We start from the raw sequence: 221,872 nt of genomic DNA, 5'->3' as shown, positions 1-221,872 counted from the left end.
GCGTCCCGTTCGAGCAGGTTCGCGTCGCCGAGGCGGTCCAGCGCCTGCCCGGCCTCGCGCTCCGTGACGCCGGCCAGCCTCGCGGCCGCGTCCGTCGAGAGGTCGGGCAGGTGCACCAGCCCGAGCACGGTCAGCATGTGCGCGGCCGCCCGGTCGAGTGCGCGCTCGCTGCGCGTGAGATGGCTCCAGCTCGCCGCCAGCCCGGACCGGACCGCGAGATCGCCCGCCTCCAGCTCCCCCAGCCGGGTCCGGGCGTCGGCGAGCCTGCCGGCCAGCTCGCCGACGGTCCAGTCCGGGCGGTCGGCAAGGCGCGCCCCGGCGATGCGCAGCGCCAGCGGCAGGCCGTCGCACAGGCGGATCAGCGACGCGGTGCCGGAGCGGTCGGCGCCGACCCGGCCCTCCCCGGCCAGCCCGGCCAGCATCGTTCTGGCCTCGGCGGAAGAGAGCCGGCCCAGCCGGACCCGGACGAGATCGTCCTCCGCCTTCAGCGACTCCCTGCTGGTCACGAGGACGGAGACGCCGGCCGGCGGCGGCAGCAGCGCGCGGATCTGCTCCGGGTCGGCGGCGTCGTCCAGGAGCACGAGGAGCCTCTTGGACGCGGCCCTGGCCTGCCACAGGGCCGCCGCCTCGTCCAGGCCGGGCGGCACCTCCTCGTTGCGGGTGCCGATCGCGCGCAGCAGCCGGGCGACGATGTCGTGCGGGTCCAGCCGCGGCACGTTCGGCGTCCCGCCGCGGAGGTGGACGAACACCTGCCCGTCCGGGAAGCGGTGCCGTACGGCGTGCGCGACGCGCACGGCCAGCGCGGACTTGCCGGAGCCGGGCGCCCCCGAGATCACGACCAGCGGATGCGGCTCGGCGCCGTCATCGGGGGCGAGCAGGCCATGGAGGTGGGCGATCTCGCGCGGCCTGCCCACGAAGCCGATGAGATCGCGTGGCAGCTGCCTGGGGACCGGCCCAGCCTCCCAGCCGGCCGCGGTTCGGGCGCTCACCAGGGCGTACGCCTGCCGTAAGCCCGTGGCGGGCTCCACCCCCAGCTGATCGCTGAGGACGTGCCGCGCCTCGGCGTACACGCGCAGCGCCTCCGGCCGCCGGTCGCAGGCGTCCAGCGCCAGCATGAGCAGTTCGTACGGGCGCTCGCGCAGCGGATGCCGGGCGATCAGGGACCTGAGCTCGGCGACGGCCTGGTGCGGCGCGCCGAGCAGGATCCTGGCCGCGGCCCGCCCCTCGACCGCGCCCGCGTGCAGGTCCTCCAGCCTGGCCCGCTCCGCCTCGGCGAAGGGCCCCGGCACGTCGCCGAGCGGGCGTCCGCGCCACAGCCCCAGCGCCTGGTCGTAGGCCCGGAGCGCCTCCGCCTGCGCGCCCGCCGCGGCCGACCTGTGCGCCGTCTCGGTGAGACGGGTGAAGGCGATCGCGTCCACGCGGTCCGGCTCGACCAGCAACCGGTACCCGCCCGCGGCGCTCATCACCAGTCCCGGCCGCTCACCCGGGTTCCGGTCCGGTTCCAGCGCGCGCCTGAGCCCCGCGACGTAGGTGTAGACGCTCTGCCGGGCGCTCGACGGCGGGCGATCGCCCCACAACCCTTCCAGCAGCCGCTCCTTGGTGACCACCTGCCCGGGGGCGGCCGCGAGCATCACCAGGACCGCCCGCTGCCGCGGCGGCCCCGGATCGACCTCCTCGCCGTCGACGGCGCACGAGACCGGCCCGAGGAGGCGCAGATCGAGACCGGACGCGCTCATGAGCGGCCCGCCGCGATCCTCATCGCCGCCCGCACGGCCGCCTGCTCGTCCTTGGCCCGCTGCTCCCAGGAGACGTAGCCGAACCTCTCCGTGATGCGCACCGCGTCGTCGGCGTAGGACAGGGCTTCGTCGAGCCTGCCGAGCGCGCGCGACACCTGCGACAGCGAGATGAGGGCGTTCACGTTGAACCGGTGACCTGTCGAGCCGAGCAGTGACTGCGCCACCCGCAGGTGCTCCAGGGCGTGCTCGGGGTCGCCGAGCTGGATCAGGACATCGCCGAGCGCCAGGCGGACATGCGCCTCATGGGTGTCGTCGCCCGCCGCTAGGGCTCCGTCCAAGGCCTCGCAAAGCGGCTCGTACGCGTCCCGGGCGCGTCCCAGGCCGAGCAGGCTCTTGCCGATCACGATGAGGGCGAAGCGGACACCGACCTGCGAGCCGGTCGCCCGTGCCACGTCCAGCTGGCGCTCGGCGTAGGGCAGCGCCTTCGTGTAGCGCTGCGCCGTGACGTGGAGGTTGGCGAGGTTGCCGAGCGCGCGCAGTTCGCCGAAGGAGTCGCCGATCCTGGCCGCCAGCTCCAGCGCCGCCTCCAGGTGCGGCACCCCCTGTTCGGCCCGGCCCGTCAGGCGCAGGCCGTTGGCGATGTTGTCGTGCGCGACCAGGGCCAGGCGCTCGTCGCCGAGCCGCTCGCACACCCGCAGGGCCGGCACGTTGAGATCGATCATCTCCTGACCCGCGTGCTCGCGCTGCTGCTGCCAAAGGAGCGCGAAGGTCAGCGTCACGCCCAGCTCCGCCAGGTCGTCGTCCGGCGAGTCCAGAGCCTGGACGGCCGCCGCGTTGAGCACCTGCCGCTCCGCACGCAGCCAGGCCGCCGCCCGCCCGGCGTCCGCGTGCTCCCGGACGGGCCCCTCGACGTGCCGGGCGAGTTGCACCCGGTGCGGGTCGACGGTGACGCTCGCCGACCGCGCCGACGCGGCCAGATAGGACAAGGCTCGCAGCAGGGCCTCCTTCCAGTCCGCCGGGCGCAGCTCGCCGGCGAAGAGCCTGACCAGGTCGTGAAGCGCGTAACGCCGGTCATCGGCCCGTTCGAGGAGGTTCGCGTCGGCCAGCCGCTCCAGGGCCCGCTCCGCCTCCTCGACGGAGCTGCCGAGCAGCAACGCCGTCAGCTCGGCCGTCACGTCGGGCACGTGCAGCAGCCCCAGCAGCGGCAGGGCGCGGGCGGCCAGCCGATCGAGCGGGCGGGAACCGGTGGCCAGGCCGTGGTGACTGCTCGCGAGGCTGGAGCGCACGGCCAGGTCCCCGGCCGCCAGCTCGCGCAGGCGGCCTCGCTCGTCGGCGAGCCGGTCGGCGAGCGCGCCCAGGCTCCACCCGGGGTGGTCGGCGAGGCGGGCGCCGGCGATCCGGAGCGCCAGCGGGAGACCGTCGCACAGTCTCACCAGGGCGGCGGTCCGCTCGGCGTCGGCCTGCACCCTGTCGGCGCCGGCCAGCCCCGAGAGCATGACCGCGGCGTCGGACGAGGTGAGGCGGCCCAGCCGCAGCTGCACGCAGTCGTCCCCGGCGCTGAAGGACTCCCTGCTGGTCACGAGGAGGCTGACGCCCAGCGGGGTGCGCAGGAACGGCCTGACCTGCGCCAGACCGGCCGCGTCGTCCAGAAGCACCAGCAGCTTCCTGCCGTGCAGCTTGCTGCGCCACAGCGCGGCGGCCTCGTCCAGGTCGGCGGGGATGTCCTCGTTGGCCGCGCCGAGGCCGCGCAACAGCCGCCCCGCGATCTCGTGGGGCGGCAGCGGGGAGACGCCCGGCGTGCCGCCGCGCAGCCCGACGGCGAGCTGCCCGTCGGGAAACCGGCCCTTGACCTGGTGTGCCACGTGGACGGCCAGCGCCGACTTGCCCACGCCGGGCGGCCCCGAGATCACCACGAACGGGTGCGGAGGGCCGTCCGCCGGCGACAGCAGAGATCTCAGCCAGGTCGTCTCCGCGGCCCGGCCGACGAACCCGATGAGATCGCGCGGCAACTGCCGGGGGACGGCGGGACGGGCCGGCTCGGGCTCCTCCGCGCTCCCGGACAGCACCAGTTGGTGCGCCGCGCGCAGACCGTCGCCGGGCAGGACGCCGAGCTCCGCGTCGAGGACGCGCCTGGCCTCCTCGAACGCCTGGAGCGCCTCCGCCTGGCGGCCGTCACCGTCCAGGGCCAGGACGAGCAGCTCGTGCAGCCGTTCGCGCAGCGGGTGGCGGCCGGTCAGCTCGCGCAGCGGGGCGATGGCCTCGCGGGCCCGGCCGAGGCGGATGAGCAGCTCGGCGCGCGTCTCGGTGGCGCCGAGGAACAGCTCGTCCAGCCGCATGCGCTCGGTCTCGGCGAACGGGCCGGTCAGGCCGCTCAGAGCCACGCCCCGCCACAGCGCCAGCGCCCGGTCCAGTGTGCGCAGGGCGTCGTCGTCGTCCGGCCCGCGAACGTCGACCGTCTCCAGCAGCTCGGCGAAGACGCAGGAGTCCACCTGGCGCGGATCGACGAGCAGCCGGTATCCGCCCGCCTCGCCGACGAGCACCCTGGACCGCTGGCCCGGCCTGCGTCCGGGTTCGAGCGTGCGCCGCAGCCCGGCCACGTACGTGTAGACGCTCTGCCCGGCGCTGGCCGGCGGGTTCGCGCCCCACAGGCCCTCCACCAGCTGTCCCATGGTCACGACGCGGCCCGGGGGAGAGGCCAGCATGGCGACGACCGCGCGCTGGCGCGCGGCCCCCAGATCGATCTCCTGGCCGTCGAGCACGCCCGTCACCGGGCCGAGCAGGCGGATGGCCACGCCGTCGGTCACCGGTGCCTCGCGCGGGCCTCGTGCACGGCGGCCTGCTCTTCCCTGGCCTCCCTCTCCCACTCCGCGAGCCCGTCGGCCCCGGCCACCGCCTCGGTGACGTGCGCGAGCGCCAGGTCGAGCTCGCCCATGGCGCGGTACGTGCGCGACAACCCGACCAGGTCGCGCACCCGTCCCACGCGGTAGCCGGCCCGTTCGATCAGCTCCAGGGCGATGAGGTAGTGGGGCAGGGCGTGCTCCGGCTCGCCCAGATCCAGATGCACCCGGCCGAGGACGGCGCGCAGCTGCGCCTGATGGGTCTTGTCGCCCACCTGTTCGGCCTCGGACAGGGCCGAGCTCAGGATCTCGCGAGCCTCCTCCGCCCGGCCGAGGGCCTGACGGGCCTCGCCGATGATGAGCATGGCGTACCGGGCGCCGACCCGCGCGCCGATGAGGTCGGCGATGGCGAGTTGCTGTTCGGCGCAGCCGATCGCCTGCTCGTAGTGGCCGCCGTTGAAGTACGCGTTGGCGAGGTTGCCCATCGCGCGCTGCTCGGAGAAGGCGTCGCCGAGCCGTCTGGCGAGGGCCAGCTCGGCCCGCAGGTGCTCGACGGCCTCCTCTATCCGCCCCTGCATGCGCAGGGCGTTGGCCAGCAGACCCCGCGCGTGCATCGTGCTCTCCGCGTCGCCGAGCCGTTCGCACACGGTCAGGGCCATGGAGCTGAGCTCGATCATCTCCAGCGTCCGGTAGCTGCGCTGGTAGGCCCATTCCAGGGCGAGCGTGAGCGCCACGCCCATCGCGGCGATGTCGTCGTCCTCGGCGGACAACGCCTGGCGGGCCGCGGCCGCGAGGACGGCCTCCTCCTCCAGCAGCCAGGCCGTCGCCTCCTCGCGCCCGGCCACCATGTGCGCGGCCGACTCCGGAGCGGTGCCGCGCCGGACGCGGTGCGGGTCCAGGACGCCGCTGGCCAGGTGCGTGGAGGCGGTGTAGTACGCGAGCGCGCGCAGGACCGGCTTCTTGGGGTCGGGTGGGCGCAGCTCGCCCGCGAACAGCCGGACGAGGTCGTGCAGCTGGTAGTGGCCCGGCCTGGGACGGTCGAGCAGGTGCGCGTCGGCCAGCCGCTCCAGGGCCAGGTCGGCGTCGGCGGGGTCGCAGTCGAGCAGCGTGGCGGCCGCCTCGGCGGTGATCTCGGGCACGTGCAGCAGGCCCAGCAGGGACAGCGTGCGGGCGGCCAGCCGGTCGAGGGGGCGGGGGCTGCGTTCCAGCGCGGTGTAGCCGGCCGCCAGGCTGGACCGTACGGCCAGGTCGCCGGCGACCAGCTCGTGCAGCCGCCGCCGTTCGTCGCCCAGGCGGCCGGCCATCGTGGCGATGCTCCAGTCGGGGCGGCTGGCCAGGCGGGCCCCCGCGATGCGCAGTGCCAGGGGCAGGCCCTCGCACAGCCGTACGAGCTCGGCGGTGTCGCCCGCGCCGGCCCGCACGCGCTCCTCCCCGGCCAGCCCGGCCAGCATCGCGGCCGACTCCGCGGGGGACATCCGGCCGAGTTCGAGCTGGTAGGAGTCCTCGCCCCAGGTCATGCTCTCGCGGCTGGTCACCAGCAGCGCGGTGCCGAAGGGGGTGGACAGCAGCGGGCGGATCTGCGCCAGGTCGGCGGCGTCGTCCAGCAGGACGAGGACCCGGCGGCCGTGCAGGAGGCTGCGCCACATCGCCGCCGCCTCGTCCAGGTCGGCCGGTACGGCGTCGGCCGCCACCCCCAGCCCCCGCAGGAACCGGCCGAGCAGGTCGAGCCCGGTCAGCGCGGGCAGTTCCGGGGTGGCGCCGCGACAGTTGACGAAGAGCTGCCCGTCGGGGAAGCGCTCCTGGACCAGGTGGGCGACCTGGGCGGCCAGCGTGGACTTCCCGACGCCCGGCGGCCCGGAGACGATCACCAGCGGGGTCGGCGGACGCCCGCCGTCCGGGGCCAGCCGCCGCTCCAGCTCCTCCAGCTCGCGGGAGCGGCCCACGAACCCGGCCAGATGGCGCGGGAGCTGGTGCGGCACCCCGTCGCCGCGCCACGGTCCGGGCTCCCCGCGCAGCACCAGCTGGTGACACTTGCGTAACCCCTCGCCCGGCGTCAGGCCGAGCTCCTCCAGGAGCAGGACCCGGCCCTCCTCGTAGACCTCCAGCGCCTCCGCCTGGCGGCCCGACCGGTAGAGGGCCAGCATCAGCAGCTCGCGGACGCGCTCGCGCAGCGGGTGGCGGGCGGTCAGGTCGCGCAGGTCGTCGGTGAGCTCGTGGTGGCGGCCCAGGTGTAACAGGCTCTCGTACCGCTGCTCCAGCGCGGTCAGGCGTAACAGCTCCAGCCTGGCGCGCTCCCGCTCGGCGAACGGGCCGGTCAGGCCGCTCAGCGCGGTGCCGCGCCACATCGCCAGGGCCTCGTCCAGGATCCGCACGGCCCGGCGGTCGTCGCCTTCACGGCGGCAGCGGAGGGCGTCGTCGAGCCGCGCGGCGAAGCGCACGGAGTCGACCTGCTGGGGAGCGATGTCGAAGACGTATCCGGCGCCGGTGCCCGGCAGCAGCCGCGACGGGGCGCGCCGCCCGCGGCCGGGCTCGAAGACGCGGCGCAGGCCCGCGACGTAGGTGTAGACGCTCTGCTCGGCGTTGCGCGGCGGCTCGTCGCCCCACATGCCCTGGACGAGCCGGTTCACCGAGACCGGCCGGGCGGCGGCCGAGGCGAGGATCGCAAGCGTGGCCCGCTGCCTGGCGGGACCGAGATCGAGGGGCTGGACGCCACGTTCGGCGTGAACGGCTCCGAGAAGGCGGATGTAGATGTCGTCGCTCACGCGTCCTCCCCGGTTACGGCCCCGCGTCCGCTCATCAGGGCAGCGTAATCACAATCCCGAGGAGGTGAAGCGGCCACGCGACTGTAGATCGAATGTAGACGCCGTCAGGTACGCTCTCGGCCAGACGGAGGAAGAGGGGGCACATCGATGGGCTTGAGGACGTCGTCCTCATGGTGCGCTTTCACACCTTCGAAGGCCGGGTGCGGTGCCGGCCCCGCAGGTGCGCGACGCACCCCCTCCCGGTGAGGTCAGCCGCTCAGCAGCAGTGCGCCAAGTCCTGGCCCGAATAGAGTGCAGACGTCTCGGCGTTCGCCGCCGTAACATTGCCTGCGACAGCCACCGCTGCGATGAGCACGGTGGCTAGCGCAGACAGGGCAATACGCATGCGCATGGGGGTTCTCCCTCGCCTATGTGGGGTTGCTCGGACTTCATCATCTCAGGGAGCAACGACTGTGACCACATCTGACCTGGTCGGCCTCCGTATTAAGACCGTTCGGCGACAGCGCGGCCTGTCACAGGCACAGCTGGCACACCCCGAGTTGTCGGACAGCTACGTCTCCTTGATCGAGAGTGGCAAGCGTACCCCTACCCCCGCCGTCCTGGAGCTGCTGGCACAGAAACTCGACTGTTCGCTGTCCTATCTGATCAACGGCGTGACCGCCGAGCAGATGGAGGACATCGAGCTGGCACTCGGCTACGCGCGTCTGGCGCTGGAGAACGGTGAGGTCGCCGAAGCGCGTACGCGTTTCACCGAGTTGCTGGCGAACAACAACCTGACAGGGTTGACGGCCCTTCGTCAAGACACCGAATTCGGGCTCGCGCTCGCCACCCAGGCGGGCGGCGACCTCGACGGCGCCATCGCCATCCTGCTGCGCCTCCGGGAGGAGGAGCTGTCGGCCGAGCGCCGGATCGAGATCGCCATCAACCTGTGCCGCAGCTACCGGGAGAGCGAGCGGCTCACCGAGGCCGTCGAGGTCGCCGAGCGCATACTCAACGCCTCGGCGCGGCCCGCCTGGAACGATCTGCTCGTGGAGCTCGGCGGCAGCCTGCTGGCGGCGTACATGGAGCGCGGCGACCTGCTGCGCGCCCGGCAGTTCGCGGCCGAGCTGCTCAACGCGGCCGACGCCCTCGGCACCCCGCGCTCGCTCGTGGCGGCCAACTGGATGGCCTCCAACACGGCGGCCATCACCGGCCACACCGAGGAGGCGCTGGCCTTCGCCGAGCGGGCCATGGCCGTGCAACTGGAGCACGGGCAGCCCCGCAGCATCGCGATCATGCGGCTCGCGCTCGCCCAGAGGCGGCTGAAGGCCCGGCCGCACGAGGCCGCCGCCGCCCGCGACATGCTGCGCCAGGGCGTCGTCGAGCACGAGCAGACCTCCACCAGCCCCATCGAGCGGGCCCGCGTGCGCATCGAGCTGGGCGTCGCCGAGGCCATGACCGGAAACCTGGACGAGGCCGTCAAGCAGGCCAAGGCGGGCCAGGAACTGCTGCCGTATTCGGGCTCGGCGCTGGGCGCGGAGGCCGACCTGCTGCTGAGCCGGGTCTACGGCGGAGTCGGGCGGATGGAGGAGGCCCGCGCCCACGTGCTCCCGGTGCGCGACTGGCTGGCGCCGCTGCCCGACTCCCGCCGATCGGCGGCCACCTGGTACGCCACCGCCGAGACCATGGAGCAGCTGGGCGACTCCGACGGCGCCGTGGACGCCTACCAGCGGGCCCTCGCCTGCGCGGGGCTGTAGCGAGGTCAGGACCGGGCGGTGGCGTCGGTAGCCTTGGGGGTGCCATGAAGAGTTCCCCGCTCGCGGCACTCACCGCGATTCTCGCCGCCCTGTTCGTGCTCGGCACCGCCACCCCGGCGCTGGCCCACGACTCACTCAAGAGCAGCGACCCGGCCAAGGGCGCCGAGGTCGAGGCCCTCGACGAGGTCAGGCTGGAGTTCACCGCCAAGGTGCGCATGCCGTTCGTCATCGTCCGGGGCGCGGGCGAGGCCGTCTTCCAGGAGGGCAAGCCCGAGGTCGACGGCGCGGTGGTGCGGCAGGCGGTCAAGGGGCCGCTGCCGGGCGGGAAGTACACCCTCGCCTACCGGGTCGTCTCCTCCGACGGCCATCCCATCGAGGGCGAGATCCCCTTCACGGTCAAGGCGGCTCCGGCGGCCTCGCCGAGCGCGTCGGCCACCGACGCGGCGTCGGCCGCGCCCTCCACCGCCGCTCCCGCTTCCTCCTCCGGCGCTCCGGTCGCCCCCGCGGCCGACCAGGCGGCGGCCACGCCGAAGGGCGGCTTCCCGACCTGGCTGGTCATCGTGATCGGCGCGCTGGTCGGCATCGGCATCGGGTTCCTGTTCAGCGCGCGGAAGAAGAAGCCATGAGCAGAACGGCGCGGCTCGCGCTCGCGGGTGCGGGGGCGGCGGTCGCCGCCCTGGTGATCGGCATGATCGCCGGCGGCAGGGCCTTCCCCAGGATCATCCCCGGGCTGCCCGACGCCGGGGCGGTGGTCAGGTGGGGCCTGCCGGTCTCCAAGCTGCTGATGGACGTCACCGGCGTGCTCACCGTCGGCCTGCTGCTCACGGCCGCCCTGCTGCTGCCCAACGACAAGGGCCTGCTCGGCAAGCCGGGCCTGCTCTACGTCAGGGCCTCGTCCTGGACGGCGCTCGGCTGGGCCGCCTCGGCGTTCCTGGCCATCGTGTTCACCACGGCCGACTCCTGGGGCCGCACGGTCCCGCAGATCCTCAACCGGGAGTACCTGACCAGCACCGCCACCCAGACCACCCAGGGCGTGGCGCTCACGCTGGTGGTGCTGTTCGGGGTGGCCATCGCGCTGTTCTCGCGCGGCGCGATCACCGCCGGGTCCGCGGCCGGCCTGCTGGTGTTCGCGCTGGTGACGATGTTGCCGCCGCCGCTGACCGGCCACACCTCCTCCTCGCCCAACCACGACCTGGCCACTTCGGCGGTCTCGCTGCACCTGCTGGCGCTCGCGCTGTGGGTGGGCGGGCTGGTCGTGCTGGCCGCGCACGCGATGCGCGGGCAGCCGCAGCTCACCGTGGCCGCCGCCCGGTTCTCCGCGCTGGCGCTGTGGTGCTTCGTCGCGGTCGGCCTGTCCGGCGTGTTCAGCCTGGTCGCCCGGCTCGGCGCGCTGTCCGACCTGTGGACCACCCAGTACGGCCTGCTGGCCCTGGCCAAGATCGTCGCCTTCGTGCTGCTCGGCTACGTCGGCTACTGGCACCGGCAGCGCACGCTCGTCGACCTGGAGGCGGGCCGGCCCAGGGCGTTCACCCGGCTGGCCGGCGGGGAGACGCTGCTCATGCTGGCCACCGTCGGGCTGGCCGTCGCGCTGTCGCGCACGCCGCCCCCCGAGTTCAGCGTGCCCGCCGACCGGGCCTTCGAGCTGCTCGGCTTCCCCGTCCCGCCGGAGATCACGATCGCGAACGTGTTCTCGCTGTGGTGGTTCGACCTGTTCTTCGCCGCGGTGGCCGCCGTGCTCGCCGGGCTCTACGGCGCCGGCGTGTACCGGCTGATGCGGCGCGGCGACTCCTGGCCGTGGGGGCGCACCGCCGCCTGGTTCATCGGCATCGCGCTGCTGGTGCTCGCCACCCAGAGCGGCCTGGCCCGCTACGCCAAGGTCCTGTTCGACGTGCACATGATCGAGCACATGACGCTGTCCATGATCGTGCCGATCTTCCTGGTGCTGGGCGGCCCGGTCACGCTGGCGCTGCGGGCGCTCAAGCCGGCGGCCAGGCGGGGCGACCGGGGCCCCCGGGAGTGGATCACCACGATCCTGCACAGCCGGGTGGTCAAGGTCATGTCCCATCCGGTCGTGGCGACGGCCATCTTCGTCGGCTCCACCTACGCCCTCTACTTCACGCCGCTGTTCGAGTCGGCCATGCAGGAGCATCTGGGGCACATCTGGATGACGCTGCACTTCCTGCTCAGCGGCTCCCTGTTCTTCTGGGTGATCATCGGCGTCGACCCGGGCCCGAGCCGGCTGCCGTACGTCGGCCGGCTGCTGATGCTCTTCGTCACCATGCCCTTCCACGCCTTCTTCGGCATCGCGCTGATGATGACCGGCTCGGTGATCGCCGCCGGCTGGTACGAGCCGCTCGGCCGTACGTGGGGCGACAACCTGCTCCAGACCCAGCAGGACGGCGGGGCCATCGCGTGGGGCTTCGGCGAGATCCCGACGCTGCTGGTGCTGCTGGCCATCGCGGCCCAGTGGTACCGCGACGACGAACGGCAGGCCCGGCGCGCCGACCGCAAGGCCGACCGGGGCGGCGCACGAGACACCGAACTCGACTCCTACAACGACTATCTCGCCCGTCTCAACCGCGCTGACAAGGGCGAGTAGCGGTTCGGCCATGGCACCCTATCCTCCGCTCACAGGTCCCAGGACCGCCGGGTAGCCTGTCTCACAGGGGAGAAGGGCATAACCTCATCAGCTAGCGTGCGCAGACCTTGAGGGGGGATTGCGCGACGCATGCGGGGCGCCGGAGTGGGGACCGGCGCGGGCCCGGGGTGCCGAGGAAGGCGAGACCATTGGCGGAAGAGACACGCATGCGCGGGGGGCAGAGCCTGGCCGAGGCGCTCGAGGGCCTCCTGACGCAATGGTCGGAGCGGACGGGGATCACCGTCGAGACCTGGGCGCTGCCCGGCACGGACGTGCCCGCACGGGTGTCGGGCGGCGTCATGGAGACGATGCGCGAGGCGCTGTCCAACGTCGAGCGCCACAGCCGGGCCCGTACGGTCGCGGTGGCGGTGACCACGGGCCCGAGCGGCCTGCGCCTGACGGTCAGCGACGACGGCCAGGGCTTCGCCGAGGGCGGCGCGGGGCGCGGGATCGCCCGGATGCGGGCCGCGTTCGCCGAGCTCGGCGGCACCCTGTCGGTCAACGGCGTGCCCGGCGAGGGCACGACGGTGAGCGGGGCGATCCCCACGCGGCGCTGACGGCCGGGGCCGGTCAGGGGAGGGTCAGGATCTCGCTGCCCGACTCGGTGACCACGATGGTGTGCTCGAACTGGGCCGTGCGCTTGCGGTCCTTGGTCACCGCGGTCCACTTGTCGGGCCAGATGTCGTAGTCGATCGTGCCCAGCGTGAGCATCGGCTCGATGGTGAACGTCATGCCCGGCACCAGCTCGACCCGCAGCGACGGATCGTCGTAGTGGGGGACCATGAGGCCGGAGTGGAAGCTCGTGCCGATGCCGTGGCCGGTGAAGTCGCGCACGACGCCGTAGCCGAAGCGCTTGGCGTACGCCTCGATGACGCGGCCGACCACGTTGAGCTGGCGGCCGGGGGCGACCGCCCTGATGGCCCGCATCATGGCCTCGCGGGTGCGCTCGACCAGCAGGCGCGACTCCTCGTCGACCTCGCCCACCAGGTAGGTGGCGTCGGTGTCGCCGTGGACGCCGCCGATGTAGGCGGTGATGTCGATGTTGACGATGTCGCCGTCGCGCAGCACGGTGTCGTCGGGGATGCCGTGGCAGATGACCTCGTTGATCGAGGTGCACAGCGACTTGGGGTAGCCCTTGTAGCCCAGCGTGCTGGGATAGGCGCCGTGGTCGATCAGGAACTCGTGGCCGATGCGGTCGAGCTCGTCGGTGGTGACGCCCGGGGCGATGTGCCGGCCGACCTCTTCGAGCGCCTGCGCGGCGATGCGGCCCGCCACGCGCATGCGCTCGATGATCTCGGGGGTCTTCACGTCGGACTCGCCGGTCGTGGGGCGCTTCTTGCCGACGTACTCCGGCCGCTCGATGTGGGCGGGGACCTTCCGGACGGGCGAGACTCGCCCGGGCTGGAGCAGTGTCGTCATGAAACACGAGTCTACGGGGCAGAATTGACCATGTGAGCGAAGGCCAGTGGTGGTTCTGTCTCAAGCACATGCGGGTCGAGCCCGACCAGGGCTGCCCCAACAAGGACCGGATGGGTCCCTACGCCTCGGAGGAGGAGGCGGCGGGCGCGTTGCAGCGCGCCGCCGACCGCAACAAGGCGTGGGACGAGGCCGAGCAGGAGGACGAGTGACCCCCGCCTACGGCACGACGGCGTAGGCCCGCACGGGAAAGGTGCCCATGCCCGCGATCATCGGGGGCGCGGCATGGAACCTGAACCCCTCCCCGGGCAGCGCCGACAACCCCGTCAGGTGCTCGACGATCGGGATCCCCGCCTTCAGCAGGATCGTGTGGGCGGGGCGTTCGCCGTGCGGCGGGGTGTCGTCGATGTTGAGCGAGTCGATGCCGACCAGCGCCGCGCCCTGCTCGGCCAGCCACGCCGCCGACGCGGGCGCCAGGTACGGGTGGTCGCGGAAGTAGGCGCCGGTGCCGAAGTGGCGGTCGAAGCCGGTGCGGATCAGCACGGCCCGGCCGCGTACGTCGAGCGCGGTGTCGAGCACCACCTCGCGGTCTCCTGCTGAGGCGTCCACCAGCAGGCCGGGCAGGTCGGCCAGGCTGCTCAGCGGCACCTGCGACAGGTCGTGGCCGCCGGCGTAGCGGTGGTGAGGGGTGTCCAGGTAGGTGCCGGTGTTGGCGGCCAGCGTGATCACGCCGATCTCGAACTCGGTGCCCGGGGCGTAGACCTCGCGCGAGTCCTCCCTGCTCAGGTGCGTGCCCAGCGTCGGCCCCGGGACGCCGGGGTAGGTGATCATGCCCTCGGTGATGCGGTGGCTGAGTTCGACGATCATTTGGCGGCTCCCACCCGGACGAGTCTGACGAGGGCCACCGTGCCGATGGCGGCCCAGACGAGGTTCAGCCCGGTCGAGGGCCAGGCGGCGTTGTAGGCGCTGTTGACCATGAGCCCGAGCGCGCCGAGCAGGTTGACGACCTGGTACGTCGCGCCGTCGCCGGACAGCCGCGCGGACGAGACCAGGGCGTACCCGGCCAGCAGCAGGGCGGCTCCGGCCCAGCCGACGGCGTCGAGGAGGAGATCCATGGCCGATATTCTCTGGATTTTTGGCCTTAAAGCACAAATAAAGAAAGCTAAAGGTAGACGTAAGCTGACCTGCATGGATATTGATCCTCGACGCCTGCGCGTCCTGCACGAGGTCGCCCGCCGCGGCGGCGTGATGCGCGCGGCCGAGGCGCTGTTCCTCACCCCCTCCGCGGTCTCCCAGCAGCTCGCCCAGCTCGAACGCGAGGTCGGGCTCGCCCTCATCGACCGCTCCCAGCGCCGCGTCTCGCTCACCCCGGCCGGACGCGTCCTCGCCGGGTACGCCGAGCGGGTCGAGGAGGAGCTGAGCGAGGCCAGGAAGGAGCTGACCAGGTTCACCGAACGCCTGGCCGGGCCGGTGCGGATCGCCGCCTTCCCCACGGCCATCAAGCACATGCTGGTGCCCGCGATGCGCGCCCTGGCCGAGCGCCACCCCCGCATCACGCCGGTCATCCACGAGGTCTACGGCCAGCCCGCCCTTCAGGAGCTGCGCCTGGGCGCCGTCGACCTGCTCATCACCGAGCAGGACATGAGCCTGCCGGTCCCGGCGCAGCCGTCGCTGAACGTCCGGCCGCTGCACGTGGACGAGTTCCGGGTCGTCCTGCCGCCGGACTGGCCCGAGCCGGAGTCGACGGCCGACCTGATGCGCCTGCCCTGGGTGGCCGCCGAGCCGGACCAGGCGTGCGGGCAGGCGCTCGACCGGCTCGCCGGGATCCACGGGGTCGAGCCGCGCAGGACGCACGTGGTCACCGACTTCTCGCCGGTGCTCGCGCTGGTGGCGGCCGGGCACGGGGTGGCGATCGTCCCCGCGCTGGCGCTGCTCGACGTGCCGGAGGGCGAGGTGCGGGTGAGCGAGGTACGGGAGGTGGGGGCGCGCCGCCTGGACGCGGTCACCCGGGTGAGCAGGACGCGGTCGGGCGAGCCGGACCCGGTGCAGGCGGTGGTGATCGGCGCCATCGAGGAGGCCACCGAGAGCCTGCGTGCCGCCCTCGGCCCCCGCCTCGCCGCCCACCCCTGACCGGTGACCCCCTCGACCCGATTGCCGCGCGCTACTCCGACAGGCGGGGGCCGCTGACCTTCTCCAGCAGGCGGGCCAGGCGCTCGCGCAGCCCCGCCCGCCGCTCGACCTCCCCGGCCGCCGCGCTGACCAGGTGCTGGGCGCCGTCGAAGGTGATCAGCCCGGTGGCCGGGACGGCGATGGCGTCGTGGGCCAGCCCGCTCAGCTCGGAGTCGGCGCCCTCGATCGCCAGGATGGTCGCCCCCGTACGGCGGGCGTCGTCGACGCGTTCCAGCAGCGGGACGGGCGCCGCCTGCTCCGACAGCACGAACAGGGTCTCGCCGCGGCCCGCCTGCCGCAGGCGGTCGAGGCCGACGCGCAGGTGGGCGGGGGCGTCGGCGGGCGGCGACCAGCGGATCAGGGTGGGGGCGAGCTGCGGCAGGCCGGAGAACCTGGCCTCGTCGCTGAGGTGGGCGGTGACGTGCCAGGGCTCGTCGTCCGGGGGGCCGACCAGCAGCAGGCCGCCGGGCGAGCGGGTGGTCCGCAGGGCAAGGCCCAGCTCGCGGGTGCGTTCGAGCCAGCCCGTCGTGGCCAGCAGCTCGCGCAGGAATGCCACCGAACCTGAGTCCATGCCTCCATGGTGCACGAGGAGCGCGGCGCAGGTGGCCCGTTCGCGGCCGGGTGCCGCCCCCGGCCTGCGGACCGCGCGGCCAAGGCTGGCATGATCGGAGCCATGACAGATGTGAACGGGCTCTCCATCGCGATCCTCGGCGGCACCGGCGACCAGGGGAAGGGGCTGGCGCGGCGGTTCGCGCTGGCCGGGCACACGGTGCTGATCGGCTCGCGCAGCGCCGAGCGGGCCCAGGAGGCGGCCGGCTCGATCGGCTCGGGCGCGCGGGGCGGGGCCAACGCCGACGTGGCGGCCGAGGCCGACGTCGTGATCGTGGCGGTGCCGTACGAGGGGCACAAGGCGCTGCTGGAGTCGTTGCGCGCCGAGCTGGCCGGGAAGATCGTGGTCGACTGCGTCAACCCGCTGGGCTTCGACAAGCAGGGCGCCTACGCGCTGCCGGTGGCGGAGGGCAGCGCCGCCCAGCAGGCCGCCGCGGTGCTGACCGAGAGCCGGGTCGTGGCGGCCTTCCACCACGTGTCGGCCGTGCTGCTGATGGACCCGGCCGTGGAGAAGGTCGACCTCGACGTGCTGGTGCTCGGCGACGACCGGGAGGCCACCGACACCGTGCAGGCGCTGGCCGAGCTGATCCCGGGGGTGCGCGGCGTCTACGGCGGCCGGCTGCGCAACGCCCACCAGGTCGAGGCGCTGACCGCCAACCTCATCTCGATCAACCGCCGCTACAAGGCCCACGCCGGGCTGCGCGTCACCGACGTCTAGAGCCAGCCAGCGTCCTCGGCGACGCGGACGGCGTCGATCTTGTTGCGGGCGCCCGTCTTGGTGATCGCGGCGGTGAGGTAGTTGCGCACCGTGCCCGGCGACAGGTGCAGCCCGGCGGCGATCTCCTCGGCGGTCGCGCCCCTGGCGGCCTGCCGCAGCACGGTGGTCTCGCGGGGGGTGAGCGGGCTCTCGCCGTACTCCATGGCCGAGGAGACCAGCTCGCTCTCCAGGACGCGCAGGCCGGCCGCGGTGCGCCTGATGGCCTCGGCCAGGCGGTCGCCCGGCGCGTCCTTGACCAGGAACGCCTCGATGCCCGCGGCCAGCGCCCGGCGCAGGTGGCCGGGCTGACCCATGGCCGTGAGCACCAGGATGCGGCAGGACGGCAGCCGTTCGCGCAGCTCGGCGGCGGCGGTGATGCCGTCGGTCACCGGCAGGTCGATGTCCACGACCGCCACGTCGGGCCGGACGTCGAGGGCCCCCGGCACGATCTCGTCGCCGCGGACGACCTCCGCCACCACCTCGATGTCCGGCTCCAGCCGGAGCAGGGCCGTGAGCGCGGCGCGGATCATGTGCATGTCCTCGGCCAGCAGCACCCGGATCACGCCGGAACCTCCATGGTCAGCAGGTAGCCGCCGCCGTCCGTGGGGGCGGCGGCGCAGGTGCCGCCCGCCTGGGCGGCCCGTTCGGCCAGCCCCGTGAGGCCGCCACCGGGCTCGCCACCGGGCTCGCCACCGTGCTCACCATCGGGCTCACCACCGGACGTGCCGGCCGCGCCGTCGTTGGCGACCTCCAGGCGGACCCGGCCGTCCCGCAGCGACGTGGTGATCGTGCAGGTGGTGGCCCTGCTGTGGCGCAGGACGTTGGTGACCGCCTCGCGCACCCCCCACGCCAGCGCCTCCTCGGCCCGCCGGGGCAGCGGCACGTCGGCCAGGTGCGCCTGGCAGCTCACCCCCGACGACTCCAGCAGCGCCGCCGCGCGGTCGGTCTCGCCGCTCAGCGACATCGCGCGGTAGCCGCGGGCCACGTGGCGGACGTCCTGGGCGGCCTCGCGGGCGACGCGTACCAGCTCGCCCACCTCGCCGCGGGCGGAGGCGGGGTCGCGGTCCATCAGGCGGGCGGCCAGGTCGCCCTTGAGCGCGATGGCGGTGAGGCTGCGGCCCAGGCCGTCGTGCAGGTCGCGGGAGATGCGCAGGCGCTCCTTCAGCACGGCGGCGTCGGCCAGCTCGGCCCTGGCCTCCTCCAGCTCGGCGGCGACCCGGACGAGCCGGACCAGGGCGTAGATCATCGACCCGGTGACGGGGATGGCGATCACGTAGAACAGGGTGATCACGGCGTACTGGAGGCCGATCCACATGGTGGCGCCCTCGTACAGCATCATGAGGACGACCAGCGGCACGGCCCGGCGCAGCGCCAGGAACACCAGCAGGGTCCCGGCCAGCAGCGGGGCGGCGATCGACGACCAGCCGCTCGGCAGCAGGTAGTCGCCCGCGTAGGTGACGACGGCCTGGAGCACCGGGGTGGCCGGGAACAGCGGCGGGCGCCCGCCGCGCAGGGCGGCCCGCATGTTGACGTAGTGGGTGGAGACGACGGCGACCGTCACGGCTGCCGCGAGCAGCCCGACCGCCGGGCCGCCCATGAAATAGAGCAGCCCGATGAGCGAATAGACGACCGAGACGCCCGTGATGAGCACGCGCGCGAGCCTCTGCGCCGAGGACGAGACCACCACAGCAGCGATTATGTCCGACTCAGGACCGGCGCGGTTCCCAGCGGAACCACAGCCGGATCGCCGCCACGCCCACCACCGCCCAACCGGCCAGGACGAGCGCCGGCACGAGCGCCTCCCCGGTCTTCACCGCGTGCACCACGGCCGAGGTGGGCAGCAGGTCCAGCACCGGGCTCAGCCACGAGGGCAGCGGGATCGGCCCCATCGCGCCCGCCGACACCCCGGCGACCAGGAACACCGGCATGGCGAACGCCCCGGCCAGCTCGCCGCGCGGGATCGCCGCCGTGTACGCCGCCCCCAGCAGCGCCATGACGGCCGAGCCCGCGGCGGTCATGGCGGCGAACAGCAGCGGGTCGTCCGGCAGCGGCACCCCGGCGGCGAACCGCACGGCCACCGCGCACAGCACGATCACCAGGAAGGTCTGCGTGGCCGTACTGGCGATCTGGCCGGCCAGGATCTGCGCGTCGGTCAGCAGCCCGGCCCGCAGCCGCTTGAGCACGAGCTGGTCGCGCCGGTTGGTCAGGGCGACCGCGATGTTCATGAACGCGGTGAGCGCCAGCACGATCGCCAGCGAGCTGTGGAACACCGTCGTCGCGAACGGCACGCCGCCCCCGGTGACGTGCCGCATCAGCGCCGGCATGCCCACGGCCAGCCCGACCGGGGTGATCACCGAGGCGGCCAGCATGGCCCGGTCGCGCCAGAACAGGCGGGTGCCGAGACGGTAGGTGGCGGTCAGGCTCATCGGGCGCTCCTGGGCAGGTCGAGGAAGAGGTCTTCGAGGGTGGCCGCGCGGACCTCCAGGCCGGTCAGCCGCAGCCCGCGGCCGGCGGCCCACGTCAGCAGCGTCTGCGCGGCCAGGTCGGGGTCCTCGCTCCGGCAGACGGCGGTGCCGCCGTCCGCCGTGGCCGGCAGCGGCAGGTCGTCCGCGGCGATCCCGGCGGGCAGCCGGAACGTCACCCGTCCGCCCCGCGCGGCCAGCGTCTCGGCCATCCCGCCGGCCGCGACGATCTCGCCCTCGTCCATGATCGCCATGGACGAGGCCAGGCGCTGGGCCTCCTCCAGGTAGTGGGTGGTGAGCAGGATCGTCGTGCCGCGGGCGGCCAGGCCGGAGACGACCTCCCAGGTGTTCGCGCGGGCCTCGGGGTCCATGCCGGTCGTGGGCTCGTCGAGGAACAGCACGTCGGGGCGGCCGAGCAGGGCGAGCGCCAGATCGAGCCGCCGCTTCTCGCCGCCGGAGAGCTGGCGCACCCTGGTGCCGGCCTTGTCCGTCAGGCCGGCCAGGTCGAGCGCCTCCCCGGCCGGACGCGGCGCGGGGGTGAAGTCGCGCCACACCGCGACCGTCTGGGCGACGGTCAGGTCGGGGAAGAACCCGGCCTCCTGGAGCATGACGCCTACGCGCTGCCGGACGGCCGCGCGGTCGGACCAGGGGTCGAGGCCGGCGACCCGTACGGTGCCGCCGTCCGGCCGCTGGAAGCCGGCCAGCACCTCGACCGTGGTGGTTTTGCCGGCGCCGTTCCGGCCGAGCAGGGCGAAGATCTCGCCCTCGCCCACCCGGAACGAGACGCCCCTGACCGCCGCGAATGTCCCGTGGTTCTTCCTGAGCTCGGTCACCTCGATCATGTGTCCGACTATGGCCGGACGGGTCAGGGGGCCGACAGTGAAGAATTCACGACTTCCTGGACAGCTTCAGCAGCGCGTCCGTGACCCCCTCGGGGTCGATCACCTGGTGCAGGTGGAGGCCGGGCAGCCGGGTCACCGGCCAGCCGCGCCCGGCCGCGTCGCGGGCCACCTCCTCGTACGGCGGCCCGAACCACAGGCACGAGCACCTGACCGCGTCCCAGCCGGCGGGCACGGGGACGGGCTGGGTGTAGTAGTCGAGGGGCAGCCGCGGCTGCTCGCCCGTTACCAGCAGCCGCTGGGCGGGGTCGGGGAGCATGGCGACGATGTCCTCCTCGTCCCACCAGTCGGTCCAGCGCGGCAGCACGCCGTCGGGGCCCGCCAGGCCGCGCAGGAACGGCACGAAGCTCTCCTCGGCCGTCCTGACCAGCCCCTGGGGCGGCGGCACGTGCGCGTCGGCGAACACGCAGGCCACCACCCGGTCGCCCAGCCCCTCCTTGATCACCGGCACGAAGAACCCGGCGTTGCTGTGCGCCACCAGCACCAGCGGCCCGTCGGAGGGCACGGCCGCGCGCACCGCCGCGACCACGCGCGGCCAGTACGGCGCCCCGCCGGCGGACACGCCGGTCAGGTCGGGGACGACGGCCGCCCGGCCGCGCCGCCCCAGCGACTCGGCCACCGGAGCCCACGTCGAGGGCCCGACGGAAGGGCTGTGCACCAGTACGAAGGTCGTTTCCATGGCCCTCACCCTGTCAGACGACGAGGGCGTGCCGGGAGACGGGTTTCCCGGCGCCGTCGTAGGCCGCCCAGGCCGCCGCGAGGTCGCGCACCGCCCGCGACAGCTCCTCCTCGGGGAACAGGAAGTGCAGGCGCAGGTGGGCGGCGTGGCCGCCCAGCGGGTCGAAGGAGCCGCCCGGCGGCACCGCGACGCCGTGCCGGAGCGCCATCTGGGCGAAGGAGCCGGCGTCGCCGCGCGGCAGGCGCACCCAGACGGTCTGGCCGCCCCGGGCCGGCTCGAACGTCCAGGACGGCAGGTGCGCCCGCAGCTCGGCGCACAGGTGGTCGTGCCGCCGGCGCAGGGCCCGTACGCGGGACTCGCGCACCTCGCCGAGGCGGCGCAGCAGCGCGACGGCGGCGAGCTGGCTGAAGACCTCACCGCCGAGATCGTGCACGGCCCGCAGCCTGGCCAGCCGCGAGACCAGCGGCGCCGCCGCGCGGATCCAGCCCACCCGCAGCCCGCCCCACACCAGCTTGCTCAGCGAGCCGACGGTGACGACCCGCTCGCCCCCGCCGAAGGCCGCCACCGGCGCCGGCGTCCCGCCCGAGAAGCACAGCTCGGCGCAGACCTCGTCGTCGACCAGCGGCACGTCGTGCGCGGCGGCCAGGGCGGCCAGCCGCCTGCGGCCCGCGTCGTCCATGACCGCGCCGTCGGGGTTGCGCGCGGTGGGCACGCAGTAGACCAGCGCCGGCCGCTCGCGCACGGTCCGCCGTGCCTGGTCGTCACCCAGGTCCACGGGCTTGACGACGGCCGCCGCGTGCCTGAACACCTCCAGCGCGCCCGGGTAGGTCGGCGACTCGGTCAGCACGGTGTCGCCCGGCGCCACCAGCAGCCCGGCCAGCAGCGTGAGCGCCTGCTGCGCGCCCGTCGTCACCATGATCTGGTCCGCCGTGGTGGGCAGGCCGCGCGCGCCGTAGTAGCCCGCCAGCGCCTCCCGGAGCGCGGGGTCGCCCGCCGGGTGGTAGCCCAGGTCGCGCAGGCCCGCCACCCGCGCCCCCGCCTCCTGGTACGCCTCGAACAGCGCCGGCGGCGGGTCGTCCGGCGCCGCGCAGGTCAGCAGCCGCACGCCGTCGGGCGCGTGCAGGAGGTTGAGCATCAGCGGGTTGGCCGCCACGCCGTCGGCCGCCCTGGTGGCCGGCGGGTCGCCCGGCGCGACGCGGGTGCCGCTGCCCTGGCGGCGCGTCACCCGGCCCTCCTGCTGGAGCAGCTCGTAGGCGGCGACCACCGTGCCGCGGCCGACCGCGAGCCGGTCGGCCAGCACCCGGTCGGGCGGCAGCCGTTCGCCGGGCGGCAGCACGCCGTCGTCGACGAGCGCCCGCAACCGGGCGGCGAGCAGCAGGTAGAGCGGCCCGCGCCCGGAGGCCCACCGGCCCAGCAGGTGGACGAGCTCGTCGGGATTGGCCCTCTTCATGGACCAATTATCCGGTATTGGCTCTGCACTCAGGAGCCAATCAGGGGGATATTCGATGACATGAGTGATTTTCGCCCTGAGACGCGTGCCGTCCACCTGCCGCAGCCCCCGGTCGAGGGCAGCCGGCCGATCGGCATGCCCATCTACCAGAGCGCCGGGTTCGCCTTCGACGACCCCGAGCTGATGGGCGTGGCGATGACCCGCCCCGACGACGCCTTCGTCTACGGCCGCGACACCAACCCCACCGTGCGCGCCCTGGAGCTGGCGGTGTCCGGCCTGGAAGGCGGCGCCGCCGCGCTGGCCGCCGCCTCCGGCATGGGCGCGATCAACACCGTGCTGCTCGCCCTGCTCAAGCCCGGCGACCACCTGATCGCCCAGCGCTCCCTGTACGGCGGCACCGCCACGATGCTCAACGACCTGGCCGCCAGGTTCGGCGTCGCCGTCACGCACGTCCCCGAGAACGACCCCGCCGCGCTGCGCGCCGCCGTCCGGCCCGAGACGCGGCTGGTCTACCTGGAGACCATCAGCAACCCGATGGGCCTGGTCGCCGACCTGCCCGCGATGTGCGCCACGGCCCGCGAGCTGGGCGTCCTGTCGATGGTGGACAACACCTTCGCCACGCCCGTGCTCTGCCGCCCCCTTGAGCACGGCGCCGACGTCGTCGTGCACTCCGCCACCAAGTACCTGTCCGGCCACGGTGACGTGATCGGCGGCATCGCCGTCTTCGCCGACCCCGACCTGTACGGCAGGGTCTGGCACTTCGCCACCGAACTGGGGGCCGCGGCCGCGCCCTTCACGGCCTGGCTGACGCTGCGCGGGATCCAGACGCTGCCGCTGCGCATGGAACGCCACTGCGCCAACGCCGACCTGCTGGCCCGCCGGATCGCCGGGCACCCCGCCGTGACGGCCGTCCACTGGCCGGGGCTGCCCGCGCATCCGTCGTACGAGCTGGCCGCCAAGCTGCTGCCCGCCTTCGGCGGCGTGTTCTCCTTCGAGCTGGCCGGCGGGCGGCCGGCGGGGGAGGCGTTCATGCGGTCCGTACGGCTGGCGCGCATCGCCCCCTCGCTCGGCGGCGTCGAGACCCGCGTCATGCAGCCCGCCACCACCTCCCACCGCTTCCTCGGCCCCGAGGACCTGGCCAGGCACGGCGTGAGCGAGGGCATGGTGCGCGTGGCCGTGGGCATCGAGCATCCCGAGGACCTCTGGGCGGACCTGGCCCAGGCGCTCGGATAACGTCGGCTCATACCCGCCCGTTGCGGGCGCACGACCGAAGGAGAGCCGTGACCACCGTCACTCACCAGGACGTCCTCGACGCGGCCGGCCGGATCGAAGGGCACGTGCTGCGCACGCCCGTCCTGGAGATCTCGCCGGGCCTGTCACTAAAACTGGAGTTGCTGCAGCACTCGGGCTCCTTCAAGGTGCGGGGGGCGTTCAACCGCATCCTGTCGGCCGGCTCGCTGCCCGCCGCCGGGGTCATCGCGGCCAGCGGCGGCAACCACGGGCTGGCCGTCGCCCACGCCGCCAGGGCGCTGGGCGTGCGGGCCGAGATCTTCGTGCCGGAGGTGACGAACCCGGTCAAGGTGGCCGGGCTCAAGGCGCTCGGCGCGCACACCACCCAGACCGGGGCGATCTACTCCGAGGCCGCGGAGGCCGCCGCCAAGCGCGCCGCCGAGACCGGCGCGCTGGCCGTGCACGCCTACGACCAGGCCGAGGTGCTGGCCGGGCAGGGCACGACCGGGCTGGAGATCATGCAGCAGACCGGGGGCGTGGACACGGTGGTGGTGGCCGTGGGCGGCGGCGGGCTCGCCGGCGGGATCACCCTGGGGGCCCGCGCCGGGGGAGCCGCGCCGCGGATCGTGGCGGTGGAGCCGTACGCCATCCCCACGCTGCACGAGGCGCTGCGCGCGGGCCGTCCGGTGCCGGTGCCGGTGGGCGGCGTGGCGGCCGACGCGCTCGGCGCCACGCAGCTCGGCGGGCTGGCGTTCGAGGTGCTGTCGGGGGCCGGGGTGGACAGCGTCCTGGTGGACGACGACGCCATCGTGGCGGCCCGGCGGACGCTCTGGGAGCGGCACCGGCTGGTGGCCGAGCCCGCCGGCGCGGCGGCGTACGCGGCCCTGCTGTCGGGGGCCTACCGGCCCGCGGCGGGCGAGCGGGTGGCCGTCGTGGTCTGCGGCTCCAACACCGACCCCGCCACGCTCTACGACGCGGCGGGGTGAGCCCGTCCCGGACGCGCGGGGCGCGCGGTCGGCTGCAGGCGTCAGCAGTAGGTGTGCTCGGGGGCCGGGAAGGCCCCCGAGGTCACCTCGTCGGCGAAGGCCCGCACCGCGCGGTCCATCTCCGAGGCCAGGTCGAAGTAGCGCTTGACGAACTTGGCCGGGCGCGGCGTCAGCCCCATCATGTCCTGCCACACCAGGACCTGCGCGTCCGTTGACGGCCCCGCCCCGATGCCGACGGTCGGGATCGACAGCGACGTGGTCACCCGGTGCGCCAGATCGGCCGGCACGCACTCCAGCACCACCGCGAACGCCCCGGCCCGCTCCAGGTCCTTGGCGTCGGCCATCAGCTCGTCGCCCGACTGGCCGCGCCCCTGCACCCGGTAGCCGCCGAGCGCGTTGACCGACTGCGGCGTGAGCCCGAGGTGCGCCATGACCGGCACGCCCGCCGACACCAGCGCCTCGACCTGCGGCAGCACCCGCCGGCCGCCCTCCAGCTTGACCGCGTGCGCCCCCGCCTCCTTCATGAACCTGGCCGCCGACTCCAGTGCCTGCTGCGGCGACCCCTGGTACGACCCGAACGGCAGGTCGGCCACGACGAGCGCCCGCGACGACCCCCGCACCACGGCCGCGGTGAGCGGGACGAGGTGGTCGAGGGTGACCGGGAGGGTGGAGTCGAAGCCGTAGACGACCATGGCCGCGGAGTCGCCGACCAGCAGGACGGGCACGCCCGCCTGGTCGAACACCCGGGCCGTCATCGCGTCGTAGGCGGTGACCATGGGCCACCGCTCTCCGCGCTCCTTGGCCGCCGCGAGGTCGCGGACGGTGACCCGGCGGCCGGACGCGCCGCCGTACAGCGCGGTGGAAGACGTGGTAGATGACATGGACTACCTCCAGAAACGTCTCGAGGCGTCCCAGTGACGTCCCCGGACTCCTTCGATGATGTCACGAGGAGAAATCCGGTGGCGAAACTGTCGGTGCCTCTTGACACAATCGACGCGGAGGTAAACGACACACCATGGCTCTCGACCAATACCGCAGGCTCTTCCGGCTGCCCGGCGTCCGCACTCTGCTCCTGGTGGGGATGCTCGCGCGCGTCCCGGCCACCGCCATGGGAATGGCGCTCACCCTCCACGTGGTCTTCGGGCTGCGCCTCGGCTACGTCGAGGCCGGCGTGGTGACGATGGCCAGCACGGTCGGCATGGCCGTCGGCTCGCCGCTGTCGGGCCGGTTCGTCGACCGCCACGGGGTGCGTCCCGTGCTCGTCGTCACCACCCTGGCCCAGGCGGTGTTCTGGTCGTGCGCGTGGGCGCTGCCGCTGCCCGCCCTCGCCGTCGCGGCGGCCCTGGCGGGCCTGCTCAACCTGCCGGTGTTCAGCCTGACCAGGCAGTCGCTGGCCGCGCTGGTGCCGCCGGAGCAGCGGCGCACCGGGTTCACGCTCGACTCCATGCTGGTCGAGCTGTCGTACATGACCGGTCCCGCGCTCGCCGCGGCCGGCATCACCACGCTGGGCAGCACCACGACGCTGGCCCTCATCGGCGTCGGCATCACGGCCGCGGGCCTCGGCCTGATCGTGTTCAACCCGCCCACCCGGTCGGCCGTCGAGCTGGAGGAGCCGGTGGTGAAGGTGCCGCGGCGGCAGTGGCTCACGCCCGGCTTCGTCGCCCTGCTCGGCACCACGGCGGCGGCCACGTTCATCCTCACCGCGACCGAGCTCGGCCTGGTGGCCACCATCAACACCGCGGGCGAGACGCGGTGGGTCGGCCTCGCCGTGGCGATCTGGTGCCTCTACTCGCTGGTCGGGGGCTTCGTCTACGGCGGGCTGTCGCGCGGCTTCTCGCCCCTGGTGCTCATCGCGGGCATGGGCCTGCTGACCATCCCCGTGGGCCTGGCCGGCGCCGACTGGCGGTGGCTGATCCTGGCGATGCTGCCCGCCGGCCTGCTGTGCGCCCCGGCGCTGTCCTCCACCGTCGACGTGCTCAGCCGCTGGGTGCCCGCCGCGGCCAGGGGCGAGGCGATGGGCCTGCACGGCACGGCCCTGCTCATCGGCGGCGCCGCGTCCTCGCCGATCGCCGGGGCGATCATCGACGGCAGCGGGCCGACGTGGGCGTTCGTCGTGGCGGGGCTGGTCGGGGTGGTCATGGTGGTGGTCGCGCTGCCGCTGTGGCGGCGGCGTCCGCCGTCCGGGGGCACGCCGGTCGCGGGCAGCCCGGGCGACGCCAAGGGGCAGGTCCTGCCTGCGGCGGTGACCAAGAGCTGAGCGGGGCGGTTCCAGCCTGCCGGCCGCCGGGCCGGTGGGTGCGTCAGTGGTGTCCGCAGGCTTCGTGACGGCCTGTGCGGGGGTGGTGTGCGGCCCTTTGGGCGGGGGTGAACGGGGTTTCCCTGTTGTTTCCCCGTGCGCACTCCGCCCGTCAGTCGAAAGTTACGAAACGGAACCGTTGCGTATCGGAATACCTTGCGATACGGTGTCGTTGCGAAACTTGGTCGTATCGAAATTAAGGACGTTCTCATGGATCAGAACGCGGGGCATCCACGCAGGTGGGGCATCCTGGGAGTGCTGGTGTTCAGCCTCCTGGCGGTCGTGCTGGACAACACGATCCTCAACGTGGCGATGAAGACCATCGCCGACCCCCATGCCGGCTTGGGCGCGACGCAGGGCGAGCTGGAGTGGGCGATCAACTCCTACACGCTGGTGTTCGCCGGGCTGCTGTTCACCTTCGGCGTGATCGGCGACCGCACGGGCCGCAAGCGCATGTTGTTCATCGGCATGGCGCTGTTCGGCCTGGCCTCGCTGGCCAGCGCCTACTCCCAGGACCCGATGCAGCTGATCCTCGCCAGGGCGGCGATGGGCATCGGCGGCGCGGCCATCATGCCGGCCACGCTGGCGATCATCTCCAACGTGTTCCCGCCCGGTGAGCGTGGCAAGGCGATCGGCATCTGGGCCGGTGGCGTGGGGCTCGCGGTGGCGATCGGCCCGATCACCGGCGGCCTGCTCATCGAGCACTTCTGGTGGGGCTCGGTGTTCCTGATCAACGTGCCGATCGTGGTGATCAGCATGGTGCTCATCGCCGCCTTCGTGCCCGAGTCGCGTGACCCGAAGCCGTCCAAGCTCGACCCGGTGGGCGTGCTGCTGTCGATCATCGGTCTGGTCGCGCTGGTCTACGGCATCATCCGCGGCGGCGACCAGGGCACCCTGGCCAGCGCCGACGTGATCGTCCCGACGGTGGCCGGCCTGCTCGTGCTGGGCGTGTTCGTGTGGTGGGAGCGTCGCATCGACAACCCGGTGTTCGACGTGCGCAACTTCAGCAACGTACGGTTCAGCTCGGCCATCGGCATGATGGGCCTGGTCTTCTTCGCGATGATGGGCGGGATGTTCTTCCTGACCTTCTACCTGCAGATCGTGCTGGGCTTCAGCCCGATCCAGGCGGGGGCCCTGATGATCCCGTTCGCCGCCGCGCAGCTCATCTTCGCGCCGCTCAGCCAGCGGGTGAACCAGCTCTTCGGCGCCAAGCTGTCGGCCACGGTCAGCATGCTCGTGGTCACCGCGGCGCTGGGCAGCTACGCGCTGATGGACGTCGACACGCCCGTGGTGCTGATCGAGATCATCTTCTTCGTCCAGGGCGCGGCGATGGCGAACATCATGCCGCCCGCGACCACCGCCATCATGGAGGCGCTGCCCAGGGAGAAGGCCGGTGTGGGCTCGGCCATGAGCAACACCGTCCGCCAGGTCGCCGGCGCGCTCGGCGTGGCCGTGCTCGGCTCGGTCCTGTCCAGCAGCTACCGCGGCGAGATCGCCTCGGCGCTGCCCGCCGACGCCCCGCACGCCGCCGGTGAGTCGATCATGGCGACGATGGAGTTCGCCGGCAGTCTCGGCGAGCGCGGCCATGCGCTGATCAAGCCCGCCTTCGCCGCCTTCGTCGACGGCATGCACGTCACGGCGATGGTGTCGGCCGTGATCGGCCTGGTGGGCGTCGCGGTGGTGGCCAAGTGGATGCCGGGCAAGGCGCGCCCGGTCCAGCAGGCGGAACAGAAGGAACCAGCGGTAGTGTGAGGCCGCGATGACGATCCAGGATTCAGGGACTGCCCGCCCGGCGGGCCGTCCGCGCAGCGAGAAGGCCGAGAAGGCGATCATCGACGCGACCCTCGACCTGATCGGCGAGGGCATGGGGGTGTCGGAGCTGTCGATCGAGGCCATCGCGTCGAGGGCGGGCGTCGGCAAGACGACGATCTACCGGCGCTGGTCCAACAAGGAGGACCTGGTCGTCGACGCCCTCTCCACGCTGAAGGCGCCGCTCCCGCCGCTGTCCGGGATCTCCGTGCGCGACGACCTGATCTCCCTGCTCGACGCGATGCGCCGGGAGGCGGGCCAGGCCCGCACCCGGTGCGTGATGAACATCGCGATGAGCGAGGCCGATCGTTATCCCCGGCTGATGGAGCGCTTCGTGAAGCGGGCCGTCGAGCCGCGCAGGGAGGCGCTGCGCTCGGTGGTCGAGCGCGGCGTCGCCACCGGCGAGCTCCGGCCCGACCTCGACGTCGACCTGGCGATGGCCCTGTTCTCGGGCACGATGATGTGGCAGTCGAAGTGGGGCCCGGCCGGTGACCTGCCGGCCGACCTGGCCGAGCGGGTGGTCGACATGGTCCTGCGCGGGCTGGCCGGAGACCGCGCCGAGCCCTGAGCCGTCCGCACCCGCCACGGAGGCGCGTCCCTCGGGACGGCCTCCGTTCGTCGTTCCTGGGCGGCCTGTTCGGAAGGTCCGGGTGCAGGCGGCCTGCGCCGGCTGCACCCCGCAGGCCGCCGCCGGGCGGGTCAGCTCGTCGTCTCGCGCCACCGGTTGGTGATGGGCAGACGGCGGTCGCGCCCGAAGTTCTTCGGCGTGATCTTCGGGCCCGGCGGGTACTGGCGGCGCTTGTACTCCGCCAGGTCCACCAGCCTGATCACCCGCGTGACCAGCGCCGGGTCGTGCCCGGCCGCGATGAGCTCCTGCGAGCCCATGTCCTTCTCCACGTAGTCGTCCAGCAGCCGGTCCAGCACCTCGTACGGCGGCAGCGAGTCGGTGTCGCGCTGGTCGGGACGGAGCTCGGCGCTGGGCTCCTTGGTGATCGAGTTCTCCGGGATCGGCTGCTCGACGTCCATCAGGAAGCCCTCGCAGGTGTGCGCGTTGCGCCACTTGGACAGCTCCCACACCATCGTCTTCGGCACGTCCTTGATCGGGGCGAAGCCGCCGGCCGAGTCGCCGTAGAGGGTGGAGTAGCCGGTCGCCAGCTCGCTCTTGTTGCCGGTGGTGAGCACCAGGTGGCCGTGCTCGTTCGACAGGCCCATGAGGATCATGCCGCGTACCCTGGCCTGGAGGTTCTCCGCGGCCAGGCCGGACAGCTCGATCTCCTTCTCGAAGGCCGTGACGATCTCGGCGATCGGCGCGATCCTGGAGTTGATGCCCTGTCTGGCCACCAGGTCCTCGGCGTCGGCCAGCGAGTGGTCGGAGGAGTAGCGCGAGGGCATGAGCACGACGTGCACCCGGGACGGGCCGATCGCGTCGGAGGCGATGGCCGCCGTCAGGGCCGAGTCGATGCCGCCCGACAGGCCCAGGATGACCGACTGGAAGCCGTTCTTGGCCACGTAGTCGCGTACCGCGAGCACCAGGGCCGAGTAGACCTCGGCGTGCAGGTCGAGCCGCTCGGCGACGCGGGCGGGCGCGGCCGGGTAGGGCGCGACGGGCTCCTGCGAGAGCACCCGGCGCTCCACGGTGATCGTGGTGCCGTCGAGGGCGTCGTAGGGGAACGTCCCGGGCTCGGCGTCGGCGACCGGCAGGTCGAGGTCGGCGATCAGCAGCTCCTCGCGGAACTGGCCGGCCCGCGCGACCAGCTCGCCCGAGCCGTCCACGACGATCGAGTCGCCGTCGAAGACCAGCTCGTCCTGGCCGCCGACCTGGTTGACGTAGGCGAGCGCGCAGCCGGCCTCGCGCGCCCTGCGGGCGCACAGCTCCAGCCGTACGTCGTCCTTCTCCTTCTCGTACGGCGAGGCGTTCGGGACCACCAGCAGCCCGGCGCCCGCCTGGCCGACGACGGACACCGGCCCGCCCTCCTGCCAGAGGTCCTCGCAGACGGCGATCGCCACGTCCACGCCGTGCAGCCGGAAGATCGGCAACCGGTCGCCGCGCACGAAGTAGCGGTACTCGTCGAACACGCCGTAGTTGGGCAGGTGGTGCTTGGCCGTGCGGGTGACGACCTCGCCCTTGTGCAGCAGCGCGGCCGCGTCCAGCGGCGCGCCCTTGGGCTGCCCCACGCGGGGGGCCAGGCCGGCGCGGTCGACGTAGCCGACGACCACGGGGAGGTCGCCCAGTCCCTCGCGGTCGAGCCTGCGCGCCACCTCCTCCAGGGTCCTGACGCTGGCGTCCACGAAGGACGTGCGCAGCACCAGGTCCTCGACGGGATAACCGGTGAGGAACATCTCGGTGAAGACGACGAGGTGAGCGCCTTGCTCGGCGGCGTCACGGGTCCACGCGACCAGCCGCTCGGCGTTGGCGGCCAGGTCGCCGACGGTCGGGTTCGTCTGTGCCAGGGCTATGCGCAGTTGTGCCACGTCATTAGCCTAGTACGACCCGATTTTTATCGTCAAAGCGACGAAAAGTGTCCCATGTCGCCAGGAGTGACCAATCCGGACTCGTAGGCCGCCATCACCAGCTGCGCCCGGTCGAACAGCCCCAGGTGGTCCAGCAGCGACTTCACCAGCACCGACACCTCCTCCTCCGGCAGTGCGAGCGTCTGGCCGATCTGCCGGTTCGTCAGCCCGCGCGCGACGAGTTTGAGCACGTCGAGACGGGCGTCGGAGAGCCCGGCCAGCGCCGGCGGCGAGGCCGGGTCGGTGCGCCCGGCGAACGCCGAGATCAGCCGGGTGGTCACCGCCGGGTCGATGAGCGCGTCCCCGACGGCGGCGGCCCTGATCGCCGCCAGGAACTGCTCGGGGGCCGAGGTCTTCAGCACGAAGCCGCTCACGCCCGCGCGCAGCGCCGCGTACAGGTTCTCGTCGCTGCCGAACGTCGTCATCATGACGACCTTGGGCGGGCGTTCCCCGGCCAGGATCCGGCGGGCGGCGGCCAGGCCGTCCAGGTGCGGCATCTGGATGTCCAGCAGCACGACGTCCGGCCGGTGCGCGCGCACCCCCGCGATGGCCTCCTCGCCGTTGGCGGCCTCGCCGGCCAGCGCGACGCCGTCCTCGCTGTCGAGCATGGCGCGCAGCCCCGCCCGTACGAGCGCCTGGTCGTCGGCCACCAGCACGCGCAGCACCCGCTCGCCGGCGGCCGCAGCCGGCGCAGTGGACGGCGCGGGCGACGGCGCGGGCGGCGGTGGCGGCTCCTCCAGTCGCTGGGCCAGCATGTCGGCCTCCAGCCGGCGCAGCCCGGCCGACAGGTCGAGGCCCAGCTCGTCCCGCCACACCGCGCGGGCCCGGCGCAGCGCGGCCAGCGCGTCGCCCTGGCGGCCCATCCGGTACAGCGCGAGGGCCAGCAGCCGCCACGCCTCCTCGCGCAGCGGATGGGCCGAGGCGTGCGCCTCCAGGTCGGCCACCAGGGAGGTGGCCCGGCCGAGCGCGAGACCGGCGTCGGCGCGCCGCTCGACCGCGATCAGCCGCAGCTCCTCCAGCCGGCCCGCCTCGGTCGCCGCCCAGGTCAGCTCGGCGAACTCGGCCAGCGCCGGCCCGCGCCACAACCCGAGCGCGCTCTCCATGGCCGCCCACACCTGCGGCGGCGGCCCCTCGGTCTTCACCAGGCCCTCGAACCGCCACGAGTCCACCTGCTCGGGCGCGGCGCGCAGCGCGTAGCCGGGCGCGGCCGAGACCAGCACCTCGGCCTCCTCGCGCGGCGCGCGGCCGGGCTCCAGCGCCCGCCGCAGCCGGGAGACGTAGCCCTGGATGGTGGACAGGGCCTGCGCGGGCGGATCGCCCGGCCACAGCTCGTCGATGAGGGTGTGCACGGGCACGGCCCGGCCGCCCGCCACGAGCAGACGGGCGAGCACCGCCCGCTGCCGCTGGCCGCCGAGGTCGAGGGGGACGCCGTCGCTCCAGGCGTGGAACGGTCCCAGTGCGGTGAATGTCAGCATGTCAGGGGTAAGCGTAGAGGGAGAACACGTCCGGGCATATGGCGAATTGTCACAGGGGGAGTTCGGCGTGGACAACCGTGCCGCCTCCCGGTCCCGCTCGTACGGCGCAGGTGCCCCCGAGCTCGGCGGCCCGTTCGCGCATCGAGCCCAGCCCGACGCCGGGCCGCGCGTCCGGCGGCAGGCCGATCCCGTCGTCGACGACCGTGACGCGCAGCCGGTCGTCGCGGCGCAGCGCCACCGTGATCCGCGAGGCGCAGGCGTGCTTGCGGGCGTTGGTGAGCGCCTCCTGCACGATGCGGTAGGCCGCGACCTCGACCGCGGCGGGCAGGCCGGTCAGCTCGCCCGACGTCTCGATCGGCGTCCCGGCCAGCTCCTCGATCGCGCCGGCCAGGCCCAGCTCGTCCAGGGCGGGCGGGCGCAGTCCGTAGACGAGCTGCCGGATGTCGCCGGTCACGGCGTCCATGCCGGCGCGCAGCCCGGCCAGCAGCCGGTCGGCCTGCTCGGGGGCGCTGTGCACGGTCAGCCGGGCCGCGTTGATCGACATGGCCATGCCGGTGAGCGACTGGCCGAGCCCGTCGTGCAGGTCGCGGCGCAGCCGCCGCCGTTCCTCCTCCCGCGCGGTCAGGATGCGCTCGCGCGAGCGCTGCAACGCCGCCGTCAGCCGTACGGCGTGCGCGGCGTCGGCGATGTACGGCGTGATCGTGGCGATCACCCGCTCGTCGTGGGCCGCGGGGAACCTGCGCCGGTCCGTCGGCCCGATCAGCAGCAGCCCGACCGGCTCGCCGTGCCACACCAGGGGGATCGTCCTGGCCGCCGCGCCCACCGCGCCGGACGTGGTGACCGCGCCGTCGGCCTCGACCGCCACGCCGGTCACCGACAGGCCCTCGCGCAGGACGTCGAGCGTGGCCAGCAGGCCGTGCACCGGGTCGGTGTGCTGGAGCCGGTGCCGCAGCCGCCGGGCCAGCGTGCCGGGCACGCCGGTGCTGCCGTACAGCAGGCGGTCCACGCCGCGTTGCAGGCCGCGGCGCATCGGCTGGAAGAACGCCCCGGCGAACAGGGCCGCCGGGATCCCGGCGATCCGGTCCACCTCCGACAGGAACAGGCTGAGCGCCGCGCTGACCGCCACGTACACGAGGGTGATCACGATGGCCAGGCCGGTGCCCACCAGGGCCCTGCTGATCAGCGTGTCGATGCCGAACAGCCGGTAGCGCAGCACCGCCACGGCGATGGCCGCCGGGATGAGCGGGATGGCCAGCGAGGCCACCCACCAGACGTCCGCGCCGAGCATCCAGGGCACCAGCAGGCCTGGCAGGGCCACCAGCAGCCACAGGAGCTGCCGCCGCTCGACCGCGTCGCCGTGCCGGAAGCGCACGACCAGCGAGGCGAAGGCCAGCACCATGCTCGCCGAGAGCGTGCCGTGCCCGGCCTCGCGCAGCTCCGGCCGGTCGGTCAGCAGCCCGGCCCAGTCCAGCGCCTGCCCGGCCACGGCCAGCGCGATCACCGGCCGCCAGCGCCGCGACGGCAGCCTGCCCACCGGGTACAGCAGGGGCAGCAGCACGCCGAGCGTCAGCTCGCAGACGTTCCAGGTCAGGTGGACGACCGGCCAGCGCTGCCCCGGCTGCCCGTCGAGCAACTGGTAGAGGTTGGCCGACAGGATGTTGGCCGCGGCGCTCGCCCCGCCCAGGCACAGCAGCCAGCCGATGACCAGCCGCGGCCTGCTGTGCACGAGGATCGCGCCGAAGACCGGGAAGGCCGTGCCCGCCATGTCCTCCGGCGCGAACGGCAGCGGCGTGTACGGCGACGGCGGCAACTGGGCGGTCACCCAGATGTCGGCCAGCTCCAGCACGACGGCGAACGTGGCGATCCCGATCGCGACGCGGGGAGTGGCCAGCCTCGTCACCGCCCGGCGCGCCCATGCTGCGTGGCGCATCCCACCATTTCCTTCCGTGATCGGCAGGAAATTATCGGGAACCGGCCAACATCCGATCAAAATTCTCTCAACGGCGGCGAAATCCGTGGAGCGCCGCCCAGGGCCTCAGGCCGGCGTCAGCGCCGCCGGATCGCCGGGCCGAGGGCCAGCATGCCCGCCGCCGAGACCAGCGCGACGCCGCCCACGGCGAACCACAGCGTCTTCGGCCCGGCCGCCAGCAGCGGGCCGCCCATCAGCGGCGCCAGCACCGAGGCCAGCGACCAGGCGAAGCCGAACAGCCCCGAGTACCGCCCCCGCAGGTGCTCGGGGGCCAGCGCGGCCACGATCGTCCCCGAGATGCCCGCGGTGATGATCTCGCCGACGGTCCACACCGCGATCGTGACGGCCAGCCAGAACGTCGTGGTGACGAAGGCCGTCAGCGCGAACCCGACCCCCATGACCGCCAGCCCGAGCGCGAACGTGCGGGAGGGGTCCCTGCGCCCGAGCCAGCCCGAGACCAGCGGCTGCACGACGACGATCAGCACCCCGTTCAGCGCCATGGCCAGGCCGAACTGCCCCGGCGTCAGCTTCACCACCGACGTCATCGCGACCGGCAGCATGGTCACGGTCTGCAGGTAGACCAGCGCGTTGCCGAGCACGACCAGCGTGAAGGCCACCATCAGCCGGTCGCGCAGCACGACGCCGAACCCGCCGGACGACTCGCGCGCCGGCGGCCGGGTCTCGGGCACCGCCCGCCACACCAGCGCGGCGAAGATCAGGCACGAGGCCGCGTCGATCCAGAACAACCAGGCGAACCCGACACTGGCCAGCCAGCCGCCGGCCGTCATGCCGACCGCGTAACCCAGGTTGATCGCCCAGAACAGCAGCCCGTACGCGCGGGCCCGCTCCGACGGCGACACCAGGTCGGCCACCAGGGCGCTGGACGCCGGCCGGTAGATGTCGATCACCAGCCCGAGCACGAACATGGAGGCCACGATCGCCGGCAGCGAGGTGCTGTAACCCAGCGCCAGCATGGTGGCGGCGGTGGCCGCCATGCCGCCCGCCAGCGTGACCCGCCGCCCGATCCGGTCGGTGAGCACGCCGGCCAGGATCTGCGACAGCAGCGAGCCCGCGCCGTAGACGCCCATGACCAGGCCCACGGCGGTCACCGACATGCCGCGGGAGTGGGTCAGGTACACGCCGGTGAACGGCATGACCAGGGTGCCCAGGCGGTTGACGAGGGTGCCGCTCCACAGGGCCCAGAAGGGCCGCGGCAGTCCGCCGATCTGGGCGCGGAGGAAGGAAGGCTTCTCAACAGCGGTGCTAGACACGGGTCAAGGGTCGGGCCCGGCGGGCCGCGGTGCCATCGATTTAGTGCACACTAAAACCATGGCCGTCACCTGGGACCTCAAGCCGGAGGACGTCGCGCGCATCCGGTTCGCGTTCTCGCCCATGTGGGAGCTGGTCGCGAGCCTGCGCACCCTCCAGGACCCCTCCAGGCAGTCGATCCACCTGCCCTGGATCAAGGCCGTGCGCCCCCGGCTGGCCGGGCTCGACCTCGACGAGCTGTTCGCGCTGGTGCCGCCGACCGGCTACCTGGCCGACTTCATCACCCCGCCCCCGCAGACGCCGCTGCCCGACTTCGCCGCCGAGCTGGCGCAGGTCCGCGGCACGCCGCCGGAACGCGCCCGCACGGAGGCCGCGACCATCGCGGGCACCGACCGGGCGCTGCTCGACCGGTTCATGGCGGACCCGGCGGCCGGCGTGGCCCGGGTGGCCGGGGCGCTGGAGACGTACTGGCGGGTCTGCTTCGAGGAGTTCTGGCCGCGCGTCTACGGGCTGCTCGAACGCGACGTGCTGCGCCGCTCCCGCCAGCTCGCCCAGGGCGGGGCCAGGGAGCTGTTCGCCGGGCTCGGCCCCGCCGTGGAGTGGACGGGGGAGCGGCTGCTCATCGACCGGCCCTGGTGCCACGCGGGCGGCCTGCACGGCGACGGGCTGCTGCTGGTGCCGAGCGCGTTCTACTGGCCGTCGGTGGCCGTGATGTCGGCTCCGTACCAGTCGATGCTCGTCTATCCGGTGCTCGGCGTCGGCACGCTGTGGGAGCAGGGCCCGCCGCCCGCCCCCGGCGCGCTGGCCGCGCTCATCGGCCGCAGCCGGGCGCAGATCCTGCTCGCGCTGGCCGAGCCGAGCACCACCTCGGCGCTGGCCGTCCGGATGTCGCTCACGCCGGGCGCGGTCAGCCAGCACCTCGGGGTGCTCAGCGACGGCGGGCTGGCGGTGGGCCTGCGCCTGGGCAAGCAGGTCGTCTACCGCCGGACGGCGGCCGGCGACATGCTCGCCGGCGCCTCCCCCTGACCGGCCGCCGCCGATCGCCTCAGGCGTACCGGGACGACTCCAGCAGCCAGTCCAGGTGGGCGCGCGGCGCGGCCAGGTAGGCGCAGGCGACCTTGCTGACGTCCCTGGCCGCCTTGGGCGGGAGGTCGTCGAGCGGCAGCCGCCTGGCCGCCCGGTTCATGTCCTGGCAGCGCCCGGCGATCCGGTCGAGCACCCACGCGACGGCCTCGCGCTCGCCCAGCCCGAGCTGCCGGACCGCCAGCACGACCAGGTTGTGCACGTCGCCGCGCTCCTTGGGCCGCGAGGCCACGTCGTTGCACCAGGCCGTGACGTCGCTGCACGCCTCCACCAGCTCCCGCCACGGGTCGCACTGGACCACCCAGGCCGGCACCTCGACCCGCAGGCACGGCTCCACCAGGTCGTACAGGTAGGGGCCCACGGTGCCCCTGCGCAGGGCCGGGTACTCCTCCAGCGTCGGCATGCGCCCGGCGGCCCGGTTGTCGGCCTCGGTGCGGCACGCGTCGGCCTGGCGGCGCAGGTTGACCGCGAAGCGGGCCCGCCACTGGTCGCTCATCCGCGCGCTGGTCACCCGCCACAGGTCGGCGAAGGCCGCCTCCAGCGGGTGCCGGGCCGCGCCCTTGAGCATGCCGCCGAAGATGTCCAGCGGGCACGACCCCTCGTCCAGCTCGTCGTCGAGGTGGAACAGCCAGGTCAGCCACTGGGCGAACAGCGCCGCGGCGGCCGCGTCGAACTCGGCGAACGCGCGCCCGGCCATCCGGTGGAAGCCCACCCCGGCGTCGGCGCGCAGGCCCGTCCGCCTGGCCCAGTCGATGACCGCGGCCTCGATGGCGTACACGGCCGGGTGCATCCGGCAGGGCGCCCCCATCGCCGGCACCCGCTCGACGAGCGGCAGCAGCGCCAGCGCGGGCGAGCCGCCCTTGCGCGGCAGCGGCAGCATCGGCTTCCAGTGCAGGACCGAGCGGAGCGCGGTGCGCACCGTGGCGAACACGGTGGTGCTCACGGCCGTGTTCACAGCGGACCGTAAAGCCAGTTGCCCGCGGCGTTCGGGTCTGAGCTGCGGTAGTAGTCCTCGGCCGCGTGGATCAGCTCCTCGACGGTGAGCGCGCCTCTGCCCTCCCGGTCGAGCCGGTCGAACGCCTCGTCCACGTCGTCGTAGGCGGTGCCGAACGCGCTGAGCATCGTACGGAACTCGCCCGGCCGGATCAGGCCGTCGCCGTCGCCGTCGCAGAGCTGGGCCACCGCCACCGTCGCCGGCCGGAACACCGGCTCGTACCGGTCGCCGGTGACGAACGCCGCCGTCATCCCGCCGCGGAAGTCCGTACGCGCGATGCCGGAGTCGCCGTCGCGGTCGAGCGCCCGCGACAACGTCGACCAGATGCCGTCGAAGCTGCCGACGAGCCGGTTGCCGGTGACCGAGGTGGGGGACTCCCCGAAACCCACCAGCAGGCGTGCGCCCAGCCCCAGCAGGTCCTCCCGTTCGACGACGCCGTTGCCGTTCGCGTCGATGTGGTCGAACGCCCGATCGAGCTTGTGATTGAGCAGGTCGATAGCCACCAATGCCTCCCCCGAGACTAACTGCGTGATCACAGTAGATCTGGGCGGCCCCTTTGTCAGTGAGGCTCGCACCGGCACCCCCCGTAACGTGTGCGAAACACGGGCACGGCATGCTGATACAGAGACCAGCACTGTCTGCAAGAGGGGACGCCTTGGACCGCCAGCAGGAGTTCGTGCTCCGCACGCTAGAGGAACGCGACATCCGGTTCATCCGGCTCTGGTTCACCGACGTCCTCGGCTTCCTCAAGTCCGTCGCCATCGCGCCCGCCGAGCTGGAAGGCGCCTTCGCCGAGGGCATCGGCTTCGACGGCTCGGCGATCGAGGGCTTCGCCCGCGTCTACGAGTCCGACATGCTGGCCAAGCCCGACCCCTCGACGTTCCAGATCCTGCCCTGGCGCAGCGAGACGCCGGGCGCGGCGCGCATCTTCTGCGACATCCTGATGCCCGACGGCACCCCGTCGCACGCCGACCCGCGCTGGGTGCTCAAGCGCACCCTCGCCAAGTGCGCCGACATGGGCTTCACCTTCTACACCCATCCCGAGATCGAGTTCTTCCTGCTGAAGAACCGTCCCGAGGCGGGCCAGCGGCCCGAGCCGATCGACTCCGGCGGCTACTTCGACCACACGCCCCACAGCTCCGGCCACGACTTCCGGCGCCAGGCGATCATGATGCTGGAGTCGATGGGCATCTCCGTCGAGTTCAGCCACCACGAGGGCGCCCCCGGCCAGCAGGAGATCGACCTGCGCTACGCCGACGCGCTCACCACGGCCGACAACATCATGACGTTCCGGCTGATCATGAAGGAGGTCGCCCTGGAGCAGGGCATCTGGGCCTCGTTCATGCCCAAGCCGTTCACCGAGCACCCCGGCTCGGGCATGCACACGCACATGTCGCTGTTCGAGGGCGACCGCAACGCCTTCCACGAGGCCGGCACCGACTACCGGCTGTCGAAGATCGGCCGCTCGTTCATCGCGGGCCTGCTGCGGCACGCCGCCGAGATCACCGCCATCACCAACCAGTGGGTCAACTCCTACAAGCGGCTGTGGGGCGGCGCCGAGGCCATCGCGGGGCAGGGCGGCGAGGCGCCCTCCTACGTGTGCTGGGGGCACAACAACCGCTCGGCGCTGGTCCGGGTGCCCATGTACAAGCCGCACAAGGGCGGCTCGACCCGCATCGAGTTCCGCTCGCTCGACTCGGCGTGCAACCCGTACCTGGCCTTCGCGCTGGTGCTGGCCGCCGGGCTCAAGGGCATCGAGGAGGGCTACGAGCTGCCGCCGGCCGCCGAGGACAACGTCTGGACCCTGACCAGCGCCGAGCGCCGGGCCCTGGGCATCCAGCCGCTGCCCGGCTCGCTCGACGAGGCCATCGCCGTCATGGAGCGCAGCGAGCTGGTGGCCGAGACGCTGGGCGAGCACGTCTTCGACTTCTTCCTGCGCAACAAGCGGGCCGAGTGGCGCGAGTACCGCCGTACGGTCACCGAGTTCGAGCTGGGCCGCTACCTGCCGGTGTTGTGAGGCCGGGCGGGGGAGACCCGCCCGGCCTCAGCCCTTGAACTCGCGCACCTCGACCGGCAGCACGCCCACGGCGCGGGCCAGCCGGCGCCCCCACTCCAGCGCGGCGTCCAGGTCGGGGGCCCTGATGACGGTGAACCCGCCGACGTGCTCCTTGCCCTCGGTGTAGGGGCCGTCGGTGGTGAACGGCTCGTCAGCGCGCATCCGGATCACCGACGCCTGCTCGGCCGGGGCCAGGCCGCCGGAGAAGACCCACGCGCCGGCCGCGCGCATCTCCGCCTCGACCGCGCCGATGTCGCGCATGATGGGCTCCAGGACCGCGGGCTCGGGCGGCGGGCCGTCGGGCTCGAACAGGGTGAGCAGGTACTGCTTCATGACGGGGTCCTTCCTCGTGCGTCCGCGTCCCCGGACGCCGTCAGTCGGCGGGGGCGCGGTCGGCGCTGTCGAAGACGATGTGCTCCAGCAGGTCGGCCTCGGCCCGGGTGAGCACGTGCGCGCTGACGGCCGGGGCCGGGTCGCCGCCGGTCACCCGCGCCAGCAGGCTCTCCCAGCGGCGGCGGTGGCGGGCGAACGTGCGGGGCGCGACCACCCGGCCCCTGGCGTGCTGCCCGGCGACCGCCACCTCCGGCGGCGCGTCGAGCAGCAGCAGGTGGAAGCTCGCCCGCTGCCTGCGGGCCAGCCAGGCGAACCCCCTCAGCACGTACGTGGCGCAGCCCCGGTTGTGCGCGAGAACCGCCCGCCCGCCGGCCAGCGCCCGGCTGATGCGGCTCAGGTGGGTGGCGAACACCACGGCGCGGCGCACCGGACGTGGGGCCCAGGGGATGCGGCCGTCCCAGCGCAGGCGGGACTGCCCCGAGTCGATCACCACGACCGCGTCGGCGGCGACGGGCGCGCTCTCGGCGCCGTGGAGGCCGTACAGACGGCGCAGCAGCGTGGTCTTGCCGGCGCCGGGCAGCCCGGTCAGCACGACCAGCGACCCGGGCGGAAAGCGTAACGTCGCCCGCTGCACAGACCCACCCCGCCCGATCGGATTCGCTTCGACCCCTGTTCGCGCCAGCATAGGGCGCGGGAGCGCGCGGCGAGCGGGCCCGGCCGCCGGAACGGTCCGACGGGATTCACCGGGAATGGGCCCGGGGCGGGGAAATCACGGGATAAGGTACTGGCGACGCCTTGATCGGTCTCACCCCGGATACAGATACGGCTCCGGGTTGGGGCCGATTTTCGTTGTTCCTCACCCCCGAGTCACATCCGTGCCATGGACGGCGCCGACCCTGGGAGGGGACGGCCGGGGGCGGCCGGGGAAGTTTCGGCCACGCCTGTGGCGTTATGGCATGAGTCGGCCGTCGGTCAGGGACCCCCAGCATCGTGGTAATCCGGGAGTCCAGTAAAATCGGCCTACTCTTTACGATATTTCCGGACTTCTCGCCTTCTGGGGCGATATTGGAGGGTGTGGCATGACGACGGCTGCCCTGCAGACCGTGTTGACCGTTCCCGAGCGTTTCCGGGGCCCGGTGGGAGTCGCCAACGGCGGCTGGATCGCGGGCACCATGGCAGAGGCGCTGAACGGCGGCCGATCAGCGGTCGAGGTCACGCTGCACGCGCCCACGCCCCTGGAGACCGAGCTGCGCCTGGAGCACGTCGCCAACAGCGTCTCGCTGTCCGACGGCGACAAGGTCCTGGTCGAGGCCATCCCCGTCGCCGAGACCCTGACCGGGCCCGGCTTCGTGCCGTTCACCGACGCCGCCCGCGCCGAGGCCGGGTTCGTCGGCCTCAAGGCCCACCCGTTCGCCGAGTGCTTCGCCTGCGGCCTGCGCGAGCCGGGCGACGGCCTGCGCATCTTCCCCGGCCCGGTGGAGGGCTCCGACCTGGTCGCCGCCGGCTGGCGGGTGCCGTTCACGGTGAGCGGCGAGGACGGCGTGCCCGCCTCGATCATCGGCGCGGTGCTCGACTGCATCACCGGCTGGGCGCACTTCGGCCCCGGCGAGTCGGCCCTGCTCGGCCGCCTGGTCGTGCAGATCGGCGGCCCGGTGCTGCCGGGTGGCCGCTACTCCGTCGTGGCCCGTCCGACCGGCCGCGACGGCCGCAAGATGTACGGCGAGAGCGGCATCTACGAGGACGACGGCACCCTGGTGGCCGCCGCCCGCGCCACGTGGATCGCTCCACGCTGACCTGCGCATCAGGACGGCCCCCGAGCTCGGCTCGGGGGCCTTTCTCATGCCCCGGTGATCCGTTCCAGGACGGTCGTCACCGGCTGCTCGTCGAACAGGATCGTGTAGTGGTTGCAGTCGGGCACGACCTCGTCGCGCAGGCCGGGCACGCGGGCGGTCCAGGTGCGGGCGACCTCGTCGGGGAGCATGCCGGTGTCCTGGTTCAGCAGGCCGCGCGGGGCCCTGAGCAGGAAGGTCGGCGCCTTGATCGCGGCCAGCGCGGCGCCGATCCGGGTGCTCTCGGTGCGCATCCAGCGCCCGTCCGCCATCACGGCCTCGCCGACCGCCCGCGAGCGCAGCGCGCCCTCGGGTCCGTCGAGGTCGTAGCGCACGTACGCCTCCACGTCGGGGCTCCAGCGGCCGACGAAGGCGGGGTGGGCCTTGAAGAAGTCCACGTACTCCTCCGGGGTCGCGAACGTCCGGCGCAACCGGGCCAGCGCGGGGCCCAGCGTGGCCGCCAGCGCGGCGTCGGGGTCCTCGCCCTCGGGCAGGGGCAGCGGGAGGCCGCCGTCCACCAGGACGACCCGCTCGAAGTCGCGTTCGGCCCCGGCCAGCACGGCCACGTACGCGCCCATCGAATGGCCGGCCAGCACCGCGTCCGGGCCCGCGCCGACGTGCTCGGCGACGCGCAGGACGTCCTCGGCGTGCCGGGGCAGCCCGTACGGGCCGGGCAGGGAGGCGCTGTGACCGCGGCCGCGCAGGTCCATCGCGATCAGCGACCATTCCTCGGGCAGCCGCCGCCCGACCGCGCCCCAGGCCATCAGCGAGGCGCTGATGCCGTGGACCGCGATGACCTTGCGGGGGCCGGTGCCGAACGTGGCGACGCGGAGCCCGTCCACTTCGTCGAATCTCATAGCCGGATCCTAGGGACGCCGTCCGGGGCCGGGGATCACCGCCCTTCGCGTGAGCACTTCGCAGGACGGGCGTAAGGGCTTTTTCGCCAGAAAATGCGGATAAATTACCCGATATGCGCATCACCGTGATCGAGCACGAGGCCGGCGCCGGGCTCGGCCACCTGGCGGACTGGCTGGGGCCCATCTGCGACGTCGTACGGCCGTACCAGGGCGAGCCGGTGCCGGAGCGGGCCGCCGACGGCCTGATCGTGCTCGGCGGCGCCGCGGCCGCCTGGGAGGACGAGCGCAGCCCCTGGCAGCCCGCCACCCGCGCCCTGCTGCGTCGCGCCGTGGAGGAGGGCACGCCCACGCTCGGCATCTGCCTCGGCGCCCAGCTTCTCACCATGGCGCTCGGCGGCACGGTCGAGCGCGGCGGGAACGGCCTGGAGGTGGGGGCGTGCGAGGTGGTCGCGCTGCCCGCCGCGGCCTCCGACCGGCTGCTGTCGGGCGTCCCGGCCAGGGCCGTCGCCGTCCAGTACCACCAGGACGCCATGACCCGTCTGCCGGCGGGCGCGGTGCCGCTGATGACCGGCGACCGGTACCCGAACCAGGCCTACCGGGTCGGCGAGCGCGCCTGGGCGGTGCAGTTCCACCCCGAGGCCACCCCGGAGATCTTCACCTCCTGGACGGCGGAGTCGGACCTGGAGGCGGCCGAGGACCTGAACGCCGCCGTCAAGGCCGCCGGGCCCGCCCTGGTCGCGACCTGGCGCCCGGTCGCGGAGGCGTTCGCCCAGGTGGTCGCCCAGGCAGCCGAAGCCTCCCGCCCAGCCTGACGCCCCCCGGGAACCCACCGCCCCGGAACCCGCAGCCTCACCGCCCCCACTGTCCGGCATGGCCACCCGGCTCGGGCCGGACGGCGTGGCGTCGGTGCGGGTCAGAACCAGCGGTCGCGGCCGAGGCCGTCCGCGGCCGACGGCTCGGCGGCCCGCGTGCGGCGGCGGGTGAGCAGGTGGGCGGCCGCGTGCACGCCCCCCACCGTCAGCGGCAGCGCCGCGAGCCCGAACGCGGCCGACCGCCCCGGGGCCGCCACCGCCCCCGCCCGCCGCAGCCGCCGCCACGCCCACGCCGAGAACGGGATCACCACCAGCGGCGCCGTCGCCACCCCGGGCGTGTACCCGCGCGTGGCGACCGCCTGCGCCAGGTGGACGACGCCGTGCAGCCCGAACCCGGCCAGCACCGCCTGGAACACCGGGCTGCGCCCGCCGCTGCGCGCCCCCAGTGCCGAGGCCCCCGCCACCACGCCGCCCATCAGCCCGATCGCCACGTTCACCCGCGCCTGCGACACCTCCAGCCGCTCCCACGGCACCCCCGGGTACATCCGCTCCAGCCGGGGACGGGCCCGCCGCGCCCATCCCGCCATGGTCGCCAGCTCCTCGGCGTCGTGCACGGCCCAGGCCGCCAGCAATCCCCAGGTCACCGCCGCGGGCATCCGGCTCATGTCGTCCCCCTCCTCAGCAAAACGCAACGCTACGTTGCGTTGTACTCTACGGCCTTCCCGAAGCCACCTGTCAAGATGAGCAGGTGCCCAGGATCGAATCGACCGCCGCACGCCTGGCCAAGCTCGGCTTCGCCGACGGCGCCAGGGCCGCGCAACTGCTCGACCGCACCCCCGCCGACCTCGACGACCTCCTGGAGTTCCTGGTCGCCGTGGCCGATCCGGACCAGGCCCTGGTCTCGCTGACCCGCCTGGCCGAGCGCGAGCCGGCCGTCCTGACCGCGGTGCGAGAGGACGAGCGGCTCAGGGCGCGCCTGTTCGCCGTGCTCGGCGTCAGCGCCGCGCTCGGCGAGCACCTGGTCCGCCACCCCGGCCAGACGGCCCTGCTGGCCGAGCCCGAGCTGGGCGAGGCGCGCGCCGCGCTGCTGCGCGCCGTCGGCGCCGAGCCGGACGAGCCCGAGCCGCGCGCCGGCGCCCCCGACCCGCTGGTGGCGCTGCGGGTGGCCTACCGGGGCCGGCTCATGCACCTGGCCGCCCGCGACCTGACCGGGCAGGCCACGCTCCCGGAGGTCATGGCCGAGCTGTCCGACCTGGCCGGCGCGGCGCTGGAGGCCGCCCTGGCGATCGCCCGCGCCGAGGTCGACGACTCCGAGGCGCGCCTGGCGGTCATCGGCATGGGCAAGTGCGGCGCGCGCGAGCTCAACTACATCAGCGACGTCGACGTGATCTTCGTCGCCGAGCCGCGCGAGGGCGCCGACGAGACCAAGGCGCTGCGGTCGGCGACCCGGCTGGCCCAGGCCATGATGCGGGCCTGCACGGCGGCCACCCAGGAGGGCTCGCTGTGGGAGGTCGACGCCGGCCTGCGCCCCGAGGGGCGGTCCGGCCCGCTGGTCCGCACCCTGGCCAGCCACCTGGCCTACTACCGCCGCTGGGCCAAGACCTGGGAGTTCCAGGCGCTGCTCAAGGCCCGTCCGGTGGCGGGCGACCAGGAGCTCGGCGAGTCCTACGTCCAGGCGGTCAACGACCTGGTCTGGACGGCCGCCACCCGCGAGCACTTCGTCGAGGACGTCCAGGCCATGCGCCGCCGCGTCGAGTCGCACGTGCGCGCCGAGGGGGAGCGGCAGCTCAAGCTGGGGCCCGGCGGGCTGCGCGACATCGAGTTCGCCGTCCAGCTCCTGCAGCTCGTGCACGGCAGGCTCGACCCGCTGCTGCGCCGCCGGGGCACCCTTCCGGCCCTGGCCGCCCTCTCCCGCGGCGGCTACGTCGGCCGCGACGACTCGCGCGGGCTCGCCGAGGCGTACGCGTTCCTGCGCCGGGTCGAGCACCTGTTGCAGCTCCACCGGCTGCGGCGTACGCACCTGCTGCCCACCGACGAGGCCGACCTGCGCAGGCTCGGCCGCGCCCTCGGCATGCAGGCCGACCCGGTGGGGGAGTTCACCGCCCGGTGGCGGCGGCACGCCATGGAGGCGCGGCGGCTGCACGAGAAGCTGTTCTACCGGCCGCTGCTCCAGGCGGTGGCCCGGCTGCCGGAGTCGGAGGCGCGGCTGTCCACGGCCGCGGCGGCGGCCCGGCTGGAGGCGCTCGGCTACGTCGACCCCAACGGCGCGCTGCGGCACATCGCCGCGCTGTCCACGGGCGTGTCCAGGCGCGCGGCCATCCAGCGCACGCTGCTGCCCGTCATGCTCGGCTGGTTCGCCGACACGCCCGACCCCGACGCGGCGCTGCTCGGCTTCCGCCAGGTCAGCGACAAGCTCGGCAGCACCCCCTGGTACCTGCGGCTGCTGCGCGACGAGACGGCGGTGGCCGCCCGCATGGCGCGGGTGCTCGGCACCGGCCGCTACGCCACCGGCCTGCTCATGCACGCCCCCGACGCGGTCGCGATGCTCGGCTCCGACACCGAGCTGGCCGTGCGCTCGCCCGAGTCGCTGCGCGGCGAGGCGTCGGCCGCGGTGTCCCGGCACGCCGGCGACCCGGAGACCGCGGTGGCGGCCGTGCGCGGGCTGCGCCGCAGGGAGCTGTTCCGCACGGCCGTCGCCGACATCTCGGGGCTGCTCGACATCGAGGCCGTCGGCACGGCCCTGTCGACGCTCACCGACGTGACCCTGCAGGCCGCGCTCGACGCCGCGCTGGCCAAGGCCCAGGACGTGACCAGGTTCGCGGTCATCGCCATGGGCCGGCTCGGCGGCATGGAGTGCTCGTACGCCAGCGACGCCGACGTGATGTTCGTGCACTCGCCGCTGCCCGGCGTCGAGGAGCGGGAGGCCACCGACGCCGCCTTCGCCGTGGCCAACGAGCTGCGCCGGCTGCTGTCGCTGCCCGCGCCCGACCCGCCGCTGCTCATCGACCCCGACCTGCGCCCCGAGGGCCGCCAGGGGCCGCTGGTGCGCACGCTGGCCTCCTACCGCGCCTACTACGCCCGCTGGTCCTCGCCGTGGGAGGCGCAGGCGCTGCTGCGCGCCCGCTTCTCGGCCGGCGACGCCTCGCTCGGCGACGCGTTCACGTCGATGATCGACGAGCTGCGATACCCGGCCGGCGGGCTGCCCGAGGACGCGATCAGGGAGATCAGGCGGCTCAAGGCGCGCATGGAGGCCGAGCGGCTGCCGCGCGGCGCCGATCCCGCCCTGCACACCAAGCTCGGCCCCGGCGGGCTGTCGGACGTGGAGTGGGTGGCCCAGCTCCTCCAGCTCTGCCACGCCGGCGGCGTGCCGGCCCTGCGCACCACCCGTACCGTCGCGGCGCTGCGCGCGGCGGCGGCCGAGGGGCTGCTCGACCCGGCCGACGAGCGCGTGCTGGCCGAGGCGTGGCGGTTCGCCTCCAGGGTCCGCGACGCGATCATGCTGGTCAGGGGCAGGCCGGGGGACAGCGTGCCGGCCGAGGCGGGGGAGCGCCGGCTCATCGCCCGTACGCTCGGCTACCCGCCCGACGGCTCGGAGGACTTCCTCGACGACTACCGTCGCGTCACCCGCCGCGCCCGCCAGGTCGTCGAGCGCGTCTTCTACGGGGGTTGATCCCGGTCCGCGGCCGGGTGTATCAAGGCGCAGGTGTTATCCGTTTACGTGGACCTGGCCCTCGGCCTGGTGGTGTCGTTCCTGCTGCTCTCACTGCTGGTGAGCGGGGTCAACGAGGCGTTCGTGCGCCTGCTCGCGATCCGCAGCAAGTTCCTGTGGGCCTACCTGCGGGACACCCTCGACGGCGCCGACGCGCAGGGCAGGTCGTGGCTGCCCGCCAAGGTGCGCGACGTGTTCGCCGCGCTGCCGTTCTCCCGCGATCCCCGGCCGGCCCACAGCGACCAGCCCGCGCCCGCCGAGCCCGGCACGCTGCCGGTCGCCGAGCCCAAGGCGCAGGACGCCATGGTCAAGCTGCTGTACGAACGCGTCCAGGAGATCGACCACCCGACGAAGGGCCGGACGAGCATCGCCAACATCCCGCCGGGGCGCTTCGCCGTCGCCCTGATGGAGATGGCGGCCGCCGAGCCCGAGGGCGTCGAGGGCTTCCTGGCCAAGCTCAAGGAGATGGGCAGCCCCCTGTACGGCCACCTGCGCGGCGTCTGGGAGACCGCGCAGCGCGACCTCGACCGGTTCAGGCAGGGCGTCGAGACCTGGTTCGACGGCGAGATGGAACGCCTGTCGATGTTGTACAAGCGCTACGTCAAGTGGGTGGTGGCCGTCCTCGGCCTCCTGGTCACGCTGCTGTTCACCATGGACGGCCTGGAGTACGGCAAGACGCTGCTGCGCGACAACGCCTTCCGCGCCTCGGTGACCGCCGTGGCCGAGGCGGGCCCGGCGGCCTACGACGAGCTCAAGGCACGGTGCGGCGGGTCCGACCCCGTGCCGTGCATCACCGAGACGCTCAGCGAGCCCGCGATGGTCCAGATGCTCCAGCACGCGCTGGTCAGCATCGCCATCCCGGCCGAGGGCGACCCCACGCTGCACTGGAACGGCGCCGCCTGGTGGAGCCGGCTCACCACCCCCAGCCACTGGCCCGGCTACCTGCTGACGTACGTGGCCCTGCTGTTCGGCGCCCCCTTCTGGTGGGACGTGTTCCGCCGCATCACCGGCATCAAGGCCCGGCGCAAGGACCGGTAGACGGGTCAGGCGCTCATGGCGTACAGCACGTCCCGCAGCGACTCCTCGCGCCCGCGCAGCCAGACCAGGCGCAGGGCCAGCGCGGGCGCCCGGCAGTCGAGCGCGACCAGCGCGCCGGAGTCGAGGTCGGCGCCCAGCGCGAAGTCCGGCAGCAGGGCCTGCCCGAAGCCCTGCCGGGCCCACTCGCGGGCGGTGGCGATGCTGGTCAGCTCCCTGCGCGGCACGTCCGGGCCGAACGCCTGGTCGGCCGCGAGCCGGATCGAGCAGCCGGGCGGGCTCACCAGCAGCGGCTCCCGCTCGCCGTCCGGCGCGGCGACCAGCGACAGCGCGACCTCGCCGACGTCGAGGAAGTCCATGCTGGGCGGCGGGGTGAAGCCGAGGCCGCCGATCCGCGGGCCGAGGTCGAGCAGGAGCGCCGCGTCCAGGTCGCCGGAGGCCACCTGGGCCAGCAGGTCGTGCCGCATCAGGGAGCGCACGTCCACGTCCAGGTCGGGACGGCGTTCGGACAGGCGGCGCAGCACGGCGGGCAGCCGGGCGGCGGCCAGCATCTCCAGCGCGCCGACGCGCACCCGGCGGCGCCGGCCGGTGACCGCGCGGCGCACCTCCTCGGCGTGGTCGAGCAGGCCCTGCGCGCGGCCGAGCAGCGCGGCGCCGGCCTCGGTCAGCCGCATGCCCTGGGGCGTGCGCTCGAACAGCGGCACGCCGAGGCTGCCCTCCAGCCTGCGCACCTGCTCCGACACCGACGCGGGGGCCAGGCCGAGCGCGTTCGCCGCGCCGGTGACGGTGCCCGCCCCCGCGACGGCGACAAAGCCCCTCAACTGCCGCAAGTCCATATAAAGCAGCATAAGGTTTTCCCGAATGCCCCGTACGGCGCCGCCTGTTGAGGGGAAAAGTGGCGTTTCAGCAGGCTGTGGGCATGCGAATGTTCGGTTTCTCCCTCGCCTACTTCCTGGTGATCCTCGACACCACCGTGCTGACGATCGCGCTGCCGGACCTGCGCGCCTCCCTCGGCGGCTCACTGGCCGGGCAGCAGTGGGCGGTCAACGCCTACACCGTCGCCTTCGCCGCGTCGCTGCTCACCGCCGGAGCCGTGGCCGACCGGTTCGGCGCGGCCCGCGTCTTCAAGGCCGGGGTGGCGTTGTTCGGCGCGCTGTCGCTGCTCAGCGCGGCGGCGCCGGACCTCGGCGTGCTGGTCGTGCTGCGCGCGCTGCTCGGCGTGGCGGCGGCGCTGTGCACCGGCGGCTCGCTGGGGCTGCTCGCCGAGATGCACCCGGCGCCCGCCGCCCGCGCCCGCGCCACCGGCCTGTGGGCGGCCGTCACCGGCTCGGCGCTCGCCGCCGGCCCCCTGCTCGGCGGCCTCCTGGTCGGACTGTCCGGCTGGCGCGCGGTCTTCCTGGTCAACGTGCCCTTCGCCGTGGCCAGCCTGCTGATCATGCGGGACGTCGCCTCCCCGCGCGGGTCCCGGCGGATCGACTGGCAGGTCCAGGCCCTGGCCTGCGTGCTGCTCGGCCTGGTCGCCGAGGCCCTGATCGACTCCTCCGCGCTCGCCGCCGGGCTGGCCGTGGCCGTCCTGGTGGCGCTGGTGCTGGTCGAACGCCGCAGCCACGCCCCCGCCCTGCCCGGCGGCCTGCTCGCCGCGACCTGGCCGGAGCTGCTGGCCGGGACGGTCGCCAACTTCGCCTTCTCCGGCGCGCTGTTCGTGCTCACCCTCCTCCTCCAGGACACCCGCCACCTGTCCCCGGTCGCCGCCGGGCTCGCCTTCCTGCCGCTCACCCTGCCCATGACGGTGAACCCGCTGCTCACCGGCCGCCTGGTGGCCCGCTACGGCCCCCGTCCGCCGATCCTGGGCGGTCTGGCCCTCCTCGCGACCGGCCTGGCGGGGGTGGCCTTCACCGACGTGCTCACGCCCTGGCTGGTGGTCATGGGGTTCGGGCTGTCGTTCGTGTTCCCGGCGCTGATGGCCGGCATGGTGAACGCCGCCCCCGCGGGCACGGCGGGCACCGCGGGCGGCGTGCTGAACGCCTCCCGGCAGGTCGGCGCCACCCTCGGCGTGGCGGTGCTGGGCGTCGTCGGGCGGCCGCTGCTCGCCGCGGCCGTCCTGACGGCGGTGACGTTCGGCTGCTACGCCCTGGCCGCCGCCCGCGCCCGGCATGCCGCGCGGGGACGCCAGGAGGCCGCCGCAGTATCGTGAGCCGCACGAGTCAGACGACCGGCGAGGTGACAGTGCGTTTCCAGCATTCCGCGGACATCTGGCGGGATTTTCCCGACCTGGTGCCCTTCGCGCTCCACGCGGCGGGCGTCGACGCCGCCGCCCGCGTCGACGACCAGGTGGCCCGCTACGGCGACCTGGCCGCCCGGCGCGCCGCCCCCGAGAGCGAGCTGCCCGAGATCCAGGCGTGGCGGCGGGCGTTCACCCGGATGGGGCTCAAGCCGACGCAGTACCGGTGCGCGTCGGAGTCGCTGCTGCGCCGCTTCAGGAAGGAGGGCGCGCTGCCGCGCCTGCATCCCCTGATCGACCTGTGCAACGCGATCTCGATCGCCTTCGCCGTGCCGGTGGCGGTGTTCGACGTCTCCCGCGTCTCCGGCTTCGTCGAGGTGCGGTACGCCTCCGGCGAGGAGACGTACCTGACCTTCTCCGGCGAGACGGAGCACCCGGCCGCCGGAGAAGTGATCTTCGCCGACGCGGACGGCCGGGCGCACGCGCGCCGCTGGACCAACCGGCAGAGCGGCCTGTCGGCGGTCCGCGACACCACCACCGAGGTGCTCATCGTGGCCGAGGCCCTGCACGAGACGGCCCGCGCGGACGTCGAACGCCTGGCCACGGCCCTCTACGACGAGCTGACCGCCCTGTGGCCGGTGTCGCCGAAGTCGGAGATCCTCACCGCGCCGGAGCCCCGCTTCGACTTCTGACCACGGGGCGGCCCCCGCTCACGGCTCAGCAGGGCGTGAAGTAGACCTTCTGGGTGCCCGACAGGACGCCCCACTCGCCGGCGGGCTGGCCGCAGCCGAACCACCGCTGGCCGACGAGCTGGTCGCCGTTGAAGTAGGCGAAGACGACGAGGAGGTCGCCGCCGGGCGGCGGCGGCGGAATGGCGTGAGCCGGGGTCGAACCGAGACAGAGCGCGCCGGCGGCCAGCACCGCGGCTAACAGCCCTCGTCTGATCCTCATGACGGTCCTCCAGATCCTTCGGGCGCGTTCGGCCGATGGCCGGTTGCGTGATCTGGGATCAAGGTAACCGCGTTCCGCAAACCCCGCCAGATCCCTCGTAACCACCCGTTGCGGAGGCGTCGGGCGCGGCGGCTCCGTCACCCAGGGGTGAGCGAAAAGGGGCCCGGCGCCGTCGTCGGCGCCGGGCCCCTTCAAGCCGGGTTCTCCCGATGGGGGAACCGCGGCCTCACACGTCGTAGTACAGCTCGAACTCGTGCGGGTGCGGACGCAGGCGGATCGGGTCGACCTCGTTCTCCCGCTTGTACGACACCCACGTCTCGATCAGGTCGGGCGTGAACACGCCGCCTTCGAGCAGGTAGTCGTGGTCGGCCTCCAGCGCGTCGAGCACCTCGGGCAGCGAGCCCGGCACCTGCGGCACCTGGCGGGCCTCCTCCGGCGGCAGCTCGTAGAGGTCCTTGTCGACCGGCTCCGGCGGCTCGATCTTGTTGCGGATGCCGTCGATGCCCGCCATCAGCATCGCCGAGAAGGCGAAGTACGGGTTGCACGACGGGTCGGGCACGCGGAACTCGATGCGCTTGGCCTTCGGGTTGGACCCCGTGATCGGGATGCGCACGCAGGCCGAGCGGTTGCGCTGGGAGTAGACCAGGTTGACCGGGGCCTCGTAGCCCGGGACCAGGCGGTGGTAGGAGTTGACCGTCGGGTTGGTGAAGGCCAGCAGCGACGGCGCGTGCCGCAGCAGGCCGCCGATGTAGTAGCGGGCGGTGTCGGACAGGCCCGCGTAGCCGACCTCGTCGTAGAACAGCGGCGAGCCGTCCTTCCACAGCGACTGGTGGCAGTGCATGCCGGAGCCGTTGTCACCGAAGATCGGCTTGGGCATGAACGTGACGGTGTGGCCGTACTCAAGAGCGGTGCTCTTGATGACGTACTTGTAGAGCATCAGGTTGTCGGCCGTCTTGAGCAGCGTGCCGAACCTGAAGTCGATCTCCGCCTGGCCCGCCGTGCCGACCTCGTGGTGCTGCATCTCGACGTCGATGCCGCACTCGATGAGGTTGCGCACCATCTCCGAGCGCAGGTCGGTGAAGTGGTCCATCGGCGGGACCGGGAAGTAGCCGCCCTTGTAGCGCGGCTTGTAGCCCAGGTTGCCGCCCTCGGCCCGCTTGCCGGTGTTCCAGGCGCCCTCGATGGAGTCGATGTAGTAGTAGCCGGCGTTCGCCTTGGTCTCGAAGCGCACGTCGTCGAAGATGTAGAACTCGGCCTCGGGGCCGAAGTAGGCCGTGTCGGCGATGCCGGTGCCCTTGAGGTACTCCTCGGCCTTGCGCGCCACGTTGCGCGGGTCGCGGCTGTAGGCCTCGCCGGTCAGCGGGTCGTGCACGAAGAAGTTGAGGTTGAGCGTCTTGTGCTGGCGGAACGGGTCGAGCACCGCGCTGGACGGGTCGGGCAGCAGCAGCATGTCCGACTCGTGGATCGCCTGGAAGCCGCGGATGGACGAGCCGTCGAACATGAGCCCGTCGGTGAAGACGTTCGCGCCGAAGTTCTCGACCGGGAAGGTGAAGTGGTGCGTCGTCCCCGGCAGGTCGGTGAACCTGACATCGACGAACTGCACCCCTTCGTCACTGATGAACTTCAGGACGTCGTCGGCGGAGTTGAACACTCTCGAACCTCCCTGAGGGACTGGCCATCATGCCGACGCTAGGGCGCGGCCGTTTCCGTACGGTGTCTCGATTGTTTCGCATGTGTTACGCAGGGTCACGTCCCCTGGGACGTGTCGCAGCCTCCGTCGAAATCCGGCCGGTCGTCCAGGTCGTAGGGGTCGGTGGCCGGGCCCGTCGGCGCGACGGAACCGGGCGGGTCGTCCTCGTAGACGGGATGGACGAACCCGTCGTCGATGTCGCAGTCGGCCGGGGTGCTGCTCATGCCCCACTTCACGTACAGGGCCGGCCTGCCGTCCGAGCGGTAGAGCTGCACCTCGCCGGTGAGCTGCGAGACCAGCCGCATGGTGGTGGCCGGCGCGCCGGGGCGGCGCACGGCGTAGACGGCCAGGTAGTTCACCTCGACCTTGACGCCGTGCATCCCGTCCTCCCGGAAGGCGCCGAGGCGGGCGGTGCCGTTGACCTTGACGACGTCGGCGGCGAGTTCGGCGCTGCCGGGGGCGAAGCTGTTGACCATCTGGCGGCTGTCGTACTTCTTGCCGCCCAGGTCCTTGGAGAACTCCTCGCGCTGGTCGGCGTCGAGCAGCCGGGCGAAGGCCTTGGGCCGGCCGCCCAGCAGCGTCTCGCGGTCGAGCAGGGCGGCCGACAGCAGGGCGCGGGTGCGTTCCAGGCCCTTGGCCACGTCCGCCTTCGACAGCCCGCCCAGCGCCTTGGCGGCCGGCATCACGAAGCCCGCAGCGCCGTCGGCGTAGCGCTCGGCGGGCGAGCCGGCGAAGGGGTCGTCCGCCGCCACGGGGTTCGCGGGCACGGGCAGGGCCTCCAGGCCGGGGTTCCCGCCGAGCAGGTCGGGACGGTAGGTGACCACGACCCCCGCGGCGCCGACGATCGCGCACAGCGCGATCAGCGCCACCGACATGCGCCCGAGCCGGCGCGGGCCGCGGTCGACCGGCGCGTGGCCGGCGGATAAGCGGTCCCGCCGCGGCGGGCGTGGCGCGCGTTGCCGCGCGACGCCTTCTTTGGCCCCCTTGGCGGCCGACGAGCGCATCCTGCGGCGCTCGCCCTCGTCGATCTGCGCGACCACTTCGTTGAAGCGCGCGTCAAGGTCATCCCCGTGTGGCATGGCGACCATGATGGCGAGGGCAGAGCGCGGTTGGGTCACGATGCCGACCGGCCCGGGGGCCGGATACCGTTGACGTCATGAGCAGCAACGAGCCTCGGTGGACGCAGACCTGGCTGGGCGGCATCCGGTCCGCCGGGATCGACCTCGGATACCCGGGCGAGCGTCTCGGGCTGCCCGAGGAGGGCAGCGGATCGGTCGCCGGGTGGGGGCGCAGGATCGCCGCGCTCGTCGTCGACTGGATGATCTGCACCTGGTTCGTCGTGCAGCTGCTGCTCAGGATGAACCCGGCCGAGTCCCCGTGGGCGCCCGTGCTGGTGTTCGCGCTCCAATACCTGCTGCTCGTCGGCTTCATGGGCCAGACGTTCGGCCACCGGCTGGCCGGCATCCGCGTCGCCGCCATGGACGGCGGCGCCCCGCGCCTGCTGCCCGTGCTGGTGCGCACCGTCCTGCTCGGCCTGGCGCTGCCGGCCCTGATCTGGGACCGTGACCACCGCGGGGTGCACGACCGGGTGTCCAACACCGTGGTCGTCCGGATGTGACGACCGGCCGGGCCGGGGCGGGCCGGTGGTTCGGCCCGCTCATGGTGGCGGCGGTGTGCGTGCAGGCGGCGACGTTCGCGGCCCGTCCGATGGTCAGCTACCGGGCCATCGAGATCGGCGCGGGCAACCTGGGCATCGGGCTCATCACCGCCGGGTTCTCGGTGCTGCCGCTCTTCGCGGCCGTCTCCGTCGGGCGCTGGGTGGACGCCTCCGGCGAGCGCGGCGCGGCCCTGCTGGGCGCCGCGCTGATCACCGGCAGCGCCCTGGCCCTGGCCGCGGCCCGCTCGTTGTGGGCGCTGGTGCTGCTCAACGCGCTGTTCGGGCTCGGGCACCTGCTGTCGGTCGTCGCCCAGCAGGCCGTCATCGCCAACCGGGTGGCCGCCGGGGGCCACGACCGCGCCTACGCGCGCTTCACCGTGTTCACCTCGCTCGGCCAGCTCGCCGGGCCGTCCGCCGCGGCCCTGGTGGCCGGCGGCCCGCTCGTCGCCGACGGCGGCCAGAGCGGTGCCGCCGTCGGGCCCGCCCTCGTCGTGGCGGCCGGGTTCGGGCTGGTGGCGGGGCTGGCGAGCCTGTGGATCGGCGGGCCGGGCCCGGCGCGCGGGCGGGCCGCCGTCCGGCGCTTCCCGCTGCGCGGCACGCTCGGCCAGGAGGGCATGTGGCAGGCCCTGGTCACCAGCCTGGCCACCGTGTCCACGATCGACCTGGTGCTGGCGTACCTGCCGGCCTGGGGGCAGAGCCGCGGCGCCGGGGTGGTCGCGGTGGGCGCGCTGCTGGCGCTGCGGGCCGCCACCACCATGGCGAGCAGGCTCGCCATGGAACGCCTGGTCCTGCGGTACGGCCGCCGCGCCGTCCTGGTGACCAGCACCGTCGCCGCCGCGGTCACCGTCGCCGCGCTGCCGCTGTGCGGCACGGCCGCCGCGGTGCCGGTCGTCGCGCTGATGGGGTTCGCGCTGGGGCTGGGCCAGCCGCTGACGCTGTCCTGGGTGGCCGGTCGCGCGCGGGCGGGCGAGCGCGGCACGGCGCTGGCGCTGCGCCTGACCGGCAACCGGCTGGGTCAGGTGCTGGTTCCCGCCGTGGCGGGCGTGGTGGCGGGGGCGACCGGCGTGCTCGGCGTCTTCGCGCTCAGCGCCGCCATGCTGGCCGCCACCGCCGGTCTGGCCGCCCGCGCGCCGATGAGCACCGCGGAGTAAAACCGTACCGGGTTTGTTTTCTTACCCGGTACGGTTATCGTGGAGCCATGATGGCGGGGCTCAGGGAGCGCAAGAAGGAGCAGACGCGGCGGCGCATCGCGGAGACGGCCCTGCGCCTGTTCGCCGAGCGCGGCTACGACGCGGTGACGGTCAACGAGATCGCCGAGGCGGCCGGGGTCGCGAAGGTCACGCTGTTCGCGTACTTCCCCAGCAAGGAGTGCCTGGCCCTCGACGGCGTCGCCGAGGACACGGCGGCGATCGTGGCGGGCCGCGCGCCGGGCGTCTCGCCGCTCGGCGCGCTGCGCGAGCACTACCGGTCGATGGCCGCCCGGGGCGCGCGGGAGGTGGACGTGGAGGGGCTGCTGACCCGCGTCCGGGTGATCGCGGCCGCCCCGGCGCTGCTGGCGGCCGTCCAGCAGACCCATGCGGGGGAGCGGCACGCATTGGCCGCGGCGCTGGCCGAGGCCATGGGCACGCCCGCGGGCGGCCTGATCGCCCAGCTCATGGCGGCCCAGATCACCGCCACGATCAACACGCTGCAGGAGACGTTCTTCCACCGGCTCGTCTCGGGCTCGGCGCTGGAGGAGGCGGGCCGGCTGCTGGCGGACGACGTCGAGACGGCCTTCGACCTCCTCGAAAACGGCTTCTCATCCATAAAAGAGGGAAAATAGTGATAAAAGGGATTAACTACGACACTGGGTTTCTGAACGGCCCGCAGCTCAGCCGCCGGACCTTCGATCCCGGCGTCGTCGCCCGCGAGATGCGGGTGATCGCCGACGAGCTCCACTGCACGGCCGTCCGCGTCTCCGGCGGCGATCCCGACCGGCTCTCCGTCGCGGCCGAGCGGGCCGCGGCGGCCGGTCTGGAGGTGTGGTTCGCCCCCTTCCCTGTGGACGCCACCCCCGAACAGGCCGTCGCCCTCTACGCCGACTGCGCCGCCCGCGCCGAGTCCCTGCGCCGCGCCGGCGCCGAGGTGGTGCTGGTCGCCGGGTGCGAGTCCAGCGCGTTCTGCCACGGCTTCATCCCCGGCGCCACGTACGGCGAGCGCCTGCAGGCCATGACGACGGCCGACCTCGCCTGGTGGCAGACGACGGCCGCCGACGTCGCGCCCCGCTTCAACGCCTTCCTGGCCGAGGCCGCCGCGGCGGTCAGGGCCCGGTTCGGCGGCCGGCTCACCTACGCGTCGGGCCCGTGGGAGTTCGTCGACTGGACGCCCTTCGACATCGTCGGCGTCGACGCCTACCGCGCCGCCCACAACGCCGCCGGCTTCCCGGCGGAGCTGCGCGCCCACTTCGCCCACGGCAAGCCGGTGGCCGCCACCGAGTTCGGCACCTGCGCCTACAAGGGCGCGGGGGAGCGGGGCGGCTCGGCGTACCTGGTGCCCGAGGGGGCCGTGCCCGACGAGGGCGAGCAGGTCCGCTACTTGGAGGAGTTGCTCGACGTCTTCGAGGCCGAGGGCCTGGCGGCCGCGTTCTGGTTCACCTTCGCCGCCTACAACCGGCGCGGCGCCGACGACCTCGGCTCCTACGGCGTGGTCAGGATGCTCGACGAGACCCGCTGGGAGCCCAAGGAGGTCTTCGCCGCCCTGGCGGCTAGGTATTCGCGCAGGTGAAGATGGCCGTGCCGGGGAGGTGCCGGCCGCGCAGCGGGCTCCAGCCGCCCCACGCCCGCTCGTGCCCCTGCGGCCACTCCGGCTCCAGCAGGCGGGTAAGGGTCAGCCCGGAGGCGGCCAGCAGGCCGATCCAGTCGCCCATCGTGCGGTGGTGCTCGACGTAGGAGGGGGTGCCGTCGTCGTCCCGCTCGACGTAGGGCGAGCGGTCGAAGTAGGAGCGGTCGGAGGTGAGCCCGCGCGGGCCGGGATCGTCGGGGAAGGCCCATCGGATCGGGTGGCTCACCGAGAACACGAACCGGCCGCCCGGCCGCAGCACCCTGCGCACCTCGCGGAAGACCGCCAGCGGGTCGGCCACGAACGGCAGCGCACCGTACGCCGAGCAGGCCAGGTCGAAGGCGCCGGACGCGAACGGCAGCGACTCGGCGTCGGCCTGCGCCACGGGCACGCGCAGGCCGGTGTCGAGGTCGATGCGCTGGGAGTGGCGCAACTGCCGGTGGGAGATGTCGAAGGCGGCCACCCGGGCCCCCTGCGTCACCAGCCACCGCGCGCACTGCGCCGCGCCGCAGCCGATCTCCAGCACCCGCCGGCCGCGCACCTCGCCCAGGAGGTGCGCCTCGGCCTCGTCGACGCCCTCGGGGCACCAGACGAACCCGGTGTCCCCCAGGAAGCCGCCGTGCTCGACCTGGTAGTCGTCGGCGTTGCCGTCCCACCAGTGGCGGTTGGCCCGCGAGGAGACCGACAGCACTAGCGCATCTTCGGGCCGCGCGGCATGCGGGCCCCCTTGGGCATCGGGCCCTTCGGCATCGGCAGGTTCTTCGGCAGCGAGCGCAGCCGGTCCTTGACCTCGTTGACCGAGGGCTTCTTCAGGTTGCGCGGCAGCTTCATGATGTGCCGCTGGAGCTTGGCGATCGGCACCTGGCCCTCGCCGTCGCCGCACTGGATGTCGTAGATCTCGACGCCCAGCACCACGCGCGCGACCCGCTTCTTCTCGGCCGCGAGCATCCTGCCCACCCGGTTGCCCGGCCCCTCGGAGACCAGCACGACCCCCGGGTAGCCGACGACGAGGTGGACCAGGTCCTGGTCACGGTTGACCGCGATGGCCGGGGTGACCTGCCAGTTGCCCCGCATGCCCTGCAGGACCGCGGCGGCCGCGCCGGTCTGGCCGTGCAGGATCGAGTACTGGGCCTTCTGGGCGAGCTGGCCGAAGACGACCAGCCCGACGGTGAGCGCGGCCAGGACGCCGATGAACACCGAATACCACAGGTAGTCCGTGACCAGGCCGATCACGACGACCACAGCCAGCGTGCCCACCGCCGAGAGGAAGACGATCGGCATCCCCTTGGGATTGGCCTGCTTGATGATCTGCGCGATCATGCGGAGCTGCTTGATGCGCCCCGGCTTCTCTGGATCCTCGGACTTTGCCATGCTCAGAAGGATACAAACCAACTGGTGCACTATGGAAAATGCGGCTGGCCTTTGTCGCTAGATCTTCACCGTGATCGACAGCCTGGGGTCCGCGACGTGGTGCGACGCCTGGACCGTGTACTCGCCCTCGACCGTGCGCCAGCCGTCCTCCCACACCTGGAAGGCGCCGTCGGGCAGGAAGACGGTCGTGATCACGGTCTCTCCCGGCTCGGCCTCGACCACGTCGAACCCGGCCAGGCGGCGGTCGTCGCCCCGGCAGAGGTAGATCTGCACGACCTCGCGGCCGAAGCGGTCGCCGGTGTTGGTCAGCGCGACGGTCACGGTGGCGCCCTCGGCGGCGATGGAGTCGTAGCTCCAGGTCGTGTAGCCGAGGCCGTGGCCGAACCAGAAGGCCGGAGCCCGCCCCGACCGCTCCCAGGCCCGGTACCCGATGGACGTGCCCTCGTCGTAGGCCACAGCGCCGTCCACGGGGGTCACGTTCGTGACGGGGGCGTCCGCGAGCGCCGCGGGCCACGTGGTGGGCAGGCGGCCGCCGGGCTCGGCGCGGCCCGACAGCACGTCGGCCAGCGCGTTCCCGGCCTCCTGCCCGGGGAACCAGGTCAGCAGCACCGCCGCGACCTCGTCCGCCCACGGCATCTCCACCGGCGAGCCCGCGTTGACCACGACCACCGTGCGCGGGTTGGCCGCGGCCACGGCGCGGATCAGCTCGTCCTGGCGGCCGGGGAGCGCCAGGGTCTCGCGGTCGAAGCCCTCGCTCTCGACCTCCGGCGTGGTCGAGGCCACGACCACCGCCACGTCGCTGCCTGCCGCCACCCGCACGGCCTCGGCGATCAGCTCGTCCGGGCCCGGCGCCGGGTCGGCGTGGCCCAGCGTGTACGCCACGAACGCCATGCCCCCGAAGGCCCCCGCCGGATGCGTCACGCTCAGCTCGTACGGCTCGCCCGCGGCCATCTCGACGGCGAAGCGCCGCTCCGGCGGCGACAGGAACGCGGCCGCCGGATCGCCCCCTTCCGGCTCGATCGCCGCGTCGAGGACGGTCTCGCCGTTCACCGTGACGGTGAAGGCGCCCACGCCCGCCACCGACAGCTCGTGCCTCCCCGACGTGTCCGGCGTGTACGCCGCCCGCAGCCGCACCGCCCCGAGCCGCTCGCCGTCCACGTCCGGCGGCAGCTGGCCGACCCACCGCGCCTCGGCCGCCGCCAGCGGATGCTCGGCCAGCAGGCCGCCGTCCGCGTCGAGGAACTGCGCCACGACCGGGCAGGCCAGCGGCGCCAGGCGGATCCGCGGGTCGGTCCCGACGGCGTGCCGGACCTCGACGCCCTCCAGCGCGCTCAGCCCGGCCAGCGGCGAGACGATCCGGTCGGGGAAGACCTGGGCGCTGCCGCCGCCCATGACCCGGGCCTCGGCGGCGGCCGAGCCGATGAGCGCGAGCGTGCGCACGTCCCGCAGCGGCAGCACGCCGTCGTTGGCGAGCAGCGTGAACCCGCGCGCGGCCACCTCGCGGGCCAGCGCGATGCCGTCGATGACGCCAGGAGCAGTACGGTCCTCGCCGCCGAGCGCGCCCGTCCGGCGGGCCAGCCGCAGGACCCGCCGCACCTTGTCGTCGATCACCGACTCGGGCACCCGCCCCTCCCGGACGGCGGCCTCCAGCTTGTCCCCCCACGGGCCGAACGGGCCGGGCATGGCCACGTCGGTGCCGCCGAGGGCGGCGGCCTCGGTGCTGCGCACGGCCGTCCAGTCGGACACGACGAGCCCGTCGAACCCCCACTCGTCCTTCAGCACGCCGTTGACCAGGGCGGAGTGCTCGGTCATGGTGGTGCCGCCGACCGAGTTGTAGGCCGTCATCAGCCCCCACGCGCCGGCCCGCACCACCCGCTCGAACGGCCGCAGGTACACCTCGCGCAGCGTCTTCTCGTCGACCCGCACGTCCACGGTGAAGCGGTCGGTCTCGAAGTCGTTGGCCACGAAGTGCTTGGGCGTGGTGGCCACGCCGCCCTCCTGCACGCCCTCGACGTAGGCCGCGCCGATCTCGCCGGTCAGGTACGGGTCCTCCGAGAAGCACTCGAAGTGCCGGCCGCCGAGCGGGGAGCGGTGCAGGTTGATCGTGGGCGCGAGCAGCACGTGCACGCCCTTGCGCCGGGCCTCCTGGGCCAGCAGCGCGCCGGCCCGCCGGACGAGCTCCACGTCCCAGGTGGCCGCGAGCGCGGTCGGGCTGGGCAGCGCGATGGACGGGTCGGCGGAGGTCCACTGCTCGCCGCGGACGCCGATCGGGCCGTCGCTCATCACGAGCCGGTCGAGCCCGATCTCGGGGATCGGCGGAAGGGACCACATGCCGGCCCCGGTGAGCAGGCGGATCTTGGTGGCGAGGTCGAGCCGGGCGATCAGTTCGTCGAGTTCCACGGCATCAGTGTTCACCAGAAAACCGAGCACTCGATAGGTTTGTGACCTTTACGTTACGCAAAGCCTGTCACCGGGCGAAGAACTCCAGCAATTCGGGCACCAGCGCCTCCGGCGTCACGGCGTGGGCCTGCTCCTCCAGCACCCGGTGCCGCGCCCCCGGCACGCCCGCCGCGACCGCCCGCGCCGCGCCCGCCATCCACCGGGGGCTGCGCTCCCCGCTCAGCACCAGCAGCGGCTGGACGATCGCGGCCAGCGTGGCGGACGGCAGCCGGTTGCCCGGCCCGAGGACGGCGGCCTCGTAGGCCAGCGTCCGGGCCACGCCTTTGAGGTGGCTCCACGACGCCTCGGCCCGCATCGCGGCCACGGCCTCGACCGGCACCTCGGCCGCCTCCACCATGAACCGCTCGACCGCCTCCTCCCAGCGGCCCGCGTCGCACAGCGCGTCGAGCTGCGCGGCGAAGTCGTCCGGCAGCGGGGGAGCGTCGTCGTCCACGTGGTACGGCGGCTCCCACACCGCCACCCTCGTGATGCCGAGCCCCCGGGCGGCGGCCTCCAGCACGAGCGCCGCGCCGGACGAGCCCCCGAACACCATGGCCGTCCCGCCCGCCGCGCCGATGACCGCCGCCAGGTCCTCGATCTCCCGCTCGACCGCGTACGGCCGGGTGTCGCCGCTGCCGCCCCGGCCCCTGCGGTCGTAGTTGACGACCGTGAACCAGGGCGCCAGCGCGGCGGCCACGCCCGCCAGCGTGGGGTGCGCCCGGTCGCCGAACGCGCCGTTGACCAGCACGACCGCGGGCCCGGCGCCGTAGCTGTCGAAGGCCAGCACGGTGCCGTCCGCCGAGGTGGCGTGGCCGTTCACGCGGGCTGGACCAGGCAGAGGGCCTCCCAGTGGTGCCCGTCGAGGTCGGCGAAGCCGCGCTGGTAGCGGAACCCGGCCTCCTGCGGCACGCCGGCCGGGGTGGCGCCGAGCGCGAGGGCCTTGTCCACCAGCTCGTCCACCTGGGCCGGGTTCTCCATGCCGAGCACCAGGATGGCCTCGGTGCTGGTGGTGGCGTCGGCGATCTCCTTGGTGACGTACGTGGAGAACGTCGGCTCGGTGAGCAGCATCACCTGGGTCTGCTCGTTGACGAGCATCGAGGCCATGCCCTCGGCCATGCCGTACATCGTGAAGCCGAGCTCGGTGAAGAACTTCTGCGACCGGTCCAGGTCCTTGACCGGGAGGTTGAGGAAGAGCTGCATGTCGTGCTCCTAGGCATCTGAGGTGTTTTGCGACACCTTCAGTCTGCTGGCCACGACCTCGCGCGTCTTGGATCCCAGCGCCAGGACGGTTGACGATCAGCGCACGGCGTTGGCGCGCCGGAACTCGGCCGGCGGCAGCCCGTACGCCCGCTTGAACAGCCTGCTGAAGTGCGCCGAGTCGGGCAGCCCCCACCGCGCCCCGACCTCGCCGACCGGCAGGTGGCGGGCGCCCAGCAGGTCGGCGCGGCAGCGCTCCAGCCGCCGGTGCCTGATCCAGGCGGCCACCGTCGTGTTCTCGGACTCGAACAGCCGGTGCAGGTAGCGCACCGAGACGTGGTGCGCCTCGGCCACCATCGCCGGGTCGAGGTCGGACCAGCCAAGACGCTGGTCGATGAAGGCCCGCACGCGCAGCAGCAGGGCGCGGCGGCGGGCGTCCTCGGGCACCGCGTCGGCCTGCTCGGCCCGTTCGGCCAGGGCCGTGGTGACCAGGTCCATCACCACCGTCGCCAGCCTGGCCGCGCTGGCCGGGGTGTAGTCGTCGTAGTCCTGGGTGACCCGGCGCAGCAGCGGCACGGCCAGCGCGCCGGTGCCCTCGCGCGCCGAGACGGGCACCGCGGTCAGCCGGGCGACGTCGTCGTAGGGCAGCGGCAGCAGCTCGTGCGGGAAGCTGAACACCGCGAGCTGGACGGCCGAGTCGTAGGCCACCTCGTAGGGGCGGGTGAAGTCGTAGATGGCGAACTCGCCCTTGTCCAGGCGGATCTCGCGGCCGTCCTGGCGCAGCACCGGGTTGCCCGAGACGGCCAGCACGGCCCGGTAGAGCTCGGGGTTGTCGCGGTGGATCAACCGCGCCGTGCGGTGGACGCTGTGCGGCGTGGACGTGCGCACCCGGCCCACGCCCACGGGGCCCAACTGCCCCAGCTCGATCTCGCCCCGCAGCGGCGCGCCGGAATCGATGCGCAGGTCGAGCGGCCCGAGCGTGTCGCAGACGATGCCGCGCCAGGCGTCGTGACGGCTGCGCGCGGGCAGGTCGCTGGTGCGGATCACGGTCGCCATGGCCTCGCCCCTCCCTCGGCAGCCCTGCCATGCTAGGGACGCGAAAAGCCCCGGGCAAACAGCCCGGGGCTCCGCTCAAACGGGATCAAGCAGGATCAAGCAGGATCGAGCAGGATCAGCGGCGCTCAGGTGGTCTGGCGGGCCGCGATGGCCTGCTGGTAGAGCCGGCCCGCGCGGTACGACGAGCGCACCAGCGGCCCCGACAGCACCCCGGCGAACCCGATCGCCTCGGCCTCGGCCTGCAGCTCGACGAACTCCTCCGGCTTGACCCAGCGCTCCACCGGGTGGTGGCGCGGCGTCGGCCGCAGGTACTGGGTGATCGTCAGCAGGTCGGTGCCGGCGGCGTGCAGGTCGCGCATCGCCTCGACGACCTCCTCGCGGGTCTCGCCCATGCCCAGGATCAGGTTGGACTTGGTGACCAGCCCGGCCTCGCAGGCCGTCGTGATCACCCCGAGCGAACGCTCGTAGCGGAAGGCGGGGCGGATGCGCTTGAAGATGCGCGGCACCGTCTCGACGTTGTGGGCGAACACCTCGGGCTTGCTGGAGAAGACCTCCTCCAGCTGGTCGCGGTTGCCGTTGAAGTCGGGCACCAGCAGCTCGACGCCGCAGCCGGGCAGCAGCGAGTGGATCTGCCGGGCGGTCTCGGCGTAGAGCCAGGCGCCGCCGTCGGGCAGGTCGTCGCGGGCCACGCCGGTCACGGTCGCGTAGCGCAGGCCCATCTGCTGGACGGACTCGGCGACCCGGCGCGGCTCGTCGCGGTCGTATTCCTTGGGCTTGCCCGTGTCGATCTGGCAGAAGTCGCACCGGCGGGTGCACTGGTCGCCGCCGATGAGGAAGGTCGCCTCGCGGTCTTCCCAGCACTCGTAGATGTTGGGACAGCCCGCCTCTTCACAGACCGTGTGCAGGCCCTCCCGGCGCACGAGCGATTTCAGCTCGGTGTATTCGGGGCCCGTCTTCAGCTTGGTCTTGATCCACGGGGGCTTGCGCTCGATAGGGGTCTCGGCGTTGCGCACCTCCAGGCGGAGGAGCTTTCGGCCATCAGGAGCAACGGTCACCCGTCCAGCTTACGTCCGCCGCCGAACCGGACCGGTCGAGGGTCAGGTGATGAGCCCGAAGCCGCGGATCGCCCTGGTGTAGTGGCGCAGCAGCTCCTCGTCGATCAGCGCGGACTCGGCGGTGCCCAGCAGCTCCGAGTGCGGCGCCGAGGTCAGCACGCCGTCGTCGGTGAGCCGGTGGCGGGCCAGCGCGCCCTGCCTGATCGCGGTGACGCTCTCGCCGCGCAGCGCCGCGGCCTGGATGGGCGCCAGGTAGCCGCCGGCGGCCAGGCCGCGCAGCTCGTCCAGCTCGTCCTCGGACACCACCCGCCGGGCGATCGCCTCCCGGCGTTCCTCCGCGCGGGCCCGCCCGGCGCGGGCCAGCGCCGTCAGCGCGTACTCCGCCAGCAGCACCGGGCCGCCCAGCACCCGCCCGATCATCCGGCCGAAGAACCCCGCCGCCTCGTACGTCGTGCCGGGGTGGTCGATCGCGCCCAGCGAGGACTTGGCGATCGCGACCTGGGCCTCCTCCCTGATCTTCAGCGGCGCGCTCGCCCCGAGCAGGGCGTCGTGCCAGGCGGCCAGCGTGAACAGGGCGCCGTCCACGATCAGCTCCTCGCCGGCCGGGATCCGCGCGTACGCGGTGGCCAGCAGCGCCACCCGCTGCCGCGGCGTCAGGGCCAGCCACAACGGCAGCCCGACGACCAGCACCGGCGTGCGCAGCACGCCCACATGGTCATAGACGGTCTCGGTGGCAAGGTCGCGGACCGCGACCTGGCGCGGCCTCTTGGCACGGGCCCGGACGGCCACGCGGTCGGCCAGGGAGTACAGCTCGCGGGCCGCGGCGCGGTCGAGCACCTCGGCGTCGGCCGGCAGGCGGGGAAGACGGGGCCGCAGCGCCCATCCCAGAGCCAGGCTGACGCCGCCGACCAGCCATGCGAGGAGGGAGTCGAGGTGCGCCAGCACGGCCCACGCGCCCAGCGCGAGGAAGGCCAGCGTGAGCAGGTGAACCAGGAGCGCGAGGACGAGAGCGGCGGAACGCTTCACACGGCGATGTTAAGCCGGGAAAATCCGGATTCAACCGCTGTTCGATGCCGATTCGGTCACCTGCGCAGCAGGTCCTCCTCGTGCAGGTCGAACGGTTCCCTGCCGAGCGCCTCGGCCAGCCGCTTCTCGGCGATCGGGATGACCTCCTCGACCACGATCCGGCGGCCGGTCTCGGCCGAGAGCGAGGAGACGCCCGCGTCGGGCAGCCCGCACGGCGTGATCCGGTTGAACCACCGGGGGTCGTTGGCGCAGTTGAGCGCGAACCCGTGCATCGTCACGCCGCGCGCGACGCGGATGCCGACCGCGCCGAGCTGCCGGTCGGGCAGCCCCAGGGCGGCGTCGCCGGCCGCCCACACGCCCGGACGCCCCGGCACCCGCCGGCCGGTGACGCCGAAGTCGGCGCACACCTGGATCATCGTCTCCTCAAGGGCGCAGACGTAACGGGTCACGTCGGCGACGGCGACGATGGGGTAGGCGACGAGCTGGCCGGGGCCGTGCCAGGTGACCCGGCCGCCCCGGTCGGCGTCGACGACGGGGGTGCCGTCGGAGGGACGGTCGCCGGGCAGGGTGCGCCTGCCCGCGGTGTAGACGGGCGCGTGCTCCAGGATCAGGACCGCGTCGCCCAGCTCGCCGGCGACCCGCTTGCCGTGCATCCAGCGCTGCAACGACCAGGCTTGCTCGTAGGGGACGTCCACACCAAGGCGGACGACGGCCAGCGCGTGGGGATCGTCCCCGTGGATGGGGCGCATGAGCCTATTGTGCCGTTCCCTCACCCTGTCAGGGTAATCAGGAGGTCAACAGGCGTGGCTCGATCCTGAACTCCTTGACGCCGTTGGAGCCGTCGTACTCCAGCCGGTACGCGTACGCCCGCGGGTCGACGGTGACCGCCTGGATGAACTCGGTGCCCACGTAGTGCAGGGCGACGCCCTCGTCGGCGGCGTACCCGCCGGGCAGCTCGCCGGAGGCGACCGACTCCTGCAGCAGCGGGCGGCGCTGCGGCTCGGCGTTGTAGTGGACCCCGCACGAGTACGGCAGCAGCGCGAGCCCGTCGGCCCACGGGCGCAGCGCCGGGCCGAAGGAGTCGGTGTTGCCGCCCACGTGCCAGCACAGGGCGCCCGCGCTCTGCCCGGACAGCACCACGCCGGCCCGCCAGGCCTCCTCGAAGACCTCGTCGAGGCCGTGCAGCCGCCACAACGCCATCAGGTTGGCCACGCTGCCGCCGCTGACGTAGATCATGTCCTGTTCGAGCGCCCAGGCCCGCGCGTCCTCCACGTTGGGCATGGGGAAGACGGTCAGGTGGCTCAGCTCGACGTCCCAGCCGGAGAAGGCGCCGTACATCTTCAGCAGCCAGTCGGAGGAGTCGCCGAGGGCGGTGGCGACCAGGCCGAGCTTGGGGCGGTCCTGGCCGGTCAGGTCGAGGCCGTACCGCAGCAGCCCGCTCGCCTCGATGAAGTTGTGACGCTCGCTCGGGCGGAACGACCCGCCCCCGATGGCCAGAATGTGCGACTGCCCGGACCTGCTCATGTCGGATCTCCCGCGTGCTGAAGGACGAACGGCACCCTACAGTACGGCGCGCAGCGCCTCGTCGAGACGGGTATGCGTGAAGCCGTAGCCGCTGTCAAGCAGTTTCCGCGGGATCATGCGATGGCTCGGCAGCAGCCCCGCGCGGGCGAATTCGCCCACCCCGATGGACAGGGCGAACGCCGGTACGGGCATGGGAACTGTGCCTTTACGCAGGCATTTACCCAGAGTCCGGGTGAATTCTTCGTTGGTGACCGGAGAGGGGGACCCGAAATTGACCGGACCCTCGATATCCCGATTTTTTAGGATATGTAGGGCGGCGGCCACCCAATCGTCCAGGGAGATCCACGACCAGTACTGCCGGCCCGTCCCCAGCGGCGCGCCCAGGCCCATGCGGAAGATCGGCAACATGCGCCCGAGCGCCCCGCCGTGCCGGCTCAGCACCATCGCCGTGCGCAGCCGCGCGACCCGGCACCCGGCCTCGGCGGCCCGCTCGGCCTCCCGCTCCCAGCGCTCGCACAGCTCGGCCAGGAACCCCTGGCCCCTGCCCTGGCTCTCGTCGATCTCCCGGCCGCCCGTGTCGCCGTAGAAGTCGACGCCGGAGGCCGACAGCAGCACCTCGGGCGGCTTGCCGAGCGCGCGCAGGGCGTTGACCAGCAGCCGGGTGCCCTCGACGCGGCTGCGCACCAGCTCGCGCTTGTAGTCCGCGGTCCAGCGCCGGTCGCCGACCGAGGCCCCGGCCAGGTGCACCACGGCCTCGGCCCCTTCGAGCGCGGCCCGGTCGATCACCCCCGCCGACGGGTCCCAGAAAGCCTCTCCCGGCCCCGCGGGCTCCCGCCGGACCAGGCGGACGACCTCCCGCCCCTCGTCGCGCAGCGCCCCGACCAGCGCCGTACCGATCAGGCCCGAGGCCCCGGTCACGATGATCGCCATGCTGTCCACAGTACGCCAAAGGCCGGGCGGCCCCCCGAAGGAGCCACCCGGCCTTCACGTGCGATGACTACGCGAGCCCGAGCTGGGCCTCGAAGCGGCCCTCCTCCAGGCGACGCTTGATCGTCGTCAGGAAGCGGGCGGCGTCGGCGCCGTCGACCAGGCGGTGGTCGTAGGTCAGCGCCAGGTAGACCATCGAACGCACCGCGATGACCTCGCCCTCGGGCGTGTCGAGCACGACGGGCCGCTTGACGACCGCGCCGGTGCCGAGCATGCCCACCTGCGGCTGGTTGAGGATCGGCGTGTCGAACAGCGCGCCACGGCTGCCGGTGTTGGTCAGCGTGAACGTGCCGCCGGTGATCTCGTCGGGCGTCACCTGGTTGTTGCGGGTGCGCTCGGCCAGGTCGGTGACCTTGCGGGCGATGCCGGCGAGGTTGAGGTCGCCGGCGTTCTTGACGACCGCCGCGAGCAGGCCGCGCTCGGTGTCGACCGCGATGCCCAGGTTCTCCACGTCGAAGTACGTGACCTCGTTGGTCTCGTTGTTGATCGTGGCGTTGAGCTTCGGGTGCTGCTTGAGCGCCTCGACGGTGGCCATCGCGAAGAACGGGGTGAAGGTCAGCTTCACGCCCTCGCGGCGGAAGAAGTCGTCCTTCGCCCGCGCCCGGAGCTGGGCGATCTTCGTGACGTCGACCTCGACGACCGACGTGAGCTGCGCCGCGGTCTGCAGCGACTCGACCATGCGCTTGGCGATGGTCTGACGCAGCCGCGTCATCTTCTCCGTACGGCCGCGCAGCGTGGTGTCGACCTCGACCGGCTCGGGCGCCGCGGCGGCCGGGGCGGCCTGGGCGGCGGCGGGAGCCGGGGCGGCGGCGGCCGGCTGGGCGGCCGGAGCCGCGGCCGGAGCGGCCTGCTCGCGCTGGGACTTGGCGGCCTCCAGCACGTCCTGCTTGCGGATGCGGCCGCCGACGCCGGTGCCGCTGATCGAGTCGAGGTCGACGCCGTGCTCGTTGGCGAGCTTGCGCACCAGCGGCGTCACGTAGGGGCTGTCGCCCGAGGACGGCAGCGGCGTGGGCTCGGCGGCGGGCTGCTGCTGCGGAGCCGGGGCCTGCGAAGCCGGGGCCGGAGCGGCCTGCGGGGCCGGGGCCTGCGGGGCCGGAGCCGGAGCGGCCTGCTGGGGAGCGGGCTGGGCCGGGGCCGGCTGCGGGATGGAGGAGGCCGGGGGAGCCGGGGCGGGCTCGGGCTCCGGCTCGGGCTCGGGAGCGGCCTGCGGTGCCGGGGCGGCGGCGCCCGGCTGGGCGTTCTCGTCGATGATGGCGAGCTCGGCGCCGACCTCGACCGTCTCGTCCTCAGCCACGACGATCTTGGTGAGGACACCCGCGGAAGGCGACGGGATCTCGGTGTCGACCTTGTCGGTCGAGACCTCGAGGAGCGGCTCGTCGGCCTCGACGCGCTCGCCCTCCTTCTTCAGCCAACGGGTTACCGTGCCCTCGGTCACGCTCTCGCCGAGCTGGGGCATCTGTACGGAGACCGGCATCGTTATTCTTCTCTCGCGTTCTGATCTCGAGGGCTGGACTAGTTGTGTACGTGCAACGGCTTGCCGGCCAGGGCCAGCATCGCCTCACCGACTGCCTCGGACTGGGTCGGATGTGCGTGGATGAGCTGGGCGACCTCTGCGGGCAGCGCCTCCCAGTTGTAGATCAGCTGGCCTTCCGTGACGAGCTCGCCGATGCGCCGGCCCACCATGTGGACGCCGACGACCGGGCCGTCCTTCTGGGCGATGACCTTCACCGCTCCGGAGGTGCCGAGGATCTGGCTCTTGGGGTTGCCGGCCAGGTCGTAGACCTGCTCGACGATCTCGATGCCGCGCTCGGCGGCCTGCGCCGACGTGATGCCGACCGAGGCCACCTCGGGGTCGGAGTAGGTGATGCGGGGCACGCCGGCGTAGTCGATCGGCGGCGGGTTGAGGCCGGCGATGTGCTCGGCCACCATGATGCCCTCGGCGAACCCGGCGTGGGCCAGCTGCAGCGTGGGGATCAGGTCGCCGATGGCGTAGACGCCGGGGACCGAGGTCTGGCAGTGCTCGTCGACCACGACGGCGCCGCGCTCGACGGTCACGCCCTGCTCCTCGAAGCCCATGCCGGACGACACCGCGCCGCGGCCGACCGCGACGAGCAGGATCTCGGCGTCGAGGGTCTTGCCGTTGGCCAGGGTGACGACGACGCCCGTCTCGGTGGTCTTGGCGGAGTCGAAGAAGACGCCCAGCTCGTACTTGATGCCGCGGCGGCGGAAGGCCCGCTCCAGCAGCTTGGAGCTGGACTCCTCCTCGGTCGGGAGCAGGTGCGGCAGCGCCTCGACGATGGTGACCTCGGCGCCGAAGGAGCGGTAGACGCTGGCCAGCTCGACGCCGATCACGCCGCCGCCCAGGACGATCACCGACGACGGCACGCGGTCCATCTTCAGGGTGTGCTCGCTGGTGATGACCCGCTCGCCGTCGATCTCCAGGCCGGGCAGCGTGCGGGGGGCCGAGCCGGTGGCCAGCACGAGGTTGGCGCCCTCGTAGACCTCCGAGCCCACCTGCACGCTGCGCGGGCCCACCAGACGGCCCTCGCCCTCGACCACCGTCACGCCCGCGCCCTTGAGCAGGCCCTGGACGCCCTTCCAGGCCCGCGTGACGATCTTGTCCTTGAACGCGTGCACGCCCTGGACGTCGATGCCCTCGAAGCTGGCCTTGACGCCGAAGGACGCGCTCTCGCGGGTCTCGTCGGCGACCTCGGCCGAGTGCAGCAGGGCCTTCGTGGGGATGCATCCCCTGTGGAGGCAGGTGCCGCCGATCTTGTCCTTTTCGATGAGGACGACCGACTTGCCCAGCTCGGCCGCCCGGAGGGCGCAGGCGTAACCGCCGCTGCCGCCACCTAGGACGACGATGTCATAGGCCACAGGAAGGCTCCTTGTCGGGGTGTTCGTGATGCCGTCATCTTTTCATTTGTTTCAGATGCTCGCGTGCCGCTCTGCGAGTCCGATGAGGGTGCGGGTGATGGCGCCGGTGCCGCCCTTGGGGGTGTAGCCGTACGCCTCGCCCTTGTTGTAGGCCGGTCCGGCCATGTCGATGTGCGCCCAGCGCACCCCGTCGGGCACGAACTCCTTGAGGAAGATGGCGGCGGTGAGCATGCCGCCGAAGCGCTCGGGGTGGAGGTTGGCGATGTCGGCGACCGGCGAGTCGAGGCCCTTGCGCAGCTCCTCCGGCAGCGGCATGCCCCAGGCGCCCTCGCCCGCGGCGGTGGCGGCCTCGACGACCAGCTCGCGGACGGCGTCGTCGTTGGCCATGACGCCCGCGGTGCGCCAGCCGAGCGCGACGATCTGCGCGCCGGTCAGCGTGGCGATGTCGACGATCAGGTCGGGGTCGTCCTCGGCGGCGCGCGCGATGCCGTCCATGAGCACCAGGCGGCCCTCGGCGTCGGTGTCGAGCACCTCGACGGTCTTGCCGCTGTAGCTGTGGATGACGTCGGAGGGGCGCTGGGCGGTGCCGCTCGGCAGGTTCTCGGCCAGGCAGAGGTAGCCGACGACGTTGACCGGCAGGCCGAGCCGGGCGATGCCGACCAGCGCGCCGAGCACGGCGCCCGCGCCGCCCATGTCGGACTTCATCCAGTCCATGGCGGCCGACGGCTTGAGCGACAGGCCGCCGGAGTCGAACGTGATGCCCTTGCCCACGAACGCCAGCGTCTTGCCCGCCTCGGGGTGGCTGTAGGCGACGCGGACCAGGCGCGGCGGGTTGACCGAGCCCTGGCCGACGCCGACCAGGCCGCCGTAGCCGCCGTCCTTGAGCTGCTTCTCGTCGAGGACCTCGACGCTCAGCCCGTGCTTGGCGCCCTCCTGCTCGGCGATCTCGGCGAACTTGGCCGGCCACAGGTCGGACGGCGGCGTGTTGACCAGGTCGCGGACGAGCGAGACCGACTCGGCCAGCACGCCGGCCCGCTCGGCGGCGGACTCGCCCCCGCCGGACAGCACGGTGATCTCGGAGACGGGGGCCTTCGGCGGCTCGCCCGTGCGGTAGCGGTCGAAGCCGTACGCGCCGAGCAGCGCGCCCAGCGCGACGGCCTCGGCCTGGGCGTCGTCGTCGGCCGGCAGGGCCAGCGCGGCGCGCGCGGTGCCGGCCAGCGACCGCACGGCGGCACCGGCGGCGCGGCGAAGGGACTCGTGGTCGGAGGAGTCGCCCAGGCCGACGGCGACGAGCACCGGGGCCTGGACGGCGCCGAACGTGGGCAGCTTGGCCAGCTCTCCGGGTTTGCCGGAGAAGCCGAGCGAGCTGAGTGAGGTGGCGAGGTTGCCGCCGAAAGCCGCGTCGAGGGACTCAGCGCCCGTGGCCGGGCGGGGGCCGTCCTGGCCGGGCCGGAAGCCGACGATCAGGGCGTCGGTGTCGACAGAGACTGGGTCTGCTGAGTTCAGCCGCACAGTGGTCACGTAAACCGATGCTATCCACGGTTTCTGCGTACTCACAAACAGGGGTTCATCCTACAAATGCTGGTCGGGCGCATTCCGTTTCATGGTGCTAGTGTCATTAGCATCATGTTGCTCGCGCTCGATCTCAACGACGCACGGCCCCTGCACGAACAGGTGGCCGGCGCCATCCGCCGCGCCATCGGCGAGGGCTCCTACACGCCCGGTGACCGCCTTCCGCCGGCCCGCGACCTCGCCAGGGCGCTCGGCATCAACCCCAACACCGTGCTGCGCGCGCTGCGCGACCTGCGCGACGAGGGGCTGCTGGAGTTCCGGCGGGGCCGCGGGGTCAGCGTCGCGGGCCAGGCCGACGGGCGCGCGCTGCTCGTGCAGCGCGCCCGGGAGCTGCTGGAGGAGGCCAAGAGGCACGGCTACCGCCGTGAGGACCTCATCACCATCCTGGAGGATCTGCCATGAACCCCCGAATCCCCGCGGCCGCGTGGGGCGCGGCCGTCACGGCGGCCCTGGTCCTGGGCCCCATGGGGCTGCGCGACCGGCTGCCCGACCCGCTGGCCACCCACTGGGGCGCGGCGGGCGTCGACGGCTCGGCGTCCTTCCAGGCCCACGTGCTGACGGTGGCGGCGGTGTGGACCGCGGTGTGGATCGCGTTCCTGGCCGTCGCCGCGCGGGGGTGGGCGCTGCGGCACCGGAACGGGCGGGCGCTGTGGTGGGGCGGGCTGTTCGGCGGCGGCGTCCTGGTGCTCGGCACGCAGGCCTCCACGCTGGCGGCCAACCTCGACGTGCCCGACTGGACGGCCGCGGACCTGCCGGGCTGGCACGTCCCGCTGGTCATCGCCGGGTCGCTCGGCGTGGGCGCGCTCGCGGGGTACCTCGGCAGGGGCGGGCCCGACCCGGTCGAGGCCGTTGCGCCGCCTCCGGCGCTGAAGCTGCGGCCCGGCCGCCGCACCGTCTGGGTCAGCCGGCTGGTCAACCCCTGGCTGGTCGCGCTGTCGCTGGTGGCCGCGGCGGCGGTCGTCGTGCTGTGCGGGCTGCGCCTGGCCGGCGTCCTGTCGCCGGCGACCCTGGCCTCGGCCCTGCCCGGCGCGGTGATCGTGCTGGTCGCGGGCCTGGCGTCGGCGACGCTGTCCGTACGGGTCGGCGACGACGCGCTCGTCATCGGCTTCGGGCCGTTCGGCGTCCCGGCGCGCCGGATCCCGCTGTCGCGGATCGACCGGGCCTGGACCGAGGACCGCCGGCCCAGCGAGGTCGGCGGCTGGGGCTTCCGCGGCCTGCCCGGCGCGGCCACCATCATGCTGCGCGGCGGCGAGTGCCTGGTCGTCGGCTACCGCTCAGGCGGGCGGCTGGCGATCAGCATCGACGACGCCGAGCGCGGCGCTTCCCTCATCAACGCCCTCGTCGCGGAGCGTGCACGGTCATGAGAAAACAGCTTCCCGTCTTCCTCGTCCTCGCCTTCGGGCTGTCCTGGCTGGTGGCGCTGCCCATCTGGCTCGGTGCGGGCCTCGGCTCGCCCGCGGCCAAGGGGCTGGCCGCGGTCATGATGTTCACGCCCACCGCCGGGGTGCTCGGGGCGTGGGCGCTGTCGCGCGCGCCCTGGCGGCGCTGGGCCGCCGAGACCGGCCTGACGCTGGGGGAGAGCAAGGGCCGCACCGGCCGGTACGTGCTGGCCGCCTGGCTGGGCGTGCCGCTGCTGATCGCCGTGTGCGCCGCGCTCAGCACCGCCGTCGGGCTGTTCCCGCTCGACCTCGACCGGTTCAGCCTGTTCCGGGCCCAGCTCGCGGCCGCGGGCGTGCAGCCGCCGGCCGACCCCGGCCCGGCGCTCTACCTGCAGATCGCCGTCGGCGTGCTGGCGGGCCCGGTGCTGAACGCGATCCCGGCGCTGGGCGAGGAGTGGGGCTGGCGGGGCTGGCTGCTGCCCCGGCTGTCGGCCACGTACGGCCCGCTCGGCGGCCTGGCGCTGTCCGGGGCGATCTGGGGGCTGTGGCACGCCCCGCTCACCCTGCTCGGCTACAACTACCCGAGCCTCGGGTCGTGGGCGGCGCTGCAGTTCACCGGCTTCTGCGTGCTGGCCGGGATCGCGATCGGCTGGCTGCGGCTGCGTACGGGCAGCGTGTGGCCCTGCGTGGTCGCGCACGGCTCGCTGAACGCGGTGCTGCCCGCCGTGCTGCTGCTCGGGGACGCCGCGGCCCCGCCCGACACCGCGGTGTCCGGGCTCACCGGGCTGGTCGGCTGGGTCCCGCTCGCGCTGCTGTGCGTGGCCCTCGTCCGCCGTCTGCCGGCCCGCGCTCCGCAGCCGGTCGCCTGACCCCGCGTCCGCTCGGCCCGGATCGCCGCTCAGCCCAGGATCGCGCACACCACCAGCGCGGCCGCCGTGCCGGTCTCCACCAGAGCGCCGAACACGTCCCCCGTGACGCCGCCGAGGCGCCGCCGGGCGTGCCGGAGCAGCAGCAGCGCCGCCCCGAGCCCGGCCGCCAGCGCGACCGGGGGCGCCCACGTCCCGGCCGCCAGCCCCAGCCCGGCGGTCACGGCCAGGGCGGCCGCCGTGGCCAGCCACGCCGCCGGATCGCTCACGGTGCCCGCCACCGTCGCCCCGAGCCCGCCGGGCCGGGCGGCGGGCACGCTCGCCCGGCACGCCCAGGTGAGCGCCAGCCGCCCGGCCACGCAGGCGGTCACCAGGGCGGGATAACCGGCCCCGGTCAGCGCCGCCGCCTGGACGAGCAGCGTGATGACCAGCGTCATCACCCCGAACGGCCCGATGTCCGACTTTTTCATGATGTCGAGGGCGTCGTTGGCGGGCCGGCCGCTGCCCAGGCCGTCGGCGAGGTCGGCCAGCCCGTCCAGGTGCAGGCCGCGGGTGAGCGCGGCCAGCAGCCCGAGCGCGAGCGCCGCGCCCAGCAGCGGCGGCCCCGGCAGCAGCAGCGGCAGGCCCGCCACCGCGCCGAGCCCCAGCCCGACCGCGGGGGCCGCCACCATGGCGGGCCCGGCGATCTCCCGATCGACCCGGTCGACCCGCACCGGAACGGCGCTGAGCATGCCGATCGCGAAGCGCAGCCCATGGGTCAGCTCAGCAAGCGGCATAACGCCCGATCCTAGGGCCGACTAATGTGGCGGGAATGCACGTGCTTGAACTCGAAGGTGTAGCTGTCCGGGTTGTCGGCAAAACGCTGCTCGACGGCATCGACTGGCAGGTGGCGTACGGCGACCACTGGGTGATCCTCGGCCCCAACGGCGCGGGCAAGACCACCCTGCTCTCCCTGGCCGGGGCGGTGCGCCACCCGAGCGAGGGCGCGGTCAGCGTGCTCGGCCACCGGCTCGGCCGGGTCGACCTGCGGGAGCTGCGCCGCCACATCGGCCTGGTCGCGGCCAGCCAGCGGCTGATCGACGAGGACCTGCTGGAGGAGGAGGGCGCCACCGCCCACACGGTGGTCCTGACCGGCCACACCGGCACGAGCGTCCCGTTGTGGGACAAGTACGGCGACAACGAACGCGAGCGCGCCACCCGCCTGCTGGCCGACCTGGGCTGCAAGGACCTGGTCGAGCGCCCGTTCCGGGTGTGCTCGCAAGGGGAGCGGGCCCGGATCAGGGTGGCCAGGGCGCTCATGGCCGAGCCCGCCGTGCTGCTGCTCGACGAGCCGTTCGCCGGGCTCGACCTGCCGGCCCGCGAGGACCTCGTCACGGCGGTCGAGCAGCTGGCCGCCACCCGTCCGGTGCTGACCACGGTCACGGTGACCCACCACCTGGAGGAGGTGCCCGCGACCACCACGCACGCGCTGCTCATGCGCGACTCGCGGCTGCTGGCCGCCGGGCCGGTGTCGGAGGTGCTCACGCCCGGCCTGCTGTCCGAGTGCTTCGGCCGTCCGCTGCACGTCGACCGCCTCGACGGCCGCTGGTACGCCCGAGCCGTCCGCCCGTAGCCCCGGCGCCCGGGGGCCACTCACAGTTCCAGAAGGCGTCCCGCGACCACCAGGGCGACGTACTCGGACTCGGCGGCGAGCCGTTCGTTGAGCCTGCCGAGCGCGTCCCTGAAGGCCCGGCCGGCGGACGTGGCGGGCACCACGCCCATCCCCACCTCGTCCGAGACCGCCACGAGCGGCACCGGCGTGCCGCGCCACGCCTCGACCAGCTCCGCGCAGCGCCGGGCGACCGGCGTGCGGTCGCCGTCCCAGGCTCCGTGCTCGTCGAACACCGCCGCCAGCCACGTGCCCAGCCCGTCGATCAGCAGGGGCGTGCTCGCCGCCGCGATGACCCCGGTCAGGTCCGTCGTCTCCACCGTGTCCCAGTGAGCTGGCCGCCGTTCCTTGTGCGCCCGTACCCGCGCCGCCCATTCGCCGTCCGCCGCGCCGTCGCCGCCGGTGGCGACATAGGTGACGTACGGCTCGGCCGCCAGCCGCAGCTCCGCCTCGGCCGACTTGCCCGACCTGGACCCGCCGAGCAGCAACGCCCGCCGCGGCGGCGTCCCGCGGACCGTTCCGCCGCTCTCCAGGACCGTCCCGTCCGGCACGGCCACCGCCCCCCACAACCGCAGCCGCCTGGCCAGCTCCTCCTCCGACCTGATCCGGTGGTCCAGCCACGCGGCCACCACGGTGGTCCGGTCGTCGGCCAGCCCGGCGCGGCGCAGCTCGCCGAGCCGCTGCGGGCGGTCCAGCAGGTCCAGGACGGCGACGTCGTAGCGGGCGGGGCCGTCCGAGGGGGCCTCCCGGCCCGGGGGCAGGCACAGCAGCGCCGCGCCGTCGGCCGTCACCAGGCCGAGGCCGTCGCCGAACGCGCCGGGGCCGGTGAAGGGGAACCGCGCCGCGTCGTCCACGAGCAGGTCGAAGGGGCGGCGACGGGGTTGGGGGAGCCGGGCGCACGAGGCGCACGGGCACCCGTCCACCGGCCAGCCCTGCGCGCCACCGGTCCCGGAGAGAAGAAGCTTCACCGCCCTGAGGCTACCGACCACCCCGACCAGCCAATCGGCCTGACCGGCCCGAACCCGCCTTACGGGCCTGAACCGACCTGACCGGCCCGAACCGGCCCGAACCGGCCTGCCCGGCCCTCAGGAGATAGCGGGTCAGCCGGTGCGGCGGCGGGCGGCCAGGGCCGTGCCCCCGGCGAGCAGCAACAGCACGCCCGCGCCGCCCGCGATCAGCAGCTCCGGAACCCCGCCGGGCGCGCCCGCGGGCCCGGCGGCCCGCTCGGCGGCGCCCGCCTCCCGGGACGAGGCGGTCCCACCTTGGGACGGGACGCTCTCCACACCCTGCGACGGGACCGCCCCCACCCCCTGGGACGGGTAGCCGCTGACCGACACGACCTCGCCGCGCCCGTTCACGCCGACCCTGGCAGCGGAGGCCAGGAGCTGGGCGGCGGTCGCGTCCTCGGCGCCCGTGACGCAGCGCAGCAGCGGGTGCGCCGGCGGCCGGTCACCCGGCGGCACGTCGCCCTCCCCGTCCCCGAAGTCCACCGCGACCGCCACCCGCTTGTGCCCCGAGCCGGCCGCGTCCTGGACGCACACCGCCGGGAACGACGGCAGCTCACCCCCCGGCGGCTCGCCCACCGACCCGTCGGCCGAGACCGCGAAGCGCCACCCGACGACCGAGCCGTCCGCCGGCTCGTACGCGGCCGTGGACGCCAGCCACGCCGTGCCGTCGCTGCGCCAGACCCCCCACAGCCGCACGGCCCCCGGCGCGGGACCGCCGGGCCGCGAGGAGGGTGAGCCGAGCGCGGAGGAGGGGAGAAGGATCACGGCGGCCGCCCCCAGGACGACCGCCGCGGCAACACGGCCCGCGCGCAGCATCGATGGACCTCCGAGCTCGGGAGTAGGGTTCCAGTGCCGTCGGAGGGAAGGCGCCGGCGAACCCGCGGAGAAGGAGCGTATGGCATGACATGGCGGTGGCGTTATGAAAATGCAAATGGTGGTGAGGTGACGGACCGCCCTTTGCCGCGAGAGGTTTTTCCGAGTCAGGCCGATGCGGAGTCCTGGCTCGGGGAGAACTGGCGTGACCTGCTCGAATCCGGCGTCGAGCAGGTGGCGCTGCTCGACGAGGACCGCGTCGAATACACGGGATTGTCATTGCGTCCGGAGTGATCCGCGAGAAAACGGAAACCCCTTGAGCGCATTGCGGCTCAAGGGGTTTTCCGTTTCACCGGGTCACTCCGGACGGTTCCGGGTCACGGACGGGTGGCGGGGCTCACCGTCTTGGCCGGGTCGCGCTCCACGACCGTGCCGAGCACGTCGTCGATGCGCTTGAGCACGTCGTCCTCCAGCTTGACGCCGGCCGCCTTGACGTTGTCGCGCACCTGCTCGGGGCGGGTGGCGCCGACGATGGCGCTGGAGACGTTCGGGTTCTGCAGCACCCAGGCCACGGCGAGCTGGGCCATGGTCAGGCCGAGGTCGTCGGCGATCGGACGCAGTTCCTGGACGCGGGTGAGCACGTCGTCGTTCATGTACCGCGCGATCATGGCGCTGCCGCTCGCGTCGGTCGCCCGCGAGCCCTGCGGAGGCTGCCGGCCGGGCAGGTACTTGCCGGTGAGCACGCCCTGCGCGATCGGCGACCAGACGATCTGGCCGATGCCCTCGCGCTCGCTCAGCGGCACGACCTCCGACTCGATGACCCGCCACAACATCGAGTACTGCGGCTGGTTCGACACGATCCGGTCGAAGCCCATCTCGTCGGCGATCTTCAGCGCGCGGCCGATCTGCTCGGCCGTCCACTCGCTGACGCCGACGTAGAGGACCTTGCCCTGGCGGACGAGGTCGTCGAAGGTCTTGAGGGTCTCCTCAAGGGGCGTCTCGTTGTCGAAGCGGTGGGCCTGGTACAGGTCGACGTAGTCGGTCTGGAGGCGGCGCAGCGAGGCGTGGATCGACTCGGTGATGTGCTTGCGGGACAGCCCGCGGTCGTTCTTGCCGGGGCCGGTGGGCCAGTAGACCTTGGTGAAGATCTCCAGCGACTCCCTGCGGACGCCCTTGAGCGCCCGGCCGAGCACCTCCTCGGCTTTCGTCCCCGCGTAGACGTCGGCGGTGTCGAAGGTGGTGATGCCCTCGTCGAGCGCCGCCTGCACGCACAGCTTGGCGGCGTCCTCCTCGACCTGGGAGCCGTGGGTGAGCCAGTTGCCGTAGCTGATCTCACTGACCATGAGACCACTGCGGCCGAGGTGTCGGAATTCCATACGTTCGACCTTAGAGCGTCACATGAGCCGATTCGATTCGGGATAGGGTGCGCGACGTGCTCAAGCTCGTCCGCCAGGCTCTCACCGCGGCCGTCCTGATCGCCCTCGCGGTGCGGTTGCGCCGCCGGGCCCGCCTGCCGCGGGCCGAGCCGCCGCCGTCCGTCCCGGCGCCCGCGCCGCGGCGCCGAGGTGCGGGAACGGTCCTGTCGTGGCTGGTCATCGCGGTCGTCGTGACCCTGACGCTGGGGGTCGCCCTGATGGGCACGTCGGTGCAGGACGGCGCCCTGGCCCTCATGCGCGCCGTCACCGAGCAGCAGGCCGACCCCGAGCCCACGACGCCCGTGACGCCCGTGGAGCCCCCGGCCGACCCCGCGGCACCGGCACAGCCCACGCAGACCACGCAGCCCGCACAGACCCTGCAGCCCACGCCCGCCGCCTCCGCCGCCCAGGCGCCCAACTGCGCGCCCCGGCGCCGCCCGATCGACCCCCGCCGGGTCGCCCCCGACGTCAAGCGGGCCGTGGACGCCCAGTGGCGGCGCATCGAACGCTGGCTCAGGAGCAACGCCCCCCGCACCTACCGCACGCTCGGCGGCCCGGTCAGGGCGCGCACGATCGCCGTGGCCGAGTCGCAGATGGGCGTGGACTTCCCCGACGCCCTGCGCGCCTCCCTGCTGCGCCACAACGGCGCGCGCGGCGCCGGCGTCCTGGGCTTCCGTCCCGGGACCGGCGACCACCTCACCGTCCGCGGCATCAGGGACGCCTGGCGCGAGCTGTGCGCCAGCCGTCCGGCCGGGTCGTGGGACGGCCTGCTGATCCCGATCCTGTCCTACACGGCCGCCGACGGCGCAACGGCGTACGCCACCGTGAGCTCGGCCGACGGGACGGTGGCCGGGGTCACGGGCAGGCGGCTGCGGTCGTCGTACACGCTGCTGCGGACCGTCGCCGACGCCCTCGAACGGGGCGGCGCGATCGACGGCCGCCGCCCGGTGGTCACCGGCGGCCTCCTGCGCTGGAGACCGTCCCGCTGAGCGGCCGGGACCCGGCACGCGGGACGGCCGGGAAGGCGCGGAAGGCGGGAAGCGCGAGTGCCCACCACCGGACGGTGATGGGCACGCGGGCGTCGCCGATAAGCCGTTTTCCCGAAAAATCGGGAAAACGGGGCTACTTCTTGGGCGGCGCGGGCCGCCCGCCCGGCAGCACCGTGGGCGGCGGGAACCGCAGCTTGCGGATCTGCAAAGCGCGCATCGCCGCGTAGAAGCCGACGCCCTTCACGCTCTCGTCCGGGAGCTTGGCCGCGACCTCCTTCTTCACCTTCCACGCCACGTAGAGGGAGGTGGCCAGGACGCCGATCATCATGATCGGCCAGCCGACCGCGATGACGATGTTGAGCACCTTGGCGCGGATCTCGATCGGCCACGGGATCCAGGTCGCCAGCAGGATCAGTAGCGAGAACGGCAGGAAGTACTGGCTGGGCAGGCGCCGCGAGTCGACCCAGTCGCGGGCGAACTTGCGCCCCGGACCCTTGTCGCGAACCGGGAGATAACGCTCGTCACCTGCGAGCATGCCCTTGCGGGCCCGGTCGCGCTCGGCGGCCTGCTTGGCGCGCATCTGCCGATAGGCCTCCTTGCGGTCCTTCGGCGCGGAGACCGGCTGGCGTCGTCTGCCCTCGGCATCCCGGCGCTTGGGTGTGGGACGACCTTTACCCTGGGGCTTAGGATCGTCAACGGGGACGGGGGTGTCGTCCACGGAGGTTTGGGATCGGCGTCGCAACACACGTCAACCCTACCTGGACTGCAACTTAGTGACGCCCCCGTGCGTTATGCGTAGGGTAATCCCAAGGCGGCTGCGCTGCATTGGGTGAACACCAGCACGACCTAGAAGGGGACGGCCGACGCGCATGAGCGTGATGAAGAGACTTTCGATGATCTTCAAGTCCAAGGCCAACAAGGCCCTGGACAAGATGGAGGATCCGCGCGAGACGCTTGACTACTCCTATCAGCGGCAGCTCGAGTTGCTGCAGAAGGTGCGTCGAGGGGTGGCCGACGTGGCCACCTCGCGCAAGCGGGTAGAACTGCAGATCAACGGCCTGGAGGCGCAGGCCAGGCGCTATGAGGACCAGGGCCGCAAGGCGCTGTCCGTCGGGCGCGAGGACCTCGCGCGCGAGGCACTGCAGCGGCGGTCCAATCTGCAGGGGCAGATGGCCGACCTCAAGGTCCAGCACGACAACCTGCAGGCCGAGGAGGAGAAGCTGACCACGGCTTCCCAGCGGCTGCAGGCCAAGGTCGACTCCTTCCGCACGAAGAAGGAGACGATCAAGGCGACCTACACCGCCGCCGAGGCCCAGACGCGCATCAACGAGGCGTTCTCCGGCATCTCCGAGGAGATGGGCGACGTCGGCCTGGCGATCCAGCGCGCCGAGGACAAGACGGCGCAGATGCAGGCCCGCGCGGGCGCGATCGACGAGCTGCTGGCCAGTGGCGCGCTCGACGACTTCAGCGGCACCCGCGGCGACGACATCCAGGCCGAGCTCGACCGCATGGGCGGCGGCATGGACGTCGAGCTGGAGCTGGCCCGCATGAAGGCCGAGCTGGGCCAGGGCCCGGCGCCCAAGAGCGCCATCGAGCAGGGGCAGCCCCAGCAGCAGGCCCAGCCGCAGCAGGGTCACACCCAGCAGCTGCGTCAGCCCGGGGAGAACGCATGATCGTCAGAATCATGGGCGAGGGCCAGGTCGAGATCTCGCCGGACGACATCGTGGTGCTCAACGAGCTCGACAGCGAGCTGGAGGCCGCCATCGAGACCGGTGACGAGGGGGCCTTCCGCGTCAAGCTGCACGCGTTGCTCGACAAGGTGCGCCATGTGGGCAAGGCGCTTCCCGACGACAGCCTTGAGCCGTCAGAGCTGATCCTTCCCCCCGCGGACGCCTCGATCGAGGAGGTCCGGGAGATGCTGGGCGACCAAGGCCTCATTCCGGGCTGAGTCCCGTGGGCACGCGGTTCGCGTCCGACAGCGGCCTGACCCGCCGCATGGTCGTGACGATGTTCCTGCTGGGGTTGCTCTACGTGGCGTTCGTCGGCGTGCTGATCGCCCTCGGTGTGCGCGCGCTGACCGTGCTGGTGCTCGCCGGGGGGCTGCTGCTGGTGCAGTACTTCCTGTCCGACCGCATCGCCCTGTTCGCGATGCACGGACGGGAGGTCTCCCCACAGGAGGCCCCCGAGCTCCACGGCCTCATCGACCGGCTGTGCGCGCTGGCGGACATGCCCAAGCCGCGGGTGGCGATCGCCGACTCCGACGTCCCGAACGCCTTCGCGACCGGCCGTAACCAGAAGCGGGCCGTCGTCTGCGTGACGACGGGCATCCTGCGCCGCCTGGAGCCTCAGGAGCTCGAAGGCGTCCTGGCGCACGAGCTGTCGCACGTCGCCCATCGCGACGTCGCCGTCATGACGATCGCCTCGTTCCTCGGCATCGTCGCCGGGCTGATGACGAGGTTCGCCCTGTACGCCGGCTTCGGCGGACGCCGGGACAACGGCCAGGGCGGCGTGCCGGTCGGGCTGATCATCATGCTCGTCTCGATCGTCGTGTACGCCATCAGCTTCCTGCTCACCCGGGCCCTGTCGCGCTACCGCGAGCTGGCCGCCGACCGGGCCGGAGCCCTGCTCACGCAGCGTCCCTCGGCCCTGGCCAGCGCGCTGACCAAGGTCACCGGCGACATGGCCAGGATCCCGACCACCGACCTGCGCGAGGCGGCGCCGTTCAACGCCTTCTACTTCGCGCCGGCCCTGGCCAGGGGGGAGACGCTGGCGAACCTGTTCTCCACGCATCCGCCGCTGGAGCGCCGGCTCGAACTCCTCGCGTCCATCTCCAAGCAGCTCGGAAGGGGCTGAGGCGGCATGGGCTGGCTCGACTCGCTGCTGGGCCGGTCCAAGCCGGTCAAGCCCAACCTCGACGCGCTGTTCGCGCTGCCGTCCGCGGCCGTGACGCTCCAGGCCGCGACCGGTCTCGTCCCCACCGGTCTCGGCTCGGTGTCGTTCAGGGCCGCGGAGGGCGGCGCGTTCGCCACGCTGGAGAGCGACGTCAAGGCGCTGCTCGGCGGGCGCGTCGAGGAGTCCGACGACGGCTACGGCTACACCTGGCTGCTGGTCCGCCGCGCGCCGGACGACGTCAGCGACCTGGTCACCGAGCTGCACGCGGTCAACTCCTCGCTGGAGTCGGCCGGGTTCGGGCCCTCGCTGCTGTGCTCGCTGGTGTCGTTCGCCGCCCCGGCGGGCAGGCGGCTGGCGGTGGTCTACCTGTACAAGCGCGGCACGTTCTACCCGTTCGCGCCGCTGCCCGGGAACAGGCGCGACAACGCCCTCGAACTGCAGGCCAGAGGCGCCCTGGACGGCGAGCTGCCGCTGGAGGCCGACCTCGGCCGATGGTTCCCGGTATGGGGTGCTCCGGGCCTTTGACCACGGATGGTGTTCTAATCATCACGTGGAGCGAAGGTTGTTCGTCGCCGCGGCCTCGGCGCTCATCGTGGCGGCCGTGCTGTACAGCGCCTGGATCACCGGCCAGTTCACCACGCCCGCCGTGGACAGGACCGACGGCTACGTGAGCGAGCTGGCCGCCCGCGACCAGCCGTGGACGCGCCTGTTCCGGGTCAGCGACGTGCTGTCCGGGCTGGCCTGCCTGGCCGCGGTGGCGACGGTGCCCAGGGTGGCGCGCGAGTGGGCCGGCTGGCTGGCGCTGGCCGCCTTCGGGCTGCTGACGGTCGTCTCCGGCCTGGTCCCGCTCGACTGCGCCGTGCTCAGCGACCCCACCTGCCGCGGCGAGGGGGTCTCGCACCGGCTCCACATGGTGGCCGGCGCGCTGGCCATGACGGCCGTGCTGACCGCGATGGCGGTGCTGTCCGCGCACTGGCGCTCGTGGGTGTCGTGGTTGTTCACCGGCCTGAACGCGGGGGCGACCGGGCTCATGCTGGCCGCCCTGGCCGCCGGGCGGCTGGCCGGCGTCGCTCACCGGATCCAGCTCACGATGGTCGCCGTCTGGGTCGTGTACGTGGCGCTCAGGCTGCTCGTCCACGACGACGACGAGGCTCCCGGCGGCCCGCCGCACGTCCTGGACCAGGGGGCGGGCCCCGGCGTGCTCATCACGGCGGGCCTCGGCGGCGCCTGGTTCCACTGGGACGCCGTGGCCGCCGGCCTGGCCGCCTGCCACCGGGTCGTCCGCTTCGACCGTCCGGGGCTCGGCCTCAGCCCGCCGGCGACCGACCGGCCCACCCTGTACGGCGAGGTGGCCCGGCTGGCCGCGCTGGCCCCCGCGCAGCCGTCCCAGATCACGCTGGTCGCGCACGGCCTGTCCTGCTGGCACGCCGAGGCGTTCGCCCGGTTGCACCCGCTCTGCGTGGCCAAGCTCGTCCTGGTCGACCCCAGCCCGCCGCCCGTGCGCCGGCCGCTCGCGCTCGCCGCCGTCCTGGGCGCGTGGCTGCCCGCGCTCGGCGGCACGTGGGGCGCGAACGTGCTGGCCCGCCTGACCGGGCCGCCGGCGCACCGCCTGGTCACGGGCATGGGCGACCCCTTCGGCGTGTACCGGATGGGCAAGGTGCCCGCGGCGGTGGCGGGGGAGTGGCTGGCCCGCCGCGACATGGCCGCCGATCTCCGCGACATCCGGGCCGGTCATCCCTTTCCCGACATCCCGGTCACCGTGCTCGGCGCGGGCGGCCGGGACGCCCGCAGGCAGAGCCTGGCGGCCTGCCTCGACGCCAAGCTGGTGCTGCTGCCCGGCTCGGGACACCAGGTCGAGCTGGACGATCCGGGCGCGATCGTCGACGCCGTATGAGCCGCAGTGTGAGCTGCCATGTGAACCGGCCGTGGGCGGGGGCAGGACTCGCCCGTAGGATCGAGGCGAACCCAGTCGAGGGGGCAGGCGTGGACATCTCCGTCGTCGGTGAGGGCAGCGTGCAGGCCGCGCCCGACGTCCTGCGGTTGCTGGCGGGCGTCGAGGTGCGCAGGGCGTCGGCGTCCGAGGCGTTCACGGCGGTCAGGGCCGCCGCGGCCCGGCTGGCCGACGCGCTGGCCGGGGCCGGCGTCGCGGCCCACGACGTGCGCACGGTCGAGCTCTCGCTCGGCCCCGAGTACGAGGTCTACCCGAAGGTCTCCGCCTACCGGGCGGCCCAGGGCGTCGAGGTGGTGGTCAGGGACCTGTCGCGGGCCGACGCCGTCATCGACACGGTCGCCGGAGTGGGCGAGGAGGCCCGGCTCAACGGCGTGGCCTTCGAGCTGTCCGACCCGGCGTCGGTGCTCGGCGAGGCCAGGACGAGGGCGTTCAGGGACGCCGCGGCCAAGGCCGCCCACTACGCCGAGCTGGCCGGACGCCCGCTCGGCCCGGTCGTGTCGATCTCCGAGGAGGTCAGGGGCGGCCCCCAGCCGCTGGTGGCGATGGCCGCGGCGGCCGAGAGCGCGTCCTCGGTCAGCCCCGGCCGCCAGACGCTGACGGTCGGCGTCCGCGTCGGCTACGACTTCGCCTGACCGCGCCGTACCGTACCGAACCGGGCCGAACGGGGCCGGAAAGGGCCGGGCCCGCGGCGAGGGCGGGCGCTCCTCGCCACGGGCCCGGCCCGTCGGGGGAGGGCGTTACGGGAGCGCCAGCATGCGGTCCAGCGCGACCCTGGCCCAGTGGGCGGTGTCCTCGTCCACCGTGATCCGGTTGACGACGTCGCCCAGCACGAGCGACTCCAGCGCCCACACCAGGTGCGGCAGGTCGATCCGGTTCATCGTGGAGCAGTAGCAGACCGTCCGGTCCAGGAACGAGACGTTCTTGTCGGGGAACATCGCGCCCAGCCGCTTGACCAGGTTCAGCTCGGTGCCGACGGCCCAGCTCGACCCGGCGGGAGCGGCCTGGAGGGTCTTGATGATGTGCTCGGTCGAGCCCACGTGGTCGGCCTTGAGCACCACCTCGTGCCGGCACTCGGGGTGGACGAGCACGTTCACGCCGGGGATGCGCGCGCGCACGTCGTCGACGGACTCGGCCGTGAAGCGGCCGTGCACCGAGCAGTGGCCCTTCCACAGGATCATCCGCGCCCGGTCGAGCTGCTCGCGGGTCAGCCCGCCGCCGGGGCGGTGGGGGTTCCAGACCACGCAGTCCTCCAGGGACATGCCCATCTCCAGCACCGCCGTGTTGCGCCCGAGGTGCTGGTCGGGCAGGAACAGCACCTTGCGGCCCTGCTCGAACGCCCAGTCCAGGGCCCTCCTGGCGTTGGAGGAGGTGCACACCACGCCGCCGTTGCGCCCGCAGAACGCCTTGATGTCGGCGCTGGAGTTCATGTACGTGACGGGGACCACCTCGCCGGCCAGACCGGCGTCCTCAAGGGCCTCCCAGCACTCCTCCACCTGGTCGAACGTGGCCATGTCGGCCATGGAGCACCCGGCGGCCAGGTCGGGCAGCACCACCTTCTGGGCCTCGCCGGTGAGGATGTCGGCGGACTCGGCCATGAAGTGCACGCCGCAGAAGACGATGAACTCCGCCTCGGGCCGCGCGGCGGCCTGCTGGGCCAGCTTGAAGGAGTCGCCGGTCACGTCGGCGAACTGGATGACCTCGTCGCGCTGGTAGTGGTGGCCCAGCACGAACAGGCGGTCGCCCAGCGCCTCCTTGGCCTTGCGGGCGCGCTCGACCAGGTCAGGGTCGGACGCGGGCGGCAGCTCGCCGGGGCAGTCGACGCCCTTCTCGCTGTGCGGATCGGCGCCCTGCCCGAGGACGAAGAGCGGCAGCCCAGTCTGGGTGGCCATCGCCATACCCCCTTATCGTCGGTTTGACGATACTCACTATGACACATGGACGAACGTGGTTATTCCGGGGGTAGGGGACCCGGGAATGTGTGGCATGGGCGAGGTGTTGGTAGCGTCATCAGTAGGACGTCGGAAACAGACAGCCGGGTTAGGGAGTCAGCAGATGACGGTTGAGAGCAGCGAGACCACGACGCAGGGCCTGATCCTGACTGACGCGGCCGCCGCGAAGGTCAAGAGCCTGCTGGAGCAGCAGGGTGAGGAAGGTCTGCAGCTGAGGGTCGCCGTGCAGCCGGGTGGTTGCTCCGGCCTGCGCTACCAGCTCTTCTTCGACGACCGTTCCATGGACGGTGACGTGGTGACGGACTTCGGCGGTGTCAGCGTGGTCACCGACCGCATGAGCGCCCCCTACCTGATGGGCGCCAGCATCGACTTCGTCGACACGATCGAGAAGCAGGGCTTCACCATCGACAACCCCAACGCCACCGGCTCCTGCGCCTGTGGCGACTCGTTCAACTAAGGGGTCACGGCTTCGGCCTGTGGGGTCCCGCCCGCCTTTGTGCGAGCGGGACCTTCGCGTATTCTCGTGGGGCTCATTGGCCTGCTGACAACGAGGAAGAAGAATCCCGTGCGCATCGCCGTAACCGGCTCCATCGCGACAGACCACCTGATGACGTTCCCAGGAAGCTTCGGCGATCAGCTCATCGCCGAGCAGCTCGACCGGGTGTCGCTCTCGTTCCTGGTCGACGACCTTCAGATCCGTCGCGGCGGCTGCGCGGCCAACATCGCCTTCGGCATGGGCTGCCTCGGCCTCAAGCCGATCCTGGTGGGCGCCGTCGGCAACGACTTCGCCGACTACCGCTCCTGGCTGGAGCGTCACGGCGTCGACTGCGAGTCCGTGCACATCTCCGAGACGCAGCACACCGCGCGCTTCCTGTGCACCACCGACGAGCACCACAACCAGATCGCCTCCTTCTACACCGGGGCGATGGCCGAGGCGCGGCTGATCGAGCTGCAGCCGGTCGCCTCCCGCCTCGGCGGCCTCGACCTGGTGCTGATCAGCCCCAACGACCCCGACGCGATGCTGCGGCACACCGACGAGTGCCGCCAGCGCGGCATCCCCTTCGCCGCCGACATCTCCCAGCAGCTCGCCCGCATGGAGGACGAGCAGATCAGGCAGCTCGTCGACGGCGCCGCCTACCTGTTCTCCAACGACTACGAGAAGGGGCTCATCGAGCAGAAGACCGGCTGGTCCGACGAGGAGATCCTCGACCGGGTCGGCGTCCGCGTCACCACGCTCGGCCCCAAGGGCGCCGTCATCGACCGCAAGGGCGAGCCGTCCATCCAGGTCGCCCCGGCCCCCGAGCGCGGCAAGGCCGACCCCACGGGCGTCGGCGACGCCTTCCGCGCCGGCTTCCTGTCCGGCCTGGCCTGGGGCCTGCCGCTGGAGCGCTGCGGCCAGATCGGCAACCTGACGGCCACGCACGTGCTGGAGCGCGTCGGCGGCCAGGAGTACGAGCTGGGGCAGAAGGTCTTCCTGGAGCGCTTCACGGCCGCCTACGGCGCCGAGGCCGCTGCCGACATCGCCGGCCACGTGCGCTGCTACCACCCCTGACACGCGTGCGCCCCGCCCGCCCGCAGGCGTGGCGGGGCGGTCCCCCGTACGGGTGTCAGCGCTTGGCGTACACCCGGTGCACGAACTCGGCGAGCTGGTCGTCCGGCAGGCACCGGGCGAGGTCGGCCTCGCTGATCATGCCGACGATCCGCTCGTTCTCCAGCACCGGCAGCCGCTTGATCTGGTTCTGCTCCATGCGCGACAGCGCCTCCTGCACGGTGGCGTCCGCCGTCACCCAGACCAGGCCGGTCGCCAGCTCGCCCGCCGTCACCTGCGCGGGGTCGTGACCGGCCGCGACGCACTTGATCACGATGTCGCGGTCGGTGATGATGCCGGTCACCCGGTCGTCGGGGCCGCACACGGGCAGCGCGCCCACGTCGTTGCTGCGCATCATCTGGGCCGCCCGGTCGAGCGTCTCGTGCGCGGCGATGCACTCCGCGCCCGTGCTCATCACGTCGCGGGCGGTCTCGTTCCCCTTGGCCATGTTCTCCCCCGAATGGTCGATGTGCCGTCAGGGGAGGGCTCTACCCACAAACCGTCAGTAGTTGCGCATCACGTGGATCGCCCAGCCGCCCTCGGGCAGCTCGTACGAGGCCACATGGCGGTGGGACTTCAGCCGGCACCACGCCGGCACGTCGGTGTAGGCCGCCGGATCGTCGGCCAGCACCGCCACCACGGCGTTGAGCGGCACGTGGTTGATCTGCTCGGCGAGCATGATGATCGGGATCGGGCACTTCTTCCCGAGCGCGTCGATCGTCAATGACGGCTGAGTTACCTCGGTCATGCGACTCCTGCGTCGTGCCGGATGCGGCGCACCAGATCGGGCAGCACGGCCAGGAACCGGTCGACCTCGGCCGCGGACGTGCCCCTGGGCAGCGACACCCGGACATTTCCATGCGTCAGCACGCCCATCGCTTCGAGGACGTGCGATGGACGAAGCGTACTAGCGGTGCACGAGCTTCCGGACGATACGGCGAATCCCGCCTTGTCCAGCTCGGTGAGCAGCGCCTCGCCGTCGACGTAGAGACACGAGAAGGTCACGATGTGGGGCGCCCGGACGACCGGGTCGCCGATCACCTCGACGTCCGGCACGACCTTCGGCACGGTCTCCCTGATCCGGGCGACCAGCGTGGACAGCCGGGCCTGCTCCTGCGCCGCCTCGGCGCTCATCGCGCGCAGCGCCGCCGCCGCGGCCACGATGCCCGGCACGTTCTCGAAGCCCGGCACCCGCCGCCGCTCGCGCTCGTCCTCGGGCAGGAACGAGCGGAACCGGGTGCCCTTGCGCACCGCCAGCACGCCGACCCCGGCCGGGCCGCCCCACTTGTGGGCGCTCGCCGTCAGCACCGACCAGCCCGGCGGGATCGGCATGCGGCCCGCGGTCTGGGCCGCGTCGACCAGCAGCGGCACCCCGCTCGCCCGGCACGCGGCGGCGGCCTCGGCGACCGGCTGCACCGTGCCCACCTCGTGGTTGGCCGTCTGGAGGCAGGCCAGCGCCGTGCCGGGACGCGCGACCGCCTCGGTGAACGCGTCGAGGTCGACCCGCCCCTCCAGGGTCACGCCCACGGTCTCGACCGTGCCGCCGTCGCGTTCGTGCACGCCGGCCGCGTGCAGCACGCTGGAGTGCTCGACCGCGCTGGTGACCAGATGACGCCCGACCCTGCGCCTGCCGTGTAGGGTGCCGAGCACGCCGAGATGCGCGGCCTGCGTGCCGGACGAGGTGAACGACACCTCGTCGGGGCGCGCTCCGAGCGCCTCGGCCACCTCCGTGCGGGCCTGCTCCAGCAGCAGGTGAGCGCGGCGGGCCTGGGTGTACAGTCTCGCGGGGTCGGCCCAGCCGACGTCGATCGCCGCCAGCAGCGCCTCGCGTGCCTGAGGGTGCAGCGGCTCGCTCGAGGCCGCGTCGAAATACGCCACGAGACTCATCGTCCCACTTGCGGCGCCATCGAGGGGTCGCGCGGTAGGGCGGGACACCTGCACGCTAATGTGTCTGCAATCAGCTGTGCATTTGGAAATACGAGCACCCAAGGGAAAGACTCTTGGGCTTCATCTGTGGGGTAGGCGATCCGTGAGTCCGACTCGCCGTACGACGCGGCGTTCGTTGGCCCGGCGCAGGGTGCCGCGCGCCGCCGCTTTGGCGTTGCTGCTGGCCACTGCTACGGCGTGTGCTAATGACGTTCCCAAGTTCGACTGGTCCAACGGCCTGCTGCCCGAGGGCGTGACCGAGCAGGCCAAGGTCGTTCAGCATCTGTGGAACGGGGCCTGGATCGCCGCACTCGCCACGGGCGTCGTCGTCATCGTCCTGATCGTCTGGGCCGCGATCTTCCACCGCAAGCGCAGGGGGAAGGCCGAACTGCCGCCCCAGGTGCGCTACAACCTGCCGATCGAGATCCTCTACACGGTGGTCCCGCTCGTCATGGTGTCGGTGTTCTTCTTCTTCACCGCCCGCGACAGCAAGGCCCTCACGGACGTCGCGGGTGACGCGCCCGTCAAGGTCAAGGTCGAGGCCTACCAGTGGAGCTGGCGCTTCACCACGACCTACAACGGCAAGACGACGCAGCCCGTGGCAGGCATGCCGGTGCACGACTACCACCAGGGCCCTCAGCTGGTCCTGCCGACGAACACCAAGGTCGAGTTCGACCTCTCCACCGACGACGTGATCCACTCGTTCTGGGTGCCCGAGTTCCTGTTCAAGCGGGACATCATCCCCGGCATCCCCGAGGGCAACCCGGGGCGCAAGTTCGAGATCAAGACGCTCGGCGACGACCGCGTGGGCGTCTACGCCGGCCGGTGCGCCGAGCTGTGCGGCGTCGACCACAGCCGGATGCTGTTCTCGGTGAAGCTCGTCAAGCAGGCTGAGTTCGACCAGTACATCGCGACCCAGGCTGGGAGTGCCCAGTGACCGCCATCCAAGAACCGCTTCGCGCACCGGTCCGGCCCGTCACCAAGGGCCAGATCATCGCCAAGTGGCTGTCCTCGACTGATCACAAGATCATCGGACACATGTACCTGATCACGTCGTTCGCCTTCTTCCTGATCGGCGGCGTCATGGCGCTGATCATGAGGGCCGAGCTGGCGCAGCCAGGGCTGCAGATCACCAGCAACGAGCAGTTCAACCAGCTGTTCACCATGCACGGCACGATCATGCTGCTGATGTTCGCGACGCCGCTGTTCGCCGGCTTCGCCAACGAGCTGATGCCGCTCCAGATCGGCGCCCCCGACGTGGCCTTCCCGCGCCTGAACATGGTCAGCTACTGGCTCTACCTGTTCGGCAGCATCATCGCGGTGTCCGGCTTCCTGACGCCGGGCGGCGCGGCCTCCTTCGGCTGGTTCGCCTACACGCCGCTGTCGAACGCGATCCACTCGCCCGGCATCGGCGGCGACCTGTGGATCATGGGCCTGGCCCTGTCGGGTCTCGGCACGATCCTCGGCTCGGTGAACTTCATCACCACGATCATCTGCATGCGCGCGCCCGGCATGACCATGTTCCGCATGCCGATCTTCACCTGGAACGTGCTGCTGACCAGCATGCTCGTGCTGATGGCCTTCCCCGTGCTGGCCGCCGCGCTGCTGGCCCTGGAGGCCGACCGCAAGCTCGGCACGCACATCTTCGACCCGGCCAACGGCGGGCCGATCCTGTGGCAGCACCTGTTCTGGTTCTTCGGCCATCCCGAGGTGTACATCATCGCGTTGCCGTTCTTCGGCATCGTGACCGAGATCCTGCCGGTCTTCAGCCGTAAGCCGATCTTCGGCTACATCGGCCTGGTCGGCGCCACCATCGCGATCGCCGGTCTGTCCATCACGGTCTGGGCGCACCACATGTTCCCGACCGGGCAGGTCCTGCTGCCGTTCTTCTCGTTCATGACGTTCCTCATCGCGGTGCCGACGGGCGTGAAGTTCTTCAACTGGATCGGCACGATGTGGCGGGGTCACCTGTCGTTCGAGGCGCCGATGCTGTTCTCCGTCGGCTTCCTGATCACCTTCCTGCTCGGTGGCCTGACCGGCGTCATCCTGGCCTCGCCGCCGCTCGACTTCCAGATCAGCGACACCTACTTCGTCGTCGCCCACTTCCACTACGTGGTCTTCGGCACGGTCGTGTTCGCCATGTTCGCCGGCTTCTACTTCTGGTGGCCCAAGTTCACCGGCAAGATGCTCGACGACAAGCTGGGCAAGGTGCACTTCTGGCTGCTGTTCATCGGCTTCCACACCACCTTCCTCGTCCAGCACTGGCTGGGCATGGTCGGCTTCCCCCGCCGGTACGCCGACTACAGCGCGGCCGACGGCTTCACCGACCTGAACATGATCTCGTCGGTCGGCGCGTTCATCCTGGGCGCCTCGACGCTGCCGTTCTTCTACAACGTCTGGAAGACCTGGCGCTCGGGCGTCAAGGTCACCGTCGACGACCCGTGGGGTTACGGCGGCTCGCTGGAGTGGGCGACCTCCTGCCCGCCGCCGCGGCACAACTTCACCTCGCTGCCGCGCATCCGGTCCGAGCGCCCGGCGTTCGACCTGCACTACCCGCACATGTCCGCCAAGTCCGCCACGGAGGTGGAGGCCTGATGAAGGTCCAGGGTTGGCTGTTCCTGCTGTGCGGCCTGTTCTTCGCCGGTGTCGACGTCGGCTACTGGTTCTGGACCAAGGCCGCGACCGGCCACGGTGAGCCCGTGGGCACCACCGCCATGGCGATCTCGGTCGGGTTCGCCTTCATGGTGGGCTACTACCTGATGTTCACCGCGCGGCGCATCGGCGCCCAGCCGGAGGACGACAAGCAGGCCGACATCAGCGAGGGCGCCGGCGAGATCGGCTTCTTCAGCCCGAGCAGCTGGTGGCCGCTGTTCCTGTGCCTGGCGGCGGCCTTCGCCTTCGCCGGGTTCGTGATCGGCTTCTGGATGTTCCTGATCGGCGTGTTCCTGATCATCATGGCCATGATCGGGTTCGTGTTCCAGTACTACCGGGGCAACTTCTCGCACTGACAAGCGACTCGAAGCGGGCGTCCTTCCCATAGGGGAGGACGCCCGCTTTTTCGTGTTCTTTACCAGGTCACGGATGTCGTGAATAGATCACTCAGGGTAATAAGGGAGGAGAAGGTTGGATCTTGGGCGAGGGGGTCACTCGTGAGACGCGTGGCGAATGGATCGGCCGGCCTGCTGGCCCTGGCGCTGCTCACGGCGTGCTCGCTGAGCGGCGCGGCGAACGAGACGAAGGAGCTGACCGCGGTCGCGCGGCAGCCGGCGGTGGGCGTCACACCGCAGGACAAGGCCGTGAACGTGGCCACCGACCAGCCCGTGGTGGTGTCCGCGCACGGCGGCACGATCAAGAGCGTCCGGGTGGACGGCGGCAAGGCGGGCCGGCTGAAGGGCGTCCTGAGCGGCGACGGCACCCGCTGGCGCAGCACGACCACCGCCCGGCCCAGCGCCGGCTACACGGTCACCGTCGTCAGCGTGGACGCCTCGGGCAAGCAGAGCGAGACCTCCAGCACGTTCAGCACCGTCAAGGGCGACAAGACATTCGACATCCAGACGATCACCCCCAACAAGGACGACACCGGGCTGACGGTCGGCATCGGCATGCCCGTCATGATCGCCTTCGACAAGCCGGTGAGCGACCGGGTGGCCGTCGAGCGCAACCTGACCATCCGCAGCTCCAAGCCGGTGGACGGGGCCTGGCACTGGTTCGACGACAGCCATGTGGACTTCCGGCCGGAGGAGTACTGGCCGGCGTACACGAAGGTGCGGCTGGAGGCGAAGCTGGCCGGCGTGCGCGGCGGCCCCGGCCTGTACGGCAAGCGCGACGTCACCCTCGACTTCAAGATCGGCCGCTCGCAGATCACCCGGGGCAGCACCGACGAGCACGTGCTGACGGTCCGCCGGGACGGCAAGCGCATCCGCACCATGCCGATGAGCGCCGGGCAGGGCGGCCAGTGGAAGTACTACACCACCTCGGGCGTGCACCTGGCGATGTCGCGGGAGCCGGTGACCGTCATGACCTCGCCCGGCATCGGCCCGGGACAGTCGGGCTACTACCAGCTCACCGTCTACAACACCGTGCGCATCTCCAACAGCGGCGAGTACGTGCACAGCGCGCCCTGGTCGGTGGGCTCCCAGGGCAACTCCAACGTCAGCCACGGCTGCGTGAACGTCAGCCCGGAGAACGCGGCCTGGTTCATCAAGAACACCCTGATCGGGGACCCGATCATCATCACCGGCTCGCCGCGCAAGCTGGAGCCCACCAACGGGTGGGGCCACTGGCAGGAGAACTGGAAGGACTGGCTCAAGTGGAGCACGCTCAAGGACGGCCCGAGCATCACCTTCTGAGCCGCTGACCGCCCACCGGCCCTGAGCAGGCCCTGGAGGCTCTGCCGGGGCCTTTCGGCAATACGTACCGGCGAAGGACGTGAGCGCGCCTCAGCGGCGCGCTCACGCTCACGACGGGCGGTAGGAGCTGCTGACCTCGATCCAGCGGCGCAGCGTGTCGGAGGCCAGGCCGGAGTCGATCGCCTGCGTGGCGCGCTCGTAGCCCTTGATCATCGCGGTGTCGAGGTCGTCGCCGGCGCCGTCGTGGGCGACCAGCGCGGCGGCGGTGTTGAGCAGGACGGCGTCGCGCACCGGCCCCTTCTTGCCGCCCAGCACGTCGTGCACGGCCTGGGCGTTGAACTGCACGTCGCCGCCGCGCAGCGCGCCCGCGTCGGCCCGGGGGATGCCCAGGATCGAGGGGTCGAACCTGGCCTCGGTGGCCGTGCCGTCGCGGACCACCCACACCGTGGAGGTGCCGGTGATGGTCAGCTCGTCGAGCCCGTCGTCGCCGCGGAAGACCAGGGCGGACACGCCGCGCTCGGCGAAGACGCCGGCGATGACGGGCAGCATGCGGGCGTCGTAGACGCCGATGGCCTGGGCGCTGGGCCGGGCCGGGTTGGTCAGCGGGCCCAGGAAGTTGAAGACCGTCGGGACGCCGATCTCCTTGCGCGCCGGGCCGGCGAAGCGCAGCGCCGGGTGGTAGACGGGCGCGAAGCAGAAGGCGATGCCCGCCTCGCGCGCCACCCGCGCGGTCTGCTCGGGCGTCAGGTCGAGCCTGATGCCCATGTGCTCCAGGACGTCGGCGGCCCCGCACAGCGAGGAGGCCGAGCGGTTGCCGTGCTTGACGACCCTGGCCCCCGCCGCGGCGGCCACGATGGCGGCCATGGTGGAGACGTTGACGGTGTGGGCGCGGTCGCCGCCCGTGCCGACGACGTCGAGGACGGGCCCCTCGACGGTCAGCGGCGTGGAGAACTCCAGCATCGTCCGGGCCAGGCCCACCACCTCGGCCACCGTCTCGCCCTTGGCCCGCAGGGCCAGCGCGAAGCCCGCGATCTGGGCGGAGGTGGCGTTGCCCGAGAAGATCTCCCGCATCGCCCAGGCCGTCTCGTCGGCCGACAGGTGCTCGCCGGAAAGGAGCGCGGAGAACAGGGCCGGCCAGGTCGTCCGGGAGTCCATGGGCACCTACTTCGCGTTGAGTCGGGTGGCGGAACGGCGGCGCATGAGGTCGGCGACGGTGTCGGCCAGGACCATGGGCTCGATGGGCTGCGGGACGACGGCGTCGGCCTTGGACCAGTCGGCCAGCCAGCGGTCGTCGCGCCTGGCGATGATCAGGCAGACGGGCGGGCAGTCGTAGACCTCGTCCTTGGCCTGGCGGGAGATGCCCATGCCGCCGGCGGGCTGGGTCTCGCCGTCGAGGACCGCCACGTCGATCTCGCCGGAGCCGAGCCACTGGTGGACCTTGGGCTCGGTGGCGCACTCGATGATCTCGACGAGGGGCAGGTCGGCCGCCGGCCGCCGGCCGATCGCCTGGCGGACCTCGGCCCGGGTGGTGGCGTCGTCGCTGTAGACGAGGACCCTCATCGTGTCGTCGGTGCTCCCAGAGGACGTCACTGTCGCGCTCGCTATCGGTCGAAGCTGTATGGTCACCTGGATCGTACCGTTGCGCCGGGATGCAATCCCAGGCCACCGGGTCTGACAGGCGTTTTGTCCCAATTATCCCAGGTTGATGGCCGGTTTGTTCCTCCTAACGGGGGGTCGTTGGCCGGACCGAACACCGGAGCCGCAATAATGCTGCCCGTGGCGACAGCATCCGCAATAACTTCGACGACGACAGCACAGTCGTACCGGCGGCCGAACCTGGTCAGTGTCGGGACGATCGTCTGGCTGTCCTCTGAGCTCATGTTCTTCGCGGCGCTGTTCGCGATGTACTTCACCATCCGGTCGGTGAGCGAGGGGAAGGGCATCGAGTGGGGCCCTGCCTTCCTTCCTGCAGGCGTTGAGGCAGAAGGCGCTCACCTGAACATCCCGTTCGCGACGGTCAACACGATCATCCTGGTCCTGTCGAGTGTGACGTGCCAGCTGGGCGTGTGGGCCGCGGAGAAGGGGCAGGTCGGCAAGCTCCGCTTCTGGTACATCGTCAGCTTCCTGATGGGCGCGATCTTCGTCGCCGGTCAGCTGTACGAGTACGGCGAGCTGGCGTCAGAGGGCGCGACCCTGTCCGCCAACGCTTACACCTCGGTGTTCTACCTGACGACGGGCTTCCACGGCCTGCACGTGACCGGTGGCCTGATCGCGTTCCTGTTCATGCTGGGACGCACGTACGCCGCGAAGCGCTTTACGCATGAGCAGGCCACCAGCGCGATCGTCGTGTCCTACTACTGGCACTTCGTAGACGTCGTCTGGATCGGTCTTTTCGCGACCATCTACATCATTCGTTAAGGAACGGGATCTCTGTGACTAGGATCACCGCTTGGCGGCGGCATCCCCTCGCGAGATACGCCGTCCTGATTTTGGCGTTGGCGCTGGTCGGGATGGTATACGCCGCCTTTGTCCAGGCGGGCAAGCCTGCCGACGCGGCGCTGGCGGCAGGCAAGGTCGACGACGTGGCCGAGGGCAAGAGCCTGTTCGTGGCCCACTGCTCGAGCTGCCACGGCATGAACGCGGAGGGCACCAACACCGCCCCCACGCTCGTCGGCGTCGGCGCCGCGGCGGTCGACTTCCAGATGAGCACCGGCCGCATGCCCGCCGCCAACCCCGGCCCGCAGGCGCCTCGCAAGCCCCCGGCCCACTGGGTCACCGAGGAGACGACCCGTCAGGTCGCCGCCTACGTGCAGTCGCTCGGCGGCGGCCCGCAGGTCCCGGGCAAGGAGCAGGTCGACCCCAAGCTCGGTGACGCCGGCAAGGGCGGCGAGCTGTTCCGGGCCAACTGCATCCAGTGCCACAACTGGGCCGGTTCCGGCGGTGCCCTGACGCAGGGCAAGTACGCGCCCAACCTCAACGAGTCCTCACCGACGCAGATCTACGAGGCGATGGTCACCGGCCCGCAGGCGATGCCGGTCTTCAACGACTCGACGATCACGCCTGAGGAGAAGCGCAGCATGATCGCGTACATCACCCAGGTCCGTGAGCAGAAGGACCCCGGAGGGTTCGGCCTCGGGCGCATCGGCCCGGTCACCGAAGGTCTCGTAGCGTTCGTGGTAGGCATCGCCGCCCTAGCCCTCGCCGCCATCTGGATCACCGCGAAGAAGCGACAGAAGTCATGACAGACAACGAGCACGAGATCGAGCAGCCGGACGAACGCGTGCCCAAGCGCGTCATCGGCACTCCCGCGCCGGGCACGTCGATGCTGGGCGCCGCGGACAAGGAAGACGTCGCCGACCGCGACGTCCCGGGCGTGACGCTGCCGGACGAGGCCAAGGCCCGCAAGGCCGAGAAGATCGTGGCGCTCTGCTTCGCGATCACCTTCCTGGCCGGCATCGCCTTCCTCATCTCCTATGTGGTGTTCCAGGTCGGCAGCCCCGAGGCGACGGGGGTCTCCAACCTCGCCCTCGGCGGCACGCTGACCCTGGCCGTCCTCGGCCTCGCGGTCGGCATCGTGGTCTGGGTCCGCCAGATGATGCCGAAGTACGCGCTGGTCCAGGAGCGCCACACGATGGCCTCCGACGAGGACGACCGCGAGGTCGTCGCCGAGACGTTCCTGCAGGGCGCCAACGAGAGCGGCTTCGTCAAGCGCAAGCTGATGCGCCGCACGCTGCTGCTGGCCGCCGCGCCGCTCGGCCTGGTGCCGCTGGTGCTGCTGCGCGACCTCGACAACTCCAAGATGCCCGGCGCGAAGTTCAACAAGCTGCTGCGCCACACGGTCTGGGGTGAGAAGACCAAGGAGGGCAAGCCGCTGCGCCTGGTCGTCGAGGGCACCGGCCAGCCGATCCGCGCGGCCGACTTCAACTCGCCCGGCGGCATCCTGTCGGTGGTCCCCGAGGGTTACGAGCACGACCTCAACGCCCTCGCCAAGGCCACGCTGATCCTGATCAAGTTCCGTCCGGAGGAGCTCAAGGGCGGCGTCAAGCAGAACTGGACGCACGACGGCATCGTCGCCTACTCCAAGATCTGCACGCACGTCGGCTGCCCGGCGGCGCTCTACGAGCAGACCACCCACCACATCCTGTGCCCGTGCCACCAGTCGACGTTCGACGCGGCCGACGGCGCGAAGGTCATCTTCGGCCCGGCCGCCCGGCCGCTGCCGCAGCTGCCCATCACCGTCGACAGCGAGGGCTATCTGATCGCCCAGGGTGACTTCAACGTGCCCGTCGGTCCCAGCTTCTGGGAACGCGGCGACGCCGAGGCCGAGGCCAGGGAGAAGGGAGGCCAGGCATGAGCGACCTGAACGCCGTACCGAAGGCCATCGCCGGGCCGTCGACCTTCCTCGACGAACGTCTGGGCGGGGCGAACTTCCTCAAGCGCAACCTGCGCAAGATCTTCCCTGACCACTGGTCGTTCCTGCTGGGTGAGATCGCGCTCTACTCGTTCATCATCCTGCTGCTCACCGGTACGTTCCTGACGCTGTGGTTCAAGCCGAGCATGGGCGAGATCGCCTACGACGGCTCGTACGCGCCGCTCAAGGGCGTCATGATGTCGGAGGCCTACGCGTCGTCGCTGGAGATCAGCTTCGACGTCCGGGGTGGTCTGCTGATGAGGCAGATGCACCACTGGGCGGCCCTGCTCTTCGTGGCCGGCATGACGGTGCACATGCTGCGGGTGTTCTTCACCGGCGCCTACCGCAAGCCGCGCGAGCTCAACTGGATCATCGGCGTGCTGCTGCTGACCCTGGCGCTCGCCGAGGGCCTGACCGGCTACTCCCTCCCCGACGACCTGCTCTCCGGCGCCGGTCTGCGGATCACCGAGGGCGTGGCGATCTCGCTGCCGCTGGTGGGCACGTACATCACGTTCTTCCTGTTCGGCGGGGAGTATCCGGGCGAGGACGTCATCTCCCGGTTCTACTCGCTGCACATCCTGCTCATCCCGGGCATCCTGCTGGCGCTGGTCTCGGCCCACATGGTGCTCATGTGGGTGCAGAAGCACACGCAGATGCCGGGCAAGGGGCGGAACAACCAGAACGTGGTGGGCGCGCCGTTCTACCCGGCCTTCATGGCCAAGGCGGGCGCCTACTTCCTGTTCACGCTCGCCGTGGTGTCGGGGCTGGCGACGTTCGCCCAGATCAACCCGATCTGGTTGTTCGGGCCGTACACGCCGGCGGACATCTCCGCCGGTTCGCAGCCCGACTGGTACATGGGCTTCCTCGAAGGCTCGCTGCGGCTCATGCCGCCGTGGGAGTGGAACCTGTTCGGCACGGCCCACGCGGGCACGCTGCCGCTGAGCGTGATCATCCCGGCGCTGGTGCCGATGGGCATCATCATGACCGGTCTCGCGCTCTACCCGTTCATCGAACGGTGGGTCACCGGGGACAACCGCGAGCACCACGTCGCCGACCGTCCGCGCAACAACCCCCACCGCACCGCGATCGGCATCTCGGCGATGACGTTCTACGGTGTGCTGTGGCTGCTCGGCGCCAACGACGAGATCTCGGCCAACTTCCACATCAGCCTCAACTGGACGACGTACATCGGCCGGGCTCTGGTGTTCGTGGGGCCGGCGCTGGCCTACCTGATCACCTACCGCATGTGCCTCGGCCTGCAGCGCAGCGACGCCGCGGTCATCGGGCACGGTGTGGAGTCGGGTGTCATCAAGCGGCTGCCGCACGGTGAGTTCATCGAGGTGCACACGCCGCCGTCCGACGACCTTGAAGCCCACATGCGGGGCAAGGAGGCGGTGCCGGCCCTGCCCGTGGACGAGGACGCCTCCGGCATCCCGCCCAAGGGCATGCGCGGCCCGCTCGGCAAGCTCCGCGGCCGGATGTCCAAGGCGTACGGCGGGGAGAAGATCCCGCTCGACGAGGGGCACCACGGCGAGCACGGGGAGCACGGCGAGCACGCCGCGATCGGTTCCGGCGACGACCGGAGCCTCACCCACTAGGGTTTCGCCTGATCGAGATCGGCCCGGACGGGGTTTCCCCGTCCGGGCCGTTCCACGTTCCGGGCCGCCCGCCGACGGCTCGCCTGCCGGACCGGTTCAGGGCCGGGAACGCGCATGGGCCCGGCCGGAGAACGGCCGGGCCCATGAACGGACGCGGAGAACGGCCCGCAGGCGACGGACGCGAAACGGGACGCGGGAGCGCAGGAACGGACGCGGGACCGCAGGAACGGACGCAGGAACGGACGCGGGAACGCGGAAGCGGACGCGGGACTTACGCGGGGGCCTGCGCGGGGATCGTGGGGGAGGGGATCAGTCGGATTCGGGGAAGCCGATCGAGAAGGCGGCGTCGAGGTCGTGCCTGGAGTAGGTGCGGAAGGCGATGTGCGTCTCGGTGTGCTCGACGCCGTCGACCTTGTTGACCCGCCCGGGGATGACCTCGGCCACCTCCTCGTAGCGGGCGACCCTGACCATGGCGAGCAGATCCCATTCGCCGGTGATGGAGTAGACCTCGCTGACCCCGTCGATCTCGGCGATCGTCTGGGCGACCTCCGGGATCCGGTCTACCTCGGCCTTGATGTGGACGATTGCCGTGACCATGTATTAACTGTATCCGGTCATCGCAAAGGCCGTCCCTCTCGGTCGCGGCGCTGATCAAGCCCGCGGTAGGCCAGATCGATGCGGGCCTTGTGGCGGGCGGCGCCCCGGGCGGGCATCGACCACACGCCGTCGACCTCGACCAGCCGCACGCCCGGCGACTCCAGCCAGCGCAGGATGCACTCGGTCTCCTCGGCGCTGGCCGCGTGGACCGGGCCGGGGCCCGGAATGACCGCCTCGGCCATGGCCTTGAGCGAGGCGACGAACGGCGTGGGGTGGGCACCCTTCGGCATCACGCCGGCCGCGGCCAGCCGCCCGTAGCGGACGACGTGGATGTCCCAGCCGCCGTCGAAGGCCGGGCTGGCGGCCACGAGCTCGGGGATGCGGGTGATGGCGCTCAGGCGCTGCATGCGGGCCGCCGCCCGGACGAACGCGGCCAGCCGGTCGCGGTCGACGGACGCCTCCTCGTAGCGCTGCTCGACCGACAGGCGCTCCATGCGGGCCGACACGGCGGTGTAGACGAGCGAGGCGTCGGAGGTCATGGCCCGGCGGGCGCTCTCGACGTGCGCGGCGTACTCCTCCGGGCTCTCCTTGCCCGCGCAGGGCGCGCCGCAGCGGCCCATCTCGTGCAGGACGCAGGCCGCCCGGCGGGTGCGCAGGCTGATCGGCTGGGTGCACTGGCGCAGCGGCACGGCCTCGTGCAGGGCGATGCGGGCCTCGTCGGCCAGGCGGGAGCTGCTGAACGGGCCGAGGTAGGTGGCGTCGTCGTCCTTCAGCTCGCGCACGATCGACAGGCGGGGGAAGGGGCCGGCGGTGAGCTTGAGCCAGACCACCTTCTCCGGGAAGCGCGAGCGGCGGTTGTAGCGCGGCTTGGCGCCGCCGATCAGCCGCAGCTCCCTGACCTCGGCCTCCAGCCCGGTGGCGCAGACGACGTGGCGCACGCGCTCGGCGATGCCGATCATCTCGCGGATGCGCGGGCGGGTCTCGGCGGCCGTGAAGTAGGAGCGCACGCGGTTGCGCAGGTTGGTGCTCTTGCCGATGTAGAGCACCTCGCCGCGGTCGTCCTCGAAGAAGTAGACGCCCGGGGCGTGCGGGACGGACTCGGCCAGGTGGCGCTTGCGCTGCTGCTCCGGCGTGGGGGCGCGGACGAACGACTTCAGCTCCTCCAGCGTGTGGACCTGGAAGGAGCCGGCCCGCTCGATCAGCCCGTGGAGCACGTCGACGGTGGCCCTGGCGTCCTGGAGGGCGCGGTGGCACGGCTCGGTGGGGCTGCGGAAGAACCGGGCGAGCGTGGACAGCTTGGCGTTGGGCGTCTCGTCGCGGGTCAGCACCCGCCGGGCCAGGTCGACGGTGTCGACGACGGGGTTGGCGGGCGGGGGGTAGCCGTGGGCGGCGCAGGCGGCCTTGACGAAGCGGGTGTCGAAGCCCGCGTTGTGGGCCACCAGCGTGGAGCCCTTGATGAACTCCAGGAAGCTCGGCAGCACCGCCTCGATGCGCGGGGCGGCCACCACCATGGCGTCGGTGATGCCGGTCAGCACCGAGATGAACGGCGGGATCGGTCCGCCGGGGTCGACCAGGGTGGAGAACTCGCCCAGCACCTCACCCGCCCGCACCTTGACCGCGCCGATCTCGGTGATCGAGTCTTCGGCCGGCGAGCCGCCGGTGGTCTCCAGGTCGAACACGACGAACGTGACGTCGCTCAGCGGGGTGCCGAGCTCGTCGAGGGTGCCTTGAACCGCGTCCACGTTCCAAGACCATAGAGAGGGGGACCGACAGTTACTCCGCCGGACCACGCCGGAGCGCGGGGAAGAGCACCCGGGAGGGCATGGTGGGGTGAACGGGAAACGTGCTCAAATAACCATCCTTCTTGATCCTTAGTTACCCTTCCCTTTATGTCCGCGGGAAGACTTGCCGGCCGCTACGCCCTGCTGCGCCCACTCGGCGCCGGCGGCATGGGGAAGGTGTGGCTGGCCAAGGACGAGATGCTCGACCGCGAGGTCGCGGTCAAGGAGCTCACCCTGCCCGAGGGCATGCCGTCCAAGTACCGCGCCGACGCGGTCACCAGGGCCGTGCGCGAGGCGCAGGTCACCGCCCGGCTGCGCCATCCCGGCATCGTGGCGCTGCACGACGTCATCGTCGAGCACGAGCGGCCGTGGCTGGTCATGGAGCTGCTGCGGGGCCGTACGCTGGCCGACACCGTGCGCGAGTTCGGCCCCATGCCCCCCGAGTACGCCGCCCGCGTCGGCGCCGACGTGCTGGAGGCGTTGCAGGCCGCCCACGCCCAGGGGCTGCAGCACCGCGACGTCAAGCCGGGCAACGTGTTCCTGACCGACAGCGGCAGGGTGGTGCTGACCGACTTCGGCATCGCCCGGCAGGAGGGGCAGGCCGCGCTCACCGAGCAGGGGCTCATGATCGGCTCGCCCGGGTTCATCGCGCCCGAGCGGCTGGAGGGCGAGCCCGGCGGCCCGTCCAGCGACCTGTGGTCGCTCGGCGCGACCCTGTTCGTCGCCGTGACCGGCGGGAACGCCTACCAGGGCTCGATCGCCGAGCGGGTCAGGGCGACCGTGACGCAGCCGGTGCCGGTCGCGCCGGGGCCGCTCGGGCCGCTGCTGGCCGCGATGATGGCGCGCCACCCTGACGCCCGTCCCGATCCGCGCAACGTCGTGCACGCGCTCAGGCAGGTGGCCGCGGGCGGCCCGCCGCCCGTCCTGGCGGCCGGCGAGCAGGTGACCGCGCCCCGCCGGGTGGGGCGGCGCGGCCGGCCGCTGCTGCTGTGGGGCGCGGTCGCGGCCGTGCTGGTGGTCGCCGCCGGGGCCACCGGCTTCGTCGTGCTGCGCGACGACGACGGGCCGCCGGCCGCGTTCACCGTGCCGATGGACGTGTGCACCCTGCTCACCCCGCAGGACGTCGGCGGCCTGCTGCGCACCCAGAGCCCGCCCAAGGCCCAGCCGGACAGCAACGAGGTGGGCCCGGAATGCGGCTGGCCGGCCGCCGGCACCGGCATCGGGCTGCAGGTGCAGAAGGACTCCGACACCGTCGACCCCTGGTCGATGACCGCCGCCACGGCCCGCACGCTGTTCCAGAACCAGAAGCGCTACTGGGCCAAGTACGACCAGATCGACTGGACCTGGCCCGAGATCGGCGTCAAGGCCAACATGCGCTCCACGCGCACCCCCGTCCACGACCTGACGGGCCTCGGCGAGGAGGCGTTCGCGTTCGAGCTGAAGGGCAGGACCGGCCGCGTCCACTCGGCCCACGTCTACTACCGGATCGCCAACCTGGTGGTGGCCGTCCAGTACGCCACCCTGGCCGACAAGCCGACCGACGAGGACGTCCGGCAGGCGGCGATCAAGGCGGCCCGGGCGAGCGAGCAGGCGTTGCGCCGTGCGAAGTGACCACTACCTGCTGGCCGGCCGCTACCGGCTGGTCGAGCAGCTCGGGCAGGGCGGCGCGGGCACGGTGTGGCGGGCGCTGGACGAGACGCTCGACCGCGAGGTCGCCGTCAAGCAGGTGCGGGTGCCGCAGGGGCTGAGCCCCCGCCAGCGGTCCGAGTTCGCCGGCCGCGCCATCCACGAGGCCAGGTCGGCCGGACGCCTGCGCGACCCGGCCATCGTGCTCGTGCACGACGTGGTGCTCGACGGCGACCAGCCGTGGATCATCATGGACCTGGTCACCGGCCGGTCCCTGGACAAGGTGATCAGGGAGAACGGGCCGCTGCCGCCCCCGTACGCCGCCCGCATCGGGCTGCAGGTGCTCTCGGCGCTGGAGGTCGCGCACGCCCACGGCATCCTCCACCACGACGTCAAACCGGCCAACATCCTGCTCGACGCCGACGGCTCGGCCATGCTGACCGACTTCGGCATCGCCGTCCCCATGGGCGGTCAGGGCGACGGCGGCAGCGGCGGCTCGCCCGGCTACATGGCGCCCGAGCGGCTCAACGAGCAGGCGCCGGGCCCGGCGTCCGACCTGTGGTCGCTGGGCGCGAGCCTGTACACCGCCGTGGAGGGGCGGGCGCCGTTCGAGCGGCAGCTTCCCGCCGCGGTCGCGGCGGCGGTGCTGCTGCACGACCCGCCCTTCCCCGAGCGGGCGGGCCGCGAGCTGGGCGGGCTGCTCATGGCGATGCTGGCCAAGGAGCCCGCCGCCCGTCCCACGGCGGCCCAGGTCCGGCAGGTGCTCAGCGGCGCGCCGGTGCGCTCGGGCACGGTCCCGGGGCGGCGCCGGCGGTGGTTGCTGCCGGTGGCCGTCGCGTCCGGCGTCGCGGTGCTCGGCGCCGGCTGGTACGCCGTGGACGCCGTGGCCGGTCAGCCCGATACCGGCCGGTACGCCGCCGCCCCCGACCCCTGCCGCCTGCTGGGCGACGCCCAGGCCGCCGAGCTGGCGAAGGGCGCCGTCCGGCGCAGCGCCACCCGGGAGGGCGAGTGCCAGTGGGTGGCGGGGCTGGAGGAGCGGCGGGCCCGGCGGATCACCGTACGGACCTGGATCGAGAAGCCCGACGGCGACCTCGGCGGGCCGCAGGTGGCCGCGCGCCGGTTCGCCAGCGAGAAGGGCACCAGGAACGCGGCGCAGGGCACCCGGGCGCGGGCGGCCGCCGGCGAGGTCGTGGACGTCGCGGGGGTGGGGGAGGCGGCGTTCGTGCAGAACCGCTTCGAGCTGCTGATGTCCTCCAGCACGGTCGGCCGGTCCGACAGCATCGTGCTCTTCCGGTCCAGCAACCTGCTCGGCGAGGTGGTCTGGCACCGCGACGAGGTGTCGGTCAAGACGCCGGTCGACAAGGAGACGGCCCTGCGGATCGCCCGGCTGGTCTCCGGGGCGCTGCCGGGATGACCGTCACGCGTGCTGCAAGGGGCGCTTCGCCATGTCTCACCGCAAGTCACGGCAATCTCAGGAGTCGCAGTGAATCCCGGTAGCGAGTACGAGCCGCCGACCACCCCTCATCCGGTGCCGGGCAGGCGGTTCGAGCCGCAGGGAAGGCCGCCGGCGCCGCCGCCGGGCCCGGCCTCCGCGCCGCGACCGGGCCCGCCGCCTCGCCCACAGCCGGGCCCGCAGCCCGGTCCACAGGTGGGCCCACCGTCGGGCCCACAGCCTGGTCCGCAGCCTGGTCCGCAGGCGGGTCCGCAGTGGGGGCCGCCGCCGGAGCCTCAGTGGGGGCCGCCGTCGTTGCCGCCCACGGGGCCGATGGGCGGGCCGCCCGCCGGTCGGCCCGGACGCCGCCCGGCGTGGCTGATGCCCACTCTCGCCGCGGCCCTCGTGGTGCTCGTGGCCGGGGGCGGCGTGGGGGCCTACCTGCTGCTGTCCGGCAAGGGCGGCGCCGGGACGGCCGCCGGGCCGTCGTCGTCCGCGGCGCGGTCCGTGGTGCCCGCCGCCGCCGCGCCCGGCCCGGACGCCTGCTCGATGCTGCCCGCGGACGAGGCCGAACGGCTGGCCCCCGGCGCGACGGTGACCAAGTCCTCCAGGGACTCCGACTACACCGTCGCCTTCACCTGCAACTGGCAGAACCAGCGCATCTCGTTCGGCGAGTTCTGGCGCAGCAGGGAGATCGACGTCAGGATCGAGCAGCACAAGGGCGACGGCGCCAAGACCGGCCGCTCGATGGCCCAGAACTCCTACGAGATCGAGTTCCAGGGCGCCAAGTACGGCGCCACCGCCAAGCCCTCGCTCGACCCCGACGAGAAGGAGTACGTCTCCCCGGTCAAGGACGTCCCCGGCGTCGGCGAGGGTGCGTTCGCCCAGTACACCTGGCGGCGCGACGGCAAGCTGCTGTGGTACTCCTTCGGCCAGGCCCACGCCCAGGTCGGGGACATGACGATCCGGGTCAAGTTCCAGGCCGGGCAGCAGCGCAAGGACGCGCAGATCCTGTCCAACGAGAGCACCAGATCCATCACGGAGGACAACGCGATCCGCGAGGTCAGCGGCCTGATCGCGTACTTCGCCAAGGGGGTGGCCGCCTGGCAGGCGCAACACCCCGGCGTGCTGGCCAAGCCCGACCAGGCCACGGCCACCCAGAGCCCGGCCGCCCGTCCGACGCCCTCGCCCACCGAGCTGGCCGCCTTCCCGCCCGCCTGCCAGGCCGTCACGGAGGCCGCCACCCGCCTGGTGCCGGAGCCCACCACCAGGGCGCGCGCCACCGAGTCGGGCAACGACGACGAGACCGAGTGCCGCTGGCTCAACCTCGACCTGCCGGGCGCGGCCGGGAACGTCAAGATCCGCAGCATGCTGATCACCACCCACCGCTTCACCAACCGGGCGGGCGCGATCGACCCGGGCGCGGCCAAGGCGTACTACGCGGGCGAGTACGGCGGCGACAAGAACACCGCCGGATCGTCCATCGGCGGCATCACGTGGGGCCGGCTGAGCGACATCGAGGGGCTCGGCGACCAGGCGTACGGCCAGTTCGTGCAGACCCGGCAGGGCGAGGTGTCGGCCTCCAGCGGCACGGTTATCGCGCGCACCGGCGCGCTGGTGGTCAGGGTCGACTACTCCGGTGCCGAGCGGCCGAAGGGCGAGCCGGCGAACTCGCCCAAGGCCCGGCTCATGCCCCGCAAGGAGGCACAGGACGGCGCCCTCGCCCTGGCCAGGGCATACCTGGCCGAACTGGCCAAACAACCAGCCGGAAGCTGAGCCCCCGCGCCGGACGCCAGGGCGCAGGCGTCGGGCGGTCCTCCCGGTGGGCGATTTACGCCAACGGTTAACAAGGCTGCAACTCGGTTGCAAGCGCGACAAATAGCGTATTGACCAGCAAGCTGCCGGGCCGCGCGATCACGCTTGTCCGCTACAGGGGCATGGGCAACCGTGGTGGATCACGCGGCCTGCCGTCAGCCGCTCCTTCCGCCGGGTCGTCCGCCGCCCGGTGCGCCGCCCGGTCCGCTGGTCAGGAACGGGTCCAGCAGTCCCGGCAGCGCGCGTGCCGCCAGGTCGAGGCCGTCGCTGCGGCCCACGTCCAGCACCTCGTAGTGGCCGCTGCCCGCGGCCGTGCAGGCCGAGACGGTCAGCAGGCCCGAGCGACGCTGGAAGAACGACTGCCGGAACGTCCAGCCGGTGATGCCCGCCCGGTCCAGCGCCACCGTACGGCGGACGAACGCGCCGCGGCGCATGACCAGATGCCGTGGGCCCAGCGCGTGACCGAGAGCGCGCCGGCTCTCGGCGGCCAGCCACAACCCCGCCGGGAGCGCCAGGACGGGCGCCGCCCACACCCACGCGCGCGGCCACGACGCGGGCAGCAGCCACCAGGCGAGCCCCGCGCCCGCCGCCAGCACGACCGTGGCCACCAGCGCCCGCACGACCCGCCGCCGCCCGGCCGCCGCCGGATGCGCGATCAACGACCCGCCCCCCGCGCCGATCGCCGCGCTGTCCCTCGTGCCGAGCCCCGCGCCGTCCCTTGGGCCGATCCCCGCGCTGTCTCTCGTGCCGGAGCCTGTGCGGGCTCCTGTGCCGACGCCTGCCCTGGCTCCGGCGCCTGCCGGCGTGTTCGCGATTCCGGCGGCGATGCGGGCGGCTTCGGCGCGGGGGAGCGGTGGGGTGAGGGCGGCCACGTCCTCGGTCTCGTCGTCGGTCTTGGCCAGGCCGGTCGCGACGGCCTTGACGCGGGCGCCGCCGCCCAGCCGCAGCAGCAGCGGCTCGCTGATCTCGACGCCGCGCAGCCGCCGTTCCTCCAGGGTCAGCGACCGCGTGGTCAGCAGCCCGCGGCGCAGCCTGAGCCGGCCGGGCTCGCGTTCCAGGCGGTAGCGGCCCCAGGACTCGGCGTACAGCAGGAACGCGCCGAGCGCGCCGACGGCCGCGTTGAGCGCCAGGACCAGCGGGACCGCCAGCCACGGCTGCGCGCTCACCCAGCCCCACAGGCCGCTCGCCGCCCGGTCGGTGAAGTCCCTGAGCCCGACGGCGCCGAGCCCCTTGTAGGCCGCGCCCAGGACCACGGCCGCCCCGGTGAACGTCCAGACCGACAGGGGCGCGTACCGGATCCACGACCAGCGCAGCTCGGCCAGGGGGCCGTCCTCGGGCGCGGGCGCGTCCTGGCGCAGCAGCGTGCGGCGGAGCATCTCGGCCGAGTGCCGGTCGAGGGCGTCCAGCACCAGCTCCGAGCCCTCGGCCGCGCGTTCGCCCGTGCCGACCCTGACCACGGCCAGGCCGAACGCCCGGCGCACCGGGTCGGCGCGCAGGTCCACGCTGCGCACCCGGTCCAGCGGGACCGCCCGGTGCTGCCGGACGGTCACGCCGGAGCGCAGTTCGAGCCGGTCGGCGGTGAGCCGCCAGGCGGTCGTCCGCAGCCGGGCCGCCTCGTAGGCCACCGCCCCCGCCACGATCAGCACGGCGGCCCCCGCGCACGCGGCGACGACGCCGCCCGCCTCCCAGTCCCGGCCCACCAGGAACCGCGCCAGCGCGGCCACGGCGCCGGCCACGAACGCCAGCGACCTGACGGCCGCGTTCCCCAGCCCCCGGCCCGACAGCCGCTGCCAGCCGGTCACGTCGCGTCCCCGGGCGTCGCCTGGGTGCGCGCGGTGAGCCGTTCGGCCAGGTCCGCGGCGAGCCGGTGGTCCAGCGCCGTGATCTTGACGGCCCCGGCGGAGGAGGCGGTGGTCACGGTGACGTCGGCCAGCCCGAACAGCCGCTGCACCGGCCCCCGCTCGGTGTCGACCCGCTGGATCCGCGACATCGGCGCCACCTTCCACGTGTGCGTCAGCCACCCCTGGCGGACGTAGACCGCCTCCTCGGTGACCTCCCACCGCTGCACCCGGTAGGCCGCCCGCGGCTCGGCCAGCGCCACCAGCAGGCACACCCCGGCGAACGCCCACGCCGCCACCCCCAGCCCCGGCGTGCGCGGCGTGAACACCAGGTACGCGCCCACGGCCGCCACCGCCACGGGGACCATCAGGACCAGCCACTGCACCGTCCACCACGCCACCGCCCGGCGGTCGGGACGGTGCCGCGGCGGACGCAGCTCGGTCCCGCTCATCGGCCCTCCTCCGCCCCGCCGGCCGTCCGCCCCGCCGCGTCGGCCACCGCGAGCAGCGCGAACCCGAGCACGCCGATCACGACGGCCGCGAAGACCTCGTAACCGTCGAGGAAGGGCAGGACATTGACCACGAGCAGGCCGTGCGCCCACCCCCACCAGCCGAACAGCGTGTTGAGCAGCCCGCCGACCCCTTGCAGGATCAGCAGCCAGCCGAACACCTCCACCACCGCTTTCATGCCGTCCACACTCGCCGCGGCGGCGGTCCGCCCGCCTCGGCCATCGGTCTGCGGCGACACCGACTTTGGTCGCTGTCGCCGGCTCCCGCGCAGGGCATAACCTCGACGAATGTGAGGGAACTGCGGGGGGAGGGCGATCCGGCCCTGGAATACCGGTGGGCGTTGCCGTCCACGCTGCTCGGCGACGGGCGCGGGGGCCGGGTGCGGCGCTCGACCCTCGACTGGATCTCCGACATCGCGCTGTTCCTGCTGGCCTGCGGCCTGACGTTCGTCAGCCTGGAGGAGATCCGGCACGAGCCGGAGCCGCTGCTGGCCGTCGAGCAGATCGTGGGGGCCCTGGCCTGCGCGGGGGTGTGGCTGCGGCGGCGCTGGCCGGTGGCGTTCGCGCTGGTGACGACCCTGCTGTCGGCCTATCTGGAGCTCGTCGGCGGGGCCTCGGTGGTGGCGCTGTTCACGGTGGCGGTGCACCGGCCGTTCAAGGTCTCCGGGCCGCTCGCGCTGCTGTCGCTGGTCACCCTGGCCCCGTACGTGCTGCTGCGGCCCCAGGAAGAGCTGAGCCCGCTGTGGAACGCGGCGTTCGGGGTCACGATCGTGCTCACCGTGTACGCCTGGGGCATCGTCATCCGGGCCAGGCGGCAGCTCGTCTGGTCGCTCAGGCAACGGGCCGAGACCGCCGCCGAGGACGCCAAACGGCTCGAACGCGAGCGCATCGCCCGCGAGATGCACGACGTGCTGGCCCACCGCATCTCGATGCTCAGCCTGCACGCCGGGGCGCTGGAGTTCCGTCCCGACGCGCCCGCCGAGGACGTCGCCAGGGCCGCCGGGGCGATCAGGAGCAACGCCCACCTGGCGCTCCAGGACCTGCGCGAGGTGATCGGCGTGCTCCGCCACACCCCGCCGGGGGCCGCCGACCCGGTGCCCGACCGGCCGCAGCCGACGCTCGCCGACCTGCCCGCGCTGGTCGAGGAGTGCCGCCAGGCCGGCATGGACGTACGCCTCGACCTGGCCGCCGCGGACGGCGTCCCGGCCGGGGCGGGCCGCAACGTCTACCGCATCGTGCAGGAGGCGCTCACCAACGCGCGCAAGCACGCGGGCGGCGCGCCGGTGACCGTGACCGTGGCGGGCGAGCCGGGCGAGGGGGTCACGGCCGAGGTGCGCAACCCGGTGTGGTCGCGGCACGGCACGCGCATGCCGGGGGCGGGCGCCGGGCTCATCGGGCTGACCGAACGGGCCGAGCTGGCCGGCGGCCGGCTGGAGCACGGCGTGACCGGCGGCGAGTTCCGGGTGCGCGCCTGGCTGCCGTGGCCGCCGGAGCAGGACGGGGACGGACGTTGAACGACGGAGGGCCGATGGACGCGCCGATCAAGGTGCTGATCGTGGACGACGACGCGATGGTGCGGGCCGGGCTGTCGATGATCCTCGGCGGGGCCGCGGACATCGAGATCGTGGGCGAGGCGGCCGACGGGGCCGAGGTGCCGCCGCGGGTGGCCGAGCACCGGCCCGACATCGTCCTGATGGACATCCGCATGCCGGGCGTCGACGGGCTCACCGCGACCGAGGCGCTGCGCCGCACCGCCGCGCCGCCCGAGGTCGTGGTGCTGACCACGTTCCACGCCGACGCCCAGGTCGTGCGGGCGCTGCGCGCGGGGGCGGCCGGGTTCCTGCTGAAGGACATCCCGCCCGGCGACCTGGTCGACGCCGTCAGGAGGGTGGCCGCGGGGGAGCCGATCCTGTCGCCGGCGGTGACCCGGCAGCTCATCTCGCACGTGTCCGACGGGGGCGGGCGCGACCGCACCGAGCGGGCGCGGGGGCTGCTCGGCCGGCTGAGCGAGCGGGAGCGCGAGGTCGCGCTGGCCGTGGGGCAGGGCCGGTCGAACGCCGAGATCGGGCGCGAGCTGTTCATGAGCGTGCCCACGGTCAAGGCGCACGTCTCGCGCATCCTGACCAAGCTCGACCTGAACAACCGGGTGCAGATCGCGCTGCTGGTCTACGACGCTAGCGGGTGAGCAGCTCCTCGATGGCGGCCCGGTGGAGCACCAGGTCGTCGGGGTCGTCCGGCATGGGCTGCTCGCCGAAGTGGATCCGGCGCTGCCACACCCGGGCCATGATGATGCCGTGGCGGAGGGCGGCGTACATCTCGTAGAAATCGAGGTCGCGGGGCTCGTAGCCAGTTATTTCGCGATATTTCTGGCATACGTCGTCGCGGCGCATGAAATCCGGCATGCCGGGCAGGCCCATCGTCACCGCGAGGTCCTGGAAGAAGCGGTGCAGGAAGATCATCCAGGAGACGTCCAGCTCGCGCGGGCCCACGGCGGCCATCTCCCAGTCCAGCACCGCCACCGGCGTGAAGTCGCGGTACATCACGTTGCCGATCCTGGCGTCGCCCCAGGTCAGGACGTCGGGGCCGGGATCGTCCGGCCAGTGTGAGCCGAGCCAGTCGAAGGCCCGCTCCAGCACGGGGATCGGCCGTGCGCCGTGCGCCCACCGGTAGTATGCGCGCTGGGCCTCGACGTGCGCGCGCAGGCCGTCCGTGCCGCCGGGGGCGAGCGGGCCGAGCACCGCGACGTCCTGCCCGGTGTACGGCGTCTCGTGCAGCGCCGCCACGAGCCCGACGCTCGCCTCCTGCAGCCGCCGCCGGTCGCCGGGGGAGGCGTCGTGCAGCCAGCCCCCGAACGTGTACGGCATGACGTCCGGCGGCACGTCGCCCTCGGCCCGCTCCATGACGAAGAACGGCGTCCCGAGCGGCGCGGGGTCGGGCTCGAACCAGAGCGGCCTGGGCGCTGGGATCCCAGCTTTCTCCCTGGCCAGCCGCATGACCTCGAACTGGGCCCGCAGATCGTAGGAGGGGAACACCGGAACGGCTTCCTCCGCAGGTGCGAGCCTGGCCACGCACCTGCGGGTCCCGGCGGCCCAGGTGGCGGTGAAGAACAGCGTCTCGCTCGACATGCCGTTGCCGGCGGGCCGCGACAGCTCCGACACCGTGGCGTCCCCGCCGACCCGGCCGCGCAGCCAGCGGGACGCCCGCTCGCGCAGTTCCTCCAGGTCACGCGTGGACGTGCGCATCTGTTCCGTCACCGCTCACCTCCACGCCGGATCGCTGCCCCGGCTCAGTCGTATACCCCCTACCAAGCGCTTGTCTAGGTTCAAGGGACCGTTACGGTCAGGTACGCAAGAGCCGTACCCTTGTCTGAAAGGGCATGTCACGAAGGGACAAGTGGGATGAGTTCAGCGGGTGAAGGCCTGTCTCGCCCGCTTCCCGAGCAGGTGCGCCTCAACGTCGTCGACCTGGCCGCGCAGGTTCTCGGCACGATGCCCGCCGTCTCCGTGCCGCCGCCGCTGCGCGGCATCGCCAAGTTCGACCCGCGCAAGCGCGCCAAACTGGGCAGCGCGCCGATCGCCGCGCAACTGGAGAACGACAAGAAGTTCCGCGAACTGGTCGCGGAGTCCGTCGCCGCCGGCTGGCCCGAGCTGGTCGCCGCGCTGGCCGAGGGCAGCGTGCCGCCCGCCGCCGACCCCGTGCTGGTGGCTGCCGCAGCCTATCTCACCAGGCCGCCCGGCTGGGCGGAGATGATCGAAACCGCCCGCGCCGACCTGGAGCAGTCCGCCGTGGCGGCCGAGGGGTCCGAGCGCGAGGAGGCCGTGACGCGGCTGCGCGAGCAGCTCGCCGCCCAGAAGACCGCCGCCAAGGAGGAGGCCGACCGGCTGCGCGAGCAGATCAAGGCGGCCCGCGCCGAGAACTCCGACCTGCGGCGCAAGCTCCACGACGCCCGCGAGCGGGCCAAGGCCGCCACCCGCCGGGCCGAGGAGATGGAACAGGCCGCCGACGACGCCCGGCACGCCGCCTCCACCGCCGGCAACGCGGGCGAGGCCGAGCTGCGCCGCCTGCGCGAGCGCCTGGCCGACGTGGAGAGGCAGCTCGAAGCCTCCCGCCGGGCCGCCCGCGAGGGCCGCAGCATCGAGGACGCCCGCATCAGGGTGCTGCTCGACGCCCTCCAGGACGCCTCGGCCGGGCTGCGCAGGGAGCTGGCGCTGCCCACCACGATCAGCCGTCCCGCCGACTCGGTCGCGGCCAGCACCGGCGAGCGCCCGGGGGTGCGCGGCGTGCCCGCCCGGGCCCTGGCCGACGACGACCCGCAGCTCCTCGACCAGCTCCTGGCGCTGCCGCAGGTCCACCTGATCATCGACGGCTACAACGTCACGAAGACCGGCTACGGCACGCTCACCCTCGCCGACCAGCGCAACCGGCTGATGACCGGCCTCGGCGGGCTGGTCGCCCAGACCCGGGTCGAGGTGACGGTGGTCTTCGACGGCGCCGAGCTCAACGCGCCGGTGCAGGTGGTGGCGCCGCGCGGGGTGCGGGTGCTGTTCAGCGCGCCGGGGGAGATCGCCGACGACCTGATCCGCCAGCTCGTCCGGGCCGAGCCGCCCGGCCGGGCCATCGCCGTCGTCTCCTCCGACCGCGAGGTCGCCGAGTCCGTCCGCCGGATGGGAGCCAGACCGGTTCCGTCCGGTCTGCTGCTGCGCCGGTTGGGCCGCGCATAAGTTACGAATTAGCACTATTGGCGAGACCCCACCCGCCACTTCTGTACTATTTCGCCCCAGGTGTAATCCCTGGGAGGCGACGCTGTGAGGTTTGGCCGGGTGACGGTGGCCGCGGGTCTCGCGATCGGACTGATGACGGTCCCGATGGGTGCGGCGCTCGCTGATCCCAAGCCCACCCTCAAACAGGCCAAGGCCAAGCTGGAGAAGCTGAACGACAAGGCCGACAAGGTCGTCGACCGGTACAACACGGCGACCGAGAACTACAAGAAGGCCAAGGACGCCTACACCAGGCTGAACGACCGCTACAAGCAGAAGCTGCAGACGGTCGCCGACCTCCGCGCCGAGATCATCAGGGTGGCGGTGGACTCGTACAAGCTGGGCGGGGACGTCACCTCGCTGCCCGGCATGGTCGGCGTCAACGACCCCGAGAACCTGCTGGCCGGGCTGGCCATGGCCGGGCAGCTCTCGCGCGAGCGGCTGGAGAAGCTGGCCGCGTTCGACCGCGAGAACAAGGGGCTCAAGGCCGAGCGCGACAACGCCGAGACCGCGCTCGCCGACGCCGACAAGGAGCGGGACGCCGTCCAGCGGGAGCGGGCCGAGGTGCTGAAGCTGGTCGGCCAGCAGAAGAAGCTCCTGGACAAGCTGGGGGCCTACAACCCGGGCAACCCCAACAGCACCGGCATCAAGTACACCGGTCCGGCCTCGGGCAGCGCGGCCGCCGTCCTGGGCTTCGCCTTCGCCCAGGTGGGCAAGCCGTACATCTACGGAGGCACGGGCCCGCGCGGCTACGACTGCTCAGGGCTGACGCAGGCCGCCTGGCGGGCCGCCGGAGTCTCGCTGCCGCGTACGACGTGGCAGCAGTGGGCCTGGGGCGCGAGCCGCAAGGTGGACCTCAAGGACCTCCAGCCGGGGGACCTCATCTTCAGCGAGGGGCTCGGGCACGTCAGCATCTACGCGGGCGGTGGCAAGATCGTCCATGCGCCGCAGACGGGCGACGTCGTCAAGGTCGTCCGCCTCGCCGACTACGGCCGCCCCCTGGTCGGAGCGATCCGCCCCTGAATCCCCACCGGGGACTGTCCGCGACCGGAATCGCGGGCCGCTTCGGCGTGCTCGCGACCGTTGGGACGAACGGGACAAACGGGGTGAAAGGGCCCTGACAATCAGGTGTGCCGGGAAGTGTGAGAAGGGTCACAAACCGGTAACGGAACCCTCGGCTCCAACAGGGGTTTCACCCTTTACTTACACCTTTATCTGATCTTTACAGGCCGTGTCTCCCTTTGCCAAATCTTGAACCTTCGGCGTAGTTTCTGGCGTCGCGGTCAGCAAGCCATGCGCACCGCGAATCGACATCGGAACCCCGATGCGGACCAGATAAAAATCCAGCGGTCGCCGCCGATATCCCCGTTCAGGCACAACCATCGGGCGGCGACCTGCCGAGTCCGTGCAGCCAGGAGGCACGGAGCCGGGGACCCAAAGATCCCGTAATCCCCCGGGATCAGGGGTGAATCGGCGCGTTATCGCGCCGTAGGGCGACTTCCAGGCCCGAATCCGTCAGCTAACCCGGTAGGCGTTCGTGGAAGACACAAGGAGAAATCCTGTCTACCTCCCTGCATAACCCCCGTCTGTCCCGTCTTGCCCTGAGGGGCGTCGCACTCACGATGACCGTGACGGCCGGAGGTGCGGTTCTCCATGCCGTGCCGGCCGGGGCGCAGACGGTGAGCGAATCGGCCGCCAGGCTCACCGCGGTGTCCAGCACCGCCAAGGCGGCCACCGCAAGGTCGGCCAGGTCGGCGAAGACCGTCAGGTCGGCCAAGGCGGCCAGAGCCGCCCGGCAGACGTCGAAGGCCCGCAGGGCCGTCGCCGTCGCCAGGCACCAGGTCGGCGACCCGTACCGGTACGGGGCCACGGGCCCTGGTGCGTTCGACTGCTCCGGACTCGTCCAGTACGCCTGGAAGAAGGCCGGGGTGCGACTCCCTCGCGTGGCGAGCAGCCAGTTCGCCCGCATCAAGCGCAAGGTCTCCTGGCGCAATCTCAAGCCGGGCGACCTGATGTTCTTCAACGGGCTGGGCCACGTCGGCATGTACGTCGGCCACGGCAAGATGGTCCATTCGCCGCGGACCGGCGAACGGGTGCGCATCGACAAACTGGGCGGATGGCGGAAGTCGTCGTTCGTCGGCGCGGTGCGTCCCGGCGCGTGACAACGGGCCCCGCCCGGACCCTCCCCGGTCCGGGCCGGGGCCTGTCGCATGCCCGGCCCCATGAAGGGGCCGGTCTCGTGAAGGGGCCGGTCTCGTGCGGGGGCCGGTCTCTTGGAGGGGCAGGGAGGGGCGTGGGCCTACTAGCATCGGGCCGTGTCCTCGCAGGTGCGTCCGTCCCTCCGCGGTCCGCGCCGGCTCCTTTCGGTCCTGCTGCTGGCGACGGCGGTTCTCGTGGTCGCCGACGCGCCGCCCGCCGCCGTCCTGCCCGCCGGGGCGCGCGGGTTGTGGAGCGACGGCGGTCAGGTGGCCCGCGGCGCGCGGTCCGTGGTCGTGGGGCACCGCGCCGACCCCGGCCTGCTGGCCGATCTGGCCCGCCGCGCGGACCTCGCAGGACGGCGGGTGTCCGCGGTGCTCGGCCGGCCGGTACGCGCGCTGGTCGTCGTGCCCGACTCCGACGCCGAGGCGGCCCGCCTGGCGAGCACGGGCCCGCTCGACGGCCTGGCCGCGGTGGCCGACGGCGCCAGGGTGATCGTCGTGCCCGGCTCCTTCGCCCGGCTCACCCCCACGGGACGCGACGTCGTCCTCACCCATGAGCTCACCCACGTCGCCGCGGGCACCGACCGGCTGCCCGTCTGGCTGTACGAGGGGTTCGCCGACTACGTGGCCTACCGCGACGCCGGGCTCCCCGCCGGGACGGCCGCCGCCGAACTCGCCGCCGACGTACGGGCCGGGCGGCTGCCGAGCGAGTTGCCCGGACCTGCGGCTTTCGCCCCCACGGCCGCCGATCCCGGACGGCTCGCGCGGGCGTACCAGGAGGCCTGGATGGCGTGTCGCTTCCTCGCAGACCGGTTCGGTGACGGGACCCTGGTACGGCTCTACCGTGATGCCCGCGTGGCCGGCGTCGATCAGGCGCTCGCCTCCGTGGGGCTCACCGCCGAGACGCTGGCGGCACGGTGGCGCGAGTACGTACGACAGCAGCTCGCGTGAAGGGGAGGCAGATGAGCGAGCGGAACGACCCGCCCCGGGAAGGGGACGAGCCCGCCGGAGCGGTCGCCGCAGGGGCCGACGAGCCCGGCACGGCGGTCGCGGCGGCGCACGGCGGCGGTGTGGCCATCAGGGACGGCGGCGGCGGCGACCGGCCCGGCGACGGCGCGCCGCAGGAGCCGTCCGGCACCAACCAGCCCCCCGAATCCCCGGGCCACCCCGACGACCCGGACGATCCGGACGCCCGCCCCGACGCGGACGCCGACCCCGACACCGAGGACCCCCGCCACCCCCAGCCCGCAACCCCCGACGACCGCCCCCACGCCACCCGCGCCCCCCAGCCCCCCGCGGACACGGACGACCCCGGAAAAGGCAACGGCGAGGGCAAGGGCCACGGCAAGGGCCACGGCAAGGGCCACGGCAAGGGCCACGGCAAGGGCCACGGCAAGGGCAAGGGCAAGGGCAAGGGGCACGGCAAGGGCAAGGGCGACCCCGCCGCCACCTTCGCCGAGGACGCCGTCCGTCCAGGAACCGGCAAGCTGACGGGAACGGCGGAGCACCTGATCGCCCGCGAACGGCAACGCGCGGAATCCCGCTCCAGGCGCGCAGCCGGCGCCGCCCTCGCCCTGGTCGGCGGCGTGATCCTGGCCGTGGCCGGGTTCACCACCCCCTGGCGGGTCCTGGCGGCGGGCGCGCCCGCCGTCACCGCTGACCCCGCCCGCGACTTCAGCGCCGCCCAGATCGCCAGGGCGCAGGCGTTCGACGCGGCCACCTCCCTGCCCGGCTACATCTCGCTCGGCCTCACGGTCCTGTTCGCCGGGCTGCTGGTCCTGACGCCGTTCGCGGCCAAGGTGCTGGGCGTGCTCAGGGGCCCGTGGTGGGTGCGGGTGGTCCTCGGCGTGGTGGTGCTCACCGCGATCACCGAGGCGCTGCGGTGGCCGCTCGGCATGTGGTTCGAGACGATCCTGCGCGACTACGGCCTGTCCACCCAGGACTGGGCGGGCTGGACCGCCGACCGGCTCAAGAACACCGGCGTCAGCGTGCTGCTGATGGCCGTCATGCTGCTCGCCCTCGTGGCGCTGGCCCGCAAGGTGCGCCGCTGGTGGATCCCGGCCGCCGTGGGCGCGTTCGCGCTCACCCTGGGCGTGTCGTACGTCTACCCGGTGGTGTTCGAGCCGCTGTTCAACAACTTCACCTCCATGCCGCAGGGCTCGCTGCGCTCGGAGCTGCTGGCCATGGCCGAGCGGGACGGCGTCCCGGTCGAGGACGTGCTGGTCGCCGACGCCTCGCGGCGCACGACGGCGCTCAACGCGTACGTGTCGGGCTTCGGGGCCACCCGCCGGATCGTCGTCTACGACACGCTGCTCAAGGCGCCGGAGTCGGAGGTCGAGCTGGTGGTCGCGCACGAGCTGGGCCACGCCAAGCACGCCGACGTGCTCGACGGCACGCTGCTCGGCGGCCTGCTGGCGGCCTTCGGGGCGATCGGCCTGTTCCTGCTGGTCGGCCCGCTGCGGCGGCGGACGGGGATCGCCTCGGTGGCCGACCCGCGGGCGGTCGGCGTGCTCATGGGGCTGATGACGCTGGCCTCGCTGGTCTCCGACCCGGCCCAGAATCTGATCACGCGGCACGTCGAGGCGCGGGCCGACGTGCACGCCCTCGACCTCACCAGGGATCCGGCCACGTTCGTCGCGATGCAGAAACGCCTCGCCATAACCAACATTTCCGACTTGTCGCCGGATGCGGTGGAATATGTGCTCTATGCCTCCCATCCTTCCAGCCCCGAGCGCATCGCCCTGGCCCGCTCGTGGGCGAGACTGAACGGCGTCCCCGAACCGTGACCGACGTGGTCTTCGTGACGAACGACTTCCCGCCCAGGCCGGGCGGCATCCAGTCGTTCGTGCACGGACTCGCGCTCCGCACGCCGGGCGTGGCCGTCTACGCCCCCGCCTGGCCGGGATGCGAGGAGTTCGACCGGCGTCAGCCGTACCGGGTCGTCCGGCACCCGACGCGGCTGATGCTGCCCACCCCGGCCGTCGCGCGCAGGGCGGCCGGGCTGGTGGCCGAGCACCGCGCCGAGACCGTCGTCTTCGGCGCGGCCGCGCCGCTCGGCCTGCTCGCGCCCCGCCTGCGCGCGGCGGGCGCGCGGCGGGTGGTGATGCTCACCCACGGCCACGAGGCGTCGTGGGCGGGCGCGCCGGGCTTCCGCTCGGTGCTGCGCAGGATCGGCGCGCACGCCGACGTGGTGACCTACCTGGGCGAATACACGCGGCAGCGCCTGGCCGCCGCGATCCCGCCGGACAAGCTCGTCCGCCTGGCGCCCGGCGTCGACGCCGACCAGTTCCACCCGCGGGCCGCCAAGGCGGCGCTCGGCCTCGACGACCGGCCGGTGGTGGCCTGCGTGTCCCGGCTGGTGCCGCGCAAGGGCCAGGACCAGCTCATCCGGGCCTGGCCCAGGGTGCTGCGCGCGGTGCCGGACGCGGTGCTGCTGCTCGTGGGCGGCGGCCCGTACCGGTCGCGGCTGGAGCGCCTGGCGGGCGGGCACGAGTCGATCAGGTTCACCGGCACGGTCCCCGCCGCGAGCCTGCCCGGCTACTACGCGGCGGCCGACGTCTTCGCGATGCCCTGCCGCACCCGCTGGAACGGCGTGGACGTCGAGGGCCTCGGGATCGTCTTCCTGGAGGCGTCGGCGACCGGCCTGCCGGTGGTCGCGGGCGACTCCGGCGGCGCCCCGGACGCCGTACGTCCCGGCGAGACGGGCCTCGTCGTGGACGGCGCGGACGTCGCGGACGTCGCCCAGGCCGTCACCGACCTGCTCCGCGACCCCGCGCGGGCCCGCAAGATGGGCGCCCGCGGCCGCGACTGGATCACCCGCGAGTGGACGTGGGAGCAGGTCGCCACCCGCTTCCACGCCCTGCTGCGCCCCTCCTAACCCTTGGTCGAGCCCAGCGTGAGCCCGGCGACGAACTGCTTGTGCAGGAGCTGGAAGACGACCAGCGTGGGCAGCGCCACCAGCAGGGACCCGGCCGCCAGCAGGTTGTAGTCGGTGAAGAACTGGCCGCGCAGGTTGTTCAGCGCCGAGGTCACCGGCAGCTTGTCGCCCGAGGACATCAGCACCAGCGCCCACAGGAAGTCGTTGTACATCCAGGTGAACTCCAGGGTGGCCAGCGCCGCCAGCACCGGCCGGCACAGCGGCAGCGTGAGCCGCCAGTAGCGCTTCCACACGCTCGCGCCGTCCACGAGCGCCGCCTCGGTGATCTCCTCCGGGATCGTCCGCATGAAGTTCGCGATGACGAAGACGCAGAAGCCGAACTGGAACGCCACGTGGATGAGGATCAGCCCGAGGTAGGAGTCGTAGAGCGACTGGGAGTCCGACAGCCAGGCGGGCAGCGGCACCAGCGTGTAGAGCGTGTACAGCGGGGTGATGAGCACCTGCGGCGGCATCAGGTTCCCGGCGGTGAACACGATCAGCAGCGCCTTGCGCCCCGGCACGCGCACCCGCGCGACGGCGAAGGCCGTGAACGAGGCCAGCGCCAGCGTGACCAGCACCCCGGGGACGACGATGATCAGCGTGTTCAGGTAGTAGCGGGGCAGCTCGGCCTGGCTCCACGCCTCGCCGTAGTAGCCGAGCGTGAGGTGCTCGGGCACCGACAGGTAGCCCAGCCGGGCCGTCTCCTCGTACGGCCGCAGCGAGGCGTAGACCGACAGGGCCAGCGGCAGCACCCAGCCCAGCGCGACCAGCGCGAGGAAGGCGTGCAGCAGGATGCGCAGCGGCCGCACGGGCCGGCGCGCGGGCGGCCGCCGGTCCTGCGCCGGGGGAGCGGCGGCGGGCGCGGTGAGCGTCATCGCTCCTCCTTGAACAGCTGCGACAGGTACGTGACGATGAACCCCAGCGAGATCACCAGCAGGATCACGGCGATGGCCGAGCCGAAGCCGATGCGGCCGGCCTCGCCCACGATGTTCTCGGTGACCAGCACCGACAGCAGTTCCAGGCCGTTCCTGCCCTTGTTGACGGCGTAGACGACGTCGAACGCGCGCAGCGCCTCGATCACGGTGATGACCAGCACGATCACGTTGACCGGCCGCAGCGTCGGGAACACCACGCGGAAGAAGGCCTGCGCCTCGGTGGCCCCGTCGATGGCGGCGGCCTCCTTCAGCGCCGGGTCCACGGCCTTGAGCCCGGCCAGGTAGATGATCATGACGTAGCCGACGTGCCGCCAGCCGGCCGCGACCATCACCACCCAGATGTTGATCGAACGGTCGCCCAGCCAGTCCACGGTCAGGCCGGTGACCGCGTTCAGCACGCCGTAGTCGGAGGAGTAGATGAGCTGCGCGATGAAGCCCACCACGGCCAGCGACAACACGACCGGCAGGTACAGCGCGCTCTGGTAGACCCGCGACCACCGCAGCCGCCGGTCCAGCAGCACCGCGCAGAACAGCCCGAACGGCGTCGCGACCAGCCCCAGGAAGCCCAGCCACAACACGTTGTTGCGCACCGCCGACCAGAACGGCGGATAGGTGGTGGCCAGGTCGTGGTAGTTCCGCCCGCCCACCCACTCGATCGGCCCGATGCCGTTCCAGTCGGTGCCGGACAGCGCGACGGAGGCCAGCGCGGGCCCCCAGATCAGGCCCACGTTGACGATGACGGCCATCCCCAGCCCGATGACCAGCACGGTCACGTCCCGGGCGGAGTAGCGACGGGTTCTGACGGTCATCAGCGGAAGAGGGTGGCCTTCTGCTTCTCGATGCTCGCCAGCAGGGAGTCGATCTCGTCCGGCGCGCCGACGAACGCCTGCAGGGACGGGATCATCACGGTGGAGGCGAAGTCCGGCCGGGTGTCGCGGTCGAGGAACTGCGCCAGGTGGGTGGCCTGGGAGACCAGTTCGGCGCCGCGCTTCTGCAGGGCGCTGTAGCCGCTGGTGTCGGCCTTGGAGCTGGACGCCAGCGTCCCCGGGTCGAGCCTGGTCGCCTCGTTCTGGGACGAGCCCTTGGCCAGGTGCTTGAGCAGCGCCTTGGCGCCGTCCACGTTCCGGGCCTTGGCCGAGATCATGTAGCCGTCGATGGGGGCGTCGATCGAGTCGGTGCCGTGGGCCGGGTCGATCTCGGGGAAGGTGAAGAAGTCGATGTCGTCGCGGTCGGCCTCGGGGAACTGCTGGGCGACGAACATGCCGAGCAGGATCATGCCGGTCTTCTTCTGCGCGAGCGACTGCCCGGCCTCCTGCCAGGTACGCCCGAGCGCCGCAGGCTGGTGGTACTCCATCAGCCCCCGCCAGGTGTCGAAGACCTGCCGGACCCTGCGGTCGGTCCACGACTCCTTGCCGGCCATGAGCGAGATGTGGAAGTCGTAGCCGTTCGTGCGCATGTTCAGGATGTCGAACGTGCCCATCGCCGGCCACCCGTCCTTGTCGGCGAACGCGATCGGAATCAGCCCGTCGGCCTTCATCCTCCTGGCCAGGGCGGTGAACTCGTCCAGGGTTCTCGGGGGCTCGTACCCCTTGGCCCGCCACAGGCTCTTGCGGTAGAAGACGGCCCACGGGTAGTAGGTGAACGGCACGAAGTACTGCTTGCCGTCGGCGCCGGTCGACTGGTCCTTGAACGCCTGCGTGTAGTCGCCGCCGATCTCCCGCCACACGTCCGAGATGTCGGTCGCCAGGCCCTGCTCGGCGAAGAAGCGCATCCGGTATCCGGCGAACCAGGTGAACACGTCGTCGGGCGTGCCCTTGAGATAGCGGTTGATGTTCTCCTGGAACGTGTTGTGGTCGACCGTGTTGACCTTCGGGACGGCCTGGGTGAAGCCCTTGAGCACGGTCTCCAGAGCCTTCTTGGGCACCTCGTCGGAGGCGTTCGAGCCGATCGTGACCGTGCCCAGGCCGCCGCCGGACGACCTGCCGGGCCCAGTGGAGGGGCTGCCGGAGCCGCACCCGGCGAGGACGGCGGGCACGCCGAACGCGGCGGCTCCGAGAAGACGACGGCGGGAGATCGGCATGTGTCGGTCCATGATGGTTCCTCCTTGCCGGACCCTTCAGATTCCCCCGAGTTCGCTCACACCCATTCATCGAAAGACGAAGCCCCACCGCTGTCAACGCACTGTTTCATGGCGTTTTCGACGCATTCACCGAGTCGATGCCATGTCATGATGCGGACGGGATGTGTCGGAACCTGTTGGGATCTGGTGATGCGATGCTCGCCCCGCAGCGTCAGCAGGCGATCCTGGACCTCGTCCGGCAGAACGGCGGCGTCAGGGTCGTGGACCTGGTGCGCACGTTCGGCGTCTCCGACATCACGATCCGGCGCGACCTGGAGCTGCTGGCCGAGCGCGGCCTGCTGGCCAAGGTGCACGGCGGCGCGACCACCATCGGATCCACGAACGAGCCCGGCTTCGCCGCCAAGTCCGTGCAGCAGGAGGAGGAGAAGCAGGCCATCGCCGGGCACGCCGCCGCGCTCGTGCGCCCCGGCACGGCCGTGGCCCTGTCGGCCGGCACCACGACCTGGACGCTCGCCCACCACCTGGGCCAGATCCCCGGCCTGACCGTCGTGACGAACTCCGTCCGGGTCGCCGACGTCTTCCAGCACGCCGGCCGTCCCGACCAGACGGTCGTGCTCACCGGCGGGGTGCGCACCCCGTCCGACGCCCTGGTCGGCCCGGTCGCGGTCGCCGCCATCCGCCGGCTCAACGTGGACCTGCTCTTCCTGGGCGTGCACGGCATGACCGCGCGGACCGGCTTCACCACCCCCAACCTGATGGAGGCCGAGACCGACCGCGCGCTGGTCGAGGCGGCCTCCCGGCTCGTCGTGCTGGCCGACCACACCAAGTGGGGGACCGTCGGCATCAGCACGATCGCCGAGCTGGGCGAGGCCGACGTGGTCGTCTCCGACACCGGCCTGCCGGAGCCGGCCAGGCAGGCGCTGTCGGAACGGGCGGGCCGGCTCGTCCTGGCGGAGCCGCGACCCGTCACGGACTGAGGCCGGTCATGGAGGTGAGGCCCGTCATGAAGGTGAGGCCGGTCATGAAGGGTGAGGTTCGTCGTGAAGGTGAGGCCCGTCACGAAGGCGAGACGGCGGCCGCCGCCGACAGCCGGTCGTACTGCTCGTCGGAGAGCTCCACCGACAGCGCCGCCACGTTCTCCTCCAGGTGCCCGATCGAGGAGGTGCCGGGGATCGGGATCACCGTGGGGGAGCGGCGCAGCAGCCAGGCCAGCGACGCCTGGGCCGGGGTGACGCCGATCTCGGCCGCCACCGCCGCCAGCGGCGTGCCGGGCCCGGCGTGGGAGCCGGCCGCGATCGGGAAGAACGGCAGGAACGCGATGCCGTGCGCGGCGGCGTGCTCCACGACGTCCTCGTGCTGCCGGGTGGCCAGGTTGTACATGTTCTGCACGGCCGCGATCGGCGTGATCTCCGCCGCCCGGCGCAGCTCCCCGGCGCTCACCTCCGACAGGCCGATGTGCCGGACCTTGCCCTCGTCCCTGAGCTGCTTGAGCGCGCCGATCTGGTCTTCGAGCGGGTAGGCCGGGTCCAGGCGGTGCAGCTGGAGCAGGTCGATGCGCTCCACCCGCAGCCGGCGCAGGCTCAGCTCGGCCTGCTGGCGCAGGTAGGCCGGATGGCCGAGCGGCACCCACTCGGCCGGCGAGGGCCGCAGCACGCCGATCTTGGTGGCCACCGCCACACCGTCACCGTACGGGTGCAGCGCCTCGGCGATCAGCTCCTCGTTGGCGCCGAGCGCGTAGGAGTCGGCGGTGTCGAAGAGGTTCACGCCCAGCTCGGCCGCCCGGCGCAACACCGCCACGGCGCCCGCCCGGTCCGCCGGCGCCTCCCAGATGGGCGCCTCCATCGCCGAGCGCGCGGGGTCGGGGGCGTCGGCCAGCCGCATCGACCCGTAGCCGATCCGGCGAACCTCCAGGTCTCCGCCAATGGTGAACGTCTGTACAGTCTCGCGAGGAATTTCTCTCATGGACGTCACGCTAGAAGCTCACATCGATGTGAGATGCAAGCGGGTGTGAGGAGCATCACGTGAAGATCGGCGCGCTCTCCGCGGAGACCGGGGTCAGCCCCCGGCTGCTGCGCTACTACGAGGAGCAGGGGCTGCTGACCTCGTACCGGGCCGACGGCGGTCACCGGCGCTACGGGACGGACGCGCCCGTCGTGGTCCGGCGCATCCGCACGCTGCTCGCCGCCGGCCTGCCGACCAAAGTGATCAAGGACGTGCTGCCGTGCGCCTCCGGCTCCGGCGAGGTGCTGGACCCGTGCACCCTCGGCCACCTCCGCGGCCGGCTCACCGGCCTGGACGGGCAGCTCGCCGAGCTCCAGGCCGCCCGCCAGGCTCTGGCCGCGATCCTGACCGCGACCGAGCGGGCCGGCGACCCGGCCGGTGACCTGGCAGGCGAGCTGGCCGGTGAGCTGGCAGGCGAGCTCGTCGGGGCCGCCTGACGGCTAGTGGCCGTAGAGCTCGTCGATCTCCTTGGCGTAGTCGCGCATCACCAGGTTGCGCTTGACCTTCAGCGTCGGCGTCAGGTGGCCGCTCTCCTCGGTGAGGTCGGTGTCGAGGATCGTGAACTTCTTGATCTGCTCGGCCTTCGACACCATGCCGTTGGCCCGGTCGACGGCCTCCTGGACCTGCGCCAGGATCGCCGGGTCGGTGCGCAGCTCGGCCGCGCCGCGACCGGCGGGCATCGCCTCGGGGTCGAGCGTGACCAGCGCGGCGACGAACGGACGGCCCTCGCCCACGATCATGGCCTGGGACACCAGCGGGTGGGCGCGCAGCGCGTCCTCCAGCGGGCCGGGGGCGACGTTCTTGCCCGCGGCCGTCACCAGGATCTCCTTCTTGCGGCCGGTGATGCGCAGGTAGCCGTCGGCGTCGAGCTCGCCCACGTCGCCCGTGCGGTACCAGCCGTCGGCGTCGACCGCCTCGGCGGTGGCGGCGTCGTTCTTCCAGTAGCCGTGGAAGACGTTGCGGCCCTTGGCCAGGATCTCGCCGTCGTCGCCGATGCGGACCGAGACGCCCGGCAGCGGCTTGCCGACCGTGCCGATCTTGTTGGCGCCCGGCATGTTGACCGAGATGGGGGCGGAGGTCTCGGTCAGGCCGTAGCCCTCGAAGACCTCGATGCCGACGCCCCGGAAGAAGTGGCCGAGCCGGTCGCCGAGCGCCGAGCCGCCGGAGACGGCGGCCGACAGCCGGCCGCCGGTGGCCGCCCGCAGCTTGGCGTAGACCAGCCGGTCGAACAGCAGGTGACGCAGCCGCAGGCCGAGCGGCGCGCCGCCGGACGCCTCGGCCTTGCTCCAGGCCACCGCCACGTCGACGGCGCGGGCGAAGATCTTGCCCTTGCCGCCCGCGGCGGCCTTCTGCTCGGCGCCGTTGTAGACCTTCTCGAACACGCGCGGCACGCCCAGCAGGAACGTCGGCTTGAAGTCCTGGAGGTCGGGGGCGACGTTCTTCATGTTCGGGGTGTGCGCCATGATCGCGCCGGCCTCGACCAGCACCACCTGGATCATCCGCGCGAAGATGTGCGCGAGCGGCAGGAACAGCAGCGCCGCCGGGTCCTTCGAGCTGAACAGCGGGTCGAGCGGCCCGCGCAGCACGTTGAGCGCGGTGAACAGCAGGTTGTCGTGGGTGATCCGGCAGCCCTTGGGACGGCCGGTGGTGCCCGAGGTGTAGACGATCGTGGCCAGGTCGGCGGCGACGACCTTCTTCCTGCGCTCCTCCACGGCCGAGCCGGGCACGCCCTCCGCGTCGAGCCGCCCCTCGACCCGCCAGACGGCCTTCAGCTCGGGCGCGGCCTCGCGGACGGTCTCCTCGTGCGCGTCGAGCTCGACGAAGGCCGCCTTGGCCTCGCTGTCGGCCAGGATCCACCGGACCTGCTCCACCGACGACGTCTCGTAGACGGGGACGGTGACCGCGCCGACGGACCAGAGGGCGTAGTCGACCAGCGTCCACTCGTAACGCGTGCGCGACATCAGCGCGACCCGGTCGCCGTGCTCGATCCCGGCCGCGATGAGCCCCCTGGCCACCTCGACCACCTGGTCGCGGAACTCGCCCGCGGTCACGACGGGCCAGCCGTCGTCGGTCTTGCGGCGCATGATCACGGTGCCGGGCTCCCGCTCGGCCCGGTCGAAGACCGTGTCGGGCAGGCTTGCTGAGGCAGGCACATCGACCAGGACGGGGACGCTGTACTCGCGCACGAACTTTCAACTCCTCTACGGGGACCGCCTGGACGTTACCGCCTTAAGTTACGCGCCGGTAGCATCGTCATGGGAGCGTTATGAAGGGCGTTCATCACGCTAGCAGCCGTCCCACCTAGGATTTCCCCATGAGGGTCCACGTGGTGAGTGACGTGCACGGCAGGGCCGACGCGCTGGCCCGCGCGGGCGAGGGCGCCGACGCGCTGGTGTGCCTGGGCGACCTGATCCTCTTCATCGACTACGACGACCACGCCAACGGCATCTTCGCCGACCTGTTCGGCGCGGAGCGGGCCGCCGAGTTCATCGCCCTGCGCACGGCCAAGCGCTTCGACGAGGCCAGGGCCATGTCGGCGCGCCTGTGGGCCACCCTCGACGGCGACCCGCGCGAGCACATCGAGCGCAACGTGCGCGCCCAGTACGCCACCCTCTTCGCGGCCATGCCCACCCCCGCCTACCTCACCTACGGCAACGTGGACATTCCCCGCCTGTGGCCCGACTACCTCAAACCGGGCCATCAGGTGCTCGACGGCGAGGTGGTGGAGATCGGCGGCCTGCGCTTCGGCTTCGTCGGCGGCGGCCTGAAGACCCCCTACCGCACCCCGTACGAGATCGGCGACGAGGAGTACGCCGCCAAGGTCGAGGCGATCGGCGAGGTCGACGTGCTGTGCTGCCACATCCCGCCCGCCGTGCCCGAATTGCTCTACGACGTCGTGGCCAGGCGCTTCGAGCGCGGCAGCGAGGCCACGCTGGCGGCCATCCGGCGCACCCAGCCGCGTTACGCCCTGTTCGGCCACGTCCACCAGCCTCTCCACCGCCGCGCCCGCGTGGGCCGCACCGAGTGCGTGAACGTCGGCCACTTCCGGGGAAGAGGTGAGCCGTTCGTCCTGGAATGGTGAGCCGGGCGGCCCGTGACCGGCGCTCCGCCGCAACGGGCGGATTCTGCATTACGGTGGTCGCATGGCTGATCGCACCACTTCGAGCACCACCATCGGCGCCGGCCGCGCAGAGGTCATGGCGGTCATCGCCGACTTCCCCGCCTATCCGGAATGGGCCGGATCGATCAAGCGCGCCGAGGTCGTCACCACGGGCGCCGACGGGCGGCCCGAGCAGGTGCGGTTCGTCCTCGACGCGGGCGTGATCAACGACACCTACACCCTGGCCTACACCTGGGACGGCGACGACGGCGTGCGCTGGCAGGTGGCCGAGCCGGGCAAGATGGTCGGCGACCTGCGCGGAAGTTACCAGCTCGCCGAGACGGGCAGTGGCACCGACGTGACGTACGAGCTCACCGTCGACCTCACGGTGCCCATGATCGGGATGATCAAGCGCAAGGCCGAGAAGGTGATCGTGGACACCGCGCTCAAGGGACTGAAGAAGCGCGTCGAGGGCCGTACCCGGTGAGCCCCCGGGTCCTGCTGTTCACCGGCAAGGGCGGCGTGGGCAAGACCACCGCCGCCGCCGCGACCGCCACGCTGGCCGCCGAGCGCGGGCTCAAGACGCTGATCGTCTCCACCGACACCGCCCACTCGCTGGCCGACGCGCTCGCCGTCGAGCCCGGCGAGATCGCGCCGGGCCTCCACCTGCACCAGGTCGACACGCAGAAGACGCTGGAGCGCCACTGGGGCGACCTGCAGCACTACGCCAGGGGCGTGCTCACCGAGCTGGGCCTCGACGAGATCACCTCCGAGGAGATCACCGTCCTGCCCGGCGCCGAGGAGGTCATCGCCCTGCTCGAACTGCGCGAGCACGCCCGCCAGGGCGCCTGGGACGTCATCGTGATCGACTGCGCCCCCACCGCCGAGACGCTGCGGCTGCTGGCCCTGCCCGAGGCGCTCGACTGGCACGTCACCAGGCTCATGCCGGTCGGCCGCAAGCTGGTCAAGGTCATCTCGCCGTTCATGCGCAGCGTGGCCAGGGTCAGCGCGCCGGGCGACGACGTCATGAACGCCGCCGAGCGTTTCCACCGCGGGCTGATGGAGGTGCGCGAGCTGCTCACCGGCGACAGCGCGTCCGTGCGGCTCGTGCTCACCCCCGAGGCGGTGGTGCTCGCCGAGGCCAGGCGCACCCTCACCTCACTCAACCTGTACGGGTACCGCGTCGACGCCGTCATCGCCAACCGCGTCTTCCCGGCCGGCGGCGCCGACGAGTGGCGGGCCAACTGGGTCAGCGCCCAGGCCAGGCTGCTGGCCGAGGCCGAGGAGTCGTTCGCGCCGCTGCCCGTCCACACCGTTCCCTACCTGCCCGCCGAGCCGGTCGGCCGGCGCGCGCTGGCCGAGCTGGGCGCCTCCGTCTACGGGGAGACCGACCCGTTCGCGGCGCCCGCCGTCGAGCCGCCGCTGCGGCTGAGCGCCGACGAGCTGACGCTCGCCCTGCCCGGCGCCGACCACGACGACGTCGACCTGGCCCGCAAGGGCGACGAGCTCATCATCACCGCCGGCCCGTACCGCAGGATCCTGGCGCTGCCCGCGGCGCTGGCCCGCAGGAAGATCGGCTCTGCCGTGCTCCGCGACGGCGCGCTGAGAATACGGTTCAGTGTGGGGAGCGAATCCGGCTCCGAATGAGTTGAGCAGGATGAGCGAACCATACGCAGGGAGGGCCAGATGACCGAGAACAACGACAGAGATCCCAGCAGGGACCCCATCGGCACCGTGGCCGACGAGGCGCGCAAGCTGTTCGAGACGATCCAGGGGCGCGCCACGCGCCAGGTCGGCAAGACCGTCTACAACTCCTTCACGGGCGGCGGCGCCCGCAAGGAGCGGGACGTGTGGAGCGAGGCGGTGTCCGAGCCCCACGACGAGTACATCTGCCGCGCCTGCCCGGTGTGCCGGGCGATCGCGGCGCAGCGGGAGTCGGGCTCCGACGTGACCGGCCACCTGGTGGCCGCGGGCGGCGAGCTGTTCGCCGCGGTGCGCGGGGCGTTCGACGCGCTGAGCAGGCCCGCCCCCCGCGAGCCGCAGCGCGACACCCGGAACCGCGACCGCGGCGACGTGGAACACATAGATCTGGGATAGGGAGACACGCGGCATGCTCACGATCGGTGTCGACATCGGCGGTACCAAGGTCGCCGCGGGCGTGGTCGACGACAACGGCGAGATCGTCGAACACACGCTCAGGCCGACCGCGGCCGACCGGCCCGACGTGGTCGCCGACACGGTCGCGGACGTCGTCCGCGAGCTGTCGCAGGGCAGGGACGTCGAGGCGGTCGGCGTCGGCGCGGCCGGGTTCGTCGACGAGACCCGCTCGATCGTGCGTTTCGCCCCCAACCTCGCCTGGCGCGAGGAGCCGCTGCAGAAGAAGATCAGCGACCTGGTCGGCCTGCCCGTCGTGATCGAGAACGACGCCAACGCCATGGCCTGGGGCGAGACCAGGTTCGGCGCCGGGCGCGGCCAGTCCCACGTGGTCTGCCTGACGCTCGGCACCGGCATCGGCGGCGGCATCGTCATCGACGGCGCCCTCTACCGAGGCCGGTGGGGCATGGGCGCCGAGCTCGGCCACATGCAGGTCGTGCCCGACGGACGGGTGTGCGGCTGCGGCAACATCGGCTGCTGGGAGCAGTACGCCAGCGGCCAGGCCCTGGTCAAGGAGGCCAGGGAGATCGCCGCCCGGCAGCCCGACCGCGCCGAGATCCTGCTCGGCCTGTCCGGCGGCCGGATCGAGGGCGAAGAGGTCACCGAGGCCGCGCGGCTGGGCGACAAGGCCTCGCTGGCCGCCTTCCGCAGCCTGGCCGACTGGCTCGGGCAGGGCATGGCCGACCTGGCCGCCGTCCTCGACCCCGGCTGCTTCATCGTCGGCGGCGGCGTCTCCCGGGCCGCCGACCTGTTCCTCGACGAGGCCCGCGAGGTGTTCGCCAGGCAGCTCACCGGCCACGGCCACCGGCCGCTCGCCGAGATCCGGCTGGCCGAGCTGGGCGCGTCCGCCGGGGTGGTCGGGGCCGCCGACCTGGCCAGGCGGCGCTAGCGCGTGCCGGCCGTGGCTCCCTCGTCCGGCACGCGAGGCAGGCGCGACGGCGTGCTGGTCAGGGTCGCCTCGTACAACGTGCGCAGCATGCGCGACGACGTGCCCGCGCTGCGCCGGGTGCTCGCCGCCATGCGGGCCGACCTGGTGTGCGTCCAGGAGGCACCGCGGTTCGCCCGGTGGCGGGCCAGGCGCCGGGCGCTGGCCGAGGCCGGCGGGCTGCGCGTGGCCACGCCCGGCCGCGCCGGCGGCGTGTGCGTGCTGGCCGGGCCGCGGGCCCGGGTGCTGGAGGCGCGGCTGCACCGGCTCAAGGCGTTCCCCGGCCTGGAACGCCGGGTGCTGGCCGTCGCCGTCGTCGAGATCGGCGGCGCGCGGCTGGCCGTCGGCTCGCTCCACCTCGACCTGCACCTCGCCGCCCGGCTGCGGCACGCCGGCGAGGCCGTGTCCCTGATGGAACGAACGGCCGCCGCGCACGACGCCGCCATCGTGGTCGGCGCCGACGTCAACGAGCGCGGGCACCAGCCGGCCTGGCGTTTCCTGGCCGCCCGGCTGTCCGACTGCCACGCCGTCGCGCCCGCGGGCGACGGGCTGACCTTCCCCGCCGCGCGGCCCGCCGAGCGCATCGACGCGGTGTTCGCCGCGCGCGAGGCACGCGTCCTGTCGTGCGGGGGAGTGGCGGCCGGGAACGCCGATCTGGCCGGGGCCAGCGACCATCTGCCGGTGCTCGCCGAGTTGCAGGTTGGACTCTGACGGGCGAGCCGCCCGGGGCAGCCCGTAGCATTTGTTCATGACCCGTCGCTCTCAGCGGCGTGCGCTCTCCGTCCTTCTGGCGACGTCCGTGGCCTTGCCGCAGGTCACGCCCGCCGCGCATGCCGAGCCCCGTCCCGCCGCCGAGGCGTGGCAGAAGTCGACGAGCGCGCGCCTCGACGCCGACGGCTCGCTCTCCGACGTGCTCGCCGTCTCGCCGGGCGACGTGTGGGCGGTCGGCCAGCAGGAGATCTGGGACGTCTGGAAGAACCGCGGCACGATCCGCCACTGGAACGGCGCCTCCTGGGCCGAGGTTGCCGTGCGCGACGCCACCGCCGCGGGCAACCTGCGCGGCCTGGCCGCCGCCGGGGCCTCCGACGTGTGGGCGGTCGGCGACGGCCACGACGGCCTGCCCTACCTGGCCCACGGCGACGCCACGGGCTTCGACCGGGTCCGGCCGCAGGGGCTGCACGCCGGCGACTGGCTGGGCGGCATCGACGCCAAGCCCGGCCGGGTGGTCGCGGTCGGCAGCCGGGAGAAGTACGGGCTCATCCTCACCGGCCAGGGCAACACCTGGACCGTCCAGGAGACCAAGGAGAAGGGCGCGCTCTACGCGGTCGCCTCGGGCTTCGCCGTCGGCGACACCGGCGGCGCGCCGCTGATCATGCACTACGCGTCGGGGGCCTGGAAGTCGATGTCCGTGCCCGCCGTCCCGGGCGGCTACCTGCGCGACATCCAGGTCGACAGCTCCAAGCGGGCGGTGGCCGTCGGCGGCGTCTACCACGGCCCCGGCGAGATCTCGCCGCTCGTGCTCACCTGGAACGGCAAGCGCTGGCAGCGCCTGGCGATCCCGGCCACCGGCGCCCGCCTCTACGGCGTCACCGGCGACGGCAAGGGCCGCTACTGGATGACCGGCTACGACCCGGAGCAGGCGGCCCAGCCGTTCGTGATGCGCTGCGAGAAGGACGCCTGCCAGATCATCCGCGGCGCCGCGGAGAAGGGCCGCAGCAGCGTGCGCCTCCAGGCGGTGGCCTACCTGGCCGGCAAGGGGGCGCTGTGGGCGGTCGGCCACGCCGTCGACGCGGCCGACCGCTACACCGACGTGGTGGAGTCCTTCGCCCCCCGCACCACCACGGCCAAGTCGTAGCCCGCCGGTCTACAGGACGGCGCCGTCGTCCCAGCCCGAGTCGTTGGGCGGGCCGTCGCCCATGCGCACGACCAGCGCCACGAACCCGCCGATGAACGCCGCCACCGCGGTGAACAGCGCCCACCCCTCCATCTGCCAGCTCGCCATCGCCGCCACCAGCAGGTAGGCGGGCCCGCCGAACAGCGCCACCCAGGCGAGCTTGGTCGGCAGGTCGAGCTTGGGCAGCGGCGGCGGGGGAGGCGGCTCGAAGTGCCCCTCGTCCTCGTCGTCGTCGCGGCCGGGCTCGTCGCGGTCGTCGTGATCGACGTGATCGGCACGGTAGGGCGCGTCCTGGCCGGGTTCGGGCTCCTCGGACGGTTTGACCACCCTGCGGGTGGGCTCGGCGGGCACGTTCTCGCTGTCCGGCCATGGCTGGTCGGCCGAGTCGCGCTCGGCTGTGTCGTTGAAGGACGCGACGATCTGCCGCCAGACCTCGTCCTCGTCACTCTGGGGCGTCACCTAGATGGGCCTCTCCGCAGCGATCGCGACTTCCCCCTGGGTGCGATCAGTCCCTCTGCAAGGGTACCGAGGCATGTGTCCGGATGAAGTCGAGGCTACCGGCAAAGATCCTGTCGGCATCGTTGTCAAGCGTCGCAACATGGTAGCTGTCCGTGAGCTCCTCGATCGTGGCCTGCGGGACCTTCTGGCGAATGATCGCCACACTCGTCGGTTTCACCACGTGGTCGTCGCGGCTGTGGAAGACCAGCAGCGGCTGGGTGACCTTCGCCAGGTCGGCCTGCACCAGCGACCACAGCCCCGGCAGCGACGCGGCCGCCTTGACGGGCGTACGGGAGTAGGCCAGCTCGGTGACGCCGGGCTTCTTGACGTCGTTGGCGACGCCGGGCACCGACGGCAGGAACCACTTCAGCAGCGGCGCCAGCCTCAGCAGCGGCACGTCGCCGGCGATGGACGGGTTCACCACCACCACGCCCCTGACCGCGTCCCCGTGCACCTCGGCCAGCCGCAGCGCCAGGCAGCCGCCCAGCGACAGGCCCGCCACGAACATCTCCGAGCAGCGGCCCTGGAGGTCGGCGAACGCCTTCTCCACCTCGGCGTACCAGTCTTCCCAGCGGGTGCGGTTCATCTCCTGCCACGTGGTGCCGTGTCCCGGCTGGCGGGGCAGCGAGACGCTGACCCCATGGCCGGCCAGGTACTCGGCCCAGGGCCGCAGCGACTGCGGCGTGCCGGTGAACCCATGGCACAGCAGCACTCCGACCTGACCCGCTCGGTGGTGGTAGGGCTCCGCGCCTGGCATGAGCGGCATAACAGCTCCTTGACGCAATTTCATCCCGGAACTGCCCGATCGTCGCACGTTCAGGGGTGATTGTGCGAGAGCTGGTGTAGTTGCATCTCGCCAGGGATGGGAAGATGACTCTGCTCGATGACGATGTCCTGGGGAAGAGGTGACCGGGTGTTCTACTGGGTGGTCAAGGCCATCTTGAAGCCGATCCTCATGCTCTTCCGCCCGTGGACGGAGGGCGGGGACAACGTACCCAAGCAGGGTCCCGCGATCCTGGCCGGCAACCACCTCTCCTTCGCCGACCACTTCTTCGGCCCGCTGCAGATCCGCCGCAAGGTGATCTCGCTCGGCAAGGCCGACTACTTCACCGGCACCGGCGTCAAGGGCTTCTTCACCCGGCTGTTCTTCAGCGGCGTCGGCACCGTGCCGATCGACCGCTCCGGCGGCAAGGCCAGCGAGGCCGCGCTCCGCACCGGCCTGCGCATCCTGCGCGAGGGCAACGTGCTGGGCATCTACCCCGAGGGCACCCGCTCGCCCGACGGCCGCCTCTACAAGGGCAAGACCGGCGTGGCCCGGCTGGCGCTGGAGTCGCGGGTGCCGGTCATCCCGTGGGCGATGGTCAACACCTACGAGATGATGCCGCCCGGCCGGCTGTTCCCCAAGCTCGGCATCCGTCCGGGCGTGCGGTTCGGCAAGCCGCTCGACTTCTCCCGCTACTACGGCATGGAGGACGACCGGCTGGTCCTGCGCGCGGTCACCGACGAGATCATGTACGCGCTGATGGAGCTGTCCGGCCAGGAGTACGTCGACAAGTACGCCGCCAGCGCCCGGGTCGAGATGGAACGTGCCCGCCGCGCCGCCGCCAAGACCGGCTCCTGAGGGCCTGGCCGCCCTTGCGGTCAGCTTCTGAGTGCCTGTTCGCTCTTCGTCATCGCGCTGGTCAGTGAGGTCAGCTCCGCGCGGGTGAGCCGGTCGATCAGGTAGTCCCGCACGACCTCGACGTGCCCGGGGGCGACGCGTTCCAGGCAGCGCTCGCCGGCCTCCGTGAGCACCGCCAGCACCCCGCGGTCGTCGGACGGGCACGTGGCGCGCTCCACCAGCCCCGCCTTCTCCAACTGGGTGATCTGGTACGTCAGCGCGCTCTTCGACACCACCACGCCCCGGGCCAGCTCGGTCATGCGCATCCGGCGCTCGGGGGCGGCCGACAGGCGTACCAGGATCTCGTACTGCGGGTGCGTCAGCCCGGCCGCGGCCTTGAGCTGCTCCTCGATGCGCCGTTCGAGCAGGTGGGAGGCCGACAGGAAGGCGCGCCACGCGGCCATCTCCGTCTCGTCGAGCCAGCGGGTGTCCGTCACGTCCTAAGTGTACTTGTTGTTCAGATTTGAACTACCGGTAGAGTGGTTGTTCAAATCTGAACGACTCCCTTGGAGGGTCCATGATCGACCGGGCGCGTCCCATCGCCCTGCTGCTGGCCAGGATCGCCATTGGCGTGATCTTCCTGGTGCACGGCTACCAGAAGTTCGCCGACATGGGCATCGCGGGCACCACGAAGTTCTTCGAGTCCGCGGGCATCCCGCTGGCCGGGGTGGCCGCTCCGGCCGTGGCGGTGCTGGAGGTGGCCGGCGGGATCGCGCTGATCCTCGGCGCCGCCCTGCCGATCGCGGGCACGCTGCTGGCCCTCGACATGATCGGGGCGATCGTGTTCGTCCACGGCTCCAGCGGCTTCGGCGCCGGTGAGGGGGGCTACGAGTTCGTCCTCGCGCTGGCGGCGGCGAGCCTGGCGGTGGGATTCACCGGCGGCGGCGCCCTGGCGCTCGACGCCCTCCTCGGCCGCCGCCGCACCACGGCCCCGGCGACCGCCTGACGGTCCGCCCGTTCCGGCCGCTCACGCCCCCCGTGCGCGCCCACGCCGAGGGGCGCGGCGCGCGCGGGGGTCCCGCGGCCGGCGCTTCGTCCGTACGGCGTGCGCGGGGGTTCTGCGGTTCGTGTGTACGGCGCGCGCGGGTTTTGCGGTTCGTGGGTACGGCGTGCGTGCGGCGGCCGGGTGGTGGGTGTGTCGGTGACGGCTCGCCGGGGGGCGGGCCGGGGGGTCAGGTCAGGTGGGCGCGGATCTGCCGGATGTGCTCGGGGGTCGTGCGGCAGCAGCCGCCGATCAGCGACGCCCCGGCGCGCTCCCACTCCTTGGCGGCCAGGCCGTACTCCACCGGGTCGGACAGGCCCAGCCACCGGCGCCGCTCGGCGTCCCACGTCTCGCCCGAGTTCGGGTAGACCACGACGGGCAGGCCGCCGGACAGGCGGGCGACCAGCCCGGGGATGTGCCGCGGCGCCGTGCAGTTGACGCCGACCGCCACCACCTGCGGGTTCCCGGAGAACAGCGCGGCGGCCCGGTCGATCGGGGTGCCGTCGTTGATGCGCTCGGCGTCGCGGCAGGAGAAGCTCACCCACGCCTTGACCCCCGGCGTGGAGGCCAGCAGCCCGGCCAGCGCCCGCGCCTCGGCGTAGGACGGGATGGTCTCGCAGGCCAGCAGGTCGGCGCCGGCGGCGGCCAGGATCTCCCAGCGCGGACGGTGCCAGGCCAGCAGGCCGTCTTCGTCGAGGTCGTAGTCGCCGGTGTACTCGGCGCCGTTGGCCAGATAGGCGCCGTAGGGGCCGACCGAGGCCGCCACCAGGCCGTGACCGGCCTCGTCGCGGGCCTGCCCGGCCAGCTCGACCGACAGCCTGATCAGCCGCTCGGCCTCGGACCGGTCGAGCCCGCGCCGCTGGAAGCCGGGGATGGTGGCCTGGTAGCTCGCCGTAGTCGCCACGTCGGCGCCCGCCGCGTAGTAGTCGGCGTGCACCCGCCTGATCAGCTCGGGCTGCTCCAGCAGCAGGCGCGCCGACCAGAGCTCGTCGCGCAGATCCGCGCCGAGCGACTCCAGATGGGTGGACAGGCCGCCGTCCAGGACGAGTGTGCTCACCCGTCCAGAATAGGAGGCCGCGGGGGATGCCGGCACATGGGAATGGCACGCCTTTTATCGGGGACGCCGGAATATCGCGGCGGAGATATCGCCGGGCGTGCAATTCATAATGGGTGTGCCGGGTCGTTCGCAGCGCCAGGCTCGGCGTAGGTTCCGCCGTCCCTGGACGCCCGCCATGGCCGATCACCTCGGGCGTCCAGAGTGTCGAGCTGATGAGGCAGTGAAATCAGCAAAGAATCCAGAATTTCCGCCTTCGGCGGTAAAAGACGGTTCTGGAAACCGCGCTACCGCCAAGTCCGGTACGGCACGGCGGGACCCGTTCGGCCATTCGCCACAACTGCCCGGGAACGCCGGCCCCGGCAGCGCTGCCGGGGCCGGGTCAGGTGAGCGTCAGCCTCGCTTCCAGAAGGGGCGGTGGCGCTTGCCGGGCTCGGGGTCGCCCGGGGCGAGCGGGCCGTCCGTGGGCAGCGGGTCGCCCGGCGCGATGGGATCGGCCGGCGGGGTGGGCGGAGCCGGGTCGGCCGGGGCGTGGTCGGCGGGGGCGCCGGTGAGGGCGGCCAGCGCCTCGACGGCGTGGTCGTGCAGGGCGCGCAGGTCCGTGCCGGGACGTTCGGCCGCCTCCAGGTCGCGGGCCAGCGCCGCCAGCGCCGCGTTCCCGCCCAGGTACGCCGCCAGCGCCGCCAGCCGCGAGCCCAGGTCGGCCAGGTACGGCGCGTCCGGTACGCGCATCGCCTTGAGCCGGTCCAGTTCGGCCTTGAGCTGCGGCCTGACCGACTCCAGCCGGAGCGCCGGGCGCGGCGACGACGGAGGCGCGAACTTGGGCGAGGCCCCGTGCCCCGGCCCGCCACCGGAACCGGGCGCGGACGGCGCAGGACCGGCCGGGCCGCCCATGAGGGGCGGGGCCACCGGGAAGGGGGCGTCGGCCGGGGAGGGACCGCCGACCGGAGGAGGCGCGCCGAAGCCCTGGTCGAAGGACGACGGAGCCGGCGGCATCATCCGGGGCGCGCTCGCGGGACGCGCCATCGTCATCGCCTGCGCCACGAACCCCCCGCCCATGGACGGGTTCGGCGGCAGCTCCCACCCGCTGGGCGGCTCGACCGGCTGGATGACCCGGTGCTCGGGCGCGCCTTCCGCGACCTGCCTCGTGTCGATCGCCACGTACGCCGTGAACCTGCACAGAACGCCGTTCTCCAGCGAGACCTCGACGATCCGCGACTCCAGGCCGTGCTCGCCCATGGCGTACCGGTCCTCCAGCTCGCGCAGGTGGGCGCGGGCCCAGACGGCGCGGAGGGCGGGACTGCCGGTGCTCACCCCCGTGACCCGTTCCTCCCACGGCCCTCCGGCCGACGTGCCGCGCACGGTGACGGCCTCGGCGCCCTCGCGGCACCGTCCGTACACGCGGAGCGGGACCCCGGGGAAGATCGAGCCGAGGTGGGTCACCGTTCCGGGCTCGGCCTCCAGGCCCTGCAGGGACAGGTCCGTCACCAGCGGCGCGCCGATCCTGCGGTGGATCTGCTCCATCGCCGCGTCGAGCCGGTCCTCGGACTCGACCAGCTCGCAGCGGCCGGCGCCCAGCCCGGCGAGCCGGCCGAGGAACCCGGCGTTCACCGCCCGGTCGATCCCGACCGTGTGCACCCGCATCGCCGACAGCGCGCCGCCGGCCTGCTCCAGGATCTGGTCCTCGTTGCCGACCTGGCCGTCGGTGACCAGCACCACCACCCGCTCCCTGTCGCCGGGCGCGCCGAGGAGCGCGACGGCGCGGCGCAGCGGTTCGAGCAGCTCGGTGCCGCCGCGCGCGTCGACCCGCGCCAGGTGCTCGACCGCGCGGAAGCGGTTGCGGTCGGACGCCTCCACCAGCCCCTCGAACGCCGCCTCGACCACCGAGTCGAAGGTCAGCACGTCGAAGCGGTCGTGCGCGGTCAGCGTGTCGACGATGCGCGCCGCCGCCCGCCGCGCCGCGACCATCTTCCAGCCGCCCATGCTGCCCGAACGGTCGAGCACCAGCACCACGTCCCGCGGCGCGCGGGCGGCCTGGAGGGCGGGCGGGACGACGGTGAGCGCGAACGTCCCCCGCCCGTCGAACTGCAGGGACGTGGACGCCTCGAACGACAGCCGCAGGATGAAGTCACGGTCGAGGCGCTCGCCCGGACGCAGGCGCACGGTGTGGCCGTCCTCCTCGACCACGTGCAGGCTGGAGGCCAGCTCCCGCAGGTCGAGCCCGGAGGCGTCGACGCGGGCGGTGAGCGAGAGCCGCACCGGGCTGGGGAAGCCGGGCAGCAGCACCGGCGGCGTGATCCTCGACGCGTCGGGGACGGCGTCGGTGTCCGGCGCCACCCCGGAGCCCGCCGGGTCGCCGTCGAGCGGGGTGCCCGGGACGTACCGAGGGGCCACGACGAGCGGGAACCGGAAGGTCGCCGCGCCGTCCTCGTAGGGGAGGGGCTGGCTCATGGTCAGCCTGATCGAGACGCGTTCGCCGGGCAGGATGTTGCCCACCCTGATGGTGAAGACGTCGGGCCGGTCCTCCTCGGCGATGGCCGCCCGCCTGCCCTCGCGCAGCGCCTGGTCGTAGTCGGCCCTGGCCTGGCCGCGCTCCTTCAGCACGCCCTCCACGACCCGGTCGTCGGCCTCCATCCTGAAGGCCGTCACCGCCGCCCGGTCGGGCAGCGGGAAGACGTAGGTCGCCTCCAGCGTGACGTCGAACGGGTTGCGGAACCCCTGCTCGACCTCGACCCCGGCGACGAGCCCGGCGATGTCGGCGTGCACGTCCACGCTGTCCAGCGGCAGGTTGCCGCGCTCGGTCAGCAGCGCGCCGAACCCGGCCTCCGGCACCGGCAGGCACCGTGCGGGCTCCAGCGAAGTGATCTTCACAGCAGTCTCCTCTCTACGAGCACCGCGAGCAGCGGCCCAGCCGCCGCCAGCACCGCCTGAACGTCGTCCTGCGACGGAGGCCGCCCCCCGTCCCACACCACCCGAACCCCGTCCGCGAGCACGACCCCCGCGGCCGTCCCGCCCCCGGCATGCCCGGCTTCCGGGTCGGCGCCGGCGGGGGGATCGCTCCCGGCCGGGGCGCGGCGGACCGGCCGCTCGGCCCAGAACCTGTCGCGGCCCGGCTCGCCGCCGCCTCCGGCCCGCCCGTCCGGTGCGGGACGAGAAGCCGCCCGCCCTTCACCCGCGGACGGCGCGTCGGTGAGCCCGGCGAGCCCGGTGGGCGCGTCGGCGAGCCCGGCGAGCCCGGCGAGCCCGGTGGGCGCGTCGGTGAGCCCGGCGGCCGCCGCCAGTGTGGCGTTCGTCGCACCGGCCAGCGCGGCCTGGATCTCGGCGATCGAGTGCCCCGCCGCCTGCATGCGCTTGACCGCCACCAGTTGCAGCAGGTGCCGCCGGCCGTAGCGGGCGATCCTGCCGCGCCGGGTCAGGGGCGGGTCCACGAGGCCGATGGTGGTGTACCACCTGATCAGGCGTTCCCCGGGCACGTCGCGGACCCGGCCGTTGACCGGCTGGGCGCCGGCGCGCAGCGCCCGCGCCGCGTGCTCGGCCAGCTCGCCGATGGTCCAGGTGTCGCTCATACCTCCACAGTGACACTGTCACTATTGCACTGTCAACAACCGAAAGATCGGAAGAATCCGGCCCCGGATGACGTTCCAAATAGGGAAAAGCAGTACTGAAGGGGAGGAAATACGACATGGCTACGATCTCCGGTCCGCTCTCGGGCGAAGCCAAGAACACTGTCGCCGAAGCCCTGCAGGGCGCCCTGGTCGATCTCATCGATCTGTCGCTGATCGCCAAGCAGGCGCACTGGAACCTGGTCGGCGCCCATTTCCGCCCGATTCACCTCCAGCTCGACGAGCTGACCGACCTGGCCCGTGCCCACATGGACACCATCGCGGAGCGGGCGGTCGCCCTCGGCGTGAACCCCGACGGGCGCTCGGCGACCGTCGCCAGGTCCACCCAGCTCCAGCAGCCCGAGCGCGGCTGGCTTGAGGACGGCAAGGTCGTGGCGACGATCACCGACATCCTCGACGGCATCAGCAAGCGCATGTACGAGCGCATCCGCGCCACCGACGAGGCCGACCCCGTCAGCCAGGACCTGCTCATCGCCGTGACGCAGGACATCGACAAGCAGCACTGGATGTTCCAGGCCCAGCGCTGACCGCGCGCGGCCGCCGGCCGCAGCACCCGAAAAGCCCGGGCACGACCACAGTGCCCGGGCTTTCGCGTGTCCGCCCCCTAAGTGGGCGATCTTCCGTCCAGTGGGTACGGACTGTCACGCATCGTCCAGGGCCTCCGGCGATCTCACGCCACGACAGGAGCGCGGGGTTTGCGCAGAGTTTGATGTCACGAGTCCTTGCCATTCATGTCGGTGCGGTCGACTAGCGTGGCACCTAGAGGGAGGCCCCACGATGTCCCACAAGACTCTCCTCCGCACGGGCCCGCTCTTGCAGGGCGGCATCAGCCCGTACGGGCCGCTCACGCCGGCGTCCGCCGACGGGCTCGCGCTGCCGCCGGGCTTCACCGGCCGGGTGGTGGCCCGGTCGGGCGAGAAGGTGGCCGGGCTCACCTGGCACGCCGCGCCCGACGGCGGCGCCTGTTTCCCCGACGGCGCCGGCTGGATCTACGTCTCCAACTCCGAGCTGCCCCTGCTCGGCGGCGCCTCCGCGCTGCGCTTCGGCGCCGACGGCACGGTCGCCGACGCCTACCGCATCCTGTCCGGCACCGACCTCAACTGCGCCGGCGGCGCCACGCCGTGGCACACCTGGCTGTCGTGCGAGCTCGGCGACCGCGGCCGCGTCTTCGAGTGCGACCCCTACGGCGCCCGCGCCGCCCGCCCCCGCCTGGCCATGGGCCGCTTCCGGCACGAGGCCGCCGCCTGCGACCCCGAGCGGCGCGTCGTCTACATGACCGAGGACGAGCACGACGGCTGCTTCTACCGCTTCCGTCCCGGCGACTGGGGCGACCTGACGGAGGGCACGCTGGAGGTGCTGTGCGCCTCGGGCGGATGGCGGCCGGTGCCGTCCCCGGCCGCGCTGCTCACCGCGGCCCGCCACCAGGTCGAGGACGCCCGCCACTTCGACGGCGGCGACGGCTGCCACTACGCGGGCGGCGTCTGCTACTTCACCACCAAGGGCGACACCGGCCTGTGGGCCTACGACGCGCACACCTCCACGCTCGACCGGCTGTGCGAGGGCGTGCGCGCGATCACCGCCGCCCCCTCCGGCGACCTCTACGTGGCCAGGGAGACGACGGAGATCGACGTCATCGCGCCCGACCGGGCCGTCACGCCGTTCCTGCGGCTGACCGGGCACGAGGGGGCCGAGCTCACGGGGCTGGCGTTCTCGCCGAGGGGCGACCGGCTCTACTTCTCGGCCAGGCGCGGCCGCACCGAGGGCCACACCTTCGAGGTCCGCGGCCCCTTCCGCCCCTGACCCCGCCCTCGCGGCCTCAGGCCAGGTACCGCACCAGCATGAGCTTGAGCTCGGCCACGAGCTCCGCGCCGCGCTCCGGCGTGGCCGGCCCCAGCATGGGCAGCACCGCCTTCACCATGGCCAGCGCCATCGTCGCGTTGAGCAGCGCCCGCTCCTGCGGCAACCCGGGCGAACGCCGCCGCAGCAGCGCCGCGATCCGCTCCGCCAGCGAGGCGTGCAGGCGTTGCGCGGCCGTCGCGAGCCGGTCGCCGGTGGCCGACCCGTACAGCAGCGACCAGTACGCCGGCGACTCGGCCTTGAACGCCACGCTCTCGTCCACGAGCTGCGCCACCAGCGCCTCCAGCGGGACGTCCGGGGTGACCGCGGCCAGCCGGGCGGCCCAGAACTCGTCCCGGTCGTCGGTGTAGCGGGACACCAGGCCGTCCAGGATCTCCTCCTTGTTCCGGAAGAACTGGTACAGCGACCCGGGGGAGAGCCCGGCCCGCGCGGCGACCTGGTTCGTCGTCATGTCCGGATAGCCGATCTCGGCGATCACCGACTCTGCGGCGTCGAGGATCTCGGCCATCCGCTTCAGGCCGCGCGCCTGCCTGCGGACCGCGCGTTCAGGCATGGGTCACCCCGTTGACAAATGCGAGCATTTACTTGTATTTCTGAGATCGACAGCGAAACACGAGTAGTTTACCGAGTTTCCATCGGGAGATCCCATGCGAACCTGCCCATCGGGCCCGGCGCGGGCGGTGCCCGCGTGGCCGTGAACCTCGCCGCCCGCGGCCCACGGGCCGCCGCCGCCGGGCCGCCGCTGCGCAGGCTGGGCCACCTCCTCGTCCGCCGCCGCCGGCTCGTGCTGGCGCTGGCCGCGCTCGTGCTCGTCGTCGCGGGCGTCCTGGCCGCCGGTACGGTGTCCCGCCTGTCCCTGGCCCGCTTCGAGGCGCCGGGCTCGGAGTCCGACAGGGCCCAGGCCGAGCTCGTCCGCCGGTTCGGCACCGGCAGCCCCGACCTGGTCTTCCTGGTCACCCCCAGGTCCGGCACCGTCGACGACCCCGCGGCCGCGGCGGCGGGCCGCTCGCTCACCGACCGCATCGGCCGCTCGGCCGGCGTCGCGGAGTCCTCCTCGTACTGGACCAGGGGCAGGCCCGCCACCCTGCGCAGCCGGGACGGCCGGCACGCGCTGATCGTGGTGCGCGTCCCCGGCGACGCCGACCACGTGCGCACGCGGGTGCTGCCGGAGCTGGTGCCGCGGATCGTCGGCGAGCAGGGCCCGCTGCGGGTGCGGGCCGGCGGCGGGGAGGAGGTGTTCCGCGAGACCGTGCCGCTGGCCAGGCAGGACTTCGTCCGGGCCGAGCTGGTGATCTTCCCGCTGGCGTTCGCGCTGCTCTGGCTCTACCAGCGGCGCGTGATGGCCGCCCTGGCGCCGATCCTGGCCGGGGTGGCGGCCATGGTGGTCGGCCTGGGGCTGCTGCGCGGCGTCCTGGCGTTCGCGGAGATCTCCACCTTCGCCCTGAACCTCACCCTCGCCATGGGCCTCGGGCTCGGCATCGACTACTGCCTGTTCGTCGTCCAGCGCTTCCGCGAGGAGGTCGCCGCCGGACGCGACCGCGCGGCGGCCGTCGCCGGAGCCGTCGAGCACGCCGGGCGGACCGTGCTGTTCAGCGGGCTCACGGTGGCCGCCGCCCTGGCCGTGCTGTTCGCGCTGCCCTTCGACTTCCTGCGCTCGTTCGCCTACGCGGGCATCGCGGTCGTGGCCGGCGGCCTGTTCGCGGCGGTGGTCGTGCTGCCCGCCGTGCTGGCCTCGGCCGGTGGCACGATGCTGCCCAAGCCGCGGCCCGGACGCGGCACGGGCCTGCGGCGGGCAGGGCGGCCCCGGGGCGCCGGGTTCTGGCACGGCCTGGCCGTCCAGGTCATGCGGCGGCCGGTGGTGTCCGGCGGCCTGGCGGCGGCGTTGCTGCTGGTGCTCGCCTCGCCCTTCCTCGGCCTGCGCTTCGGCACGGCCGACGACCGCGTCCTGCCGCCGGAGGCGTCCTCGCGGCAGACCCAGGAGGTCATCCGGCGGACCTTCCCGGCGGAGGAGACCGACGCCATCCAGATCGTCTCGGCGGGGGCGGTGCGGGCCGCCGACGTCCCGGCGTACGCGGCGCGGCTCTCGCGGGTTCCCGGGGTCGCCCAGGTCGACTCCGCCGCCGGCGCCCACGCGGCCGGGCGCAGGGTCGGCGACGGCGACCCGGCCCGCTTCCGCGGGCAGGGCGCCTGGCTGTCGGTGGTGCCCTCCGCAGAGGCGCTGGCCGGCGACCCGGTCAGGCTGGTGGCGGCCGTACGGGCCGTCCCGGCGCCCTTCGCGGTCCTGGTCGGCGGCTATCCCGCCGAGCTGGCCGACTACCGCGCCTCGGTCGTGGACCGCCTGCCGCTGGTGCTGGCGCTCATGCTGGGCGTCACGTTCGCCGTGCTGTTCCTGATGACCGGCAGCCTGGTGCTCCCGCTCAAGGCGACCCTGCTGAACGTCCTCAGCCTCGGCGTCATGTTCGGCGCCCTCGTCTGGGTCTTCCAGGAGGGCCACCTGGCGGGCCTGCTCGGCTTCACCCCGACCGGCACGCTCGACCCGAGCATCCCGATCCTCATGCTCTGCGTCGCCTACGGCCTGTCGATGGACTACGAGGTCCTCCTGCTGTCCAGGATCAAGGAGGAGCACGACAGGACGGGCGACACCGAGCAGGCCGTCGCCGCCGGCATGCGGCGCGGCGCGCCCCTGATCACCGCGGCGGGCGGCATCCTGGCGCTCACCTTCGCCGCCTACGCCACCGCGCGCGTGGCGTTCGTGCAGATGCTGGGGGTCGGCATGGCCGTCGCGGTGCTGGCGGACGCCACCGTGATCAGGGCGGTGCTGGTGCCCAGCCTGATGCGCCTGGCCGGGCCGCTCAACTGGTGGCCGCGAGGTCGAGCGACCACATCTCCTCGGTGACCTCGGCGCCGTTCTCCGCGCCCTTCTCCGCCGACTCCAGCTCGAACCCGGCCGCCTGGTAGATGCGCCGCGCGCTCACCAGGCAATCGCGCGTCCACAGCGTGATCCTGCGGTAGCCCCGGTCCCTGGCGTGGCGCACGCACTCGGCCACCAGGCGCCGCCCGATCCCGAGACCCCGCGCCGACGGCTCGACCAGCAGCATGCGCAGCTTGGCCGTCGTGTCGTCCTGGTGCACGCAGAACACGCACCCGGCGCGCTCGCCGTCGACCTCGGCGATCCAGCCGGCGTCGCGGGCGGGGTCGTAGGCCCCCACGATCCTGGCCACGAGCTGCTCGAACTCGGTGCCCCAGCCGTACTCCTCGCTGTAGAGGGCGCCGTGCCGGTAGGCGACCCAGCCCAGGTCGCCGGTGCGCGGGGGCCTGATCACGTACGAGCGGGCGGCCGGCTCGCCGAGCAGCCGCCTGATCGTCGCCATGCTGCCGACCAGCAGCGCCCGGTCGGCCTCGGGCAGGCCGCCGAGCAGCCGTTCGATCTCCTCGGCCGAGCGGCGGTCGAGCCCGGCGAACGTGGCCGCGCCCGCCTCGGTCAGCCGGACGAGCTGCTTGCGGGCGTCGGCGGCCGACCGCTCGCGGGCGACCAGCCCGTCGCCCTCGAACCGGGCCAGGATCCGGCTCAGGTAGCCCGCGTCGAGGTCGAGCAGCCCGCGCAGCTCGCCGGTCTCCATGCTGTCGGCGTGCGCGAGCTCGAACAGCACCCTGACTTCCGTCAGCGAGTAGGGCGAGTCGAGCATGCCTGCCTGGAGGACGCCGATCACTTTCGTATAGAACCGGTTGAAGGCTCTGATCTCAGAAACCCTTGCCTCCGTCAACGAACTCATTGCCACAGTCAACCATAAGAAGGATCCCGTTGTGAACCTCTACATAGGCGGCTACGGCCCCGGCATCGTCACGGTGGGCGGCGAGCTGACCCGCGTGGCCTCGCCGTCGTTCCTGGCCGCCCATCCCACCCTGCCCGTGCTGTACGCGGCCGGCGAGCTCCAGCGCGGCTGGCTCACCGCCTTCACCACCGAGGGCGGCCTGTCCCCGCTGGACGAACGGTCCAGCGACGGCGACAGCCCCTGCCACGTCGCCGTGCACCCCTCGGGCAGCCTGCTGGCCGTGGCCAACTACGGCGACGGCACCGCCGGCCTGCACCACCTGGACGAGCGCGGCGCCTTCACCGGCGACCCGATCGTCCTGCGGCACGAGGGCTCGGGCCCCGACCCCGACCGCCAGGCCGGCTCGCACGCCCACATGTGCGTCTTCCACGACGATGTCCTGCACGTCTCCGACCTGGGCACCGACGAGATCCGCCGCTACCGCCTGGACGGCTCCCCGCTCGACCCGATCACCCTGGCCCCCGGCACCGGCCCCCGCCACTTCGCCTTCGCCGGCGACCGCCTGTACGTGGCCGGCGAGCTGGACGGCACCGTGACCCTCGTCGAGGGCGAGCGCCGCACCGTCGTGCCCGCCTCGCGCGCCGAGGGCGACAACGCGCCCAGCCACCTGCAGCTCGACGGCGACCTGGTCTACGTCGCCAACCGCGGGCCCAACACGGTCTCGGTGCTGCGCGCCGCCGACCTGTCGCCGGTGGCCGAGGTGCCCTCCGGCGGCGTCTGGCCCCGGCACTTCGCCATCGCCGGCGACCGCCTGTACGTCGCCAACCAGAACTCCGGCGAGGTGACGGCGTTCACGCTCAAGGACGGGGTGCCCGAGCCGGCCGGTGAGTCGTACCAGGTGCCCAGCCCGTCCTGCGTGCTGCCCGCGTAGGACCGCGGCGAGGAGAGCGGCCGGTGTAAGGATCTGGCCAAGTCGTGGCCCGTCCCGGTGGCGGGCCGCGACGATGGCCGGGTGCGCAAGCTCCTGCTGCTCCTCGCCCTGCTGATCGCCGTCCTGCCGGCCGCCGGATGCGGCGGCGGTCCCGTGCGGCCGGCGCCGTCCGCGCCGTCCGCGTCGCCCGCGCCGCCCGTCCCGCAGCCGTCGGAGCCGGACCTGCCGTCGCCGCCGCCGGTGGAGGCGGGGGAGTCGTGGCGGATCACCACCCGCGGGACCGACCACGAGATCGAGGGCTACGCCGACCACGTGAGCGTCCTGCCCGGGGAGTCCTTCGCGCTGCACGTCTCCACCACCGCACCGCGCTTCACCGCCGGCGCGTTCAGGATGGGGGCGCGCCCGGCCAAGGTGTGGGAGTCGCCGCAGGTGCAGGGCGTGCGCCAGCCTCCGGCCAGGACCGTGCACGGCATGGTGACCGCCGCCCACTGGAAGCCCTCGCTCACCGTGGACACCCGCGGCTGGACGGAGGGCGCGTACCTGATCAGGCTCGACGCCTCGACCGGCGCCCAGCGGTACGTGCCGATCACCGTCCGCTCGGCCTCCACCCGGGGCCGCGTGGTGATGGTGAACGCGGTCACCACCTGGCAGGCGTACAACCTGTGGGGCGGCCGCAGCCTGTACCTGGGCCCCGGCGGGTTCGCCGGCCGCTCGCGCGAGGTCACCTTCGACCGCCCGTACGACGGCGGCGGCGCCCGCCTGTTCCTCGACTTCGAGCAGTCGGCCCTGGCCGTGGCCGAGCGCAGCGGCGTGCCCCTGGCCTACCTCACCAGCCTCGACCTGGGCCCCGGCGTGCTGGACGGCGCCCGGGCCGTGGTCTCGCTCGGCCACGACGAGTACTGGTCGCCCGCCATGCGCACGGCCGTCACCAAGGCCAGGGACAGCGGGACGAACCTCGCCTTCCTCGGCGCGAACGCCGTCTACTGGCGCATCGCGATCAAGGGCAGGACGGTCGCCTGCGACAAGGAACGGCTCTGTCCCCTGTGGCGGGACTCCCGCCCGGAGAGCGCCCTGGTGGGCCAGATGTACGACTGCTTCCCCGCCCAGGGCGCCTACACGGTCCGCAGGCCCGGCCACTGGATCTTCGCGGGCACCCGGGGACGGCGTTTCCCCGGCATGGTCGGCCCGGAGACCGACAAGGTCTCGCGCGGCTCGCCGAAGGGCGTGCAGGCGCTGGCCGACTCGCCGTTCTCGTGCGGAGGACGCGGGACGACGTCGCAGAGCACGTACTACACCGCGCCGAGCGGGGCCGGGGTGTTCGCCTCGGGCACGATGCGCTGGGTGTGCGCGATGCGCGGCAAGCGCTGCGGCCACGGCGTCCCGGAGTCCGCGGCCGCCTTCACCCGCCGCGCCACGGCGAACGTGCTGACCCGGTTCGCCGCCGGCCCGGCCGGGCTCGCCGATCACCCCGCCCACCCTCCTCAGGACCGCCCGGGACCGCCGGCGAACGCCGCCCCCGGGAGCGGCCCCAGGGCCGCCGGGGGCGGCCCGAGCGCGGCCCGGGGGCGGCCCGAGCGCGGCCCGGGGGCGGCTATGAGCTTCGCTCGCGCAGGATCGCCGCCAGCCGCTCCCTGATCTCCCGCTCGGCCGCCTCCTTGCGCACGCCGAGGTCGGTGAGGGCCCGCACCACCGGGCCCTCCTCCAGGGAGAGCACGCCGAGCAGCAGGTGCTCGGTGCCGACGTAGTTGTGCCCGAGCCGCAGGGCCTCGCGCAGCGTCAGCTCCAGCGCCTTGGCGCTCTGCGCGGAGAACGGCAGGGTGACGGGCGACTGCCCGCCGCCGGGCCCCATGGCCGCCGTGACGGCCTCCCTGACCGCCTCGGGGGAGGCCCCGAGCGCGGCCATGGTCGAGGCGGCCAGCGCCTCGGGAATGTGCAGCAGCCCGAGCACCAGGTGCCCGACCTCGATGTGGTCGTGCCCCGACAGGCGCGCCTCCTCCTGGGACTTGACCACCGCGACCCGCGCCTTGTCGGTGTAGCGGGCGTAGTTGCGCAGGTCGTCGGCGAGCGAGCCGCTCTCCTTGACCACGAACCGCTTCTGCGCGGCCTGCTTGGTCACGCCCATGCTGCGGCCGATGTCGGTCCAGGAGGCGCCGGAGTGGCGGGCGTGGTCCACGAAGTGGCCGATCAGGTGGTCGGCCACCTCGCCGAGGTGCTCGCCCAGCGTGACGGCGTCGGAGAGCTGGCCGAGCGGGTCGCCGTCCGGATGACGGCTCTTGATGGCGGCGATGAGGTCGTCGAGACGTACGGTTTCGTCCATGCGTCAACCATAGGTTGACGATGAAGCATCGTCAACCCTGGGTTGACGATCGCTCCTTCCAGGAAATGATCGAGGGCCGCGCGTTTGGTCTAGACCACTGAGCGTCGCGGCAGGCACAATGCGAGCTGTCACCGAGCAATGGTTCGTGAACCCCATCGGGAGGAACCCGCCATGCGTATTGGAGTGCTCACCGGAGGCGGAGACTGTCCGGGTCTCAACGCCGTCATCAGGGCCGTGGTGCGTAAGGGGGTGAGCACGTACGGCCATGAGTTCGTGGGGTTCCGCGACGGCTGGCGCGGGCCCCTGGAAGGCGACACGATGCCGCTCGACATCCAGGCCGTACGAGGCATCCTGCCGCGGGGCGGCACCATTCTCGGATCCTCCCGCACCAACCCGATCAAGATCCAGGGCGGCGTCGACCGCATCAAGGAGAACCTCGCCGCCACCGGCGTCGACGCCCTGATCGCCATCGGCGGCGAGGACACGCTCGGCGTGGCCAAGCAGCTCTACGACCGCGACGTCAAGGTCGTGGGCGTGCCCAAGACCATCGACAACGACCTGTCCGGCACCGACTACACCTTCGGCTTCGACACCGCGGTCAACATCGCGATGGAGGCCATCGACCGGCTGCACACCACCGCCGAGTCCCACCACCGCGCGCTGATCTGCGAGGTCATGGGCCGCCACGCGGGCTGGATCGCGCTGCACGCGGGCATGGCCGGCGGCGCGAACGTGATCCTCATCCCCGAGAAGCCCTTCGACATCGACCGGGTCTGCGAGTACGTCGAGTCCCGCTTCCGCACCCGCTACTCGCCGATCATCGTCGTGGCCGAGGGCGCCCACCCGATCGAGGGCCAGATGGAGCTGCAGACCGGCACCCTCGACGCGTTCGGGCACGTCCGGCTCGGCGGCATCGGCGAGGTGCTGGCCAAGGAGATCGAGAAGCGCACCGGCAAGGAGGCCCGCACCACCGTGCTCGGCCACATCCAGCGCGGCGGCACCCCGACGGCCTACGACCGGGTGCTGGCCACCAGGTTCGGGCTGCAGGCGATCGACGCCGCGCACGAGGGCGACTACGGCACGATGGTCGCGCTGCGCGGCACCGACATCGTCCGGGTCGGGCTCGACGAGGCGACGGCCGAGCTGAAGACCGTGCCGGCCTCCCGGTACTCCGAGGCCGAGGTGTTCTTCGGCTGAGGTCGCCGCGGCCGGGTGAGGCTTTCTACGGCGGCCGGCCGGGTGAGGCTTTCTACGGCTGGCTGAAAGCGGCTTGCAAGCGCCGGGCCGTACCTTCTGGGCAGCGGGGTTACCGCTTACAACCCCCCTCGGGGTACGGCTTGGGGCGCAGCGAGTCGGCGGCCCACTTTGCGCCGCAAGCCGTACCCAGGAGATAGCTCGACCGCAGGGCGTGCCGAGGTGATCCACCTCCGGCGCGCCCTCGTCGCGTCCGGCCCCGTCCGGACGCTCGTCGCCGGGGGCTACCTGCGGGGCGCGCGCATCATCGGCTGCTGTTGCGGGCGGGGGGCGGCCGGCGGCGCGGGGTAGGCCAGGCGCTGCTGCTGGGCGGTGCGCCGGCGCAGCTCCAGACGGGCGACCATCTCGGCGTCCTCGTGCAGCTCCTCCTCCGAGGGCGCGAGGATCACCATGAGCAGCATGGTCAGCGTGATCAGGCTGATCACGGTCATCAGGGGGACGAGGAAGTCGAGGGCGTCGGCGCCGGTGACCATGCCGGGCTCGGCGTCGACGGAGACCCGCATGGCGTACATGCCGGTGTAGTGCATGCCCGAGACGGCCACGCCCATGACCAGCGCCGCGCCGGTGATCCAGACCGGCTTCTTGACCCGCAGCGTGAACCAGAGCGCGGCGGTCGCGGCCACGACGGCGATCACCACGGACCCGGCCACGATCGTGCGGTCGTAGGAGACGTGGGCGCTCATGTTCATGGCGTACATGCCGAGGTAGTGCATGCTGGCCACGCCGAGCCCGGTGAGCAGGCCGCCGCCGAGCAGCGCCAGGGCCCGGCCGCGGCCGTAGGAGACCAGGAACAGCCCGGTGCCGACCACCACGACGGCCACGGCGGCCGAGGCGACGGTGAGCGGCACGTCGTACTTGATCTGCGTGCCCTCCACCGCGAAGCCCATCATCGCGACGAAGTGCATGACCCAGATCCCGGTGCCGCCGATGGAGATGGCCGCGCCGATCAGCCAGCGCACCCGCGACGCGCCGCGGCTGGCGTGCGCCTGTGCGGTGAGCCGCAGTCCGAGCATCGAACCCAGGCACGACATCAGGTACGCCAGCAGCGGTGTGAGCGGTCCGTGGGTGAAATGATTAACAGCGGTCATATATCGACATTCCTTGTGATTAGGGGTTGACGGATTGTGTCATCCGGTCTGTCCCTTCCGCATGGATAACGCAACTATCTGTCAACCGGCGTGTCGGAAACGTGAGAGAGTCTCATGAGCATCGAGCGGCCCTTCTGGCGCGCGATCGCGGTCTTCCGCGCCGCGTCGTTGCTGTACGCCGCCGTGCTGATGGCCCAGCACCGCGGGTACGAGCAGCCGGTCACAGGCTGGCTGGTGATCGCCCTGATGGCGTTGTGGACGGCCGCGGCCACCTATGCGTACGCGTCAGAAAGGCTGCGCGGGTGGCCCTTGCTGGCCGTGGACCTGCTGGTGGCGCTGGCCTGCCTGCTGGCGTCCCCGTACGTGGAGGGCGCCCGTCAGGGCGTGGCGGGCACCATGCCCGTGCCCGCCACCTGGGTCGCCGGGCCCGTCCTGGCCTGGGCCGTGTACGGCGGCAGGCGCGCGGGCGCGGTGGCGGCGGCCCTGGTCGCCGCCGCGGACCTGTGGCTGCGCGTGCGCGCCCCGGAGGCGCCGGTGATGATCAACGGCGCGGTCCTGCTGTTCCTGTCAGGAGTGGTTGTCGGGCACGTGGCCCGGCTGGCCAAGGAGGCCGAGGAGCGCCTGCAGCGCGCGGCCGAGATGGAGGCCGCCCAGCGCGAATGCGACCGGCTGGCCCGCGACCTGCACGACTCCGTCCTGCAGGTGCTGGCCCTGGTCCAGCGGCGCGGCCGGCAGATCGGCGGCGAGGCGGCCGAGCTGGGCCGCCTGGCCGGCGAGCAGGAGGCCGCGCTGCGCGAGCTCATCGCCGCCCGTCCCGCCCCGACCGGCGCCACGGACCTGCGCTCCCTGCTCATGCGGCACGGCTCGCCGCTGGTGACGGTCTCCACCCCGGCCACGCCGCTCGTCCTGCCCACCCCGGCGGCCGCGGGCGTGGCGGCCGCGGTCGGGGCGGCGCTGGACAACGTGCGCGAGCACTGCGGCGCGGACGCGCGGGCCTGGGTGTTCGCCGAGTCCTGCGACGACGTGGTCATGGTGACCGTCCGCGACGAGGGCCCCGGCATCCCGGCGGGACGCCTGGAGCGGGCCGCCGCCGAGGGCCGTCTGGGCGTCGCGCAGTCCATCCGCGGGCGCGTGGCCGACCTGGGCGGGACGGTCGCCGTCGCCTCCACGCCGGCCGGGACCGAGATCGAGATCAGCCTTCCCTGCGGGCGGGCGCGGAAGGGCGGGGGCCGGCCCGGTTAGAGTGGCGTCATGGTGCGGGTCATGGTGGTGGACGACCATCCCATGTGGCGCGACGGCGTGGCCAGGGATCTGTCCGAGGCGGGCTACGAGGTCGTGGCCGTGGTGGGGGAGGGGCGGCAGGCGATCAGGGCGGCCGCGGCCGTACGCCCCCAGGTCGTCGTGCTGGATCTGCGCCTGCCCGACATGTCCGGCGCGGAGGTGGCCGCCGGGCTGGCCGGGGCCGAGCCGGCGCCCAAGGTCCTGGTGTTGTCGGCCAGCGCCGAGCAGGACGACGTGCTGGCGGCCGTCAAGGCGGGCGCGTCCGGATATCTGGTGAAGTCGGCCGGCCGGGAGGAGTTCCTCGACGCCGTCCGCCGCACCGCCGAGGGCGACGCCGTCTTCACCCCGGGCCTGGCCGGGCTGGTGCTCGGGGAGTACCGGCGGCTGGCCGCGAGCCCCGCCGCCGGACGCGCGGACGATGACGGCCCGAGGCTGACCGAGCGCGAGACCGAGGTGCTCAGGCTGGTCGCCAAGGGCCTGACCTACCGGCAGGTCGCCGACCGCCTGGTGCTCTCCCACCGCACGGTCCAGAACCACGTCCAGAACACGCTGAGCAAGCTCCAGCTGCACAACCGGGTGGAACTGGTCCGATATGCGATCGAGCAGGGCCTCGACGCGGACTAAACTCGACAGGTCGCGGCGTTGCCTTCCTAGCGGCCGCGCTTTCCCCGTCTTCCCCGGAGGTTCCACCATGACGATGTCCGCCCTGGGCGAGCCATGCGTTCTGCTCAAGCTGGGCGAGATCGTTCTCAAGGGCAAGAACCGTGAGCTGTTCGAGCGCCGCCTGATCGACAACATCCGCTTCGCGCTGCAGGACCTCGGCCTGAAGACGGACGTGCGCCGCCGCCACGGCGTCGTGGCGATCTTCCTGCCCGAGGGCTCGGACGTCGAGCAGGCCGACGCGGTGGCCCGGCGGGTCGCCGACGTGCCCGGCCTGGTCTGGATCCACCGCGCCTGGCGGGTGGCCAAGGACCCCGACACCGTGCTCAAGGCCGGCCTGGAGCTGATCCGCGACCGCGAGGAGGTGGCGCGCAAGGCCAGTTTCGCGGTGCGCTCCCGCCGCCGCGACAAGCGCTTCCCGCTGCGCTCCAACGAGCTTGACCGGCTCGTCGGCGGCGCGATCAACGACGAGTACGACCTGCCCGTCAGCCTGAAGAACCCCGAGCTGACCGTCTTCATCGAGGTCGACCGGGACGAGGTGTTCGTCTTCACCGACGGCATCCCCGGCCAGGGCGGCCTGCCGGTCGGCAGCAGCGGCCGGGCGCTGGTGCTCATGTCGGGCGGCATCGACTCGCCGGTGGCGGCCTACCGGATGATGAAGCGCGGCCTGCACGTCGACTTCCTGCACTTCTCCGGCATCCCGTTCACCACCTCCGAGTCGATCTACAAGGCGTACGCGCTGGTCAGGAAGCTCGACAGGTTCCAGGGCAGGTCGCGGCTGTGGGTGGTGCCGTTCGGCAAGGCGCAGCAGTCGATCCGCAACTCGGGCCAGGACCGCCTGGCCGTGATCGCCCAGCGGCGGCTCATGCTGAAGACGGCCGAGGAGGTCGCCCACCGCATCCGCGCCGGCGCGCTGATCACCGGCGACGCGCTCGGCCAGGTCTCCTCCCAGACGCTGGCCAACATCACCGCCCAGGACAACGCGGTCGACCTGCCGATCCTGCGCCCGCTCGTGGGCTGGGACAAGACCGAGATCATGGCCGAGGCCCGGCGCATCGGCACGCTGGAGATCTCGGAGCTGCCCGACGAGGACTGCTGCTCCCTGCTGGCTCCCAAGCGCGCCGAGACGCGGGCCAAGATCGACGACCTCAAGCAGATCGAGAAGCGGCTCGACGCCGAGGAGCTGTGCGTGCAGCTCGCCGACTCGATCCAGGAGTACACGCTGTAGCTCAGGCCGCGTCGACCTTGAACGGATCGTGCTCGGCCAGCAGCTTGTCCAGCCTGGCCTGGTCCACGCGGTTGGTCACCTCCGCGAGCTCCTGCCGGTCGCGGACGACCTTGCACAGGTTGACCGTGGAGGTGACCACGTACAGCAGGCCGAGCGCGAGGAACGCCCTGATCCAGCCGGAGGCCGGCAGGTAGATCAGCGCGATCACCACGGACGACACGGACACGGCGAACGACAGGACCGCCTGGACGTAGAACGCGGCGGTCTGCGTGGGACGGATGGGCTTGGTCATGAGTTCATGGTGATCTCGCAGGCCAGGCCGTCGCATGAGCTTCCGTACTCAAGTTACTCCTGAGTACGGAAGGCCCGGCCGCAGCCCCGGACGCGGGGGGCGGGCGGGCCGATGGCAGGATGGCCCAAGACGCGAGATCGGTGAGGGGAGTGATCGTGGAGGAGTCGCGCCTGCCTCCAGGCCAGTACGTCCCGCGCGGCCGCCCCGTGATCCACTACGGCAGGGTGCCCGCGTTCAAGCCGGACAGCTGGGACTTCCGCGTCTTCGGCGCCACGGCCTCCGGCGAGGAGCACTGCCTGACGTGGGCGGACTTCGAGCTGCTGCCCCGGGCCACGCGCATCGCCGACTTCCACTGCGTCACCAAGTTCTCCCTCATGGCCAACGAATGGCGGGGCGTCACCCCGGCCACGATCATGGAGCTGGCGCCGCCCGACCCCGGCGTGCGCCACGTCATGATCTGGGCCGAGTACGGCTACAGCGCCAACCTCCGCATGTCCGACTTCGCCGCCCCCGACACCCTGTTCGCCACCGAGCTGGACGAGAAGCCGCTCAGCCCCGACCGCGGATTCCCCGTGCGCATCGTGGTCCCCCACCTGTACGCGTGGAAGAGCGTCAAGTGGGTGCGCGCCGTCGAATACCTCCTGGAGGACCGGCGCGGCTTCTGGGAGGAACGCGGATACCACAACCTGGCCGATCCCTGGCAGGAACAGCGCTACTCCTACCAGGAGGAACCCGGCGAGGGCCCCCCGTAGACTTCACTGTGGGTTTCCACCCGAACGCGACCGGTTATTGGCTACGGTTTGGCGCATGCAGACCACCGCATGCGTGGCGCTCTCCCTCCTGCTCTTCCTCCTCGGCTACGCCTGCGCCAGGACGCGCCGCCCCGCGCTGGCCGAAGGCGGCAAGCACGAGGCCACCTTCACCGCGTTGCACGTCGCGGGGCTGGCCGCGCCCGCCCTGCGCGGCGGGCTCGACCGCGACTCGGCGCGCAAGGCCGTCCGTCACCTGCACGCGCTGCTCGGCACCCGCGCCGTCGCGATCACCTCCACCGACGCCGCGCTGGCCTGGAACGGCCCGTGCACCGACGACGTGCTCACCTACGCCCGCACCACCCTGGCCGCCGGGCGGGCGCAGGTGTTCGCCGGGCGGCCGTACGGGGCCGTGGTCGTGCCGCTGACCGTGGACGACACGGTCGTGGGCACGCTGGCGGCCTTCGACGAGGAGGTCAGCGCGGCGCTCGTGCGCGCCGTGACCGAGCTGGGCCGCTGGGTGTCGGGGCAGTTGGAGCTGGCCGACCTCGACGCCTCCCGCAGGCGGGCCCTGGAGGCCGAGATGCGCGCCCTTCGCGCCCAGATCTCGCCGCACTTCGTCTACAACGCGCTCACCACGATCGCCTCGTTCGTCCGGACGAACCCCAAGCGCGCCCGCGAGCTCCTGCTCGACTTCGCCGACTTCTCCCGCTACGCCCTGCGCCGGGCCCACGACTTCACCACCCTGGCCGACGAGCTGACCTGCGTCGACCGGTACCTGCTGCTGGAGCGCGCCCGCTTCGGCGACAAGCTGCGCTTCAGCCTCCAGGTCGCGCCCGAGGTGCTGCCGGTGCCGGTGCCGTTCCTGTGCCTGCAGCCGCTGGTGGAGAACGCCATCAAGCACGGCATGCGCGGCCGGCGCGGCGGCGGCGAGGTGCGGGTCGTGGTCCGCGACGCCGGCCCCGAGGCCCACATCACCGTCGAGGACGACGGCACCGGCATGGACCCCGAGTGCGCCAGGCGCATGCTCGACGGCGAGCCGGCCCGCGAGGGCGGCGGCATCGGCCTGGCCAACGTGGACCTGCGCATGCGCCAGATCTACGGCGACGGCTACGGCCTCGTCGTGGAGACCGCCCTCGGCGCCGGCACCCGGGTACGGCTGCGCGTCCCGAAGACGCAACTTACCTCCTTGTAGCCAATTCCTTACGCTGAGCTGGCGTGTCGCTTGTGACCTTTGCTTTCATACGGCAGCGTGGAGCCCATGCTGAGGGTCCTGGCGGTCGACGACGAGGTGCCCGCTCTCGAGGAGCTCGCCTACCTGCTGCGCCAGGACACGAGAATCGAACACGTCGCCACCGCGTCCGACGGCGTCACCGCGCTGCAGGACATGGTGCAGATGATCGGCGGCGGCGAGCGGCTCGACGCGATCTTCCTCGACATCCGGATGCCGGGCCTCGACGGGCTCGACCTCGCCCGGCTGGTCGGCGGCTTCCCCAGCCCGCCCAAGCTGGTGTTCGTCACGGCGCACGAGGAGTGCGCGGTGCAGGCGTTCGAGCTGGAGGCCGTCGACTACCTGCTCAAACCGGTCCGGGCCGAGCGCCTGGCGGAGGCGGTCAGGCGGCTGGAGGCGGCCTCCGCGCCGCTCGCCGAGCCCAGCCAGGACGACGTGATCCCGGTCGAGCTGGGCGGCCGCACCAGGTTCGTGCCGCAGCAGGCCATCTGGTTCGCCGAGGCCAAGGGCGACTACGTGCGGCTGCACACCGGCGACGGCAGCTACCTCGTCCGCATGTCGCTGGCCGCGCTCGAACGCCGCTGGTCGGAGGCGGGGTTCATCCGCGTCCACCGCAGCACGCTGGTCTCGGCCCGGCACGTCAGCGAGCTGCGCTTCGAGGGCGGCCGGGTCACGCTCACCGTCGGCACCGAGACGTTGCAGGTCAGCCGGCGGCACAGCCGTCAGGTGCGCGAGCAGCTCGTCCGCCAGCATCGCGGCGCCTTCTCCTGACCGCCGGCCCGCCCGCGTCCGCGCGGGCCGGCACCGACGGGTGGGCGTGAAGCTGGGCGTGTCCGGCGGGCGCCGGGCCCCGGCCGGCGGGCGGTCCGCCGCCGCGATGGTAAAAGATTCCCCAGGTCACGTCGGGTTCGGGCCCTCGGCGCCGGTTCCCGTGGCGCCCTCCAGGGGGCTGCCGGGCGCTGGGAGGACCCATGAACGAGCCGTTCGTCGCTCCCCGGTGACCGCTCGTCGTCCGGACACCCTCCGTATGTCGATGACTACAGACCGTTCAGCGAGCTGACCGTAAACAGGGTTTCGCCCACAAGATCGCGACCGTAGTGTTTCGGCATCGGAAGCCACCCGGCGCATCGGGGGGGACGGGCCGCAAGGCCCAAGCAAGGGCCTGATGCGTCGGCTTCACCGGTGACCAACCAGGTCACCACGGCTGTCGGGCCTTTGACCGGGGGGTAGGGCCCGCCTGCCGATCAGGTGAGGGGGCGCCTGCGGAGGCCACGGACCCCGGCCCCGCGATCCGGCCTTCGGGGGCGGCCGGATCGTGCGAGCAGGCGCCCCTATCACGATTGATGACCAGGACGGGCTTTCATCCCCGTTGCCGGGGATCGCGCCGGATCACTCCTCGTCGCGCAGCTTCTTCAGCAGCTCGATGTCCTCGCGGTGCTTGTCGGCCTTGCCGGGCGTCTCGATGCAGATCGGCACGCCCGCCACCGCCGGATGCCGCATGATCTCGGCGAACGGCTGCGCGCCGATGTGGCCCGCGCCGATGTTCTCGTGCCGGTCCTTCTTGGCGCCGCACACGTCTTTGCTGTCGTTGGCGTGGATGAGCTTGAGCCGGCCGGGCGCGATGGCGTGCAGGGCGTCGAAGGTCTCCCGCACCCCGCCCTCGGCGGCCAGGTCGTGGCCGGCCGCGAAGGCGTGGCAGGTGTCGAGGCAGACGCAGGCCCGCGGGTGCCAGTCGAGCGCGGCGAGATAGGGCTCCAGGTCCTGGACGGTCGCGCAGAGCATCGCGCCCTGGCCCGCCATGGGCTCAAGCAGCAGGTCGGGGCCGCCCTCGGGGATCTCGTCGAGCAGCGGCAGCAGGGTCTCGCGGATCTGCCGCAGCGCGTCGTCGCGGGACTGGGTGACGGCCGAGCCGGTGTGGACGACGACGCCCTTGGCGCCGGTCTCGACCCCGCGCCGCAGCCCGTGGCGGACGACGGCGACGGAGTTGGCCAGCGTCTCGGGGTTGGGCGAGCCGAAGTTCACCAGATACGGCACGTGGATGAACGCGGTGACGCCCGACTCGGCCAGCTTGGCGTCCTCGGCGGGCTTGCCGTCGTTGAGCGCCCAGCCGCGCGGGTTGGTGACGAACACCTGGATCATCTCGGCGCCGATCTCGGCCATGTACTTCAGGCCGCCGGTCGCCAGGCCGCCGGTGACGGACACGTGCCCGCCGATCAGGGATGTCAAGGTCATGATGGCTCCCAGTGTAGGCGCAGCTCAGGGGCGTCCCGGCCGGGGCCGGGTTGGAGCATGACACGAAAAGTCCTGGCCATCCCGTTGCGTACTTGGGAGTTCTCACGGATGGACCGGGAACCGGGCCCGTGTGTGTACTGCTGACATGTCCAACTCCCTGGCCGGGTTCAACCGGCGGCCGCGCGCGGAGGCGGAGGCCGAGCTGCTGGCCTGCTGCGCCTCCCGCGCGTTCGCCGCGGCGGTGGCCGCCGGCAGGCCCTACGCCGCCCGCGAACGGCTCGCCGAGGCCGCCGAGACGGCGGTGCGCGAGCTGACGTGGCCCGACGTGCTGGAGGCGCTGGCGGCCCACCCGCGCATCGGGGAACGCCCGTCCGGGGACGGCCCGGAGGCGCGCTGGTCGAGCGAGGAGCAGGCGGGCGCCCAAGGAGACGCCCGAGGGGACGCGGAGCTGCGGGCCGCACTGGTGGCGGGCAACCGCGCGTACGAGGAGCGGTTCGGGTACGTCTACCTGGTCTGCGCCACCGGCCTGAGCGGGGCCGAGCTGCTGGCCCGGCTGCGCGCCCGGCTGGACAACGACGAGGAGACCGAGCGCGGGGTCGTCCGCGACGAACTGGTGAAGATCACCCGGCTGCGGCTGGGAAGGCTCATGGAAGGGGAGGGGAGTTGAGCTTCTCGACGCACGTCCTGGACGCGGTCTCGGGCCGCCCGGCCGCCGGGGTGCGCGTCCGGCTGGAGCACGAGGGCCAGGTGCTGGCCCGGGGCAGCACCGACGACGACGGCCGGATCAAGGGCTGGGACACCGGGGAGGGCGTGCACCGCGTCGTCTTCGACACCGGCGCCTACCTGGCCGACACCTTCTACCCCGAGGTCGTCATCGCCTTCACCGTCACCGACCCGGGGGCGCACCACCACGTGCCGCTGCTGCTCAGCCCGTACGCCTACTCCACCTACCGAGGGAGCTAGATGACCGTCAAGCTCGGGCCCAACCGTTACGGCAAGGCGGAGACCAGGCTGGTCCGCGTGGTCAGGGACGGGGCCGTCCACCACCTCAAGGACATCAACGTCAGCACCGCGCTGTCGGGCGACATGGAGGAGGCGCACAGGAACGGCGGGAACGCCGCCGTCCTGCCCACCGACACGCAGAAGAACACCGCCTACGCCTTTGCCAGGAAGCACGGCGTCGGCGAGATCGAGGACTTCGCCCTCTTACTGGCCCGCCACTACGTCTCCGCGCACCCGTCCATCCACCACGCGCGGGTGGAGATCGAGGAGTACGCCTGGAACCGCATCCCCGGGGAGTCGCGGCACTCCTTCGTGCGCGACGGCGGCGAGGTGCGCACCTGCGTCGTCCACCACGACAGGGACGGCCGCAGCACCGTCGTGTCCGGCCTGACGGACCTGGTCGTGCTGAACTCGACCGGCTCGGAGTTCCACGGCTTCATCGTGGACGAGTACACCACCCTCCAGCCGACGACCGACCGCGTCCTGGCCACCGCGGTCACCGCCCGCTGGCGGCACGCCGGGACGGGCGAGCGGCCGCCGTACGCGGAGGTGCGCGCCTGCCTGCTGGACGCCTTCGCGCAGACCCACAGCCTGTCGTTGCAGCAGACGCTCTACGCGATGGGCGAGCGGGTGCTGACGACCTGCCCGCAGGTCTGCGAGGTGCGGCTCACGCTGCCGAACAGGCACCACTTCCTGGTCGACCTGTCGCCGTTCGGCCTGGACAACGAGAACGAGGTCTTCTACGCCGCCGACCGTCCCTACGGGCTGATCGAGGGCAGTGTGCTGCGTGAGGACGCACCCGACGCGGGATTCGCCTGGGAGTGAGGACGATGGACTTCTTGCGGCCCACCACGTGGGCGCAGGCGCTGGCCGCCAAGGCGGACCGGCCCGGAGCGCTGCCCGTCCAGGGCGGCACCGACGTGATGGTCGAGATCAACTTCGACGTGCGCAGGCCGGAGGCGCTGCTCGACCTCAACCAGGTGGCCGAGCTGCGCGAATGGCACATGACCGACGGGGTCTGCCGGATCGGGGCAGGGGTCACGTACGCCACGGTCGTCGACGAGCTGGGCGGCGTGCTGCCGGGGCTCGCGCAGGCCGCGCGCACGGTCGGCTCGCCGCAGATCCGCAACCGCGGCACGGTGGCCGGCAACCTCGGCGCGGCCTCGCCCGCGGGCGACAGCCATCCGCCGCTGCTGGCGGCGGGCGCGGTCGTCGAGGTCGAGTCGCGCGAGCGCGGCACCCGGCTGATCCCCGCGGCCGAGTTCTACCTCGGGGTCAAGCGCAACGCCCTGGAGCCGGACGAGCTGATCAGGGCCGTGCGCGTCGAACCGGCCCGGGGGCCGCAGTACTTCTCCAAGGTCGGCACGCGCAACGCCATGGTGATCGCGGTGTGCTCGTTCGCGGTCGCGCTGCACCCCGGCGAGCGGCGGGTCGGCACCGGGATCGGCTCGGCCGCGCCCACGCCGCGCCGCGCCTTGGAGGCGGAGGACCTGCTGGCCCGGGAGCTGGACTGGCACGCCCCGCTCGACCCCGCCCTGCTGGCCCGCTTCGGCGAGCTGTGCGCGCGGGCCGCCGCGCCGATCGACGACGTGCGCGGCACCGCCGCCTACCGGGTGCACGCGGTCGGCGTGATGGCCCGGCGCACGCTCACCTGGGCCTGGAACGACCACCTCGCGAGAAGGGCCGCCTGATGCGCCTGAACGTCACCGTCAACGGCCGCGCCCACAGCGTGGACGACGTCTGGGAGGGGGAGAGCCTGCTGTACGTGCTGCGCGAGCGGATCGGGCTGCCCGGCTCCAAGAACGCCTGCGAGCAGGGCGAATGCGGCTCGTGCACGGTCTATCTCGACGGGCTGCCGGTCTGCTCGTGCCTGGTCGCCGCCGGGCAGGCCGAGGGACGGCGGGTGCGCACGGTCGAGGGGCTGGCCGCGGGCGGCCGGCTGGACCCGGTGCAGGAGGCGTTCGTCGAGTGCGGGGCCGTGCAGTGCGGGTTCTGCACCCCGGGGCTCGTCGTCCAGGCCCATGACCTGCTCGAACGCGTGCCGAGGCCGTCCGACGCGGAGATCCGCGAGGCGCTGGCGGGCAACCTGTGCCGCTGCACCGGCTACGAGAAGATCCTCGACGCGGTCCGGCTGGCCGCCGCGCGGAAGGCGGCCCGATGACCCTGCTGATCGAGAACGTGCACATCGCGCCCGTCGCCGGCCCCGAGATCCCGTCCGGCCACCTCGTCGTCGAGGGCGACAGGATCGCCGCGCTCGGCCCCGGCCCCGCGCCCGCCACCCCCGGCGCCCGCCGCGTGGACGGCTCCGGCTGCCTGGCCACCCCCGGCCTGGTCAACACCCACCACCACCTCTACCAGTGGGCTTCCCAGGGGCTGGCCCAGGACGCCACCCTGTTCGAGTGGCTGGTGGCGCTCTACGACGTGTGGGCCGCCATGGACGCCGAGGTCGTCAAAGGCGCGGCCACGGCCGGGCTCGGCTGGCTGGCGCTGGCCGGCTGCACCACCTCCAGCGACCACCACTACGTCTTCCCCAAGGGCCGGGGCGACCTGCTCGCGGCCGAGGTCGAGGCGGCGCGGGAGATCGGCCTGCGCTTCCACCCGGCGCGCGGCTCGATGGATCTCGGCCGCTCGCAGGGCGGGCTGCCGCCGGACGAGGTGGTCGAGGAGCTCGACGACGTGCTGGCCGCGACGGCGCAGGCGGTGGACGCCCACCACGACCCGTCGCCGTCCTCGATGGTGCGGGTCGCGGTGGCGCCCTGCTCGCCGTTCTCGGCCAGCGCCGAGCTGATGACCGAGTCGGCGGCCCTGGCCAGGGCCAAGGGCGTCCGCCTGCACACCCATCTGGCCGAGACGCTCGACGAGGACGAGCACTGCGTCGAGCGGTTCGGGCTGCGTCCGGTCGACTACATGGACAAGCTCGGCTGGCTGGGGCCCGACGTGTGGCTCGCGCACGCCGTGCACCTCAGCGACGCCGACATCGCCAAGCTCGCCCGCACCGGCACGGGCGCGGCCCACTGCCCCTCCTCCAACGGCCGCCTCGGCTCCGGGATCGCCCGCGTGTCGGAGATGCTGCGCCAGGGCGTGAACGTCGGCCTCGGCGTGGACGGCAGCGCCTCCGCCGAGCTGACCTCACTGGCCGGGGAGATGCGGCAGGCCCTGCTGTTCCAGCGGGCCAGGTACGGCCCCCGCGCGCTGTCGGCCCGTCAGGCGCTGGAGCTGGCCACCCTGGGCGGGGCGCGCAACCTGGGCCGCGAGGCCGAGCTCGGCTCGCTGGAGCCGGGCAAGCTGGCCGACGTCGTCCTGTGGCGCACCGGCGGGCCCTTCGCCGCCGCCGTGGCCGACCCGGTGTGCGCGCTGGTGTTCGGGCCCCCGCCGCCGGTGGCCCGCGTCCTGGTCGGCGGCCGGACCGTGGTCGAGGACGGCGAGCTGCGCACGACGTCCCACGACGCGGCCGGACGGGCGGGCGCGCAGGCCCACCGCAGGCTGATGCGGCTGGCGGCCGAGCGCGGGCACTCGGCGGGCAGGGAGATCCAGCACTAGGGTGGTGAATGTCCGGAACGTGGCATTCAGTACCGAAAGGCGGTCCCGTGTCGGCAGAACTCCCCGGTGAGCGGCTGGCGCAGCTCAAGAGCACCTTCGCCGAGATCGACACCGACGGCGACGGCTTCGTCAGCGAGGCCGAGCTGAAGCGGCACTTCCCCGACCTGCCCGCCGAGGCCCTCGGGGCGCTCAGCCAGGAGGCCGACTCCGACCAGGACGGGCGCTACTCCCTGGAGGAGTTCATCCGCGTGGTCTCCTGACGGCCCGCGGGCGGCTCCCGGGCGGCCTGCGGGCGGCCCCTGCGCTGCCTCCGTGCTGGCTTCGCGCGCCCTACTCCGCCAGGGCGCGCTCCAGGGGTGTGCGGAAGCGGGGTGTGATCCGCACGCCGCCGAGCCAGGAGGCCAGACCGGCGATCTCGGCCTCCACGGCCGCCACGGCGTCGGAGCCCAGGTCGGTGAGCGCCCGCCACACGATCTCGCCGCCGGGCCGCTGCCCCCAGCCGCCGACGACCTGCCCGTCCCACCACACGGTCGGGCCGACGTTGCCGCTGCGGTCGAACAGCTCGGCCCGGTGCTCCTTCGGCAGGTACCAGTCGCGGCCCTGCCAGCCCATCGGCGTGGGGTCCAGGGCGGGCAGCAGCGCAGCCCACGGCGCGGGCTCGGGCGTCTCGTCCAGATCGCCGGGCAGGACGTATCCCGCGCCCTCGTCCAGTTCGACCTCGACCGCGCCGACGGCGGCCAGCGCGGCGCGCACCTCGCGCAGCGTCCAGCCGGTCCACCACTTGACGTCGGCCTCCGTGCCGGGGCCGAACGCGGCCAGCCAGCGGCGCACCAGCTCCGCCTGGGCCTGCGGGACCGTGGTCTCGTCCATGGGCGGGGCGACGGCCCACAGGTGCTGCGTGCTCGTCCAGGAGCCGGACGGGCGGCCCTGGCGGACCAGCCGGCCCTCCATGCCCATCAGCGTGATCAGCCGCTGCCCGACGCTGTGCATGGCCTCGTACGGCTTGCCCGCGGCCACCCGGAACTGCTCGCGCAGCCGCGGCTCCAGCACCCCCAGCCGGGCCGCGGTCGCCGTGCCCTCCGCCGCCAGGGCGCGCAGCACCGACGCCTCCACCTCCGCCAGCCACGCCTCGTCCCAGCCGCCGGCCGCGGCGAGCTCCTTGACCAGCGCCTTGCGCACCCGCGTGGCGACCGCGAGCGTGGAGGAGTGGTGCACGACGGGCACCAGCGCGGCCGGGACCACGAACACCGTGCGGCGCATCCCGTGCATGCGCACCAGCGTGCGGTCCTCGTACAGGGCCCGCTCGACCGGCTCGGTCCCGGGCGCGGTGAGCCGGGCGCCCGCCGACAGGAACACCGTCGCCGGGTCGGTGGCGTGCAGCGCCACCACGGACGCCGTCGCCTCCTCAGGGGTCGCCGCCTTGGCCGCCAGGCTGTGGCGCACGCCCAGCCGGCGCCGCCTCTCCCGCTCAGATATGCGCATCAAACGCCTCCTTACGGGATGTGAGCCTAATTGGAGGATCACACACCTCAGAACCCGTCAGAACGGCTCAGGTTCGTGCGCGCGGCCCATGGGCGGCGGGCGCGAACGCCTGTTTCACTGAGGGCACCCTCCTTGAGGGCACTTTCACCGAGGGCGCCCACCCTCGGCCGCCGCCGGCCGGGGGGCTGATGTGATGATGAGTCACGCCTTCCTGCCCGCTCGCACCGGGCAGGAAGGCGTGTCCGGCCATTGTTCAGCATCTTGTGGGAGTTCGTAGTGGTAAAGCAGGTTCTGGTGGCACCCGACAAGTTCAAGGGCTCCCTCACGGCCGCCGAGGTCGCGGCCCGGGTGTCGGCCGGGCTCGGGGTGCCCACGGTCGAGCTGCCGGTCGCCGACGGCGGCGACGGCACCGTCGAGGCGGCCGTGGCCTGCGGGTTCGACCGCGTCACCGTGGAGGTCACCGGGCCCACCGGCGAACGCGTGCCCGCGGCCTACGCCTGGCGGGCGGCCGGAGGCCCGCCGACGGCCGTGGTCGAGCTGGCCGAGGCGTCCGGGCTGCGGCGGCTGTCCGCCGGACCGGCCCCCTTGACCGCCACCTCCTACGGCACCGGAGAGCTGATCGCCGACGCCCTGCGCAGAGGCGCCCGGCGGATCGTCCTCGGGCTCGGCGGCAGCGCCTCCACCGACGGGGGAGCGGGCATGGTCCGCGCGCTCGGCGCCCGCCTGCTCGACGGCGACGGCGCCGAGCTGCCCGAAGGCGGCGCCGCGCTGCGCGGGCTGGCCCGCATCGACCTGTCCGGGTTCGCCGACGTCTCCGGGGTGGAGTTCGTGGTCGCGGGCGACGTGGACAACCCGCTGCTCGGCCCGCACGGGGCCGCCGCCGTCTACGGGCCGCAGAAGGGCGCCACGCCCGAGGACGTCAAGGTGCTGGAGGCGGGCCTGTCCCGGCTGGCCGCCGTCGCCACCCAGACCCACGGCCTGCTCGGCGCCGTCGAGCACGACGACACCCCGCGCGCCATGGGCGTGGCCGGAGCCCCCGGGGCGGGCGCGGCGGGCGGCGTCGGGTTCGCGGCGCTGGCCTTCCTCCACGCCGAGCTGCGGCCCGGCATCGAGTACCTGCTCGACCTGCTCGGCTTCGGCGCGCTCGTCCAGGGCGCGCGGCTGGTGATCACCGGCGAGGGGTCGCTCGACGAGCAGTCCCTGCGCGGCAAGGCGCCGATCGGCGTGGCCCAGGCCGCGGCCAGGGCGGGCGTGCCGGTGGTCGCGGTCTGCGGCCGGCGCACCCTCGGCGACACCGAGCTCAAGGACGCCGGCATCGAGGCCGCCTACGCCCTGACCGACCTGGAGCCCGACCCGGCCCGGTGCATGGCCGAGGCCGGGCCGCTGCTGGAACGCCTGGCCGCCCGGGTGGCCGCCGAGCATCTGGAGGCCGGATGACCGTCCACGACCTCGTCGTCCGCTCGCGCAGGGTGGTCACGCCCGAGGGGGAGCGGGCCGCGGCCGTCGCCGTGCGGGGCGAACGCGTCCAGGCCCTGTACGACTACGCCGAGCCCCTCGACGCCGCCGCGGACATCGACCTGCGCGACCTGCCCCTGCTCCCCGGCCTGGTGGACGCGCACGTCCACGTCAACGAGCCGGGCCGCACCCACTGGGAGGGCTTCGCCTCGGCCACCAGGGCGGCCGCCGCCGGCGGGGTGACCACGATCGTGGACATGCCGCTCAACTCCGTGCCGCCGACCGTCAGCGTGGAGGCGCTGGAGGCCAAGCTGCGGGCCGCCCGCGGGCAGTGCCACGTGGACGTCGCGTTCTGGGGCGGCGCGGTGCCCGGCAACCTCAAGGAGCTCCGGCCGCTGCACGAGCGCGGCGTCCGGGGCTTCAAGTGCTTCATGTCCCCCTCGGGCGTCGAGGAGTTCCCGCCGCTCGCCACGGCCGAGCTGCGGGCGGTGCTGACCGAGGTGGCCGGGTTCGGCGGGCTCGTCGTGGTGCACGCCGAGGACCCCGAGCTGCTGGCCGAGCCGGGCGGGCCGACGTACCGGGAGTTCCTGGAGTCGCGGCCGGGAGCCGCCGAGCGCAGCGCGGTCGCCACGGTCGTCGGGCTGGCCGCCGAGACCGGCGCGCGCGTGCACGTCCTGCACGTCTCCAGCGCCGAATGCCTCGACGTGCTGGCGCGGGCCCAGGCCGACGGGGTGGCGGTCACGGCCGAGACCTGCCCCCACTACCTGACGCTGGAGGCCGAGCAGGTGCCCGAGGGGCGCACGGCGTACAAGTGCTGCCCGCCCATCCGCTCGCGGGCCAACCGCGAGCTGCTGTGGGACGGCCTGGCCCGCGGCGTGCTGAGCAGCGTCGTCTCCGACCACTCGCCCTCGCCCGCCGACCTGAAGGTGCCCGACTTCGCCGCCGCCTGGGGCGGAGTCGCCTCCCTCCAGCTCGGCCTGTCCGCGGTCTGGACGGAGGCCGCCCGGCGCGGCCACACCCTCGCCGACGTCGTCCGCTGGATGTCGGCCGCGCCCGCCGAGACGGCCGGACTCCCCGGCAAGGGCGCGATCCGCCCCGGCGGCGACGCCGACCTGGTCGCCTTCGACCCCGACGCCGACAACCCGGTGGACGCCGCCCGCCTGCACCACCGCAACCCCGTCACCCCCTACCACGGCCGCGTGCTCAAAGGCGCGGTGCTGACCACCTGGCTGCGCGGCCGTCCCGTGGACGGCGAGCCGCACGGCCGCCTCATCCTCGGGGAGCAGTAGATGCCCGGCTTCACCACCCTGCCCGACCTGGCCCTGCGCACCCTCGGCGGCGCGGTCGTGGCGGCCAGCGACGAGTCCTTCGCCGAGAAGGAGAGCCTGATCAGGCCGGGCCGTCCCGGCTTCCGCGCCGAGACCTTCGGCAACAAGGGGCAGGTGTACGACGGCTGGGAGACCCGCCGCCGCCGCACCCCCGGCCACGACTGGGCGCTGGTGCGGCTGGGCCTGCCGGGCGCGATCCGCGGCGTGGTGATCGACACGGCCTGGTTCAAGGGCAACTACCCGCCGTACGCCTCGGTCGAGGCCGCCGCCGTGCCCGGCCATCCCTCGCCCGCCGAGCTGGCCGCCGCCGACTGGACGGAGATCGTCCCGAGGACCACACTCAAGGGCGACGCCGAGCACCACGTCGAGGTCACCGGCGACGACACCCGCTACACCCACGTACGCCTGAACATGTACCCCGACGGCGGCATCGCCCGCCTGCGCGTGCACGGCGAGGTACGCCCCGACCTGTCCGTCTACGAAGGGCTGAGCCTCGACCTGGCCGCCCTCCAGAACGGCGGCCTGGTCACCGCCTGCTCCGACGAGTTCTACTCCGCGCCCAACAACGTCATCGCCCCCGGCCTGGCCCGCCACCAGGCGGAGGGCTGGGAGACCGCGCGCCGCCGCGAGCCCGGCAACGACTGGCTGCTCATCCGCCTGGCCGGGCCGGGCCTGGTGCGCCTGGCCGAGATCGACACCACGAACCTCATCTTCAACGCCCCCGGCCACGTCGCGCTCACCGGGCTGTCCGGCGGGCGCGAGGTCACGCTGCTGCCCAGGACCCGGTTGCAGCCCGACACGCCCCACCGCTTCCGGCTCGGCCACCCCGAACCGGTCACCCACGTACGGGTCGACATCTACCCCGACGGCGGGCTGGCCAGGGTGCGCCTGCACGGGCACCTGGCCTGACCCGGCGCGCTACTGCCAGAGGAAGACCGTCGCGCCGGGCGGCCGCTCGCTGTTCGGTAACGGCCGCTGGTACTGCACGACGCCGCCGTTGGCCAGCCGCTGGACCCGCACGTGGAAGCCCAGCGACTCCAGCTCCGCCTTGGCGTCCTTGACGTTCTTGCCGATGACCGCGGGCACCAGGCGGAAGTCCTGGTCGTCGCGGGCCTCGTTGTCGCCCTTGAACCAGTCCCAGAAGTCGGTCTGGCAGCGCGCCACCGTGATCATCGTGGGCGTGCCCTTGTCGACTTCGGACTTGGCCTTCGGCGCCTGGGCGATGACCGTGCACGGCTCGGCGTCGTCGTCGACCTCGTTGACCTGCACCTGGAAGCCCTGGCCGCCGAGGTAGGCGGCGGCCTCGTCCTTCGGCATGCCGGTGACGTCGGGCATCACCATGCCGGCGCTCACGAAGATGCCGACCTTCGCGCCCTCCTTGACCTTCTCGCCGGCCTCGGGGGAGCTGCGGATCACCTTGTTCCGCTCGACCTCGCCGTTGGGCAGGCGCTTGACGCTGCCCACGGTGAGCCCGGCCTCGGCGATCTTGATGCGGGCCTCGTCGCTGGTCAGGCCCCTGACGCTGGGGACGATCACCCGCTTGGGGCCGAGCGAGGGCACCAGCGTGATCGTGCTGCCGCTCTCGACCTCGGTCTTGCCCTCGGGGTCGGTACGCAGCACCAGCCCCTCGGCGGTGTCCTCGTCGTACTCGCCGGCGATCTTCTTGACCTTGAAGCCCTTGCTCGTGGCGGCGCGCTCGGCGACCACCATGTTCTGGCCGATCAGGTCGGGCACCTGCACGTACTGGGTCTGCGAGAAGTACCAGCCGGTGAATGCCACCGCGACGACCATGACCGCGGCGAGCAGGACCAGGAACCAGTTGGGCCGGAACGACCGCTTGGACGGCGGCGGCGACACCGGCGGCGCCACCTCGGCGCGCGGCTGGATCAGCGTGTGGGCCGGCGCGGCCAGCGGCATCGACGGGGCGCCCGCGCCGCTCGGCCGCGGCGGCATCGACTGGTTGAACACCGCCGTCATGGCCGGCGGGGTGCTCAGCCGGGGCAGCATCCGGTGGGCGTCGACCGCCTCCACCAGCATCGCCGTGGCGTCGGCCGGACGGTCGTGGGGCTCGCGGGCCGTGGCGTGCGCGACCAGCGTGTCGATCAGCGGCGGCACCTCGGGCACCAGCGACGACGGCGGCGGCACGGTGTCGTGCACGTGCCGGTAGGCCACCGACATCGGCGTCTCGCCGTCGTAGGGCTGCTGCCCGGTCACCAGCTCGAACAGCATGATGCCCGCGGCGTAGACGTCGCTGCGCACGTCGGCGCCGCCGGTGGTGACCTGCTCGGGCGACATGTAGCCGATCGTGCCGATCATCACGCCGGTACGGGTCTGGTTGGTCGCCTCGATCGCCCTGGCCAGCCCGAAGTCGACGACCTTGACCCGGCCGTCGTCGGTCATCAGCACGTTCTCGGGCTTCACGTCGCGGTGGACCATCCCGGCCTGGTGGGCCGCGCCCAGGGCGGCCAGCACCGGGATCATGATCTCCAGCGCCTCGCGGGCGGGCAGCCTGCCGCGCTCGCGCAGGATGTCGCGCAGCGTGCGGCCCGGCACGTACTCCATCGACAGGTAGACGACGTCGGTGTCGGTGCCCTGGTCGAAGACGTGCACCACGTTGGGGTGGGACAGGCTGGCCACCGACTTGGCCTCGCCGATGAACCTGCGGACGAACGCCGGGTCCTCGGCGAGCGAGCGGTGCATGACCTTCAACGCGACAGTGCGATCCAGCCGGACGTCGAGCGCCAGGTAGACGGTCGCCATACCGCCCCGGGCGATCCGGCTCTCGATGCGGTAGCGCCCATCGAGGAGCCGCCCGACCAGGGGGTCCGCAGTCGTCTTATCCACCACCCCCCTGAGTTTACGGGCGTTTTGCCACCGGCAGGGCCCGCGCGCCCGAAACCGATGCGGAGACGTTCCCGCCGGAACGGCCCCGACCGGCGGGAGGGCCGGCGCGAGCCGGTCCCTCCGTGGACCTCATCCGTGGACCTCAGGGGGATCACCAAGGGATCTCTAGGGGGTCGTCGGCGAGGACGCCTCGGCGTAGCGGCGACGCGGGATGCGGCCCGCCTGCCGCGCCTGGCGCCCGGCCGCCACGGCCGCCCTCATCGCCGAGGCCATGAGCTCGGGCCGCTGCGCCCGGGTGACCGCCGTGGCCAGCAGCACCGCGTCGCAGCCCAGCTCCATGGCCAGGGCGGCGTCGCTGGCCGTGCCGATGCCGGCGTCGAGGATCACCGGCACCCCGGCGGCCTCCACGATCAGCTCGATGTTGTGCGGGTTCCTGATCCCGAGCCCCGAGCCGATCGGCGCGCCCAGCGGCATCACCGCCGCGCAGCCGGCCTGCTCCAGCCGCCGCGCCAGCGCCGGGTCGTCGCCGATGTACGGCAGCACCACGAATCCGTCGGCCACCAGCCGCTCGGCCGCGTCGAAGGTCTCGATCGGGTCGGGCAGCAGCGTGCGCTCGTCGGAGATGACCTCAAGCTTGACCCAGTTCGTCCCCAGGGCCTCGCGGGCCAGCCGGGCCGTGAGCACGGCCTCGCCCGCGGTGAAGCAGCCCGCGGTGTTCGGCAGCACCTTGATGTCGCGGCGGCGCAGCACGTCGAGGACCGAGCCGCGGGCGCCGGGGTCGAGCCGCCGCATGGCCACCGTGGTCAGCTCGGTCCCCGAGGCGACCAGGGCCTGGTCGAGCACGTCGAGGGAGGGCGCGCCGCCGGTGCCCATGATGAGCCGGGAGGCGAACTTCTCCCCGGCGATGATCAGCTCATCCACCCTGCACCGCCGTCAGCACCTCGACGCGGTCGCGGTCGCCGAGCGCCGTCGTCTCCCACGAGCTGCGCGTGACCACCTCGTCGTTCACGGCCACGGCCACTCCGGTGGTGGCCGTGGTCAGCGTCCGTACGGCCTGGGCCACGGTGGTGCCGTCGGCCACCTCGTGCGCGGCGCCGTTGATCGTCACAATCATGAAATATCCCGAAATCTCGCGGGCGAGCACAGCGCGGCCAGCTCGCCCTCCTCACCCGTCAGAATCCCCGCGCCCGCCGAAGTACCCGCCGCCTGGTCCGCCGTGTGGGCCGCTGCCTGGTCCGCCGTGTGGGCCGCCGTCTGTGTGGCCGTCTGTGTGGCTGTCTGTGTGGCTTTCTGGGCCGTTGTCGAGGTGGCCGTCGGGGTCGTCGTGGCCGGGGGTGTCGCGGCCGGTGTCAGCACCGTCGCTGTGACCAGGGCGGCCGTCAGGGGGGCCAGCAGCACGCCGCCCCGATGGTGGCCGGTCGCCAGCACCAGCCCGGGGACCCCGCCCGCCCCGATGATCGGCAGGTTGTCGGGGGTGCCCGGACGCAGCCCGGCGACCACGTCCGCGACCTCCAGCTCGGTGACGCCCGGCACCAGTTCCCTGGCGTCGCGCAGCAGCTCGTAGAGCCCGCCAGCGGTGACCCGGGTGTCGAACCCCAGCTCCTCCTGGGTCGCCCCGAGCACCAGCTCGCCGTCGCCCCTGGGGACGAGGTAGACGGGCGCGCCGTGCACCGTCCCGCGTACGCACCGGCCGAGCAGCGGCTGCGGCGACCGCAACCGCATGATCTGCCCCTTGACCGGCCGGACGGGCACGTCGGCCAGCTCCCCGCTCCAAGCCCCGGCGGCCAGCACCACCCGCTCGGCCTCGATCACCCGCGCCGCCGGCTCAGGCTGACCGGGCACAGGCTCAAGCCGCACCCCGATCACAGCTCCCGTCGCGGCACCTGCCCCAGCCCCCGTCACAGGCCCTGCCACACCGCCTGTCCCAGCACCGAGCCCAGCACCGGACCCAGGGCCAATCCCAGAGCCGGTTCCAAAGCCGGTCCCAGCGCCTGTCGCGGCGTCTGGAGCGGTGTCGCCGTCGCGCAGCAGTCCGGTCACCCGCGCGCGCACCACGGGCACGCCCAGCCGGTCGAGCGCGGCCAGCAGCGCCGCCGTGACCCGGCGCGGATCGACCCAGGCGTCACCGGGGGCCAGCAGCCCGCCGCGCACCGAAGGGGCCAGCATGGGCTCCAGACGGCGGCACTCGCGCCCGGTCAGCCGCTCGACCCGCAGCCCCAGCTTGTCCATGAACGCCGCCAGGTCGTCGAGCGCCGCGAGGTCGTCGGCCCCGAAGGCGACGTCGAGCGTGCCGTCGGCGCGCAGGTCGAGCGCACGGCCGGCGGCCCCCTCCGGCCCGATCACCCCGAACGAGCCCCCGAACGCCTCCCAGCCCCCGCGCCCGGCCCCGCCACCGGTACCACCGGGACGACCACCGGAACCGCCGCTCAGGCCCGCGCCGCCACCCGGCCCGAGCCCCGAACCGGGGCCCGTACCAAGCCCTGCACCAAGCCCCGAAGCGAGACCGGCGTCGGCGGCCAGTTCGGCGGCGAAGGACGGCCACCGGCTCAGCGAGGCGGCCCCCAGCCGCAGCAGCGGCTCCTCGGTGTAGGCGACCTCGCTGACGGGCGCCAGCATCCCGGCCGCCGCGTAGGACGCCCCACGGCCCGGGGCCGGATCGACCACCGTGACGGGCAACCCCTCGCGGGCCAGCCGCCAGGCGATCGACAACCCGACGACCCCGCCGCCCACGATCACATTCATCCGCGCTCCCTTCGCCGGCATGATCCGGATCAGGTGTCTTGCGGTCGAAGGCCCGCTCAAGCCTTCCTCTCAGCCCGGTGACGGCCGGACTCCCGCGCGTCTTGCGCCTCCAGCCTACGGCCTCGGCGCGACGCACCGGCACCGCCCCCGTTATGGTCATGAACGTGAACCATGTCGTAGTGGTGGGAGCGGGCCTGGCCGGGCTGCGCAGCGCGGAGGCGCTGCGCGGGCGCGGCTTCACCGGACGGATCACGCTGATCGGCCAGGAGCGCCATCGGCCCTACGACCGTCCGCCGTTGTCCAAGGCCGTCCTGTCCGGCGCGGCCGACTCCAGCTTCCTGGAGGCCGACCTCGACGCGCTGGAGGTCGACTTCTGGCCCGGCGTCACCGCCAAGGCCCTGCGCGAGGGCGTCGTGGAGACGACCGAGGGCCAGCTCGGCTACGACGGCCTCGTGATCGCCACCGGCACCGAGCCGATCACCGTGCCCGGCGACGGCCCCCAGCACGTCCTGCGCACCCTCGACGACGCCCACGAGCTGCGCGCCGGGCTCGTGGCCGGAGCGCACGTGGCGATCATCGGCGCCGGCTGGATCGGCGCCGAGGTGGCCACCGCCGCCCGCAAGGCCGGCTGCTCGGTGACCGTGATCGAGGCGGGCCCCGCCCCGCTGGCCAACGCCGTCGGCCCGGAGATCGGCGCCCGCACCCGGCACTGGTACGACGGCATCGACCTGCGCCTGAACACCATGGTCGACGAGGTGGACGAGGGCGGCGTGCGGCTGGTGGGCGGCGAGTTCGTCCAGGCGCACGTGGTCGTCACGGGCATCGGCGTGCGGCCGGCCGTCGAGTGGCTGGCCGGCTCCGACATCGACCTGCACAACGGCGTCGTCACCGACGAGCACCTGCGCACGTCCATGCCGAACGTGGTCGCCGCCGGCGACTGCGCGGCCTGGTGGTCGCGCCGCTACGGCGTCCGGCTGCGCGTCGAGCACTGGGACACCGCGCTCGGCTCGCCCGAGGTCGCCGCCGCGACCCTGCTGGGGGAGGAGGCCGTCTACGACCCGGCGCCCTACTTCTGGTCCGAGCAGTTCGGTCACATGGTCCAGTACATCGGCCACCACCCCTCCGGCGACCGCCTGCTCTACCGGGGCGAGCCCGAGGGCAAGTGGTCGGCCGTCTGGCTGACGTCCGGCGACACCCTCGCCGCCGTGCTCGCCGTCGACCGGCCCCGGGACTACGTGCAGGGCCGTAGGATCATCGAAGGCGGGCATCGCCTCGACACAGAACGCCTGGTAGATCCAGAGGTCCCCCTACGGGATTGTGTTGTTTGAGCAAGGACGGCATGTGGTAGTTGTGGTTTCGTGACGCTTTCTGTTGCACAGATCGACCGGGAGACCGACCAGCTCGTCGACGAGTGGCTCACTCTCCCCGAAGTGGCCTCACGCCTCGACCTCTCGATCGGGCGGGCCAAGCAACTCCTCAAGGACCACAAGCTGCTCGGCGTGCGCCGCGGCGGCGGCGGGCCACAGGTTCCCGCGGTGTTCCTCGACGGGAAGGACGTGATGAAGGGCCTGCCCGGCACACTGACCGTGTTGCAGGACGCCGGCTACGACGACGTCGAGTCGCTGCGCTGGCTCTTCACCCCAGACGAGTCCCTGCCGGGGTCGCCCATCGAGGCGATCAAGGCCGGCCGTCACACGGAGGTCAAGCGGCGTGCCCAGGCCCTCGCTTTCTGAGGCCCGCCTCTATCTCTGCACCGACGGCCGCCGCGACCGCGGCGACCTGGCAGAGTTCCTCGACTCGGTGCTGGCCGGCGGCGTGGACATCATCCAGCTGCGGGAGAAGGGCCTGGAGGCACGCGAAGAACTCGCGCTCCTGGAGGTCTTCCGCGACGCCTGCGACCGGCACGGCAAGCTGCTGGCCGTCAACGACCGGGCGGACATCGCCTTCGCCGCCCGGCCCGACGTGCTCCACCTGGGGCAGGACGACCTTCCCGTGACGGTCGCGCGAGAGATACTCGGCGACGACATCGTCATCGGCCGGTCCACCCACTCCGTCGCCGAGGCGTCCGCCGCGGCCGTGGAGGAGGGCGTCGACTACTTCTGCTGCGGCCCGATCTGGCCCACGCCGACCAAGCCGGGCCGCCACGCGCCCGGCCCGGCGCTGCTGCGGCACGCGGCCTCGCTGGGCCCGGCCCCGGGTTCCGGATCGCCGCGGCCGTGGTTCGGGATCGGCGGCATCGACCTCGCCAACCTCGACGAGGTCATGTCGTACGGCGTGAGCCGCGTGGTGGTCGTCCGCGCGATCACCGACGCGGACGACCCGGGAGCGGCGGCGGCCGAGTTCGCCAAACGCCTGACCCCCTGACCCGACCGGGCGCCCGTTTACGACGGGCGCCCGCCTTTTTGTCGAGGCCAGATGCCGGGGTTTTCCCTGAGGCCAGGCGGCGCGGTCAGGTCCTGCGGGACGTCGCGGCGATGGCCAGCTCGGTCAGCGCCGCGCGCGACCCGGCGGTGACCGGCGCCTCGTCGAGCGCGGCCAGCGCGTCGGCCAGATAACCGGCGATCAGGTCTTCGCACTCCCGCAGCGCGCCGCTGTCGGCGATGATCTGGCGCAGGGCGCTCACGCCGTCCTCGTCGAGCGCGGGGTCGCCGAGCAGCCTGCGCACCGTCGCGGCCGCCTCCGGGGGCGCCGCGGCCAGGGTGCGGGCCACCAGCATCGTGCGCTTGCCCTCCCGCAGGTCGTCGCCGGCCGGCTTGCCGGTCTGGGCCGGGTCGCCGAACACGCCGAGGATGTCGTCCCTGAGCTGGAAGGCGATGCCGACGCGGCGGCCGTAGCCGGTGCACAGCTCGTCCATCCACGGCTCCAGCGCGCCGGCCGCGAGCACCAGCCCGAGCCGCAGCGGCTGCTCCACCGAGTACTTGCCGCTCTTGAACAGCGCCACCCGCAGCGCCGACTCGAAGGTGTTCTCGCCGTGGGCCTGCTCCAGCAGGTCGAGGTACTGGCCGCACATCAGCTCGGTGCGCATGTGGTCGTGGACGGGCTGGGCGGCGGCCAGCGACGCCGGCGGCAGGCCGCTGGTGCGCCACATCTCGCCCGACCACACCAGCAGCAGGTTGCCCAGCAGGATGGCGGCCCCCTCGCCGAACTGCTCGGCCGAGCCGTGCCAGCCCTCCTTCTCGTGCAGGGACTGGAAGCGGCGGTGGGCGGCCGGCATGCCCCTGCGCAGGTCGCTCTTGTCCATCACGTCGTCGTGCACGAGCGCGCTGGCCTGCAACAGCTCCAGCGACGCGGCGGCGGTGAAGATCTCGGGCACGTCGGTGCCGCCCGCGCCGCGCCAGCCCCAGTAGCAGAACGCGGGACGCAGGCGCTTGCCGCCGGCCAGCAGGTCGCCCGCGGCGGCGCGCAGCGGTTCGAGCTCGGCGTCGCCCGAGGCGGGCAGCTGCCGTTCGACGAACTCCCCGAGGGCGCGCTCCACCTGGGTGCGCAGGGCGTCCATGCTCGCGGCGTCAGTGGTCATGCCTTGAGACTAGTGGGCGCGGACTCGGGGTCGGGTCCCCGGTCTAGGGGCGGCCGATCCGGACACCGGCCTGTACGCTTGGGACATGGCGCTTGGTCGACCCTCCATCCTGCCCGATCGTGTCCCCACCGTCCGCGAGCTGCTCGCCACCGGTGGCCGGTCGTTCTCCTTCGAGTTCTTCCCGCCGAAGACCGACGAGGGCGAGCGGCAGCTGTGGAAGGCGATCAGGGAGCTGGAGTCCCTGCGCCCCACGTTCGTCTCGGTGACCTACGGGGCCGGCGGCTCGACCCGCGACCGCACGGTCGACATCGTCGAGCGCCTGGCCCACGACACCACGCTCACCCCTGTGGCGCACTTCACGGCGGTCAACCACTCGCTGCGCGAGCTGCGCCACCTGGTCGGCCGCTTCGCCGACGCGGGGGTGCGCAACATCCTGGCCGTGCGCGGCGACCCGCCCGGCGACCCGACCGCCGAGTGGGTGCGGCATCCCGAGGGCGTGCTCTACGCCGAGGAGCTGGTGCGGCTCATCCGGCAGGCGGGCGAGTTCTGCGTGGGGGTGGCGGCGTTCCCGTACAAGCATCCGCGCTCGCCGTCGATCGAGTCCGACACCGAATACTTCGTGCGCAAGTGCCGCGCCGGGGCCGACTACGCGATCACCCAGATGTTCTTCCAGGCCGACGACTACCTGCGGCTGCGCGACCGGGTGGCGGCCCAGGGCTGTGACACGCCGATTATCCCGTGCATCATGCCGGTCACGCAGATGAGCACGATCGCGCGGTCGGAGCAGCTGTCGGGGGCGCCGTTCCCGGCCGAGGTGGCGGCCCGCTTCGAGGCGGTCGCCGACGACCCGGCCGCGGTGCGGGCGCTCGGCATCGAGCACGGCGCGGAGCTGTGCCAGCGGCTGCTCGACGAGGGCGCGCCCGGCATCCACTTCATCACGTTCAACCGGTCCAGCGCCTCGCGCGAGGTGTTCCAGCGCCTGACGCCGGTCGCCGCCACCGCCTGACCCGCCGCCCCACCCCGTACAAGCGAATGCCCGTCACCCGCCCGCAGGGGGACCGGGCGGGTGACGGGCAAGGGGGTGGTATCCACTCGGTAACGTGTCCGTCACTTTCTGTCATGAAGATGCCCTCGGGCATGCTCCGGCAAACCCGGCAAGTACCGGCTTTACCTGCGGTGATGTGCGGCGCCCTCAGCCGAGGGGGAGTGGCCGGCCGACGATCGCGTACTCCTCGTGGCCGCCGGGGAAGACGAAGCGGGTCAGCAGGTCGGTGAAGCCCATGCTGGCGTAGAGGTGGCGGGCGGCCGTGGGGCGGTCGTGCGTGGACAACACGGCCGAGCGCTCGGTGCGGCCGGCGCACAGCGTGCGGATCATCGCCCGGCCGACGCCCTTGCCCTGGTGGTCGGGGTGCACGTGGATCTCGGCCAGCTCGAACGCGTGGCCCATCCAGGCGTGCGCGGCCTCCTCGCCCGCCTCCTCGGCCAGCGCCCTGCTCACCACGTCGTGCCACCACTGGCCGGTCGCGCCGCGGAAGCCGTACGCGAAGCCGACGATCCGGGGGCGCGCCACCCCGGCCGGGTCGCGCAGTTCTGCGAGATAGCACTGGAAATGGGGGTATGTGCCGTGATTTCGCATGATGGTCTTGCGGCCGGAGATCTGCTCGGGGGGCGGGTTCATCGCCGCCGTGTAGATGTCGATCACCGTGTCCAGGCGTTCGGTGAACTCGGCCGGGCCCGCCCCGCGAAACTCGATCACCCGTCGCACATTACTCGACGTCGGCCGGAGTGCCTCCGGTGATCGCCACCAACTCCTCGAACGTCGTCGGGAACACCGTCAGCGGGTGGCCGCCGGCCGCCCACACCACCTCGTGCTTGCTCAGCCAGTTGTCCACCAGGGTGCGGACCGGCGCCGGATGGCCGACCGGGGCCACCCCGCCGATCGGCTGACCGGTCGCGGCCCTGACGAACTCCGGCGTGGCCCGCCGCACCTCGGCGACGCCAGCCGTACGGGCGATGAGCTCGACGTCCACCCGGTGGGCGCCGCTGGTCAGGACCAGCAGCGGCGCGCCGTCGGCGTCGAAGATCAGGCTGTTGGCGATCGCCCCCACCTCGCAGCCGAGCTGGGCGGCCGCAGTCGCCGCGGTAGGAGCCTTCTCGGGCAGGACGACGATCTCTCCGGTGGCGCCCGCCGCGCGCAGGGCGGCCTCCACGACGACGGCGTTCGCCGGCAACTTCTCGGACATGAGGACACTCTAAACAGGTTGACCGGCTTATTACCTGTTCATGGTGGGTGGTGTAGGGTCCATCGATCCGGATAGTTCGTGATAAGAGAGGTGGTACCGGTGGGGGCTCGACGGCTGCCCGGAGTGGCTGCTCTGCTGACGGCTGGGGCCGTCGTACTCACGGGCTGCGGCGCGCAGGCGGACCCGTCAGCCGCGATGACCCGCATCGCCGGCGCGCCGGGCACGGCCGCCGCGCCAAGCGCGGCGGGGGCCAAGGCTGGCCCGGCGACGACGCCCCTCGCAGCGCCCGTCACGGCGCCCGTCACGGCGCCGCGCAAGACCTTGAAGCTGGGCGCGAAGGGCACGTCCGTCACCTGGTTGCAGCGGCGACTGGCGGCTCTGGGCTACCTGCCCGGCAAGGCCGACGGCAGTTACGGCGGCACCACGCTCGCCGCCGTCTGGGCCTTCCAGAAGGTCAACGGCATCGCGCCGACCAGCACGATCGCCCGCAGGACGTGGGAGGCGCTGGAGCAGCCGAGGACCCCGAAGGTGCTGGTGGCCAACGGCAAGCCGACCCGCGCCGAGGTCGACCTGACCAGGCAGATCATGGTCCTGTACGTCGGCGGCCAGGTGCGGCTGATCACCCACGTCTCCTCCGGCAGCGGCATCCCGTACTGCGAGACGACCACCTGGCAGGGCAAGGAGCAGCGGTTCTGCGGCTCGGCCCGCACGCCGACCGGCGACTTCCGCACGACGTGGCGGGCCAGCGGTTGGCACAAGTCCTACCTGGGGCAGCTCTACAACCCGATCTTCTTCAACGGCGGCATCGCCTTCCATGGCGCGCTGTCGGTGCCGCTCTCCCCGGCCTCGCACGGCTGCGTGCGCATGCCGATGAACGTCGCCGAGGTGCTGCCCGGCCTGCTCGGCAAGGGCGTTCCGGTGCACGTGAGAGGTGCGTTCAGGCGCGCATAACGTCCGCATAACCGGATCCGGTGACGGCCGGGTTATCCGCCTCTTGCTGGACTTCCCCCGACTTGAGGGGGAATTCCATGACGACGACGTTCGTCGAGCGTGTTCCGGCTCCTGCCCCGCGCATGCGGCGCAGGGGCCGGTCGCGTTCGTGGTGGTTGCCGGCGATCGGGTGGGTGGCGCAGGTCGCGCTGCGGCTGTGGTTGTTCCGGCAGCACGCCGGGCCCGTGGCCAACCCGGACGAGACCGGATACCTGATCGCCGCCCGCTGGCTGGCCGGCGGGCCCGGGGCGGATCTGACCGGTTTCACCTTCTACCAGGGCGGATACGCGCTGCTGCTGGCGCCGGTGTTCTGGTTCACGTCGGACCCGGCGGTGGCCTACCGGCTGGTCGTCGCGGTGGGGTCGATGGTGGCGGCGGGGGCGTTCCCGCTGGCGTACCTGCTGCTGCGGCGGCTGGGGACGGGGCCGCGGGCGGCGATGGCGGCGGCGTTCGCGGGCGGGTTGTCGCCGTCGCTGCTGCTGTTCTCGGGGCTGGCGCTGGCCGACGCGGTCCTGCCCACCCTGATCCTGGCCTGGCTGGTCGCGCTGCACGACCTCGTGGCCAGGGGGTCGGTCAGGGCGGGGGCGCTGGCGGGCGGCCTGGCGGGGTACGCCATGGCGGTGCACCTGCGCGGCACCGTCGTCCTGGCGGTGACCCTGCTGGCGATGGCGGGGATGCTCATCGCCCGCCGCAGGGGCGCGGCGGGGACGTTCTTCGCGTGCCGCAGGGGTGCGGCGGCCGGGCTGGTGGCGGCCTTGGCGGCGGCGGGGGCGGCGACGGTGCTCAACCGGGCGTTGTCCGCGGCGCTGTACCCGGGCGGGCCGCGTGACCTGTCCGGCCTGCTGGCCGAGCGGGTGAGCGGCCTCGACGGGCAGGCGTGGGCGCTGGCGGGGGCGGCCGGGCAGCTCTGGTACCTGATCGCCGCGACCTGGGGGCTGGCCGGGGTCGGGCTCGCGGGCGCCGTCGCCGTCGTGGCCAGGCGGTCGACGCCGGGGCCGCGGCGCGTGCTCGCGGCCGTCCTGCTGGCCACGACCCTGGGCATCGCCTACGCCTCCTCGGCCGCGCTCCCCGACGAGCACCGGATCGGCAACTACGCCTACGGCCGCTACCTGGCCTGCGTGGCGCTCGCCTGGACCCTGGCCGGGCTGCTCGTGCTGGCCAGGGCCGGCCGCGGGGCCGTCGTCCGGCACGCGCTCGCGGCGGCCGGGCTGCTCGCGGCGACCGGCGGCGTGGTGGTCTGGTACGCGGGGGACCGGCTCCAGCGGTACGCGTTCATCGCCTTCGACTTCCCCGAGGTGATCTTCCTCAGCCGGGTGCGTGACTCCTTCGACCTGGTCGCCGCCTCCCTCGCGGCGCTCGCCCTGCTGGCGGGCCTGGCGGGCGCGGCCCTGCTGACCGCCCGCGGGGGGTGGCCGGGGGTCCTGGCCGTGCTGGCGGCGGTCAACCTGGTCTTCGCCGCCGACCTGGCGCCGAAGTCGGCGCCGGCCGCGCCCGCCGCCGGGTCCGACTGGCTGCCCGTCCTCACGGGCCCGGGACGGGTGGGAGTGGACCGGCGGGTGCCGTGGAACGTCCGGGCCGTCCTGGCCTACCGCGTCTCCTGGACCGAGGCCGAGCTCTACGACGGCACGCCGCCGGCCGGCGTCTGCACCGCCGTCGTCCCGCCCGGCTCTGGGCCGGCGCCCGCGGGGTGGGCCGCGACCGGCGCGGGCGGCGCCCGCCAGGGCTGGACCACCTGGGTCAGCGACCGCTGCCCCGGCGGGTCAGCGCGGGGGCGGTGACACCCTCCGGGCCGCGGTGTGCGCGCGGACCATGCCCACGGCCTGGGCCAGGGCCGCCACCAGCAGAAGCAGGGCCGACACATACTGGTACGGCGGGAGCGCGTCGGCGAAGGCCGGATGGTCGTAGAACCCGGCCAGCCGCGGCACGGGGTTGTAGACGGCCGCCGCCAGCCCGAGCGCGTACGGCAGGATGAGCACGCCCGACGACACCAGCAGCACGCCGCGCCCCCGGGCCGCCCGGCGCAGCAGCAGGCCCACCACGGCGATCCCCGCGGTCGCGACGCCCGCCACCAGCGCGACGCCCCTGACGATCCACCACAGGTCCGAGCCCAGCGACGTCAGGCCGCCGGAGACGATCCGGTCGGCCGGGCCGGCGCCCTGCGCCCCCGACGCCGTGCGCAGGGCCGCGTAGTTGAGGGCCGCGTACGCCGCCGTCAGAACCGGCCCCGACAGCAGCAGGACGACAGTGCCCGTCCGTTCTCGCACCGATCCCCCTCACGCGGCCGTTCCCGTACGGCCGGTCCGTCGTCCGCCGCCCGCGCCGACAGCCTGTCAGACGCGCGCCGTCACCCGCCACCCGCGGCCGTGCCGGGGGATCGGCGGGGGCGGGTCAGCGGGGGAGGCCGTGGAGGGCGATGTCGGCGGCCCGGCGGGCGGCGTCGCGGGCCTGCTCCATCGGGAGGCCGTCGTTGAGCGTGGTCATCACGGCCAGCTTCACCGCGCCGATCAGCGACCCCACGGCCGCCGCCGCCTCCACCCGGTCGAGCCGGCCGGGATAGGCCGCCGACAGGGCCTCGGCCAGCCGGAGCTGGCTGTCGAACAGCAGGTGCAGCGCCCGCGCCTGGAGGGGCGGCTCGCGCATGATGAGGTCGAGGCGCAGCGCCGTGAGCTCCGACCAGGTGTCGCGGCCGTCGTCCGTCGTCGAGAGCGTGTCCTCGATGAAGGCGCGCAGCAGGTCGGCGGGCGGCTGTCCGGGGGCGGGCGCGGACAGGAACGCCAGCGCGCGCTCGATCTGGTGCTCGGAGTCGTAGAACAGCACGTCCTCCTTGCTGGCGAAGTAGCTGAAGAAGGTGCGCGTGGAGACCTCGGCGGCGGCGGCGATCTCCGCCAGCGTGGTCTCCTCGTAGCCCTTCTCGCCGAACAGCCGGAGCGCGCCCTCGATCAGCGCCCGGCGCGTGCGCTGCTTCTTGCGCTCCCGCAGTCCTACCATGACGGAACTCTACACCGATATACGAATTTCATGCATTGAAGTTTTGCATCGGTTGAGGTTTTCTGGGAGGTGAGCTCGGAAGGGAGCCAGCATGTCCGACCTGACCTTTCCCATCGCCCGCCGGCGGCCGTTCGATCCGCCGGAGGAAGCCGCGGCCCTGCGACAACAGGGCACCATGCACCGCCTGACCTTCGCCGACGGCCACCTCGGCTGGCTGGTCACCGGCTACTCGGCCGCCCGCGCGATCCTGGCCGACCCGCGCTTCAGCAACCGTCCTGAGCGGCTGCACCCCGTCGTGCCCGCTCGAGTGCAGCTCCAGCGGGAACTGCCGCCCGGGTTCTTCCTGCGCATGGACGCACCCGAGCACACGCGCTACCGCAAGCTGCTCATGGGACAGTTCACCGTCCGGCGGATGAAGGCGCTCGAACCCAGGATCGAGGAGATCACCCACTCCTGCCTCGACGCCATGCAGGCCGCCGGGCCGCCCGCGGACCTGGTGCAGTCCTTCGCGCTGCCGATCCCGTCTCTGGTGATCTGCGAGCTGCTCGGGGTGCCGTACGAGGACCGCGCGGTGTTCCAGGAGGAGACCAGGATCCTGGTCAACCTGGAGACCAAGGCCGACGACGCCCTGGCCGCGTTCACCAGGATCGGGGCGTACCTGTCGGAGCTGATCGGGCGCAAGCGGGCCGAGCCGGCCGACGACCTGCTCAGCGGGCTCGTCGGGGAGCTGAACCACGAGGAGCTGACCGGGGTCGCGTTCCTGCTCCTGCTGGCCGGGCACGAGACGACCGCCAACATGCTGGGGCTGGGCACGTACGCGCTGCTCACCAACCCCGACCAGCTCGCCGCCATGCGCGACGACCCCTCGGTGGTGGACAACGGTGTGGAGGAGCTGCTGCGCTACCTCACCATCATCCACATCGGCCCGGTGCGCAGCGCCCTGGAGGACGTCGAGATCGAGGGCCACCTGGTCAGGGCGGGCGAGTCGATCGCCCTCCACCTGCCCACCGTGAACCGCGACCCCTCCCGCTTCCAGGACGCCGACCGCCTCGACGTCCACCGGCCGGTCGGCGGGCACCTGACGTTCGGCCACGGCATCCACCAGTGCCTCGGGCAGCAGCTCGCCCGGGCCGAGATGCGCATCGCGTACCCGGCGCTGCTGCGCCGCCTGCCTGGCCTACGCTTGGCCGTAACGCCTGAGGAGGTGCCGATGCGTTCGGACATGAGCGTCTACGGAGTGCACCGCCTCCCTGTCACTTGGTAGGTCACGATGAAGATCACAGCGGATACGACGGTGTGCATCGGGGCGGGCATGTGCGCCCTGACGGTGCCGGAGGTGTTCGACCAGAGTGAGGACGAGGGCACGGTGGTGCTGCTGCGCGAGGTGCCCGAGGAAGGGCAGGAGGAGGCGGTGCGGCGCGCGGTGTCCCTGTGCCCGTCGGGGGCCATCTCCGTCTCCTGAGCCGCCGTCTCGTCCGGTCCGGCCGTCCCGCCGCCGCCACCTTCCCCGGTGGCGGCGGCTTTGCGCGTTCCGGGCGGCGATCATGTCCGAACGGAGGGACGTCACGGGACGGATCGATCGTTTCGCTCCATGGTCATCGAACCTGTGTTCGTGGAACAGGTTGACACCGAGCGTGATCGAAATTATGTTCGACCTAGTGGCGGTGAGGCTCGCGGCTCAACGTCACCCAAGGGCCTGGCCGCGGCCGTTCGCTTCCCCAAGCGATTCCCGCGGCCAGGCTCCACGGGCGAAGGGCGCGTCCTCGTCGTCGGCGGAGACGAGTGGGCGTGTCCTGGCCGGACGGGGAGAGGGGAAGCTCCTCGTCCGGCCGGCCCGGCGGAAATGTCGGTGGCGTCTGAGAGTGTTGGCCTCACCGGCGGAGACGCCGGCCGCCGCCCACGACTCCAAGGAGGCGCGCAAGATGGCACCACGGCCTAGAGAAACGCCCGGGCCCCGGCTGTCGCCTGCGGTTCGGGCACACTTGACCGATTCACGTTCCTGCCTGGCGGAGGCGACCGCCGCTCGCACCCCGGCATCCCGATATGTGGCCGCCCATCTGGCGGCTCTTCGTGCGGCTGCGGCGATCCTGGCCGCCCGTCCCCGTCCCATGGAGGGCCGCAGGCGCCGTCTGCGCAGCGCGTGGGAGCTGCTGCCCGAGGCCGAGCCGCACCTCGCCGAGTGGGCCGCCTACTTCTCCGTGAGCGCCGCCAAGCGCGCGGCCGCGGAGGCGGGCGTCGTCCGCGGCATCAGCGCGGCCGACGCCAGTGAGATCCTGGCCGAGGCCGAGACGTTCGTCTCGACCGTGGAAGACCTGCTCGGCGTCCCCGCCCAGCCCCAGCTTCCGGTGGACGTGCCGCTGGCGGGCTGACCCCGCCGCCCGGCTCTCCAGGCGACGCCGCCGCGCGGAAGAGCGCGGGTGGCGGGGTCTAACAAAGCCGATGAACGTAAGCAAGGCGGCTGTCACTGACACGCGTGCCCAAAAGGGGGCAGGGGACCGTCCGCAACGCCTGCGGGGCGGTATGCGGCTCCCGTGCTGCCTCGAGGGCGTCTTTGCCGGCTCTCTGTCGGGCCGGTGGGGCTCCGGTTCGTCGGCCCCATTGGCCTGTCGGGGTGCGTGAGGGCCGGGGAATCGGTTTTGGGGATTCGGTGGGGGTAAATGTCGCGTTCGCCGAGGTAATTGAAAGTTCATTTTGGGGCGGTACGACGGAGGGCCCGCCAGGGGAATTGGCGGGCCCTTCGGGGGTGAAGCGGTGGGTTCTAGAACGACTCGACGGCCCGGCGCGCCTCGGCGTCGAGCACACCCCAGCTGATGAGCTCCTCGGTCAACTCGCTGGGCGACTTGTCATAGATCACAGCCAACGAACGCAGGTCCTCCTGGCGGATCGACAGGACCTTGCCGTTGTAGTCGCCACGCTGGCTCTGAATGGTGGCGGCGTAACGGGCAAGCGCTCCGGCCTTCTCCTTCGGCAGTGTCGCCAGGCGCTCCAGGTCGATCACAAGCTTGGGAGTGGGCCCGAGCGGGCTCGGCGCGGCGCCTCCGGGCAGCAGCTCGGAGACGGGCACCCCGTAGAAGTCGGCAAGCTCGGCAAGTTTCTGCACGGTGACAGCTCGGTCGCCACGCTCGTAAGAGCCCACGACCACGGCTTTCCACCTGCCGCGCGACTTCTCTTCGACTCCATGCAGGGACAGGCCCTGCTGGGTGCGGATGGCGCGGAGTCGTGCACCCAGCGACTTTGCGTACTCAGACGGCATCGTGTGGCCCCCCGGCTCTCGTATGTATCGCTCTTAGTAGATTGTGCTCCCTTGCGGCATATGCCCCAGCCACCGGGGGGTACGGTGCCAGGCTCGGCACCATCGGTAGCCGTGGCCCTGGGTTTACCCCAGAACGCCGCGCGGTGTGGTTACGCACAGTGACGGTAAAGGGGTGGGAGCCTAAGGTCAAGCTGATTGGAAAAAAGATGCCGAATCCGGTCCGGGAGGGAACGCAACAAACGCCCCTCTTGTACCGATGGCAACACTACTTCGTCATAGTTTGACGAGTGAAATCGAGCGTCAGGTCTCGCGGGTCAGAATCATGACCGGGCAGGTCGCGGCCTGGACGATCTTGATGGACGTGTCGCCCAGGAAGACCCGGCGCAGCGGCCCGGCGTCGCTGGAGGCGCACACCAGCAGCTCTCCCGGCAGCCACGTGGTCGTGCCGAGCGCCTGTGCCACGTTCCGGCCCTCCAGGAGCTCCACCTCGACCTGGAGCCTGCGCCGCTGCCCCCGCGCCGCCGCCCGCAGGTCCGCGGCGGCCTGGTCGCGCAGCCGTACGAGCATGTCCTCCTCGACCTGGACGCGGCGGCCGGTCCTGACCACCAGGGTGACCAGCCGCAGCGGGATGTCCAGGGTGACCGCGGCCTTGGCCGCGCCCCGGACGGCGGCGTCGGCGCCGGGCCCGCGGCGGTAGGCGACGGTGATGCGCTCGAACGCGGCCGGCGGGTCGTCGCCGTAGCCGCGCGGGGCGAGCAGCACGGGCACCGGCGAGGAGTGCAGGAGCTGGTCGGCGGTGCTGCCGACGGTGATGCGCGACCGGGTGCCGCCGGGCGCGGAGCCGATGACCACGACGTCGGCGCCGCGCCTGCGGGCCACCTCCACCAGGCCGCGCCCGCTGCCCTTGTTGGTGTGGCGGACGTATTCCGCCTGGTCGCCGGCCAGCTCGCGGGCCTGCGCCAGCGCGGCCTCGGCCTGCTCGCGCAGATAGGAGCGCCAGGCGCCCTCATCGGCGCGGGCGGGGCCCGGCGTGGTCGTCACGGGCGGCTGGACGGTCGCGACCGTCAGGCTGCCCCCGGTCTGCCGGGTCAGCACGACGGCCAGCGCGAGCCCGTCCCCGCCGCGCGGCTCGGCGATGTACCCGGCCAGCACCTTGTCGAACTTCATGTCACCGCACCTCGGCATTCAGCCGTGAATGCCTGTAGCCGTACAGGAAATAGCAGATCAGGCCGACCAGCATCCACAGGCCGAAGGCGGCCCACGTGACGCCGGCCAGCCCGGCCATCACGATGACGCAGAAGACCGCGCCGAGCGCCGGGGTGAGGGGGAAGAGCGGCGTGCGGAAGCTGCGCGGCAGCTCCGGGCTGCGGTAGCGCAGGACCAGCACGCCGACGTTGACGATGAGGAAGGCGAACAGCGTGCCGATGCTGGTGGCCTCGGCGAGCTGGCCGAGCGGCACCAGCCCGGCCAGGACCGAGATGAACAGGGCCACGATCAGCGTGTTGGCGACCGGCACCTGGTGGCGCGGGTTCACCCGCTGGAAGATCCGGGGGATGAGCCCGTCGCGGGACATCGCGAACAGGATGCGGGTCTGGCCGTAGATGACGGTGAGCACGACGCTGGCGATGGCGATCACCGCGCCGAAGGAGACGATCATGCCCGGCCAGGCGGCGCCGGTGGCCTGGTCGACGATCTGCGACAGGCTCGCCTCGGTGCTCTCCGGGTCGAACTCGGTCCACGGCTTGGCCCCGACGGCGGCCACGGCGACCAGGACGTACACGGCGGTGACGATGAGCAGGGACAGCAGGATGGCCAGGGGCAGGTCGCGCTTGGGGTTCCTGGCCTCCTCGCCGGCGGTGGAGGCGGCGTCGAAGCCGATGTAGGAGAAGAACACCTGCGAGGCGGCCGCGGTGATGCCGGCCACCCCGAGCGGCGCGAACGGGGTGAAGTTCCCGGCCTGGAACGCCGTGAACGCCACCACGCAGAAGAACACCAGCACCGCGATCTTGATCAGCACGAACACCGCGTTGGCGGTGGCCGACTCCGAGGCCCCGTAGAGCAGCAGCCAGGTGGCCAGGAGCACGATGAGGATCGCGGTGACGTTGACCACGCCGCCGTCCTGGCCGGGGGAGCGGGTGACGGCCTCGGGCAGCGTCCAGCCGAACAGGCTGCGCAGGAACGCGTTGAGGTACTCGCCCCAGCCCACGGCCACGGCCGCGACGGACACGGCGTACTCCAGCATGAGGCACCAGCCGCACACCCAGGCCACCAGCTCGCCCAGCGTCGCGTACGCGTAGGAGTAGGACGACCCGGACACCGGGATCGTCCCGGCCAGTTCGGCGTACGACAGGGCCGAGAACAGCGCCGTGACGGCCGCCAGCACGAACGCCAGCACCACCGCCGGGCCCGCCTTGGGCACCGCCTGGCCGAGGATGACGAAGATGCCGGTGCCCAGCGTGGCGCCCACGCTGAACAGCGTGAGCTGCCACAACGTCATCGTGCGCCGCAGCTCGCCGCCCTCGCCCTGCCCGCCCTCGGCCACGATGCGCTCGGTCGGCTTGGTGCGCAGCAGCCGTGCGGCCAGTGTCACGTCGGTCTCCTAGAGGGTGCTCGTCAACGGCCACATCCCGTTGGGCGTGACAATCGTGCCCGCGGAACCGGCGAGTATGTCCTTGGCCTCGTCCAGCCTGCCGATGGCGGCCATGTCGCCGGTCGTCTCGACGAACCGGCACACCGCCTCCACCTTCGGCCCCATCGACCCGGCCGGGAAGCGCAGGCCGCGCAGCTCGTGCGGGGTGGTGCAGGCGATCTCGCGCTGGTCCGGGGCGCCGAAGTCGCGGTACACCCGCGGGACGTCGGTCAGGATGAGGAAGGCGTCGCACTCCAGCGCCTCGGCCAGCATCGAGGCGGTCAGGTCCTTGTCGATGACGGCCTCGACGCCGGCGAGCCGGCCGCGGGCGTCCCGCACGACCGGGATGCCGCCGCCGCCCGCGCAGACCACCACGACGCCCTCGCGGATCATCTTGCGGATCAGCCGGGTCTCCACGATGCGCTGCGGCGCGGGGGAGGGGACGACGCGGCGCCAGTGGTCGCCGTCGGGCTTGACGGTCCAGCCGTACTCGGCGGCCAGCTTGCGGGCCTCGTCCTCCTCGTAGATCTGGCCGACGAACTTGGTGGGGTCGTCGAAGGCCGGGTCGACGGCGCTGACCAGGGTCTGGGTGACCATGGCGAGCACCTGCCGGCCGGGCAGGGCGTTCTGCAGCGCCTGCTGCATCCAGTAGCCGAGCATGCCCTGCGTCTGCGCGCCGAGCGTGTCGAAGGGGTAGGGCCGGCTCAGGTTGGGGTCCGCGGCGCTCTCCAGCGCCAGCATGCCGACCTGGGGGCCGTTCCCGTGGGTGATGACCAGCTCGTGCTCGCCGGCCAGCTGTGCCAGCGTCCTGACGGCGGTGGCGATGTTGTCCCTCTGCACGTCGGCGTCCGGCTTCTGGCCGCGCTTGAGCACCGCGTTGCCGCCGAGTGCGACGATGACCCGCATTCAGTCCCCCAGGGTTGCGACCATGACCGCTTTGATGGTGTGCAGCCGGTTCTCGGCCTCGTCGAAGACGATGGAGCGCGGCGACTCGAAGACCTCGTCGGTCACCTCCAGCGCCTCCAGGCCGGTCCTGGCGTGGATGTCGGCGCCGACGCCGGTCTCCCGGTTGTGGAAGGCGGGCAGGCAGTGCATGAACTTCACGTCCGGATTGCCGGTGGCCCGGACGACGTCGTCGTTCACCTGGTACGGCAGCAGCAGCTCGATCCGCTCGTCCCACACCTCCTTCGGCTCGCCCATCGAGACCCACACGTCGGTGTAGAGGAAGTCGGCGCCCCTGACGCCCTCGGCCACGTCCTCGGTGATGGTGATCCGGGCGCCGGTGGACCGGGCCAGCTCCTCGGCGGGCCGCACCGCGAGGTCCCGGTCGGGCCGCAGCGCCGCCGGGGTGACCAGCCGGATGTCCAGGCCGAGCAGCGCGCCGGTGACCAGCAGCGAATGGCCGGTGTTGTTGCGGGCGTCCCCCAGGTAGGCCAGGGACACCTCGCGCAGCGGCTTGTCGCTGTGCTCCTGGACGGTGAGCATGTCGGCCAGCATCTGCGTGGGGTGCCACTCGTCGGTCAGGCCGTTCCACACCGGCACGCCGGACAAGGCCGCCAGGTCCTCGACGTAGGACTGCTTGCTGCCCCGGTACTCGATGCCGTCGAACATCCGGCCCAGCACCCGCGCGGTGTCCCTGACCGACTCCTTGTGCCCGATGTGCGAGCCGGCCGGGTCGAGGTAGGTGACGTGCGCCCCCTGGTCGTGGGCGGCCACCTCGAACGCGCAGCGGGTGCGGGTGGAGGTCTTCTCGAAGATGAGCGCGATGTTCTTGCCCTTGAGCCGCTGCCGTTCGATCCCGGCGTACTTGGCGGCCTTCAGCTCCGCCGACAGGTGCAGCAGGAAGCCGAACTCCTCCGGCGTGAAGTCAAGTTCCTTGAGGAAACTGCGGTTGCGCAGGTTGAACGCCATGTCGCCCCTTCCTGTGGCCGCCCGGGTGCCGGCCGGACGTCCGCTAGATGCCGTCGCGCTCCAGCGGGCAGCTCATGCACCGCGGGCCGCCGCGCCCTCTGCCGAGCTCGCTGCCCCGGATGGTGATGACCTCGATGCCGTTGTCGCGCAGGTGGTTGTTCGTGGTGGTGTTGCGCTCGTAGGCGATGACGACGCCCGGCTCGACGGCCAGGCCGTTGCAGCCGTCGTCCCACTGCTCGCGTTCGGCGGCGTACACGTCCTGGTGGGGGGTCAGGACGGTGATGTCGTCCATGTCGAGGGCGTGGGCGATGGCCTTGTGCATGTCCTGGGGCGGGTGGTCGGTGACCCTCAGCTCCTTGGAGGTCTCGCCCGGCTCGATGGTGTACGCCGGCAACATCCCGAGCCCGGCGTACTTGGTGAACACCCCGACGTCGAGCATGGTCATGACCGTGTCGAGATGCATGAACGCGCGCGCCTTCGGCATGTCCAGCGCCACGATCCGGTTCGCCGACCCGGCGGCGAACAGCCGCTGGGCCAGCATCTCGACCGCCTGCGGCTGGGTGCGCTCGCTCATCCCGACCAGCACCGCGCCGCGCCCGATGACCAGCACGTCGCCGCCCTCCAGGGTCGCCGGCGCCATCGCGTGGCCGGGCAGCCAGCAGTGGAAGCCGCCCTCGTAGGGCCGGTCGAAGCCGGCGGCGAACATGGGGTGGAACCGGTAGACGGCCTCCAGGTTGACCGTCTCGCGCATGCGGGCCTTCTTGCGCATCGCGTTGATCGACACGCCGTCGTAGATCCAGCAGGAGGTGTCGCGGGTGAACAGGTGGTTGGGCAGCGGCGGCAGGACGAAGTCGTCGTCGGCGGTGGTGTGGAAGGCCACCGACTTGGGGTCGCAGCCCATCGCGACGAGCTCGCGCTTGGTGATGCCGCCGGTCAGGTGCATCTGGAGGGTGCCGGCGTCCATGCCGTCGAGGGTGTTGCGGATGTCGTCGATGGCGGTCGGGCCGAGCCAGCGTTCGTCGATGACCGCGTCCAGGATGTGCTTGCGGGCCTCGGGGATGTCGACCACGTCGCGCAGGAGGTCGGCCAGCATGTGGACGACGATGCCGCGGCCGCGCAGCACCCGCTCGAACTCCTCGTGCTCCTCCACCGCGCGCTGCACCCAGAGCACGTCGTCGAACAGGAAGGCGTCCTTGTTGCTGGGGGTCAGCCGCTTGAGGGCCAGCTCCGGCTTGTGCAGCAGGACCTGGCGCAGTCGGCCGACCTCTGAATCGACATGAAAGGTCATTTTTCAGATATCCCCTCAGCGCGGCGGACATCACGCGGGCCGTAGTCGCCGTGCCTGGCCTTCAGCCAGATGTAGACGGGCACGCCGACCAACAGCATCAGCGTCCCGCCGAGCACGGCGGGGGGCCCAGAGCCGTACGCCATCCAGAACGAGAACAGCAGCGCGAGCAGCGCGACGGCCAGGTCGCGGGCCAGCCGCCCGCGGTCGATCCGCCGCTCCCGGGTGACCAGCCAGAACAGCTGCGCGGCGGCCGAGAAGAAGTAGGGGATGACCGTGGTGAAGGAGGCCAGCAGCACGATCGTGTCGAAGGCGTTGGCGGAGGCGTAGCCCACCAGCAGCATGAGCGAGGTCAGGACGGTCCCGGCCAGGATGCCCGTCAGGGGCGCGCCGCGGCGGGAGACCGCGGAGAAGGCGGGCGGGAACATGCCGTCCTTGGCGGCGGCCAGCGGCATCTCGGCGACCAGCAGCGTCCACCCGTTGAGCGCGCCGATGCCGGAGACGACGGCGCACGCCGCCATGAGCAGCCCGCCGCCGGTGCCGCCGAACATGTGGTCCAGCGCCGCGGCGAAGGGCGCGGTGGACCCGACCAGCTCCTCCTGCGGCACGGTGCCCATGACGGCGACCGTGCTGAGGATGTACATGACGGCGCAGGCCAGCACGCCGATGACGCTGGCCCGGCCGATGGTGCGGACCGGGTCCTTGACCCGGTCGGCCGCGATGGCGGCGCTCTCCACGCCCGAGTAGATGAACAGCGTGACCGCCCCCGCCAGGGAGACGGCCGACACCCAGCCGCCTCCGCTGGCGTTGAACGGCGGGTAGTTGTCCTTGTGCACGAAGAACAGGCCCACGATCGCCACGAACAGCAGCGGCGTGAACTTCAGGACCGTGGTGACCACCTGGAAGGCCGCCGCGTTGCGCACGCCGGCCAGGTTGACCACGGCCGGGATCCACAGCCCGGTCAGGCCGATGAGGATCGCGCCGAGCGTGCTGCCCCAGTCGACCCCGAGCAGCCCGTGGGCCAGGTACTGGACGTAGCCCACCCAGGCCACGGCGATGGCCGCGTTGCCGATCCACGCGGTCAGCCAGAACGACCAGGCGATCCAGAACCCGGCGAACTCCCCGAACGCCTCGCGGGCGTAGGCGTAGGGGCCGCCCGCCGCCGGGACGCGCCCGCCCAGGCGGCCGAAGACGATCGCCATCGCGATGGCGCCCGCGGTGACCAGGACCATGGAGACCAGGCTCACCGTGCCGAACGCGGCCAGCGAGGCGGGCAGCAGGAAGATGCCGGTGCCCACGACGTTCCCCATGACCAGCGCGACAGCCGCGCCGAGGCCGAGGCCGCCCGCCACCGCCGGGCGCCTCCCGCGCGCCGCCGTGGTCACGCCTTCCGAGGGCGGACGTGGTTCCCCCATGCGTGCCCCCCGCGCGAGTCCCCAGGAAGAGCCGCCGCCGAGCGCGTACGGCCCTCGGGGACGTGCCCTACGGGAAGGACGCCGACACGCGGGGTCGCGGGGGTTTTACCTGATCACGGCGTGCGGCAGGGGGCCGGGTGAACCGGTCAGCAGCAGCACGACGGCGAACACCGCCAGGCACAGCGCCATCAGCGCCAGCGGCCAGGCCAGCGACGCGGGGGCGCCGTGCCGGGACATGGCCGCGTACAGCTCGGGGTCCTCGTCCCTGACCTGCCGGGCGATGGCCTTGAGCACCGACCGCTCGCGTGCCGACAGCGCCATGTGAAACCTCCCCCGAGAAGACTTAGAGCAGGTTTTATACCTGTATGTCGGTAATTGCCAAATTCGCCGGGCCGGCCTGCCCGAACGGCCGGCCGGGACGTCCGCCACACCCGGACGGCAGGGCGGGGCGCTCACGTTGTACCAGGTAGCCCCTGGTACTGTGTGTCCCGACCAACACCCTTTTAAGACCCGTCCCGTGAGGCGGGAAAGGTGGTGAGATCCCTCCATGTCCGATTCCAGGGCCGTGCTCGAAGGCCCGGACATCCACCGGGCGCTGACCCGGATCGCGCACGAGATCCTCGAACGCACCAAGGGCGCCGGTGACGTAGTCCTCCTCGGCATCCCCACCCGCGGCGCCACGCTCGCCCGCCGGCTCGGCGACCGCGTCGAGCAGTTCGAAGGGCTCAAGATCCCCGTCGGCTCGATCGACATCACCATGTACCGCGACGACCTGCGCCGCGGCCCCGTCCGCCCGCTCGGGCGCACCGAGCTGCCGCCCGACGGCATCGACGGCAAGGTGGTCGTCCTCGTCGACGACGTGCTCTACTCCGGCCGCACCGTCCGCGCCGCGCTCGACGCGCTCAACGACCTCGGCCGCCCGACCGCCGTGCAGCTCGCCACGCTGGTCGACCGCGGCCATCGCGAGCTGCCCATCCGCGCCGACTACGTGGGCAAGAACCTGCCCACCGCCAAGAGCGAGAAGGTCAAGGTCTACCTCTCCGAGATCGACGACCGCGACGCCGTCCTGCTCATGAAGGAGGACGACCGATGAACCGGCACCTCATCTCGGCGGGCGACCTGACCAAGGACGACGCGCTGCTCATCCTCGACACCGCCGAGGAGCTGGCCAGGGTCTCGGAACGATCCATCAAGAAGCTGCCCACGCTGCGCGGCCGCACGGTGGTCAACCTGTTCTTCGAGGACTCCACCCGCACCAGGATCTCCTTCGAGGCGGCGGCCAAGCGCCTGTCGGCCGACGTCATCAACTTCTCGGCCAAGGGGTCGAGCGTGTCCAAGGGCGAGTCGCTCAAGGACACCGCGCTCACCCTGGAGGCCATGGGCGCCGACGCCGTCGTCATCCGCCACGGCTCCTCCGGCGCGCCGCACCGGCTGGCCGGCTGGGTGCGCGGCAGCGTCGTCAACGCCGGCGACGGCACCCACGAGCACCCCACGCAGGCGCTGCTCGACGCCTTCTCGATGCGCCGCCGCCTCGGCGGGCTCGACGGCCGCCGGGTCACCATCGTCGGCGACGTGCTGCACAGCCGGGTCGCCCGCTCCAACGTGCTGCTGCTCAACACGCTCGGCGCCGAGGTCACCCTCGTCGCGCCGCCCACGCTGCTGCCCGTCTCGGTCGGCACCTGGCCGTGCGAGGTGTCCTACGACTTCGACGCCGTGCTGCCCAAGTCCGACGCGGTCATGATGCTCCGGGTGCAGAAGGAGCGGATGAACGCCGCCTACTTCCCCAGCGAGCGCGAGTACTCCCGCCGCTACGGCCTCGACCGCGACCGCTTCGCCAAGATGCCGGACGAGGCCATCGTCATGCACCCCGGGCCGATGAACCGGGGCATGGAGATCGCCGCCGAGGTGGCCGACTCGCCGCGCTCCACCATCGTGGAGCAGGTCGCCAACGGCGTGACCATCCGCATGGCCGTCCTGTACCTGCTGCTCGGGGGAGAGATCCAGTGATCATCAAGAACGTGCGGATCCTCGGCGGGGAGCCGGTGGACCTCCGGATCGCCGACGGGCGCGTCGCCGAGATCGGCGCCGGCCTCGACGCCGGCCCCGGCGGCGAGAGCGTCGACGGCGGCGGCGCGATCGCGCTGCCCGGCCTGGTCGACCTGCACACCCACCTGCGCGAGCCCGGCCGCGAGGACGCCGAGACCGTCCAGACCGGCACCCAGTCCGCGGCCCGCGGCGGCTACACCGCCGTGCACGCCATGGCCAACACCTCGCCCGTCGCCGACACCGCCGGCGTGGTCGAGCAGGTGTGGCGGCTCGGCCGCGAGTTCGGCCACTGCGACGTGCAGCCGGTCGGCGCGGTGACCGTCGGCCTGGAGGGCAGGCAGCTCGCCGAGCTCGGCGCGATGGCCGACTCGGCCGCCCGGGTCCGGGTCTTCTCCGACGACGGCAAGTGCGTCAGCGACGCCGTGCTGATGCGCCGCGCCCTGGAGTACGTCAAGGCGTTCGACGGCGTCGTCGCCCAGCACGCCCAGGAGCCCAGGCTCACCGAGGGCGCCCAGATGAACGAGGGCGTCGTCTCCGGCAGGCTCGGCCTGACCGGCTGGCCGGCCGTGGCCGAGGAGGCGATCATCGCCCGCGACTGCCTGCTGGCCGCGCACGTCGGCTCCCGCCTGCACGTCTGCCACGTCTCCACCGCCGGCTCGGTCGAGATCATCCGCTGGGCCAAGTCCAAGGGCTGGAACGTCACCGCCGAGGTCACCCCTCACCACCTGCTCCTCACCGATGACCTCGTCGAGGAGTCCCCGGTCGGCGCCTACAACCCGATCTACAAGGTCAACCCGCCGCTGCGCACGCACGCCGACGTCCAGGCGCTGCGCGCCGCGCTGGCCGACGGCACGATCGACGTCGTCGCCACCGACCACGCCCCGCACCCGGTCGAGGACAAGGAGACCGAGTGGCCGGCCGCGGCCATGGGCATGATCGGCCTGGAGACCGCGCTGAGCGTCGTCCAGGAGGCCATGGTCGAGACCGGGCTGCTCGACTGGGCCGGGGTCGCCGAGCGCATGTCGATCACCCCCGCCCGCATCGGCCGCCTGTCCGGCCACGGCCGTCCGCTGGAGCCGGGCGCGCCGGCCAACATCACGCTGTACGACCCGTCGGCCCGCACCGAGGTGGACCCCTCCGCCTACGCCTCCAAGAGCAGGAACACCCCGTACGAGGGGATGACGTTGCCCGGCCGGGTGGTCGCCACGTTCCTGCGCGGCACGCCGACCGTTCTCGAAGGGAAGCTGGTTTGAACACCGCGGTGCTCGTCCTGGAAGACGGCCGCGTCTTCCACGGAACTCCTTACGGCGCCGAAGGCGAGACGTTCGGCGAGATGGTCTTCAACACCGGCATGACCGGCTACCAGGAGACCCTCACCGACCCCTCCTACCACCGGCAGATCGTCGCCATGACGGCCCCGCACATCGGCAACACCGGCGTCAACGACGAAGACCCCGAGTCGGGCCGCGTCTGGGTCGCCGGGTACGTCGTGCGCGAGCCGTCCAGGGTCGTCTCCAACTGGCGGGCCGACCGCTCGCTCGACGACTACCTCAAGCAGCAGGGCGTGGTCGGCATCGCCATCACCGGCACCCGCGCCCTGACCCGCCACCTGCGCGAGCGCGGCGCGATGCGGGCCGGCATCTTCTCGGCCCCCTCCGCGACGGTCGAGGAGCTCGTCGAGCGGGTGCGGCGCGCGCCCGCCATGGAGGGCGCCGACCTGGCCGCCGAGGTGGCCACCGCCGAGCCGTACGTCGTGCCGGCGGTCGGCGACAAGCGCTTCACCGTCGCCGCCGTGGACCTCGGCATCAAGGGCATGACCCCGCACCGGATGGCCGAGCGCGGCTGCGAGGTGCACGTGCTGCCCGCCACGGCCACGTACGAGCAGATCATGGCGGTCGGGCCCGACGGCGTGTTCTTCTCCAACGGCCCCGGCGACCCCGCCACCGCCGACGTGTCGGCGCTGCGGAGGGTGCTGGAGGCCGGCGTGCCGTTCTTCGGCATCTGCTTCGGCAACCAGCTCTTCGGCCGGGCGCTCGGGCTGTCCACGTACAAGCTGCGCTACGGCCACCGCGGCGTCAACCAGCCGGTCCAGGACGTGCGCACGGGCAAGGTCGAGATCTCGGCCCACAACCACGGGTTCGCCGTCGAGGCGCCGATCGGCGAGCCGTTCGAGACCCCCTACGGCCCGGCCGAGGTCAGCCACGTCAACCTCAACGACCGGTGCGTGGAGGGCCTGCGCCTGCTCGACGGGCGCGCCTTCAGCGTCCAGTACCACCCCGAGGCCGCCGCGGGGCCGCACGACGCCGCTTATCTCTTCGACGAGTTCTGTGAGGTCATGAGCCGTGCCCAAGCGTGAGGACATCCGGTCGGTCCTGGTGATCGGCTCCGGCCCGATCGTGATCGGCCAGGCGTGCGAGTTCGACTACTCGGGCACGCAGGCCTGCCGCGTGCTGCGGGCCGAGGGCTTCCGCGTCATCCTGGTCAACAGCAACCCGGCCACGATCATGACGGACCCCGAGTTCGCCGACGCCACGTACGTCGAGCCGATCACCCCCGAGTACGTCGAGAAGATCATCGCCAAGGAGCGCCCCGACGCGCTGCTGCCCACGCTGGGCGGCCAGACCGCGCTGAACACCGCGGTCGCGCTGCACGAGTCGGGCGTGCTGGAGAAGTACGAGGTCGAGCTGATCGGCGCCGACTTCGACGCGATCCAGGCGGGCGAGAACCGGGAGAAGTTCAAGGAGATCGTCGCCAAGGTCGCCCGCGAGCACGGGCTCAACGCCGAGTCGGCCAGATCGGTCATCTGCCACACGATGGAGGACTGCCTGGCCGCCGCCGGCGAGCTGGGCTACCCGCTGGTCGTCCGGCCCAGCTTCACCATGGGCGGCGTCGGCTCCGGCTTCGCCTACGGCGAGGACGACCTGCGCCGCATCGCCGGCGCCGGCCTCGACGCCTCGCCGACCACCGAGGTGCTCCTGGAGGAGTCCATCCTCGGCTGGAAGGAGTACGAGCTGGAGGTCATGCGCGACAAGGCGGACAACGTCGTCATCGTGTGCTCCATCGAGAACATCGACCCGATGGGCGTGCACACCGGCGACAGCGTCACCGTCGCGCCCGCGCTGACCCTGACCGACCGCGAGTACCAGAACATGCGCGACGTGGCCATCGCGGTCATCCGCGAGGTCGGCGTGGACACCGGCGGCTGCAACATCCAGTTCGCCGTCGACCCGCGCACCGGGCGCATGATCGTCATCGAGATGAACCCGCGCGTCTCCCGCTCCAGCGCGCTGGCCTCCAAGGCCACCGGCTTCCCGATCGCCAAGATCGCCGCCAAGCTGGCCATCGGCTACACCCTCGACGAGATCCCCAACGACATCACCAAGGAGACCCCGGCCTCCTTCGAGCCGACCCTCGACTACATCGTGGTCAAGGTGCCGCGCTTCGCCTTCGAGAAGTTCCGCGGGGCCGACCGCACGCTGACCACGCACATGAAGTCCGTCGGCGAGGCCATGGCCATCGGCCGCTCCTTCACCGAGGCGCTGCAGAAGGCGCTGCGCTCGCTGGAGAAGAAGGACTCCGCCTTCACCTGGGCCGGGCCCGTCCAGGACAAGGACGAGCTGCTGGCGGCCTGCCGCACCCCGCACGACGGGCGGCTGCGCACGATGCAGCAGGCCGTGCGCGCGGGCGCGACCGCGGCCGAGCTGTTCGAGGCCACCAGCGTCGACCCCTGGTTCCTCGACCAGCTCCTGCTGCTGGAGGAGGAGGCCCAGGAGATCGCCGCCGCGCCCGAGCTCACCGCCGACGTGCTGACCCGCGCCAAGCACCACGGCTTCTCCGACGTGCAGATCGCCGAGCTCCGCGGCGTCGAGGAGGCCCACGTGCGCGGCCTGCGGCACGCGCTCGGCGTGCGGCCGGTCTACAACACCGTCGACACCTGCGCCGCCGAGTTCGCCGCCAGGACGCCGTACCTGTACTCCACCTACGACGAGGAGACCGAGGTCCCCTCCGGCGAGCGGGAGAAGGTCATCATCCTCGGCTCCGGGCCCAACCGCATCGGGCAGGGCATCGAGTTCGACTACGCGTGCGTGCACGCCTCCTTCGAGCTGTCGCGGGCCGGGTTCGAGACCGTCATGGTCAACTGCAACCCCGAGACCGTCTCGACCGACTACGACACCTCCGACCGGCTCTACTTCGAGCCGCTCACGCTGGAGGACGTCCTGGAGGTCGTGCACGCCGAGCAGCAGACCGGCCCGGTCGTGGGCGTGATCGTGCAGCTCGGCGGCCAGACGCCGCTCGGCCTGGCGCAGGCGCTGAAGGACGCGGGCGTGCCCGTGGTCGGCACCTCGCCCGAGTCGATCCACCTGGCCGAGGAGCGCGGCGCGTTCGGGCGGGTGCTGGCCGAGGCCGGGCTGCCCGCGCCCAAGCACGGCACCGCGCTGACGGTGCCCGAGGCGCTGGAGATCGCCGGGGAGATCGGCTACCCGGTGCTGGTGCGGCCCTCGTACGTGCTCGGCGGGGCCGGCATGGCCATCGTCTACGACGACGAGACGCTGACGACGTACATGGCGGCCCAGGAGGGCGGCCACCCGGTCCTGGTGGACAAGTTCCTCGACGAGGCCATCGAGATCGACGTCGACGCGCTCTACGACGGCCAGGAGCTGTTCCTCGGCGGCGTCATGGAGCACATCGAGGAGGCCGGCATCCACTCCGGCGACTCGGCCTGCGCGCTGCCGCCGCTCACGCTCGGCAGCCACGACGTCAAGCGCATCCGCGCCGCCACCGAGGCCATCGCCGCCGGGGTGGGCGTGCGCGGGCTGCTGAACGTCCAGTACGCCATGTCGGCCGGCGTCCTGTACGTCCTGGAGGCCAACCCGCGGGCCAGCCGTACCGTGCCGTTCGTGTCCAAGGCGACGGCCACGCCGCTGGCCAAGGCGGCGGCCCGGGTGATGCTCGGCTCCTCGATCGCCTCGCTGCGCGCCGAGGGCATGCTGCCGGCCACCGGCGACGGCGGCACGCTGCCGCTGGAGGCGTCCATCGCGGTCAAGGAGGCCGTGCTGCCCTTCAACCGCTTCCGGGGCGTCGACACCGTGCTCGGGCCCGAGATGCGCTCCACGGGCGAGGTCATGGGCATCGACGCGTTCTTCGGCGTGGCGTTCGCCAAGTCCCAGGCCGGGGCCTACGGCGAACTTCCGACCAAGGGACGCGCGTTCGTGTCCGTGGCCAACAGGGACAAGCGTGCGATGATCTTCCCTGTGAAGGCACTGGCCGACCTCGGCTTCGAGATCCTCGCCACCGAGGGCACGGCCGAGGTGCTGCGCCGCAACGGTGTCCATGCCAAGATCGTGCGAAAGCACAGCGAGGGGACCGGGCCCGGAGGTGAGCCTACGAGCGTGCAGGCGATTCTCGACGGCGAGGTGGACCTGATCGTCAACACGCCGTTCGGCAGCCCCGGCCAGTCCGGGCCGCGCCTGGACGGCTACGAGATCCGCACCGCGGCGGTGCTGCGCGGCATCCCGTGCATCACCACCGTCGCGGGGCTGGCCGCGGCGGCGGCCGGGATCCAGGCGATCGTCCGCGGCGACGTCGGCGTGCGGTCACTCCAGGAGCACGCACAGGCACTACGCGGCTGACCCGCGCGGGAGGTGAAGACGACTGGCCGGCACACCTGTGCAGGTGACGGGCACGGTGCTGACGACGCGCCGGGTCGACGCCTACCATGCGCTGACGGTGGTGGCGCCCGGCATCGCCGAGCGTTACCGCCCCGGCCACTTCGTCTCCGTGGCGGTCGGCGGGGCCCACACGTCGATGGTGACGCGCCGCGCGCTGTCCATCCATGACGTCAAGTCCGACTACGGCGGCACGGTCGAGCTCGTCTTCACCGCCGCCGGGCCGGGCACGTCCTGGCTGGCCGAGCGGCGCGCCCGCGACACGCTCGACCTGGTCGGGCCGCTCGGCCGGCCCTTCCCGCTGCCGCGCGACCCGGTCAACTGCGTGCTGGTCGGCGCCGAGTACGGCTCGGCCGTGCTGTTCCCGCTGGCCGACGCGCTGCTGGCGCGCGGCTGCCGGGTCGACTTCGTGCTCGGCGGCGCCGGGGCCGACCGCGTCTTCGGCGCCATGCGGGCCCGCCGCATCGCCGAGACGACGACCCTGACCACCGAGGACGGCTCGCTCGGCCTGCGCGGCAAGGTCACCGACGCGCTGCCCTCGGTGATCGCCGACACCCGGGCCGACGCCGTCTACGCCTGCGCGCCCATGCCGGCGCTGCGGGCGGTGACGGCGGTGGCGATGGAGTTCGACATCCCCGTGCAGGTGGCCGTCGAGGAGCAGATGGCCTGCGGCATCGGGGTGTGCATGACGTGCGTCATCCCCGTCATCGGTGACGACGGCGCGACCAGGATGGTCCGTGCGTGCGCGGAGGGGCCGGTGTTCCGGGGGGAGCGGGTGCGCTTCGAGGACGTGGGAACGATCCCGTTCGACGCGCTCGGCGCCCCCGGAGGCGGTGCACGACATGTCAGTTGATATGCGTACGTTTCTGGCGCACGTCGAGCTGGCGAACCCCGTCACCACGGCCGCCGGCTGCGCGGGCTCCGGACGGGAGCTCGCCCAGTTCTTCGACCTCCACCGGCTCGGCGCGCTGACCACCCGGTCCATCACCATGGCTCCCCGGGCGGGCCGGCCGACCCCGCGCATGGCCGAGACGCCCTCCGGCATGCTCAACGCCGTCGGGCTCCAGGGGCCGGGCATCGAGGCGTTCCTGGAGCGCGAGCTGCCCTGGCTGGCCCAGCGCGGCATCAAGACCATCGTCTCGATCGGCGGCGGCACCGTCGCCGAGTACTCCGAGCTGGCCCGCAGGCTCGCCGACGCGCCCGGGGTGACCGCGCTGGAGGTCAACCTTTCTTGCCCGAACATGGAGGACAGAGGGCGTGTCTTCGCGCGCGAGGGCAGCGCCGCGGCCGAGGTGATCGCCTCGGTGCGCTCCATCATGCGCTACGACGTCCCCGTGGTGGCCAAGCTCGCGCCCGACGTGGCCGACATCGTCTCGGTCGCCCGCGCCTGCGTGGACGCCGGGGCGGACGCCCTGTCCATGATCAACAACCCGCTCGGCATGGCCATCGACACCGAGGCGCTGCGCCCGTCGCTGGCCGCCGTCACCGGAGGGCTGTCGGGGCCCGCCATCCTGCCCCTGGCCGTCCGGTGCGTGTGGCAGGTGCACGCGGCCCTGCCCGGGGTGCCGCTGATCGGCATGGGCGGCGTGATGACCGGCCGGGACGCCTTCCAGCTCATCCTGGCGGGCGCCTGCCTGGTCGGGGTGGGCACCGCGCTGTTCCACGACCCCTACGCGTGCCTGCGCATCGAGCGCGAGCTTGAGGACCTGCTGCGGGCACGCGGCTTCCAACGCCTCGCCGACGCCGTCGGCCTGGCACACCGGCCGCCGGGGAGCGCTCCCCGGCACCTTCTAGTCGACTCCGAGGAGAGCTCCCCTTGACGCCCGCACCCATCGCCGTCGCCCTCGACGCCCCCGACCTGGAGACCGCCGCCAGGTGGGCGAGCCTGGTGACGCCGCACGTCAGCACCATCAAGGTGGGCCTGGAGCTGTACCTGCGCTACGGCCCCGACGTGATCGCCTCCGTGCGCGGCGCCAGCGGCGTCCAGATCTTCCTCGACCTCAAGCTGCACGACATCCCCAACACCGTCGCGGGCGCCGCCAAGGCCGTCTCCCGCCTGCGTCCGGCCATCCTGACCGTGCACGCGGCCGGCGGCGCGGCGATGATCCGGGCCGCGGTCGAGTCCGCCCCGCAGACCAAGATCGCCGCTGTGACGATCCTCACCTCGCTGGACGAGTCCGACCTCGACCGCATGGGCCTGGCCGGACCGGCCGACGAGGCCGTGCGCCGCCTGGCGGCCCTGTCGGTCGAGGCCGGGGCCACGGCGCTGGTGTGCTCGCCCAACGAGGTCGCGGCGGTGCGGGCCGAGGTGGGGCCCGGCATCACCCTCATCACGCCGGGCGTGCGGCCTCAGGGGGCCGACGTCCAGGACCAGGTGCGCGTGGCGACGCCCGAGCAGGCGCTGGCCGACGGGGCCGACCTGCTGGTGATCGGGCGTCCGATCACGGGCGCGGCGGACCCGGGCGCGGCCGCCGCCGCCATCGCCGCCTCACTCCGCCGCACGACCACCTCCTGACCCCGGCGCCCGGGCCACCACCCCGGGCACCCACCCGCGTCCCGCCGGCTCCTGTCCCGGGCGTCCGCCTTCCGTCCGCCGCGCCGGCCCTGGGCTCGGGCATCCGCCTCCAGCTTGCTGCGCCGGTTCTGGGCTCGGGCGTCCGCCTCCGGGCCGCCGTGCCGGCTCCCGGCGCGCGCGTTCTGGCGCGAGGCAGGGGAGGGGTCTCCGCGGCGTGGAGACCCGCCCTCCTCGCAGGCGGAGGCGCGCTTCCGGCGTGCGCTCGGCTGAGCCTCTCCGTGCGGGCGGAGGCGCGCTTCTGGCGTGCGGCGGAGAGGTGCTTGTCCGCGGGGGGCGGGGGCACGAGCTTCGCGTGCGCGGAGGGTGGTTCTCCGTGCGGGCGGGGGCATGGCGGCAGGTGTCGCCGGACCGTTCGCGCAGCCCTCGCTTCACAAGATCGTAATGCATCCGCCGGGCGTTCGCGCACCCTTCCCGATTCTGGTTTCGGTCCTGGTCCGGCCCTGGTTTCGGACATCGGCCGGCATCGCGCCAGCGATCTTCGCCCTGTTCCGGGACGCCGTCCCGAGCGGACGCGCGAAGCGGGAAGTGAGGGCGATTTGATCAGCAGTGTGTAATTTTACGCTCACGGACAGTGATGAAGTGGATTTTGTGAGGAGAGAAACCGCTCTTGACGTTGCTTAGGGGGCGATGACCAGCTAGTTTCCCTTCCCGTCCGAGTACATCGACAGAAATTCGAGGTGACCCGGCGTGGCTCTTCCTCCCCTGACCCCTGAGCAGCGCGCCGCAGCCCTTGAGAAGGCTGCCAAGGCCCGTAAAGAGCGTGCCGAGGTCAAGAACCGGCTCAAGCATGGCGCGGTTTCTCTGGCTGAGGTGCTCAAGGATGGGCAGACCGACGACGTCATCGGCAAGATGAAGGTGTCGGCACTGTTGGAATCGCTCCCCGGCGTGGGCAAGGTCCGCGCCAAGCAGCTCATGGAGCGGCTTGCCATCGCCGAGTCCCGCCGCGTGCGGGGTCTCGGCGCGAACCAGAGGGCTTCCCTCGAGCGCGAGTTCGGTGGCAACGAGAGCTAATCTCTGTTCCACAAGAAAGCGCAGGTTCAACGGGGGGTAGGAAGTGACCGACAGGTCCTGGTCCGGCGAAGCAAGGGCCCACGAGGCAGTCGGATCGGGAGCGAAGGTCGGCTTCCTCCCCCTGAGCAGGAGGCGTCTGACGGTCCTGTCAGGGCCGTCGGGCGTCGGCAAGTCCACGGTCGTCGCCGAGCTCCGGCGGGCACACCCCGAGGTGTGGCTGTCGGTCTCGGTGACCACCAGGAGGCCCCGTCCCGGCGAGGTCAACGGGGTCCACTACTTCTTCGTCGACGGCGCGGAGTTCGACCGCCTGGTCGAGGCCGGCGAGCTGCTGGAGTGGGCCGAGTTCGCGGGCAACCGCTACGGCACCCCGCGCGAGCCGGTGCTGGACAAGCTCGCCCAGGGCGTGCCGACCGTCCTGGAGATCGACCTGGAAGGCGCCAGGCAGGTGCGCACCACCATGCCCGACGCCCTGCTGGTCTTCCTGGCCCCCCCGACGTGGGAGGAGCTGGAGAAGCGGCTGCGCGGCCGCGGCACCGAGCCGGAGGACGTCATCGAGCGCCGGCTCAAGGCCGGACGGGTCGAGATGGCGGCCGAGTCGGAGTTCGACCTCACGCTCGTGAACACGAGTGTCCAAGAAGTGTGCCACCGGCTGATAGCCTTGATGACTGACCCTCAGGGGGTCACCACCACCATCAACCGAGAGGTCTGACAATCGTGGCAGGCACCACCCCGGCCGCGGAGGGCATCACCAACCCGCCGATCGACGCGCTGCTCGACATCGTCGACAGCAAGTACTCCCTGGTGATCATGGGCGCCAAGCGCGCCCGCCAGATCAACGCCTACTACTCCCAGCTCGGCGAGGGCCTGCTGGAATACGTCGGGCCGCTGGTCGAGACGCATGCTCAGGAGAAGCCGCTGTCCATCGCGCTGCGCGAGGTCTCCGAGGGCCTGCTCAACGCCGAGCCCATCGAAGGCGCGGTCTGACCCCTTCGATGAAGGTCGTCCTCGGCGTCAGCGGCGGCATCGCCGCGTACAAGGCATGTGAGCTGCTGCGGCTGTTCACCGAGTCAGGTCACGAGGTGCGGGTCGTGCCGACCCGCGAGGTCCTGCGTTTCGTGGGCGAGCCCACGTGGGCCGCCCTGTCGGGCAACCCCGTGACCGCCGACGTCTGGGACGACGTTCACGAGGTGCCCCACGTCCGCATCGGCCAGCGCGCCGATCTCGTCGTGGTGGCGCCGGCGACCGCCAACACCCTGGCCAAGGCGGCCCACGGGCTCGCCGACGACCTGCTGACCAACACGCTGCTGACGGCGCGCTGCCCGGTCGTGTTCGCCCCGGCCATGCACACCGAGATGTGGCAGCATCCGGCCACCCGCGCCAACGTCGCGACCCTGCGCGAGCGCGGGGCCGTCGTCATCGACCCGGCCGTGGGGCGCCTCACCGGCGCCGACACCGGCCCCGGCCGCCTGCCCGACCCCGCCGAGATCTTCCAGGTCTGCCTGCGCGTGCTGCGCGGCAGGCCGCGCGACCTGGCCGGGCGCAAGGTGGTGATCTCCGCAGGAGGCACCCGCGAGGCGATCGACCCGGTCCGCTACATCGGCAACCGCTCCTCCGGCCTGCAGGGGTACGCCCTGGCCCGCACGGCGGTCGCGCGCGGCGCCGAGGTGACCCTGGTGGCGGCCAACGTCGCGCTCCCCGATCCCGCGGGGGCCGCCGTGGTGCGGGTGGGGTCCACGGCCGAGCTGCGCGAGGCGGTGCTGTCCGCCACCGAGAAGGCCGACGCCGTCGTCATGGCGGCCGCGGTGGCCGACTTCCGCCCGGCGTCCCGGCACGAGACGAAGATCAAGAAGACCGACGGCGAGCCCGACCCCATCCGCCTGACGAAGAACCCCGACATCCTGGCCGAGCTGGGCCGGCTGCGGCGCGAGGGCGGCGCAGCTCCCCGGGTGATCGTCGGGTTCGCGGCCGAGACCGACGACGTGCTCGCCAACGGGCAGGCCAAGCTGGCCAGGAAGGGCTGCGACCTGCTGGTCGTCAACCAGGTGGGGGAGGGGCTGGCGTTCGGCACGCCCGACAACGCCGCCACCGTCCTGGTCGCCGGCGGCGAGCCGGTCGAGGTGCCGCGCGGCCCCAAGGACGACGTCGCCGACGCCGTCTGGGACCTGGTCGCGCCCCGTCTGTCCTGACGCGCGCCTTCGTGCAAGAACGATTACCTGATCGCCAGTTGCGGCACCCCGGACGCCTACCGATACTTGGGGGCAAAGGGGGACGGAATGCCGGTGGGTTCCGCTGTCAGGGATCGTTGCAGGAGATTGCTGGAAGACCAGGGAGGGATCCGTTACGTCTTCCCCGCGTTGTCCGTGGGGCCGACGGGAACGGGCCACTTCCTCATCGTCGTCACCGATTCGTCCGTCTCGGTGCTCACCACGCGGACCCTCAGGAGCGACCGCCCGGTCGCGGTGTTCGCCACGTACCCGCGGCACACCAGGCTCGGCCCGATCCTGCCCGGCCCGTTCATCGAGCTCGGCAACACGGTGTTCGAGTTCGACGAGGAGTACGCGGCGGTGGTCTCCGCCGCCGACGCCGAGGTCTTCGCGCCCGAGACGCTGCCGCCGGATCCCCTCCCCGACCTGTGAGCGGGCATACGGCCTGACACGTGACCGGACACGTGACCGGACACGTGACCGGACACGGACACGGGACGGTTTCGCGACCGGACGCCGGGTGGGGCTAGACTTCGGCGAGGCCCTGGCGTGTTCTTCCGTCCCGGGCCCCACATCCGTCAGCAGCCGCTGCATGAGGAGCCACTGAGTTGTCACGTCGCCTGTTCACCTCCGAGTCGGTCACCGAAGGCCACCCGGACAAGATCGCCGACCAGATCAGTGACGCGATTCTCGACGCCATGCTCAAGGACGACCCCAAGAGCCGGGTCGCCGTCGAGACGCTGATCACTACCGGCCAGGTCCATGTCGCAGGCGAGGTCACGACCGAGACCTACGTCGACATCCCCGGCGTCATCCGGGAGAAGATCCTGGAGATCGGCTACGACGCTTCCCACAAGGGCTTCGACGGCGCCTCCTGCGGCGTGTCGGTGTCCATCGGCGCGCAGTCGCCCGACATCGCCCAGGGTGTCGACGACGCCTACGAGCACCGCGTGGGCGGCGACGCCGACGAGCTCGACCGCCAGGGCGCCGGCGACCAGGGCCTGATGTTCGGCTACGCCTGCCGCGAGACGCCGGAGCTGATGCCGCTGCCGATCACGCTCGCGCACCGGCTCGCCCAGCGCCTGTCCGAGGTCCGCAAGACCGGCAAGGTTCCCTACCTGCGCCCCGACGGCAAGACCCAGGTCACCATCGAGTACGACGGCGACAAGCCCGTCCGCCTCGACACCGTGGTCGTCTCCACCCAGCACGCGGCCGAGATCGACCTCAAGGAGATGCTCGCCCCCGACATCAAGGAGCACGTGGTCGACCCCGTGCTCGACGGGCTGGAGATCGAGACCGAGGGCTACCGGCTGCTGGTCAACCCGACCGGTCGCTTCGAGATCGGCGGCCCGATGGGCGACGCCGGCCTGACCGGCCGCAAGATCATCATCGACACCTACGGCGGCATGGCCCGCCACGGCGGTGGCGCGTTCTCGGGCAAGGACCCGTCCAAGGTCGACCGCTCGGCGGCCTACGCGATGCGCTGGGTGGCCAAGAACGTCGTCGCGGCCGGGCTGGCCGACCGGTGCGAGGTGCAGGTCGCGTACGCGATCGGCAAGGCGCAGCCGGTGGGTCTGTTCGTGGAGTGCTTCGGCACCGAGAAGCTGCCGGTGGAGCAGATCCAGGCGGCCGTGCTGCGCGTCTTCGACCTGCGTCCGGCCGCGATCATCCGCGACCTCGACCTGCTGCGCCCGATCTACTCCGAGACCGCCGCGTACGGGCACTTCGGCCGTGAGGGCTTCTCCTGGGAGTCCACCGACCGCGCCGAGGCCCTTCGGACGGCTGCCGGTCTCTGACCCACTGGGTTTCTGGTTTTCGTGCAGGTGCCGCATTCGGCCCTTTTGAGGGTTGGGTGCGGCACTTGTCGTGGGCCGGGGTGGTTGAATGCGGGCGTTCGCCTGACCTCTTGGGCCGAGGGCTCTCGGGTTCCTGCTGGGCTGACTTTCTCTTCTGGCGTGCCTGCGGCCCTGTGACGATCTCGGGCTGGTTTGTCGGGGCGGTCGGCGGGCGTCGGGCGTCGGGACCGGGAACGGCCTCGGAAGGCCGAACGGTCGCGTCTGCGCGCCTTTGCGCTGTCGTCCTGTGGGGGTGCGGGAGCGCTGTTCGGGCTGGTGGGGGAGCGGGTGGACGGTGGGGCCCGTCGCGGTGCCCTACGACGGCGGTGTGGGGATGGCGGGGCGCGGGGTCTGGTAGACGTTAGTGCGTGACCCACTCCGACGACGCCCTCCTGCCGCTCGACGCCGTGCGGCCTCCTGCGTCGTCCAAGGACACCAAGGGGGCGGTGGTCGCGGCGCCCGAGCGGCCCGTGGCGCGGGTGGTCGTGGACAGTCCCCTGCCGCACCTCGACCGGCCCTTCGACTACCTGGTGCCCGCCGCCATGCACGAGGCGGCCCGGCCGGGGGTGCGGGTGCGGGTGCGGTTCGCGGGCAAGCTGATCGACGCGTTCCTGCTGGAGCGCGTGGACGAGAGCGACCATGAGGGCAAGCTGACGCCGCTCGAACGGGTGGTCTCTCCCGAGCAGGTGCTCACGCCGGAGATCGCCGGTCTGGCCCGCGCGGTGGCCGACCGTTACGCGGGCACCCTCACCGACGTGCTGCGCCTGGCCGTTCCGCCGCGCCACGCCAAGGCCGAGGCCGAGGTTCCGCCGCCTGCCGCCCCGCCGCCTGTCGGCCCGCCTTCCGTCGCCCCGCCCTTCGCCGGCCCGCCTTCTGCTGACCTGTTCCCCGCCGGCCCGTCCGCCGCTGATCCGTCTGCGGCTGGCCCGTCCGCCGCCGATCTGTCCGCCGCCGACCCGTCTACCACCGACCTGGCCCCGGCGCCCGACGCCTCAAGTGAGGCGGCGCGGAGTGCTTCCGCCGCCGTGGCCCGGGCCGTCGCGAGTGCGTCTCCCGTTGCGGGCCAGGTGGCCGGGAGCGGGGGGCCCGACATCGTCCGAGTCGGCGGGAGCGAGCCTGCCGCTGTTGCGGTCGCGCAGGTTGCTTCGGGTACGCCTGCGGAGAGCGGGGGCGTGGAGGGCTCGTCTGGCCCGCGCGAGGCGTTCTCGGGAGGGGGGCTGGAAGCGGTGGCCCCGGCGGACGGGCGGCCCGAACAGGTCGGCGCACCGCAACGGGTCGGCGCGCCGCACCAGGCCGCGGCCGAACCTGCGGAGGCCCCCGGGCGCGGACGGGCGGAGGCTCGTCCGGAGCGGGTGAACGGGACGGACGCCCACGAACGGGCGGCGGAAAGCCGTAAGAGCGCCTGGGACGCCTATCCGACCGGCCCCTCCTTCCTGGACGCGCTGCGCCACGGCCGCGCCCCCCGGGCCGTGTGGTCGGCGCTGCCCGGCGCCACCGGATGGGCCGGAGCGATGGCGGAGGCGGTGCTCGCCACCCTCGACGGCGGGCGGGGCGCGGTCCTCGTGGTGCCCGACGGCAAGGACGTCGCGCTGGCGGACGCCGAGTTCGAGCGGCTGCTCGGCCCCGGCAGGCATGTGGCGCTCACGGCCGACCTCGGGCCCGCCGAGCGGTACAGACGCTGGCTGAAGGTCCTCAGAGGCCAGGTGCGCGCCGTCGTGGGCACCCGGGCCGCCATGTTCGCCCCCGTCGCGGAGCTCGGCCTGGTGGCCATCTGGGACGACGGCGACGACCTGCACGCCGAACGCCTGGCCCCCTACCCCCATGCCAGGGAGGTCCTCGGCCTGCGCGCCCACCGGACGGGCGCGGCCATGCTGATCGGCGGCTACGCGCGTACGGCCGAGGCCACCCAGCTCATCGCCGCGCGCTGGGCCAGGCCCATCGTGGCCGCGCGCACCACGATCAGGAGCCTGGCCCCGCGGGTGCGTCCCGCGGGTGAGGACGCCGAGCTGGCCAAGGACCAGGCGGCCCGGCAGGCGAGGCTGCCCAGCCTGGCCTGGCGGGCGCTGCGCCAGGGGCTGGAGAGCGGGCCGGTGCTGGTGCAGGTGCCCAGGCGCGGTTACCTGCCGGCGCTGGCCTGCCGGCACTGCCGCGCCCCGGCGCGCTGCGTCCTGCCGCCCACCAGGATCGCCCCGCACCTGGCCGCGCCGGTCACGGGGGGTCCGCAGGCGGCTCTCGGCGCGGCGGAGCCGGACGCCGGAGCTCTGGCCACCGCCACGGACGCGACGGGCGGGACGCCGGAAGGTCACGGGAGCGGCGAGTCGCTGTGCCACGGGCCGCTCGCGCTCAGGGCCGGGCACGCCGCCCCCTACTGCCGCTGGTGCGGCCGGGTGGACGCCGACTGGCGGTGCCCGTCCTGCGGCAGCCCCCGGTTGCGGGCGGTCGTCACCGGCGCCCGGCGCACCGCGGAAGAGCTGGGGCGGGCCTTCCCGTCGGTGCAGGTGCGCACCTCGGGCCGCGACGGGGTGCTGGCCAGTGTGCCCGCCGCGCGCGCCCTCGTGGTCGCCACGCCCGGCGCCGAGCCGGTGGCCGAGGGCGGCTACGCGGCCGCCGTGCTGCTCGACGGGTGGGCGCTGCTCGGCCGGGCCGACCTGCGGGCGGGGGAGGAGACGCTGCGCCGGTGGATGAACGCCGCCGCGCTGCTGCGGCCGTCGGCCGAGCTGGTGGTGCTCGGGGACGCCGGGCTGCCGTCCGTGCAGGCGCTGCTGCGGTGGGACCCGATCACGCACGCCGAGCGCGAACTGGGCGACCGGGCCGAGCTGGGGTTCCCGCCCGCCGTGCGGATGGCGACGCTGACGGGTTCGGCGAGCGCCGTCCGGCAGATGCTCGACGAGGTGCGCCTCCCGCCGGACGCCCAGGTGCTCGGCCCCGTCCCGGTCGACGAGTCGGGCCTGGAGCGGGCCATGATCCGGGTACGGCGCGGCGGCGGGGCGGCGTTGTCGGCCGCGCTCAAGGGGGCCAGTGGGGTACGTGCGGCGCGTAAGACACCAGATGTCGTGAGGGTGAGTGTCGACCCACTCGACCTGATTTAGACCGTTTCCCCGATTCGCTCATCTGTTGGTCAGCCGTTAGCGTGCCCCTGTGTCGATCGAATGGGTGAACCAGGCCATCGACGACCTGCGCGCATGGGGGCGCGCGCGGGAAGTCGAAGTGGACGCGGACGAGGTCCGCCTGCTCTGCGACTACGCCAGCGACTATCTCAACGTCAACGAACTGCGCGACTTCACGCCGGAGACCTTCGACGAGCTGCTGCTGTCCATCTACCCGCGCAAGGTGATCGCGCCGCCGGAGAGCGCGCCCGAGACCGTGGCGGCCGCCCGCACGCTGGTGGACTACCTCGGCGAGGCCGGCCACGCCAGCCCGGCCACCGTGGCCGGCATGCGCGCCCGGCTCGACGACATCGGCCCCCGCATGCCCGAGGCCCTGGCCGACCCGGCCAACTTCGGCATGGCCAAGAGCCTGTTCAGCTCGATCGGGCCCGAATCGCTCGAACAGGCGGTGCCGATCCCGTCCGGGGAGCTGCCCGACCTGGGCGAGGCGCCGTGCGACTGCCCGGGCTGCACCCCGCTGCCCGCCGTCCGGCTGGCCTCGGAGGAGGAGCTGACCGAGGCGCTGCGGACCGTTCCGAAGCTGGCCGGCGGCCCCCCACCGGGCGACGGCGAGCCGCTGGACGCCTGGGCCGCGACCGTGGCCCGGCTGCTGGAGGACGACACCGGCGGCGAGATCACCGGCCACGCCGAGCTCGACGAGGGCCTCTACGACCTGTTCGACATGCTCTACCGCCTCCAGGCGTCGGTGCCGCTCCAGGTCGTCGCCGACTACCTGGAGGAGGTCTCGGGCGAGGGCGGCATCGACGTGGCCGGGGCGCTCGACCGGCTGGCCGGGTGGGGCATGGTCCGCATCGACGGCGAGTCGGCCGAGCTGACGCCCCTGGCGGTCTGGGGCCTGCGCGAGCACTATCTCTCGCTCGGCCTCGACGCCCCGGTCGCCCCCGACCTGGGCGAGGCCGACGCGCGCGGCCTCATCGAGGGGCTGCTCGAAGGGCTGCCCGCCGAGCTGGCCGAGCAGGACATCTCCCGCTGGCTGTCCGGCCGCGCGCCGGGCGAGGCCGCCGCCGAGCTGCTGAGCGCCGCCTCCGGCGCGCCCGCCGTGGCCCGCGGCATCGCGATCACCATCGTCGACCGGCTGGGCGCCGAGGCCGAGCCGCAGGTGCGCGACCACCTCGACGACCAGGAGTTGCGCCCGCACGTCATACACTGGCTGGCCGCACGTGGTCTGGGCGCGCCGCCGCTCACCCAGGACGAACTGCTCTGGGTCAGCGTCGACATGCTCGCCCTGGCGATGCCGGCCGCGCGGGAGGATCCGGAGATCTTCGCCGAGAACATGGCGGCGTCCGGTCCGCCGGCCCATCTGATCGAGGAGATGTGGCGGGTCGACCACCCCGACGTCGTCGAGGTTCTGGAGCTGCTCGGACGCTCCATCCCCGATGACACGGTGGCCAAGGCGGCGCGCAAGGCGGCGTTCAAGGCGCGCTCCCGGGCCATCCGTTGAGTACGTCCTTGTGACTGCTGTGCAGTAAGTTTCCTGGGTGGCAAACAATGTCTTCGACCTCGCCGAGCTGCGCAAGCTGATCGATGAGCAGGCCGCCGTGCCTCCACGGCCACCTGAGGAGACCTCCGTGGAGCACGAGGCGCTGACCTTCCCGCCGGTCCTGCTGGCGAGCGACGCCGAGCTGGCCCGCGCGGTGCCCGCGGTGCCGCTCGTCGCCGACGCCATCCGCCTGACCGCCTGGACGGGCAGCCGCGAGGTGGGCGCCGACGGCATGCTGAGCGAGTCCGACGCCAGGGCCGCCGCGGAAGAGCTGGGGCTCCAGGAGTTCCGGCTGCGGCTGATCTGGATCGTCGCGGTCAACACCGGCCTGCTGCGCATCCTCGGCGGCCGGGCCTCCCGCGGCCCGCTGTCGATGCAGCTCACGGTCGAGGCCACGCTGGAGTTCTGGGACGGCGTGGTGATGGACGTCCTCGACCGCGCCGACGAGGGCCTGACCGGCTCCTCCGTGGTCGACGACCACCTGGCTGAGATGCTGGCCACGATCTACTCGGTGCGCTCCGGCGTCGCCGTGGGCAACCTGGCCAGGGGCATCCTGCAGTCGCACGAGGTCGCCTGCGCGCCTGGTCCGGTCGAGATGCGCAGGCTGGCCGCCGCGCTGCCGGCCGAGCTGCTGGAGGCGGTCTCGCTGCTGACGTACTGCGGGCTGGTGGAGCAGACCGAGGCCGGGCGCACGGCGCTCACGCCGCTCGGGGTCTGGGCCGTCCGGCGCGACCTGCTGCGCGAGGGCCACGACGCGCCCACCGCCGCCGAGGTGCAGGTCTTCGCCGACCTGTCGGCCGCCGAGCTGGTCGAGGCGCTGGTGAAGGGCACCGCCACGCAGAGCGCCGTGGCGGGCTGGCTGGAGCGGCGTCCCCCCGAGGAGGCCGCCCGCGAGCTGATCGAGATCGCCGCCTCCGGCACCGCCGGGCAGCGCGGCGCGGTCGGCGCGATCCTGGAGGAGCTCGGCCCCGAGGCCGAGCAGCCCGTGCGGCAGGCGCTCGACCACCCGCTCACCCGCCGCTACGCCGCCTCCTGGCTGCACATCCGCGACCTGGAGGCCCCGCCGCTCAGCCCCGAGGACCACATCTGGATCGCGGTCGACAACCTCGCCGCGCTCATGCACCTGTCCGGCCCGGCCGCCGGCCGCCTCGACATGCCCGAGCCGGGCGAAGACCTGATCAAGCTCGTCGGCGAGATGCCCGCGGTCGGCCACCCCGACACGCTGGCCGTGCTCGACATGCTCGCCGGCGCCCACGACGACCGGGCGGTGGCCAAGGCGGCGCGCAAGGCCGCGATGAAGGCCCGCTCCCTGCGCCACGACCGGCCGCCGGCCCACCGCCGGTAAACTGGGCTGATCCACGTTCGAGAACAGGAGTGAGCCCCTTGGCGATCCAGTCGATCCGGCTGTTCGGAGATCCGGTGCTGCGCACCCCGGCGGCCCCGGTCGTCGACTTCGACAAGGAGCTCCGCAAGCTGGTCAAGGACCTCACCGACACGATGATGGACGCCCCGGGCGCGGGCCTGGCGGCCCCGCAGATCGGCGTCGGCCTGCGGGTGTTCACCTACTACGTCGACGACCGGCTCGGCCACCTCATCAACCCCGACCTCGACCTGTCCGCCGACCTCGACGAGGAGGGCGAGGAGGGCTGCCTGTCCTTCCCCGGCCTGTCCTACCCGACGCCGCGCGCCGTCCGCGCCGTGGCCAAGGGCTTCGACATGCACGGCGAGCCGGTCACGCTGGAGGGCACCGACCTGATGGCCCGCTGCTTCCAGCACGAGACCGACCACCTCGACGGCATCCTGTTCATCGACCGCATGGATCCCAAGCAGCGCAAGCTGGCCATGAAGGCGATCCGCGAGGCCGAGTGGAGCGGCCTGTCCGCCCCCGTGATCAAGATGTCGCCGCACGCCACCGGCGGAAGGGCGCTCTGACGATGCGGCTGGTCTTCGCGGGCACACCCGAGACGGCGCTGCCGTCGCTGCGCATGCTGATCGACTCGCCGCGGCACGAGGTCGTGGCCGTCATCACCCGTCCCGACGCCCAGTCAGGGCGGGGGCGCAAGGTCCACCCCTCGCCGGTGGCCGAGCTCGCGGAGGAGGCCGGCATCGAGGTGCTGCGCCCGGCCAAGGTCGGCGACCCCGCCTTCCTCGACACGCTGCGCGCGCTGGAGCCCGACTGCTGCCCGGTGGTCGCCTACGGCGCGCTGTTGCCGCAGTCGGCCCTCGACGTGCCCCGCCACGGCTGGATCAACCTGCACTTCTCGGTCCTGCCCGCCTGGCGCGGCGCGGCGCCCGTCCAGCACGCGGTGCTGCACGGCGACGAGATCACCGGCGCGACGACGTTCCAGATCGTCAAGGAGCTCGACGCGGGCCCGGTCTACGGCGTCGTCACCGAGGAGATCCTGACCTCCGACACCAGCGGCTCCCTCCTCGAACGCCTGTCGGTCTCCGGCGCCGGCCTGCTGGCCGCCACGCTCGACGGCGTCGAGGACGGCGCGCTGGAGGCCCGTCCCCAGCCGCTCGACGGCGTGACGATCGCGCCCAAGATCAACGTCGCCGACGCGCGGGTCGACTGGTCCAAGCCCGCCATGCGGGTCGACCGCCTGATCCGCGCCTGCACCCCCGGGCCGGGAGCCTGGAGCGAGTTCAGGGGGCAGCGGGTGAAGCTCGGGCCGGCCAAGGTCGCCGTCCGGGCCGACCGGCTCGCGCCCGGCCGGATCCTGGCCACGAAGAGCCACGTGCTCGTCGGCACCGCCACCGACCCGGTCGAGCTGGGCGAGGTGCAGCCGCAGGGCAAGCGGGCGATGAGCGCGGTCGAGTGGGCGCGCGGCGTCCGGCTTGCGAGTGACGATGCCTTCGCGTGACCCCCGCCGGTCGCCGGCCGGATCCACGGGCACCAAGCCCCGCGGAGGGGGCGGTCCGCGCCGCCCCGCCCGCGACCACGCCCGCAACGCCGCCTTCGACCTCCTGCGGGCGGTCGACGAGCGCGACGCCTACGCCAACCTGCTCCTGCCGCGGCTGCTGCGCGAGCGCGACATCCGCGGGCGCGACGCGGCGCTGGCCACCGAGCTGGCCTACGGCACGCTGCGCGGCCTCGGCACCTACGACGCGATCATCGAGATGTGCAGCGACCGCGCGCCCGACCCGGCCGTGCGCGACGCCCTGCGGCTGGGGGCCCACCAGCTCCTGCGCATGCGCGTCCCGCCGCACGCCGCGGTCGGCACGACCGTCGATCTCGTACGCCTGCGCATCGGCCAGGGCGCGGCCAAGTTCGTCAACGCGGTGCTGCGCAAGATCGGCTCGCGCGAGCTGGAGGACTGGATCCCCATCGTCGCGCCCGACTCCGAGCAGGACTCGGTCGGCCATCTGGCCGTCGCCTACGGGCATCCCCGGTGGATCGTCTCGGCCTTCCGCGACGCGCTGGGCGGCGGCGGGGAGCTGGCCGACCTGCTCGACGCCGACAACGTCCGGCCGCTGGTGACGCTGGTCGCCCGGCCGGGGCGCAGCTCGGTGGCCGAGCTGGCCGAGTCCGGCGCCGCGCCCGGCCGCTACTCGCCGTACGCGGCCTATCTGCGCGAGGGCGACCCCGGGCAGATCGAGGCCGTGGCCGAGACGCGCGCGGCCGTCCAGGACGAAGCCAGCCAGCTCGTGGCGCTCGCCCTGACCCGCGTGCCGCTCGACGGCGAGGACGAGCTCTGGCTCGACATGTGCGCCGGTCCGGGCGGCAAGGCGGGCCTGCTCGACGCCGTCGCCACCTACGGCGACCTGGCGGGCCTCGACGGTGACGTGGCGCGTCTCGACGGCGAGCGCCGTCCGGGCGGCGGCGGTGCGGCGGGCGGCGGTTCCGTGGCGTTCCCCGGTGGGGCGCGGGTGCTGGCCGCCGACGTGCAGTACCACCGGGCACGGCTGGTCTGGCAGACCACCAGGACGGCCTCGGTCGTCACCGCCGACGGCACCGAACCCGCCTGGCGGCCCGGGGTGTTCGACCGGGTCATGCTCGACGCCCCCTGCACGGGGCTGGGCGCGCTGCGGCGGCGTCCGGAGGCCCGGTGGCGGCGCGACCCGGCCAGCATCGCCGAGCTGGGCGCATTGCAGCGGCGGCTGCTCGGCACGGCCCTCGACGCCGTGCGCCCGGGTGGGGTGGTGGCGTACGTGACCTGCTCGCCGCACCTGGCCGAGACGCGCGTCGTGGTCGGCGACGTCATGGGCCGCAGGGGCGACGTGGAGCAGCTCGACGCGCGCGACTACCTGCCGGAGGTCGACGGGCTCGGCGACGGCCCGCACGCGCAGTTCTGGCCCCACCGCCATGGCACCGACGCCATGTTCCTGGCCCTCCTCCGCAAACGCCCCTGACTCCGCTCGTCTCTCGCCCGCGCCGTGCTGGGCGCCCGCCTGCCGGACGCCCGCCTGCCGGACGCACGCGTGCTGGGCGCACGTCCGCCCCTTGGTCGCGCGCCCGTGCGGTGGGCGCGGGTGAGGCGGTGGGAGGGGGAGTCGAGGGGGGACGGGCCGTTCAATAGACTGGCGCATCATGGCCGTACAGATCTCGCCCAGCATCCTCGCCGCCGACTTCGCGCGGCTGGCCGACGAGGCCGCCGCCGTGCCGAACGCCGACTGGCTGCACGTGGATGTCATGGACTACCACTTCGTGCCCAATCTCACCCTCGGGCTGCCCGTGGTGGAGTCCCTGCGCAAAGCCACCCAGACACCCCTCGACTGCCACCTCATGATCGCCGACCCCGACCGCTGGGCCCCCCAGTACGCCGAGGCCGGGGCGGGCAGCGTGACCATCCACGCGGAGGCGTCCAAGGCGCCGGTGCGTACGTTGCGCGAGATCCGGTCGCTCGGCGCCAGGGCGGGGCTCGCGCTCAACCCGGCCACGGCGGTGGAGCCGTTCGAGGGGCTGTTCGGTGAGATCGACATGCTGCTGCTGATGACGGTCGAGCCCGGGTTCGGCGGGCAGAAGTTCCTCGACATGGTGCTGCCGAAGGTGCGGGCGGCGCGGGCGATGATCGAGCGGCACGGCGGGTCGGTCTGGCTGCAGGTCGACGGCGGTGTGACGGCCGAGACGATCGAGCGCTGCGCGGAGGCGGGCGCCGACGTGTTCGTGGCCGGCAGCGCCGTCTACGGGGCCGACGACCCGGTGGCCGCCATCGACGCCCTCCGCGCCGCCGCCACCCGCTGACCGCCCACCCCTCAACCCCCGCCTGTCGTTCCGGGCGCTCGCTCACCGTTCCCCGGCACTCGTCCACCGTTCCCTGGCGCTCGCCTGCGGTTCCCTGGCGCTCGCCTGCGGTTCCCTGGCGCTCGCCTGCGGTTCCCTGGCGCTCGCCTGCGGTTCCCTGGCGCTCGCCTGCGGTTCCCTGGCGCTA

Annotated in this window: 213 protein-coding genes, 2 pseudogenes and 2 riboswitches (1 of these 217 only partly in view); of the genes and pseudogenes, 120 read left to right on the top strand and 95 right to left on the bottom strand. The window is 72.8% G+C overall.

Annotated elements, in window-relative coordinates; all coding sequences use genetic code 11:
• The 3 genes in view from ACIBQ8_RS23835 to ACIBQ8_RS23825 are tightly spaced (each overlapping or abutting the next) and all read right to left on the bottom strand, a layout consistent with a single transcriptional unit that may run on beyond the window.
• Positions 1-1,736, bottom strand: the 5' portion of a protein-coding gene (locus ACIBQ8_RS23835; protein WP_397192985.1) for an AfsR/SARP family transcriptional regulator. It extends 1,072 nt beyond the left edge of the window; the window shows 1,736 of its 2,808 coding nt (coding positions 1-1,736); the start codon lies at positions 1,734-1,736; the stop codon falls past the left edge of the window.
• A complete protein-coding gene (locus ACIBQ8_RS23830; RefSeq protein ID WP_397192984.1) occupies positions 1,733-4,540 on the bottom strand; it encodes a BTAD domain-containing putative transcriptional regulator in 2,808 nt (935 codons plus the stop codon). Before ACIBQ8_RS23830 ends, ACIBQ8_RS23835 begins: the two co-directional genes overlap by 4 nt.
• A complete protein-coding gene (locus ACIBQ8_RS23825; RefSeq protein WP_397171017.1) occupies positions 4,537-7,335 on the bottom strand; it encodes a BTAD domain-containing putative transcriptional regulator in 2,799 nt (932 codons plus the stop codon). Before ACIBQ8_RS23825 ends, ACIBQ8_RS23830 begins: the two co-directional genes overlap by 4 nt.
• 452 nt (positions 7,336-7,787) lie before the next feature.
• Here ACIBQ8_RS23825 and ACIBQ8_RS23820 point away from each other — a divergent pair, with 452 nt between their 5' ends.
• The 4 genes from ACIBQ8_RS23820 (at position 7,788) to ACIBQ8_RS23805 (ending at position 12,266) form a co-directional block, all read left to right on the top strand.
• Positions 7,788-9,071, top strand: coding sequence for a helix-turn-helix domain-containing protein (locus tag ACIBQ8_RS23820; RefSeq protein ID WP_352323870.1), 1,284 nt, complete (start codon positions 7,788-7,790; stop codon positions 9,069-9,071).
• A gap of 44 nt (positions 9,072-9,115) precedes the next feature.
• Positions 9,116-9,697: a copper resistance protein CopC gene (locus ACIBQ8_RS23815; protein WP_397192983.1), complete on the top strand. Its 582-nt coding sequence runs from the start codon at positions 9,116-9,118 to the stop codon at positions 9,695-9,697.
• Positions 9,694-11,670, top strand: coding sequence for a cytochrome c oxidase assembly protein (locus ACIBQ8_RS23810; protein WP_397192982.1), 1,977 nt, complete (start codon positions 9,694-9,696; stop codon positions 11,668-11,670). Before ACIBQ8_RS23815 ends, ACIBQ8_RS23810 begins: the two co-directional genes overlap by 4 nt.
• A gap of 206 nt (positions 11,671-11,876) precedes the next feature.
• Entirely contained in the window at positions 11,877-12,266 is a 390-nt protein-coding gene (locus ACIBQ8_RS23805) for a sensor histidine kinase (protein ID WP_397192981.1), read from the top strand.
• Between the two features lie 13 nt (positions 12,267-12,279).
• Here the strand turns inward: ACIBQ8_RS23805 and map are convergent, their stop codons facing one another.
• A complete protein-coding gene (map, locus tag ACIBQ8_RS23800; RefSeq protein ID WP_352323866.1) occupies positions 12,280-13,128 on the bottom strand; it encodes a type I methionyl aminopeptidase in 849 nt (282 codons plus the stop codon).
• A gap of 32 nt (positions 13,129-13,160) precedes the next feature.
• Here map and ACIBQ8_RS23795 point away from each other — a divergent pair, with 32 nt between their 5' ends.
• Positions 13,161-13,337, top strand: coding sequence for a hypothetical protein (locus tag ACIBQ8_RS23795; protein WP_352323881.1), 177 nt, complete (start codon positions 13,161-13,163; stop codon positions 13,335-13,337).
• Between the two features lie 7 nt (positions 13,338-13,344).
• Here the strand turns inward: ACIBQ8_RS23795 and ACIBQ8_RS23790 are convergent, their stop codons facing one another.
• Both ACIBQ8_RS23790 and ACIBQ8_RS23785 read right to left on the bottom strand, forming a co-directional pair.
• Complete coding sequence (locus ACIBQ8_RS23790) at positions 13,345-13,992, bottom strand: cyclase family protein (protein WP_397192980.1); 648 nt, start codon at positions 13,990-13,992, stop codon at positions 13,345-13,347.
• Positions 13,989-14,240: a hypothetical protein gene (locus ACIBQ8_RS23785; RefSeq protein WP_364331991.1), complete on the bottom strand. Its 252-nt coding sequence runs from the start codon at positions 14,238-14,240 to the stop codon at positions 13,989-13,991. The genes ACIBQ8_RS23790 and ACIBQ8_RS23785 overlap by 4 nt, the downstream gene beginning before the upstream one ends.
• Positions 14,241-14,313: 73 nt before the next feature.
• On the opposite strand from ACIBQ8_RS23785, the gene ACIBQ8_RS23780 reads away from it, so the two are divergent.
• The gene (locus ACIBQ8_RS23780) at positions 14,314-15,255 is read left to right on the top strand and encodes a LysR family transcriptional regulator (RefSeq protein ID WP_397171029.1); all 942 of its coding nucleotides are present in this window, start codon (positions 14,314-14,316) and stop codon (positions 15,253-15,255) included.
• Positions 15,256-15,286: 31 nt separating this feature from the next.
• On the opposite strand, the gene ACIBQ8_RS23775 is transcribed toward ACIBQ8_RS23780, so the two are convergent.
• On the bottom strand, positions 15,287-15,865 hold the full coding sequence (locus tag ACIBQ8_RS23775) for a hypothetical protein (protein ID WP_364331988.1): 579 nt from the start codon (positions 15,863-15,865) through the stop codon (positions 15,287-15,289).
• A gap of 102 nt (positions 15,866-15,967) precedes the next feature.
• On the opposite strand from ACIBQ8_RS23775, the gene npdG reads away from it, so the two are divergent.
• Positions 15,968-16,621, top strand: a complete 654-nt coding sequence (gene npdG / locus ACIBQ8_RS23770) for an NADPH-dependent F420 reductase (RefSeq protein WP_357967513.1) — start codon at positions 15,968-15,970, stop codon at positions 16,619-16,621.
• On the opposite strand, the gene ACIBQ8_RS23765 is transcribed toward npdG, so the two are convergent.
• The 6 genes from ACIBQ8_RS23765 to ACIBQ8_RS23740 are packed head-to-tail and all read right to left on the bottom strand — an operon-like array spanning position 16,618 to position 22,150.
• Entirely contained in the window at positions 16,618-17,223 is a 606-nt protein-coding gene (locus ACIBQ8_RS23765; RefSeq protein WP_397192979.1) for a DNA-binding response regulator, read from the bottom strand. The genes npdG and ACIBQ8_RS23765 overlap by 4 nt on opposite strands.
• A complete protein-coding gene (locus ACIBQ8_RS23760; RefSeq protein ID WP_397192978.1) occupies positions 17,220-18,347 on the bottom strand; it encodes a sensor histidine kinase in 1,128 nt (375 codons plus the stop codon). Before ACIBQ8_RS23760 ends, ACIBQ8_RS23765 begins: the two co-directional genes overlap by 4 nt.
• Before the next feature lie 19 nt (positions 18,348-18,366).
• The gene (locus tag ACIBQ8_RS23755; protein ID WP_397192977.1) at positions 18,367-19,086 is read right to left on the bottom strand and encodes an ABC transporter permease; all 720 of its coding nucleotides are present in this window, start codon (positions 19,084-19,086) and stop codon (positions 18,367-18,369) included.
• Positions 19,083-19,964 carry an ABC transporter ATP-binding protein gene (locus ACIBQ8_RS23750; protein ID WP_397171037.1) on the bottom strand — a complete coding sequence of 294 codons (882 nt, stop codon included), beginning with the start codon at positions 19,962-19,964 and terminating at the stop codon, positions 19,083-19,085. Before ACIBQ8_RS23750 ends, ACIBQ8_RS23755 begins: the two co-directional genes overlap by 4 nt.
• 46 nt (positions 19,965-20,010) lie before the next feature.
• The gene (locus ACIBQ8_RS23745) at positions 20,011-20,700 is read right to left on the bottom strand and encodes an alpha/beta hydrolase (protein ID WP_397192976.1); all 690 of its coding nucleotides are present in this window, start codon (positions 20,698-20,700) and stop codon (positions 20,011-20,013) included.
• A 13-nt stretch (positions 20,701-20,713) separates the two neighbouring features.
• Positions 20,714-22,150: a PLP-dependent aminotransferase family protein gene (locus ACIBQ8_RS23740; protein ID WP_397171040.1), complete on the bottom strand. Its 1,437-nt coding sequence runs from the start codon at positions 22,148-22,150 to the stop codon at positions 20,714-20,716.
• A 60-nt stretch (positions 22,151-22,210) separates the two neighbouring features.
• Between ACIBQ8_RS23740 and ACIBQ8_RS23735 the strand changes: the two genes are divergently transcribed.
• Both ACIBQ8_RS23735 and ACIBQ8_RS23730 read left to right on the top strand, forming a co-directional pair.
• Positions 22,211-23,383: a trans-sulfuration enzyme family protein gene (locus ACIBQ8_RS23735; RefSeq protein ID WP_397192975.1), complete on the top strand. Its 1,173-nt coding sequence runs from the start codon at positions 22,211-22,213 to the stop codon at positions 23,381-23,383.
• Between the two features lie 47 nt (positions 23,384-23,430).
• On the top strand, positions 23,431-24,366 hold the full coding sequence (locus ACIBQ8_RS23730) for a serine/threonine dehydratase (protein ID WP_397171044.1): 936 nt from the start codon (positions 23,431-23,433) through the stop codon (positions 24,364-24,366).
• Between the two features lie 41 nt (positions 24,367-24,407).
• Here the strand turns inward: ACIBQ8_RS23730 and panB are convergent, their stop codons facing one another.
• The gene (gene panB, locus ACIBQ8_RS23725; RefSeq protein WP_397192974.1) at positions 24,408-25,247 is read right to left on the bottom strand and encodes a 3-methyl-2-oxobutanoate hydroxymethyltransferase; all 840 of its coding nucleotides are present in this window, start codon (positions 25,245-25,247) and stop codon (positions 24,408-24,410) included.
• A gap of 134 nt (positions 25,248-25,381) precedes the next feature.
• On the opposite strand from panB, the gene ACIBQ8_RS23720 reads away from it, so the two are divergent.
• The 3 genes from ACIBQ8_RS23720 to ACIBQ8_RS23710 all read left to right on the top strand — a co-directional run bounded on the left by ACIBQ8_RS23720 (position 25,382) and on the right by ACIBQ8_RS23710 (position 29,039).
• The gene (locus ACIBQ8_RS23720; RefSeq protein ID WP_397171047.1) at positions 25,382-26,623 is read left to right on the top strand and encodes an MFS transporter; all 1,242 of its coding nucleotides are present in this window, start codon (positions 25,382-25,384) and stop codon (positions 26,621-26,623) included.
• Positions 26,624-26,872: 249 nt separating this feature from the next.
• Entirely contained in the window at positions 26,873-28,414 is a 1,542-nt protein-coding gene (locus ACIBQ8_RS23715; protein WP_397192973.1) for an MFS transporter, read from the top strand.
• A gap of 7 nt (positions 28,415-28,421) precedes the next feature.
• Positions 28,422-29,039: a TetR/AcrR family transcriptional regulator gene (locus tag ACIBQ8_RS23710; protein ID WP_397171049.1), complete on the top strand. Its 618-nt coding sequence runs from the start codon at positions 28,422-28,424 to the stop codon at positions 29,037-29,039.
• Positions 29,040-29,170: 131 nt separating this feature from the next.
• Here ACIBQ8_RS23710 and ACIBQ8_RS23705 read toward each other — a convergent pair whose 3' ends face one another.
• The 4 genes from ACIBQ8_RS23705 to ACIBQ8_RS23690 form a co-directional block, all read right to left on the bottom strand.
• Entirely contained in the window at positions 29,171-30,943 is a 1,773-nt protein-coding gene (locus tag ACIBQ8_RS23705) for an NAD+ synthase (RefSeq protein ID WP_397171051.1), read from the bottom strand.
• 32 nt (positions 30,944-30,975) lie between these two features.
• Positions 30,976-32,457 carry a BTAD domain-containing putative transcriptional regulator gene (locus ACIBQ8_RS23700; RefSeq protein ID WP_397192972.1) on the bottom strand — a complete coding sequence of 494 codons (1,482 nt, stop codon included), beginning with the start codon at positions 32,455-32,457 and terminating at the stop codon, positions 30,976-30,978.
• Positions 32,458-32,506: 49 nt separating this feature from the next.
• Entirely contained in the window at positions 32,507-34,387 is a 1,881-nt protein-coding gene (locus tag ACIBQ8_RS23695) for a sensor histidine kinase (protein WP_397171054.1), read from the bottom strand.
• 116 nt (positions 34,388-34,503) lie between these two features.
• Positions 34,504-35,697 carry an MDR family MFS transporter gene (locus ACIBQ8_RS23690; RefSeq protein ID WP_397171056.1) on the bottom strand — a complete coding sequence of 398 codons (1,194 nt, stop codon included), beginning with the start codon at positions 35,695-35,697 and terminating at the stop codon, positions 34,504-34,506.
• A 58-nt stretch (positions 35,698-35,755) separates the two neighbouring features.
• Between ACIBQ8_RS23690 and ACIBQ8_RS23685 the strand changes: the two genes are divergently transcribed.
• A complete protein-coding gene (locus tag ACIBQ8_RS23685; RefSeq protein WP_397192971.1) occupies positions 35,756-36,721 on the top strand; it encodes a DUF5937 family protein in 966 nt (321 codons plus the stop codon).
• Between the two features lie 19 nt (positions 36,722-36,740).
• On the opposite strand, the gene ACIBQ8_RS23680 is transcribed toward ACIBQ8_RS23685, so the two are convergent.
• Both ACIBQ8_RS23680 and ACIBQ8_RS23675 read right to left on the bottom strand, forming a co-directional pair.
• Positions 36,741-37,721 (bottom strand): terpene synthase family protein, encoded by a 981-nt coding sequence (locus ACIBQ8_RS23680; RefSeq protein ID WP_397171060.1) that lies wholly within the window; start codon positions 37,719-37,721, stop codon positions 36,741-36,743.
• Between the two features lie 8 nt (positions 37,722-37,729).
• On the bottom strand, positions 37,730-38,275 hold the full coding sequence (locus tag ACIBQ8_RS23675; RefSeq protein WP_397171062.1) for an EF-hand domain-containing protein: 546 nt from the start codon (positions 38,273-38,275) through the stop codon (positions 37,730-37,732).
• Between the two features lie 152 nt (positions 38,276-38,427).
• Here ACIBQ8_RS23675 and glnA (ACIBQ8_RS23670) point away from each other — a divergent pair, with 152 nt between their 5' ends.
• Entirely contained in the window at positions 38,428-39,789 is a 1,362-nt protein-coding gene (gene glnA / locus ACIBQ8_RS23670; RefSeq protein WP_352353441.1) for a type I glutamate--ammonia ligase, read from the top strand.
• Between the two features lie 27 nt (positions 39,790-39,816).
• Here glnA (ACIBQ8_RS23670) and ACIBQ8_RS23665 read toward each other — a convergent pair whose 3' ends face one another.
• On the bottom strand, positions 39,817-40,161 hold the full coding sequence (locus ACIBQ8_RS23665; RefSeq protein WP_397171064.1) for a YciI family protein: 345 nt from the start codon (positions 40,159-40,161) through the stop codon (positions 39,817-39,819).
• Positions 40,162-40,201: 40 nt separating this feature from the next.
• Complete coding sequence (locus tag ACIBQ8_RS23660; protein ID WP_397171065.1) at positions 40,202-40,795, bottom strand: AAA family ATPase; 594 nt, start codon at positions 40,793-40,795, stop codon at positions 40,202-40,204.
• Between the two features lie 445 nt (positions 40,796-41,240).
• On the opposite strand from ACIBQ8_RS23660, the gene ACIBQ8_RS23655 reads away from it, so the two are divergent.
• Complete coding sequence (locus ACIBQ8_RS23655; protein WP_397171067.1) at positions 41,241-41,954, top strand: PaaI family thioesterase; 714 nt, start codon at positions 41,241-41,243, stop codon at positions 41,952-41,954.
• A gap of 44 nt (positions 41,955-41,998) precedes the next feature.
• On the opposite strand, the gene ACIBQ8_RS23650 is transcribed toward ACIBQ8_RS23655, so the two are convergent.
• Entirely contained in the window at positions 41,999-42,847 is an 849-nt protein-coding gene (locus tag ACIBQ8_RS23650) for an alpha/beta fold hydrolase (RefSeq protein ID WP_397192970.1), read from the bottom strand.
• A 113-nt stretch (positions 42,848-42,960) separates the two neighbouring features.
• Between ACIBQ8_RS23650 and ACIBQ8_RS23645 the strand changes: the two genes are divergently transcribed.
• Positions 42,961-43,659, top strand: coding sequence for a type 1 glutamine amidotransferase (locus ACIBQ8_RS23645; RefSeq protein ID WP_397192969.1), 699 nt, complete (start codon positions 42,961-42,963; stop codon positions 43,657-43,659).
• A 101-nt stretch (positions 43,660-43,760) separates the two neighbouring features.
• Here ACIBQ8_RS23645 and ACIBQ8_RS23640 read toward each other — a convergent pair whose 3' ends face one another.
• Complete coding sequence (locus ACIBQ8_RS23640; protein WP_397192968.1) at positions 43,761-44,324, bottom strand: HXXEE domain-containing protein; 564 nt, start codon at positions 44,322-44,324, stop codon at positions 43,761-43,763.
• Between the two features lie 83 nt (positions 44,325-44,407).
• Here ACIBQ8_RS23640 and ACIBQ8_RS23635 point away from each other — a divergent pair, with 83 nt between their 5' ends.
• Both ACIBQ8_RS23635 and ACIBQ8_RS23630 read left to right on the top strand, forming a co-directional pair.
• Positions 44,408-47,329 (top strand): bifunctional [glutamine synthetase] adenylyltransferase/[glutamine synthetase]-adenylyl-L-tyrosine phosphorylase, encoded by a 2,922-nt coding sequence (locus tag ACIBQ8_RS23635; protein WP_397171074.1) that lies wholly within the window; start codon positions 44,408-44,410, stop codon positions 47,327-47,329.
• Between the two features lie 33 nt (positions 47,330-47,362).
• Positions 47,363-48,406, top strand: a complete 1,044-nt coding sequence (locus ACIBQ8_RS23630) for a hypothetical protein (protein ID WP_397192967.1) — start codon at positions 47,363-47,365, stop codon at positions 48,404-48,406.
• A 5-nt stretch (positions 48,407-48,411) separates the two neighbouring features.
• Here ACIBQ8_RS23630 and ACIBQ8_RS23625 read toward each other — a convergent pair whose 3' ends face one another.
• Positions 48,412-49,239, bottom strand: a complete 828-nt coding sequence (locus ACIBQ8_RS23625; protein ID WP_397192966.1) for a LysR family transcriptional regulator — start codon at positions 49,237-49,239, stop codon at positions 48,412-48,414.
• An 83-nt stretch (positions 49,240-49,322) separates the two neighbouring features.
• Here ACIBQ8_RS23625 and ACIBQ8_RS23620 point away from each other — a divergent pair, with 83 nt between their 5' ends.
• Positions 49,323-50,597, top strand: coding sequence for an MFS transporter (locus ACIBQ8_RS23620; protein ID WP_397171079.1), 1,275 nt, complete (start codon positions 49,323-49,325; stop codon positions 50,595-50,597).
• The gene (locus ACIBQ8_RS23615) at positions 50,594-51,316 is read left to right on the top strand and encodes a B3/4 domain-containing protein (RefSeq protein WP_397171081.1); all 723 of its coding nucleotides are present in this window, start codon (positions 50,594-50,596) and stop codon (positions 51,314-51,316) included. The genes ACIBQ8_RS23620 and ACIBQ8_RS23615 overlap by 4 nt, the downstream gene beginning before the upstream one ends.
• Positions 51,317-51,341: 25 nt before the next feature.
• On the opposite strand, the gene ACIBQ8_RS23610 is transcribed toward ACIBQ8_RS23615, so the two are convergent.
• The 3 genes from ACIBQ8_RS23610 to ACIBQ8_RS23600 all read right to left on the bottom strand — a co-directional run bounded on the left by ACIBQ8_RS23610 (position 51,342) and on the right by ACIBQ8_RS23600 (position 54,344).
• Positions 51,342-51,575 carry a hypothetical protein gene (locus ACIBQ8_RS23610; RefSeq protein WP_352353417.1) on the bottom strand — a complete coding sequence of 78 codons (234 nt, stop codon included), beginning with the start codon at positions 51,573-51,575 and terminating at the stop codon, positions 51,342-51,344.
• A 226-nt stretch (positions 51,576-51,801) separates the two neighbouring features.
• Positions 51,802-53,226, bottom strand: a complete 1,425-nt coding sequence (gene glnA, locus ACIBQ8_RS23605; RefSeq protein WP_352323044.1) for a type I glutamate--ammonia ligase — start codon at positions 53,224-53,226, stop codon at positions 51,802-51,804.
• A 95-nt stretch (positions 53,227-53,321) separates the two neighbouring features.
• Positions 53,322-54,344, bottom strand: coding sequence for a hypothetical protein (locus tag ACIBQ8_RS23600; RefSeq protein ID WP_397192965.1), 1,023 nt, complete (start codon positions 54,342-54,344; stop codon positions 53,322-53,324).
• Between the two features lie 77 nt (positions 54,345-54,421).
• Between ACIBQ8_RS23600 and ACIBQ8_RS23595 the strand changes: the two genes are divergently transcribed.
• Genes ACIBQ8_RS23595 through ACIBQ8_RS23580 form a run of 4 tightly spaced genes read left to right on the top strand, consistent with a single transcriptional unit; the run spans position 54,422 to position 57,685 of the window.
• Positions 54,422-54,883, top strand: a complete 462-nt coding sequence (locus tag ACIBQ8_RS23595; RefSeq protein ID WP_397171085.1) for an RDD family protein — start codon at positions 54,422-54,424, stop codon at positions 54,881-54,883.
• Positions 54,880-56,073: an MFS transporter gene (locus ACIBQ8_RS23590; protein WP_397192964.1), complete on the top strand. Its 1,194-nt coding sequence runs from the start codon at positions 54,880-54,882 to the stop codon at positions 56,071-56,073. The genes ACIBQ8_RS23595 and ACIBQ8_RS23590 overlap by 4 nt, the downstream gene beginning before the upstream one ends.
• A gap of 47 nt (positions 56,074-56,120) precedes the next feature.
• On the top strand, positions 56,121-56,744 hold the full coding sequence (locus tag ACIBQ8_RS23585; RefSeq protein WP_397192963.1) for a TetR/AcrR family transcriptional regulator: 624 nt from the start codon (positions 56,121-56,123) through the stop codon (positions 56,742-56,744).
• A complete protein-coding gene (locus ACIBQ8_RS23580) occupies positions 56,744-57,685 on the top strand; it encodes a hypothetical protein (RefSeq protein ID WP_397192962.1) in 942 nt (313 codons plus the stop codon). Before ACIBQ8_RS23585 ends, ACIBQ8_RS23580 begins: the two co-directional genes overlap by 1 nt.
• On the opposite strand, the gene ACIBQ8_RS23575 is transcribed toward ACIBQ8_RS23580, so the two are convergent.
• The 14 genes from ACIBQ8_RS23575 to ACIBQ8_RS23510 all read right to left on the bottom strand — a co-directional run bounded on the left by ACIBQ8_RS23575 (position 57,666) and on the right by ACIBQ8_RS23510 (position 72,792).
• The gene (locus tag ACIBQ8_RS23575; protein ID WP_397171091.1) at positions 57,666-58,430 is read right to left on the bottom strand and encodes a class I SAM-dependent methyltransferase; all 765 of its coding nucleotides are present in this window, start codon (positions 58,428-58,430) and stop codon (positions 57,666-57,668) included. The genes ACIBQ8_RS23580 and ACIBQ8_RS23575 overlap by 20 nt on opposite strands.
• The gene (locus tag ACIBQ8_RS23570) at positions 58,430-59,110 is read right to left on the bottom strand and encodes a DUF4191 domain-containing protein (protein ID WP_397171093.1); all 681 of its coding nucleotides are present in this window, start codon (positions 59,108-59,110) and stop codon (positions 58,430-58,432) included. Before ACIBQ8_RS23570 ends, ACIBQ8_RS23575 begins: the two co-directional genes overlap by 1 nt.
• 57 nt (positions 59,111-59,167) lie before the next feature.
• A complete protein-coding gene (locus ACIBQ8_RS23565) occupies positions 59,168-61,510 on the bottom strand; it encodes a glycoside hydrolase family 3 C-terminal domain-containing protein (RefSeq protein ID WP_397192961.1) in 2,343 nt (780 codons plus the stop codon).
• Positions 61,511-61,577: 67 nt separating this feature from the next.
• Positions 61,578-62,369, bottom strand: coding sequence for an alpha/beta fold hydrolase (locus ACIBQ8_RS23560; protein ID WP_397192960.1), 792 nt, complete (start codon positions 62,367-62,369; stop codon positions 61,578-61,580).
• The gene (locus ACIBQ8_RS23555) at positions 62,366-62,749 is read right to left on the bottom strand and encodes a VOC family protein (RefSeq protein WP_352353397.1); all 384 of its coding nucleotides are present in this window, start codon (positions 62,747-62,749) and stop codon (positions 62,366-62,368) included. The genes ACIBQ8_RS23560 and ACIBQ8_RS23555 overlap by 4 nt, the downstream gene beginning before the upstream one ends.
• A gap of 96 nt (positions 62,750-62,845) precedes the next feature.
• The gene (locus tag ACIBQ8_RS23550; RefSeq protein WP_397171097.1) at positions 62,846-63,802 is read right to left on the bottom strand and encodes a helix-turn-helix domain-containing protein; all 957 of its coding nucleotides are present in this window, start codon (positions 63,800-63,802) and stop codon (positions 62,846-62,848) included.
• 125 nt (positions 63,803-63,927) lie between these two features.
• Positions 63,928-64,857, bottom strand: coding sequence for a lipoyl synthase (gene lipA, locus ACIBQ8_RS23545; protein WP_397192959.1), 930 nt, complete (start codon positions 64,855-64,857; stop codon positions 63,928-63,930).
• Between the two features lie 42 nt (positions 64,858-64,899).
• On the bottom strand, positions 64,900-65,883 hold the full coding sequence (locus ACIBQ8_RS23540; protein ID WP_397192958.1) for a hypothetical protein: 984 nt from the start codon (positions 65,881-65,883) through the stop codon (positions 64,900-64,902).
• 56 nt (positions 65,884-65,939) lie between these two features.
• Positions 65,940-66,632 (bottom strand): lipoyl(octanoyl) transferase LipB, encoded by a 693-nt coding sequence (gene lipB, locus ACIBQ8_RS23535; RefSeq protein WP_397171101.1) that lies wholly within the window; start codon positions 66,630-66,632, stop codon positions 65,940-65,942.
• A gap of 37 nt (positions 66,633-66,669) precedes the next feature.
• A complete protein-coding gene (locus ACIBQ8_RS23530; RefSeq protein WP_397171102.1) occupies positions 66,670-67,407 on the bottom strand; it encodes a Type 1 glutamine amidotransferase-like domain-containing protein in 738 nt (245 codons plus the stop codon).
• Between the two features lie 36 nt (positions 67,408-67,443).
• Positions 67,444-68,337 carry a TIGR01777 family oxidoreductase gene (locus ACIBQ8_RS23525; protein ID WP_397192957.1) on the bottom strand — a complete coding sequence of 298 codons (894 nt, stop codon included), beginning with the start codon at positions 68,335-68,337 and terminating at the stop codon, positions 67,444-67,446.
• A gap of 67 nt (positions 68,338-68,404) precedes the next feature.
• A complete protein-coding gene (gene sucB, locus ACIBQ8_RS23520) occupies positions 68,405-69,868 on the bottom strand; it encodes a 2-oxoglutarate dehydrogenase, E2 component, dihydrolipoamide succinyltransferase (RefSeq protein ID WP_397192956.1) in 1,464 nt (487 codons plus the stop codon).
• A gap of 38 nt (positions 69,869-69,906) precedes the next feature.
• The gene (gene lpdA, locus ACIBQ8_RS23515) at positions 69,907-71,271 is read right to left on the bottom strand and encodes a dihydrolipoyl dehydrogenase (protein WP_352323062.1); all 1,365 of its coding nucleotides are present in this window, start codon (positions 71,269-71,271) and stop codon (positions 69,907-69,909) included.
• A gap of 51 nt (positions 71,272-71,322) precedes the next feature.
• The gene (locus tag ACIBQ8_RS23510; RefSeq protein ID WP_397171106.1) at positions 71,323-72,792 is read right to left on the bottom strand and encodes a leucyl aminopeptidase; all 1,470 of its coding nucleotides are present in this window, start codon (positions 72,790-72,792) and stop codon (positions 71,323-71,325) included.
• 105 nt (positions 72,793-72,897) lie between these two features.
• Between ACIBQ8_RS23510 and ACIBQ8_RS23505 the strand changes: the two genes are divergently transcribed.
• Genes ACIBQ8_RS23505 through ACIBQ8_RS23495 form a run of 3 tightly spaced genes read left to right on the top strand, consistent with a single transcriptional unit; the run spans position 72,898 to position 75,091 of the window.
• On the top strand, positions 72,898-73,245 hold the full coding sequence (locus tag ACIBQ8_RS23505) for a GntR family transcriptional regulator (RefSeq protein WP_387647671.1): 348 nt from the start codon (positions 72,898-72,900) through the stop codon (positions 73,243-73,245).
• Complete coding sequence (locus tag ACIBQ8_RS23500; RefSeq protein WP_397171107.1) at positions 73,242-74,207, top strand: hypothetical protein; 966 nt, start codon at positions 73,242-73,244, stop codon at positions 74,205-74,207. The genes ACIBQ8_RS23505 and ACIBQ8_RS23500 overlap by 4 nt, the downstream gene beginning before the upstream one ends.
• Complete coding sequence (locus tag ACIBQ8_RS23495) at positions 74,204-75,091, top strand: lysostaphin resistance A-like protein (RefSeq protein ID WP_397192955.1); 888 nt, start codon at positions 74,204-74,206, stop codon at positions 75,089-75,091. Before ACIBQ8_RS23500 ends, ACIBQ8_RS23495 begins: the two co-directional genes overlap by 4 nt.
• Positions 75,092-75,120: 29 nt before the next feature.
• Here ACIBQ8_RS23495 and ACIBQ8_RS23490 read toward each other — a convergent pair whose 3' ends face one another.
• Positions 75,121-75,864 (bottom strand): adenosylcobinamide-GDP ribazoletransferase, encoded by a 744-nt coding sequence (locus ACIBQ8_RS23490; protein ID WP_397192954.1) that lies wholly within the window; start codon positions 75,862-75,864, stop codon positions 75,121-75,123.
• A gap of 35 nt (positions 75,865-75,899) precedes the next feature.
• Here ACIBQ8_RS23490 and ACIBQ8_RS23485 point away from each other — a divergent pair, with 35 nt between their 5' ends.
• Complete coding sequence (locus ACIBQ8_RS23485) at positions 75,900-76,700, top strand: ABC transporter ATP-binding protein (protein WP_397171111.1); 801 nt, start codon at positions 75,900-75,902, stop codon at positions 76,698-76,700.
• Between the two features lie 20 nt (positions 76,701-76,720).
• Here ACIBQ8_RS23485 and ACIBQ8_RS23480 read toward each other — a convergent pair whose 3' ends face one another.
• Both ACIBQ8_RS23480 and ACIBQ8_RS23475 read right to left on the bottom strand, forming a co-directional pair.
• On the bottom strand, positions 76,721-77,704 hold the full coding sequence (locus tag ACIBQ8_RS23480; RefSeq protein WP_397192953.1) for a bifunctional adenosylcobinamide kinase/adenosylcobinamide-phosphate guanylyltransferase: 984 nt from the start codon (positions 77,702-77,704) through the stop codon (positions 76,721-76,723).
• 132 nt (positions 77,705-77,836) lie between these two features.
• Positions 77,837-78,559, bottom strand: a complete 723-nt coding sequence (locus tag ACIBQ8_RS23475; RefSeq protein WP_397192952.1) for an SCO2322 family protein — start codon at positions 78,557-78,559, stop codon at positions 77,837-77,839.
• An 84-nt stretch (positions 78,560-78,643) separates the two neighbouring features.
• Between ACIBQ8_RS23475 and ACIBQ8_RS23470 the strand changes: the two genes are divergently transcribed.
• The gene (locus ACIBQ8_RS23470) at positions 78,644-78,850 is read left to right on the top strand and encodes a hypothetical protein (protein WP_225273734.1); all 207 of its coding nucleotides are present in this window, start codon (positions 78,644-78,646) and stop codon (positions 78,848-78,850) included.
• Between the two features lie 83 nt (positions 78,851-78,933).
• Here the strand turns inward: ACIBQ8_RS23470 and ACIBQ8_RS23465 are convergent, their stop codons facing one another.
• Entirely contained in the window at positions 78,934-79,932 is a 999-nt protein-coding gene (locus ACIBQ8_RS23465) for an aldo/keto reductase family protein (RefSeq protein WP_397171116.1), read from the bottom strand.
• Between the two features lie 56 nt (positions 79,933-79,988).
• Here ACIBQ8_RS23465 and ACIBQ8_RS23460 point away from each other — a divergent pair, with 56 nt between their 5' ends.
• A complete protein-coding gene (locus ACIBQ8_RS23460; RefSeq protein WP_397192951.1) occupies positions 79,989-80,960 on the top strand; it encodes a hypothetical protein in 972 nt (323 codons plus the stop codon).
• Positions 80,961-81,093: 133 nt separating this feature from the next.
• On the opposite strand, the gene ACIBQ8_RS23455 is transcribed toward ACIBQ8_RS23460, so the two are convergent.
• Positions 81,094-81,678: a DUF3043 domain-containing protein gene (locus tag ACIBQ8_RS23455; protein ID WP_397192950.1), complete on the bottom strand. Its 585-nt coding sequence runs from the start codon at positions 81,676-81,678 to the stop codon at positions 81,094-81,096.
• Positions 81,679-81,829: 151 nt separating this feature from the next.
• Here ACIBQ8_RS23455 and ACIBQ8_RS23450 point away from each other — a divergent pair, with 151 nt between their 5' ends.
• The 6 genes from ACIBQ8_RS23450 (at position 81,830) to ACIBQ8_RS23425 (ending at position 86,435) form a co-directional block, all read left to right on the top strand.
• A complete protein-coding gene (locus tag ACIBQ8_RS23450) occupies positions 81,830-82,633 on the top strand; it encodes a PspA/IM30 family protein (protein WP_352323075.1) in 804 nt (267 codons plus the stop codon).
• On the top strand, positions 82,630-82,908 hold the full coding sequence (locus ACIBQ8_RS23445) for a hypothetical protein (protein ID WP_397171121.1): 279 nt from the start codon (positions 82,630-82,632) through the stop codon (positions 82,906-82,908). The genes ACIBQ8_RS23450 and ACIBQ8_RS23445 overlap by 4 nt, the downstream gene beginning before the upstream one ends.
• Before the next feature lie 5 nt (positions 82,909-82,913).
• Entirely contained in the window at positions 82,914-83,813 is a 900-nt protein-coding gene (gene htpX, locus ACIBQ8_RS23440) for a zinc metalloprotease HtpX (protein ID WP_397171123.1), read from the top strand.
• Positions 83,814-83,819: 6 nt separating this feature from the next.
• The gene (locus ACIBQ8_RS23435; protein ID WP_397192949.1) at positions 83,820-84,377 is read left to right on the top strand and encodes a hypothetical protein; all 558 of its coding nucleotides are present in this window, start codon (positions 83,820-83,822) and stop codon (positions 84,375-84,377) included.
• Positions 84,378-84,402: 25 nt separating this feature from the next.
• Positions 84,403-85,746, top strand: a complete 1,344-nt coding sequence (locus tag ACIBQ8_RS23430) for an alpha/beta fold hydrolase (protein WP_397192948.1) — start codon at positions 84,403-84,405, stop codon at positions 85,744-85,746.
• 89 nt (positions 85,747-85,835) lie between these two features.
• The gene (locus ACIBQ8_RS23425) at positions 85,836-86,435 is read left to right on the top strand and encodes an SIMPL domain-containing protein (RefSeq protein WP_357993062.1); all 600 of its coding nucleotides are present in this window, start codon (positions 85,836-85,838) and stop codon (positions 86,433-86,435) included.
• Between the two features lie 105 nt (positions 86,436-86,540).
• Here ACIBQ8_RS23425 and nadA read toward each other — a convergent pair whose 3' ends face one another.
• Positions 86,541-87,698 (bottom strand): quinolinate synthase NadA, encoded by a 1,158-nt coding sequence (gene nadA, locus ACIBQ8_RS23420; RefSeq protein ID WP_397192947.1) that lies wholly within the window; start codon positions 87,696-87,698, stop codon positions 86,541-86,543.
• A gap of 157 nt (positions 87,699-87,855) precedes the next feature.
• On the opposite strand from nadA, the gene erpA reads away from it, so the two are divergent.
• Positions 87,856-88,209, top strand: a complete 354-nt coding sequence (gene erpA, locus ACIBQ8_RS23415; RefSeq protein ID WP_049566397.1) for an iron-sulfur cluster insertion protein ErpA — start codon at positions 87,856-87,858, stop codon at positions 88,207-88,209.
• Between the two features lie 108 nt (positions 88,210-88,317).
• Positions 88,318-89,304, top strand: a complete 987-nt coding sequence (locus ACIBQ8_RS23410; RefSeq protein WP_397171130.1) for a carbohydrate kinase family protein — start codon at positions 88,318-88,320, stop codon at positions 89,302-89,304.
• A 55-nt stretch (positions 89,305-89,359) separates the two neighbouring features.
• Here the strand turns inward: ACIBQ8_RS23410 and ACIBQ8_RS23405 are convergent, their stop codons facing one another.
• Genes ACIBQ8_RS23405 through ACIBQ8_RS23395 form a run of 3 tightly spaced genes read right to left on the bottom strand, consistent with a single transcriptional unit; the run spans position 89,360 to position 91,227 of the window.
• A complete protein-coding gene (locus ACIBQ8_RS23405) occupies positions 89,360-89,788 on the bottom strand; it encodes a CBS domain-containing protein (RefSeq protein WP_358294148.1) in 429 nt (142 codons plus the stop codon).
• A 54-nt stretch (positions 89,789-89,842) separates the two neighbouring features.
• A complete protein-coding gene (locus tag ACIBQ8_RS23400; RefSeq protein WP_352353344.1) occupies positions 89,843-90,088 on the bottom strand; it encodes a sulfurtransferase TusA family protein in 246 nt (81 codons plus the stop codon).
• Positions 90,085-91,227, bottom strand: a complete 1,143-nt coding sequence (locus ACIBQ8_RS23395; RefSeq protein WP_397192946.1) for a cysteine desulfurase family protein — start codon at positions 91,225-91,227, stop codon at positions 90,085-90,087. The genes ACIBQ8_RS23400 and ACIBQ8_RS23395 overlap by 4 nt, the downstream gene beginning before the upstream one ends.
• A gap of 175 nt (positions 91,228-91,402) precedes the next feature.
• Between ACIBQ8_RS23395 and ACIBQ8_RS23390 the strand changes: the two genes are divergently transcribed.
• From ACIBQ8_RS23390 to ACIBQ8_RS23375, 4 genes are all read left to right on the top strand, one after another.
• Positions 91,403-92,203 carry a cytochrome c oxidase subunit II gene (locus ACIBQ8_RS23390; protein ID WP_397171134.1) on the top strand — a complete coding sequence of 267 codons (801 nt, stop codon included), beginning with the start codon at positions 91,403-91,405 and terminating at the stop codon, positions 92,201-92,203.
• A complete protein-coding gene (gene ctaD, locus ACIBQ8_RS23385) occupies positions 92,200-93,861 on the top strand; it encodes a cytochrome c oxidase subunit I (RefSeq protein ID WP_397171136.1) in 1,662 nt (553 codons plus the stop codon). Before ACIBQ8_RS23390 ends, ctaD begins: the two co-directional genes overlap by 4 nt.
• Positions 93,861-94,274: a cytochrome c oxidase subunit 4 gene (locus ACIBQ8_RS23380; protein ID WP_397162242.1), complete on the top strand. Its 414-nt coding sequence runs from the start codon at positions 93,861-93,863 to the stop codon at positions 94,272-94,274. The genes ctaD and ACIBQ8_RS23380 overlap by 1 nt, the downstream gene beginning before the upstream one ends.
• Positions 94,275-94,415: 141 nt before the next feature.
• Entirely contained in the window at positions 94,416-95,615 is a 1,200-nt protein-coding gene (locus ACIBQ8_RS23375) for an Ig-like domain-containing protein (protein ID WP_397171138.1), read from the top strand.
• Between the two features lie 108 nt (positions 95,616-95,723).
• On the opposite strand, the gene trpD is transcribed toward ACIBQ8_RS23375, so the two are convergent.
• Together trpD and ACIBQ8_RS23365 are read right to left on the bottom strand one after the other, a co-directional pair.
• Positions 95,724-96,770 carry an anthranilate phosphoribosyltransferase gene (trpD, locus tag ACIBQ8_RS23370; RefSeq protein ID WP_397192945.1) on the bottom strand — a complete coding sequence of 349 codons (1,047 nt, stop codon included), beginning with the start codon at positions 96,768-96,770 and terminating at the stop codon, positions 95,724-95,726.
• A gap of 6 nt (positions 96,771-96,776) precedes the next feature.
• The gene (locus ACIBQ8_RS23365) at positions 96,777-97,175 is read right to left on the bottom strand and encodes a hypothetical protein (protein ID WP_397171140.1); all 399 of its coding nucleotides are present in this window, start codon (positions 97,173-97,175) and stop codon (positions 96,777-96,779) included.
• Between the two features lie 207 nt (positions 97,176-97,382).
• Here ACIBQ8_RS23365 and ACIBQ8_RS23360 point away from each other — a divergent pair, with 207 nt between their 5' ends.
• The 4 genes from ACIBQ8_RS23360 to ACIBQ8_RS23345 are packed head-to-tail and all read left to right on the top strand — an operon-like array spanning position 97,383 to position 101,624.
• Entirely contained in the window at positions 97,383-98,033 is a 651-nt protein-coding gene (locus ACIBQ8_RS23360; RefSeq protein WP_125630774.1) for a heme-copper oxidase subunit III, read from the top strand.
• A 14-nt stretch (positions 98,034-98,047) separates the two neighbouring features.
• The gene (locus ACIBQ8_RS23355) at positions 98,048-98,857 is read left to right on the top strand and encodes a c-type cytochrome (protein WP_397162240.1); all 810 of its coding nucleotides are present in this window, start codon (positions 98,048-98,050) and stop codon (positions 98,855-98,857) included.
• Complete coding sequence (locus ACIBQ8_RS23350; protein WP_397171142.1) at positions 98,854-99,969, top strand: Rieske 2Fe-2S domain-containing protein; 1,116 nt, start codon at positions 98,854-98,856, stop codon at positions 99,967-99,969. Before ACIBQ8_RS23355 ends, ACIBQ8_RS23350 begins: the two co-directional genes overlap by 4 nt.
• Positions 99,966-101,624, top strand: coding sequence for a cytochrome bc complex cytochrome b subunit (locus ACIBQ8_RS23345; RefSeq protein WP_397171144.1), 1,659 nt, complete (start codon positions 99,966-99,968; stop codon positions 101,622-101,624). Before ACIBQ8_RS23350 ends, ACIBQ8_RS23345 begins: the two co-directional genes overlap by 4 nt.
• Before the next feature lie 309 nt (positions 101,625-101,933).
• On the opposite strand, the gene ACIBQ8_RS23340 is transcribed toward ACIBQ8_RS23345, so the two are convergent.
• Entirely contained in the window at positions 101,934-102,221 is a 288-nt protein-coding gene (locus tag ACIBQ8_RS23340; RefSeq protein WP_125630767.1) for an Lrp/AsnC family transcriptional regulator, read from the bottom strand.
• Positions 102,222-102,238: 17 nt separating this feature from the next.
• Positions 102,239-103,963 carry a DEDD exonuclease domain-containing protein gene (locus tag ACIBQ8_RS23335; RefSeq protein ID WP_397162238.1) on the bottom strand — a complete coding sequence of 575 codons (1,725 nt, stop codon included), beginning with the start codon at positions 103,961-103,963 and terminating at the stop codon, positions 102,239-102,241.
• 147 nt (positions 103,964-104,110) lie between these two features.
• Here ACIBQ8_RS23335 and ACIBQ8_RS23330 point away from each other — a divergent pair, with 147 nt between their 5' ends.
• The 3 genes from ACIBQ8_RS23330 (at position 104,111) to ACIBQ8_RS23320 (ending at position 108,836) form a co-directional block, all read left to right on the top strand.
• Positions 104,111-105,613: a serine/threonine-protein kinase gene (locus ACIBQ8_RS23330; protein ID WP_397192944.1), complete on the top strand. Its 1,503-nt coding sequence runs from the start codon at positions 104,111-104,113 to the stop codon at positions 105,611-105,613.
• The gene (locus ACIBQ8_RS23325; RefSeq protein ID WP_397192943.1) at positions 105,603-107,042 is read left to right on the top strand and encodes a serine/threonine-protein kinase; all 1,440 of its coding nucleotides are present in this window, start codon (positions 105,603-105,605) and stop codon (positions 107,040-107,042) included. Before ACIBQ8_RS23330 ends, ACIBQ8_RS23325 begins: the two co-directional genes overlap by 11 nt.
• A gap of 399 nt (positions 107,043-107,441) precedes the next feature.
• The gene (locus tag ACIBQ8_RS23320) at positions 107,442-108,836 is read left to right on the top strand and encodes a hypothetical protein (RefSeq protein WP_397171148.1); all 1,395 of its coding nucleotides are present in this window, start codon (positions 107,442-107,444) and stop codon (positions 108,834-108,836) included.
• A 194-nt stretch (positions 108,837-109,030) separates the two neighbouring features.
• Here the strand turns inward: ACIBQ8_RS23320 and ACIBQ8_RS23315 are convergent, their stop codons facing one another.
• The 3 genes from ACIBQ8_RS23315 to ACIBQ8_RS23305 are packed head-to-tail and all read right to left on the bottom strand — an operon-like array spanning position 109,031 to position 111,401.
• Positions 109,031-110,677, bottom strand: a complete 1,647-nt coding sequence (locus ACIBQ8_RS23315; RefSeq protein ID WP_397192942.1) for a PH domain-containing protein — start codon at positions 110,675-110,677, stop codon at positions 109,031-109,033.
• Positions 110,674-111,165, bottom strand: coding sequence for a PH domain-containing protein (locus ACIBQ8_RS23310; protein WP_397171150.1), 492 nt, complete (start codon positions 111,163-111,165; stop codon positions 110,674-110,676). Before ACIBQ8_RS23310 ends, ACIBQ8_RS23315 begins: the two co-directional genes overlap by 4 nt.
• The gene (locus ACIBQ8_RS23305; RefSeq protein WP_397171152.1) at positions 111,162-111,401 is read right to left on the bottom strand and encodes a hypothetical protein; all 240 of its coding nucleotides are present in this window, start codon (positions 111,399-111,401) and stop codon (positions 111,162-111,164) included. Before ACIBQ8_RS23305 ends, ACIBQ8_RS23310 begins: the two co-directional genes overlap by 4 nt.
• Before the next feature lie 111 nt (positions 111,402-111,512).
• Here ACIBQ8_RS23305 and ACIBQ8_RS23300 point away from each other — a divergent pair, with 111 nt between their 5' ends.
• Together ACIBQ8_RS23300 and ACIBQ8_RS23295 are read left to right on the top strand one after the other, a co-directional pair.
• Entirely contained in the window at positions 111,513-112,736 is a 1,224-nt protein-coding gene (locus ACIBQ8_RS23300; protein ID WP_397192940.1) for a sensor histidine kinase, read from the top strand.
• A 14-nt stretch (positions 112,737-112,750) separates the two neighbouring features.
• Positions 112,751-113,407, top strand: coding sequence for a response regulator (locus ACIBQ8_RS23295; RefSeq protein WP_397171156.1), 657 nt, complete (start codon positions 112,751-112,753; stop codon positions 113,405-113,407).
• Here the strand turns inward: ACIBQ8_RS23295 and ACIBQ8_RS23290 are convergent.
• Positions 113,397-114,476, bottom strand: a complete 1,080-nt coding sequence (locus tag ACIBQ8_RS23290) for a phosphotransferase family protein (RefSeq protein WP_397171158.1) — start codon at positions 114,474-114,476, stop codon at positions 113,397-113,399. The two genes, ACIBQ8_RS23295 and ACIBQ8_RS23290, sit on opposite strands and share 11 nt — an antisense overlap.
• 144 nt (positions 114,477-114,620) lie before the next feature.
• On the opposite strand from ACIBQ8_RS23290, the gene ACIBQ8_RS23285 reads away from it, so the two are divergent.
• The 6 genes from ACIBQ8_RS23285 to ACIBQ8_RS23260 all read left to right on the top strand — a co-directional run bounded on the left by ACIBQ8_RS23285 (position 114,621) and on the right by ACIBQ8_RS23260 (position 122,054).
• Positions 114,621-115,943, top strand: a complete 1,323-nt coding sequence (locus ACIBQ8_RS23285; RefSeq protein WP_352353299.1) for an NYN domain-containing protein — start codon at positions 114,621-114,623, stop codon at positions 115,941-115,943.
• Positions 115,944-116,075: 132 nt separating this feature from the next.
• Positions 116,076-117,002, top strand: a complete 927-nt coding sequence (locus ACIBQ8_RS23280; RefSeq protein ID WP_397171160.1) for an NlpC/P60 family protein — start codon at positions 116,076-116,078, stop codon at positions 117,000-117,002.
• A gap of 362 nt (positions 117,003-117,364) precedes the next feature.
• A riboswitch (cyclic di-AMP (ydaO/yuaA leader) is annotated at positions 117,365-117,528 on the top strand.
• A gap of 130 nt (positions 117,529-117,658) precedes the next feature.
• Complete coding sequence (locus tag ACIBQ8_RS23275) at positions 117,659-118,141, top strand: C40 family peptidase (protein WP_397171161.1); 483 nt, start codon at positions 117,659-117,661, stop codon at positions 118,139-118,141.
• Positions 118,142-118,294: 153 nt separating this feature from the next.
• Positions 118,295-119,128: a hypothetical protein gene (locus ACIBQ8_RS23270; RefSeq protein WP_397192939.1), complete on the top strand. Its 834-nt coding sequence runs from the start codon at positions 118,295-118,297 to the stop codon at positions 119,126-119,128.
• 11 nt (positions 119,129-119,139) lie between these two features.
• A complete protein-coding gene (locus ACIBQ8_RS23265) occupies positions 119,140-120,963 on the top strand; it encodes a M48 family metallopeptidase (protein WP_397192938.1) in 1,824 nt (607 codons plus the stop codon).
• Positions 120,960-122,054, top strand: coding sequence for a glycosyltransferase family 4 protein (locus tag ACIBQ8_RS23260; RefSeq protein WP_397192937.1), 1,095 nt, complete (start codon positions 120,960-120,962; stop codon positions 122,052-122,054). Before ACIBQ8_RS23265 ends, ACIBQ8_RS23260 begins: the two co-directional genes overlap by 4 nt.
• Here the strand turns inward: ACIBQ8_RS23260 and ACIBQ8_RS23255 are convergent.
• Genes ACIBQ8_RS23255 through ACIBQ8_RS23245 form a run of 3 tightly spaced genes read right to left on the bottom strand, consistent with a single transcriptional unit; the run spans position 122,051 to position 125,120 of the window.
• Complete coding sequence (locus ACIBQ8_RS23255) at positions 122,051-122,968, bottom strand: carbohydrate ABC transporter permease (protein ID WP_397171165.1); 918 nt, start codon at positions 122,966-122,968, stop codon at positions 122,051-122,053. The two genes, ACIBQ8_RS23260 and ACIBQ8_RS23255, sit on opposite strands and share 4 nt — an antisense overlap.
• Positions 122,965-123,837, bottom strand: coding sequence for a carbohydrate ABC transporter permease (locus ACIBQ8_RS23250; RefSeq protein ID WP_397192936.1), 873 nt, complete (start codon positions 123,835-123,837; stop codon positions 122,965-122,967). Before ACIBQ8_RS23250 ends, ACIBQ8_RS23255 begins: the two co-directional genes overlap by 4 nt.
• Complete coding sequence (locus ACIBQ8_RS23245; protein WP_397192935.1) at positions 123,837-125,120, bottom strand: ABC transporter substrate-binding protein; 1,284 nt, start codon at positions 125,118-125,120, stop codon at positions 123,837-123,839. The genes ACIBQ8_RS23250 and ACIBQ8_RS23245 overlap by 1 nt, the downstream gene beginning before the upstream one ends.
• A 182-nt stretch (positions 125,121-125,302) precedes the next feature.
• Between ACIBQ8_RS23245 and ACIBQ8_RS23240 the strand changes: the two genes are divergently transcribed.
• The gene (locus tag ACIBQ8_RS23240; protein WP_397171171.1) at positions 125,303-126,085 is read left to right on the top strand and encodes a DeoR/GlpR family DNA-binding transcription regulator; all 783 of its coding nucleotides are present in this window, start codon (positions 125,303-125,305) and stop codon (positions 126,083-126,085) included.
• A gap of 79 nt (positions 126,086-126,164) precedes the next feature.
• Here the strand turns inward: ACIBQ8_RS23240 and ACIBQ8_RS23235 are convergent, their stop codons facing one another.
• Entirely contained in the window at positions 126,165-127,070 is a 906-nt protein-coding gene (locus ACIBQ8_RS23235) for an aldo/keto reductase (RefSeq protein WP_397192934.1), read from the bottom strand.
• 59 nt (positions 127,071-127,129) lie between these two features.
• Here ACIBQ8_RS23235 and ACIBQ8_RS23230 point away from each other — a divergent pair, with 59 nt between their 5' ends.
• A complete protein-coding gene (locus ACIBQ8_RS23230) occupies positions 127,130-127,546 on the top strand; it encodes a MerR family transcriptional regulator (RefSeq protein WP_397192933.1) in 417 nt (138 codons plus the stop codon).
• A gap of 3 nt (positions 127,547-127,549) precedes the next feature.
• On the opposite strand, the gene ACIBQ8_RS23225 is transcribed toward ACIBQ8_RS23230, so the two are convergent.
• A complete protein-coding gene (locus ACIBQ8_RS23225; protein WP_397171176.1) occupies positions 127,550-129,295 on the bottom strand; it encodes an AMP-dependent synthetase/ligase in 1,746 nt (581 codons plus the stop codon).
• A 128-nt stretch (positions 129,296-129,423) separates the two neighbouring features.
• Here ACIBQ8_RS23225 and ACIBQ8_RS23220 point away from each other — a divergent pair, with 128 nt between their 5' ends.
• The 7 genes from ACIBQ8_RS23220 (at position 129,424) to ACIBQ8_RS23190 (ending at position 135,143) form a co-directional block, all read left to right on the top strand.
• Positions 129,424-130,191 (top strand): metallophosphoesterase, encoded by a 768-nt coding sequence (locus ACIBQ8_RS23220; protein WP_397171177.1) that lies wholly within the window; start codon positions 129,424-129,426, stop codon positions 130,189-130,191.
• Between the two features lie 61 nt (positions 130,192-130,252).
• Positions 130,253-130,696, top strand: a complete 444-nt coding sequence (locus ACIBQ8_RS23215; RefSeq protein WP_397171178.1) for an SRPBCC family protein — start codon at positions 130,253-130,255, stop codon at positions 130,694-130,696.
• Positions 130,693-131,856: an ArsA family ATPase gene (locus ACIBQ8_RS23210; RefSeq protein ID WP_397192932.1), complete on the top strand. Its 1,164-nt coding sequence runs from the start codon at positions 130,693-130,695 to the stop codon at positions 131,854-131,856. The genes ACIBQ8_RS23215 and ACIBQ8_RS23210 overlap by 4 nt, the downstream gene beginning before the upstream one ends.
• Before the next feature lie 39 nt (positions 131,857-131,895).
• Positions 131,896-132,306: a hypothetical protein gene (locus ACIBQ8_RS23205; protein WP_397192931.1), complete on the top strand. Its 411-nt coding sequence runs from the start codon at positions 131,896-131,898 to the stop codon at positions 132,304-132,306.
• 13 nt (positions 132,307-132,319) lie between these two features.
• Positions 132,320-133,252, top strand: a complete 933-nt coding sequence (locus ACIBQ8_RS23200; RefSeq protein ID WP_397171185.1) for an ROK family glucokinase — start codon at positions 132,320-132,322, stop codon at positions 133,250-133,252.
• A gap of 12 nt (positions 133,253-133,264) precedes the next feature.
• Positions 133,265-133,999, top strand: a complete 735-nt coding sequence (locus ACIBQ8_RS23195; RefSeq protein ID WP_397171186.1) for an endonuclease/exonuclease/phosphatase family protein — start codon at positions 133,265-133,267, stop codon at positions 133,997-133,999.
• A 37-nt stretch (positions 134,000-134,036) separates the two neighbouring features.
• Positions 134,037-135,143: a hypothetical protein gene (locus tag ACIBQ8_RS23190; RefSeq protein WP_397192930.1), complete on the top strand. Its 1,107-nt coding sequence runs from the start codon at positions 134,037-134,039 to the stop codon at positions 135,141-135,143.
• A 9-nt stretch (positions 135,144-135,152) separates the two neighbouring features.
• Here the strand turns inward: ACIBQ8_RS23190 and ACIBQ8_RS23185 are convergent, their stop codons facing one another.
• Both ACIBQ8_RS23185 and ACIBQ8_RS23180 read right to left on the bottom strand, forming a co-directional pair.
• Complete coding sequence (locus ACIBQ8_RS23185) at positions 135,153-135,641, bottom strand: hypothetical protein (RefSeq protein ID WP_397192929.1); 489 nt, start codon at positions 135,639-135,641, stop codon at positions 135,153-135,155.
• A 46-nt stretch (positions 135,642-135,687) separates the two neighbouring features.
• Positions 135,688-136,446, bottom strand: coding sequence for an alpha/beta hydrolase (locus ACIBQ8_RS23180; RefSeq protein WP_397171191.1), 759 nt, complete (start codon positions 136,444-136,446; stop codon positions 135,688-135,690).
• A gap of 147 nt (positions 136,447-136,593) precedes the next feature.
• Between ACIBQ8_RS23180 and ACIBQ8_RS23175 the strand changes: the two genes are divergently transcribed.
• Positions 136,594-137,301: a lysophospholipid acyltransferase family protein gene (locus ACIBQ8_RS23175; RefSeq protein WP_352353255.1), complete on the top strand. Its 708-nt coding sequence runs from the start codon at positions 136,594-136,596 to the stop codon at positions 137,299-137,301.
• Between the two features lie 20 nt (positions 137,302-137,321).
• Here the strand turns inward: ACIBQ8_RS23175 and ACIBQ8_RS23170 are convergent, their stop codons facing one another.
• A complete protein-coding gene (locus ACIBQ8_RS23170) occupies positions 137,322-137,777 on the bottom strand; it encodes a MarR family transcriptional regulator (protein WP_352353253.1) in 456 nt (151 codons plus the stop codon).
• An 80-nt stretch (positions 137,778-137,857) separates the two neighbouring features.
• Between ACIBQ8_RS23170 and ACIBQ8_RS23165 the strand changes: the two genes are divergently transcribed.
• Complete coding sequence (locus tag ACIBQ8_RS23165) at positions 137,858-138,286, top strand: DoxX family protein (protein ID WP_397171193.1); 429 nt, start codon at positions 137,858-137,860, stop codon at positions 138,284-138,286.
• 226 nt (positions 138,287-138,512) lie between these two features.
• Here ACIBQ8_RS23165 and mmuM read toward each other — a convergent pair whose 3' ends face one another.
• The 3 genes from mmuM to ACIBQ8_RS23150 form a co-directional block, all read right to left on the bottom strand.
• Positions 138,513-139,379: a homocysteine S-methyltransferase gene (mmuM, locus tag ACIBQ8_RS23160; RefSeq protein ID WP_397171195.1), complete on the bottom strand. Its 867-nt coding sequence runs from the start codon at positions 139,377-139,379 to the stop codon at positions 138,513-138,515.
• Positions 139,380-139,769: 390 nt separating this feature from the next.
• Positions 139,770-142,247: a VIT domain-containing protein gene (locus ACIBQ8_RS23155; RefSeq protein WP_397192928.1), complete on the bottom strand. Its 2,478-nt coding sequence runs from the start codon at positions 142,245-142,247 to the stop codon at positions 139,770-139,772.
• Positions 142,244-142,942: a helix-turn-helix domain-containing protein gene (locus ACIBQ8_RS23150; protein WP_397192927.1), complete on the bottom strand. Its 699-nt coding sequence runs from the start codon at positions 142,940-142,942 to the stop codon at positions 142,244-142,246. Before ACIBQ8_RS23150 ends, ACIBQ8_RS23155 begins: the two co-directional genes overlap by 4 nt.
• 116 nt (positions 142,943-143,058) lie before the next feature.
• Here ACIBQ8_RS23150 and ACIBQ8_RS23145 point away from each other — a divergent pair, with 116 nt between their 5' ends.
• Together ACIBQ8_RS23145 and ACIBQ8_RS23140 are read left to right on the top strand one after the other, a co-directional pair.
• The gene (locus ACIBQ8_RS23145) at positions 143,059-143,526 is read left to right on the top strand and encodes a Dps family protein (RefSeq protein ID WP_397171200.1); all 468 of its coding nucleotides are present in this window, start codon (positions 143,059-143,061) and stop codon (positions 143,524-143,526) included.
• A 250-nt stretch (positions 143,527-143,776) separates the two neighbouring features.
• Positions 143,777-144,799 carry an alkaline phosphatase PhoX gene (locus ACIBQ8_RS23140; protein ID WP_397171202.1) on the top strand — a complete coding sequence of 341 codons (1,023 nt, stop codon included), beginning with the start codon at positions 143,777-143,779 and terminating at the stop codon, positions 144,797-144,799.
• A 16-nt stretch (positions 144,800-144,815) separates the two neighbouring features.
• On the opposite strand, the gene ACIBQ8_RS23135 is transcribed toward ACIBQ8_RS23140, so the two are convergent.
• Positions 144,816-145,409, bottom strand: coding sequence for a TetR/AcrR family transcriptional regulator (locus ACIBQ8_RS23135; RefSeq protein WP_397192926.1), 594 nt, complete (start codon positions 145,407-145,409; stop codon positions 144,816-144,818).
• A 135-nt stretch (positions 145,410-145,544) separates the two neighbouring features.
• On the opposite strand from ACIBQ8_RS23135, the gene ACIBQ8_RS23130 reads away from it, so the two are divergent.
• Positions 145,545-147,752 carry an MMPL family transporter gene (locus ACIBQ8_RS23130; RefSeq protein WP_397192925.1) on the top strand — a complete coding sequence of 736 codons (2,208 nt, stop codon included), beginning with the start codon at positions 145,545-145,547 and terminating at the stop codon, positions 147,750-147,752.
• Here ACIBQ8_RS23130 and ACIBQ8_RS23125 read toward each other — a convergent pair.
• Positions 147,709-148,566 carry a GNAT family N-acetyltransferase gene (locus ACIBQ8_RS23125; RefSeq protein ID WP_397171207.1) on the bottom strand — a complete coding sequence of 286 codons (858 nt, stop codon included), beginning with the start codon at positions 148,564-148,566 and terminating at the stop codon, positions 147,709-147,711. The two genes, ACIBQ8_RS23130 and ACIBQ8_RS23125, sit on opposite strands and share 44 nt — an antisense overlap.
• Before the next feature lie 94 nt (positions 148,567-148,660).
• Between ACIBQ8_RS23125 and ACIBQ8_RS23120 the strand changes: the two genes are divergently transcribed.
• Both ACIBQ8_RS23120 and ACIBQ8_RS23115 read left to right on the top strand, forming a co-directional pair.
• Positions 148,661-149,560 (top strand): lactonase family protein, encoded by a 900-nt coding sequence (locus ACIBQ8_RS23120; protein ID WP_397192924.1) that lies wholly within the window; start codon positions 148,661-148,663, stop codon positions 149,558-149,560.
• An 81-nt stretch (positions 149,561-149,641) separates the two neighbouring features.
• On the top strand, positions 149,642-151,195 hold the full coding sequence (locus ACIBQ8_RS23115) for a N,N-dimethylformamidase beta subunit family domain-containing protein (protein WP_397192923.1): 1,554 nt from the start codon (positions 149,642-149,644) through the stop codon (positions 151,193-151,195).
• On the opposite strand, the gene ACIBQ8_RS23110 is transcribed toward ACIBQ8_RS23115, so the two are convergent.
• On the bottom strand, positions 151,152-151,877 hold the full coding sequence (locus tag ACIBQ8_RS23110) for a Clp protease N-terminal domain-containing protein (protein ID WP_397171211.1): 726 nt from the start codon (positions 151,875-151,877) through the stop codon (positions 151,152-151,154). The genes ACIBQ8_RS23115 and ACIBQ8_RS23110 overlap by 44 nt on opposite strands.
• Before the next feature lie 171 nt (positions 151,878-152,048).
• Here ACIBQ8_RS23110 and ACIBQ8_RS23105 point away from each other — a divergent pair, with 171 nt between their 5' ends.
• Positions 152,049-153,074: a 6-phosphofructokinase gene (locus tag ACIBQ8_RS23105; protein WP_397171213.1), complete on the top strand. Its 1,026-nt coding sequence runs from the start codon at positions 152,049-152,051 to the stop codon at positions 153,072-153,074.
• 281 nt (positions 153,075-153,355) lie between these two features.
• Here ACIBQ8_RS23105 and ACIBQ8_RS23100 read toward each other — a convergent pair whose 3' ends face one another.
• Complete coding sequence (locus ACIBQ8_RS23100) at positions 153,356-154,219, bottom strand: MHYT domain-containing protein (protein ID WP_397171215.1); 864 nt, start codon at positions 154,217-154,219, stop codon at positions 153,356-153,358.
• Positions 154,220-154,333: 114 nt separating this feature from the next.
• Between ACIBQ8_RS23100 and macS the strand changes: the two genes are divergently transcribed.
• The 3 genes from macS (at position 154,334) to thiI (ending at position 157,388) form a co-directional block, all read left to right on the top strand.
• Positions 154,334-155,461, top strand: a complete 1,128-nt coding sequence (gene macS / locus ACIBQ8_RS23095) for a MacS family sensor histidine kinase (RefSeq protein ID WP_397192922.1) — start codon at positions 154,334-154,336, stop codon at positions 155,459-155,461.
• 9 nt (positions 155,462-155,470) lie between these two features.
• Entirely contained in the window at positions 155,471-156,124 is a 654-nt protein-coding gene (locus tag ACIBQ8_RS23090; protein WP_397192921.1) for a response regulator, read from the top strand.
• A 67-nt stretch (positions 156,125-156,191) separates the two neighbouring features.
• Positions 156,192-157,388, top strand: coding sequence for a tRNA uracil 4-sulfurtransferase ThiI (gene thiI, locus ACIBQ8_RS23085; RefSeq protein WP_397171219.1), 1,197 nt, complete (start codon positions 156,192-156,194; stop codon positions 157,386-157,388).
• A gap of 1 nt (position 157,389) precedes the next feature.
• On the opposite strand, the gene ACIBQ8_RS23080 is transcribed toward thiI, so the two are convergent.
• The gene (locus tag ACIBQ8_RS23080; protein ID WP_397171221.1) at positions 157,390-157,680 is read right to left on the bottom strand and encodes a YiaA/YiaB family inner membrane protein; all 291 of its coding nucleotides are present in this window, start codon (positions 157,678-157,680) and stop codon (positions 157,390-157,392) included.
• A 155-nt stretch (positions 157,681-157,835) separates the two neighbouring features.
• Here ACIBQ8_RS23080 and ACIBQ8_RS23075 point away from each other — a divergent pair, with 155 nt between their 5' ends.
• The 3 genes from ACIBQ8_RS23075 to ACIBQ8_RS23065 all read left to right on the top strand — a co-directional run bounded on the left by ACIBQ8_RS23075 (position 157,836) and on the right by ACIBQ8_RS23065 (position 160,431).
• Positions 157,836-158,432 carry a molybdopterin-dependent oxidoreductase gene (locus ACIBQ8_RS23075; protein ID WP_397171223.1) on the top strand — a complete coding sequence of 199 codons (597 nt, stop codon included), beginning with the start codon at positions 157,836-157,838 and terminating at the stop codon, positions 158,430-158,432.
• A gap of 55 nt (positions 158,433-158,487) precedes the next feature.
• Positions 158,488-159,624: a sensor histidine kinase gene (locus tag ACIBQ8_RS23070; RefSeq protein WP_397171225.1), complete on the top strand. Its 1,137-nt coding sequence runs from the start codon at positions 158,488-158,490 to the stop codon at positions 159,622-159,624.
• Positions 159,625-159,690: 66 nt separating this feature from the next.
• Positions 159,691-160,431: a LytR/AlgR family response regulator transcription factor gene (locus ACIBQ8_RS23065; protein WP_397192920.1), complete on the top strand. Its 741-nt coding sequence runs from the start codon at positions 159,691-159,693 to the stop codon at positions 160,429-160,431.
• A 618-nt stretch (positions 160,432-161,049) separates the two neighbouring features.
• Here the strand turns inward: ACIBQ8_RS23065 and ACIBQ8_RS23060 are convergent.
• Positions 161,050-161,892: a deoxyribonuclease IV gene (locus ACIBQ8_RS23060; protein WP_397192919.1), complete on the bottom strand. Its 843-nt coding sequence runs from the start codon at positions 161,890-161,892 to the stop codon at positions 161,050-161,052.
• A 145-nt stretch (positions 161,893-162,037) separates the two neighbouring features.
• Between ACIBQ8_RS23060 and uraD the strand changes: the two genes are divergently transcribed.
• The 7 genes from uraD to ACIBQ8_RS23025 are packed head-to-tail and all read left to right on the top strand — an operon-like array spanning position 162,038 to position 166,694.
• Positions 162,038-162,559, top strand: a complete 522-nt coding sequence (gene uraD, locus ACIBQ8_RS23055) for a 2-oxo-4-hydroxy-4-carboxy-5-ureidoimidazoline decarboxylase (protein ID WP_397192918.1) — start codon at positions 162,038-162,040, stop codon at positions 162,557-162,559.
• Positions 162,556-162,855 carry a hydroxyisourate hydrolase gene (gene uraH, locus ACIBQ8_RS23050; protein ID WP_397192917.1) on the top strand — a complete coding sequence of 100 codons (300 nt, stop codon included), beginning with the start codon at positions 162,556-162,558 and terminating at the stop codon, positions 162,853-162,855. The genes uraD and uraH overlap by 4 nt, the downstream gene beginning before the upstream one ends.
• Entirely contained in the window at positions 162,856-163,719 is an 864-nt protein-coding gene (gene pucL / locus ACIBQ8_RS23045) for a factor-independent urate hydroxylase (RefSeq protein WP_397171234.1), read from the top strand.
• Positions 163,720-163,724: 5 nt separating this feature from the next.
• Positions 163,725-164,585: an FAD binding domain-containing protein gene (locus ACIBQ8_RS23040; RefSeq protein WP_397171236.1), complete on the top strand. Its 861-nt coding sequence runs from the start codon at positions 163,725-163,727 to the stop codon at positions 164,583-164,585.
• Positions 164,585-165,055 (top strand): (2Fe-2S)-binding protein, encoded by a 471-nt coding sequence (locus ACIBQ8_RS23035; protein WP_397171237.1) that lies wholly within the window; start codon positions 164,585-164,587, stop codon positions 165,053-165,055. The genes ACIBQ8_RS23040 and ACIBQ8_RS23035 overlap by 1 nt, the downstream gene beginning before the upstream one ends.
• Positions 165,052-166,434 (top strand): 8-oxoguanine deaminase, encoded by a 1,383-nt coding sequence (locus ACIBQ8_RS23030; RefSeq protein ID WP_397171239.1) that lies wholly within the window; start codon positions 165,052-165,054, stop codon positions 166,432-166,434. The genes ACIBQ8_RS23035 and ACIBQ8_RS23030 overlap by 4 nt, the downstream gene beginning before the upstream one ends.
• 47 nt (positions 166,435-166,481) lie before the next feature.
• Positions 166,482-166,694, top strand: coding sequence for an EF-hand domain-containing protein (locus ACIBQ8_RS23025; RefSeq protein WP_357967865.1), 213 nt, complete (start codon positions 166,482-166,484; stop codon positions 166,692-166,694).
• 70 nt (positions 166,695-166,764) lie between these two features.
• Here ACIBQ8_RS23025 and ACIBQ8_RS23020 read toward each other — a convergent pair whose 3' ends face one another.
• Entirely contained in the window at positions 166,765-167,916 is a 1,152-nt protein-coding gene (locus ACIBQ8_RS23020) for a winged helix DNA-binding domain-containing protein (RefSeq protein ID WP_397171240.1), read from the bottom strand.
• Between the two features lie 294 nt (positions 167,917-168,210).
• Here ACIBQ8_RS23020 and ACIBQ8_RS23015 point away from each other — a divergent pair, with 294 nt between their 5' ends.
• Genes ACIBQ8_RS23015 through alc form a run of 3 tightly spaced genes read left to right on the top strand, consistent with a single transcriptional unit; the run spans position 168,211 to position 171,608 of the window.
• Complete coding sequence (locus ACIBQ8_RS23015; RefSeq protein WP_397192916.1) at positions 168,211-169,353, top strand: glycerate kinase; 1,143 nt, start codon at positions 168,211-168,213, stop codon at positions 169,351-169,353.
• Positions 169,350-170,660 (top strand): allantoinase AllB, encoded by a 1,311-nt coding sequence (gene allB / locus ACIBQ8_RS23010; RefSeq protein ID WP_397171244.1) that lies wholly within the window; start codon positions 169,350-169,352, stop codon positions 170,658-170,660. Before ACIBQ8_RS23015 ends, allB begins: the two co-directional genes overlap by 4 nt.
• On the top strand, positions 170,661-171,608 hold the full coding sequence (gene alc / locus ACIBQ8_RS23005; RefSeq protein WP_397192915.1) for an allantoicase: 948 nt from the start codon (positions 170,661-170,663) through the stop codon (positions 171,606-171,608).
• Positions 171,609-171,617: 9 nt separating this feature from the next.
• Here alc and pknB read toward each other — a convergent pair whose 3' ends face one another.
• The 5 genes and pseudogenes from pknB to ACIBQ8_RS22980 all read right to left on the bottom strand — a co-directional run.
• Positions 171,618-173,543, bottom strand: coding sequence for a Stk1 family PASTA domain-containing Ser/Thr kinase (pknB, locus tag ACIBQ8_RS23000; protein WP_397171248.1), 1,926 nt, complete (start codon positions 173,541-173,543; stop codon positions 171,618-171,620).
• Positions 173,544-173,708: 165 nt separating this feature from the next.
• Complete coding sequence (locus ACIBQ8_RS22995; protein WP_397171250.1) at positions 173,709-174,464, bottom strand: thiazole synthase; 756 nt, start codon at positions 174,462-174,464, stop codon at positions 173,709-173,711.
• Positions 174,457-174,657 (bottom strand): sulfur carrier protein ThiS, encoded by a 201-nt coding sequence (gene thiS / locus ACIBQ8_RS22990; protein ID WP_352331034.1) that lies wholly within the window; start codon positions 174,655-174,657, stop codon positions 174,457-174,459. The genes ACIBQ8_RS22995 and thiS overlap by 8 nt, the downstream gene beginning before the upstream one ends.
• 218 nt (positions 174,658-174,875) lie before the next feature.
• A pseudogene (locus tag ACIBQ8_RS22985) lies at positions 174,876-175,865 on the bottom strand (FAD-dependent oxidoreductase); the annotation flags it as partial.
• A gap of 207 nt (positions 175,866-176,072) precedes the next feature.
• Positions 176,073-176,285 (bottom strand): annotated as a pseudogene (locus ACIBQ8_RS22980) (FAD-dependent oxidoreductase); the annotation flags it as partial.
• Positions 176,275-176,391: riboswitch (TPP riboswitch) on the bottom strand. Its footprint overlaps the pseudogene before it by 11 nt.
• A gap of 52 nt (positions 176,392-176,443) precedes the next feature.
• Here ACIBQ8_RS22980 and ACIBQ8_RS22975 point away from each other — a divergent pair.
• Genes ACIBQ8_RS22975 through thiE form a run of 3 tightly spaced genes read left to right on the top strand, consistent with a single transcriptional unit; the run spans position 176,444 to position 178,649 of the window.
• On the top strand, positions 176,444-177,613 hold the full coding sequence (locus ACIBQ8_RS22975) for an NAD(P)/FAD-dependent oxidoreductase (protein WP_397171253.1): 1,170 nt from the start codon (positions 176,444-176,446) through the stop codon (positions 177,611-177,613).
• A 30-nt stretch (positions 177,614-177,643) separates the two neighbouring features.
• Positions 177,644-178,018 carry an Rv2175c family DNA-binding protein gene (locus ACIBQ8_RS22970; protein WP_397171254.1) on the top strand — a complete coding sequence of 125 codons (375 nt, stop codon included), beginning with the start codon at positions 177,644-177,646 and terminating at the stop codon, positions 178,016-178,018.
• Positions 177,996-178,649, top strand: a complete 654-nt coding sequence (thiE, locus tag ACIBQ8_RS22965) for a thiamine phosphate synthase (RefSeq protein ID WP_397171256.1) — start codon at positions 177,996-177,998, stop codon at positions 178,647-178,649. The genes ACIBQ8_RS22970 and thiE overlap by 23 nt, the downstream gene beginning before the upstream one ends.
• Positions 178,650-178,734: 85 nt before the next feature.
• Here the strand turns inward: thiE and ACIBQ8_RS22960 are convergent, their stop codons facing one another.
• Positions 178,735-179,802 carry a polyprenyl synthetase family protein gene (locus ACIBQ8_RS22960; RefSeq protein WP_397171258.1) on the bottom strand — a complete coding sequence of 356 codons (1,068 nt, stop codon included), beginning with the start codon at positions 179,800-179,802 and terminating at the stop codon, positions 178,735-178,737.
• A gap of 85 nt (positions 179,803-179,887) precedes the next feature.
• On the opposite strand from ACIBQ8_RS22960, the gene metF reads away from it, so the two are divergent.
• Complete coding sequence (metF, locus tag ACIBQ8_RS22955) at positions 179,888-180,808, top strand: methylenetetrahydrofolate reductase [NAD(P)H] (protein WP_357967900.1); 921 nt, start codon at positions 179,888-179,890, stop codon at positions 180,806-180,808.
• A 186-nt stretch (positions 180,809-180,994) separates the two neighbouring features.
• On the opposite strand, the gene ACIBQ8_RS22950 is transcribed toward metF, so the two are convergent.
• Together ACIBQ8_RS22950 and ACIBQ8_RS22945 are read right to left on the bottom strand one after the other, a co-directional pair.
• The gene (locus tag ACIBQ8_RS22950; RefSeq protein ID WP_397192914.1) at positions 180,995-181,558 is read right to left on the bottom strand and encodes a GNAT family N-acetyltransferase; all 564 of its coding nucleotides are present in this window, start codon (positions 181,556-181,558) and stop codon (positions 180,995-180,997) included.
• Positions 181,559-181,568: 10 nt separating this feature from the next.
• Positions 181,569-182,045 carry a YbaK/EbsC family protein gene (locus ACIBQ8_RS22945; RefSeq protein ID WP_397171262.1) on the bottom strand — a complete coding sequence of 159 codons (477 nt, stop codon included), beginning with the start codon at positions 182,043-182,045 and terminating at the stop codon, positions 181,569-181,571.
• Between the two features lie 195 nt (positions 182,046-182,240).
• Between ACIBQ8_RS22945 and ACIBQ8_RS22940 the strand changes: the two genes are divergently transcribed.
• On the top strand, positions 182,241-182,996 hold the full coding sequence (locus ACIBQ8_RS22940) for a L,D-transpeptidase family protein (protein ID WP_397192913.1): 756 nt from the start codon (positions 182,241-182,243) through the stop codon (positions 182,994-182,996).
• A gap of 77 nt (positions 182,997-183,073) precedes the next feature.
• Complete coding sequence (locus ACIBQ8_RS22935) at positions 183,074-184,813, top strand: hypothetical protein (protein WP_397192912.1); 1,740 nt, start codon at positions 183,074-183,076, stop codon at positions 184,811-184,813.
• Here the strand turns inward: ACIBQ8_RS22935 and ACIBQ8_RS22930 are convergent.
• Entirely contained in the window at positions 184,796-185,299 is a 504-nt protein-coding gene (locus tag ACIBQ8_RS22930) for a hypothetical protein (RefSeq protein ID WP_397192911.1), read from the bottom strand. The genes ACIBQ8_RS22935 and ACIBQ8_RS22930 overlap by 18 nt on opposite strands.
• A 124-nt stretch (positions 185,300-185,423) precedes the next feature.
• Entirely contained in the window at positions 185,424-186,023 is a 600-nt protein-coding gene (locus tag ACIBQ8_RS22925) for a TetR/AcrR family transcriptional regulator (protein ID WP_397171268.1), read from the bottom strand.
• Between the two features lie 91 nt (positions 186,024-186,114).
• Between ACIBQ8_RS22925 and ACIBQ8_RS22920 the strand changes: the two genes are divergently transcribed.
• The 3 genes from ACIBQ8_RS22920 (at position 186,115) to ACIBQ8_RS22910 (ending at position 188,392) form a co-directional block, all read left to right on the top strand.
• Positions 186,115-187,287 (top strand): cytochrome P450, encoded by a 1,173-nt coding sequence (locus tag ACIBQ8_RS22920; RefSeq protein ID WP_397192910.1) that lies wholly within the window; start codon positions 186,115-186,117, stop codon positions 187,285-187,287.
• 6 nt (positions 187,288-187,293) lie between these two features.
• Complete coding sequence (locus tag ACIBQ8_RS22915; RefSeq protein WP_357705325.1) at positions 187,294-187,485, top strand: (4Fe-4S)-binding protein; 192 nt, start codon at positions 187,294-187,296, stop codon at positions 187,483-187,485.
• 520 nt (positions 187,486-188,005) lie between these two features.
• Positions 188,006-188,392, top strand: a complete 387-nt coding sequence (locus ACIBQ8_RS22910; RefSeq protein WP_352322609.1) for an SAV_6107 family HEPN domain-containing protein — start codon at positions 188,006-188,008, stop codon at positions 188,390-188,392.
• A 389-nt stretch (positions 188,393-188,781) separates the two neighbouring features.
• Here ACIBQ8_RS22910 and ACIBQ8_RS22905 read toward each other — a convergent pair whose 3' ends face one another.
• The 8 genes from ACIBQ8_RS22905 to ACIBQ8_RS22870 form a co-directional block, all read right to left on the bottom strand.
• Positions 188,782-189,276, bottom strand: a complete 495-nt coding sequence (locus tag ACIBQ8_RS22905; RefSeq protein WP_026214021.1) for a transcriptional regulator — start codon at positions 189,274-189,276, stop codon at positions 188,782-188,784.
• A gap of 300 nt (positions 189,277-189,576) precedes the next feature.
• On the bottom strand, positions 189,577-190,443 hold the full coding sequence (locus ACIBQ8_RS22900; RefSeq protein WP_397171272.1) for a universal stress protein: 867 nt from the start codon (positions 190,441-190,443) through the stop codon (positions 189,577-189,579).
• A gap of 1 nt (position 190,444) precedes the next feature.
• On the bottom strand, positions 190,445-191,866 hold the full coding sequence (locus ACIBQ8_RS22895) for an amino acid permease (RefSeq protein WP_397171274.1): 1,422 nt from the start codon (positions 191,864-191,866) through the stop codon (positions 190,445-190,447).
• 9 nt (positions 191,867-191,875) lie between these two features.
• Positions 191,876-192,811: a carbamate kinase gene (arcC, locus tag ACIBQ8_RS22890; protein ID WP_397171276.1), complete on the bottom strand. Its 936-nt coding sequence runs from the start codon at positions 192,809-192,811 to the stop codon at positions 191,876-191,878.
• The gene (argF, locus tag ACIBQ8_RS22885; RefSeq protein WP_364331553.1) at positions 192,812-193,816 is read right to left on the bottom strand and encodes an ornithine carbamoyltransferase; all 1,005 of its coding nucleotides are present in this window, start codon (positions 193,814-193,816) and stop codon (positions 192,812-192,814) included.
• 43 nt (positions 193,817-193,859) lie between these two features.
• Positions 193,860-195,104 carry an arginine deiminase gene (locus ACIBQ8_RS22880; RefSeq protein ID WP_397171278.1) on the bottom strand — a complete coding sequence of 415 codons (1,245 nt, stop codon included), beginning with the start codon at positions 195,102-195,104 and terminating at the stop codon, positions 193,860-193,862.
• Positions 195,101-196,516, bottom strand: a complete 1,416-nt coding sequence (locus ACIBQ8_RS22875; RefSeq protein ID WP_397192909.1) for an amino acid permease — start codon at positions 196,514-196,516, stop codon at positions 195,101-195,103. The genes ACIBQ8_RS22880 and ACIBQ8_RS22875 overlap by 4 nt, the downstream gene beginning before the upstream one ends.
• 105 nt (positions 196,517-196,621) lie before the next feature.
• Positions 196,622-196,837, bottom strand: coding sequence for a DUF3040 domain-containing protein (locus ACIBQ8_RS22870; RefSeq protein WP_397171281.1), 216 nt, complete (start codon positions 196,835-196,837; stop codon positions 196,622-196,624).
• Between the two features lie 226 nt (positions 196,838-197,063).
• Here ACIBQ8_RS22870 and pyrR point away from each other — a divergent pair, with 226 nt between their 5' ends.
• From pyrR to rpe, 21 genes are all read left to right on the top strand, one after another.
• A complete protein-coding gene (pyrR, locus tag ACIBQ8_RS22865; protein WP_364331544.1) occupies positions 197,064-197,609 on the top strand; it encodes a bifunctional pyr operon transcriptional regulator/uracil phosphoribosyltransferase PyrR in 546 nt (181 codons plus the stop codon).
• Positions 197,606-198,523 carry an aspartate carbamoyltransferase catalytic subunit gene (locus ACIBQ8_RS22860; protein WP_352353188.1) on the top strand — a complete coding sequence of 306 codons (918 nt, stop codon included), beginning with the start codon at positions 197,606-197,608 and terminating at the stop codon, positions 198,521-198,523. The genes pyrR and ACIBQ8_RS22860 overlap by 4 nt, the downstream gene beginning before the upstream one ends.
• Complete coding sequence (locus ACIBQ8_RS22855; RefSeq protein ID WP_397171283.1) at positions 198,520-199,815, top strand: dihydroorotase; 1,296 nt, start codon at positions 198,520-198,522, stop codon at positions 199,813-199,815. Before ACIBQ8_RS22860 ends, ACIBQ8_RS22855 begins: the two co-directional genes overlap by 4 nt.
• Positions 199,812-200,918, top strand: a complete 1,107-nt coding sequence (carA, locus tag ACIBQ8_RS22850) for a glutamine-hydrolyzing carbamoyl-phosphate synthase small subunit (protein WP_397192908.1) — start codon at positions 199,812-199,814, stop codon at positions 200,916-200,918. The genes ACIBQ8_RS22855 and carA overlap by 4 nt, the downstream gene beginning before the upstream one ends.
• Positions 200,905-204,192 (top strand): carbamoyl-phosphate synthase large subunit, encoded by a 3,288-nt coding sequence (gene carB, locus ACIBQ8_RS22845; protein ID WP_397171287.1) that lies wholly within the window; start codon positions 200,905-200,907, stop codon positions 204,190-204,192. Before carA ends, carB begins: the two co-directional genes overlap by 14 nt.
• Before the next feature lie 37 nt (positions 204,193-204,229).
• Positions 204,230-205,081, top strand: a complete 852-nt coding sequence (locus ACIBQ8_RS22840) for a dihydroorotate dehydrogenase electron transfer subunit (RefSeq protein ID WP_352322596.1) — start codon at positions 204,230-204,232, stop codon at positions 205,079-205,081.
• Positions 205,071-206,048 carry a dihydroorotate dehydrogenase gene (locus tag ACIBQ8_RS22835; protein ID WP_352353184.1) on the top strand — a complete coding sequence of 326 codons (978 nt, stop codon included), beginning with the start codon at positions 205,071-205,073 and terminating at the stop codon, positions 206,046-206,048. The genes ACIBQ8_RS22840 and ACIBQ8_RS22835 overlap by 11 nt, the downstream gene beginning before the upstream one ends.
• Entirely contained in the window at positions 206,045-206,743 is a 699-nt protein-coding gene (pyrF, locus tag ACIBQ8_RS22830; RefSeq protein WP_397171289.1) for an orotidine-5'-phosphate decarboxylase, read from the top strand. The genes ACIBQ8_RS22835 and pyrF overlap by 4 nt, the downstream gene beginning before the upstream one ends.
• Before the next feature lie 747 nt (positions 206,744-207,490).
• Entirely contained in the window at positions 207,491-207,814 is a 324-nt protein-coding gene (mihF, locus tag ACIBQ8_RS22825) for an integration host factor, actinobacterial type (RefSeq protein WP_020541698.1), read from the top strand.
• Positions 207,815-207,935: 121 nt separating this feature from the next.
• A complete protein-coding gene (gene gmk / locus ACIBQ8_RS22820; protein WP_352353665.1) occupies positions 207,936-208,523 on the top strand; it encodes a guanylate kinase in 588 nt (195 codons plus the stop codon).
• A gap of 5 nt (positions 208,524-208,528) precedes the next feature.
• Positions 208,529-208,798 (top strand): DNA-directed RNA polymerase subunit omega, encoded by a 270-nt coding sequence (gene rpoZ, locus ACIBQ8_RS22815; RefSeq protein ID WP_043638590.1) that lies wholly within the window; start codon positions 208,529-208,531, stop codon positions 208,796-208,798.
• A gap of 8 nt (positions 208,799-208,806) precedes the next feature.
• Positions 208,807-210,000, top strand: a complete 1,194-nt coding sequence (gene coaBC / locus ACIBQ8_RS22810; RefSeq protein WP_397171291.1) for a bifunctional phosphopantothenoylcysteine decarboxylase/phosphopantothenate--cysteine ligase CoaBC — start codon at positions 208,807-208,809, stop codon at positions 209,998-210,000.
• Positions 210,001-210,126: 126 nt separating this feature from the next.
• Positions 210,127-210,450 (top strand): hypothetical protein, encoded by a 324-nt coding sequence (locus ACIBQ8_RS22805; RefSeq protein WP_352322592.1) that lies wholly within the window; start codon positions 210,127-210,129, stop codon positions 210,448-210,450.
• Between the two features lie 176 nt (positions 210,451-210,626).
• Positions 210,627-211,814, top strand: coding sequence for a methionine adenosyltransferase (gene metK, locus ACIBQ8_RS22800; RefSeq protein WP_352322591.1), 1,188 nt, complete (start codon positions 210,627-210,629; stop codon positions 211,812-211,814).
• A 407-nt stretch (positions 211,815-212,221) separates the two neighbouring features.
• The gene (locus ACIBQ8_RS22795) at positions 212,222-214,942 is read left to right on the top strand and encodes a primosomal protein N' (protein WP_397192907.1); all 2,721 of its coding nucleotides are present in this window, start codon (positions 212,222-212,224) and stop codon (positions 214,940-214,942) included.
• 49 nt (positions 214,943-214,991) lie between these two features.
• Positions 214,992-216,461, top strand: coding sequence for a hypothetical protein (locus ACIBQ8_RS22790; RefSeq protein ID WP_397192906.1), 1,470 nt, complete (start codon positions 214,992-214,994; stop codon positions 216,459-216,461).
• A 37-nt stretch (positions 216,462-216,498) separates the two neighbouring features.
• Positions 216,499-217,845 carry a hypothetical protein gene (locus tag ACIBQ8_RS22785; RefSeq protein WP_397192905.1) on the top strand — a complete coding sequence of 449 codons (1,347 nt, stop codon included), beginning with the start codon at positions 216,499-216,501 and terminating at the stop codon, positions 217,843-217,845.
• A 38-nt stretch (positions 217,846-217,883) separates the two neighbouring features.
• A complete protein-coding gene (gene def, locus ACIBQ8_RS22780; protein WP_357967963.1) occupies positions 217,884-218,432 on the top strand; it encodes a peptide deformylase in 549 nt (182 codons plus the stop codon).
• Positions 218,433-218,434: 2 nt separating this feature from the next.
• On the top strand, positions 218,435-219,364 hold the full coding sequence (gene fmt / locus ACIBQ8_RS22775; protein ID WP_397171297.1) for a methionyl-tRNA formyltransferase: 930 nt from the start codon (positions 218,435-218,437) through the stop codon (positions 219,362-219,364).
• On the top strand, positions 219,351-220,853 hold the full coding sequence (locus ACIBQ8_RS22770) for an RsmB/NOP family class I SAM-dependent RNA methyltransferase (RefSeq protein ID WP_397192904.1): 1,503 nt from the start codon (positions 219,351-219,353) through the stop codon (positions 220,851-220,853). The genes fmt and ACIBQ8_RS22770 overlap by 14 nt, the downstream gene beginning before the upstream one ends.
• A gap of 178 nt (positions 220,854-221,031) precedes the next feature.
• Positions 221,032-221,685, top strand: a complete 654-nt coding sequence (gene rpe, locus ACIBQ8_RS22765; RefSeq protein ID WP_397171301.1) for a ribulose-phosphate 3-epimerase — start codon at positions 221,032-221,034, stop codon at positions 221,683-221,685.
• Positions 221,686-221,872 lie beyond the last annotated feature (187 nt).

Origin of the sequence: Nonomuraea sp. NPDC049646 (genome assembly GCF_044465525.1) — a bacterium.
Taxonomy (GTDB): domain Bacteria; phylum Actinomycetota; class Actinomycetes; order Streptosporangiales; family Streptosporangiaceae; genus Nonomuraea.
The sequence above is the reverse complement of the archived record's forward strand: the minus strand, read 5'-3'. Positions and strand labels throughout refer to the sequence as shown.

Excerpts from the sequence above, each read along its gene's own strand:
- ACIBQ8_RS23235 (WP_397192934.1), bottom strand. The coding sequence starts at position 127,070 with ATGAGAGAAATTCCTCGCGAGACTGTACAGACGTTCACCATTGGCGGA.
- metF (WP_357967900.1), top strand. The coding sequence starts at position 179,888 with ATGGCGCTTGGTCGACCCTCCATCCTGCCCGATCGTGTCCCCACCGTC.
- ACIBQ8_RS23240 (WP_397171171.1), top strand. The coding sequence starts at position 125,303 with ATGCTCGCCCCGCAGCGTCAGCAGGCGATCCTGGACCTCGTCCGGCAG.
- ACIBQ8_RS22920 (WP_397192910.1), top strand. The coding sequence starts at position 186,115 with ATGTCCGACCTGACCTTTCCCATCGCCCGCCGGCGGCCGTTCGATCCG.
- ACIBQ8_RS23285 (WP_352353299.1), top strand. The coding sequence starts at position 114,621 with ATGAGTTCAGCGGGTGAAGGCCTGTCTCGCCCGCTTCCCGAGCAGGTG.
- ACIBQ8_RS23600 (WP_397192965.1), bottom strand. The coding sequence starts at position 54,344 with ATGCCACACGGGGATGACCTTGACGCGCGCTTCAACGAAGTGGTCGCG.
- rpe (WP_397171301.1), top strand. The coding sequence starts at position 221,032 with ATGGCCGTACAGATCTCGCCCAGCATCCTCGCCGCCGACTTCGCGCGG.
- pucL (WP_397171234.1), top strand. The coding sequence starts at position 162,856 with ATGACCGTCAAGCTCGGGCCCAACCGTTACGGCAAGGCGGAGACCAGG.
- ACIBQ8_RS23790 (WP_397192980.1), bottom strand. The coding sequence starts at position 13,992 with ATGATCGTCGAACTCAGCCACCGCATCACCGAGGGCATGATCACCTAC.
- ACIBQ8_RS23610 (WP_352353417.1), bottom strand. The coding sequence starts at position 51,575 with ATGAGGATCAGACGAGGGCTGTTAGCCGCGGTGCTGGCCGCCGGCGCG.
- ACIBQ8_RS23555 (WP_352353397.1), bottom strand. The coding sequence starts at position 62,749 with ATGCAGCTCTTCCTCAACCTCCCGGTCAAGGACCTGGACCGGTCGCAG.
- ACIBQ8_RS23340 (WP_125630767.1), bottom strand. The coding sequence starts at position 102,221 with ATGGTCACGGCAATCGTCCACATCAAGGCCGAGGTAGACCGGATCCCG.
- ACIBQ8_RS23445 (WP_397171121.1), top strand. The coding sequence starts at position 82,630 with ATGATCGTCAGAATCATGGGCGAGGGCCAGGTCGAGATCTCGCCGGAC.
- ACIBQ8_RS22875 (WP_397192909.1), bottom strand. The coding sequence starts at position 196,516 with ATGGGGGAACCACGTCCGCCCTCGGAAGGCGTGACCACGGCGGCGCGC.
- ACIBQ8_RS23550 (WP_397171097.1), bottom strand. The coding sequence starts at position 63,802 with ATGGCGACCGTGATCCGCACCAGCGACCTGCCCGCGCGCAGCCGTCAC.
- ACIBQ8_RS23405 (WP_358294148.1), bottom strand. The coding sequence starts at position 89,788 with ATGGCCAAGGGGAACGAGACCGCCCGCGACGTGATGAGCACGGGCGCG.
- ACIBQ8_RS23435 (WP_397192949.1), top strand. The coding sequence starts at position 83,820 with ATGGGCTGGCTCGACTCGCTGCTGGGCCGGTCCAAGCCGGTCAAGCCC.
- ACIBQ8_RS22860 (WP_352353188.1), top strand. The coding sequence starts at position 197,606 with ATGAACCGGCACCTCATCTCGGCGGGCGACCTGACCAAGGACGACGCG.
- ACIBQ8_RS23205 (WP_397192931.1), top strand. The coding sequence starts at position 131,896 with ATGACCGAGAACAACGACAGAGATCCCAGCAGGGACCCCATCGGCACC.
- sucB (WP_397192956.1), bottom strand. The coding sequence starts at position 69,868 with ATGCCGGTCTCCGTACAGATGCCCCAGCTCGGCGAGAGCGTGACCGAG.
- ACIBQ8_RS23485 (WP_397171111.1), top strand. The coding sequence starts at position 75,900 with ATGCACGTGCTTGAACTCGAAGGTGTAGCTGTCCGGGTTGTCGGCAAA.
- ACIBQ8_RS23040 (WP_397171236.1), top strand. The coding sequence starts at position 163,725 with ATGGACTTCTTGCGGCCCACCACGTGGGCGCAGGCGCTGGCCGCCAAG.
- ACIBQ8_RS23530 (WP_397171102.1), bottom strand. The coding sequence starts at position 67,407 with ATGAGCAGGTCCGGGCAGTCGCACATTCTGGCCATCGGGGGCGGGTCG.
- arcC (WP_397171276.1), bottom strand. The coding sequence starts at position 192,811 with ATGCGGGTCATCGTCGCACTCGGCGGCAACGCGGTGCTCAAGCGCGGC.
- thiS (WP_352331034.1), bottom strand. The coding sequence starts at position 174,657 with ATGATTGTGACGATCAACGGCGCCGCGCACGAGGTGGCCGACGGCACC.
- ACIBQ8_RS23570 (WP_397171093.1), bottom strand. The coding sequence starts at position 59,110 with ATGGCAAAGTCCGAGGATCCAGAGAAGCCGGGGCGCATCAAGCAGCTC.
- ACIBQ8_RS23755 (WP_397192977.1), bottom strand. The coding sequence starts at position 19,086 with ATGAGCCTGACCGCCACCTACCGTCTCGGCACCCGCCTGTTCTGGCGC.
- ACIBQ8_RS23145 (WP_397171200.1), top strand. The coding sequence starts at position 143,059 with ATGGCTACGATCTCCGGTCCGCTCTCGGGCGAAGCCAAGAACACTGTC.
- ACIBQ8_RS23495 (WP_397192955.1), top strand. The coding sequence starts at position 74,204 with ATGAGAAAACAGCTTCCCGTCTTCCTCGTCCTCGCCTTCGGGCTGTCC.
- allB (WP_397171244.1), top strand. The coding sequence starts at position 169,350 with ATGACCGTCCACGACCTCGTCGTCCGCTCGCGCAGGGTGGTCACGCCC.
- ACIBQ8_RS22905 (WP_026214021.1), bottom strand. The coding sequence starts at position 189,276 with ATGCCGTCTGAGTACGCAAAGTCGCTGGGTGCACGACTCCGCGCCATC.
- ACIBQ8_RS23110 (WP_397171211.1), bottom strand. The coding sequence starts at position 151,877 with ATGGACGAAACCGTACGTCTCGACGACCTCATCGCCGCCATCAAGAGC.
- ACIBQ8_RS22900 (WP_397171272.1), bottom strand. The coding sequence starts at position 190,443 with ATGAAGTTCGACAAGGTGCTGGCCGGGTACATCGCCGAGCCGCGCGGC.
- map (WP_352323866.1), bottom strand. The coding sequence starts at position 13,128 with ATGACGACACTGCTCCAGCCCGGGCGAGTCTCGCCCGTCCGGAAGGTC.
- ACIBQ8_RS23280 (WP_397171160.1), top strand. The coding sequence starts at position 116,076 with ATGACGGTCCCGATGGGTGCGGCGCTCGCTGATCCCAAGCCCACCCTC.
- ACIBQ8_RS22835 (WP_352353184.1), top strand. The coding sequence starts at position 205,071 with ATGTCAGTTGATATGCGTACGTTTCTGGCGCACGTCGAGCTGGCGAAC.
- ACIBQ8_RS23250 (WP_397192936.1), bottom strand. The coding sequence starts at position 123,837 with ATGACCGTCAGAACCCGTCGCTACTCCGCCCGGGACGTGACCGTGCTG.
- ACIBQ8_RS23090 (WP_397192921.1), top strand. The coding sequence starts at position 155,471 with ATGGTGCGGGTCATGGTGGTGGACGACCATCCCATGTGGCGCGACGGC.
- ACIBQ8_RS23200 (WP_397171185.1), top strand. The coding sequence starts at position 132,320 with ATGCTCACGATCGGTGTCGACATCGGCGGTACCAAGGTCGCCGCGGGC.
- ACIBQ8_RS23475 (WP_397192952.1), bottom strand. The coding sequence starts at position 78,559 with ATGCTGCGCGCGGGCCGTGTTGCCGCGGCGGTCGTCCTGGGGGCGGCC.
- ACIBQ8_RS23750 (WP_397171037.1), bottom strand. The coding sequence starts at position 19,964 with ATGATCGAGGTGACCGAGCTCAGGAAGAACCACGGGACATTCGCGGCG.
- ACIBQ8_RS23720 (WP_397171047.1), top strand. The coding sequence starts at position 25,382 with ATGGCTCTCGACCAATACCGCAGGCTCTTCCGGCTGCCCGGCGTCCGC.
- ACIBQ8_RS23780 (WP_397171029.1), top strand. The coding sequence starts at position 14,314 with ATGGATATTGATCCTCGACGCCTGCGCGTCCTGCACGAGGTCGCCCGC.
- ACIBQ8_RS23070 (WP_397171225.1), top strand. The coding sequence starts at position 158,488 with ATGCAGACCACCGCATGCGTGGCGCTCTCCCTCCTGCTCTTCCTCCTC.
- ACIBQ8_RS23740 (WP_397171040.1), bottom strand. The coding sequence starts at position 22,150 with ATGAAGAGGGCCAATCCCGACGAGCTCGTCCACCTGCTGGGCCGGTGG.
- trpD (WP_397192945.1), bottom strand. The coding sequence starts at position 96,770 with ATGGACTCCCGGACGACCTGGCCGGCCCTGTTCTCCGCGCTCCTTTCC.
- uraD (WP_397192918.1), top strand. The coding sequence starts at position 162,038 with ATGTCCAACTCCCTGGCCGGGTTCAACCGGCGGCCGCGCGCGGAGGCG.
- ACIBQ8_RS23180 (WP_397171191.1), bottom strand. The coding sequence starts at position 136,446 with ATGCCGCTCATGCCAGGCGCGGAGCCCTACCACCACCGAGCGGGTCAG.
- ACIBQ8_RS22925 (WP_397171268.1), bottom strand. The coding sequence starts at position 186,023 with ATGGTAGGACTGCGGGAGCGCAAGAAGCAGCGCACGCGCCGGGCGCTG.
- ACIBQ8_RS23625 (WP_397192966.1), bottom strand. The coding sequence starts at position 49,239 with ATGGACTTGCGGCAGTTGAGGGGCTTTGTCGCCGTCGCGGGGGCGGGC.
- ACIBQ8_RS23815 (WP_397192983.1), top strand. The coding sequence starts at position 9,116 with ATGAAGAGTTCCCCGCTCGCGGCACTCACCGCGATTCTCGCCGCCCTG.
- ACIBQ8_RS23100 (WP_397171215.1), bottom strand. The coding sequence starts at position 154,219 with ATGACCGCTGTTAATCATTTCACCCACGGACCGCTCACACCGCTGCTG.
- ACIBQ8_RS23685 (WP_397192971.1), top strand. The coding sequence starts at position 35,756 with ATGGCCGTCACCTGGGACCTCAAGCCGGAGGACGTCGCGCGCATCCGG.
- ACIBQ8_RS23350 (WP_397171142.1), top strand. The coding sequence starts at position 98,854 with ATGACAGACAACGAGCACGAGATCGAGCAGCCGGACGAACGCGTGCCC.
- erpA (WP_049566397.1), top strand. The coding sequence starts at position 87,856 with ATGACGGTTGAGAGCAGCGAGACCACGACGCAGGGCCTGATCCTGACT.
- coaBC (WP_397171291.1), top strand. The coding sequence starts at position 208,807 with ATGAAGGTCGTCCTCGGCGTCAGCGGCGGCATCGCCGCGTACAAGGCA.
- lipB (WP_397171101.1), bottom strand. The coding sequence starts at position 66,632 with ATGCGCCCCATCCACGGGGACGATCCCCACGCGCTGGCCGTCGTCCGC.
- ACIBQ8_RS23220 (WP_397171177.1), top strand. The coding sequence starts at position 129,424 with ATGAGGGTCCACGTGGTGAGTGACGTGCACGGCAGGGCCGACGCGCTG.
- ACIBQ8_RS23165 (WP_397171193.1), top strand. The coding sequence starts at position 137,858 with ATGATCGACCGGGCGCGTCCCATCGCCCTGCTGCTGGCCAGGATCGCC.
- ACIBQ8_RS23745 (WP_397192976.1), bottom strand. The coding sequence starts at position 20,700 with ATGGAAACGACCTTCGTACTGGTGCACAGCCCTTCCGTCGGGCCCTCG.
- ACIBQ8_RS23305 (WP_397171152.1), bottom strand. The coding sequence starts at position 111,401 with ATGAAAGCGGTGGTGGAGGTGTTCGGCTGGCTGCTGATCCTGCAAGGG.
- alc (WP_397192915.1), top strand. The coding sequence starts at position 170,661 with ATGCCCGGCTTCACCACCCTGCCCGACCTGGCCCTGCGCACCCTCGGC.
- ACIBQ8_RS23805 (WP_397192981.1), top strand. The coding sequence starts at position 11,877 with ATGCGCGGGGGGCAGAGCCTGGCCGAGGCGCTCGAGGGCCTCCTGACG.
- ACIBQ8_RS23020 (WP_397171240.1), bottom strand. The coding sequence starts at position 167,916 with ATGCGCATATCTGAGCGGGAGAGGCGGCGCCGGCTGGGCGTGCGCCAC.
- ACIBQ8_RS23150 (WP_397192927.1), bottom strand. The coding sequence starts at position 142,942 with ATGAGCGACACCTGGACCATCGGCGAGCTGGCCGAGCACGCGGCGCGG.
- panB (WP_397192974.1), bottom strand. The coding sequence starts at position 25,247 with ATGTCATCTACCACGTCTTCCACCGCGCTGTACGGCGGCGCGTCCGGC.
- ACIBQ8_RS23620 (WP_397171079.1), top strand. The coding sequence starts at position 49,323 with ATGCGAATGTTCGGTTTCTCCCTCGCCTACTTCCTGGTGATCCTCGAC.
- ACIBQ8_RS23365 (WP_397171140.1), bottom strand. The coding sequence starts at position 97,175 with ATGAGGGTCCTCGTCTACAGCGACGACGCCACCACCCGGGCCGAGGTC.
- ACIBQ8_RS23505 (WP_387647671.1), top strand. The coding sequence starts at position 72,898 with ATGTTGCTCGCGCTCGATCTCAACGACGCACGGCCCCTGCACGAACAG.
- ACIBQ8_RS23650 (WP_397192970.1), bottom strand. The coding sequence starts at position 42,847 with ATGAGATTCGACGAAGTGGACGGGCTCCGCGTCGCCACGTTCGGCACC.
- ACIBQ8_RS23775 (WP_364331988.1), bottom strand. The coding sequence starts at position 15,865 with ATGGACTCAGGTTCGGTGGCATTCCTGCGCGAGCTGCTGGCCACGACG.
- ACIBQ8_RS23710 (WP_397171049.1), top strand. The coding sequence starts at position 28,422 with ATGACGATCCAGGATTCAGGGACTGCCCGCCCGGCGGGCCGTCCGCGC.
- ACIBQ8_RS23310 (WP_397171150.1), bottom strand. The coding sequence starts at position 111,165 with ATGAGCGGGACCGAGCTGCGTCCGCCGCGGCACCGTCCCGACCGCCGG.
- ACIBQ8_RS22945 (WP_397171262.1), bottom strand. The coding sequence starts at position 182,045 with ATGTCCGAGAAGTTGCCGGCGAACGCCGTCGTCGTGGAGGCCGCCCTG.
- ACIBQ8_RS23060 (WP_397192919.1), bottom strand. The coding sequence starts at position 161,892 with ATGACCTTGACATCCCTGATCGGCGGGCACGTGTCCGTCACCGGCGGC.
- ACIBQ8_RS23655 (WP_397171067.1), top strand. The coding sequence starts at position 41,241 with ATGACGACGGCTGCCCTGCAGACCGTGTTGACCGTTCCCGAGCGTTTC.
- nadA (WP_397192947.1), bottom strand. The coding sequence starts at position 87,698 with ATGGCGATGGCCACCCAGACTGGGCTGCCGCTCTTCGTCCTCGGGCAG.
- ACIBQ8_RS22940 (WP_397192913.1), top strand. The coding sequence starts at position 182,241 with ATGACCCGCATCGCCGGCGCGCCGGGCACGGCCGCCGCGCCAAGCGCG.
- ACIBQ8_RS23595 (WP_397171085.1), top strand. The coding sequence starts at position 54,422 with ATGAGCAGCAACGAGCCTCGGTGGACGCAGACCTGGCTGGGCGGCATC.
- ACIBQ8_RS23065 (WP_397192920.1), top strand. The coding sequence starts at position 159,691 with ATGCTGAGGGTCCTGGCGGTCGACGACGAGGTGCCCGCTCTCGAGGAG.
- ACIBQ8_RS23700 (WP_397192972.1), bottom strand. The coding sequence starts at position 32,457 with ATGCTGACATTCACCGCACTGGGACCGTTCCACGCCTGGAGCGACGGC.
- pyrR (WP_364331544.1), top strand. The coding sequence starts at position 197,064 with ATGTCCGATTCCAGGGCCGTGCTCGAAGGCCCGGACATCCACCGGGCG.
- ACIBQ8_RS23255 (WP_397171165.1), bottom strand. The coding sequence starts at position 122,968 with ATGACGCTCACCGCGCCCGCCGCCGCTCCCCCGGCGCAGGACCGGCGG.
- ACIBQ8_RS23080 (WP_397171221.1), bottom strand. The coding sequence starts at position 157,680 with ATGACCAAGCCCATCCGTCCCACGCAGACCGCCGCGTTCTACGTCCAG.
- ACIBQ8_RS23215 (WP_397171178.1), top strand. The coding sequence starts at position 130,253 with ATGGCTGATCGCACCACTTCGAGCACCACCATCGGCGCCGGCCGCGCA.
- ACIBQ8_RS23465 (WP_397171116.1), bottom strand. The coding sequence starts at position 79,932 with ATGGAATTCCGACACCTCGGCCGCAGTGGTCTCATGGTCAGTGAGATC.
- ACIBQ8_RS23035 (WP_397171237.1), top strand. The coding sequence starts at position 164,585 with ATGCGCCTGAACGTCACCGTCAACGGCCGCGCCCACAGCGTGGACGAC.
- ACIBQ8_RS23330 (WP_397192944.1), top strand. The coding sequence starts at position 104,111 with ATGTCCGCGGGAAGACTTGCCGGCCGCTACGCCCTGCTGCGCCCACTC.
- ACIBQ8_RS23190 (WP_397192930.1), top strand. The coding sequence starts at position 134,037 with ATGACCCGTCGCTCTCAGCGGCGTGCGCTCTCCGTCCTTCTGGCGACG.
- fmt (WP_397171297.1), top strand. The coding sequence starts at position 218,435 with ATGCGGCTGGTCTTCGCGGGCACACCCGAGACGGCGCTGCCGTCGCTG.
- npdG (WP_357967513.1), top strand. The coding sequence starts at position 15,968 with ATGACAGATGTGAACGGGCTCTCCATCGCGATCCTCGGCGGCACCGGC.
- ACIBQ8_RS23400 (WP_352353344.1), bottom strand. The coding sequence starts at position 90,088 with ATGACCGAGGTAACTCAGCCGTCATTGACGATCGACGCGCTCGGGAAG.
- thiI (WP_397171219.1), top strand. The coding sequence starts at position 156,192 with ATGACGATGTCCGCCCTGGGCGAGCCATGCGTTCTGCTCAAGCTGGGC.
- ACIBQ8_RS22870 (WP_397171281.1), bottom strand. The coding sequence starts at position 196,837 with ATGGCGCTGTCGGCACGCGAGCGGTCGGTGCTCAAGGCCATCGCCCGG.
- ACIBQ8_RS22880 (WP_397171278.1), bottom strand. The coding sequence starts at position 195,104 with ATGACCTTTCATGTCGATTCAGAGGTCGGCCGACTGCGCCAGGTCCTG.
- ACIBQ8_RS23380 (WP_397162242.1), top strand. The coding sequence starts at position 93,861 with ATGAAGGTCCAGGGTTGGCTGTTCCTGCTGTGCGGCCTGTTCTTCGCC.
- ACIBQ8_RS22975 (WP_397171253.1), top strand. The coding sequence starts at position 176,444 with ATGAACGTGAACCATGTCGTAGTGGTGGGAGCGGGCCTGGCCGGGCTG.
- ACIBQ8_RS23140 (WP_397171202.1), top strand. The coding sequence starts at position 143,777 with ATGTCCCACAAGACTCTCCTCCGCACGGGCCCGCTCTTGCAGGGCGGC.
- ACIBQ8_RS22915 (WP_357705325.1), top strand. The coding sequence starts at position 187,294 with ATGAAGATCACAGCGGATACGACGGTGTGCATCGGGGCGGGCATGTGC.
- ACIBQ8_RS23470 (WP_225273734.1), top strand. The coding sequence starts at position 78,644 with ATGACATGGCGGTGGCGTTATGAAAATGCAAATGGTGGTGAGGTGACG.
- ACIBQ8_RS22935 (WP_397192912.1), top strand. The coding sequence starts at position 183,074 with ATGACGACGACGTTCGTCGAGCGTGTTCCGGCTCCTGCCCCGCGCATG.
- ACIBQ8_RS23645 (WP_397192969.1), top strand. The coding sequence starts at position 42,961 with ATGCGCATCACCGTGATCGAGCACGAGGCCGGCGCCGGGCTCGGCCAC.
- ACIBQ8_RS23665 (WP_397171064.1), bottom strand. The coding sequence starts at position 40,161 with ATGAAGCAGTACCTGCTCACCCTGTTCGAGCCCGACGGCCCGCCGCCC.
- ACIBQ8_RS22960 (WP_397171258.1), bottom strand. The coding sequence starts at position 179,802 with ATGACCACTGACGCCGCGAGCATGGACGCCCTGCGCACCCAGGTGGAG.
- ACIBQ8_RS23810 (WP_397192982.1), top strand. The coding sequence starts at position 9,694 with ATGAGCAGAACGGCGCGGCTCGCGCTCGCGGGTGCGGGGGCGGCGGTC.
- macS (WP_397192922.1), top strand. The coding sequence starts at position 154,334 with ATGAGCATCGAGCGGCCCTTCTGGCGCGCGATCGCGGTCTTCCGCGCC.
- ACIBQ8_RS23490 (WP_397192954.1), bottom strand. The coding sequence starts at position 75,864 with ATGCCGCTTGCTGAGCTGACCCATGGGCTGCGCTTCGCGATCGGCATG.
- ACIBQ8_RS23030 (WP_397171239.1), top strand. The coding sequence starts at position 165,052 with ATGACCCTGCTGATCGAGAACGTGCACATCGCGCCCGTCGCCGGCCCC.
- ACIBQ8_RS23245 (WP_397192935.1), bottom strand. The coding sequence starts at position 125,120 with ATGGACCGACACATGCCGATCTCCCGCCGTCGTCTTCTCGGAGCCGCC.
- ACIBQ8_RS23585 (WP_397192963.1), top strand. The coding sequence starts at position 56,121 with ATGATGGCGGGGCTCAGGGAGCGCAAGAAGGAGCAGACGCGGCGGCGC.
- ACIBQ8_RS23265 (WP_397192938.1), top strand. The coding sequence starts at position 119,140 with ATGAGCGAGCGGAACGACCCGCCCCGGGAAGGGGACGAGCCCGCCGGA.
- ACIBQ8_RS23320 (WP_397171148.1), top strand. The coding sequence starts at position 107,442 with ATGCCCACTCTCGCCGCGGCCCTCGTGGTGCTCGTGGCCGGGGGCGGC.
- ACIBQ8_RS23525 (WP_397192957.1), bottom strand. The coding sequence starts at position 68,337 with ATGGCGATCATCGTGACCGGGGCCTCGGGCCTGATCGGTACGGCGCTG.
- argF (WP_364331553.1), bottom strand. The coding sequence starts at position 193,816 with ATGGCGTTCAACCTGCGCAACCGCAGTTTCCTCAAGGAACTTGACTTC.
- ACIBQ8_RS22770 (WP_397192904.1), top strand. The coding sequence starts at position 219,351 with ATGCCTTCGCGTGACCCCCGCCGGTCGCCGGCCGGATCCACGGGCACC.
- ACIBQ8_RS23785 (WP_364331991.1), bottom strand. The coding sequence starts at position 14,240 with ATGGATCTCCTCCTCGACGCCGTCGGCTGGGCCGGAGCCGCCCTGCTG.
- ACIBQ8_RS23105 (WP_397171213.1), top strand. The coding sequence starts at position 152,049 with ATGCGTATTGGAGTGCTCACCGGAGGCGGAGACTGTCCGGGTCTCAAC.
- ACIBQ8_RS23715 (WP_397192973.1), top strand. The coding sequence starts at position 26,873 with ATGGATCAGAACGCGGGGCATCCACGCAGGTGGGGCATCCTGGGAGTG.
- ACIBQ8_RS23735 (WP_397192975.1), top strand. The coding sequence starts at position 22,211 with ATGAGTGATTTTCGCCCTGAGACGCGTGCCGTCCACCTGCCGCAGCCC.
- ACIBQ8_RS23395 (WP_397192946.1), bottom strand. The coding sequence starts at position 91,227 with ATGAGTCTCGTGGCGTATTTCGACGCGGCCTCGAGCGAGCCGCTGCAC.
- ACIBQ8_RS23135 (WP_397192926.1), bottom strand. The coding sequence starts at position 145,409 with ATGCCTGAACGCGCGGTCCGCAGGCAGGCGCGCGGCCTGAAGCGGATG.
- ACIBQ8_RS23450 (WP_352323075.1), top strand. The coding sequence starts at position 81,830 with ATGAGCGTGATGAAGAGACTTTCGATGATCTTCAAGTCCAAGGCCAAC.
- ACIBQ8_RS23500 (WP_397171107.1), top strand. The coding sequence starts at position 73,242 with ATGAACCCCCGAATCCCCGCGGCCGCGTGGGGCGCGGCCGTCACGGCG.
- ACIBQ8_RS23360 (WP_125630774.1), top strand. The coding sequence starts at position 97,383 with ATGCTGCCCGTGGCGACAGCATCCGCAATAACTTCGACGACGACAGCA.
- ACIBQ8_RS23295 (WP_397171156.1), top strand. The coding sequence starts at position 112,751 with ATGGACGCGCCGATCAAGGTGCTGATCGTGGACGACGACGCGATGGTG.
- ACIBQ8_RS23640 (WP_397192968.1), bottom strand. The coding sequence starts at position 44,324 with ATGAGCCGGATGCCCGCGGCGGTGACCTGGGGATTGCTGGCGGCCTGG.
- ACIBQ8_RS23345 (WP_397171144.1), top strand. The coding sequence starts at position 99,966 with ATGAGCGACCTGAACGCCGTACCGAAGGCCATCGCCGGGCCGTCGACC.
- ACIBQ8_RS23695 (WP_397171054.1), bottom strand. The coding sequence starts at position 34,387 with ATGCGCCACGCAGCATGGGCGCGCCGGGCGGTGACGAGGCTGGCCACT.